The sequence below is a fragment of the Celerinatantimonas marina genome, from assembly GCF_046054165.1.
In the GTDB taxonomy this organism is placed as follows: domain Bacteria; phylum Pseudomonadota; class Gammaproteobacteria; order Enterobacterales; family Celerinatantimonadaceae; genus Celerinatantimonas.
Genome location: NZ_JBFNXK010000007.1, coordinates 57,672 through 246,438, shown reverse-complemented (window position 1 = coordinate 246,438; position 188,767 = coordinate 57,672). Strand labels below are relative to the sequence as shown.

169 protein-coding genes, 2 tRNA genes and 1 pseudogene are annotated in these 188,767 nt (G+C 43.5%); 68 read left to right on the top strand and 104 right to left on the bottom strand.

What is annotated here, in order from left to right:
• Positions 1-211: 211 nt before the first annotated feature.
• Positions 212-553 carry a DMT family transporter gene (locus ABUE20_RS10235; RefSeq protein ID WP_408619809.1) on the bottom strand — a complete coding sequence of 114 codons (342 nt, stop codon included), beginning with the start codon at positions 551-553 and terminating at the stop codon, positions 212-214.
• A 247-nt stretch (positions 554-800) separates the two neighbouring features.
• On the opposite strand from ABUE20_RS10235, the gene ABUE20_RS10230 reads away from it, so the two are divergent.
• The 4 genes from ABUE20_RS10230 to ABUE20_RS10215 all read left to right on the top strand — a co-directional run bounded on the left by ABUE20_RS10230 (position 801) and on the right by ABUE20_RS10215 (position 3,622).
• Entirely contained in the window at positions 801-2,057 is a 1,257-nt protein-coding gene (locus ABUE20_RS10230; protein ID WP_408619808.1) for an acyltransferase family protein, read from the top strand.
• A 216-nt stretch (positions 2,058-2,273) separates the two neighbouring features.
• Entirely contained in the window at positions 2,274-2,567 is a 294-nt protein-coding gene (locus ABUE20_RS10225) for a DUF134 domain-containing protein (RefSeq protein ID WP_408619807.1), read from the top strand.
• A 105-nt stretch (positions 2,568-2,672) separates the two neighbouring features.
• The gene (locus ABUE20_RS10220) at positions 2,673-3,185 is read left to right on the top strand and encodes a NifB/NifX family molybdenum-iron cluster-binding protein (protein ID WP_408619806.1); all 513 of its coding nucleotides are present in this window, start codon (positions 2,673-2,675) and stop codon (positions 3,183-3,185) included.
• Between the two features lie 2 nt (positions 3,186-3,187).
• Entirely contained in the window at positions 3,188-3,622 is a 435-nt protein-coding gene (locus ABUE20_RS10215) for a PaaI family thioesterase (RefSeq protein WP_408619805.1), read from the top strand.
• 49 nt (positions 3,623-3,671) lie between these two features.
• Here ABUE20_RS10215 and ABUE20_RS10210 read toward each other — a convergent pair whose 3' ends face one another.
• The 5 genes from ABUE20_RS10210 to ABUE20_RS10190 all read right to left on the bottom strand — a co-directional run bounded on the left by ABUE20_RS10210 (position 3,672) and on the right by ABUE20_RS10190 (position 9,324).
• Positions 3,672-4,991, bottom strand: a complete 1,320-nt coding sequence (locus ABUE20_RS10210; protein WP_408619804.1) for an NTP/NDP exchange transporter — start codon at positions 4,989-4,991, stop codon at positions 3,672-3,674.
• Positions 4,992-5,044: 53 nt separating this feature from the next.
• Positions 5,045-5,785 carry an NADPH-dependent F420 reductase gene (locus ABUE20_RS10205; RefSeq protein ID WP_408619803.1) on the bottom strand — a complete coding sequence of 247 codons (741 nt, stop codon included), beginning with the start codon at positions 5,783-5,785 and terminating at the stop codon, positions 5,045-5,047.
• A 424-nt stretch (positions 5,786-6,209) separates the two neighbouring features.
• Positions 6,210-6,806: a GNAT family N-acetyltransferase gene (locus tag ABUE20_RS10200; protein ID WP_408619802.1), complete on the bottom strand. Its 597-nt coding sequence runs from the start codon at positions 6,804-6,806 to the stop codon at positions 6,210-6,212.
• A 209-nt stretch (positions 6,807-7,015) separates the two neighbouring features.
• A complete protein-coding gene (locus ABUE20_RS10195) occupies positions 7,016-8,419 on the bottom strand; it encodes an MFS transporter (RefSeq protein WP_408619801.1) in 1,404 nt (467 codons plus the stop codon).
• A 107-nt stretch (positions 8,420-8,526) separates the two neighbouring features.
• Complete coding sequence (locus ABUE20_RS10190) at positions 8,527-9,324, bottom strand: SDR family NAD(P)-dependent oxidoreductase (RefSeq protein ID WP_408619800.1); 798 nt, start codon at positions 9,322-9,324, stop codon at positions 8,527-8,529.
• Positions 9,325-9,956: 632 nt separating this feature from the next.
• Between ABUE20_RS10190 and ABUE20_RS10185 the strand changes: the two genes are divergently transcribed.
• On the top strand, positions 9,957-10,577 hold the full coding sequence (locus ABUE20_RS10185) for an HAD family hydrolase (protein WP_408619799.1): 621 nt from the start codon (positions 9,957-9,959) through the stop codon (positions 10,575-10,577).
• A gap of 170 nt (positions 10,578-10,747) precedes the next feature.
• Here the strand turns inward: ABUE20_RS10185 and ABUE20_RS10180 are convergent, their stop codons facing one another.
• The 4 genes from ABUE20_RS10180 to cysS form a co-directional block, all read right to left on the bottom strand.
• Complete coding sequence (locus ABUE20_RS10180) at positions 10,748-12,664, bottom strand: methyl-accepting chemotaxis protein (RefSeq protein ID WP_408619798.1); 1,917 nt, start codon at positions 12,662-12,664, stop codon at positions 10,748-10,750.
• 328 nt (positions 12,665-12,992) lie between these two features.
• Positions 12,993-13,766: a hypothetical protein gene (locus ABUE20_RS10175; protein WP_408619797.1), complete on the bottom strand. Its 774-nt coding sequence runs from the start codon at positions 13,764-13,766 to the stop codon at positions 12,993-12,995.
• Between the two features lie 802 nt (positions 13,767-14,568).
• Positions 14,569-15,084: a GNAT family N-acetyltransferase gene (locus tag ABUE20_RS10170; RefSeq protein WP_408619796.1), complete on the bottom strand. Its 516-nt coding sequence runs from the start codon at positions 15,082-15,084 to the stop codon at positions 14,569-14,571.
• A gap of 74 nt (positions 15,085-15,158) precedes the next feature.
• Complete coding sequence (gene cysS / locus ABUE20_RS10165; RefSeq protein ID WP_408619795.1) at positions 15,159-16,547, bottom strand: cysteine--tRNA ligase; 1,389 nt, start codon at positions 16,545-16,547, stop codon at positions 15,159-15,161.
• Between the two features lie 373 nt (positions 16,548-16,920).
• Between cysS and ABUE20_RS10160 the strand changes: the two genes are divergently transcribed.
• The 6 genes from ABUE20_RS10160 to phnE (ABUE20_RS10135) all read left to right on the top strand — a co-directional run bounded on the left by ABUE20_RS10160 (position 16,921) and on the right by phnE (ABUE20_RS10135) (position 22,776).
• The gene (locus tag ABUE20_RS10160; RefSeq protein ID WP_408619794.1) at positions 16,921-17,418 is read left to right on the top strand and encodes a peptidylprolyl isomerase; all 498 of its coding nucleotides are present in this window, start codon (positions 16,921-16,923) and stop codon (positions 17,416-17,418) included.
• Between the two features lie 6 nt (positions 17,419-17,424).
• Positions 17,425-18,147, top strand: coding sequence for a UDP-2,3-diacylglucosamine diphosphatase (locus tag ABUE20_RS10155; protein WP_408619820.1), 723 nt, complete (start codon positions 17,425-17,427; stop codon positions 18,145-18,147).
• 1,079 nt (positions 18,148-19,226) lie between these two features.
• Positions 19,227-20,012, top strand: coding sequence for a phosphonate ABC transporter ATP-binding protein (phnC, locus tag ABUE20_RS10150; RefSeq protein WP_408619793.1), 786 nt, complete (start codon positions 19,227-19,229; stop codon positions 20,010-20,012).
• Positions 20,013-20,054: 42 nt separating this feature from the next.
• Positions 20,055-20,981, top strand: a complete 927-nt coding sequence (phnD, locus tag ABUE20_RS10145) for a phosphonate ABC transporter substrate-binding protein (protein ID WP_408619792.1) — start codon at positions 20,055-20,057, stop codon at positions 20,979-20,981.
• A gap of 17 nt (positions 20,982-20,998) precedes the next feature.
• Positions 20,999-21,865, top strand: a complete 867-nt coding sequence (phnE, locus tag ABUE20_RS10140; protein WP_408619791.1) for a phosphonate ABC transporter, permease protein PhnE — start codon at positions 20,999-21,001, stop codon at positions 21,863-21,865.
• Between the two features lie 32 nt (positions 21,866-21,897).
• Complete coding sequence (gene phnE / locus ABUE20_RS10135; RefSeq protein ID WP_408619819.1) at positions 21,898-22,776, top strand: phosphonate ABC transporter, permease protein PhnE; 879 nt, start codon at positions 21,898-21,900, stop codon at positions 22,774-22,776.
• A gap of 95 nt (positions 22,777-22,871) precedes the next feature.
• Here the strand turns inward: phnE (ABUE20_RS10135) and ABUE20_RS10130 are convergent, their stop codons facing one another.
• From ABUE20_RS10130 to ABUE20_RS10115, 4 genes are all read right to left on the bottom strand, one after another.
• Complete coding sequence (locus tag ABUE20_RS10130) at positions 22,872-23,675, bottom strand: transporter substrate-binding domain-containing protein (protein WP_408619818.1); 804 nt, start codon at positions 23,673-23,675, stop codon at positions 22,872-22,874.
• Positions 23,676-24,035: 360 nt separating this feature from the next.
• A complete protein-coding gene (locus ABUE20_RS10125; protein WP_408619790.1) occupies positions 24,036-24,257 on the bottom strand; it encodes a VF530 family protein in 222 nt (73 codons plus the stop codon).
• Positions 24,258-24,392: 135 nt separating this feature from the next.
• Positions 24,393-25,046, bottom strand: coding sequence for a 5,6-dimethylbenzimidazole synthase (bluB, locus tag ABUE20_RS10120; protein WP_408619789.1), 654 nt, complete (start codon positions 25,044-25,046; stop codon positions 24,393-24,395).
• 58 nt (positions 25,047-25,104) lie between these two features.
• The gene (locus tag ABUE20_RS10115; protein WP_408619788.1) at positions 25,105-25,737 is read right to left on the bottom strand and encodes a LysE family translocator; all 633 of its coding nucleotides are present in this window, start codon (positions 25,735-25,737) and stop codon (positions 25,105-25,107) included.
• A gap of 486 nt (positions 25,738-26,223) precedes the next feature.
• Here ABUE20_RS10115 and ABUE20_RS10110 point away from each other — a divergent pair, with 486 nt between their 5' ends.
• Both ABUE20_RS10110 and ABUE20_RS10105 read left to right on the top strand, forming a co-directional pair.
• On the top strand, positions 26,224-27,333 hold the full coding sequence (locus ABUE20_RS10110; RefSeq protein WP_408619787.1) for an iron-containing alcohol dehydrogenase family protein: 1,110 nt from the start codon (positions 26,224-26,226) through the stop codon (positions 27,331-27,333).
• Positions 27,334-27,543: 210 nt separating this feature from the next.
• Complete coding sequence (locus ABUE20_RS10105) at positions 27,544-28,410, top strand: hypothetical protein (RefSeq protein WP_408619786.1); 867 nt, start codon at positions 27,544-27,546, stop codon at positions 28,408-28,410.
• Positions 28,411-28,478: 68 nt separating this feature from the next.
• Here ABUE20_RS10105 and fos read toward each other — a convergent pair whose 3' ends face one another.
• The 3 genes from fos to ABUE20_RS10090 all read right to left on the bottom strand — a co-directional run bounded on the left by fos (position 28,479) and on the right by ABUE20_RS10090 (position 31,372).
• Positions 28,479-28,877 (bottom strand): fosfomycin resistance glutathione transferase, encoded by a 399-nt coding sequence (gene fos, locus ABUE20_RS10100; protein WP_408619785.1) that lies wholly within the window; start codon positions 28,875-28,877, stop codon positions 28,479-28,481.
• A gap of 23 nt (positions 28,878-28,900) precedes the next feature.
• The gene (locus ABUE20_RS10095; RefSeq protein WP_408619784.1) at positions 28,901-29,305 is read right to left on the bottom strand and encodes a GFA family protein; all 405 of its coding nucleotides are present in this window, start codon (positions 29,303-29,305) and stop codon (positions 28,901-28,903) included.
• Positions 29,306-29,383: 78 nt separating this feature from the next.
• The gene (locus ABUE20_RS10090; protein ID WP_408619783.1) at positions 29,384-31,372 is read right to left on the bottom strand and encodes a peptidase U32 family protein; all 1,989 of its coding nucleotides are present in this window, start codon (positions 31,370-31,372) and stop codon (positions 29,384-29,386) included.
• A 464-nt stretch (positions 31,373-31,836) separates the two neighbouring features.
• Here ABUE20_RS10090 and ABUE20_RS10085 point away from each other — a divergent pair, with 464 nt between their 5' ends.
• Positions 31,837-32,631, top strand: coding sequence for a CHAD domain-containing protein (locus ABUE20_RS10085; protein ID WP_408619782.1), 795 nt, complete (start codon positions 31,837-31,839; stop codon positions 32,629-32,631).
• A gap of 49 nt (positions 32,632-32,680) precedes the next feature.
• Here ABUE20_RS10085 and ABUE20_RS10080 read toward each other — a convergent pair whose 3' ends face one another.
• The gene (locus tag ABUE20_RS10080) at positions 32,681-32,827 is read right to left on the bottom strand and encodes a hypothetical protein (RefSeq protein WP_408619781.1); all 147 of its coding nucleotides are present in this window, start codon (positions 32,825-32,827) and stop codon (positions 32,681-32,683) included.
• A gap of 228 nt (positions 32,828-33,055) precedes the next feature.
• Between ABUE20_RS10080 and ABUE20_RS10075 the strand changes: the two genes are divergently transcribed.
• Positions 33,056-33,949 (top strand): DMT family transporter, encoded by an 894-nt coding sequence (locus tag ABUE20_RS10075; protein WP_408619780.1) that lies wholly within the window; start codon positions 33,056-33,058, stop codon positions 33,947-33,949.
• An 81-nt stretch (positions 33,950-34,030) separates the two neighbouring features.
• On the opposite strand, the gene ulaA is transcribed toward ABUE20_RS10075, so the two are convergent.
• The 3 genes from ulaA to ABUE20_RS10060 are packed head-to-tail and all read right to left on the bottom strand — an operon-like array spanning position 34,031 to position 36,047.
• Positions 34,031-35,299 (bottom strand): PTS ascorbate transporter subunit IIC, encoded by a 1,269-nt coding sequence (gene ulaA, locus ABUE20_RS10070; RefSeq protein ID WP_408619779.1) that lies wholly within the window; start codon positions 35,297-35,299, stop codon positions 34,031-34,033.
• An 11-nt stretch (positions 35,300-35,310) separates the two neighbouring features.
• Complete coding sequence (locus ABUE20_RS10065; RefSeq protein WP_408619778.1) at positions 35,311-35,589, bottom strand: PTS sugar transporter subunit IIB; 279 nt, start codon at positions 35,587-35,589, stop codon at positions 35,311-35,313.
• Between the two features lie 14 nt (positions 35,590-35,603).
• Positions 35,604-36,047: a PTS sugar transporter subunit IIA gene (locus ABUE20_RS10060; RefSeq protein ID WP_408619777.1), complete on the bottom strand. Its 444-nt coding sequence runs from the start codon at positions 36,045-36,047 to the stop codon at positions 35,604-35,606.
• 173 nt (positions 36,048-36,220) lie between these two features.
• Here ABUE20_RS10060 and ABUE20_RS10055 point away from each other — a divergent pair, with 173 nt between their 5' ends.
• The gene (locus ABUE20_RS10055; RefSeq protein ID WP_408619776.1) at positions 36,221-37,273 is read left to right on the top strand and encodes a LacI family DNA-binding transcriptional regulator; all 1,053 of its coding nucleotides are present in this window, start codon (positions 36,221-36,223) and stop codon (positions 37,271-37,273) included.
• 490 nt (positions 37,274-37,763) lie between these two features.
• Positions 37,764-38,921: an iron-containing alcohol dehydrogenase gene (locus ABUE20_RS10050; RefSeq protein ID WP_408619774.1), complete on the top strand. Its 1,158-nt coding sequence runs from the start codon at positions 37,764-37,766 to the stop codon at positions 38,919-38,921.
• Between the two features lie 130 nt (positions 38,922-39,051).
• On the opposite strand, the gene ABUE20_RS10045 is transcribed toward ABUE20_RS10050, so the two are convergent.
• The 3 genes from ABUE20_RS10045 to ABUE20_RS10035 form a co-directional block, all read right to left on the bottom strand.
• On the bottom strand, positions 39,052-40,053 hold the full coding sequence (locus tag ABUE20_RS10045; protein WP_408619773.1) for a Gfo/Idh/MocA family protein: 1,002 nt from the start codon (positions 40,051-40,053) through the stop codon (positions 39,052-39,054).
• Positions 40,054-40,182: 129 nt separating this feature from the next.
• A complete protein-coding gene (locus tag ABUE20_RS10040) occupies positions 40,183-40,587 on the bottom strand; it encodes a GFA family protein (RefSeq protein ID WP_408619772.1) in 405 nt (134 codons plus the stop codon).
• A gap of 35 nt (positions 40,588-40,622) precedes the next feature.
• Positions 40,623-40,973 (bottom strand): hypothetical protein, encoded by a 351-nt coding sequence (locus ABUE20_RS10035; protein ID WP_408619771.1) that lies wholly within the window; start codon positions 40,971-40,973, stop codon positions 40,623-40,625.
• A 153-nt stretch (positions 40,974-41,126) separates the two neighbouring features.
• Here ABUE20_RS10035 and ABUE20_RS10030 point away from each other — a divergent pair, with 153 nt between their 5' ends.
• From ABUE20_RS10030 to ABUE20_RS10020, 3 genes are all read left to right on the top strand, one after another.
• A complete protein-coding gene (locus ABUE20_RS10030; protein WP_408619770.1) occupies positions 41,127-42,143 on the top strand; it encodes a LacI family DNA-binding transcriptional regulator in 1,017 nt (338 codons plus the stop codon).
• A gap of 391 nt (positions 42,144-42,534) precedes the next feature.
• Positions 42,535-44,658, top strand: coding sequence for an alpha-galactosidase (locus ABUE20_RS10025; protein ID WP_408619769.1), 2,124 nt, complete (start codon positions 42,535-42,537; stop codon positions 44,656-44,658).
• Between the two features lie 44 nt (positions 44,659-44,702).
• Positions 44,703-45,998 (top strand): MFS transporter, encoded by a 1,296-nt coding sequence (locus tag ABUE20_RS10020; protein ID WP_408619768.1) that lies wholly within the window; start codon positions 44,703-44,705, stop codon positions 45,996-45,998.
• Positions 45,999-46,056: 58 nt separating this feature from the next.
• On the opposite strand, the gene ABUE20_RS10015 is transcribed toward ABUE20_RS10020, so the two are convergent.
• The 3 genes from ABUE20_RS10015 to ABUE20_RS10005 form a co-directional block, all read right to left on the bottom strand.
• Positions 46,057-46,386 carry a hypothetical protein gene (locus ABUE20_RS10015; RefSeq protein WP_408619767.1) on the bottom strand — a complete coding sequence of 110 codons (330 nt, stop codon included), beginning with the start codon at positions 46,384-46,386 and terminating at the stop codon, positions 46,057-46,059.
• A gap of 251 nt (positions 46,387-46,637) precedes the next feature.
• Positions 46,638-47,225: an LURP-one-related family protein gene (locus ABUE20_RS10010; protein WP_408619765.1), complete on the bottom strand. Its 588-nt coding sequence runs from the start codon at positions 47,223-47,225 to the stop codon at positions 46,638-46,640.
• 418 nt (positions 47,226-47,643) lie between these two features.
• Positions 47,644-48,552 carry a DnaJ C-terminal domain-containing protein gene (locus tag ABUE20_RS10005; protein ID WP_408619764.1) on the bottom strand — a complete coding sequence of 303 codons (909 nt, stop codon included), beginning with the start codon at positions 48,550-48,552 and terminating at the stop codon, positions 47,644-47,646.
• Positions 48,553-48,737: 185 nt separating this feature from the next.
• Here ABUE20_RS10005 and ABUE20_RS10000 point away from each other — a divergent pair, with 185 nt between their 5' ends.
• A complete protein-coding gene (locus tag ABUE20_RS10000) occupies positions 48,738-49,910 on the top strand; it encodes a pyridoxal phosphate-dependent aminotransferase (protein ID WP_408619763.1) in 1,173 nt (390 codons plus the stop codon).
• Between the two features lie 175 nt (positions 49,911-50,085).
• Here the strand turns inward: ABUE20_RS10000 and ABUE20_RS09995 are convergent, their stop codons facing one another.
• From ABUE20_RS09995 to nifH, 17 genes are all read right to left on the bottom strand, one after another.
• On the bottom strand, positions 50,086-51,768 hold the full coding sequence (locus ABUE20_RS09995; RefSeq protein ID WP_408619762.1) for a DUF262 domain-containing protein: 1,683 nt from the start codon (positions 51,766-51,768) through the stop codon (positions 50,086-50,088).
• A gap of 205 nt (positions 51,769-51,973) precedes the next feature.
• Positions 51,974-52,819, bottom strand: coding sequence for a peptidylprolyl isomerase (locus ABUE20_RS09990; RefSeq protein ID WP_408619760.1), 846 nt, complete (start codon positions 52,817-52,819; stop codon positions 51,974-51,976).
• Entirely contained in the window at positions 52,812-53,252 is a 441-nt protein-coding gene (locus ABUE20_RS09985) for a nitrogen fixation protein NifZ (protein WP_408619759.1), read from the bottom strand. The genes ABUE20_RS09990 and ABUE20_RS09985 overlap by 8 nt, the downstream gene beginning before the upstream one ends.
• Positions 53,249-53,569 carry a nitrogenase-stabilizing/protective protein NifW gene (locus ABUE20_RS09980; RefSeq protein WP_408619758.1) on the bottom strand — a complete coding sequence of 107 codons (321 nt, stop codon included), beginning with the start codon at positions 53,567-53,569 and terminating at the stop codon, positions 53,249-53,251. The genes ABUE20_RS09985 and ABUE20_RS09980 overlap by 4 nt, the downstream gene beginning before the upstream one ends.
• Complete coding sequence (gene nifV, locus ABUE20_RS09975; protein WP_408619757.1) at positions 53,556-54,704, bottom strand: homocitrate synthase; 1,149 nt, start codon at positions 54,702-54,704, stop codon at positions 53,556-53,558. The genes ABUE20_RS09980 and nifV overlap by 14 nt, the downstream gene beginning before the upstream one ends.
• 12 nt (positions 54,705-54,716) lie before the next feature.
• Entirely contained in the window at positions 54,717-55,922 is a 1,206-nt protein-coding gene (gene nifS / locus ABUE20_RS09970; protein WP_408619756.1) for a cysteine desulfurase NifS, read from the bottom strand.
• Between the two features lie 10 nt (positions 55,923-55,932).
• Entirely contained in the window at positions 55,933-56,889 is a 957-nt protein-coding gene (gene nifU, locus ABUE20_RS09965; RefSeq protein WP_408619755.1) for a Fe-S cluster assembly protein NifU, read from the bottom strand.
• Positions 56,889-57,242 (bottom strand): hypothetical protein, encoded by a 354-nt coding sequence (locus ABUE20_RS09960; protein WP_408619754.1) that lies wholly within the window; start codon positions 57,240-57,242, stop codon positions 56,889-56,891. Before ABUE20_RS09960 ends, nifU begins: the two co-directional genes overlap by 1 nt.
• Positions 57,243-57,476: 234 nt before the next feature.
• Positions 57,477-57,740, bottom strand: coding sequence for a ferredoxin III, nif-specific (fdxB, locus tag ABUE20_RS09955; protein ID WP_408619753.1), 264 nt, complete (start codon positions 57,738-57,740; stop codon positions 57,477-57,479).
• Positions 57,741-57,771: 31 nt separating this feature from the next.
• A complete protein-coding gene (locus ABUE20_RS09950) occupies positions 57,772-58,218 on the bottom strand; it encodes a NifB/NifX family molybdenum-iron cluster-binding protein (RefSeq protein WP_408619752.1) in 447 nt (148 codons plus the stop codon).
• Positions 58,219-58,230: 12 nt separating this feature from the next.
• Positions 58,231-59,589: a nitrogenase iron-molybdenum cofactor biosynthesis protein NifN gene (gene nifN, locus ABUE20_RS09945; RefSeq protein WP_408619751.1), complete on the bottom strand. Its 1,359-nt coding sequence runs from the start codon at positions 59,587-59,589 to the stop codon at positions 58,231-58,233.
• Positions 59,582-60,973 carry a nitrogenase iron-molybdenum cofactor biosynthesis protein NifE gene (nifE, locus tag ABUE20_RS09940; protein WP_408619750.1) on the bottom strand — a complete coding sequence of 464 codons (1,392 nt, stop codon included), beginning with the start codon at positions 60,971-60,973 and terminating at the stop codon, positions 59,582-59,584. Before nifE ends, nifN begins: the two co-directional genes overlap by 8 nt.
• Positions 60,974-61,095: 122 nt before the next feature.
• Positions 61,096-61,710, bottom strand: coding sequence for a NifB/NifX family molybdenum-iron cluster-binding protein (locus ABUE20_RS09935; RefSeq protein ID WP_408619749.1), 615 nt, complete (start codon positions 61,708-61,710; stop codon positions 61,096-61,098).
• Positions 61,711-61,720: 10 nt separating this feature from the next.
• Positions 61,721-61,936 (bottom strand): putative nitrogen fixation protein NifT, encoded by a 216-nt coding sequence (gene nifT, locus ABUE20_RS09930; protein WP_408619748.1) that lies wholly within the window; start codon positions 61,934-61,936, stop codon positions 61,721-61,723.
• Between the two features lie 81 nt (positions 61,937-62,017).
• The gene (gene nifK, locus ABUE20_RS09925; RefSeq protein WP_408619747.1) at positions 62,018-63,589 is read right to left on the bottom strand and encodes a nitrogenase molybdenum-iron protein subunit beta; all 1,572 of its coding nucleotides are present in this window, start codon (positions 63,587-63,589) and stop codon (positions 62,018-62,020) included.
• A gap of 26 nt (positions 63,590-63,615) precedes the next feature.
• Entirely contained in the window at positions 63,616-65,097 is a 1,482-nt protein-coding gene (gene nifD / locus ABUE20_RS09920) for a nitrogenase molybdenum-iron protein alpha chain (RefSeq protein ID WP_408619746.1), read from the bottom strand.
• A 38-nt stretch (positions 65,098-65,135) separates the two neighbouring features.
• Complete coding sequence (nifH, locus tag ABUE20_RS09915) at positions 65,136-66,008, bottom strand: nitrogenase iron protein (RefSeq protein ID WP_408619745.1); 873 nt, start codon at positions 66,006-66,008, stop codon at positions 65,136-65,138.
• 445 nt (positions 66,009-66,453) lie between these two features.
• Between nifH and ABUE20_RS09910 the strand changes: the two genes are divergently transcribed.
• The gene (locus tag ABUE20_RS09910; protein ID WP_408619744.1) at positions 66,454-66,756 is read left to right on the top strand and encodes a hypothetical protein; all 303 of its coding nucleotides are present in this window, start codon (positions 66,454-66,456) and stop codon (positions 66,754-66,756) included.
• Positions 66,757-66,770: 14 nt separating this feature from the next.
• On the opposite strand, the gene ABUE20_RS09905 is transcribed toward ABUE20_RS09910, so the two are convergent.
• From ABUE20_RS09905 to nifL, 4 genes are all read right to left on the bottom strand, one after another.
• Entirely contained in the window at positions 66,771-67,328 is a 558-nt protein-coding gene (locus ABUE20_RS09905; protein WP_408619743.1) for a nitrogen fixation protein NifQ, read from the bottom strand.
• Complete coding sequence (nifB, locus tag ABUE20_RS09900; protein WP_408619742.1) at positions 67,297-68,673, bottom strand: nitrogenase cofactor biosynthesis protein NifB; 1,377 nt, start codon at positions 68,671-68,673, stop codon at positions 67,297-67,299. The genes ABUE20_RS09905 and nifB overlap by 32 nt, the downstream gene beginning before the upstream one ends.
• A 179-nt stretch (positions 68,674-68,852) precedes the next feature.
• Entirely contained in the window at positions 68,853-70,433 is a 1,581-nt protein-coding gene (nifA, locus tag ABUE20_RS09895; protein ID WP_408619741.1) for a nif-specific transcriptional activator NifA, read from the bottom strand.
• Positions 70,423-71,982: a nitrogen fixation negative regulator NifL gene (gene nifL / locus ABUE20_RS09890; protein ID WP_408619740.1), complete on the bottom strand. Its 1,560-nt coding sequence runs from the start codon at positions 71,980-71,982 to the stop codon at positions 70,423-70,425. The genes nifA and nifL overlap by 11 nt, the downstream gene beginning before the upstream one ends.
• A 274-nt stretch (positions 71,983-72,256) precedes the next feature.
• Between nifL and rsxA the strand changes: the two genes are divergently transcribed.
• The 8 genes from rsxA to ABUE20_RS09850 all read left to right on the top strand — a co-directional run bounded on the left by rsxA (position 72,257) and on the right by ABUE20_RS09850 (position 77,999).
• Positions 72,257-72,835: an electron transport complex subunit RsxA gene (gene rsxA / locus ABUE20_RS09885; protein WP_408619739.1), complete on the top strand. Its 579-nt coding sequence runs from the start codon at positions 72,257-72,259 to the stop codon at positions 72,833-72,835.
• Positions 72,836-72,857: 22 nt separating this feature from the next.
• Positions 72,858-73,403 (top strand): RnfABCDGE type electron transport complex subunit B, encoded by a 546-nt coding sequence (locus ABUE20_RS09880; protein ID WP_408619738.1) that lies wholly within the window; start codon positions 72,858-72,860, stop codon positions 73,401-73,403.
• A complete protein-coding gene (gene rsxC / locus ABUE20_RS09875; RefSeq protein ID WP_408619737.1) occupies positions 73,396-74,853 on the top strand; it encodes an electron transport complex subunit RsxC in 1,458 nt (485 codons plus the stop codon). Before ABUE20_RS09880 ends, rsxC begins: the two co-directional genes overlap by 8 nt.
• Entirely contained in the window at positions 74,850-75,809 is a 960-nt protein-coding gene (locus ABUE20_RS09870; protein ID WP_408619736.1) for an RnfABCDGE type electron transport complex subunit D, read from the top strand. Before rsxC ends, ABUE20_RS09870 begins: the two co-directional genes overlap by 4 nt.
• On the top strand, positions 75,806-76,447 hold the full coding sequence (rsxG, locus tag ABUE20_RS09865; RefSeq protein WP_408619735.1) for an electron transport complex subunit RsxG: 642 nt from the start codon (positions 75,806-75,808) through the stop codon (positions 76,445-76,447). Before ABUE20_RS09870 ends, rsxG begins: the two co-directional genes overlap by 4 nt.
• A complete protein-coding gene (locus ABUE20_RS09860; RefSeq protein WP_408619734.1) occupies positions 76,437-77,120 on the top strand; it encodes an electron transport complex subunit E in 684 nt (227 codons plus the stop codon). The genes rsxG and ABUE20_RS09860 overlap by 11 nt, the downstream gene beginning before the upstream one ends.
• A complete protein-coding gene (locus ABUE20_RS09855) occupies positions 77,117-77,386 on the top strand; it encodes an RnfH family protein (RefSeq protein WP_408619733.1) in 270 nt (89 codons plus the stop codon). Before ABUE20_RS09860 ends, ABUE20_RS09855 begins: the two co-directional genes overlap by 4 nt.
• A gap of 73 nt (positions 77,387-77,459) precedes the next feature.
• Complete coding sequence (locus ABUE20_RS09850; protein ID WP_408619732.1) at positions 77,460-77,999, top strand: flavodoxin; 540 nt, start codon at positions 77,460-77,462, stop codon at positions 77,997-77,999.
• 139 nt (positions 78,000-78,138) lie between these two features.
• Here ABUE20_RS09850 and ABUE20_RS09845 read toward each other — a convergent pair whose 3' ends face one another.
• Positions 78,139-79,053, bottom strand: a complete 915-nt coding sequence (locus ABUE20_RS09845) for a lactate/malate family dehydrogenase (RefSeq protein ID WP_408619731.1) — start codon at positions 79,051-79,053, stop codon at positions 78,139-78,141.
• 184 nt (positions 79,054-79,237) lie between these two features.
• Between ABUE20_RS09845 and ABUE20_RS09840 the strand changes: the two genes are divergently transcribed.
• From ABUE20_RS09840 to ABUE20_RS09825, 4 genes are all read left to right on the top strand, one after another.
• Entirely contained in the window at positions 79,238-80,494 is a 1,257-nt protein-coding gene (locus ABUE20_RS09840) for a DEAD/DEAH box helicase (RefSeq protein ID WP_408619730.1), read from the top strand.
• A gap of 290 nt (positions 80,495-80,784) precedes the next feature.
• Positions 80,785-81,789, top strand: a complete 1,005-nt coding sequence (locus ABUE20_RS09835; RefSeq protein WP_408619729.1) for an amidoligase family protein — start codon at positions 80,785-80,787, stop codon at positions 81,787-81,789.
• Positions 81,744-82,448 carry a gamma-glutamyl-gamma-aminobutyrate hydrolase family protein gene (locus ABUE20_RS09830; RefSeq protein WP_408619728.1) on the top strand — a complete coding sequence of 235 codons (705 nt, stop codon included), beginning with the start codon at positions 81,744-81,746 and terminating at the stop codon, positions 82,446-82,448. The genes ABUE20_RS09835 and ABUE20_RS09830 overlap by 46 nt, the downstream gene beginning before the upstream one ends.
• Positions 82,445-82,918 carry a YqaA family protein gene (locus ABUE20_RS09825; protein WP_408619727.1) on the top strand — a complete coding sequence of 158 codons (474 nt, stop codon included), beginning with the start codon at positions 82,445-82,447 and terminating at the stop codon, positions 82,916-82,918. Before ABUE20_RS09830 ends, ABUE20_RS09825 begins: the two co-directional genes overlap by 4 nt.
• Here ABUE20_RS09825 and ABUE20_RS09820 read toward each other — a convergent pair.
• From ABUE20_RS09820 to ABUE20_RS09745, 16 genes and pseudogenes are all read right to left on the bottom strand, one after another.
• On the bottom strand, positions 82,896-84,191 hold the full coding sequence (locus tag ABUE20_RS09820; RefSeq protein WP_408619726.1) for an MFS transporter: 1,296 nt from the start codon (positions 84,189-84,191) through the stop codon (positions 82,896-82,898). The genes ABUE20_RS09825 and ABUE20_RS09820 overlap by 23 nt on opposite strands.
• A gap of 142 nt (positions 84,192-84,333) precedes the next feature.
• Complete coding sequence (locus tag ABUE20_RS09815) at positions 84,334-84,762, bottom strand: hotdog fold thioesterase (protein ID WP_408619725.1); 429 nt, start codon at positions 84,760-84,762, stop codon at positions 84,334-84,336.
• The gene (ydiJ, locus tag ABUE20_RS09810) at positions 84,759-87,806 is read right to left on the bottom strand and encodes a D-2-hydroxyglutarate dehydrogenase YdiJ (RefSeq protein WP_408619724.1); all 3,048 of its coding nucleotides are present in this window, start codon (positions 87,804-87,806) and stop codon (positions 84,759-84,761) included. The genes ABUE20_RS09815 and ydiJ overlap by 4 nt, the downstream gene beginning before the upstream one ends.
• Before the next feature lie 109 nt (positions 87,807-87,915).
• Entirely contained in the window at positions 87,916-88,044 is a 129-nt protein-coding gene (locus ABUE20_RS09805) for a hypothetical protein (RefSeq protein ID WP_408619723.1), read from the bottom strand.
• A 54-nt stretch (positions 88,045-88,098) separates the two neighbouring features.
• Positions 88,099-88,851 carry an ABC transporter ATP-binding protein gene (locus tag ABUE20_RS09800; protein ID WP_408619722.1) on the bottom strand — a complete coding sequence of 251 codons (753 nt, stop codon included), beginning with the start codon at positions 88,849-88,851 and terminating at the stop codon, positions 88,099-88,101.
• On the bottom strand, positions 88,838-89,791 hold the full coding sequence (locus tag ABUE20_RS09795) for an iron chelate uptake ABC transporter family permease subunit (protein ID WP_408619721.1): 954 nt from the start codon (positions 89,789-89,791) through the stop codon (positions 88,838-88,840). The genes ABUE20_RS09800 and ABUE20_RS09795 overlap by 14 nt, the downstream gene beginning before the upstream one ends.
• Before the next feature lie 46 nt (positions 89,792-89,837).
• The gene (locus tag ABUE20_RS09790; protein ID WP_408619720.1) at positions 89,838-90,869 is read right to left on the bottom strand and encodes a succinylglutamate desuccinylase; all 1,032 of its coding nucleotides are present in this window, start codon (positions 90,867-90,869) and stop codon (positions 89,838-89,840) included.
• A gap of 124 nt (positions 90,870-90,993) precedes the next feature.
• Complete coding sequence (locus ABUE20_RS09785) at positions 90,994-93,474, bottom strand: glycogen/starch/alpha-glucan phosphorylase (RefSeq protein WP_408619719.1); 2,481 nt, start codon at positions 93,472-93,474, stop codon at positions 90,994-90,996.
• A 192-nt stretch (positions 93,475-93,666) separates the two neighbouring features.
• Entirely contained in the window at positions 93,667-94,971 is a 1,305-nt protein-coding gene (locus tag ABUE20_RS09780) for a DUF445 domain-containing protein (protein ID WP_408619718.1), read from the bottom strand.
• Between the two features lie 304 nt (positions 94,972-95,275).
• A complete protein-coding gene (locus tag ABUE20_RS09775) occupies positions 95,276-96,727 on the bottom strand; it encodes an anion permease (protein ID WP_408619717.1) in 1,452 nt (483 codons plus the stop codon).
• A 260-nt stretch (positions 96,728-96,987) separates the two neighbouring features.
• Complete coding sequence (locus ABUE20_RS09770; protein WP_408619716.1) at positions 96,988-99,381, bottom strand: glycoside hydrolase family 3 C-terminal domain-containing protein; 2,394 nt, start codon at positions 99,379-99,381, stop codon at positions 96,988-96,990.
• 461 nt (positions 99,382-99,842) lie between these two features.
• Positions 99,843-100,769: an endonuclease/exonuclease/phosphatase family protein gene (locus tag ABUE20_RS09765; RefSeq protein ID WP_408619715.1), complete on the bottom strand. Its 927-nt coding sequence runs from the start codon at positions 100,767-100,769 to the stop codon at positions 99,843-99,845.
• Between the two features lie 452 nt (positions 100,770-101,221).
• Positions 101,222-101,995, bottom strand: coding sequence for an amidohydrolase family protein (locus ABUE20_RS09760; RefSeq protein WP_408619714.1), 774 nt, complete (start codon positions 101,993-101,995; stop codon positions 101,222-101,224).
• Between the two features lie 26 nt (positions 101,996-102,021).
• A complete protein-coding gene (locus ABUE20_RS09755; RefSeq protein WP_408619713.1) occupies positions 102,022-102,495 on the bottom strand; it encodes a GNAT family N-acetyltransferase in 474 nt (157 codons plus the stop codon).
• A 290-nt stretch (positions 102,496-102,785) separates the two neighbouring features.
• Complete coding sequence (locus tag ABUE20_RS09750) at positions 102,786-103,304, bottom strand: phosphoribosyltransferase (RefSeq protein ID WP_408619712.1); 519 nt, start codon at positions 103,302-103,304, stop codon at positions 102,786-102,788.
• Positions 103,304-103,637: pseudogene (locus ABUE20_RS09745) on the bottom strand (LbetaH domain-containing protein); the annotation flags it as partial. The gene ABUE20_RS09750 and the pseudogene ABUE20_RS09745, both read right to left, overlap by 1 nt.
• 19 nt (positions 103,638-103,656) lie before the next feature.
• On the opposite strand from ABUE20_RS09745, the gene ABUE20_RS09740 reads away from it, so the two are divergent.
• A complete protein-coding gene (locus ABUE20_RS09740; protein WP_408619711.1) occupies positions 103,657-103,893 on the top strand; it encodes a hypothetical protein in 237 nt (78 codons plus the stop codon).
• 811 nt (positions 103,894-104,704) lie between these two features.
• Here the strand turns inward: ABUE20_RS09740 and ABUE20_RS09735 are convergent.
• The gene (locus ABUE20_RS09735) at positions 104,705-104,977 is read right to left on the bottom strand and encodes a hypothetical protein (RefSeq protein WP_408619710.1); all 273 of its coding nucleotides are present in this window, start codon (positions 104,975-104,977) and stop codon (positions 104,705-104,707) included.
• A gap of 655 nt (positions 104,978-105,632) precedes the next feature.
• A complete protein-coding gene (gene purL, locus ABUE20_RS09730) occupies positions 105,633-109,523 on the bottom strand; it encodes a phosphoribosylformylglycinamidine synthase (protein ID WP_408619709.1) in 3,891 nt (1,296 codons plus the stop codon).
• Positions 109,524-109,850: 327 nt separating this feature from the next.
• On the opposite strand from purL, the gene mltF reads away from it, so the two are divergent.
• Positions 109,851-111,299 carry a membrane-bound lytic murein transglycosylase MltF gene (gene mltF, locus ABUE20_RS09725; protein WP_408619707.1) on the top strand — a complete coding sequence of 483 codons (1,449 nt, stop codon included), beginning with the start codon at positions 109,851-109,853 and terminating at the stop codon, positions 111,297-111,299.
• 115 nt (positions 111,300-111,414) lie between these two features.
• On the top strand, positions 111,415-111,543 hold the full coding sequence (locus ABUE20_RS09720) for a hypothetical protein (RefSeq protein WP_408619706.1): 129 nt from the start codon (positions 111,415-111,417) through the stop codon (positions 111,541-111,543).
• Between the two features lie 2 nt (positions 111,544-111,545).
• Here the strand turns inward: ABUE20_RS09720 and tadA are convergent, their stop codons facing one another.
• The 5 genes from tadA to ABUE20_RS09695 form a co-directional block, all read right to left on the bottom strand.
• On the bottom strand, positions 111,546-112,055 hold the full coding sequence (gene tadA / locus ABUE20_RS09715; protein WP_408619705.1) for a tRNA adenosine(34) deaminase TadA: 510 nt from the start codon (positions 112,053-112,055) through the stop codon (positions 111,546-111,548).
• A 50-nt stretch (positions 112,056-112,105) separates the two neighbouring features.
• Positions 112,106-112,771, bottom strand: coding sequence for a DUF3334 family protein (locus ABUE20_RS09710; RefSeq protein WP_408619704.1), 666 nt, complete (start codon positions 112,769-112,771; stop codon positions 112,106-112,108).
• Positions 112,772-113,015: 244 nt separating this feature from the next.
• Positions 113,016-114,014 (bottom strand): L-arabinose ABC transporter permease AraH, encoded by a 999-nt coding sequence (araH, locus tag ABUE20_RS09705; protein ID WP_408619817.1) that lies wholly within the window; start codon positions 114,012-114,014, stop codon positions 113,016-113,018.
• Positions 114,015-114,040: 26 nt separating this feature from the next.
• Positions 114,041-115,555, bottom strand: coding sequence for an L-arabinose ABC transporter ATP-binding protein AraG (araG, locus tag ABUE20_RS09700; protein ID WP_408619703.1), 1,515 nt, complete (start codon positions 115,553-115,555; stop codon positions 114,041-114,043).
• 59 nt (positions 115,556-115,614) lie between these two features.
• Positions 115,615-116,637 carry an arabinose ABC transporter substrate-binding protein gene (locus ABUE20_RS09695; protein ID WP_408619702.1) on the bottom strand — a complete coding sequence of 341 codons (1,023 nt, stop codon included), beginning with the start codon at positions 116,635-116,637 and terminating at the stop codon, positions 115,615-115,617.
• 372 nt (positions 116,638-117,009) lie between these two features.
• Here ABUE20_RS09695 and ABUE20_RS09690 point away from each other — a divergent pair, with 372 nt between their 5' ends.
• The 5 genes from ABUE20_RS09690 (at position 117,010) to araC (ending at position 122,416) form a co-directional block, all read left to right on the top strand.
• Complete coding sequence (locus tag ABUE20_RS09690) at positions 117,010-118,686, top strand: ribulokinase (RefSeq protein ID WP_408619701.1); 1,677 nt, start codon at positions 117,010-117,012, stop codon at positions 118,684-118,686.
• 25 nt (positions 118,687-118,711) lie between these two features.
• Positions 118,712-119,401 carry an L-ribulose-5-phosphate 4-epimerase gene (locus ABUE20_RS09685; RefSeq protein WP_408619816.1) on the top strand — a complete coding sequence of 230 codons (690 nt, stop codon included), beginning with the start codon at positions 118,712-118,714 and terminating at the stop codon, positions 119,399-119,401.
• Between the two features lie 17 nt (positions 119,402-119,418).
• On the top strand, positions 119,419-120,924 hold the full coding sequence (araA, locus tag ABUE20_RS09680) for an L-arabinose isomerase (RefSeq protein ID WP_408619700.1): 1,506 nt from the start codon (positions 119,419-119,421) through the stop codon (positions 120,922-120,924).
• 78 nt (positions 120,925-121,002) lie between these two features.
• Positions 121,003-121,533, top strand: a complete 531-nt coding sequence (locus ABUE20_RS09675; protein ID WP_408619699.1) for a hypothetical protein — start codon at positions 121,003-121,005, stop codon at positions 121,531-121,533.
• Positions 121,534-121,579: 46 nt separating this feature from the next.
• Positions 121,580-122,416 (top strand): arabinose operon transcriptional regulator AraC, encoded by an 837-nt coding sequence (gene araC, locus ABUE20_RS09670; RefSeq protein WP_408619698.1) that lies wholly within the window; start codon positions 121,580-121,582, stop codon positions 122,414-122,416.
• Positions 122,417-122,555: 139 nt separating this feature from the next.
• On the opposite strand, the gene ABUE20_RS09665 is transcribed toward araC, so the two are convergent.
• Positions 122,556-123,167 (bottom strand): superoxide dismutase, encoded by a 612-nt coding sequence (locus ABUE20_RS09665; RefSeq protein WP_408619697.1) that lies wholly within the window; start codon positions 123,165-123,167, stop codon positions 122,556-122,558.
• 320 nt (positions 123,168-123,487) lie between these two features.
• On the opposite strand from ABUE20_RS09665, the gene ABUE20_RS09660 reads away from it, so the two are divergent.
• Positions 123,488-125,161: a glycoside hydrolase family 43 protein gene (locus ABUE20_RS09660; protein WP_408619696.1), complete on the top strand. Its 1,674-nt coding sequence runs from the start codon at positions 123,488-123,490 to the stop codon at positions 125,159-125,161.
• 188 nt (positions 125,162-125,349) lie between these two features.
• Here the strand turns inward: ABUE20_RS09660 and ABUE20_RS09655 are convergent, their stop codons facing one another.
• Positions 125,350-125,589 carry an alpha-crystallin domain-containing protein gene (locus tag ABUE20_RS09655; RefSeq protein WP_408619695.1) on the bottom strand — a complete coding sequence of 80 codons (240 nt, stop codon included), beginning with the start codon at positions 125,587-125,589 and terminating at the stop codon, positions 125,350-125,352.
• Between the two features lie 365 nt (positions 125,590-125,954).
• Between ABUE20_RS09655 and ABUE20_RS09650 the strand changes: the two genes are divergently transcribed.
• Positions 125,955-126,569 carry a hypothetical protein gene (locus tag ABUE20_RS09650; RefSeq protein ID WP_408619694.1) on the top strand — a complete coding sequence of 205 codons (615 nt, stop codon included), beginning with the start codon at positions 125,955-125,957 and terminating at the stop codon, positions 126,567-126,569.
• A 38-nt stretch (positions 126,570-126,607) separates the two neighbouring features.
• Here ABUE20_RS09650 and ABUE20_RS09645 read toward each other — a convergent pair whose 3' ends face one another.
• The 3 genes from ABUE20_RS09645 to ABUE20_RS09635 form a co-directional block, all read right to left on the bottom strand.
• The gene (locus ABUE20_RS09645; protein ID WP_408619693.1) at positions 126,608-127,024 is read right to left on the bottom strand and encodes a MarR family winged helix-turn-helix transcriptional regulator; all 417 of its coding nucleotides are present in this window, start codon (positions 127,022-127,024) and stop codon (positions 126,608-126,610) included.
• Positions 127,008-127,895 (bottom strand): CDF family Co(II)/Ni(II) efflux transporter DmeF, encoded by an 888-nt coding sequence (dmeF, locus tag ABUE20_RS09640; protein ID WP_408619692.1) that lies wholly within the window; start codon positions 127,893-127,895, stop codon positions 127,008-127,010. The genes ABUE20_RS09645 and dmeF overlap by 17 nt, the downstream gene beginning before the upstream one ends.
• A gap of 180 nt (positions 127,896-128,075) precedes the next feature.
• Entirely contained in the window at positions 128,076-128,351 is a 276-nt protein-coding gene (locus tag ABUE20_RS09635) for a hypothetical protein (protein ID WP_408619691.1), read from the bottom strand.
• A 372-nt stretch (positions 128,352-128,723) separates the two neighbouring features.
• On the opposite strand from ABUE20_RS09635, the gene ABUE20_RS09630 reads away from it, so the two are divergent.
• Positions 128,724-130,010 carry a methyl-accepting chemotaxis protein gene (locus ABUE20_RS09630; RefSeq protein ID WP_408619690.1) on the top strand — a complete coding sequence of 429 codons (1,287 nt, stop codon included), beginning with the start codon at positions 128,724-128,726 and terminating at the stop codon, positions 130,008-130,010.
• Between the two features lie 14 nt (positions 130,011-130,024).
• Here the strand turns inward: ABUE20_RS09630 and ABUE20_RS09625 are convergent, their stop codons facing one another.
• The 8 genes from ABUE20_RS09625 to gcvA all read right to left on the bottom strand — a co-directional run bounded on the left by ABUE20_RS09625 (position 130,025) and on the right by gcvA (position 142,317).
• Entirely contained in the window at positions 130,025-130,615 is a 591-nt protein-coding gene (locus tag ABUE20_RS09625; RefSeq protein WP_408619689.1) for a class I SAM-dependent methyltransferase, read from the bottom strand.
• A 259-nt stretch (positions 130,616-130,874) separates the two neighbouring features.
• Positions 130,875-132,767, bottom strand: coding sequence for a sensor histidine kinase (locus ABUE20_RS09620; protein ID WP_408619688.1), 1,893 nt, complete (start codon positions 132,765-132,767; stop codon positions 130,875-130,877).
• Between the two features lie 24 nt (positions 132,768-132,791).
• Positions 132,792-134,993 (bottom strand): two-component system response regulator, encoded by a 2,202-nt coding sequence (locus ABUE20_RS09615; RefSeq protein ID WP_408619687.1) that lies wholly within the window; start codon positions 134,991-134,993, stop codon positions 132,792-132,794.
• 509 nt (positions 134,994-135,502) lie between these two features.
• The gene (locus ABUE20_RS09610; protein WP_408619686.1) at positions 135,503-137,449 is read right to left on the bottom strand and encodes a methyl-accepting chemotaxis protein; all 1,947 of its coding nucleotides are present in this window, start codon (positions 137,447-137,449) and stop codon (positions 135,503-135,505) included.
• Positions 137,439-138,356 carry a hypothetical protein gene (locus ABUE20_RS09605; RefSeq protein WP_408619685.1) on the bottom strand — a complete coding sequence of 306 codons (918 nt, stop codon included), beginning with the start codon at positions 138,354-138,356 and terminating at the stop codon, positions 137,439-137,441. Before ABUE20_RS09605 ends, ABUE20_RS09610 begins: the two co-directional genes overlap by 11 nt.
• Positions 138,357-138,811: 455 nt before the next feature.
• Entirely contained in the window at positions 138,812-139,780 is a 969-nt protein-coding gene (zntB, locus tag ABUE20_RS09600) for a zinc transporter ZntB (protein ID WP_408619684.1), read from the bottom strand.
• Between the two features lie 368 nt (positions 139,781-140,148).
• Entirely contained in the window at positions 140,149-141,273 is a 1,125-nt protein-coding gene (locus tag ABUE20_RS09595) for an aminopeptidase P family N-terminal domain-containing protein (RefSeq protein ID WP_408619683.1), read from the bottom strand.
• Positions 141,274-141,360: 87 nt separating this feature from the next.
• Positions 141,361-142,317 (bottom strand): transcriptional regulator GcvA, encoded by a 957-nt coding sequence (gene gcvA, locus ABUE20_RS09590; RefSeq protein WP_408619682.1) that lies wholly within the window; start codon positions 142,315-142,317, stop codon positions 141,361-141,363.
• A 247-nt stretch (positions 142,318-142,564) separates the two neighbouring features.
• Here gcvA and ABUE20_RS09585 point away from each other — a divergent pair, with 247 nt between their 5' ends.
• The 6 genes from ABUE20_RS09585 (at position 142,565) to ABUE20_RS09560 (ending at position 147,540) form a co-directional block, all read left to right on the top strand.
• Positions 142,565-143,410, top strand: coding sequence for a transporter substrate-binding domain-containing protein (locus ABUE20_RS09585; protein WP_408619681.1), 846 nt, complete (start codon positions 142,565-142,567; stop codon positions 143,408-143,410).
• A gap of 70 nt (positions 143,411-143,480) precedes the next feature.
• Entirely contained in the window at positions 143,481-144,443 is a 963-nt protein-coding gene (speB, locus tag ABUE20_RS09580) for an agmatinase (RefSeq protein WP_408619680.1), read from the top strand.
• The gene (gene speB / locus ABUE20_RS09575; RefSeq protein ID WP_408619815.1) at positions 144,443-145,387 is read left to right on the top strand and encodes an agmatinase; all 945 of its coding nucleotides are present in this window, start codon (positions 144,443-144,445) and stop codon (positions 145,385-145,387) included. Before speB (ABUE20_RS09580) ends, speB (ABUE20_RS09575) begins: the two co-directional genes overlap by 1 nt.
• Positions 145,387-146,037, top strand: coding sequence for an amino acid ABC transporter permease (locus ABUE20_RS09570; RefSeq protein WP_408619679.1), 651 nt, complete (start codon positions 145,387-145,389; stop codon positions 146,035-146,037). The genes speB (ABUE20_RS09575) and ABUE20_RS09570 overlap by 1 nt, the downstream gene beginning before the upstream one ends.
• A 12-nt stretch (positions 146,038-146,049) precedes the next feature.
• Positions 146,050-146,703: an amino acid ABC transporter permease gene (locus ABUE20_RS09565; protein ID WP_408619678.1), complete on the top strand. Its 654-nt coding sequence runs from the start codon at positions 146,050-146,052 to the stop codon at positions 146,701-146,703.
• Positions 146,704-146,718: 15 nt separating this feature from the next.
• Positions 146,719-147,540 (top strand): amino acid ABC transporter ATP-binding protein, encoded by an 822-nt coding sequence (locus ABUE20_RS09560; RefSeq protein WP_408619677.1) that lies wholly within the window; start codon positions 146,719-146,721, stop codon positions 147,538-147,540.
• 89 nt (positions 147,541-147,629) lie between these two features.
• Here the strand turns inward: ABUE20_RS09560 and ABUE20_RS09555 are convergent, their stop codons facing one another.
• Positions 147,630-148,400: an ABC transporter ATP-binding protein gene (locus tag ABUE20_RS09555; RefSeq protein WP_408619676.1), complete on the bottom strand. Its 771-nt coding sequence runs from the start codon at positions 148,398-148,400 to the stop codon at positions 147,630-147,632.
• Positions 148,401-149,426: 1,026 nt separating this feature from the next.
• On the opposite strand from ABUE20_RS09555, the gene pflB reads away from it, so the two are divergent.
• The 3 genes from pflB (at position 149,427) to rlmA (ending at position 153,393) form a co-directional block, all read left to right on the top strand.
• Positions 149,427-151,712, top strand: coding sequence for a formate C-acetyltransferase (gene pflB / locus ABUE20_RS09550; RefSeq protein WP_408619675.1), 2,286 nt, complete (start codon positions 149,427-149,429; stop codon positions 151,710-151,712).
• 88 nt (positions 151,713-151,800) lie between these two features.
• Complete coding sequence (gene pflA, locus ABUE20_RS09545) at positions 151,801-152,541, top strand: pyruvate formate lyase 1-activating protein (RefSeq protein WP_408619674.1); 741 nt, start codon at positions 151,801-151,803, stop codon at positions 152,539-152,541.
• 48 nt (positions 152,542-152,589) lie between these two features.
• Positions 152,590-153,393 carry a 23S rRNA (guanine(745)-N(1))-methyltransferase gene (gene rlmA, locus ABUE20_RS09540; protein ID WP_408619673.1) on the top strand — a complete coding sequence of 268 codons (804 nt, stop codon included), beginning with the start codon at positions 152,590-152,592 and terminating at the stop codon, positions 153,391-153,393.
• Here the strand turns inward: rlmA and yfbV are convergent.
• Positions 153,390-153,833, bottom strand: coding sequence for a terminus macrodomain insulation protein YfbV (gene yfbV, locus ABUE20_RS09535; protein ID WP_408619672.1), 444 nt, complete (start codon positions 153,831-153,833; stop codon positions 153,390-153,392). The genes rlmA and yfbV overlap by 4 nt on opposite strands.
• A gap of 304 nt (positions 153,834-154,137) precedes the next feature.
• Between yfbV and ABUE20_RS09530 the strand changes: the two genes are divergently transcribed.
• The 3 genes from ABUE20_RS09530 (at position 154,138) to ABUE20_RS09520 (ending at position 159,400) form a co-directional block, all read left to right on the top strand.
• Entirely contained in the window at positions 154,138-155,343 is a 1,206-nt protein-coding gene (locus ABUE20_RS09530) for an acetate kinase (protein ID WP_408619671.1), read from the top strand.
• A 102-nt stretch (positions 155,344-155,445) separates the two neighbouring features.
• Positions 155,446-157,572 carry a phosphate acetyltransferase gene (gene pta, locus ABUE20_RS09525; protein ID WP_408619814.1) on the top strand — a complete coding sequence of 709 codons (2,127 nt, stop codon included), beginning with the start codon at positions 155,446-155,448 and terminating at the stop codon, positions 157,570-157,572.
• 523 nt (positions 157,573-158,095) lie between these two features.
• On the top strand, positions 158,096-159,400 hold the full coding sequence (locus ABUE20_RS09520) for a hypothetical protein (protein WP_408619670.1): 1,305 nt from the start codon (positions 158,096-158,098) through the stop codon (positions 159,398-159,400).
• A gap of 663 nt (positions 159,401-160,063) precedes the next feature.
• Here the strand turns inward: ABUE20_RS09520 and licT are convergent.
• On the bottom strand, positions 160,064-160,903 hold the full coding sequence (gene licT, locus ABUE20_RS09515) for a BglG family transcription antiterminator LicT (RefSeq protein ID WP_408619813.1): 840 nt from the start codon (positions 160,901-160,903) through the stop codon (positions 160,064-160,066).
• 381 nt (positions 160,904-161,284) lie between these two features.
• Here licT and ABUE20_RS09510 point away from each other — a divergent pair, with 381 nt between their 5' ends.
• Complete coding sequence (locus ABUE20_RS09510) at positions 161,285-163,135, top strand: glucose PTS transporter subunit IIA (RefSeq protein ID WP_408619669.1); 1,851 nt, start codon at positions 161,285-161,287, stop codon at positions 163,133-163,135.
• Here the strand turns inward: ABUE20_RS09510 and ABUE20_RS09505 are convergent.
• Positions 163,132-164,193 (bottom strand): AI-2E family transporter, encoded by a 1,062-nt coding sequence (locus tag ABUE20_RS09505; protein ID WP_408619668.1) that lies wholly within the window; start codon positions 164,191-164,193, stop codon positions 163,132-163,134. The two genes, ABUE20_RS09510 and ABUE20_RS09505, sit on opposite strands and share 4 nt — an antisense overlap.
• Before the next feature lie 79 nt (positions 164,194-164,272).
• Here ABUE20_RS09505 and ABUE20_RS09500 point away from each other — a divergent pair, with 79 nt between their 5' ends.
• Positions 164,273-164,755 carry a 2-amino-4-hydroxy-6-hydroxymethyldihydropteridine diphosphokinase gene (locus tag ABUE20_RS09500; protein WP_408619667.1) on the top strand — a complete coding sequence of 161 codons (483 nt, stop codon included), beginning with the start codon at positions 164,273-164,275 and terminating at the stop codon, positions 164,753-164,755.
• Here ABUE20_RS09500 and ABUE20_RS09495 read toward each other — a convergent pair.
• Positions 164,702-165,415, bottom strand: coding sequence for an SDR family oxidoreductase (locus ABUE20_RS09495; RefSeq protein WP_408619666.1), 714 nt, complete (start codon positions 165,413-165,415; stop codon positions 164,702-164,704). The genes ABUE20_RS09500 and ABUE20_RS09495 overlap by 54 nt on opposite strands.
• A gap of 87 nt (positions 165,416-165,502) precedes the next feature.
• Here ABUE20_RS09495 and ABUE20_RS09490 point away from each other — a divergent pair, with 87 nt between their 5' ends.
• Positions 165,503-166,408, top strand: a complete 906-nt coding sequence (locus ABUE20_RS09490; RefSeq protein ID WP_408619665.1) for a TIGR01777 family oxidoreductase — start codon at positions 165,503-165,505, stop codon at positions 166,406-166,408.
• A gap of 2 nt (positions 166,409-166,410) precedes the next feature.
• Here the strand turns inward: ABUE20_RS09490 and ABUE20_RS09485 are convergent, their stop codons facing one another.
• Positions 166,411-168,822 (bottom strand): ABC transporter permease, encoded by a 2,412-nt coding sequence (locus ABUE20_RS09485; RefSeq protein ID WP_408619664.1) that lies wholly within the window; start codon positions 168,820-168,822, stop codon positions 166,411-166,413.
• Complete coding sequence (locus ABUE20_RS09480) at positions 168,815-169,489, bottom strand: ABC transporter ATP-binding protein (RefSeq protein ID WP_408619663.1); 675 nt, start codon at positions 169,487-169,489, stop codon at positions 168,815-168,817. The genes ABUE20_RS09485 and ABUE20_RS09480 overlap by 8 nt, the downstream gene beginning before the upstream one ends.
• Here ABUE20_RS09480 and ABUE20_RS09475 point away from each other — a divergent pair.
• Complete coding sequence (locus ABUE20_RS09475; RefSeq protein ID WP_408619662.1) at positions 169,467-170,075, top strand: arylesterase; 609 nt, start codon at positions 169,467-169,469, stop codon at positions 170,073-170,075. The genes ABUE20_RS09480 and ABUE20_RS09475 overlap by 23 nt on opposite strands.
• A gap of 9 nt (positions 170,076-170,084) precedes the next feature.
• Here the strand turns inward: ABUE20_RS09475 and ABUE20_RS09470 are convergent.
• Together ABUE20_RS09470 and ABUE20_RS09465 are read right to left on the bottom strand one after the other, a co-directional pair.
• Positions 170,085-170,160, bottom strand: a tRNA-Ala gene (locus tag ABUE20_RS09470).
• 27 nt (positions 170,161-170,187) lie between these two features.
• Positions 170,188-170,263, bottom strand: a tRNA-Ala gene (locus ABUE20_RS09465).
• A gap of 228 nt (positions 170,264-170,491) precedes the next feature.
• Here ABUE20_RS09465 and ABUE20_RS09460 point away from each other — a divergent pair.
• Positions 170,492-170,857 (top strand): hypothetical protein, encoded by a 366-nt coding sequence (locus ABUE20_RS09460; RefSeq protein ID WP_408619661.1) that lies wholly within the window; start codon positions 170,492-170,494, stop codon positions 170,855-170,857.
• 59 nt (positions 170,858-170,916) lie between these two features.
• Here the strand turns inward: ABUE20_RS09460 and ABUE20_RS09455 are convergent, their stop codons facing one another.
• Positions 170,917-171,744 carry a pyridoxal phosphatase gene (locus ABUE20_RS09455; protein ID WP_408619660.1) on the bottom strand — a complete coding sequence of 276 codons (828 nt, stop codon included), beginning with the start codon at positions 171,742-171,744 and terminating at the stop codon, positions 170,917-170,919.
• Positions 171,745-171,838: 94 nt separating this feature from the next.
• Here ABUE20_RS09455 and ABUE20_RS09450 point away from each other — a divergent pair, with 94 nt between their 5' ends.
• Both ABUE20_RS09450 and ABUE20_RS09445 read left to right on the top strand, forming a co-directional pair.
• A complete protein-coding gene (locus tag ABUE20_RS09450; RefSeq protein ID WP_408619659.1) occupies positions 171,839-172,447 on the top strand; it encodes an HAD family hydrolase in 609 nt (202 codons plus the stop codon).
• A 222-nt stretch (positions 172,448-172,669) separates the two neighbouring features.
• A complete protein-coding gene (locus tag ABUE20_RS09445) occupies positions 172,670-174,898 on the top strand; it encodes a methyl-accepting chemotaxis protein (RefSeq protein WP_408619658.1) in 2,229 nt (742 codons plus the stop codon).
• A 115-nt stretch (positions 174,899-175,013) separates the two neighbouring features.
• Here the strand turns inward: ABUE20_RS09445 and ABUE20_RS09440 are convergent, their stop codons facing one another.
• The 4 genes from ABUE20_RS09440 to ABUE20_RS09425 form a co-directional block, all read right to left on the bottom strand.
• Complete coding sequence (locus tag ABUE20_RS09440) at positions 175,014-176,912, bottom strand: TRAP transporter permease (RefSeq protein WP_408619657.1); 1,899 nt, start codon at positions 176,910-176,912, stop codon at positions 175,014-175,016.
• Positions 176,913-177,076: 164 nt separating this feature from the next.
• Positions 177,077-178,012, bottom strand: coding sequence for a TAXI family TRAP transporter solute-binding subunit (locus ABUE20_RS09435; protein ID WP_408619655.1), 936 nt, complete (start codon positions 178,010-178,012; stop codon positions 177,077-177,079).
• Positions 178,013-178,239: 227 nt separating this feature from the next.
• Positions 178,240-178,767 (bottom strand): NADPH-dependent FMN reductase, encoded by a 528-nt coding sequence (locus ABUE20_RS09430; RefSeq protein WP_408619653.1) that lies wholly within the window; start codon positions 178,765-178,767, stop codon positions 178,240-178,242.
• 238 nt (positions 178,768-179,005) lie between these two features.
• Positions 179,006-179,536 (bottom strand): elongation factor P hydroxylase, encoded by a 531-nt coding sequence (locus tag ABUE20_RS09425; protein WP_408619651.1) that lies wholly within the window; start codon positions 179,534-179,536, stop codon positions 179,006-179,008.
• 372 nt (positions 179,537-179,908) lie between these two features.
• On the opposite strand from ABUE20_RS09425, the gene ABUE20_RS09420 reads away from it, so the two are divergent.
• The 4 genes from ABUE20_RS09420 to ABUE20_RS09405 all read left to right on the top strand — a co-directional run bounded on the left by ABUE20_RS09420 (position 179,909) and on the right by ABUE20_RS09405 (position 182,722).
• Positions 179,909-180,280, top strand: a complete 372-nt coding sequence (locus tag ABUE20_RS09420) for a nitroreductase (RefSeq protein ID WP_408619650.1) — start codon at positions 179,909-179,911, stop codon at positions 180,278-180,280.
• A gap of 178 nt (positions 180,281-180,458) precedes the next feature.
• Complete coding sequence (locus tag ABUE20_RS09415) at positions 180,459-181,205, top strand: DeoR/GlpR family DNA-binding transcription regulator (protein WP_408619649.1); 747 nt, start codon at positions 180,459-180,461, stop codon at positions 181,203-181,205.
• Positions 181,206-181,214: 9 nt separating this feature from the next.
• A complete protein-coding gene (locus ABUE20_RS09410; protein ID WP_408619648.1) occupies positions 181,215-182,258 on the top strand; it encodes an oxidoreductase in 1,044 nt (347 codons plus the stop codon).
• The gene (locus tag ABUE20_RS09405; protein WP_408619647.1) at positions 182,255-182,722 is read left to right on the top strand and encodes a heme-degrading domain-containing protein; all 468 of its coding nucleotides are present in this window, start codon (positions 182,255-182,257) and stop codon (positions 182,720-182,722) included. The genes ABUE20_RS09410 and ABUE20_RS09405 overlap by 4 nt, the downstream gene beginning before the upstream one ends.
• 70 nt (positions 182,723-182,792) lie before the next feature.
• Here the strand turns inward: ABUE20_RS09405 and secF are convergent, their stop codons facing one another.
• Genes secF through queA form a run of 5 tightly spaced genes read right to left on the bottom strand, consistent with a single transcriptional unit; the run spans position 182,793 to position 188,209 of the window.
• A complete protein-coding gene (secF, locus tag ABUE20_RS09400; RefSeq protein WP_408619812.1) occupies positions 182,793-183,701 on the bottom strand; it encodes a protein translocase subunit SecF in 909 nt (302 codons plus the stop codon).
• Positions 183,702-183,749: 48 nt separating this feature from the next.
• Positions 183,750-185,612 carry a protein translocase subunit SecD gene (gene secD / locus ABUE20_RS09395; RefSeq protein ID WP_408619646.1) on the bottom strand — a complete coding sequence of 621 codons (1,863 nt, stop codon included), beginning with the start codon at positions 185,610-185,612 and terminating at the stop codon, positions 183,750-183,752.
• Positions 185,613-185,637: 25 nt separating this feature from the next.
• Positions 185,638-185,970: a preprotein translocase subunit YajC gene (gene yajC, locus ABUE20_RS09390; protein ID WP_408619645.1), complete on the bottom strand. Its 333-nt coding sequence runs from the start codon at positions 185,968-185,970 to the stop codon at positions 185,638-185,640.
• A 19-nt stretch (positions 185,971-185,989) separates the two neighbouring features.
• Positions 185,990-187,135 carry a tRNA guanosine(34) transglycosylase Tgt gene (gene tgt, locus ABUE20_RS09385; protein ID WP_408619644.1) on the bottom strand — a complete coding sequence of 382 codons (1,146 nt, stop codon included), beginning with the start codon at positions 187,133-187,135 and terminating at the stop codon, positions 185,990-185,992.
• Between the two features lie 21 nt (positions 187,136-187,156).
• On the bottom strand, positions 187,157-188,209 hold the full coding sequence (gene queA, locus ABUE20_RS09380) for a tRNA preQ1(34) S-adenosylmethionine ribosyltransferase-isomerase QueA (RefSeq protein WP_408619643.1): 1,053 nt from the start codon (positions 188,207-188,209) through the stop codon (positions 187,157-187,159).
• Positions 188,210-188,767 lie beyond the last annotated feature (558 nt).

The following is a 188,767-nucleotide window of genomic DNA, read 5'->3' as shown; positions in this document are numbered from 1 at the left end:
CTCTGATCGTGAAGCAAGAATTTAGTTCAAAAAAAGTCCCTCACATCATGTGAGGGACTTCTGTATAAAAGACAGGCCAAAGGCCGGTTAATAAGAGCGTTATAAAAGAGCAATAAAGTCAGGTTTTGTCCCAAGCATTAGAACAGACCATTATGACAATTTAATGACCTCTTTTTTAACTGCCGTCTTCATCTGGATCATAAAGCAATCATCAATGCACATTCATTCGAGAAAAACCATTCACAATCACTACCCCAATAATAATAAAGGCAATGCCTAAAATAGCTGCACTATCCGGGCGCTGTTTAAATACAAAAAAACCCATAAATCCAGTCAGAATAATACCCACGCCGCCCCATGTGGCATAGGCAATGGCCAACGGAATTATTTTTAGGGTCAGAGAAAATAAATAAAACGAGACGGCATAAAAAACAATAAAAGAAAGAGTTGGAACCAACCGCGTAAATCCCGCTGACTTACCTAAAAACGATGTACCAATCACTTCCGAGATAATCGCCATAAACAACATTAAATACGCCAGCCATGCAGACATACCCTCCTCCTTTTATCAGGTATTCATCATACGGGATATGATATATACCGACCGCTAACAATGTAAATATTTAAGCGATAATCAAGATATAGAAAATCCCCTACCTGAATACGATATGTATATAAAAACCTAGAAAAATAAGAAAAAGTACTGGACTCATCGAACAAAAATCGACTTATTATAGCCAGCATCACTGCAAATCTACGATACCAACATCAAAACACTTCATTGAGAGATAATAGCGAATATGGGCACTCAACGATTAGAAAAAGAGCGTTTCATAGGACTTGAATGGCTACGATTTTTATTAGGTTGTTATGTGATGATCTATCACACATCACATGTTTATCCCCAATTGAAAAAAGTATGGGGATTAAGTGAAATCACCAGTATGGGATTTTTTGCAACGAGTACGTTTTTTATTTTATCCGGATTTTTACTCACTCATGTTTATGTCCGCGGTTCAGAGCTAAAGGAGAAGGCTTCCGGATTCTGGAAAAAAAGGCTTTTTAATCTTTATCCCATCCATATCATGGCACTGTTAGCTTCATTTCTGGTGATCATGTTCATGAACTGGGTTGCTATCCCTCCCGAGGGAACAACAGCCAGTATGCGGTTCGTTATCTACGATACCCATGAAGTTTTGGGACAAACCCATCCCGAGTTATTCCGACACTATATGGATAACGGCCAGCTCGCCTTTAATTTATTGCTCCAATTTTTTATGTTACAGGCTTGGAACCCTTATTTTCTTACTTTTAATGCCCCCCTCTGGTCTCTATCTACACTCTGTTTTTTCTATTTCCTGTTCCCCTGGATCGCCCCTAAACTCGCCAATGTACGCCGCCCCCATATTTGGCTCATTGTCATTGGGGTGATTTACCTCATTCCACCACTACTTATAGTGATCACTCATCAATATGGCATGCCCTATACCGGACTGTTACAACGAGGGCCTATTTTTCGCCTTCCTGAATTCTTAGCGGGAATTGTCGGCTATGCGCTTTTTCGTCAAATACGCCTCAATGAAAAAACCTTCACCCCAACCAACATGCGCCTCATCGGTCTCGGGATTATAGGGGCGTTTTTTATTGCGACATTACTATTCACTCATGGAGAAGATTACTGGTATTTTATGCTGCACAACGGCTTACTATTACCGGCTCAAATTGCGCTCATCTATCTTTGTGCACAACTCAAAGCCCCCAGTTCTGAATGGATCCGGCACTGGTTGCCTAGACTCGGAGGAGCTTCTCTACCCATCTTCGCATTTCATGTTCCGTTATTTAGTCTCTGGCGAACGATAGAACAATTTTTACGTGGCGCTCCTCTAGCCTGTCTGAATGATCAACCTTATTGCATTGCCAAAGCAGCTCAGATTTCATTATCACTACCGGGATATGGACTCTATTTATTAAGTACTATTTTCTTTGCGCTCATCTTTCAGGAGCATTTTGTGGTCCCGGTTCGAACCTATCTACAACGTCGATTTATCCGCTCTTAACGGATGGGAATCAAAGCCTAATGGCCATTTCGTATCATCTACCTTTTTAAAATTAACAGGATAAATGCCCTGTGACCCACCGGGACATTTATGCCCCCCAGACTGTTATCTTTCCGAACATAAATCATTATAATGATAGATGAACCCAACAAACTATAGTGCTCTAAAGCGCTATAATTTGCCTATAATCTATAGAATAGCCGGAATGAGGATGATATGGGACGACCAAAATTGCCCCGAAATATCTGTGGACGACCCGCAAATAGTTGCTTTAAACCAAACGGGGTTCCAATGACCCAGTTAGCCGAACAAGTACTAGATGCTGATGAATTTGAAGCCATGCGCTTGGTTGATGGTCAGGGAATGCAGCAGCAACAAGCCGCATTAGCCATGAATGTCTCACGACAAACTTTAGCCAATCTTGTCAAATCGGCTCGTTTTAAAGTCACAGATTGCCTGCTCAACGGAAAGGTACTTTTGATATCTGAACATAACGATATCGAAAAATAATCCTCATCCCTAAATTTTTAATCAAATATCGGAATTTTTATTGGCATATGCTAAAAATGAGTTACTATATAGCATATGCTAACAATACAATCTAAGGGGAACCTTATGAAAATCGCTATTCCGATGCAACAAGATCTTGTCTCCAATCACTTCACTCGTGCTGATAAATTTGTAATTTTAGACCCATCGGGTCGCGCCCTTGCGGAGTTTGAAAATCCAGCACTGAGCCAAGGATGTTCAGGTAAACAGCTGATCTTGACCCAATGTCTTGCACTGGAAATCGATACACTGCTGATCCGTAACATTGGCCAAAATATGTTATCTCGCTTATTACGCCACGGACTGACAATCTGGCAGCTTCATCGTAACCAGTCACTTGAAACCATTCGTTCTCAGCTGGAAGATATCACGCAAATCGCAACCCAACTCACCGATGTGAGTCAGGGACGGCCTTCAATCAAAGCGATCCATCGCATGCCGTCAGATCACCAGCGTTGTTGTCAACATCAGGGCCAAGCTCATGGGCAAGGGCATTGCCATGAGCATGCTAAGTCTGATGCAGAATGTCACTCTAAAGGTCAGGGGCATCACTGCTGCCGCCATCAACATCAGGAATAACCATGTCTACCCACTCTTCATTTGAGACGCATCACGATCATTGTATTGCCTGTGGTCCGTCTCATTCAGTTCAATCACTTCACTTAGAATTTGACTGGATTGATCCATTAACCCTCCATAGCTGCTTTTATGTCGATGGATCCTATCAAGGATATGATCATCTATTACATGGTGGAGTTGCTAGTACACTACTGGACTCCGCGATGACTCATTTCCTGTTAGCTCATCATGTTGCAGCCATGACGGTAGATTTAAATATCCGCTACCATAAACCCGTTGTCATCGGACAGGTTGTTGATATTTATGCGAAACAAGATCAATGCCGCCATGGAATTTACTGGATGCAGAGTGGGATCTTTAGCCACGAGCATGCGCTGGTGACAGCAAAAGCTCGATTTAAAGTACCAGAGGCTTCCCGAAATATGGCCCACTCTTAGGGAGAGATTTTGCAGCTTCAATAAATAGATGTGAAGGAAAAAGCGTTTATTAATGATTCACTAAATGTTCGCCCTCACTGAGGTCTTCCGCTAGCTTTCGAGCTTGCTTACGTTGCTGCAAACCGAGCCAACTTCCAAGGCCTAACCAAATCACACTGATGGGGATAGCTACAATTGCGATACCCGACATAGAAAGACCCAGAGCAATTAACCCAGCATATGACCAACTGGCGATTTGATCACCGCCTCGATACACCACCGTATCAATAAAATTTTTACTCTTATAGCGATCTTCTCTGGAAACAACCGTAAATAACACTTCTCTAGAAGGTCGCGTCAGAGCGTAGTTACCCACCCGACGAGCAATCTGAACCACCAAGAAAACAGTAATCGATGGCATAAATGCCAATGAAGAAAAACCAATCAAACATACCAGCGGTAACGTGCATAGAACAGCTCCGATACCCAGCCAACGAATTACCCGCCCTGTTACAAACAGTTGAATCATCAGTGTTAAACTATTAACCCACAGATCAATTCTGGCAAAAAATTCAGTCCGTGCAGCTCTATCGCTAAAATAGTTTTGAGCAATATGCGCTTGCTCAAAATAGAGAAATGTGGCGGTCATCGTTTGTAACAAAATAAATCCAGAAATCGCCAACAGATAAGGCGAGCGGCATGTATCGACAATTCCCGCTAATAATTTTCCACCAATCGGCCGATTGTACTGCTGAACGGAGGGATGCCCCTCTGACTGACAAAGAGCTAACCGTCTGGCAGACTGCACCGCCACTTCCAACAGTAGAATTGATATAATCATTAACCCAGATTGACCAATATGCGCCACCAATAATGAGGTTAATCCGGCGCCAATAATTCCCCCCAAAGTGGCCCCTGCCGATAACGCACCAAAAATACGCTTTCCCTGTTCGCTACTAAAGGTATCGACCACCAGCGACCAAAAAACAGAGATCACAAACAGATTAAATACCGAAACCCAAATGAAAAAAATGCGACCAATCCAGACATGTTGTGCCGGTGTAGCCCATTGAATCGCCACAATGAATAACACCAAATTTAAAATAAAGAAGCGATAAACAATGGCGATAAACTGAGGTCGGGACCATTTTTTAACTAAAAAAGAAAAAATTGGATTCATGATCAGCATGGCCACTAAAGTACCTAAAAACAACCAAGGTAGATTGTAGACACCCCCCGCGGCCCCCAGCTCATCCCGAATCGGACGCAGGACATAGTAAGCTAGAAATAAGGCGATAATATACAGTGCCGACCATGCAACCAGAACTCCCTCACCGGGTTGGAATCCGATAAATCGACGAATAAAACTTACACTAGCATTCGCTTTCAATCGACTATCCCCATTTAATTTCGCCTACCCTATCGCAGTTAGATTTTCGACGACTAATCATCCGCTAAACCTAAAATCTCTCGTAATACAGGAGCTGTGGTATTCGCACGAAACCCAGGATTGCCTCGTTCAAACATATGTGCTTTTGACAGATCCCCAACAATCACCGGAGTACACCCAGCATCAATCACTAATTTTTTAGCGATAGCCATCGCTTGAGGATCATCACTCGCTAATGGAACGCCTAATTTATGACTATTTCGAAGCGATGATGCCTCAATAGCTGTTGCATCGACAGCACTAAAGGCCCGAACTAACCGTGCATATTTGAAATACTTAGCGGAAGTAACCGCAACGCCATGATCCACCGCGTCTTTAGACGCTTGATCCGGCCCATCATGCGCATTGGTTGCATCTAATATAATTTTACCTTTTAACTCCGGCTCGAAATCTCGGCTAATTTGTTCAATGGAGGAATAAGGCACCGCAATAAGAATAATATCCCCAAAAGCAGCGGCTTCTCGAGGGGTCCCAAGCGAAGCCTTCGCGCCCAACTGGGTAACCATTGATTGCAACTTATCCGGATGACGCGTTGAAAACATCACCTGATATCCAGACCGGATCCAAGCTTTACCCACGGTGCCCCCCAACCACCCCGCACCAATAATCCCTATTTTAGGTTTAGACTGAGATGACAACGACTCAGCACTCGTTACTGGGGAAGTAACAAATGATACACAACTCATCAAAAGTAATAAAATTAGCTTTATCTTGGCGAGATAATGTAATTTCATAGCATCCTTCCTTTTGGATATTTATCGTCCACTCTAATAAGTTCTCTTCCAATAGAATAGAGATAAATTATGAATAAAGTTATTCGTGAATTTAATAAATCAAAGAGATATCTGAGACGACCTTCTACTAGGGGCTGGTTGACCTTTTGTAATTGTTTTTGCAACCTTCGGGCTCATTTAAATCCATCCTGAACGGTGTTGTGCCCTGTTTGCTTAACTCATTAAGCGTCACAGACCGCACCTTGTTCAAAACAGGCTTGATTTGAACAAAATTTAACCACGAAAGGTCAACAGCCCCTGGCGACGTTTAGGTCGTCCCGATGTTAAAAGAAGATATGAAAAGCCCACGAACTAAAAATAATTATCCATTTGAGTGACCGAGCCGGCTCAACTCGTCACTCAATGAACAAAACTCGAGCAGTATTTAAATCGAAACATATTCTCGGGATAATTTTTCATACAACGCTTTCGAGGTAATACAATAAACGACCTCATTCAGAGTTGTTCCATGACCAGACAATGTTTGCCTTTCAGAAGTGATATCCCCTCCCAGACTTGCAGCCACCGAGCAGCCTTTGATATTTTGTTTATCAACAGGGAATAATAGCGTATCAAATTTTAAATTCTTCAACGCCCATTGGGCTAACATCCACGCGGTTTCCTGCCCATAACGATGCCCGTGTGCAGATTTTTTAAGCCATAAGGATAACTCCAGCGTTTGGGCTGACTGATGGGCAGACAATCGACAACATCCTAAAAACTCTGAACGATAATTCGTGATCACACAGACTAATTCATGTTTTCTTAACATACTATTGCGCGATGTTTGAATGAAATCCTTCGTCTGACCAATGTGATCGGCAGACTTTTCAACCATAAATGTTGCGATATCCGGAGTCAGTGATTCAAACACCGATCGATCATCGCTGGCCGTAATTGATCGCAGGACTAAACGAGGGCCGGATATTTCAACATTAACTAAATCAATTTCATCGCCAGAAAATTCAAATTGCGCTTCCACTTTTTGCTCCTCAAGAGAGATATTGACACGAAGGACTGTTAACTTTGGGTCATGACATGACTTACGATTTAACCCAATTTAACCCCAAACAGCCAACGGTCTTTCATCAATAAACCATCCCTCTGATGCTATAATTTATATTCTATAAAGATATACCAGTTATATCACTGCACTAGTATTCGAACAATTAGCTTTCACTATGAACCGTATTACAAATGCACGGAATGGTACTTTTCCAATACGGATAAACCCGCGTTAGAAGATAGAAACAGACTATCACTCACACCTAGTAGTGCAATGATCGCCATCATTGCTAAAGCACACTGAAAATTAACTATTTGCAATTTTCCTCCGATTACCGGGAAAAACAAAGCGGATAGTGCCAATGATAACGCCCCCAAAGCGATCCCGGTTCCGATATTCATCTGTAGCACCGTTGATTGCAACGTCGTGGCATCACGCATCATTGCCGCTGGAATATCAGCAAAACTAATCGTATTAATGGCCGTGAATTGGATAGACCGATTCATCCCGCTGACAAACAACACCAGCATAATGAACCATTGTGGAGTTAAGGGGGAAAACAGGCTCATGATCGCAAACCCCAAAGCCACTAAAATGCCATTTCCTATCAACAATCGCTTAAATCCAACTCGGTTCATAATGGCAGTGGTGGCAGGTTTAATCATTAAATTACCGGCAAACAGCCATAACAATAGTGCCCCAGCTTTTACGGCACTAAACCCGAATCCAATCTCAAACATCAATGGTAATAGAAAGGGAATCGATGCAATAGCAATCCGAAAAAGCGATCCCCCAACAATCGATACCCGAAAGGTCGGGATGGTTAAAGGCTTTAAATTAAATAATGGTTCTTTACAATGCTTAAAATGCCTGCTCGTCAGGGCCAATAACGCAATCCCACTTATCACGAAACTGAAAGCCCCCGATCTCGGCGTATCGTTGCGACTCATGGCTTCAATGCCCACCATAAAGAAGCCGAATCCTAATCCGCTCAGTAGGAATCCCAAAAAATCAAAATGCGACATGGGTATGTAGTGATTCGAGAGCAGGTTCAAACTAGCAATCAGAGCGAGCAATCCTAGTGGAACATTTAGCAAAAATATCCAACTCCATCCCCAATGGACGGTAATCCAGCCCCCCACTACCGGCCCTACAATAGGTGCAATCAAAGCAGGCCAAGTTAAAATTGCAATCGCTCGCACCATATTTTGTTTTGGCGTATGACGCAAAATGACCATCCGTCCGACGGGGACCATCATCGCCCCTCCCGTCCCTTGGAGTAATCGAGCGATACTGAACGTCAATAGATTCGAACTCAAGGCGCACAATATCGATGCACCACAAAAAATCCCGATCGCCCATGAGAAAATCCGCCGAGCACCATAACGATCCGCTAACCAACCACTCATCGGAATAAACACCGTTAAAGCCACTAGATAAATAGCAACCCCAACCGATAAATATTCAGGTAACGTATGAAAGTCTTCCGCAATCGCGGGCAATGCGGTTGAAATAACCGTAGCATCCAGATTTTCCATAAACATGGTCCCGGCCACTAACAACGTAGCGGCCGTTTGACGGTTAATCATTTTTTACGTCACTCATGAAGATTACAAGAAACACTCACAAATCATTCACGGCCTCATCTATCTATTCTTCTCAAATGTTCCGGCATAAACATCCAAACAACGAGGCATTAAACAATATCATCCACGACACCCCCATCAACACGCAAGGCTGCACCACTGGTTGCCGATGCAAGTGGCGAACAAACATACACCACCATATTGGCTACCTCCTCAACCGAAGCCGGCCGCTGAATCACTGAGCTTGGTCGTTGCGCCATCACAAACGCTTTGCCTAATTGCTCATACGTCTGTCCAGTTTCTTTGGCCTGTTGTTCAAACATCGCTTTAAATCCATCGGAAATCGTAGGGCCCGGTAAGACACTATTCACGGTCACCCCCGTTCCGGCCAAGCGTTTAGCAAGCCCCCGAGACAGTGATAATTGAGCTGTTTTAGTCACACCATAATGGATCATATCCGATGGGATATTTAGGGCCGACTCCGAGGAGATAAAAACAACCCGTCCCCAACCGGCCTCGACCATTGCCGGAGTCAATGCTCTGGATAACCGAATACCAGACATCACATTGGTTTGCCAGTATTGCTCCCAGATCGCATCCTCAGTTGCATAAAAATCTAGCGGGCCATAAATGCCGGCATTATTAACCAAAATATCGACCGGCGTCTCAATCTGCTCTAATAACCGATTGACACCATTTGCATCCGATAAATCCGCAACAATCCCTTTAACCCCACCATCAGGATATTGGGTCCGCAATGAGGCCAATGCACGAGCTACCGATGAGTCACTGCGACCATTGATGAGAACTTCAGCACCACAATCTAATAATCCCTGTGCAATCGCGTACCCAATACCACCTGTTGAAGCGGTAACCAACGCCGTTTTACCTTGCATATCTATTTTCATTGTTACTCTCCCAGAGATGTTAAGAACATGATATTGATCAGTGAAGTCAATATTATAAGAACAATCGGAAATGGGTTAAATGTTGATAATGGCTATTTATTTGTAACCTATAAAAAAATGCACATCTTTATACAGCCCGCATTGCGCGGTTTATCCCACGGTATCTAAATAAAATGGTCAACGAATGACGTTTCAGATGATCCAGAGTATCTTAGTAGTTTATAGGTGAAATTTTAGATCACGATGACGAAGCAACGACAATCAATCATTGGCACTTTCGGGTTGTCTTCTAAGGAATATGGCTCTTTTATTGTCGAATTTTTTATTCAGATGAAACGCGTTTAAAACATAACGCAACTGATGGCAATTCATTAGTGAAGCAAACGTTGCGATGAGTTTTAATGCTCCCAGAGACCCAATAATCACGAAAGATTGCCAGCCTCCTGATCATTGAATTTCACAGGGATGAGTCATCAAAATATGTCCCCAATACAGCAATAACAAACCCTAAATTTACAATATAAGGCAGAGAACTACATGAATAAGTCGAATACAATATTGATTGCTTCATTCAATCACACTCCGTCTTATCTAGTGATATTTCATTTAAAACAGTAGGTCTAGGAGCCGCTATGTCTCAAGCTACAACGATTAAAAATGTAATCTTTGATATCGGAAATGTTATGGTTCGATGGTCCCCTGAAGAAATTGCTCGACTAACATTCCCAGAACACCCTGATCCGCTCATGCTACGACAAGATTTATTCCGAACTGATTTCTGGAGAGCGCTCAATCTTGGAGAAACAACCGAGGAAGAAGTAAAGCAGCTCTATCAGGAACGGTCTCATTTAAAGGCAGAAGATGCTGAACGTTTATTCTATTATGTCCGCGAATCACTGATCCCGTTGTATGGCTCCAAAGCATTACTGCAACAAATTAAAGATGCGGGATATGGCGTCTATGCATTAACTGACAATGTGCATGAAATCGTAGCTTACCTAAAAAACAAATATGATTTTTGGCCATTATTTAATGGCGCAATCGTTTCCGCCGAAGTGGGATATATGAAACCTTCACAAGAAATTTATCATGAATTATTTAACCAATATCAGTTAGAACCCAGTGAATGTATTTTCTTAGATGATATGCCGCATAATGTTGCCGGAGCTGAAGCCGTTGGCATGAAAGCCATTCAATTTTATTCAGCTGAACAAGCTGAGAGAGCGTTAAGAACCTATGGGCTAACTTTTTAACGATGCAGATGAATGAATAGAACAACTACAACGTGATAATTTTATTGGATATACACGAACAATAAATGCTGCGTCCTATGATGAACATTAACATTTCATAAAGGACGCAGAATGCCAAATCGTATCACTCAATGCACAATCAAATATTCAATGATACGAAAAATAAAATTTTATAACTCAAAGTGACCGACTAAAGCATTAAGACGATTAGAAAGCTCATGCAATTGCTGACTCGCCTGTGCTAATTCATCGGCAGTTTGCGTCGTCTCATCATTAATATCGTTCATTCCCTCAATGTTTTCATTGATATTTAAAACAGTCGTTGCTTGCTCTTCGGTTGCGGTAGCAACTTGACGGTTACGGTCACTAATTCCCTGAATATGTTCATATATCTCGCTTAATACCGCAACAGCCTGATCCGATGCATCAACACCGTCCTGAGTCACTTGTTGCCCTTCCTGCATCGCCTGAACCGCTTGCTGACTATCACGTTGCAAAACTTCAATCATCGATTGAATTTGACCCGCTGAATCAGCCGTGCGTTGGGCTAAATTCCGAACTTCTTCAGCCACCACCGCAAACCCACGCCCATGTTCACCGGCTCGAGCGGCTTCAATCGCTGCATTAAGCGCCAATAAATTGGTCTGATCGGAAACATTTTGAATCACATCCAGAATCGAACCAATATCATCGGTCCGAGAAGCAAGCCGTTGAACCTGTTCGCTCGCTTTGCTGATATTTTGGGCCAGATTATGGATCACATCTTTAGCCTGATTAACCACCTTCCGACCTTCTTCAGTATTCACCGACGCCTGATCAGCACTATCGGATGCGGTCGACGCACTGGATGCAATTTCACTAATCGTGGCCCCCATCTGATTCATTGCCGCTACAATTTGCAATGATTGATCATGCTGATGCTGGCTATTACTATGCGTTATAGCCGCCTTTTTAGAAACTTTCTCTGCTTCAGTCTGCAACTGTACTGCTGTCGATGCCACCTCGTGCATCGACTGATGGATCTGTCCTACAAAATCATTAAAGCCTTGGCTTAATTGCGCTATCTCATCCGTTCCATCAAGAGTTAAACGCTGGGACAAATCGCCCCCGCCATGCCCCAACTCACTAAAGCGAGCGGCAATCATTTTAATCGGACGGGTCACGCCATTCGCCAACCAAAAACCAAACAAAATGAAAATAATGGCCACGATCACAATGGTCAAAAGAATTTGCATATCCATATGATGGATATCGGCAAATACTTCCCCAACCGGAACCTGAGCAACGACAAACCAATTCATGGAAGGAATATAGCGCGTGGCCACAAAAACCGACTGCCCCTGGTACTGGGTTTTGATTAAATTAAAGTCCGACTTTTGTAATAACGTTGCGGTCTCATCGCCATAAAGATCATTCAAATTCTGATTCACCAGCGATTGATTACGATTGAGCTGGATTTTGCCATCGGTATCAGCCAGAAAAACATAACCAGACTTCTCGATCTGGAATCCATTCAACAGATTAACCATTGAATTGACCGATTTAGCCATACTCGCCACTAATAAACCGTTGGGCTTGCGATAATCGATAAACATCATCATATCGCCGTTATCAGCTTGAGACATGCTGACATTAGTTTCCTGATTCGACTCAACAAAACTAAAATACCAACTATCACGAGGTTGGTTTAACTGACGCATGAAACCATTTTGATCCCAAGAGCGACGAGACTCCGTATTAACCAGACTGACATCGGATAAATCATATTGCTGTAATAACTGATTAAACTCTGAAATCAGCCGTGGTTCATCCTGAGGTAAAATATTGCCATTCTGAAAACTATCCTGAATAAATTTATTATTCGCAAGCTGCTCACTTGCTTTTAATAAAGTGCCCGTCTCATGACTCACTCTGAGTGATATATTACTTAGCGTACTTGGTAATTCAATATCAATTAGACGATGCTGTACCAGCGTTTTGCTAGCATATTGAATAACTCCCCCGACAATCACTGTTGGTAAAATAACCGCCAATATAATTACCAATAGAAATTTATTACGAATACTAATTCTCCGTAATGTGTTCATAACGTCCAAAATTCCTCTAGAATAACGACTTTCATATTCATATGATTCAATCTACAGCCAAGCTGTTAATGATAAACATTATAATGATTAAAAGATAGTCATTGTTTCTAAAATATTGCATATTTGTTGATGGAAGATTCACCGTCGATTCGGTTTTATCCAACCTCAATACAACTATCTTAAATAAACTGGATAACATATCTCTTGTTAAACGAGATAAATAAAACCATGATCAACTCAATAGCTAACACAACTCATTTACATCCATTATTTAGATATAGAATACCTATTCTTTCCATAATATTTATTAATCGATTTAACAATAAAACTATAAATGATTGATGCCAAATTCACTCGTATTCAATATTTCTTTTTTTATTAAATGCTCTTCAATCACTTGCCAAGCATTATCGCTATCTTTTGTTAAAGTCACCCAATACTTCAATGTCGGATAGACTACTGGATCATGGCGATCATATCGATAGCCACTGAGAATCAACTGATTGTTGTCATAAGCAATCACATCATCAATAAAACACAACCCAGGATGAAAATGCAGTTCGGCCTGCTGCACATAAAATCGGCCTTCTGAATTTTTAATCACTTCACAAATAGCCGGTTCCCAACACCCCCGGTAACCGATATCACCTTCCCATATCACCAAATAACGCATTTGATCCGCTGTTGCAACCACGTTAAAAGCCAAAGCAGCACCAAGTGATAACGCATACGCAGCCGCGACCTCTAACACCTGCCGAGCAACCTTGGATCGCTCCTCATTCAGAATTAACTGATAGTCATTAATAAATCCAGTTAACGAGCTCGGGAGCTTAATCTTATCCTTAATCTTATGGTACTCATCCGTTCCTTCAAGAAATTGCAAATAGTCATCCAACGCCTGATTTTTGAGCTCACTCACCGTTAAGCGACTCAACTGTTTTTTTACTTTTTCCTGAAAGCGCAAAATCTCGTCTTCTTCGACGTCATAATCGCTATTGTCGATCATATAGCGACTAGCAAATTTATTAATACTCCATCCAAGACTTAACAATATCCCTTTGATTTTTCGTTGCTTATTATGTATTGCAAGTTTATCGATCATGTCCCCGAATGTCCCCAAACAAGGTGCTACTTTGAGCCCTGTTCAGTTTACTATACACTCAACAAAGGAGAGTTTAAGATGGCTAAAAATAAAGCACAAGCACCTGCAGGCAATCAGAACAAACCCGCTAAAGCTGCTGGCAAAGCTAAAAACAGTGAAGCTAAAAAATAATCGATTATTTTAATTGATCTCATGCGGACTAGTCGTATTACTAGTCCGCTTTTTATAACACGCACCCCATTGACCCCAAACGATTATTTTTAACTAGAATATCAGCTAGATTGCGATTCTTCATACCCTCTTCAACCTATAACACCACAACCTCGGTTGCCACTACACGACATACACATAGTCGCTTTCAATGAGGATAGATAAATTACTTAATTTATGAGCTATAATTATTATATTTAATAAGGAATTATCGTACTGTTATATTGCATTATTAGCTCAATATTTTAGGGATTATGCTTAAAATAACCATGCAAAAAATAATGTTATTGTCAGTTCTCTAGCATTCATATTTAAACTACTCTAATTTCTACATGTAACATTCATAACTATTTTTAGACAATATTTCTCTTATTTTAATATTGACTTATTAATTATGTGGGAAATAAATTTATTAGTATGCCCTTAAAGTATAAATACCTCTCTATCACATAAAGATATCTATATAAAACCGCTAAATAAGCTCAACTTTTTATGTGCACCATTCTCAATATTTTTCTATTTATAAAGTCAACTAATTTATAAACCAATTTTTTTAAATCATTTCGACTATAAAATAGGAATCACATCTAAATCATACAAGCTCTATCCAATAACGTGCTATTTTCCGTTTTAAAATCGGCCCCATAATAATCGAGTCCAAAATACCGCCATTAGCTTCGATCACTCGCCGAGAAGCTATATTAGATTCATCCGCAGTGATCAATAACCGAAAAATCCCCAACTCCACAGCTTTAGCAAAACTTAAACAAAGCATTGCTTTCGCATATCCACGCCGACGAAAACTCGGGGCAATATCATACCCGATATGCCCAAGCTCAGTGGCTAAAAAAGGATCTCGAAGGGAATGCCGAAGCCTTAATGTTCCAACAATTTGAGTATCGACTACAGCCCAAAAATGAGAACAAGCGGTCTGAAAAGACGGAAGATCCTCACTGCGGGAGTTGTGAAGTAACTGAGCCACATAATGATTAAAATCAGACATCGCCTGTAAATAATCACCACCTTGAAGCACATCATGTTCCAAATAATCCTGACAAAAAGCATTAAATTCAGCTTTAAGTGAATAACTCGGATAAATCAGTTCCACAACATTCCCCTGATCCAAGGAAGATAGGGCATCACGGAGTAAGGCGGATAGAAGCCCTACTCAGCTACAAAAAATCAAGCTTTACGCCAAGTCGTCCCTTGAGGGCCATCTTCCAATACAATCCCCATTGCGGTCAGCGCATCACGCGCTTCATCCGCTTTCGCCCAATCTTTGGCAGCACGCGCATCCTGACGTTGCTGAATCAGTGCCTCGATTTGAGCCACTTCTTGATCGTCATCTTGCGCCTCACCCTGCAAAAATAGCTCAGGATCATCCTGACATAATCCCAAAACACTCCCCAGCTCAACCAGTAATCCTGCATATTGGCTGGCTTGATCTGCATCCGTATCTTTCACCCGATTCAGAGCTTTTGCCAATTCAAATAATACCGGCAGTGCCTCCGGTGTATTAAAGTCATCATCCATCGCAGTCATAAACTGGTCACGATAAGATTCGGCTAAAATATCATTCGGCGTACTGGCCGTCACACCACGCAGCGCAGTATAAAGACGTTCCATCGCGCTTCGCGCCTGTTTCAGGTTATCTTCTGAATAATTAAGTTGACTACGATAATGACCCGAGATCAGAAAATAACGTACGCTCTGGCCGTCATATTCTTTAAGCACATCGCGAATAGTAAAGAAATTGCCCAAGGATTTAGACATTTTTACTTTGTCTACCTGCACCATGCCGCTATGCATCCAATAATTCACATACTTGGTGTGGTGCGCGCAGCAACTTTGAGCGATCTCATTTTCATGATGCGGAAAAGCCAAGTCAGAGCCACCGCCATGAATATCAAAAACATCGCCAAGATGTTTCATATTCATCGCAGAACATTCAATATGCCAGCCCGGACGGCCTTCGCCCCAAGGAGAAGCCCAGCAAGGTTCCCCCGGTTTCGCACTTTTCCAGAGCACAAAGTCTAGCGGATTGCGTTTGTTTTCATTAATATCAACTCGTGCCCCCGCTTGTAGCATTTCCAGATTTTGCTGACTTAACTGACCATATTCAGGGAAGCTGTCGACCGCGAACATCACATCGCCATTATCGCCCACATAGGCATTCCCATTGGCAATCAGTTTCTCAACAATCGCAATGACGTCATCCATATGCGTGGTTACAGTCGGTTCGATATCAGGGCGACCGATGCCTAGTGCTGCAAAATCTTCGTGCATCGCATCGACAAACCGATTCACTAAATTTTCGCAAGACTCATTATTTTCGTGAGCACGATTGATAATCTTATCGTCAACATCCGTGATATTACGTACAAATTTGAGTTCATAACCACGCCAACGCAGATAGCGCGCAATGGTATCAAAGGCTGCAAAAGTCCGGCCGTGACCAATATGACAGTAATCGTAGACCGTGACCCCGCATACATACATCCCGATTTTACCGGGATGTATGGGCTTAAATTCTTCTTTTTGACGGGTCAACGTATTATAGATCTTTAACATTCGGCCGAACTTCCTATCCTGTATTGTCATTTATGGCCGTATTCTAGCACCACTGATGGGGAAAAACAGCCGCGGCAAATGCCCGTTATATCTGATTCACCAACGTGTTACCCCAATAAAGAGAACCTCTACCCAAATCAACCTCTATTTTCCAGTTAAATAAGTTCACGTTGGATAATCGTTCATCAATCTCTGAAACAAATATGCTGAAAAGTGAACCTCGACTGGCATCAGCGACGACAACTCGCTAGAATTTAAACCCTGTTGATCTTTAACTGAACTGATGAAACATCATTTGTTGCGCTCATAAGGCGCGACACAACCATTAAGGATCATCAGACTCTAGCTTCTTTTAATTTAAGGATTAAACCCGATGGTTACGTTGCATACCAATTTTGGTGACATCACATTAGAACTTTTTGCCGATAAAGCGCCAAAAACAGTGGCAAACTTTATCAGCTATGCCACTTCAGGCCACTACGATGGCACACTGTTTCACCGGGTGATCGATGGTTTTATGATCCAAGGTGGCGGTTTTGCCAGCGGCATGAAAGAAAAATCAACTAATGCTCCTGTTGAAAACGAAGCCAACAATGGTCTTTCGAACGAAACGGGTACCATTGCAATGGCACGCACAATGGACCCTCATTCAGCGTCAGCGCAGTTTTTTATCAACGTCAATGATAATGATTTTTTAAACTTCAAATCTGAGACTCCTCAAGGTTGGGGTTACTGTGTTTTTGGTAAAGTGACTGAAGGCATGGATGTTGTAAATAAAATTAAGGGTGTTCCAACCGGTAACTTTGGCTATGTTCATCAGGATGTTCCGTTAGATGAAGTCATTGTGAATTCAGTCACCGTGAACGAATAGATGTTAATGGTTAGCTATTTTATTGCTGATCTACATCTAAGTGACGAGCGCCCTGATATTGTCAGGGCGTTTCTGCGTTTTCTTGATGAACAAGCACCTCATGCTGACGCCTTGTACATATTAGGTGATCTATTCGAGGTATGGGTCGGCGATGATCTGCTTAGCGATACCGCCATCAAAGTAGCCGATGCCCTTCAAGCGCTAAATCAACAAGGCTTACCGATTTACTATATCTGTGGTAATCGCGATTTTTTAATTCGGCAAGATTACTTAAATCGCTCGGGGATGACCGCTCTGGCTGATGAAACGATCATTGACCTCTATGGCCGAAAAACCATGCTTTTGCACGGTGACATCCTCTGTACAGCCGATACAGATTATCAACGCTTTCGCAAAATCGTCCATCATAAATGGGTACAGTGGTGTTTTTTACATCTGTCGCAAAAAAGACGCCGCCGAATCGCCGCCAATATGCGAGCCAAAAGCAAAGCCCGAAACAGCCAAAAAAGCGATGCGATCATGGACGTAACTCTCGATGAAGTATCCAAACGTTTTGATCAACATCAGTTAGATTGGATGATCCACGGCCACACTCACCGACCCGCCATCCACCAGCCTTGTGCCGATACAACTGAAAAGAAGCGGATTGTTTTAGGGGATTGGTATGAACAACGCTCGATTTTGTCGGTTAGTGTCGATAATTTCGACCTTGCGGGCAGCAAATTATAAGCGCCTCAAAGATCAAAATGGCGAGTGACTTAACTGCTCGCTTATTTTTAGCCTCTCAAGCTTAAGCTAGATGTCGCTCCACGGCTAACCTTAAAAACCGTCGTCTGGAATAGAAAAAGCAAAAATGGCCAAAGGCGAGATAACCAATAACAAGCCACCATCCATAATTTGAACGAAACCAAATATCATGGGTAATTACCATGTATCCGCCATAGCTGAATCCTACAATAAAAACATAAAAGGCCGTCGCCAACATTGCCCAATGATAGAGCCAATAAGAGATCGGCTGTTTTTTATTAAAAAAGTATCCGATTAAGAAAAATGGTTTCCACATAATTTGTGCCTAAATGGGCGGTAATCTCTTTTCAATAGCAAAATGCAGAAAACGTCGTCTGGAATAGAAAAAGCAACAATGACCAAAGATCATATAGATCACAAATAGCCACCATCCATAATTTGCAGCAAGCCATATATCATGTGACAACAACATATAAAATATGTACCCAAACCCTACGATAAAAACATAAAAAGCCGTCGCCAACATCGCCCAATGATAGAGCCAATAAGAGATCGGCTGTTTTTTATTAAAAAAGTATCCGATTAAAAAGAATGGCTTCCACATGGTTGATTCCTAATTAGAAAAATATTCATAGATTTCCTTAAACAAAGAATGTGAAGGCGCATTATAATCTAAAATAGCGTATAACAGCGTTAACGATATACCAACTAAAGGTATGAAACTTAAAGCAGCACCTGCAATGTCGCATGCCCCTTCACTTCAGCTAAATCCTCTGGTAAAACTGGCTCGGCCATTATGGTTGATCCTCATTTGAGCGTATACAGTTCAGATTTTTGCAAGGCTCATTCTTTTGAATTAATTATAAAGTATGATCATACGAGCTTATCTTTTATTAATTAAATTATCTATAATTTCATATCCTGAAATACACCGTATCAGTACTCTATATTCTCATCGCGTCACAAGTTATCAACATCACTCCAAAGCGTCATTGAATCATCATAAATCTGTCATTTGGGTTTGTTCCAATAAAGACATTTGAATCCAGTGGAAAGCATCCATGTCTAATCATGCAGAGAAGTTACTCTCCGTCCGTAGCTTAAAAAAAGCATACGGCCGCCATCAAGAAGTAATCAAAGGGGTTGACTTTGACCTGTATTCTGGAGAATTGGTCGCCATCATCGGTCGCTCCGGCGCTGGGAAGTCAACCCTATTACATATGCTCAATGGAACCATCGCCACAACGTCCGGGCAGATTATCGGATTTCCTGAGAGTACAACCCCAGCCCAAGTAGAAGCCCTTTCAGGGCGCGCATTACGTCAGTGGCGATCCACCTGCGGCATGATCTTTCAGGATTTCTGTTTAGTGCCCCGTCTGGATGTCATCACCAATGTTTTATTGGGGCGACTCAGTCGAACCAATACCGTCCGTTCAATGTTAAAGCTTTTTCCTAAAGCCGATGTGGAACGTGCGATTGAATTACTGGAATGGACAGGTCTCATTAAACATGCGTTGCAACGCGCGGAAAACTTATCCGGAGGCCAATGTCAGCGTGTAGCGATTGCCAGAGCCTTGATGCAAAACCCAAGGCTATTACTCGCTGATGAACCTGTCGCATCGCTCGATCCTAAAAATACGCATCGGGTCATGTCTGCTTTAGCTGAAATTAGCCAGAACAATATCGGGGTCATGGTTAACCTGCACTCTGTCGAGCTGGTCAAACAATACTGCACTCGCGTGATAGGGATTAGTGAAGGGAGCATTGTCTTCAACGGTCATCCCGATCAGTTAGATGATGCGACTCAACAACAAATTTATACACCATCGCCCTCGATGGCCGCCTGAACAAACAGCATCACGCTGTTCATTATAAGGAATGTTAATATTATGAAATTCACACTCACTTCTATGCTGATGGGTTCATTGTTTATCACTCAACAGGCTCTAAGTGCGGCACCACAAGAACTCAATTTAGGTATTTTGGGGGGGCAAAATGCGACCCAGCAGATCGGTGATAATGTCTGTGTCAAAACCTATTTCGATCAAAAATTACATGTCGATACCAAATTACGTAACTCTTCAGATTATTCCGGTGTCATTCAAGGGCTCATTGGCGGGAAAATTGATATGGTATTGAGTATGTCGCCAGCGTCTTTCGCTTCCGTTTATATCCGTAATCCAAAAGCCGTAGATGTGATCGGTATTCTCACCGATGATAAAGACCGGTCCAAAGGCTATCACTCCGTCGTCATCGTTCGGGCCGATAGCCCTTACCATAAATTAAGCGATCTTAAAGGCCATGCATTTGGATTCGCGGATCCAGATTCAACTTCTGGATTTTTAATCCCAAATCACAGCTTTAAAAAAGAATTTGGCGGAAGTAAAGACGATAATTACCATCACTTCTTTAGCTCCACTACTTTTTCAGGCGGTCATGAACAAGACATCTTAGGCGTTCTGAACAAACAATTCGATGGTGCGGTCACCTGGACTTCGATGGTCGGTGACTATAGCAAAGGTTATACCGCCGGGGCCTTCGGTCGTTTAATACGCATGGATCATCCTCAGCTTATGAAAAACTTACGGATTATCTGGCATTCGCCATTGATCCCAAACGGGCCGATTCTGGTGCGGCATGATCTGCCCAGCGATTTTAAAGCCAAACTGATTGCCGCTATTCATGATCTGGATAAAAACCATCATGCCTGTTGGGTGAAAGCTGTCGGTGGTAAGCAGCACCTGACACCAGCGACCGTGAAGGACTACGCCAATATTATCGACTTAAAACGCGAACTGATGAATGGTGATCGCTAAACGCTGGTAATCTGAAAATGTCTATCACTTTTAACGACTACTATCAGCAAATCAGACAAAAGCAGCGTCGTGAAGGGCTGCTTTGGTCAGCTGCGATTTTAGTCGTCTACCTCTATTCGGGGCATATTGCAGAATTTAGCTGGCAGGTCATTTGGCAAGGGGTGCCACATTTTTTTGATTATATCGATGAAATCATGCCAACCTTGCATCTATCTGTGCTCTTTGCGGATGGTCATACCAAAGGCTCACTGGCTTACTGGGGATATCGACTGCACATTCAGCTCCCGCTACTGGGGCAAACCATTGCGGTTGCGATTGCGGCCACCATACTATCGAGCCTGTTTGCTGCGGTTGCTGCCTTCCCGGCCGCAACCAATACTCAAACCCATCGGCTGCTACGTTATGTGTTACGTGCGGTTGCTGCATTTTGCCGAACCATGCCGGAATTAGCTTGGGCCGTGATGTTTGTGATGGCCTTTGGGATTGGTCCGATTCCGGGATTTTTCGCATTGGCCCTGCATAGTTTTGGCACTCAAACCAAACTGTTCTATGAGAGTGTCGAAGTCGCGAGTGATAAACCAGTCCGCGGCTTACGAGCGCTCGGGGCCACCCGAATGGAACGAATGCGCTACGGATTGTGGCCCCAAGTCACTCCGACATTCTTATCGTTTACGTTTATGCGATTAGAATGCAACTTTCGCCAATCAACAATTCTAGGACTCGTCGGTGCCGGTGGTATCGGTCAAGAGTTGATGACGTCGATTAAACTCGACCACTTTGATCAAGTAAGCATGGTGTTATTGCAAATCATTATAGTGGTCTCAGTTTTAGATTATCTATCTGGAAAAATGCGCCATTATCTTTTGGAGGGAACCCGTCCATGAGTACGCAAAATTCACCGCTTTCAACCACTGCCATGCCAATAGAGCCTGTGAATAAATCTTCTGAATACTCGCAGTATCGCCAACAGATCTACGCTAGCCGTACTCGCCATAAATTATTATTGCTGACCTGCACCGTTGCCATCATGGTCTATTACCTACTCTTTTTTGAGTTCAATGGTCTGACGGCAACTCGCCTGGCCGAAGGACTGGTTCAACTCAGCCAATATTTTTTGCGGATGTTTGTCTGGCAAAATTTTAGCCAGTGGCCGCTTGGATATTATTTCTCGCAGCTGGCGATTACACTTGGGATTGTCTTTGCTGGAACAATATCAGCCACACTATTAGCTCTTCCGCTCTCGTTTCTGGCATCCCGTAAAATTATGTCGGGATTTTGGCTAACCCCGATAGGGATCATCGTACGCCGTATGTTTGATGTCATGCGTGGCGTGGACATGGCGATTTGGGGACTCATTTTTATTCGTGCCGTTGGTATGGGGCCTCTTGCTGGTGTATTGGCGATTTTTATTCAAGATGCCGGTCTGTTAGGTAAACTGTACGCCGAAAGTCACGACGCCGTTGATAAACGCCCAAGCCGAGGGCTAAGTGCACTAGGCGCCAAACATCTGCAGAAGCATCGCTTTGGCATTTTTACGCAGTCATTTCCGCAGTTTTTAGCGCTCACTCTGTATCAAATCGAATCGAATACTCGCTCCGCCGCTGTGCTCGGTTTTGTCGGTGCAGGTGGGATTGGTTTGGTCTATGCCGAAAACATGCGATTGTGGAACTGGGATGTCGTCATGTTTATCACCATCATGCTGGTAGTGATGGTATTAGTACTGGATAAAGTTTCAGAAATTTTGCGCAAGAAATATATTATTGGTGAGGATATTCCACTGTATCAGCCCAAATAGCTCGCGATGGCTCGGTTGCCCTAGCTGGATACATATCTAAATGAAAGTTCCAGCCTTTATGGCCAGAACTTTCATTGTTAGCAAAGATCGATAAATTATTGCACTTTAGGTAGCCACGTCACCGTCTCAAACCACTTGGTATGAATCCGATCATAAGTACCATCACCTTTAATCTGATGTAAGTAGTTATTCAAGAAATTTAAGAAGTTAGGATCATTTGGCCGAATAGCCCAAGCTAATGGCTCATAAGTAAACGGTTTACTCAAATGAACCACATTCCCTTTATGCTCCGCCGTATAGATCGAGTTGTATGGCAAGTCATAAACCATCGCATCGGCTTTACCATTGGTGAGCTGAAGAACAGAGTCCCCTTGAGTTTCGAACAAATCAATTTTAGCTTTTGGGAGGAGCCGCTTAACGGCATTGGCACCAGTCGTTCCAAGCATGGTAACAATGGTGTATTTCGAGTCATTTAAATCTTTATAACTCTTTACCTTGTCTTTCAATTTAGGTGAAAGCAGGATTGTTTGCCCGACCGTAATGTATGGATTCGCAAAGTTAACTTTAAGATTACGTTGCGCCGTAATGGTCATCCCACCCGCAATGATGTCACATTTTCCGGTTAATAACGCAGGAATAATACCATCCCAAGCGGTATTTACAGGAACAAATTTAACCCCTATTGCCTTTGCCATATTTTTGGTCATATCGATATCGAATCCGATATACCGCCCATCTTTAGTCATCATTTCAAAAGGAATATAGCCTGCTTCAAAACAAACTTTCAGTTCCCCAGATTGAATAATATTTTCTAACGCAGAAGTTTCCGCATGGCTTGAAAATGGTAAGGTCAATGTTGCCAGAAGCAGTCCAAGCGATGGCAAAGATTTTTTTAACATCATGAATAATCCCTTATTTACCTAGTCAAAAATTCACATCTGACATGTTAAGAATGTGAATATACTATCCAATCCTAGGATACATGATATATTCTTTTGGTAAAGCGCCATCATGAGTGATTGATTTTTATAGGTTTAATTAAAAATCCTCAGCTAAATTATACTCGCCTTTGGGCTGTTCGAATGACGCAAACACAACGTAAATAGCATCTTAAATGCCAATATAATGCCGTCCGGATCAAACCTATACTTATCTCATAATAACTTTGCCAAACTAATGAGACGCTATGCTCGAAATACCATTGAAATCATCCAATAAATAGGTCTAACGCAACTGGCGACAGGCAACGACTCAGAATGTTATTTACAAAACGTGCTGATATATAAGGCTTCCACTTTGTCACGAGCCCACTGGGTTTTACGCAAAAATTTCAATGATGATTTAATGGACGGATCATGGCTAAAGCAATTCACCCGAATCTGCTGATGCAATTTGACCCAGCCATAGTGTTCAACTAATCGAGTGACAATCACTTCCAGCGTCAATCCGTGTAATGGGTTATTAGGTTGTGACTGGGTCATAAAAGAGATTCCTGTATAAAACGATAAGATGGTGCATGGCGTGACAGGACCAATTATAAAGATAAGCTCATATCATCGCGAGTCAATTTCCAAATTCCATCATGCATCATCCGAACAGTACGCATCGCCCCGAAATTAAGACTTAGACTTTTGCCATTTGCCGTGATGAATTAATTGGCTAAGCTCTTCCCTTGGCAACCAACCTATTTCTTCAAGTTCCGGTTTTTGATGAAATTGAGAAACATGACCTAAGCAAAGATAAGCAATGATCTCAATATGCTTTGGGATCTCAAGCACCTCTCGTAATACCTCATCATGAATAATGCTCACCCATCCCATACCGATATTTTCGGCTCGCGCTGCTAACCACATATTTTGAATCGCACATACGGTACTGTATAAATCCATCTCAGGCTTAATGGTTCGACCAATCACAACCGGACCATTGCGGCCACGGTCACAGGTGACACAAATCCCCAGCGGCGCTTCTAAAATGCCTTCGAGTTTAATTTGCTGATACTGGGTTCGTTTGGAGCCCAAAAACTGCTGCGCAGATTCAATACTCGCCTGCTCATAACCTTGTTTAATCGCTTGTTTGGTTTGCTCATCCTGCACCAAAATAAAATCCCAAGGCTGCATAAATCCAACACTGGGAGCATGATGCCCTGCGCTCAAAATACGCGATAAAACCGCATCACTAATCGATTCATCGGTAAAATCGCTACGAACATCCCGCCGAGAATAAATAATTTTATAAAGAGCATCCCGCTCAGCTTGATCAATTGTCATATTTTCCCCAAAGAAAATGAGAGCATTTTGCAATCAAGACCTGAATATATCCAGCGCTTTAAGGACGAGAGCTCAGCAAAACCGTGGTGCCCATTGTAATAAATAGCCCACCGGTCATTTTAGCCAGCCGACGTTCAAAAAAGCCCCGATGTAACTTATGCCCCAGCTGCCCAATGAGCCAGGCATAGCTTAAATGAACAATACTGACAATCAGACCGATGGTTAAATACATCACACTAAATTGTTCAATATATGAGTGCTGAATATCTAAAAATTGAGGTAAAAATGCTGAAAGGAAAATGAGCGTTTTAGGATTACTGGCCGAAACAAAAAAGGCCTGAATGAAAAGTGAACGAGCCGACCTCACGGTCATTGTTTCATCGGGTTCTGTACTGAGTTTATGTTGCGTGCGCTGACATAAACTTTTAATGCCCAGATAAATCAAATAGCATCCCCCTATGATTTTCATGCCTAAAAACCATTGTGGCAATTGTGAAAGGAGCCCACCCACGCCAATGGCCACTAAACAAACAATCACCAGTTGGCAGCTTAAATTCCCCAATATCGTGATAAAAGCAGATTTCCAACCCTGTAATACACTATTTTTAAGAACCAAAATGACATTTGGCCCAGGTGACAATGTCACGACCAAATAAGCCGCCGCAAACATCAGCCAAACTTCAATACTCATCACATATTCCCTTATTTAATAAACGGCTCATTTATACTTGACTAGGCTATCGACACAGTCGATCTCAGAGATGACCGCCCCGTCTTTTAAAATCATGGCATGATACGAATCTATAGAATACTGATAATCATCAAAATCAAATAAATATTTGTCAACAGACATCGATTGTTATACGGTTTTAACCATACCAGCCTGTTGTTTTTCCCGATCGTTTGACGACTATCAGCCCACAACAGACTCTTAGAGTGTCAGTTACCGTCTCCGCCCCGATCGCTATGACAATTCTTATTTTCCTGCATTCAGATCACGGACTGAAAGGCTTGCTGTACACTTTCTGAAAATTAAAATCAGGGAAGTTTAAGGCTATCCCCACGATTCGATTGTATAACGCGATCAGTCGGTGATGGAGGCTGACACATTTAGATAACTTCCGGCAAACCATCAACAATTTTGCAAAAAGACGCTCGCAACAAGGATCATCGGATTATGTCAAATCAAACCATTTATCTTCCCAACTACACAGTCGGAGAAAATGCTTACCATAAAATTGCCTATATCACTCAAACTTACGGTAAAACAGCCGTTGTGATTGGTGGGCAAACCGCTATGGCAAAAGCCAAACAGGCGCTAATCGATGGTGTAAAAAATACACCGGTGACTTTATTAGATTTTCTATGGTATGGCGGCGATTCAACAATGGAAAATGTCCATCGTCTTCAGGCCGAAGCCCTGGTTCAAAAAGCGGATATGTTGTTTGCCGTCGGAGGCGGACGCGCCTGTGATACCGTAAAAACATTAGCCGCATTGATCAATAAACCGGTATTCACCTTCCCTACTTTGGCATCCAACTGCTCGGCATGTACATCACTAAGCGTGATGTATAACAATGACGGTTCATTTAAAGAGTATTTCTATCAAAATCATCCTGCACTACATACTTTCATCAATACTCAGATTATCGCGGAATCTCCCGCTGAATTATTCTGGGCGGGGATCGGTGATGCTTTAAGTAAAGAATATGAAGTGGAATATTGCTGCCGTGATAAACAGCTATCACATCTGCCGCTGTTGGGGCTTGGAATTGCTAAAACCTGTACCGATCCACTGCTCAAACAGGGTCTGAAAGCGCTGGAAGACTGCCGTCATAACCGCGTTTCAGCCGAACTGGAAGAAGTTGTGCTCGATATTATTATGCTGACTGGAATCGTGTCCAACTGTACGGTCCATATCAGTGACCAAATTGCTACCGAAGATCAATACTACTACAACAGCTCACTGGCGCATTGCGTCTATTACGGCAGCTCGTTGATTCCGGCTTGTGAATCGCACCTACATGGTGAAATCGTCGCTTTCGGCGTTCTGTGCCTATTAAAATATGATCATAATGACGCCGAGTTTAACCGCGTTCTGGCATTTAATCAGGCCTTGGGTTTACCTACCACAATGGCCGACATTGGTTTAACTCAGGATGATTTAGCGACGGTGGCCAATGTTGCTGCATCCGTGATTGAATGGCAATATGCCCCCGGTACTCCCAGCAAAACGCAATTTATTGAAGCGATCTTAGAAACTGACCGGATTGGCCAATTAAGTTAATCATAAAAAGATTTATAGTTCTTTATTCATAGAATCAGAGCCGTATCAATTAACCTGCTGCGACTCTGTATCTACCGTTTTATTTCTTTTCATTTTCACAAATGACCATGGTCAAAATACATCTTTTTAGCTGAAATTTTACGCATTCTCTCCGGGTATTTTAATCTCACTTCCATAAACTATATAAAAATACAATCAGAGATATAAAAAATGGCAGGGTCAAAAAGTTTCAGCTGGACAGCCGATAAAAAATATCGAATTAAACATGGTTCTGAACGAGAATCCTGGGTTTTTTGTAACATGGAACAACTAGCACTCCAAGGTCTGTTAATTGATGGAGGCAAAGTTACCATCCATACTCAAAATTCTAAGGGTGCAGTAACCCAGGTTCAATACAATGGGAATACGCTAACATTAGAGAAACCAATTATTCCACCTAAAAAAGGAGACTGTCTCATCGCTGTTCGAAATATTGTCGATTTAGCGAAAATGAATACTGATGATAATATAAAAATTGCTGACGTAAAAATCGGATTTTATACTAAAAGCCAAACTCAAATGAAAAGTGAGGGATTTAATCCATTAACTCGTCTTATAAAAGATATTGAACATGGAATAAAAGATAGAACAAGAAATAGCAGAGAACATGGTTTTGATAACAGTGAATTAATTAAAGCAACAGATCTAGGGCTAAATGACCTCAATAAAAAATTATCCCGTGAAGCATCAAATACTCATATGCGTGATGTTTTAGCAACAATTGCTAATCAGATTTCTGATATAGAACATGAATTAAGGCGAACTCCAGTGACTTTTATTGGGAGCAGTTTACTTATCGCTTTAAATATAACGGTGCCAAGCAATAGCAAAGTTTTTATCATCGATCCAGATCATCCTATTTATTGGGGGGATCAAGCAGAAGTAACATCTTTACCAGCCTCAATGTTACAAGGTGCTGAATTAACGCCTATGCTAGTCCAAAAATATTGGAAGAGCTACTGCCGAGGACTTGATAATTTATTTGAAGACATTGCCGATGGTCAAGGGATATCTGGACTAGAATTAATAAGAATATAAATTATTAACTTCCATCATCGTGTTGATATAAGATTAATTTAGGCAATTATCTTGTCTTGGAACACAATTTAAAGCCATGTAAGCCCCTTATACGGTTCTTTTTTAAGTACTTCTAAGCGCGATAGAAGAGAGCCGACATGAATTTCTAAACGATGCCCATCCGGATCTAGAATATAAACAGAGCGGCCTTCACTGCTATTCTCTTTCCACTGCCGAATACCCGCTGATTTGGCTCGCTTACAAAAATCACTAAAATCCGCCGCCTCGATATCCAACGCAATATGCGTATAATCTTGACTGGGACGAGGCTCATCACAACTTAAACAAAGCCATAAATCACCTGCTGAGAGATAGGCTCCACTAGCCCATTTTACATGGCCTTTAAATCCGAGCAGTTCCCGGTAAAACACAATAGAACGTTCAAGATCACTCACCGCAATCGTAATATGGTTCAAACCCCTAATCATAGACCCCCTAGATTTTCGTTGTATTATTCTCGCCCTTCGGGATACTGCACCAAATCATCATTAATTTGGACCCAGTTTGCTTTATACTCGGTATAAATATGTGCATCCATCGAAACCGGCAAATTGTCATCAAATAACCCAAGAGCTAACTCCATCTGATCAAATGAATTGTTTTTGGAACGAAAACCAATACTCGAACCACAATGGCTGCAAAAAGTACGAATCGTGCCATTAGGGGCTACATAGTCTTTAAGTATCTCTTGACCCGATAACCACGTTAATGACTTCACCTGAGCCAGCGTTCCAAAAGTAGCCCCGTGAAATTTACGGCACATGCTGCAATGGCAATGGGCGATATGTTCTTTAAATTCAGCGGCTTCAAAGCGGACCTGTCCACACAGACAGCTACCTTTATAACGATCACTCATCTTTAATCCCCTCCAGTTATGATGCCATTCCGTTATTTTAGAATCGTTACAGCATCAGTTTAATCTATGCCAATTCTATTATAATCCCTTCAAATATTGAGCATATGTTGTCGGCTGCACATGGCTTTCTAACATCATTTTGGCTGCTGCACGCTTACGTGGCTGGCAAAAATCCGCAAAGACTTGAGCCAGCTTAAATTTATTGAGCTGACTGCGTGTCTCTGTATGCACATCCCGTAAATCGATGAATAAATCTGTATATAGATTCGGTAAATCACCAGCCACATCTAAATTCATAAAATGATATTGGTGATACAGGCTATTATGTTCGCCAGCTTGTTTATCAATAACAAATGCTGAACCATTCAAATTCAAAATAGCAGCCGATTTTTGACAACTCGACAAACAACTGCGGGTCATCTGCGATTTACGGCAACCCACAGTTTGCTGAAATAAACACTGACGACTCGTCAATAAATTCATTGGATGATAGATGCTATGACACAGGCGAAAATGTTCCGGTCGAACAATCTGTTTCATCTGCATGGCCGAAATTTCATTCGAAATAAATGCCCCGGAGCACCCATATTCCTGTTGTAAACCATACAACGCATATGAATTAGTTAAATTTAACTGTGGTCCTGCCCACCAAGAGATCCCTAATGCCTTGGCTAACCAGCCTACACCCAGGTTATTGGTAACAATACGAGCCGGACGGACCTGCATTAAAAAGGTTTCTGCCGCTGCAAAATTATCTCCAATTAAAATCGCAGGGAAGTATGGGATCAACTGTGGATGAGCCGTGAACAATGCAACCATTTCCAGCATTTTTTTCTGTAATGATGACGGCAACAGATAATACAACGAGGCTTCAACCTCAGAATATATTGCAATATCCTGTGGATCTGAAATTAAAATGTTTAACTTAGGCTCCAACGGTGGTTGTGAGTGTACAGATAAGGTCGGCACGCGGATATCTGCTATTTTATGTCGCTTGCCATTGGGTTTGTGGGGTTCATGGTCCAGTGCAACAATGCGCTGATTCATTTCTTCAATGATCCGGGTATTCTCATCATACACCTGCCGCTTAAACGACTGCTTCTGTTCAGGATCAGAGACCCCCGCTAACTGAGCAAAGTGATCAGCGGCATGATTCCGAGGATTATCAATGTACATCTCCTTTGAGATCACCCCTTTTAAATATCCGGCTGAAAAATCCCGATTGAATACTTTATACAAAGTCGACGTATCATGCAGTAACTCCCCTTGCTGTTCATAATGATCAATCAGCTGTCGCCACTCTTCCACAACGGTATAGACATAATGAGCCTGTTTCATCCGCCCTTCGATTTTTAACGAGTAAACGCCCGCGTCAGCTAATGCAGTAAAATCTTCAAATGCAGTGTTATCTTTCAGATTCAACGGATGGGTCACGCCCATCTCCGTCATTTGATATTTATCCCGACAGGGTTGACTGCAACGGCCCCGATTGCCTGATGAGCCATTACGAGCCGAACTGATGTAACACAGGCCTGAAAAGCCGATACAATATGAGCCATGTACAAAAACTTCCATAAGCACACCATATTGTTTTCCAACGTGGGATAAATGGGTTATTTCAGGCAAAGCTAACTCTCGGGACAAATTAACTCGGCTGACCCCCAACTGGGATAAAAACCTGATCTGGCCTTCATTGTGGGTATTTAACTGAGTTGAGGCATGGACATCGAGCATCGGAAAATAATGTTTCAGGATATAACCTAAGCCCAGATCCTGAATAATCACCCCATCAATATCCGTATGGACCAGCTGATTTAAAAGACGAACCACAGCCCGAATTTCACTTTCCAGTAAAATAATATTTAGGGTCAGAAAGATTTTACAGTCATGTTGGTGAGCAATCACCAAAATAGCTTTTAGATCGCTCAATGTCAGATTTGAAGCTCGATTGCGGGCATTAAAACGCTCCAGCCCACAATAAACAGCATCGGCCCCCCCTACAATAGCGGCTTTAATCGATTCTATATCACCACCTGGGGCAAGTAATTCAAACTGACTATGACTCAAAAGATCACCATTTGTTTACGACTCATCAGGGCCGGGTATTCTACTATCCCCTCGACAACAATTACCAATTTAATGGCTAGAGCGCTGCTGAATACAACACCAGATCACCCCAAAAATTACAGGTGGTATTATGCTCATCCGCCCCGTTATGACGGGGCCTTTATTTAAGCATGTCTCGAGCGCTAAGGCTGATGAGGTTTACTCTGCCCTAGCGACCTCATCGTAGCCGTTCAAATGCCAAAACGTCTCGTTTTAGCGGCCCATGAAACCCAAGAAACCCAAGAAACCCTTCGGGTTATGTCTGAGTCTATAAACTATGAAATAAGTTTAAAATTTCATCATCATTTGGCTCTATACTCAATAAATACGTTCATATTGCTCAACCCGCTACCGGCAACAACGAGTGGCGAACCGAGATAGACCATTCGCAAAATGGCCCATATGATCACGATGTGGGATGCCTGATGATGCCTATTTACTTAAACCGTTATATGACTGACCAGTTGGACACTATCGATAGTTGCTATCGTCATTTAATGGGGACTCCCACTGAAACAACTATCCATGAATTACGAGTAGCGCTGCGAAGGCTGAAACCCGCCTTAAAAATATTGATCCATTTGGAATCTCACACAAAAAAACAACGACAGCTTATAAACTCAGTAAATACATTGGATCAGTTATTTAAAATCTTATCTCGCCCCAGAGATTTGCAAGTTCAAGCTGAGCTATCCGATGCCTTCATACACGAGCAACCACAGTTTGAAACCATCTTGGGGCCTTATATAAATGAGCTGAAACACCAGATACAAATATTGCACCAAACACTGTTGCAACAAGTGATTCAACTCAACATACCAACTACAATTCGTCGACTACAAGATAACGGTCAGCATCCAGTCAAAGAGAAACAATCCGCGCAGCTGATCCAGTCACAACGGCAAAAATACAAAGCAAAATTACAACAATCATTGAGAGCTTTACATTCTTGCCCGGAACAGTTTCATCAAACCCGAATCCAGTTAAAAAAATACCGCTACGCGCTGGAGCTTTATACCGCCACCACTGGGGCCCATAAACAAAAACGAATCCAGCGACTTAAAGATATTCAGGATGCACTAGGGACCGCCAATGATCTGCATAATGCCATCCAGCTCATGCAATTTTATCAGGTCGATATACAAGCGATCACCCCGATTCAACAGCGCTATATCGATTGCCGAACCCAGTCTATTCAGGAGCTATTCAAACAATTCTGATGCAATATTGGTGTTCCCTATCACTCATCATCCCGTTACTCAAATAAAATTAACGGTTGGTAAAACCAGCAAGCTGCCCGGTGTATGGTGGTTCAACCCATGCAGCCACAGCAATGATTAAAATCCCATGTAAAAATAACGGGGCACTAACAGCACCAAAATTATTAATTGCAGATGATTTAGCTACTTTAAACATAAGGCAATACTTTGATTTAATTATATTCTCGGTCGATATCGGTTATCGAGAGCCCCCAACCTAAAGGATATCTATATATCTTGAACCATTTTAATCTCAAAAAAGAAGATGCTATTTATATAGGGAATGAAAAAAAGATATCACCGGGGCCAATCAATCGGGATCACGAAACGAAACGTTATCACCAACACTATACGATCAGGGACCAATAGGAGTTAAATCAGTTTTATGAATAAATCAGTCGCTATTCTAACACTGCTCATCATTTCTGCCTTATGGGGAGCTCAATATCCTGTCATCAAATATCTGGTCCAATCGGGGCTATCGCCGAGTGAAATTACTTTTTACCGAATTATTATTGGTTTTTTAGCATTAGCACTCTACATGCTTTGGAAAAAAGAAAAATTTCCTACAACTCTAAAATTTTGGGTTTTATCTGCTTCCCTTGGGTTATGTGGTGACTTTTTTGCACAATATTTAATTGCACTGGGTCAACAGACTATCACCGCAGGATTTTCATCTATTCTTATAGCAACCTCACCCTTTTTTACATTTTTGATCCCTTATTTCATTCCGGGGCAACATTTGAAAAAGCCCCATACAACTCAGCTAATATCATTATTTTTTGGGCTCATCGGCATTGTCTTGCTGAGCTATAAACAATTGCAAATGTCTACCCATATATTTGCGATTGCTTGCCTAGTTGGGGCCTCTCTAATGTTTGCGATTGTAAATATTATTGCTGAATACGCTAGAGACTATTCGGGACTTTCAATGAGCACGGCTTCCGTATTCATTATGAGCATGACCCTACTCCCAATGAATTATCACAACTTGTTTTCATTCGATACGATTTCAATACCTGCTATCTCGGGGATTCTATTTTTAGCCATCTTCTGCACCGCGATTTCTTTTATATTGATGCTATTTTTAGCTCAAGGAACCAATGCCGTCTATCTATCTTACAGCAACTTTTTGGTACCCGTATTTGGAGTCTTATTCGCAGTACTGTTGATCCATGAAACCATACAACCTGAAATGATTATCTCCATTTTATTTATTTTCTTAGGTATTGTGTTGCTCAACTTTAAAAAATCCCGTAACAAACAAATCTATGATTAAGCATAGATACCATCACTACTATTCAGATCAATCAAGATAAAAAAGCCTGCCATATTTGGCAGGCATTGTTGCTTCAAACGACTAATGGAAGAGCTGCACAATATGCCCTAACAAAATACCTACAACACCAAAATCGGAGTCACTAAAAGTCGTATTTGAATATCCAAGACTACCTAAAACAGGTAATAAGAAAACCGGTAAAAATGTAATGAGTAACCCTTCACAAAAAGAGCCGATAATCGCACCACGACGTCCCCCCATGGCATTACCAAATACACCTGCAGTTGCACCAATAAAAAAGTGAGGAACCACACCTGGAATAATCACGGTAATATGAGCCAGATAACAGATCAACATCCCTACTAACCCAGCAATAAAACTGCTGATAAAACCAATTAAAACCGCATTCGGCGCATAAGGAAAAACAATAGGACAATCTAATGCAGGTTTGGAATTAGGTACCAGTTTATCTGAAATCCCTTTAAACGCTGGCACGATTTCAGAGATCAACATTCGAACACCCTGCAAGATGATGTAAACACCTGCGGCAAATGTAATCGCCTGAAGGAGTGCAAAAACAATCCAGTACTGTCCATGACTTACGCCATTCACAAAATCTTTTCCTGCAAAAGCACAGGAAACTAAAAAGATCACAGCCATAGTGCAGGAGATCGCAACCGGAGTATCTCTTAAAAACATCAGTGATTTCGGTACTGCAATATCTTCTGTTGATTTCAGTTTGTTGCCCACTCTTTTGGCTATGAAGCCAGAGAATACATAAGAAAAAGTCGAGAAATGTCCTAATGCAATATCATCAGAGCCTGTAATTTCACGCATATACGGCTGAGCCAACGCTGGCATCAATACCATAATAATGCCTAATACAACTGAGCCTAATGCAATGAGTGCAACACCACTCATTCCCGCTGCAGTAAGAATTGCGGCAATCATCACAGCCATATATAAAATATGATGTCCAGTCAGGAAAATATATTTCCAAGGCGTTAACCGGGCAATGATGATATTAACAATCATCCCAAAAAACATAATCAGAGCCATTTCCTTACCAAAAGATTTCTGGGCAATGGCAACGATTGCTTCATTGGTTGGAACAACACCATGAATACCAAATGCAAATTGAAATATTTTTGAAAAATCTCCAAGAGCAGCAATGACAATCCCTGCTCCGGCACCAATAATCAAAAAACCCATTGTGGTTTTAATTGATCCTTTAATACATTCATCAACCGACTTTTTCTGAACTAATAGTCCGATCAATGCAATTAAACCGACCAATACAGCTGGAACCGACAGGACATCATAAATAATAAAATGAAAAAATGTGCCCATGACTATTGCTCCTATGCGTTAAGTTGACTGATTGCAGTTAATATTTTTTCTTTCATGGCTTTCTGATCCACAATATTATCCAATGAGACAACTATTCCAGAATTCACTGAAAACTGACTGGTAATATCTCGCGTTCCAATATAAATATCAGAATGTGTTCCATGAACTGAAGAGAGATCGACATGATCGATGTCATAATTAGTCCCTTCGGCATCTAATATTTTTTTAATCATGATTTCCATCATGAGACTACTACCTAATCCATTACCACATACGACTGTTATTTTCATAATTGTTCTCTCTTTCAGTATTTATTCAGGACAGAGTACACTTCGTCTAGATCTTGACTATTAATGAGTTGTGCAATATCCCCTTCGTTTAAAAAAAGTTCAGAGACACTAGCAATAATTCCGACATGGGAATTTTTATCAGTTGCAGCCAATGTCACAATTAAATACACCGGATCATTATCAGGAGATCCAAACGAAACGCCCTCTTTAATAATGGTCATTCCCAGTGCTAGCTGATTAACGCCATCTTCAGGTCGTGCATGTAAGAGCGCAATTCCTGGGCCCAATACATAATAAGGGCCAATTTTAGCGTGCATCTCAAAAATAGCTTCTTTATAGGAATCGCAGATACTGCCATCATCTAAAAGAGGCTGTAGGGAAATATCCACAGCTTCTCGCCAATCAGTAACAGAATCAGTTAAAACAATCCTCGATTTAGGTAAGATAGATGTCAGCATACAGAATCCTTGTAATAACGTATTTGTTACATTTGTACACTGAATGAGACATGTTATTTTGTGATATACATCACCAAGATAAAAAGGATCATGTTAGTTATAACATCGACACACATGTTTATACTGAATATGTGATATATATATCATTGTCAAAGCAAAGAGCAGGAAAGCACGTGGAAGAAGAAAAAAAAGCAAGTCGAAAAAAAAGCGTCACTTTGGCCGACATTGCTAAAGTTGTAGGCGTCGGGAGTATGACGGTTTCCCGAGCTTTAAGAACACCAGAAAAAGTCTCGGACTCCGTACGAGAAAAAATAGAAAAAGTAGCATTAGAATTGGGTTACCAGATCCCAATTCAGACTCAATCTACTCAAAAAACCGGCCTGATGTTGATCTACTCCTCTGATTACCTCGCGTATACGGAGCTATTCTCGTCACTCAGAGAGATGCTGAAACAAGCCGGTATTAATTTCATTATTGACTCATCTATTGGTAATGCGGTTGAAGAAAATCAAAAACTTCGGTTATTATCATTCATTAAACCCTCTTTTATTATTTTGTCTTCAGCCCCGCATAATGGTGAAACAGTATCCCTGCTCAATACATTAAATATCCCTGTCATTGAAATATTATCGGAAACACCAATCCCTGTAGATATCAATATTGGGATCTCTCAACAAAGTGCCATGTATAACCTCACTTTGAAACATATAAAATATGGTTACTCAGAAATTTGTTTTGTATGTGAAAATCAAGATAATTGGAAAATTAAACAACAAATTATAGGATGGCAACGTGCGATGATATCGCAAGGGCTTAATCCAGATAAAATCTTAAGCCTTTCCGATGTATTTTCATATACAAAAAGCTCAACATTACTTCCAGAAATTCTGTTTAAATGGCCAACAACTCAATTGATTTTATGTAGTAACATGCAAATTGCAAATGCACTGATTTGTGAGTGCTTTCGGCGAAAAATAAAAATTCCGGAAGTCATTTCACTAGCCAGTCTTGGTAGCCATGATATTGCACAGAACCTTTACCCTAGTTTAAGTAGTGCTGACATTCCTCTCTTTGAACTCGCGAAAGAAATTTATACGACCATTAAAAAATGTATCAATGGGCATCCCATTGAAAATAAAAAAATTATAAAAGAGGTAGCCATAAAACTAAGGGGAAGTTCTTGTATCGGTAACAAAAGTGACTTTAAACACAATGATTGGATTTAGTCTTTTTATATTGTATCTATAAATACATGCAATCATATTTAATCTATGATCTGCATGTTTTTTTAATTTATGAAATGACTTGATCTATTTATATTGATGATTAATCTACTCTCCACATACACCTATCCTATTATTACTGTGACAAAACAACAGGTAAGATTAGGCAAAGAACAAATAGAATCAGGTATTCAAGCATAGTGCTATATACACTATATTTATGCGCAATAAAAGCAACTGCTTTATGTTTCTATTTATAACTCAAATATACAATGGCTACTTATTATTAACAAATTTATTTGTGGTGTTACACTTAGACTAAAAGCAGCATATTCACAATCTCTATTGTGGCTATCGCACTTTTGATGAAAGAGTGTGACTTAGCGAAAGTTTTTATCTTCTATTACCACGGCATACTGATGTGTACAAGTATTAGCCAGCGGTAAATAGACATCAGTCATCGTCACAAAGACGAACGGAGCAAGTATAAAATATGAATAATTTTACATATTGGAACCCAACTAAAATTTATTTTGGTGAAGGGCAGATTGCGAGCCTGAAAGATGAAATCCCGGCAGGTGCTCGAGTCTTGATCACTTACGGTGGTGGAAGTATCAAAAAAAATGGTATTTTCGATCAAGTCACCGCCGCTCTGGAAGGAATCACTTTCTTTGAATTTGGTGGTATTGAACCGAATCCTCACTATGAAACTTGTATTAAAGCTGTTGAATTTGCGAAACAAGAAAACATCGATTTCATGTTAGCGGTGGGTGGCGGTTCCGTCATTGATGCCACTAAATTTATCGCAGCAGCCACCAAATATGAAGGCAACCCATGGGACATTATGACAACCTTTGGTGGCGCAGTAACCGGTGCGGTTACCGTAGGTTGTGTGCTCACGCTTGCCGCAACTGGCTCAGAAATGAACCCAACCTCAGTAGTCACTCGAGCCGAAACTCAGGATAAATTGTTTTTCAATTCAGATTATGTCCGTCCTAAATTCTCGATTTTGGATCCGAAAACCACCTACTCTTTACCACCTCGACAGGTTGGAAACGGTGTAGTCGACTCCTTTGTTCACGTCCTTGAACAGTATGTAACCTATCCGGCCAATGCCAAAGTTCAGGATCGCTTTGCTGAAGGTTTGTTATCTACCATTCTAGAAGATGGACCCAAAGCCTTAAGTGAACCTGAAAATTATGACGTCCGCGCCAACTTAATGTGGAGTGCGACTCAGGCTTTGAATGGTTTACTGGCAACCGGCGTCCCGGGGGACTGGGCCACTCACCTCATTGGCCAGGTCATTACAGGTTTCTATGGTCTAGATCACGGTCAGACACTTGCCGTTATTCTACCAGCCGTATGGCAATACAAAATTGAACAGAAAAAACAAAAATTAATTCAATATGGCCAACGTGTCTGGCACATTCAGGAAACCGATCCAGACACAATTGCAACACAGGCGATTGAACGCACACGTGAGTTCTTTGAAACCATGGGAGTTCAGACCAAATTATCTGATTATGGCCTCGACGCAAAAATCATCCCTAATGTGGTCGCCAAATTAAAAGAGTACAATTTTACCCAGTTGGGTGAAAATGCAGACATTACACCTGATGATGTTGCTAAAATACTTGAATTAGCTTTATAAACAACTTTCAGGAGCGTTGTGATACAACGCTCCTTTTTATAGCTTCGAACACAACTTCTAAACGCTTCATCGTTTTAATAAAATTCAAATACTAAATACGCTAAATTCCTAAACCCATCACATGGGCACATCATTGCGCATAGAGCAGATGCTTAAATCCCATTTCAATCAAACTATTCTCCATGATTGAAATAACTGCGCGACTAGTTTCTGAACGTAAAATATCAGACTGCAGCTTATTCGTCAGAATCAACTCAGACACATGCTCGATTTCATATTCAAAACCACCACCCCGCTCAGGCGTTGTCAGTTGCTGCTCATGCCCCTGATAACAAATATCGATTGTTTTTGGGTTCCACCACTTTTCATGAATGACAATCTTCAAATCAGGTCCAAGAATCACTGCTTCTTTGGATAAATCTCGCGTAATCGAAGCTCCCATCGCTCCTTGGATTGGAGCATCAAACAGAAATGTCACGGTCTCATCCACTTTGGACTCGGGATTATCCTGAATAAGTTGGAGGGACGGTTTCATGATAGGTGTCTGAGTCAAATGGCAGAGATCGGCATACAACCATAACGCATACACACCGACATCCAATGTGGCCCCACCGCATAAATCCGAATTAAACAGACGATTGCTGACATCGAACGGATTTGAAAAGCCAAAGGCTGCGGCGACAGAATCTATCTGCAAATGATTTTCCCATATAAACCGTCGAAGATGCTGATAGGCCGGAAAAACCACTGATTTCATCGCCTCACAAAGCACCACCTGTTTACTCTGGGCGAGCGCCTGCATCTCATCCCAGTCTTTCAGATTGGTAAAAGCAGGCTTTTCCACTAAAACATGTTTTCCATGGCTTAGAAACAGTTCTACCATACTTCGATGTAACGGGTTAATCCCCGCAACATAAACGGCTTCAACCAAAGGATCTTGCGCCAATTCTAGATAAGAGCCATAACTGACCGGGCACAACCAAGCACCAGCAAATTGCTCGGCTCGCGGCAACTGGCTGGCCGCGACTGCATATAATTCAGCATTTTCAGCTTGCTGGGTTAAATCAGCAGCAAAGCGATGCGCAATTCCACCTAAACCGGCGATTCCCCAACGGACTTTTTGATGACTCATTCTGTGTACCCTTCATCTACGCAAATTAACTATCCACCGATATATCGTTAAAAAACAGATCGGAACCTAGCGAACCTCAGTCTTTGACATCCCCAGCACCACCAAGCAAATTTTTTCAACAGACGCTTATCATTTTAACGGTGGCCGCTCTTCGTACTGAGGAAGCTCATCGTGAATTTCATCCCATTCAGCTTTTGAACCTACAAAAATATGTGCAGTCGGTTTTAGTTGTATCGGTGTATCCAACGTTCCAATCCGCAGCCGCAATATTTCGGGCTGAGAGGGACGACGACTGACTAAAGGGGAGCCGCATTTTTTACAAAATAACCGAAACACCCCGGGCGTGGATTCAAATTCAGAGATAAATGCCGTCCCAGAGGTAATTTTGAATTCGTTACTTTTAACAACGGCATTTACCGCAAATGCAGACCCATTAGCTTTACGACATTTAGAACAATGACACATAACAGGAGACCCGAGCTCTCCACTGATTTCATACTGAATCGAATGACAGAGACAACTTCCCTTTAACATAGATCCCCCATTACGTATTTAAATGAATGACTTTATTAAAAGACCATCACATGATCAATTTGATAACGATTGTCTCTGAAAACCAAAACCATTTCGGCGACATATTCGCCTTCAGCTTTAGAGCAATACTGCTTCCATATCACGACCGCTGAATCGGGCCGCCGTAAAACAGCTAATGGTTCACGGTGTAACCAGCTGCCTTTTTCAGCCTGAGACTGCTGACATACATGCGCTAAATATTCAGGCGTGACAATATTCTTCATCCTATCAGTAAAATCTCGCACATGCCGACCATGATCCACATCAGTCGATGCCTGCATTAAATTATCCATCATAGGATCCGCAATATCCCGAATGGCCTGTTCTGACATTTGCTGAAAATTCATGAAGTTTCCTTAACATAACTGACTGATACCGCGTATCAACCTTTTCTATTCTATGATTTCAAATGAATCACTTTCAATGGGGGATCACTCCCTTATCTATGATAATAAAACTATGATATCCTTAATATTAATTCAAACAGTCTACGAACTAAGATGTCCTTAAAAAAAATTGCCAAAGAGTTAGGTATATCAGTCACCACCGTCAGTCGGGCAATTAACGGCTATAGCGATGTTGCCCAGGAAACCCGGCAAAAAGTACTGGATGCAGCACAAAAGATGGGATATCAACCTAACATGATGGCCCGCCGGTTGAAAATGGGGAAAATCGACTCCGTCGGACTGTTACTCCCAGCACAGTCGTTGCATGGAGATAATACCATGCTGTTAGAGATTGTCGCAGAAACCAGTCACCATTTAGCGAAACAGGATATTGATCTACTGCTGATATCCGATGACGATAACGAACAATCCGACATGCTACTGCGCACCATCCAAAGTCGAAAAGTCAACGCGCTCATCGTCGCCCATACCCGCCCACAAGACAGCCGTCTGGAATTGTTACAGCACTATAACTTTCCATTCGTTGCAATGGGTCGAAGCCAGTTAGCCAAACCTTATGCTTGGTTTGATTTTGATAACCAACAAGGAACCTGGCTGGCAACTCGGCATTTAATCGCGCAAGGTCATACCCGTATTGCTCTGTTATGTAACGATTCACCACAAACCTTTGCGATTCAACGTAAGCAAGGTTATCTACAGGCATTACAAGAATCCGGGATGAAAGCAGATAGTTCATTAATATTGGCACTGCCTAATTCCCGTCGTCGCAGCTATGAAGCAACTTTGCAACTATTACAGCAATCCAACGCACCTACAGCAATCGTAACAACGGATAGTTTATTTGGTGAAGGTGCCGCACTGGCCTTACAAGAGCAAAAATTACTGCCTCATGGAATTGCTCTTATCGCTTATGATGGTCTGCCACCCGATTCCATTATCACTCAAGATGTATCGTCTATCACTCAGGCCACCAGCCAAGAAGTAGGCCAACAAATTGCCAGTATGATGCTTTCTTTACTTCAGGGAGAAAAACCTGAAAATTTACAGGTCCTGTGGCAGCCCCAGCTTCACTTGGGTGAAACCTCCGGTCATCCCCTACTTCAGGGATAATTAGTCTTTCAGATTATTTTCACAGTCATCTAAGCCTGATTTAGGCCAAACAGCGATTGGGTCGTCTCACTTTTTTCACACAAACGATCTAACCCCATCAATCAGAGCCTGCTACAACCACCATTCTAAGCATGACCTTCGGCAACAGCGGCTTATTCCAATGATCGTCCCTGTCATCCACGAGCCCCTCCACCGATCAACAGAGTGCTTTTCCTTGGATAACACATTCTTGGTATTCGCTACTGAGCAATACCGAGAGAGCCGCACAATATTCATACAGAGTTAGGACATTCATCATTTTTTTGCGACTCATCACATTACCGAAACGTTTCGGTTTTAATCCGAAACGTTTCGGGTATCGTTCATATAAATTTTAGTTTGGAGTCTAAACATGAAATCAATTGTTCGCTTACAGAGCCAAAGTAACGATATTGTGATCCGCTGCGCCCCTAGGGCCGAAATTATTTATTGGGGACCCCACCTAACCCATTTTCAGGAAAATGATATTGAGTCGTTAATCCGTCCGATTGCCAATGGCCGACTGGATGTGGATACCCCAATCACCCTCGCAGCTGAAAATGGTAGCGGCTTATTTGGTTCTCCCGGGCTCGAAGGGCATCGTCACGGTCAAGATGCATTCCCTATTTTTACAACGCAGTCTATTTCTCACCACCAGCAACGATTAGTGATTGAAGCCACTGACGAAATCGCCAAACTGCGCTTCACTTCAGAGTTTTATCTAGATCCGGATACCGGAGTTTTACAGCTACGAAATGGCATCACTAATTTAACATCACAAACCTGGCAACTCGAACGATTGGCCGTTACCTTGCCCATTCCCGAAAGAGCCTCTGAAGTCATGGCATTTCATGGCCGTTGGTTAAGAGAATTTCAGCCTCACCGCGTTGCCCTCACTCACGGTTCCTATTCTCAGGAAAGCCGGCGAGGACGGACTTCTCATGAGTACTTTCCTGCGATGATCATCGGGGAACCCGGCTTTAACGAACAAAATGGTGCTATTTGGGCGCTGCATTTAGGTTGGAGTGGCAATCATCGAATCCAAGCCGATGTAAAAACAGATGGCCGCCGTCTGGTACAAGCTGAAGCTCTTTATTTCCCCGGGGAAATTGAGTTAGAAGCAAATGATACCCACTGGACTCCCTGGGTATATGCCACTTACTCCGGGCATGGCCTCAATCACATGAGCCAGCAATATCATAGCTATCTACGCCACCACATTATCCGGTTTGCTGAAAATAAACCTCGCCCGGTTCATTTGAACACTTGGGAAGGGATCTACTTTGATCACGATCCTGAATATATTATGCAAATGGCAACCAAGGCAGCTCAGATTGGGGTTGAGCGATTCATCATTGATGATGGCTGGTTTAAAGGACGCCATGATGACCAAGCCGCTCTGGGCGACTGGTATCTGGATACCGAAAAGTACCCTAATGGCCTCACACCAATTATTGATCACGTCCGCAAGTTAGGGATGGAATTCGGGATCTGGTTTGAACCTGAAATGATTAATAAAAACTCGATGCTCTATCAAGCCCATCCAGACTGGTTATTAGAGCTTCCAGGCTATGATCAACCAACCGGTCGCTACCAGTATGTATTAGATCTCTCCAATGATGATGTTTTCCGTTATCTGTTGGAACGGTTAACCGCCCTACTCAACGAATATCCTGTCGACTATATCAAATGGGATATGAACCGGGAGCTCGTCCAACCCTGCCACCAAGGGAAACCTCATGCCTACCAACAAACTCTGCGCTTTTATGAACTGCTGGATATTTTACATGAACGTTTTCCAAATACAGAAATCGAATCCTGTGCCTCCGGGGGTGGACGAATTGATTATGAAGTCTTAAAAAGAACACAACGTTTCTGGGCCTCAGACAATAACGATGCTTTAGAACGTCAAACCATTCAGAAAGGAATGAGTTACTTTTTCCCGCCGGAAGTCATGGGGGCGCATATTGGGAACAAACATTGCCATGCCACACGACGCCAACATAGCATTGAATTCAGAGGGATCACCGCTCTGTTTGGACATATGGGTATCGAATTAGATCCAGTCAAAGCGGAGATCAGTGAATTAGATGGATACACAAAATATGTAGCACTCCATAAGCAATTCCGATCTCTAATTCATTCCGGACAATTCTGGCGTGTTGATATGTCCGATCCAAGTATACAGGTTCAAGGCGTCGTTAGTCCGGCCCGAGAACAAGCCCTATTCAGCATCGCACAACTGGCTATGCCTGATTATACCTTAGCAGGACAACTCCGTTTTCCTGGATTAGCTCCCGATGCGACCTATAAAGTCACACTCATAGACCACCCTGATATCAAACCCGTCCGAGAAGGGGGACATACCATGCGAGATTTACCCATTTGGATGAATCAGTCGATTCGAGTTTCAGGCGAGTGGCTGATGACAGCCGGGTTATCTCTGCCCATTTTGGATCCCGAAACAGCCATTCTCATTTCATTAACACGTCAATAAATCTGGAACGATTAGTCTGGTCTAATGAATAAAAGGTAATAATTATGAAAACGAACCATTCACCTGAGACAACCTACACCTATTTACACAATAAGAACTTCTTAATATTCAGCGCGCTCATATTTCTTTATTTTTCTATCATGGCAACCTGTTTTCCATTTTTACCCATCTGGTTATCCGATGTGGTGGGAATCAATAAAGGTGACACCGGGCTAGTTTTTTCTTGTATTGCTTTGTTTGCCATCATACTTCAACCCATCATGGGAATGATATCCGACAAACTTGGCTTAAAAAAACATCTACTTTGGATCATCATTATTCCATTGCCATTTTTTGCGCCTTTTTTCCTCTACGTTTTTGGCCCACTGCTAAAATTTAATGTCATTCTCGGTGCGATTGTCGGCGGATTATACATCGGTTTTGTATTTTCCGCCGGTGCCGGAGCCATTGAAGCCTATGTCGAACGTGTTAGCCGACAAAGCTTTTTTGAATATGGTAAAGCGCGCATGTTTGGGTGTATCGGGTGGGGTCTTTGTGCGGCCAGTGCAGGAATACTATTTAATGTGAAACCCGAACTGGTCTTCTGGATGGGGTCAATAGCCGCATGTATCATTGTGGTACTCATGCTCATGGCGAAACCCGGTGTCAACCCTACAGCTAAAGTGATCGATTCTCTGGGCGTGAATAGCAGTCAGTTTAGTCTGCGAATGGTCGTACAGCTTTTTAAACTCCGTTCATTCTGGATGTTTGTCCTGTATGTCATTGGTGTTGCCTGCATCTATGATGTATACGACCAGCAATTTGCCAATTACTTCAAAACGTTTTTTAGTACACCAGAAAAAGGAAATGAAGTTTTCGGCTTTGCTACCACGGCCGGCGAAGCGGCCAATGCCATCATCATGTTCTGCGCTCCCTGGATTATTAATCGGATCGGCGCTAAAAAAACACTGCTTATTGCGGGTTCGATTATGAGTATTCGTATCGTCGGCTCAGCGCTAGCCAGTAACGTCTATGAAGTGGTGATGCTAAAAATGTTGCACGCATTGGAAGTCCCATTTCTGCTAGTCGGAGCCTTCAAGTATATTAATGTGACCTTCGACACCCGGTTGTCAGCCACTATTTACTTAATCGGTTTTCAGTTTTCCAAACAACTTGGATCGATTTTTTTATCAACTATCGCCGGAGATCTATATGACAAAATCGGCTTTGAAGATACCTACTTCATGCTCGGAGGCATTGCCTGCACAGTGACATTAATTTCGGCAGTTACTTTAACGGGGCACAAAAAAGCCAAGCTTGCAAAAAACTTAAACCTTTCTCTTAACGAACAAAAATTATAATTCTCTAAGTCAGAGCCTTTTAGGCTCTGACTTTTATCTTCACCGCAGCATACCTGCCCTATAAAATACAACTAATCAATGCGAATAATGCTAGCGGAATCACCCAGTATTGAACCGGAATAAAGAACAGAGAATGAGTCGTTTTTAAAGTCACCAGCTGCCCCGTTTGCCTATCAATCAACTCTCTCCCAGGCTGATTATTAAGCTTACAACCAACAAACCAGACCGCTATAGCACTCAGAATCATTGCGACTGTGATATCAAAATGATGAAGGTGTCCGGCAATTCCCTGAGGAAGCATATCCATCATCGATACCACCGCCAGCGTGATTATAATTACAATGGGTACGACTAAAATTCCCCAACCTCTCCATATAACAATAAACATTCCCTCTCCTTTATCTCATAACAATGATCTAAAAACAGCCCATAAATAGTTTCTAAACTAAATGTCCATTGAACATAGGGCCAGAATAATATAACAATACTTAAAAGCAGGTCTTTCTATCATTTCCCAAAAATTCAGGCCATACTCATAAAACGATGTTCATGGATGACACTCAGTTTTTCGGAAAGAATTGCCATATCAAAAAATTTCCAGAAACCGACATAAAATCAGCTTGAATTGGTTATTTATAATTATTCTTTCAATACCATATCAATACACATAACAGCAGCCAGGATCAATTTTCGAATCGGATCATCGGCAGCAACATCTTCAGCAATTTTTAATACATAATTATCAGCACTAGTGAATAATTCTTTTCCCAAACCGGCCCATTTTTTTGAAACATGAGCATACTCTTTGTCATTATCCTTAAAATGAAAATCCCAACCGGTCCATTTACCTTTCAGCTGACACACGGGTTGATAGTCTTTATTTAATACGTCGAACTTACCGCCAATTGAGAATAATTTCTGAGAAAATCCACCGAGAACATTATTATTCTGATCTCTCACGGTCACTTTCGATAAAAAGATTGAAACACCACGTTTAATCCGAACAATACGGTTACCATTAGGTTCAGTAATTTGAATATCAAAGGGTGTCATTCGTTTATATTTAGAGAATCGGAAAATTTTAGTCAATAAACCCAATGAAGGCTCCCGACATTCCATAATAATTTCACCGGTTTCTGGATCGTAAATGTCATAGTTATTCGCTGCTTTAAACAATCCCAGATGCTCTTTGACTAAAAATAAATTCTTATTGATGACATCACTCATAACTCACATTTTCCCTGTAAAATGAGATGGTAAACGTATAATCTTCGTTCGAAAATCGGCGCATTATCCATGAATTCATCAATAAATACCAATACTTAATAATGATTTAAATGAAAATAGATTAGCCTTTTAGTATTAGTGATTTAAGGTTATATTTTTATGAATAGTATGTAAATAGACCATTTTTACAATACAAATGATTTGTTGCCTTATTGCAACCCAACGCTCTCTATTTTTTGTACAGGAAAAAGAGAGTGATCGTTCAGTTTTACGGCACAGTCTCAAATTTAAGGAATAATGATTGAATATAGAATCATCAACAATGAAGGGGATAAACGACAATAAAATAAAGCTGGTTTACCACAACTATAAACCAGCCCCAAAAATGTACCTCTGAAACAGAGATATAGGGTTGTTCCTATTTCAGATGAAATGCGTTTTTAAACGCCTGATAAGCCTGACGAGCCTGATCATTATCCGCTTTAGGTAATTCAATTTGTAACTCAATATACAAATCGCCTGGGACTTTCCCCGGTAATCCTCGCCCTTTAAGCCGCAGTTTCCGACCTCCGGATGAATTGGCCGGGATCTTCATATCGATCATCTTCCCATCTGGCAGCGGCACCGATACTTTTGCGCCCAGAGCCGCATCCCAAGGAGCCACCGAAAGCTGATATGAAACATCACTGCCATCAATCTGATAGGGGCTATTCGGATCAAAGCGGACTTCTAAATATAAATCGCCAGCAGCACCGCCATTAGAGCCAGCCCCACCCTGACCGGAGAGACGTATTTTCTGCCCCGGTTTAATCCCTTTTGGGATCCGGACATTCAGAGATCGTGACTCACCATTCGGCGATCTAAATGAAATAGGTCGCTGGGCACCTGAATAACTATCGGCTACATCAATAGTGATCCTGGCGTTGACGTCTTCACCCGATTGTCGAAAAGCGCCCCCTTGCTGATTAAAACCAGAAAATCCTCCACTGCGTTGTCCGAAGATGTTCTCAAAGAAATCACCAAAATCGCCTTGGCCACCAAATGGATTACTCCCATTAAAGCCGCTGCTATTTTGCCAACCACCATGAGCACCACCACCAGAGGCCGCTTTCCACTGGCTACCATATTGGTCATAGGCCGCACGTTTTTGTGAGTTACTCAGCACTTCATAAGCTTCCCCCACTTCTTTAAAACGCTGCTCAGCATTGGCTTCTTTACTGACATCCGGATGATATTTACGAGCCAATTTACGGTAAGCTCGTTTAATCGCCTGCTCATCCGCATCTTTTGATACACCAAGGATCTGATAGTAGTCTTTATTGCTCATGCTGCTTGATTAACCTCGTTCAAAACAACACCACGAATTTAATATACTTTCTTTATAAATGGGGATTCATAAAGAAATAACAAGTCACCCTGAAAACAGCATGCAGATAGTCTTGACACGTTGCTTAAAACGATGACTAAATAGTTTATAAACAAAGCGATTTAAATCTAACAAGGATCAGTTGCATGTTATCCTTAATCAATCCCATTGCGAAACAATTAGAAGAATCCTCTATCCGGGCCGTAGCTAATTACGGCATGACTCAACCGGATGTGATCCCTCTCTGGTTTGGTGAATCCAATCAACCGACTCCAGAGTTTATTCGTCAGGCAGCGGCCGATAGTCTATTGCGAGCGGAAACCAAATATACCCCCAACACCGGTATTCCGGAATTGCGTCGGGCCATTGCCAATTATCAAAGCCAACTTTTTTCAGTTCCAATTCATGCCGATAATATTGCCGTCACCGTTTCAGGAACCAATGCCGTGATGGTGGCTTGCCAAACATGTTTAAGTGCCGGTGATAAAGTCGTCGCCATTGAACCTATTTTCCCAACTTTAACCGCTATTCCAACACTATTGGGCTGCAAGGTCACAACCGTTGCCTTAAGTACCGATGGCAATCGCTTTACCTTAGATCTCAATCGGTTGTTTGATGAGTTAAAAGACGCCAAAGCATTTATCATCAATAGCCCATCAAACCCAACCGGTTGGACAGCTAGCCTTGAATTACTCGAACAGATTCTGACTTTTTGCCGTGAGCATAAAATTTGGATTATTAGTGATGAAGTCTACTCAAGGCATGTCTTTGATCAGCGCGCCGCGCCTTCTTTTTGTCAATTGATCAATGAAGAAGATCTAGTCATTGTCTGCAACAGTTTTTCCAAAGCATGGGCCATGACAGGATGGCGTTTAGGCTGGCTAAATGTTCCCCGCCCATTAGAGCCGATCGTTCGCAAACTGCAAGAATTTAATATGTCTTGTGCCAGTGGTTTCAGTCAGGCCGGAGGGCTCGCGGCCATCAAGAATGGGGAAAACTATGTCCGGGAATCCGTACAAGCCTTGCATCAAAGTAGCCAAATGGTCGAACATATATTAGGGAACATTGACGGTTTAACATTATTTGAACGCCCAGCGACCTTTTATGCATTTTTGCATCTAGAGCGACTCCCGGCCAACAGCCAACCTTTTTTACGGCAGATGATTGATGAAGTGAAAGTGGGTGCCGCTCCCGGAGAAGCCTTTGGGAAAGCCGGTGAAGGCTGTATTCGGATCTGCCATGCCGCACCACTAGATACCCTTGAAGTCGCCCTCTCGAGAATGCGTGAGTTTATTCTCCGCTGGCAAAAAAATAACTAAAAGTCAGTCATGTCCAATAAAAAGGCTTCATCAGGATAGATAGGGCTTAGCCCTATCTAAAATTTAATCAGGTCTGACGGATACTCTAACCCACTTATGCCCCAAAACGTGTTTGGGGCAGGTATGCTTTACAACAATAGAATTTCTATTTATTTTTTGAATGTATCTCTTATCCTTAGTCAACACGCCATGTCTGAACAGCTTGCTCGGCTATCCATTTCTGTTGCTCATTAACAGTATCTAAGTTCCATTCAGCATACTCAGTGACTTTTTTGGCTAAAAGGTATGGAGCTTTACGATACGCATCTTTCTTTTGTTCAAAAGTTGCTCGTTTTAAGTTATCTTTATCAAGTAGAAGCATATTTCCTAAACGGTCTTTAACGTCAGTAATACCTTCACCAAAGCTATCAACCCATTGCTTTTCGGGATTATAAGGACAAATATGTTCCAGAGTTGTTTTGTTGAAGTCACAATTAAATCCAAGATAATTTTCAATCTCAGCAAGTAGAAACCTTATTTTTTTCGCGGTTTGCCTACTTGGCATTCGATGAAATTCAAAAGCATTAAAGAACATACCATCATTTGGGTACAGTTTTTTAAACTCTTCACTATTCTTTATGTGACTTGCTCTTTTATATTCTTTCCCCGATACCTTCATTGCTATTTGGTTGTAGAGTGACTCTTGTTCACTCGGTGACAAATGGCAAATTACGTTATATCGAATAGACAGAACATATAAATATTTGACTGTTTTTACAAACTCATCTGGCGTGAAGTACTTAAATGCTGGGAGTAGAACTGCTAGTGGTTGTTTAATATTGAACAACCTAATACCAACTAAGAATTTAAGGGAATCTCTGTATTCTTGGGATTGCTCAGCCCACCACGAATCACTAGGGTTTATTAGTGACGCATAAATTGGGGCATACTCTATTAGATCTTTAAGATAAGCATAGGCTTCTGGAGGAGTAGTAACTACTCTGCGCATAGAAGAAAAAAGCTCTTTTTTAGTGACCATTTTCCTACGTAAGTTGTAATGATATCGGACAAAGTCAGACACATTACTTTCGCCTAACTGAGCTATTAGCTCAGACCAATTCTCATCTAAGTTGTCTAACTCTTCATCATCAATATCATCGTTTTTAGTGACGATTGAAAACAAATAGTTTTTTAATAGATCTGGGGTTGAAAGCTGAACTCCACGCGCATTCAGAGTTTCAAAAACTTTGTACGCATTTAGATCATCTTGCACAATAATCTTTGTAAAGATCATTGCTGAAGAAAACTTCATTATGAACTGTGCAATCTCTGCCCCAGTAGCACCAAACTCTTTTGCGCTAAAGAAGTCAAAACACTTTCTAATTAGCTTATTAGTAGAAGTGATCCCTCGATGATTTGGTGCTTCAAGTGTCGAGCATATTTGCTGGAAATATCTATTGTTATTGCGATTCAGTTCTAGTTTGCTGACCACTTTCAATGAAACTAGGTTTTTATTACCAACAAAATTCTTGGTAAGTTCATCAAGTCTTTCTTTGTTATCTTCCTCATCTTCACCTCTTTCAATCATATCTGAAAGAGCCTTCATTGCTGCCAGAACAATTAGTGAAAGTGTCACTAGCCTTTGTTGACCATCAATTACTCCATACTGATACTGTTCAGTTTGTTGTAAAACTATGTAGCCCATGTAATGGAAACCTTCTTCATCTATGGCATTTATGTCATTCCAAAGGTCTTCCCACTGTTCAATATCCCAAGCGTAATCACGTTGAAATCTGGGAACTAAGTATTTATTTGAGCCACCAATTAACTCAAAAAAATTCTCATTTTTGGGTTCCATTAACATAAACTGCTTTGCCATATGAGGTTCCTAAATAAGTTATTGATATAAATATATTATACTATCTATGGTTTACTACCATGTTTTATCCTTACTTCATGTGACGAGATCGCATTTCGAAACACGCTTTTGTCCAAAAACGAGTGACGATAGATTGGGTAGAAATTATACGATTAACCCATCTTTCATAATCGTCACTATCGGATTTGGTACAGATAAGTACAATTTACGATTCTAAAATGGGCTGATTTGCCATAATCGATGCAACCCAGCGTCGTTCGGCCTGCTTTTGCAATTTCTGATACAACTGCTGAGCCAATGCTTCTTTCACATCGTCAAAGCTGCGCTCAGATGGGGCAATATGCGCTTCACACAATAGAATATGAAATCCCATCGGGGACTCAATAGGCTCGCTGATTTCACCATCACGCATCGCAAAAGCCACCGCATCTAGTTCAGGATAAAGCTGCCCCTGTGACACAGCGCCGATCAATCCCCCCTGCATCGCTGACGGACACTCCGAATATTGCTCTGCCATTTCAATAAATCGTTCAGGTTGTTTTTGCAAGGCTTGATATTTTTCCTGCATCCAAGGCACCAACATTTCACGCCGGTTTTCTTCATATTCGTCATTTAATGTTCTTAATATATGCCGAACCCGAACCTGTGCTGGCCGATAAAATTTTTCCGGATGTATATCGTAATAATGTCTTAATTGTGCAGATGAGGGAGCTTCAACACTTCGTCGCACTTGATTGAGTGCTGATTCAGCTTGTAACGCCTGAATTAAGCCTGATTTTAGCAATTCATCGCTTAGCTCTAACCAACATAGTGCCTGTTCAAACGCTGCTGGCTCATTAAACTGGCTCGTTAACTCTTCCCGGGCCTGTTTAATCTGTGCCGCACTAACCGCAACTTTCGACTGATGTGCGACCTGAATTTCAATTTGCTGAGCCTTACTAACTTGGATTAACAGCGAATCAAGCTGCTGTGCACTCAAAAACTCAGGAGCACAACCATAATTGGTCAGAGAAAACCGTAAAAGTGGATAGCGTAATTCCTGTTTAATCATCGCACTCCTCCAGAGTCGCTTCAGCAATCAAATAAAGCTTATCATCCCCAAAATTCACATGGTAACGGATGGGAATTTCATCCCTTAATACCCGTAAAATCTGCCCGACACTTCCCGCTTTAACCCGAACCTCGCCATGAACACTCAGGCTTTTCGTCGTGATGACTTTCTGGCGAAAAGCAAAACGACTTTCGTTCCAGATCTCATCAATCCCTAACAGCTCAGCTTCACGAAGGCCGACTTCATATCCATATTCCGGGAAAAACACTGAATAAATAAGCTGATCTTGAAGAAATAGTCCGCGCCCGCGAACCTCTCCGATGGCCCCCGGGCTGACCAATAAATCACCACGGTCAAGCCCTAAAAAACTACCATCGTTATACACGCGATTCGCAGCCCGAACCTGATCACCAATTTGAAACCGTTCATTCATTCGATATCCTTAAACAAATCATTGAAAGCAACCCGACTCGGCCGCATTCGCTGATAAACGGCCAAAGGAGATGAATGACTAATACTCTCCCCAATTTGTTCCTGATAGGCCTGAGTCAATAACTCCGCCGCTAGATCAAACGCAGCCTCTGTCGGTACCGGCTCAGTAACCGCTGCAATCTTTAACTGAAAAGCTTTTAAAATGTGCAGGTGCCGAGCGGTCACTTTATCCACATCAAATGGAATTTTAAAAAAAGTAAAAAAATCATAAATCGTCATCAGATCAACGACGCCAGGAATCTCTTTAAACCACTGCATCTAAGGCTCCAGAATGATGGGACAATCCCCAATAAAGATTTAATAAACAATGTTGATCCAATGTTTCTTTATGGATCTGTGCATACTGGCGTACCCGGGATAACAAAAGATTGATTTCTCGATCAGTAAGCTTTAACCCTAATTGCTGATAGGCCCATTCCAATGCATGTCGTCCTGAATGTTTACCAATCACTAAATGATGGGTTCGGCCTAATAACGCTGGATCAACCCCTTGATAATTTCGGGGATCTTTCAGTAGTCCGGCGACATGAATACCCGATTCATGGGTAAATACCGCATCCCCAACCAATGCCTTCCCTGCCGCAATAGGGCGATTTGCAGCCTGACTGACAAATTCACACAGCGTCGGTAGATGATCCCACTGAATGTTATAGTCCCAATGGCAACACTGATGTAATGCAATAGCCATTTCTTCAAGTGGGGCATTTCCTGCACGCTCACCTAAACCCAAAACGGTCGTATTAATACTTTTGGCTCCGGCCTTCACGGCCGCCAGTGTATTGGCAGTTGCCATACCTAAATCATTATGTGCATGCATTTCAATAGGAAGGGAGCATACCGAACGTAGAAAACGGATCCACCGCTGAGTTGAAAATGGATCCAAGATCCCTAAAGTATCGGCAAAACGCACTCGATCCGCTGCATTCACCTGTGCTACCTTCACTAATGCGGCTAAATCTTTACGCTTGGCTCGGGAGGCATCTTCAAGCCCAACACAAACCTTTAATCCCAATGATTTAGCATAAGTGATTTGAGTCGCCAATAAAGCATGTAATTGAACTTCAGTTAACCCCAATTTATGCTGCCGCTGCAGAGCTGACCCCGGTACGGAAATATCCACCCAATCCACACCTAATGATGCGGCTATGGTAATATCTTCTTCCCGGGCTCGGCACCACACCATCATACTGACATCAGGGAGAGCTTCTCGAAGTCGCAAAATATCACTTTGCTCTTCACTTCCCATCGCTGCGATACCGACTTCCAGCTGATTCACCCCCACTTCAACCAGCTTTTTAGCAATTATGACTTTTTCCTCCGGGGAGAATGCCACCCCGGGAGCCTGCTCACCATCACGTAACGTGGTATCGTTAATGACCAAAGATTCATACATGAACTGTTCTCCTTATCCAAATGCCGGAGTAAACCCTTCAACATGACCTTTTTGTAGTTGTTGCCAATAAGGTGAAATAGAACGGAGTCGTTCAATAATCCCGGGGATCACCTCTAAAACTTTATCGATGTCCTTTTCTCGGGTGTATCGAGATAATGAGAAACGAATGCTACCATGTGCAGCTGTTTGCGGAATTTTCATCGCCCGCATCACATGCGAGGGTTCAAGCGAGCCCGAAGTACAAGCACTTCCACTGGAAGCAGCAATGCCAAACTGATTCAGCATCAATAAAATAGCTTCGCCTTCGATATATTCAAAAGCGATATTCAGCGTATTCGCCGTCCGGTGTTCTGGATCACCCGTGACAAAACAGTGGCTAATCTGATCCAAAATGCCAGCCTGCAATTTATCACGCAATGCCTTAATTTTAGTATTCATCGTGTCGACATGAAGCTCAGCAAGCTCTGCGGCTTTACCTAATCCGATGATACTTGTGGTATTTTCTGTGCCGGCCCGACGCCCTCGTTCCTGATGGCCGCCTCGTAGCCAAGGGCGATACCGAGCACCACGGCGAACATAGAGCACGCCAATGCCTTTCGGCGCATGAATTTTATGCCCGGACATCGAAAGCATATCAATATCACTGCCGGCTAATTTAATCGGCACTTTTCCAACAGCCTGCACGGCATCGGTATGAAAGACACATCCAAATGGTTTCGCCATTGACGCCATCTGTTCAATGGGGAAAATAGTGCCTGTTTCATTATTGGCCCACATGATCGAAACGATTGCGACACGGTCACTCAACAATTGCTGATATTGGTCTAAATCGATACGACCTTTCTCATCAACATTCAACCGATGAACGGTATACCCCTGTTGGCTTTCTAAGTAATCACACAGTTCCAAAATCGCCGGATGCTCAACACAACTGGTGATAATTTCACGCCGATCAGGCATCGCTTCGAGAGCGGAGCGAATCGCGGTGTTATCAGATTCACTCCCGCACGAGGTAAAAATAATTTCACTATCATATTCAGCACCCAGCAACGACTGCACTTGACGCCGGGCATTGACCATCGCTTTACCGACTTCAAACCCAAAACTGTGAATGGACGATGGGTTGCCATATAAATCAGAAAAATAAGGCAACATAGTGTCTAACACCACAGGATCGACCCGTGTGGTTGCATTGTTATCTAAATAGATCCCCTGCATGATGCTCTCCTTATGCGCTGACTTCTTCTTTAGGTTGAACAGTGACTAAACGATAATAATGACCCAATTTTTCAAGTAGTTGCTGACTCAACCACCCCAGCGTCATTTCGGTCATCATACACCCCTGGCAATTGCCTGATAAAATGACAGCGACTTCATTACCACGAACCCCAACCAGTTCAATATCACCGCCATCCAGCTGAAGATTAGGTCTCAGCGCTTCAATCACTTTACCTATCGCCACCAGATTTTCTTGATCACTTAGCACTTCATTTGCAACCACTTCCTGAGTGGGGATAATCTGCGCCGCTTCACGGGTTTCTGAAATAACTTCCGGTTCCGGTTTTGGCCCCAAAGCTTTAGCTGATTCACTGTCAGGTTCCAATTCAACAATTTGTTCCTTGGCGATTTTAGCGAGAAGATTTTCAATCTTTTCATGGCAACTCGCACAGGCACCACCCGCCTTGGTATAATTGATCACATCTTCTAATGTGGTCAGATGATTGGTTTTAACTGCTTTAATAATCTTGCCTTCATCCACCGCGAAACAACGACAGATCAAAGCACCTTCGTCTTCATCATCTTCTTCAATTGTTTCGCCACGATAATGCGCAATCGCTACCTGCAATGCTTCTTCACCCATCACCGAGCAATGCATTTTTTCAGGAGGCAGTCCATCCAAATAGGTGGCGATATCCTGATTGGTTAATTTTTTAGCCTCATCCAACGTTTGACCAATAATGAGTTCCGTTAATGCTGAAGATGAGGCAATGGCACTCCCGCATCCAAAGGTTTGAAAACCAGCATCTTCAATCACATCCGTTTCCGGATTCACTTTAAGCATTAAACGTAATGCATCACCACAACTTAGCGAGCCAACGTCACCCACCGCATTGGCATCTTCAACCACTTTGGCATTACGAGGATTAAAAAAATGATCCTTAACTTTTTCGGAATAATTCCACATCACATGCTCCTTAGTGTGGCGGGGGTATTTAGATCATGCCAATGACAATCCTGACTTGATGAACAGGCACAATCAGGATACTGAGGCGTTACTACCAGTTCAGGACCTCCTGAACCCGCTTCAACACCAATCGTCATCGACACCAGCTGTCGAGTTAACGAAGAAGCAATCCAGACTCGGATATGATTAATAATCTCTTCCCGATCATCAGGCTCACTGTGGGCCTGCCAAGTCACCTGAATTTGGATCCCTTGGCAAACATTACCAAGCCCGGTCAGGCGTAATCCATGATCAGGAAAGCGAGCGGTGATAGGGTGTAACAACTGTTCTGCCGACTCGGTTAGATGAATCATATAATCTCCCTGGAATACTCTTTATAGGTTGTGATGCAAATCACAAGCCATTATAAAATCCATTTATTTTCAATCGATTACATGTTTAAAAGCCGAAATGAATCAGACAAGTTGTTAGCTTTGTATCAGATGCGACAAACATCAATGCATGATTGTACGCTTTCATAAAAAAAGAGGGGTTACCCTCACAGTAACACCTCTTTTCTAGATTAATGATGGGGAAAAATTCAACAACTAATGTTGATGACACGCCTTCGGACAGACTCGTTCACAGGCACCACAACCGACACAATCCCCAGCATCAGCCAGTTCCATCACCATCCGGACTGAATCATCATCCCATTCGTCGTCATCTTCACCTTCATATTCGACTAATTCGAATACATTACGACCACATACTTTATAGCAACGTCCACAACCAATACATTCGGCAGTATTCAGCGAACGTATAAATTGTGGCTCCCAACTCCGACCATCTGCAGTTGTTGCAGTACCCATACTTTGCTCCATAATTTATTTTGATAGTAACTTACTGAGGCAAATGCCCCGTTTTACGATGATTTCGTTTCATTTGCCGACGTAGCGCACTACTCTGCCGGCTTAATTCCTGATTCAGCTCATCTAATAAACGGACAATCTGAGTCCCTTCGGGTACTCGTACCGGACGAATCCCTCTCGCCCATAACTGGCGGACCACCGCATCCCCCACGGCTACGGTATAGACCGCCAAACAATCCCCTAATAAATCAAGACGAGTCTCAATATTTTGCTGGTGATGGCCCAACGGTGGTTCGCTCAATTCAACTATCTTAAGCAGTTGAAAGTGATCAGGTTCCAAACCATAAATAGCAAATCTTCGGGTGCTCGCAAAATGCTGATCGACCTGATGTTGATCACTACTGGCAAAGGCAACCCGCACCAATTCTCGTTCGGTACCTGCGACCTGGAGTTCTCGACAAACCTGTATTGTTTCCATGTTGATGCTCCGTTAAACAGCTTTCGGCCAATGTTGTTTCAGCGTACTGTGATAAACGGCTTCTTTAGGTAGCTGATGATGAATTAAATTTGCCAGTTCAAAAAGCGTATCCCGAATTCCACCATATAGCTGACGGTTACGTCTGAAACCACCATAGTGATCAAACATAGGGAATCCACATAAAACATGCGCGATCCCCAACCGCTCAGCAGAAGGATGACCATGTGAATTAGAAATAAGCAATTTCACCGGATCGTCGGCCAATGCGACTTCCAAATCAGAAAAATCCCCAATCATGACTTTTTCAGTCGGAAGCTGAACCAGATAACTATGATTCGCTGGGGCCACCACCACACGTTCATCAAGCCCTGTCATGCGAGCAATCGCCAGCCAATACCCGAGTGATTCAGGTTCTGCCGCCATTGCAATTGGAAATCCCTGGAGAATATTATGACAATCTAGTAACGCATCCTGAACCTGTCGCCGCTCCCGATTGATATACTCCGGGACCTGACGTCCTGTTAATTCGATCAACACTTCAACCAATCGGTCGCAATTTTCAAAATCCCCTAAATGATCAAAATAGAAGGTCGCCACTTGGGTTTTCTGGGCTAATTTTTTAGCCGCCGCGTGCACACTAATACCAATGGACAACGAGGCGATACTTTCATGAACCTTCGCCAAATCACTTAATCGGGTTCCACCTTGAGACACCGAGGTATAATCCTGATCCCCTAAATGACCATCCAGAGATTCACTTAAATCAGGAATAAAAATAGGATTCAAACCAAAGCTTTCAACCAACCGGGTTACGGCTTCAATATCCCCGGCTGTCAGGCTGTGCCCGGCTAAAATATTAATCCGTTTTTTCCTGACATGACGTAACTGATCCGAAGGAACGAGTTGATCAATAATCGCTTCAACCGTTGCACCATAGCCACTTTCCAATGACCCGTAAAAATCAGGGGTACTGACGGTGACAATGGCCAATTGTTCATGCTCCGGATACTCCTGTCGGAACTCTTTAATAGCCCGAGATAAATCAGCTCCCTGAGCTTCACTCAGCCCATTGCTCATGACGATAATGGCCTTTGCTGATTTCTTTTTCGCTAATAAATCCAACGCCAATTTAATATTATTGTCCGCGCCCATAATCGTTGAGATAGGATCCATCGCTGTCGACTGCATGGCGATAGGCTCCTGAAAATGTCGGACAAAAAAAGCTTTCGCAAACGAGCTACACCCTTGAGCCGCATGCATTAACGCAATGCTATCCGCGATCCCCAAGGCTGCTAATGACGCCCCCATCACCTGTCCGGTTTTAAGGGGGGAAATCGATAGCGGTTTCCGAGTCTTGATGATCTCAGCCATGCGCGATCCTCCCAGAAGCAGTCTGCCAACTGGCTCGATTTCGGACTAATGGCCAAATAGGACTTTCCAGCGACTGACAAATCTGTCGGGCCAGTTCCAGCATGCCGTTATATCCGGCATACGCATTCTCACGTTCCTGATTAATATCCAAAAAAGGTAAGCGGGCTTTAAGTGCGGTATACCGATTACGGCCTCCAGCGACCATCATATCGGCATGATAGTGATAACAAATATCCAGCAAATGCCGTGGGTTCGGATCTTCTAACATCATCGCATCCTCTCCCATCAACTCCCGGATTTTAGCTTTATCGGCTTCAGTTGATTTGCGAGTTCCAGTCGCAACGACTTCCATCCCCAAATCTTGCAATGCCGAAACGACCGACCAAGATTTAACCCCCCCGGTATACAACAACACCCGTTTACCCGTCAGTCGTTCACGATATTGTTGCAATGCTTTTTCAACGCGTGCTTCTTCCCGTTGAATCAGTAACTCACAGCGCACTTGCAATTCACCATCATTCAGATGCTGTGCAATATAGCGAAGCGATTCACTCGTGGCACGAACTCCATAAAAACTCCCTTCAAACCAAGGGGTTTGATAACGTTCTTCTAATTTACGAGCCACATTCATTAATGATCGGGAACACACGACCATATTTAGTTCACTGCGATGCATGGTTTGAATTTCGGCAAAACGAGCATCACCGGATAACGAAGCCAAAACCCGGATCCCCAATTCATCCAATAATTTCTGAATCGGCCAAAATTCTCCGGCAATATTAAATTCACCGATCAAACAGATGTCATGAACTTTACGGCCTTCAATCTCTGGTGCCGGTGCAGGTTCTCGAGTGCCGACCACTTTATCGACCATGACTTCACCTGCAATTCGGTTCCCTAAATTTTTACTGCCGTAAAATCCGGCAGCATCGACCACAATCACCGGAACCTGATAGCGCTCCTGTGCTAATCTGGCTGCGGCATTTAAATCATCCCCTTCCATGGCTGGAACACAGGTGTTGTAAACAAAAACAGCCGCTGGGTGGTAATGCTCCTGAATGTACCCGACCGCTGCAACAACTTTACTTTCCCCCCGGCCCATAATAATGTCCGGTTCACTCAAATCGGTTGTCATTCCTAACCGAAATAATCCTGGAGTACTCGAAAAACTTCCTCGGTTATCCCAAGAACTTCCGGCACATCCGATTGGGCCGTGAATTAAGTGCGCAACATCAGCAATCGGTAATAAAGCGATCTGAGCGCCATCAAAAGCACACCCCCCAGCCGTAGCCCCGGGTTTCGCCGGACGGCATCCCGATTTACCTTCATGGTTATGTTCACACAACGGTTCATCTTTCAGCGGATTGTCAAATGCTTGCTTCATCGAGTTAGTCTCCTTACTCTGCTACATCTCTTAATAGCACTTGCATAGATCGATCTCACTGCGAATGCCCATAAATACAGGAATGTACACTGTCGCCTTTCAAACAATGCGACAAAATGTTGCTAACTTTCCTGCCAACTCCAGGCGTCCCAATCTTCTCCAATCAACTTTTTCAACCAAGGAGGTAATTTTCCACTGGCTAATCGCTGCTGAAGATCAATTAAAGTTGGCTCTATCATCGCCGGCTGACGGACTTTCATGGGATATATATCCGCACGAATGACTCGAGCCGCCGCTGGACCACCAATCGCGGCAATAAATAACAACTGGCAATCATTTAAGCTATCCACCCGTTGCTGATGTCCATCACTGCCCGGAACAGCCGGCATTTCTCTTAAGGCCACTAATTGCACAGAATCAGCAGACACGTCATACAAATGCATCACGGGACAACGACTAAAATGACCATCAATGTTAATGCCGTCTGAACTGGCCAGCGCACAGCGAAGCGATTTGGCAGCAAGCGGAGGATGTTGCTCAAAAAGCTGCCACTGCTCCGGAAGAGGTTCGGTTAAAATGGATTGAAAATCTTGAAAAGAAACACCTGTTTCATCAGCAAGTTGCTGTAACTGGTCTTGCGTAGGTGTTGTTAAAGGTAGTGTCGCTAGGGATATTCCTAATTGCTTAACTAATTGATAGCGACGACACAACCAATTCATATCAATGGTAGGTTGCATCCTTGCCTCCTTATTCAGCAGCCCGAGATAAACGAAGCGTTATTGGAAACGAAGGCATTCGGGGTTGTGGTGTTAAAAACCAGCTTTGTCCATTCGCTAATTCAATTTTTCCACCCCAATGATCAGGAGAGTCAAATTCAATGTTAACGACTTTAGCCTCTAAATCACGTTTCGCGATATAGGCATATAGCCCATCCGTTTGCTGTCTAAATATAACGTTTGGCATTTTAACTCCTAATTTAATTTCCAGGGAAAACAAAGACCGGGTGAAACACCCAGTCAAATTTGTTGAATTGTCGAATTAAATCTATCGGACCAAATCAAACGAGTAATCAGTTTTACCCAGTTCCATCGTATCCTGATCTAATTTATCAAGAACCGAATTCACCAACGTGGTCAGGATCTGCATGGCACCTTCATAACCCCAAGTGGTCTGGCGGTGTAGATGGTGACGATCAAACAGTGGGAAGCCAATACGAATTAATGGAACTTCAAACTCTTTACCTTTCGCTAAAGTATCGCGTTGGATAAATTTACCGTATGAATTACCAATCATAAAATCAGGCTTACGTGTAAACATCAATGAACGGAAATGCCATAGATCTTTACCCACAAACACTTCACTTCCCTGACCGTATGGAGAACTTTGTAAAATTTTATCCATCTCTTTTTTCCAACGTTTGTTGGCATTATGACAAAGGATAACGGTTGGTTCCGCACCGAGTTCCATCAAGAACTGTGCCAATCCCATAACAAAATCAGGGTCACCATATAAACCAAATTTTTTCCCATGTAACCAGGTATGAGAATCCGTCATCATATCGACTAAACGGCCCCGTTCTTTGGTTAATGATTCACTGATGGGTTTCCCGGTCAATTGGCTGATGGTCATCAACAATTCATCGGTCGCACTCAATCCAATCGGAATTCGCACTGATGTGGCAGGCTGATTCCAAGTCCCCTGAACGAATTTTTTCGTTTTAACGAGTTGCTGCGGTTGCAGTAACAAGGTATCAATCGCATTCGGAGCGTCTTTGATCTCTTCTTGGGTTGTTCCCCCTGAATACATGCGATATTCGCCATCGGCGGGTGTATCCAACACTTCAGATGGGTCACTGAGCAAAGAATAATCGACATCCATTTCCTGCATCATGCGTTTCAACACACGATAGTTTCCCAGATAGGTATCGAATCCGGTCACAAGGTTAATTTTTCCATTGCTACCGACTGCTTTATCATCCATGTTGAGAGCTGTAAAGTACCGGCAGAACCCTTCAAACATGCCATCCCAACCGGTGATATGACTCCCAACAAAACTTGGGGTATGTGCAAAAGGTAATGGTAAATCTTCAGGTACACACCCATCTTTTTTCGCATTTTGGGTATATGCATTCAGGTCATCACCAATGACTTCAGCCATACACGTTGTCGATACCGCAATGATGTCAGGTTTATACAATGCATAGGCATTTTCCAGGCCTTCATTCATATTTTTATGGCCACCGAACACTGCCGCATCTTCGGTCATTGAGTCTGAAACACACGCCACAGGCTCTTTAAAATGACGGTTGAAGTAAGTACGGAAATACGCCACACATCCCTGACTACCATGTACATAAGGCAGTGTATTTTTAAACCCTAGCGAACAAAGTACCGCGCCCAACGGCTGACACATTTTGGCCGGGTTTATCGTTAATGATTTACGCTCAAAGTTTAAATCTTCATATTCTTTGGTCGTGGTCCACTCAAAGACCTCTTTAATTTTTTCAGGACTGGCGGGTTCTTCAAACTGTGATTTTTTCCGCGCGAACACATCCTGATATTCCGGCTGTTCAAACAGCGGATAGCCGGATTTAATTGTATCGATTGACTGCGCCATGATGATCTCCTTCAATAACTATCGCCTTAAGCGACTTTTTCCTCTGGCATTGATTCGCTTTCTTCGGTTTTAGCAAGCCAAGGCGGTGTAGTTAACTTCCAACAAGGATTGTTAAGCGTCATGTCCATATCCCGAGCGAAGATAGCAAAGCCATCGTAGCCATGATATGGGCCTGAATAATCCCAACTATGCATCTGACGGAATGGGATCCCCATTTTCTGGAAGATATATTTTTCTTTAATACCGGAACCGATCAGGTCTGGACGAACGGTTTTAACGAACTGTTCAAACTCGTAACCAGTAATATCGTCATAAAGCAGTGTTGCTTCTTTCAAACTGCCGACAGTACGGTCATAGTCATCCGCATGCGCAAATTCATACCCTGCCCCGACGATTTCCATCCCCAGATCTTCATAAGCACCAATCACGTGCCGAGAACGCAAACCACCGACGTACAGCATCACTTTTTTACCTTCCAGACGCGGACGGTATTTATCGATGACGGCTTGATACTGAGCTTTATAACTTTCAATAACTTTTTCAGCATTAGCTTTGATGGTGTCATCAAAATGCTCAGCTATGGCGCGCAACGATTCTGCAATTTTAGTTGGACCGAATAGGTTGTATTCCATCCAGGGAATGCCATATTTTTCTTCCATATGCCGCGCGATGTAGTTCATGGAACGGTAGCAATGGATCAGGTTCAACTTCGCTTTGGGTGTATTTTCAACTTCAGCCAAAGAACCATCACCAGACCATTGAGCAATCACTCGTAATCCCATTTCTTCTAATAAGATACGAGAACTCCAAGCATCACCCCCAATGTTATAGTCTCCGATAATGGCGACATCGTAGTCAGTCGATTCAAATGAATCATCACCATCACGATTACCTAAAACCCAGTCTCGCATCGCATCGTTAGCAATATGGTGACCTAATGACTGCGATACACCACGGAAACCTTCACAACGAACGGGAATACACGTTTTACCATTTCGTTTTTTGTTTTCTTTGGCAACAGCTTCAATATCATCACCAATCAACCCAACCGGACATTCAGATTGAACTGTTGTTCCTTTATTAAGTGGGAACAGAGTGTCAACTTCCTGCAGGATTTCGGCTAATTTTTTATCACCACCGAAAACAATATCGCGTTCCTGGAAATCAGACGTGAAGTTAATCATTGAAAAACTATCAACCCCTGAAACACCGGTAAAATAGTTACGGCGCCCCCCACTGGAGTACATACCGCACCCAATAGGCCCGTGCGAAATATGGATAATGTCTTTAAACGGACCAAACACCACCCCTTTTGAACCGGCATAGGCACAACCACGAATGGTCATTGCACCAGGGACAGATTTACGGTTAGAAACGACACATTTACCGTCACTGCTCGGATCATTAGTTGTTAAATGTTTAGCACGATTTTTTCGAGCTTTTTCAGGATAAACCTCTAAGACTTCTTCGATCAAAGCCTCATTTTGCTCTTTTGTTCTGTCTGTCATAATGGCATTCCTTCTAAAAATTACGACTTTAAAGGCAATTAAGCAGTAGTCGCAGCTTTACCGATGATGCTTTCGTCTTCTTCTTTAAGAATGCCGAATTCCATAAGCAATTCTTCGAGTTCATCCATAGTGATTGGTGTTGGAACAGCAAACTTTTTGTTTTCAATCACTTTTTTAGCCAAAGTACGATATTCATCAGCTTGTTTAGCGGTTGGGTCATATTCGATGACGGTCATACGACGAATTTCAGCACGTTGAACGACGTTGTCACGAGGAACAAAGTGAATCATCTGAGTCCCTAATTTTTCAGCCAATGCCATGATGAGTTCATCTTCACGATCTGTATTACGCGAGTTACAAATCAATCCAGCTAGGCGCACGCTACCTGATTTAGCGTATTTACAAATCCCTTTCGAAATGTTGTTGGCGGCATACATCGCCATCATTTCACCGGAACAAACAATGTAAATTTCTTGAGCTTTGTTTTCACGAATTGGCATGGCGAAACCACCACAAACCACGTCCCCAAGTACGTCATAAAAAACAAAGTCGAGATCGTCGTCGTAAGCCCCTTCTTCTTCCAGGAAGTTAATCGCAGTGATAACCCCACGACCGGCACAACCAACACCTGGCTCTGGGCCACCTGATTCAACACATTTCACGCCGCCGTAACCGACTTTCAGCACATCTTCTAATTCAAGATCTTCAACTGAACCCGCTTCAGCAGCCATTTCCATAATGGTATTTTGGGCTTTCGCATGTAACATCAAACGAGTTGAATCCGCTTTTGGATCACAACCAACAATCATAATTTTTTTACCGGCTTCAGCTAAGGCTGCAACCAAATTTTGCGTTGTAGTCGACTTCCCAATCCCGCCTTTACCGTAAATTGCACATTGACGTATAGCCATGTTGCATCTCCTTTGATTACCAACATTGATTGAATACGTCATTAAATGTGCACAGTTTGTACCACGCCGTGCGATTATAAATAACATGTTGATTTTAAATAATTTTTTAGGTATTTTTGGTTTTATTCTTGGTACTAACTCAAACAAAAAAAGTCTGATTGTCACAGAACTTACAATCCATTGAAGGTTGATGTGACAAGATTCAGACCCGAACGCCAAAATAAAAAAAACGAAAAATTTCTGAGGATGAACCCGAAGGGTAATGTCTGTGTCTGATTTACAACACGTTAAATATCATTTATGGAGAATAACGACACAGTGCAATATCTGCCTTGCCTAAATGAGACTCATATGGCTGCGAAACTAATTACGAAAGTTCAACAAGCCCGAGGCTATACAATTTAATACAAGGCTTAAAAACTTGTAGGGTATTCATGGGGCGGTGATGACTGACTCCATCAATTTTCATTCAATACACTCAGTGGTATATAAGTTAAAAAATGCCCTGACTCATCTTCCAACCCATAGAACATCGACTCCCACATCAAACGTTGACCTATATGAACATATCCCTGATATGACAAACGCATTCATAGACATGGGCCTTGCAGCACTAAATGGTGCAAAGTTAAAAATCGTGAGGATCAATCTAGATGAGAAGAACCACACGGCTATATCAGCACCTGAGGCTCAAATCATGTTAAAAAAAACCCCGATCGAAAAACTGACCGGGGTGAACCAAACATAATCGATTAATATCATTTATTCAAAACATTCAGAGCGGGAAGAACATTCATCACATGAAGGTGAACGACACACTAAGACTCCGTGTTGCAAACACATCTGCCGATAAAAAAACTTTTTCCAACGCATCGGCGGTTGATTGATCCGTTGCAGTTCAGGAAAACAATCTCGCATTAATTGGGTCAGTAAAGGACGTTCAGCCAATCCTAAATCTTGCCACAGATGATGAAAACCAAGACTTCCCATTGCAATAATTCGCGCCATATCCCAGCGGCTTGAAACCTGATAACTTTTTAACCAGTGATAGAGATCATTGAATTCCTCAAGTCGGCGTTGCCGCTGTATCTCTAATAACTGTGCTTTTAATTGTTCCTGTTCCGGATCCAGCACCGGATGAATATTGGACAAGCTTTCGGTCAAACAACGATAATCGTCAGGTTCCAATTGCAAAAAGCAACCAAGGATCCCTCTTCCCTGAAACTGTCCTTCCAATAATTCAAGACACCAATGTTGGACAATATCGTATTTATTACCAGGCAACTCATTAGCCGGCCTGGCATTGGTCAAGTGTTTCATGAGGTTTCATCTCCCACCAAGCTTTCAGAGATTCATAAATAGACTGCCACGCATAGTCAATGACAGGTTCACACTTTTGTTGTTCCAGTTTTTCCCAAGGACTTAAGCCAATACGACAACAAAAAACGGCATCGATATCAGCTAACAAAGTAAACGTATCCATCTTCGATTCATCATCATCACAATGTTCACTCCCATCGCAATACTGAGGAACCTGTCGGCGCTGAACAAAATGGACCCCTTCATCCCCGACGGAATAGATCATAAAACTTTTAGCATGGCCAAAATGCTGATTAATCTGCTCACCGTTATCACTGGCTACGGCGACTAAATAAGCATTATCTTCACTGGCAGCCCCTGCACTGACTAAATCAGCCTGAATTTGAGCTCTTTTTTGCATCACGGGCAGATAATCAGTTTCTTCTTCAGGTAACTGATTTAAATTAAATTGTTGGCTCCGATCTTCTCCCAGCATACCAATCGCATCGGCACGACACTGCTGACAATGACGCATCTGCGCCACATTATGACCACACTTCTGCCGAACATCTTCCAACTGTTCAGCCGTAGGCTCAGCTTCCTGATTTAACCCAAATACGGTTCCATGCTCAGGCTTAGCAATCAGCGGCATCACATTATGTAAAAAGACTTGATTACGGAATAGTTCCTGACTTAATACCGGTAAATGATCTCGGTTTATTCGGGGGATCAACACTGAATTCACTTTGACTAAAACTTTATGTTCGAGCAGTTTTCTTAACCCTTCCATCTGTCGATCAATTAATAACTGACCAGCTTCGACTCCCCGATATTTTCGGCCATTAAAAATCACCCATTCATAGATATCAGCAGCCAAGTAAGCATCTAAGGTATTAATGGTGATCGTAACATGTTCAACGCCGACATCTATAATCCGCGGGATCAAATCAGGTAAAGCCAAACCATTAGTCGATAAGCACAAGCGAATATCCGGCATTTCCTGACGTAACAACTCCAATGTTCGAAATGTTTTATGCGGATTTGCTAAAGGATCGCCAGGACCCGCAATCCCAATCACCGATAACTGCGGTATTTTACTCGCAACATATTTAGCTTTGCGCAGTGCCTGAGTCGGACTTAATAATTCAGAAACAACACCGGGTCGAGATTCATTAGAGCAATCAAATTTACGATTACAATAATTGCACTGAATATTACAGGCCGGAGCAACGGCTAAATGCATCCGTGCAAACCGATGGCTCCCGGTTGTGGAATAACAAGGATGATTTGCAACTTGTTCCATCACTGAACGGGGAAATGTCGATGTCGATTGTCCAGATTGGCAAGATTGATGACAAGACTCCATAAAAACTCCTTCGAGATAGCAGCCCTATCATGGGCCCTTTGTTTATGGAACTATTGCAAGGAGTAGACCGTTTATTTTTATTTTTATATCATTGATTTTTATATATTTTTTTATGGTAGGGTCAACAGAGGTTCGGTTTTGTCGAACGTTGCGACAATATTGTCACAGATCCAACATCTTTATATATGGCGCATTTTAATATTCATCACCTGGATCCGATATGCAATTTGCCGGGGAGTCATCCCAAGAATACGCGCAGCTTTAGCCTGCACCCAACCACTCGCCTCCAATGCAGCAATCACACGCTGGCGTTCATCCAGATTATCATCCTGCAGTGACACGGCGGCATTCTGTCGAGGAGCCATTCCCTGAGGCGCTCCCACAGGGATTGAGACTTTTCGTTCCAATGGTGATTTTTCAAGAATCACCATATCTCGATCAATCAACCCCGATTCACTCAATACTGCGGCTCGTTCCAGACAGTTTTCAAGCTCACGAACGTTTCCGGGCCAACTATGCGCCATCAACAACCGTATTGCCCCTTCACTAATCCGTAATTTTCGATGCTGTTTTTCACCAATTTTTTCTAACAGAAAACTAGCCAGAGCATCAATATCTTCAACTCGTTCCCTTAAAGGCGGCACTTCAATAGGCATCACATTCAATCGATAATATAAATCTTCACGGAACTCTCCATCTAAAACCTGTTCTTCCAAGTTTTTATTCGTTGCCGTTACAATCCGAACATCCACATGCAGAGTTTCATTGCCCCCCACCCGTTCAAACTCACCTTCCTGCAAAACACGTAATAATTTTGCCTGAAACAAGGGGCTGATTTCTCCAATCTCATCCAGAAAAATAGTGCCCCCATCGGCTTGCTCAAAACGACCTTTGCGCTGTCTGACCGCACCAGTAAATGCGCCTTTTTCATGACCGAACAATTCACTTTCTAACAGATTTTCCGGTAAAGCCGCACAATTCAAACGCACAAAGCTCTGATTTGAACGCGGTGAATTATAATGAATCGCATTGGCAATCAACTCTTTCCCGGTTCCACTTTCCCCACGAATCAAAACCGTCGTGTCCCATTTGGCTACCTGCCTGACTGTTGAAAAAACCTGCCGCATCACTGGGGTTTTCCCTACCATATTGGCAAAACCATATTGATGACGAACTTTTCGCCGAAGTTGATCACGCTCTTCCCGAATATCTTCCGAATGACTTTGCGCTTTACCAATCAAGCGCACGGTTTGCCCGACTAAATTAGCAACCACTTCCAGAAAACGAGTCCGTTCAGCCAGTTGTTCCGGATGCGATTGCATCGGCTGAGCCGCTAACACCCCAAAAGGTTTGGCATTTGGCCCTAATATAGGAACGCAAATAAAAGGCAGTTCGTAATCATAAATATTAAGGCGATCCAAAAATCGCGGTTCATTTTCCAACTTCACGATCACGGCTGATTCACCCTGTCGCATCACCTGCCCTAAAATACCTTCACCCAATCGATAGCGAATTTGCGACACATCTTTATTAATCTCAGCTGAGACACCATGTACCTGCTGTAACATTAAGGCTTGCTGCTGAGGATCATAAAGCGCCACCATCCCCAATTGCATCGAAGTTTGTTCTTGTAGACAAGCTAACATTTGAGACAAAGCTTCTTCTAGATCCAGCGTTCGGCTCATCACTAAGCTCAGTCGGTGCAAAGCAGCCAGCTGCTGTTTAGAGGTGAATGCTTCATTCTCTGTATCAATCGGCATAGTTCCCCTCCTTTTTGTCCATTGGAATACTAAGGATGACACAACTGCCTCCTCCCTGAATGGGTTCGATATCCATAGCCCCTTGATGATCTAATAAAATATCCCGCGCTAAACAAAGACCAAGACCAAACTCATCTCGCAAAGATTCACGATTATAAAAAGGTTGCATAATTCGATGACTCGCAGATTGCTCTAAAATAGGCCCGTTATCCTGAATATAAACACGCCAGGTATTCAATTCGCCTTTATCAAAACGGATCTGAACTTGAGGATAATGCTCATCATCCCCTCGTCCTCCATTGATAGCAGCGATCAATGCGTGTTCAAGCACCAGATCAAGAGCACTCAGTAAACGGATTCGCTGTCCATATAATTTCCCGGACACTGATTCATCGATCACTAAATGAACTAAGAGTCGTTTAGCCCGGCTGGTCGCCAGTAAAATAAAATCTTCAGTTAAGGTCTCAATGGCAATCGATTGTCCGGTTTCAGGTTTGAGCTGCGGGGTATTCGCCTTCAAAGCCTGTAATGCCTGCTCCGCACTAGTCAGTACTTCATTTAAAGCTTGCGATGGACCGGTTAATGGCGATTCTAAACGCGCAGCCGCATAAAGAAGATTGATCGGTTGACTCACCTGATAAATAGCCGTTTGCAGCGTTTCTCGGATAGCCGCCAACATTTTGCTATCCGCCAATTGCCCCTGTAGTGACTCAAGATGATGCTGTACTAATAACTGCCGCTCAGCCGTACAATCCTGACCAATTAAAATGAATAATCCCTCATTACTTTCGCTGAAATAGTGACTCACGGTTTCGTTGACATGAATCAGAGGTTGGCAACTTAACGAAAGCCAACGTTTTTCACCGCGGATCCAATATTCAATCTCAACCGATTCACCATTGGTTAATAACGTCGCCAGTTCTAATTGATGCTGGGCCTGCAGTTGATGCCTAAAAAATTCCAGAGGTTCGGGCCCTCTTAAATCGGTATATAACGTTTTATAGGCCAGGTTATCTAAAATGACATTATATTGTTCATCAAACACGACTGTGACATGATCACTGGCGTTTAACACGGCTTCGAAATGCGCTTTTTGATTGGTTAATTCCTGGGTTAAGCGATACGGTTCACTAATATCCCGTTGGATCCCAATAAAATGGCTCATTTCACCATCTTTGGAAAAAACTGGCGCAATCGTCACCTCAGCTAAATATTCCTGCCCCTGACGGGTTTGATTAACCAGTCGCCCTCGCCAAGATTGGCCCGATATAATCGTCTGCCACAATGTCTCGTAACATGATTTAGGGGTCTGGTGAGAGGACAACATCCGCTGATTTTGCCCTTTTAATTCATCCAGAGAATAACCCGTCAGCGCTGAAAAGCGTTGATTGGCATAACAGATATTAGCCTTTAAATCGGTAATAGAAATAGCCACCGGAGCTTGCTCTACAACTTGTAAAAACAGCTCTGCTGGCAGAGTTTGCAGTAGCTCACTAAAATGGCTCGGTAACTCTGATATATTTTGTAATGGATGGAATGCTTCAGCCATTCATTTCTCCTTGCACAGGACTGTCTGGAAACCGACAATTTGTCAGAGGCCATCTGACACGTAATTGGGTTTTTACTCAGTTGTGCATAAAATATACCTTCAATTAAAACCTCAGCATTTGTGAGGAATATCCCCAAGAACGGCTTGATAGCGCCGCTCGTATTGCACTAAAAAGGTCGCTTTTTCTCAAAAATTCGCACATTCGATGTGCAACTCTTCTTTGGCATAAGTTTCGCAACAACGTCCGTACAGTCATCAACAATAAAGGGAAACGATGCAGACGTTATTGCTTCTTTTTGTCGCCAATGTCTTCGTCAATAACGTGGTTTTAGCACGCTTTTTGGGGCTATGTCCTTTTATGGGCGTTAGTCGTGACATTGAATCAGCCTTGGGAATGGGGCTGGCGACCACATTTGTTCTCACCATGAGTTCCATTGCAACGTGGATCTTAGAATATGGTGTATTGGAACCTCTGGGGTTAGGTTACCTTCGGCTCCTGACCATGATTATGGTTATTGCGGCGATGGTTCAGTTAACCGAACTTTATATTGCCAAACAAAGCCCGACCCTTCATCGGGTCCTCGGGATTTTCCTTCCTTTAATTACAACTAACTGTGCGGTATTAGGGGTTGCATTATTAATCGTTCAGGAAAAATTAAATTTCATCCAGAGTGTTGTTTACGGATTTGGGAGCGCCCTCGGTTTTACCGTCGTCATTGTCATGTTTGCAGGACTACGTCGAAGACTCGCTCTCAGTGAGGTTCCCACTATTTTCTCCGGAACTCCCATAGCCTTTATCACAGCGGGTATTCTTGCGATGGCCTTCAGTGGCTTTGCCGGAATGGCTCATTAGGTTTACTAAGGAGAAAATCGCAATGTTGAACTTACTTTGTTTTCCTATCCTAGCTGGAGTCATCGGCTATCTGCTGGGGAAAGCGGCCATGCTCTGGTATGTTGCCGGTGATCCGCTCGAAGCCGAAATACTAGAACTATTACCCAATGGTCAGTGTGGTCAATGCGGTTTACCCGGCTGCGCCGAAGCGGCTAAAGCGATTGCAGGTCAAACAATGCCCGTCAATGGCTGTCCACTGGTTAGCTCCGCCGTCGTCCAACAAATTGCCGCCAAATTAGGAATTGAATTTAAAGAAGAGAGTGATGATTCAACCGAAGGACAAGTCGCAGGGATCAATCCTGAACTCTGTGATGGATGTGGTCGATGTGCCAAAGTCTGTCCGTTTGATGCCATCATCGGAGCCCCGAAACAACTCCACGGAATTATTGCCGATGCCTGCACCGGCTGTCAGCAATGTATCGCTATTTGCCCTCATGAAGGAATCGCTCTTTACCCTGATCCTAAGCTGGTTAATCCACTTCCCAAACCAAGCTTAACTTCTTTTAATTTAGGAGAAAGCCATGTTTAAATTCACTCACAAAGATATCGTGGGTGGGGTTCATCCTTTAGATGACGGGAAAGCATTGACCCGCGATTGTGCTGTTGAGCCATTATCTTCACTCCCGCCACGCCTCTATCTACAACTTAAACAGCATCCGGGCGATCCGGCGATTCCAACCGTCGAGGTGGGTGAAACAGTCCAGGCTGGACAGTTAATCGCCAAATCAGGCGGTCGTTTCAGTGCGCCGATCCATGCCCCTTTAGATGGTGATATTGTGGCCATAGATGCAGCCCGAATCGAACTGAAACCAGCGCCGACTCAACAACCGCTCAGTACTCAAAAACCCGCCCCTATTCAACAACTTTCGAATGAACAGCGGTTGGATGTCATTGCCAATTCAGGCATTGTCGGCATGGGGGGAGCGATGTTTCCGCTCTATGACAAACTGGCTCTAGTTGAAAAATATTCTATAAAATATCTGCTGATTAATGGGAGTGAATGTGAACCCTATATGACCTGCGATGACCGGGTGATGCGGGAACAATCGGCACAAATTGTCGGTGGTATCCGTTTGTTAATGGAAATCACTCATGCTCAGCAAGCCATTATCGGCATTGAAAAAAATAAACCAGAAGCGATTGCGGCCTTAACCGATGCCAGTAGCGAAGATCCTAAAATTAGTGTGCACCCACTTCCGGCACTCTATCCATTGGGCTCTTCAAAACAACTGATCAGAGCCTTAACCGGTATTCAATTAGCACCAAGGGCTCGTTCTGCCAGTTATGGCGTGCTGGTGCATAACGTCGCCAGTTGTGTTGCGGTGTTCAGAGCATTTCATTTTGGCCACCCAATGACCCACCGAATTGTCACCGTAAGTGGCCGAGCCATTACCCGTCCAGCAAATATTCTAGCCCCTATCGGAACACCGGCTTCCCACTTGATCGCGCAATGCGGGGGGTTTAGTGAACAACCGACTCAAATGGTTTTCGGTGGTCCAATGATGGGACATCCCATGTATAACGTCCATCAGCCGATCCTCAAAGGAACCTGCGGATTGCTGCTCTTGGGTGAAAATGAAGTCGCATTGGATATGCCTACCAATTGCTTGCGATGTGGTCGTTGTGCCAACGTTTGCCCGATGCAGCTCCAACCGCTTCATCTGTTACCACTGATCCAGCATGAAGAATTCGACACCGCTAAAAAACTGGGATTAGAGCAATGCCTTTCCTGTGGTGCCTGTGCTTATGTATGCCCCGCATCGTTGCCACTCACCGCTAGTTTCAACTGGGGACGAAATGAATTAAAAAAACAACGTTACATGGATCAAAAAGCCGAGTTTACACGTCAGGCAGCCGCCTCAAAACAACAACGCTTGGCTGAAGAAGCCGCTCAAAAAGCGGCGGCCAAGGCCGAAAAAGCGGCCAAACGAGCCAGCCGGTCTCGCCGTTCGGCCACCAAGGAGGAAGAAGTATCATGAATCAAGCTCCATTCGCCCATATCGGAATACGTATTCCGCAAATGATGCAGGCTGTACTACTAGCCTTATTACCGGCTTGGTTATTTGCAATCTGGCAGTTTGGCATTCCGGCACTACTGTTATCCGTTAGTTGTGTTGTCGCCGCCTTACTTTGTGAAGTGATCTGTTTAAAGCTTAATCCCAAAGGGCAAGGCTCGATCATGGATGGCTCAGCATTGATCACGGCATTAATTCTAGCTATGAGTTTGCCGCCTCATGCCCCGTTATGGGTGGGAGCAATCGGTTCGGCTCTCGCGGTGGCAGTCGGCAAACACTGCTATGGAGGATTAGGTCAGAACCTATTCAATCCAGCGATGTTTGCTCGCGTTGTACTTCTGATTGCATTTCCTGTCGAGATGACTCATTGGCCGGTTCCTGATCCAAATTACTGGACCAATTTAATTGCAGATAGCATGACGACAGCAACACCGCTGGCCACCGAAGGCGTTGTTCATACTACCTCGCTACTCAGTAGCTTTATGGGCACAATTCCGGGAAGCTTGGGAGAAACATCAGGGATTGCACTCATCATTGGAGGACTTTACCTGTTATGGCGTCGGGTCATTACCTATCCATTGGTCATTTCTAGTTTATTGGGATGCTTCGTACCGGCTGCGATTGCTTGGATTTTTGGGATGCAGGGACAGAGCGAACCTTGGTTAGAACTCACCAATGGTGCCATCTTGTTTGCAGCCTTCTTTATCGTCACTGATCCTGTCACCGCCCCTTCATCACCCAAAGGACAATGGATGTATGGCATCTTATTTGGTGTCTTAGTCTGGTTGATCCGACATTTTGCCAACTATCCGGAAGGCGTGGCATTCGCTATTTTACTGTGTAATGCAGTGAATCCACTGATTGAACATTACACTCGTCCTGTCATCTATGGCCATGCCACTTCAAGGAGACGTTCATGAGTTCTTCCAGTTCATCCATGATCTTGCCCGCTCGTACACATGCGATGACTCTCGGTATATTTGCCTTTGTTGTTGCATTACTGGTGATGCTCAGTGACCGCTATATCGGCCCTCAAATTGATAAACAGGTACACTTAGATCAGGTTCGGGAAATTACTCAGGTCCTTCCTGCGAGTGATTATGATAATGATCCAAGCCGGACTCCAGAAACCGCAACGCTACCGAACGGTCAGATAATCCATTATTTTCTCGCCACCAAAGAAGGCCTGCCCAGCGCGGTTATTCTCGATGCTGTCGCCCAAGGTTACTCAGGAGATATCCATCTACTCATTGCGATTGATCCCAAGGGAACTTTAACGGGCGTGCGGGTCTTAAGCCACCAAGAAACCCCAGGGTTAGGGGATAAAATTGAAGCGGATAAAAGTGACTGGATCCTCCAGTTCAAAGGTTTATCACTTCAAAATCCCCCGGAAGAACAATGGAAAGTCACAAAAGACGGAGGACATTTTGCTTCGTTTACCGGGGCGACCATTACCCCTCGAGGCGTTGTAAAAGGGATCCGACAAAGCCTAGAAATGTTCCGTCAATATCACGATTTACTACTCCATCCCAAGGAGGCTAAAAAAGATGTCCATTAAATCACTCGGTCAACAAATTTATGAAGGTATCTGGCCTAACAACGTTGTTTTACAACAAACGCTAGCCCTATGCCCGGCGCTGGCTGTCACTAGCTCTGCGACCAACGGCTTAGGAATGGGCCTAGCAACGCTGGTAGTCATTGCGTTATCGAATCTGGTCATTTCTATTATACGGCACTGGGTCACGCCCCAAGTCCGGATCCCAGTGTTCACACTGATCATTGCAGCCCTAGTGACTTTAGTCGATCAAGCCATGAACGCATGGGTGCATGACTTGCATAAAATTTTGGGGCTTTTCATCCCACTGATTGTGACCAACTGTGCGATTTTTGGTCGTGCTGAAAGCTTCGCCTCCAAAAACCGGCCCTTTATTTCGTTAATAGACGGTATTGCCACCGGCCTTGGATTTACCGTCGCGCTGGTGCTCTTAGGTGGAGTCCGGGAAATCATCGGGCAAGGCACACTCTTCAGCCATGCATCATTACTCTTAGGCACTCACTTTACTTGGATGGAAGTCACCATTATTCCCAGTTACCGAGGTTTCCTCCCGGCCCTATTACCCAGCGGCGGCTTTATATTTTTAGGGCTCCTCATTGTAGGGCGACGGCTCATGGAACGGATCCCGGTCCGTAAATCAACTTCAGATTCATCATCAATGGAGTCTATGTCATGAAAATTTCTGTCGCTCATGCAGCCGGAGCTGATGGCAAATGGGTACAACTGGATGTAGAGGAGCCGACAACGATTGCGCAGGCTATCGAACAATCGTCACTACTCACTCAATTTTCCGAACTTAGCCTGACAACATGCAAAGTCGGTATTTATGGAAAAATTTGTTCTCTTGAACAACCCGTGAAAGAAGGGGATCGCGTCGAAATCTATAAACCTTTACAACGTGTCATGAATGATGACGACGATGAAGATGATGATGACGATTAATCAAGGACTGTAAAGTCCTCACAATCATTCTTTTTATTCTTGATTAGATGGCTGATAAGCCAAGGAGATAATGATGGCAAAAGTAGGCATTTTTTTTGGTACTGATACCGGAAATACCCGCAAAGTGGCAAAGTTAATTCAGAAAGAATTTGATGATGCAGAACTGGTTGCAAAACCACTGAATATTAATCGTGTCGAAGTCGATGATCTGCTCGCTTACGATTATCTGATCATGGGCACACCAACCTTAGGAGAAGGTGAATTACCAGGACTTTCGACTCAATGTGAAGCCGAAAGTTGGGAAGAATTTTTACCTAAAATGGAAGGCACTGATTTCAGTGGTAAAAAAATCGCGCTGTTCGGGCTGGGTGATCAAGTGAGCTATGCCAGTGAATTTGTGGATGGTCTGGGTGAACTCTATGATGCATTTTCTGATGCAGGTGCTGAATTGGTGGGGAGCTGGCCAAACGAAGGCTATGACTTCGAAAGTTCACAAGCTCTAGATGGAGATAACTTTGTCGGACTAGTGATCGATCAAGATAATCAAGCCTCTCAAACCTCAGAACGAGTCGCAAAATGGGTGGCTCAGGTTAAATCTGAATTTTCATTATAACCCTATTATTCTCTGAAGTTTTTCATGTCCTGCTTCTGCCGATGAATAGCTCGCAACTATTCATCGGTCTTTTTATGAGTAGATTAAAGACTGTTGACCTTTTGTGATTGTTTTGGCAGCCACGAAAGGTCAACACTCCCTAGGATAAAATACTGGCTTTGGCGTGACGAATCACCTGTGCAGATGCAGCCAATCGTTGCTGTTCATCTTCAGTTAATGGCACCGGTATTGTCTGGATAACTCCTTGAGCGCCAATCAAAGCGGGTTGGCCTATGAAAACGCCAAGTGATTCATGCAGGGCCGATACCGGGAATACTCGCCGAGCATCACTAAATACCGCATCCACCAACTTAGCCGCCGCGGCCGCGATCCCGAAACTAGTCCAACCTTTCCCTTCCAGAATATCCCATCCACCTCGCCGAACCCGCATTTCCAGCTCAGACAAATCCACACCTTCCGCCTGAGGCCATTGTGTGAAAGGAACACCACCGACACGCACACTACTCCAGGCCACAAACTGAGATTCACCGTGTTCTCCCATTGTATAACCTTCGACACTGGCCGGATCGACATTCAGTTGCTGTCCGACCACGCGCCGCATCCGGGCACTATCAAGTGACGTTCCGGTCCCAAACACATGTCCAGTTGGTAAATTCAAAAGCTCAGCCAGATGAGTCGTCACCACATCACAAGGGTTGGTAATATTAATCAAAACCCCTTTGAACCCCGCATCTCTTAACTTAGGAACCCACATGCCGGCTGCCTGGCTCGTTTCAGCCAATTCATTGAGCCGATCGACTGTTTGTGTTTTTTTGGGACCTACCGCCATGACAACCAGATCAATATGCGCCAGTTGTTGCTTATCATTGGCATCGATGACAACTCGCGATCCGACCAATGAAGCCATATCCTGTAACTCCAGCGCTTCACTGGCGGCCTTTTTACTTTTTTTATCAAACAGACTGATATGATCTGCATAATTTTGAGTCACTAAACTGCAGGCGACATCAGCCCCAACATGACCACATCCGATAATTGCAACGTGACGACTCACAGACGTTCTCCTTTATAATTCAAAATGATATTCGTGCTTTGTATTACTTGTAACGCTATCCTTCTCAGAGCACAAGGGGCAATCCATACACGCAAAATTAATCTTTAAACTGCTGGAACTGCGCAACCTATTTTTATAAAATTGTCCATCATTGAAATTTTCCACCACTTCCAAGTGAGTCTGCATGACCTTCGCCGAATTAGGCCTATCTAAACCAATTACTGAAGCAATTACCAAACTGGGGTATTCACAACCCACGCCGATCCAGGAACAGTCGATTCCAGCCATTTTACTCCATCAGGACCTATTGGCTGCTGCACAAACCGGAACCGGCAAAACCGCAGCATTCGTGCTACCAATTTTAGAAAAACTAAGGCAGCAAACACCGTGTCAGAGTAAAGAAATCAAAGCGTTAATTGTCACTCCGACCCGAGAGCTTGCGGCACAAATTGACGCGAATGTTCAGGATTATGCAACCCATCTGAAGCTTCGACATCATGTTATTTTCGGTGGGGTAAACAGCAAGCCTCAGTTTAAAGCTTTACTATCGGGATGTGAGATCCTGACCGCAACGCTAGGACGATTGCTCGATCTTTATCAGCAAGGTGCTATCGATTTTTCCAAACTCCAGATATTGGTCTTGGATGAAGCGGATCGAATGCTGGATATGGGATTTATTCACGATATCAAACGATTATTGAAGCTACTTCCCAAGCAGCGACAAACGTTACTGTTTTCTGCTACTTTCTCAAAAGATATCCGTCAGTTGGCCCAGCAATTTTTGAATAAACCGTCAGAAATTAATGCCAATCCTGAAAATCAAACGGCTCGTCAGGTGGAACAATTCTATACCTTGGTGGATTATGAGCAAAAAACCGATCTCTTAAAACAGCTTATTCGTCAATTTCAGTGGCAACAGGTTTTAGTTTTTACCCGAACCAAACACGGTGCCAATCGACTGACCCAAAAACTTGAAAGAGCGAAAATCAAAGCGGCGGCGATTCATGGTAATAAAAGTCAGAATGCTCGGGTTAAAGCACTTGCAGGCTTTAAATCAGGTGAGATCGACATTCTGGTGGCCACCGATATTGCAGCTCGAGGATTGGATATTAAGCAACTTCCTCAAATCGTTAATTTTGATCTCCCCAATGTGGCCGAAGATTACGTCCATCGAATTGGCCGAACTGGTCGTGCGGGTGAATCCGGCAGTGCTTATTCACTGGTCAGTGAAGATCAAGTGGAACAATTGCAGGCCATTGAAACGTTTATCAAAGAACGACTCAATCATTTAGAAGTCGAAGGATTTAAGGCCTCTTTCGCTCGACCCAAATCCTCTCATAAAACAACCTCTGCGCGACATCCACGTCAGGGACGCAATAATTCCACTCCACGGCGTCCCCGGCAATCTCGTTTTGCACATAGGAAAAATGAACAAGCCTAAATCACTTAGGCCTATTCCCAACCATTCATCACACCGTTGAATGCAACATGTCCTGTGACGCCTAAGTGAAGCGGAACAGGACACGTGATATAACCTGATAAACCCCACTAAAGAGCGGGAACATCCGCCGGCCATCGCTCTACAGCCATCACATTTATGCAATATCCCGTACAAAAATCAAACACTAAGATGGATCCTACATTAATATTTGCTACTGTATGAGTAACACGTCGTTCTGTAGATCCACAATAAAGATCAGAACACATCATCTAAATGATCACTACGAGGTCATGATGCATGAAGTATTTATCCAGCCTATTCAACCTTATTCATCCAATCATCAACTCCGGCATATTGGTTACGAGCTGGAATTTGCGGGGATTGACCTAAAAACGACCGGTCGCATCATTGCTCACGCGCTGGATGGGCAATGGCAGGTCTTATCCGAGGCAGAAGGACGCGTCACAACCGATACAGGAACATTTAAAGTAGAAATTGATTGGCAGTTTGCCAAAACAACCGCCCGGCAACGTATCGCTCAACGAACCTTAGAACAAGGAACAACCAAAGCAGAAGATCCATTGATGGAATGGATGACCAAATTAGCAACCGTGGTTGTGCCTGTCGAAGTGATCTGTCCGCCGCTCACGGTAGAACAACTTCAACTGCTTCATCCGATGATTACACAACTTCGAGAAAATGGAGCGCTCGGAACCGGATCCTCACTTCGCTATGCCTTTGGCGTCCATATCAACCCGGAACTTCCCAGCTACGATAGCGCAACCATTATCGCTTACCTACAGAGTTTTATTATCTGCCAACAATGGTTGGTCGAACATCATCAAGTCGACTTGATGCGCAGAGTCACACCTTATATTAATTTTTATCCGGAACGTTACAACAAACTGGTGATGAATTATCAGGGAAATGAATCACTGCCACATATCATTCATGACTATCTAAAATATAATGCGACTCGTAACCGCGCTTTAGATTTGTTACCGCTGTTCATGTTTCTTGAACCTGAACAGGTATCAATACAACTGGATGATCCACTGATCCATGCCAGACCAACCCTCCACTATCGTCTGCCCAATTGTGAAATTGAACGACCGGAATGGGATCTGGCCCAAAGCTGGAATACCTGGTGTGTCGTTGAACAGATCGCCAACACGCCTTCTCTGCGAAACACACTGATTGAACAATGGCTAAATGACAATCATTTGATAAACCGATATTCAGAGCACATATGGCAACAACTCGACACCATACACCGCGACCTATTATCGGCGTAACCGGAAACTCACAACGCTTTGCGCCATCTTGGTATTGCCTAAAGCTAGTCCTCTCATTATGTGGCGCCAAGGCAAAGCGGATCAGTCTCCGCCATCATGTCAACATCAATGAATTAGATGGTCTTATCATTAGTGGGGGACATGATATACATCCCTCACTCTACGGCATGCAGCCCTATACTAAAACTCGCTATGATCAAGCCCGAGATGAACTGGAGCAGCGCTATATTCGCTATGCCTATGAACACCGGCTGCCCGTTTTAGGGATCTGTCGCGGTTATCAACTGATCAACGTTGTCTACGGGGGAAGTTTATATCATGATATCCGCTCACTGCGTCGGCATACATCCAATACTAATACTGTATTTCCCCAAAAAAAGGCGTTTATTCAACCTTCCAGTCAATTGCATCAACTGGTGAAAAAACATCATCTGCGGATTAACAGTTTACATCACCAAGCTATCCTCGATCTGGCCCCTCAATTTGTTGCGGTTGCTCATGACCGTGATCAATTTATTCAGGCCATTGAATCTATTCAGCAACAAGCCATCATTGGTGTGCAGTGGCACCCCGAATACCTATTTTATCAACGCCAGCAACGCGAGCTTTTTCGTTGGCTCATTCATGCAGCGCAAACCAGAAAGGCACCTCCATTATGATCAGCTATATTGTCTTATTTTCCGCGTCTTTTCTGGCGGCGACCATTCTCCCATTTTACTCAGAAGTTGTTCTTTACGCCTTAATTCAAAAAGGGCATCCTTCATGGCTACTCGTTGTTATCGCCACCATTGGGAATACATTAGGCTCAGTCGTCAACTGGTATCTAGGAAAATATCTGCTCCGATTCAAACACCGCCGCTGGTTTTATTTTAAAGATCAGCAGATCATCAAAATGCAGTATTGGTTTCAACGATACGGGCAATGGAGCCTGTTATTCGCTTGGCTTCCTATCGGAGGAGACGTTCTCACTCTCATTGCCGGGATCATGAAAGTTCGGCTCTCTATTTTTCTGCTACTAGTCGGCCTCGGTAAATCGATTCGATATATCGGCATCGTTTATCTGGCACAACTGACCTCCGGATGGTTCACTCATATACTCAGCGATTTTATTCAACTTCTGGCAACTTAGCCGCCAAGATAGCCCCTAAGGCCCCCATGACGACTAAAATAGCTAACACTCCGGCGATCCCCAGCCAAGGCTCAGCAAAACTAATCACCCCAGTCACTAGTAAAATAGCGCCAATGACCGTATTACTCACCGATACATAATCCGTACGCTGATTTCCCTGTGCCAAGTCGACCAAATAGGTCTTACGGCCCAACCGAACGCCCTGATGAGCAATGGTCAGTAAAAAATAACACGCGGGAATAACCCATTGCCAATTTAATATTCCAGGAACAAACCAAGCCAAAAAAACAACAATTGAACCTAAAATGGCGCTCATCAACGAAGCCAAAATCATAACTTGCCGACTAGAATGATCGGCTAACTTTCCCCAAAAAGGTCCCGAAATAAACGCAGCTGCTCCACTCGCCCCGAGGAAGAACGAAAACTGCAACAACCCTGAAGCCGCATTCTGCTGCTGCGCTAATGCCACATAATAGGGTGCACTTAAAGCAGAACAGAGCATCAAGGCCCGAGCGATCACAAACAATCTGAACGGCTTATCATTTTTAAGTAATACCAATTTATGCCAGATAGGTGCCACAGAGCGATACTCAACTTCTCCGGGTTGTTCACAAACCTGGCTATACACCATGGCCCCGACAATCCAACAACAAGCCGCTAAAATAAACCCGCTGGTATAAATCAGCATTTGCTGAGACTCTAGATGACGGGCTAACAACCAAGCGATCAGTAGCGTCACTCCCCCTGCGCCCGCCGTCGCCCAACCACTCACTCGCCCCCGTTGCTGTTTGGGGATCGTTTTACCTAAAACGTCTTTAAAAGCAACCGAATTTAATCCACGAGATAAACTAAACACAATCAGGCATAACAGAATGAGCCAGCCCGCTGTTTCTGCTCGAAATTGAGTCATGGTGAGCACGATTGCTAAAACCGACAGGCTCATCAATAAACTACCACCGACCCAGACAAATTTGCGAATAGCTAACCGCCGAACTCCCGCTGCAATCACAATTTGGGGCAGCATGGAACCAGACTCACGGATGGGAACCAACCAACCTAAAAAGGATGCCGGGATACCTAAAGATTGCATCACCCAAGGTAAGGTAATTTTAGGATTAATCAGCTCATCACCGCATTTACTTAAAAACTGGGCAAGTACAATTTTAAAAAAATTGCCCGGTACCGCGTGAGACGGTGCATTTTCCGGAAGCCCTGATACACCACCCGATACACCAAATACTTTTTGATAAACTAACTGATAGAGTCGCTGCAATTCGACCTGCTCCTATGGAAATATCGCCGACATGGCTATCGCATATCAATTAAGTGGAACTGAATAGAAAACCAATCGGAATTGACCAAAATAATCAAGCGGCACAGGACGTGCCGCATTAGATTGAATAGATTAACCCTTATTAATAATGACGAACCATCAACGAATGCCGGGCACTACAAATCAATTTATCCGGATTCTGTGCATCTCTAATGTCGATTTGCCATAACTGGATCAGGCCACCAATATGAATGGGTGAGGCCGTTGCCGTAACGGCCCCAGACTTCATGGATCGTAAATGATTCGCTGAGATCTCCGTTCCTAGGACATAATATCCTTCAGGGCAGGCAAAATAGCCTGCAATACTGCCAACGGATTCGGCCAATGCGGCGCTCGCCCCCCCATGTAACAATTTCATCGGCTGGCGTACAGCATCACTAACCGGCATTGAAGCCACCAAATAACGTTCACCAATTTCAGTAAATGAAATTTGAAACGCCTCTAACAACGTCCCGGGACACATCGCATTTAACCGTTCTATACTGATATCCTTCAGCCACAAAGAACTCACGATTGTTCTCCTCGAATCACCTGCAGTAACACCTGAACCGGATGTTTCAGTTTAAATCCATCCAGATGCTGAACCTGACTCCGGCAAGAATAACCGGTGGCCATACATTGCTGATGCGGTAACGTAGCCAAACGCTGCTTCCAACTCAATGCATAAATCGCTTCGGAGGTCTGCTGTTGACTAGCATCATGTCCGTAAGTTCCCGCCATCCCACAGCATCCCACAGCCTGCACTTCACAGGAGACCCCAAAATGGGAAAAGATGTCCGCCCAAACCTGATCCGACTCAGGAAATAAGGCTTTTTCCGTACAATGGCCTAACAGATAATAAGGTTCAAGCGCCTGTGTTGGCCGTTTATCAATCATCGGCAACACCTGCATCAACCACTCCTGGGCCAATAACACACTAAAATCACCCCGTTTTTCACCCAGCAGAACTTTATATTCATCCCGATAACAAAGCACCATTGCCGGATCAACGCCCGTCATCGCAATACCTAACTGGGATAATTCATTCAAAAACGCCGCCGAGTTCTGAGCTGTTTTACTAAATTGACTCAGGAACCCTTTAATATGCTGTGGTTTCCCATTCGGTTTAAATGGAACCAAAACCGGATCAAAGCCTAATGCCTGAACAAACAACACAAAATCAGCTACAACATCGGCTTCATAATAACTAGTAAACGGATCCTGAACGATCAGTAACGTTTTAGCTTTTTCAGCTTCACTCAGCGCAGCCAGCCGTTGTAAATTAAAGTGATTATGTAACGTCTTCGGCAAGCGCATTTTCAACGTCGGATAACTCAACTTCGGAACATTAATCATCCCGATGGTTTTTTTCGTCAACGACTGACTCCACTTAGGAGATGTCAACGCATTAAACAAACGAGGCGCTTTTGCCATTAAAGGAACATAACTTTCAACATAGCCCACCAGATAGTCTTTAATAGGGCGCTGATAACGACTATGGTAAAGATATAAAAAGCGACTGCGAAATTCCGGGACATCCACTTGGATCGGGCAACCAGTGGCGCAAGCTTTACAAGCCAAACAAGTTTGCATGGCTCCCATCACTTCATGGCTAAAATCATATTCTCCCCGGTATTTGGCCAAGGAATTACGGATTTTTCTCAAACCGCCATCAATTGATATTTTACCCGCCAGAGCATCGGCTTCCAACTGCGATGGATCGACCCCCTGCTGACTGAGTTGTCGCAACCACTCGCGCATCAAGCCAGCTCGACCTTTTGGAGAATAACGTCGATCATAACTGACCTTCAATGAAGGACACATCGGACTTTTCGTATCATAGTTAAAGCAAAGTCCATTACCATTACAATCCATGACACTTCGAAAGCTATCTCGCACGGTGACAGGGATCTGTCGATCCAACGCTCCCCGTTTTAAATCATCCACGGAGCGCAACGACTCGGTCGAGTCAATCGGTGTACAAATTTTACCCGGATTCAACTGATTATAAGGATCAAAGGCCGTTTTAATTCGGCGCAATTCCATAAACAGTTCATCCCCAAAGAATGCAGGACTATATTCGGAACGGAATCCTTTTCCGTGTTCGCCCCACATCAGCCCGCCATATTTAGCGGTTAATGCAACCACCTGATCCGAAACCGAGCGCATCAGCACTTCCTGCTCTGGATCGCAGAGATCAAGAGCAGGACGGACATGCAGAACCCCGGCATCGACATGGCCGAACATCCCATATTGGAGCCCTTTACTATCCAGCAATTCCCGGAACTCCATAATATAATCGGCCAGATGCTGCGGCGGCACGCAAGTATCTTCGGTGAAGGCAACGGGTTTTTGTTTACCCTTGGCTTTTCCTAACAACCCGACCGCTTTTTTGCGCATCGCATAAATACGCTGAATGCTCGGTAGATCTTCACAAATCTGATAGCCCAGAATAACGGAATCTTCAATCGCTTGATCCAGAATTTGAGCCAATGCATTAACCCGTTGTTGTTGTTGCTCCGGATCATTACCGGCAAACTCAACGATATTAATTCCATCCATCACTTTACCCGGAACATCTTCCAGTAAATGATGCACGCTATGCCAGATCACATCTTCCCGAGCTAAATTCAGAACTTTAGAATCAACTGTTTCAACGGATAATGCCTGCGCCTCAACCAAAGCTGGCGCATGCCGCAATGCCCCTTCAAACGAGGCATATTTAATATTGACTAAGGTCCGATATTTCGGGATCGGCGTCAGATCCAAGGTAGCTTCACAGACAAACGCCAGCGAACCTTCACTACCGCATAATAAGCGGGTCAGATCAAACTGCTGACTTTTCGGATCATAACCATTTTTCAGATCATATCCGGTTAAGAATCGATTCAACGGTGGAAACTTGGCTTCAATCAGATCGCGTTGCTGCACACAGCTCTGAGCGGCTTGAGACAATCCGCTAAACGAACTCTCTAAAGCTTCCGCAACCGGCATCCGCCCAGTATCGAATAATTCGCCCGCAATCGTAACGGCTTTGACAGCCAGGACATGATCACTGGTCTTGCCATACTGCAAGGAGCCCTGCCCCGAAGCATCGGTGTTGATCATCCCCCCCAGAGTCGCTCGGTTACTGGTCGACAGCTCTGGGGCAAAAAACAACCCATGAGGGCGCAGTAATTCATTCAGAGCATCTTTAACCATCCCGGTTTGAACTCGAACCCAGCGCTGCTCGACATTCAGCTCAATCAACTGATTCATATGTCGAGACAAATCGACAACAATTCCATCCGTCAGCGATTGGCCATTCGTGCCAGTGCCTCCGCCCCGAGGCGTTAACTTCACGGCATGAAAAGCTTCCTGACCAACCAACTGGGTGGCTGTTTTTACATCCTGAGTATCCCAGGGAAAAATAACAGCCTGAGGAAGTAACTGATACACCGAGTTATCGGTCGCGACAGCCAGTCGACTGGAATAACTCGTTTCAATTTCGCCGCGAAAACCACTTTGCTCAAGTTCTTTAATATATCGTTGATAATGAGCTGATAACGGCGGTGTTTCTGATAATCTTGGAATCATAATACTGAAATAGCGCAATATGCGATGTTATGTGACAGGCAGTATACCATGAAAAAAGCCTCTGTCGTGGCTTCACAGGCAGAGGCTCAAAATAACGACTTAAAGACGTTTAATGACGCATTCTTCGACGACTTTGGTTTAAACGCTGGCGTTTTTTAGCCGAACGTTTACGCTCATCCCGGTTATGTTCAACATAAAAAAATAGTTCATCATGTTCCGGTTGATTCTTCCGAAGCATCAGGTTGTCTCCCTTACGACCTTGTCACTAAGATGGTTCAGGTTGACGATTTCCTCAAGATAGGACCAACTGATTACGGCCATTGATGCGAATCTGGGTCATCGATACACCAAACAACTCGGATATCCGCTCTTGCGTCAGAACATCGCGGGCTGCACCGCATATTGTAAGCCTCCCTTGGCTGAGTAACAACACATCCATTGCATAAAACATTGCAATATTGAGATCGTGCAGTGATATCAATATCGTTTGCCCCTGAGCCTGAAGTGCCAATAACTTCTCGATGACCTGATGCTGATAACGTGGATCTAATGCCGTGAGCGGTTCATCTAATAACACCAATTGATGTGCCGGATTCAACCGCCGATCGCTGGCGACCAACAAACTGGCCAGATAAGCCCGCTGCAATTCACCTCCAGAAAGCTGTAACAACGGCCGATGTAAAATGGATGATAAAGACAGGTCATGGATCACCTCATCAACTACCTGCTGAGCTGGTGCCAAATGCCGGTATGGCTCAATCACCCAAGCCAATTGCTGCGCAATGGAAATAGATGCTCGATGAGGTTGCTGCTGAGCCAACCAACTTCGAACAGACGCGAGTTCAGCCACTGAATAATCAGTTAATTCTTTGCCATCCAGCTGAATCGAGCCAGAATAGGGTGGAAGATAGCCAGATAAAGCTTCCAAAAGTGTAGATTTTCCGGATCCATTTGGACCACAAACAGCCACCAGCTGACCCGGTGCAATCGTGAGCGAATCGATATGCAGATAATTCCGCACAATCAGCCGATTAATGCGCAACATGATGCTGCCTTAACAACAAAATAAATAGTAACGGTCCACCTACTGATGCCGTAATCACCCCAATGGGTAACTCAGCCCCATTTAATAAACTCATTGCCAGAATATCTGCACCTAATACCGCAATCGCACCACCCAGCGTACTCATCCAGATCAATTGCCGCTGTTCATCACCCAGCCAATAACGCAGCAGATGAGGGACCAATAACCCGATAAAACTAATCGAACCTGCACAGGCCACCGCAATGGCACTCATCAAGGCCACCCATAACACCAGTCGAGAGCGAACTTTGCGAACATCGATCCCCAGAGAAAACGCGTACCGTTCCCCCAGTAATATAAAATTAAGCGCAGCACCATCTCGCAGCAGCAGTGCAAAGACAACGAGAAAAAGAGGCCATAATCGATAAACTTGCGTATTCGCAAAGCTCAGTGAGCCCATCATCCAATACAACAGTTGCCGTAAATTTTGGGTCGGTGAAAAATACAATAACCAAGTTAACCCAGCCCCGGCAATAATTCCAATCACCACCCCAAACAGCAGTAATACTCCAGCATTCAAGGTATAGCGCCGAGCCAGCGTAAATAAAATCACGGCAACAACCAGAGCTCCAACCAAAGCCGCACCGGTGATGCCCCATACCGGAACTTGCCAACCCGCCATGGCCGAGAGGACCATCACGCTTACAGCCGTCAAACTGGCTCCACTGGAAATCCCCAGTAAGCCCGGCTCTGCCAATGGATTATGCAATAAGGTTTGCAAAACCGCTCCGGAAGCCCCCAATGAGGCCCCCACTAAAATAGCCGCCAAAACTCGGGGCATTCGTAATCGCCAAAAAATCTGCTGAGCTAAATTGGGTTCCTGTCGCAACACATCGGACCAATGGATCGCCATATCTCCCAGCGTCAGATGAATTCCGGCAATCACCACGAGAAGCAGCATTGCACTTATCCAGCGCAGAGAGACTATCGAAAACCGAGTTTGCCCATTATCCATAAATAATACGAGCACACTCAGCCGCTGCTAATTGCTTCACCAAAATAGCCGCCCGCTGGCCGACTTGAACATGGGCATTCGGAAACACCACACTTTTCGGACCATCATCCACCAACACCGGCTCTTCGGCCTGATAAGCCAAACAATCACCACTTTGAAAGGTGCTGAAATTGGCTAAATCATCGGCAAAATTCAACCGAAAATCCGACTGTTCTCGATTAATGACATCCGTCACCTGATACCATCGACAACGATCGACATCCGGCATTTGCCGTTGGGATTTTCCACCACAGATCAGAAGCCTCATCCTATCGTCCAAAAGCCGTAAAGCCGCACGCTCATTTTGTCCGAATGGACGCACTTTTCCTAACTCAACCGTAAAAGCATCCGCATCATAATGAATCGCCGAATGATAACTGAACGTGGTGGTCGGCTGATGGAAAAATAACAGACAGTCCACGCCACAATCCTGCAGTAAAGCAAACTGCTCAAGATTGGGCGCTCGTTGGGGGGTGTATGGCACTACGGCAAACTTTTCATGAACGGAGGAGCGAATGGCGGTATGTAAATCATAATGAGCACATCGAAACGAATAACGCCGATAGAACGTATCCATCCACCCTTCCAATTCGGCAGCGCGTTGATGCTCTAAATCCTGGACACCGTGCTTATGAGCACCGTTAAATAATCGATTCAGATTGGTCCCAATCTCCCGGACTCCGGCAATCATCGCCTGTGGATGTCCCCACAATAATAATAAAGGTTCCGAAATAACTAAGTGTTCACCCAGCAAATCATCCAAAAGCTGATTGAGCCATTCAATCGGAGCCGTTTCATTACCGTGGATCCCGGCAGAGAGAACAATCGCACGCGAAGAGTGTGTCAGAGTGGCCGGTTCTAATTCAATGGCACCGACACCGAGTAACCGGATTTTCGTACCATTGCTTAAAATTTGTTCAGCACTTGTTTGCTGCTGAGGATGGGCTAACAAATAAGCTAAATAATTGGATTCAAAAGGCAACATAATCCACTCCTGATCACAGAGAGCTCATTATGCCTTGGGACAGGCATAAAAAAAAGATACGGCACTTGTTCATACCGTATCTCTTCAGCCTTGCGACCGACTCTATTCAGCCAACACCCAGACTTTATTCAATCCCCGGATACGCTTTCAGATGCCAAATATTGGCCACATAATCCTCAATCGAACGGTCTGAATTAAATTTCCCGACACTGGCCATATTCACGATGGCCATCTTAGCCCAACGAGCTTTATCCCGATACGCTTCATCAATCAACTGCTGAGCATCCACATACGACTGATAATCAGCTAAGCACATAAATGGATCCCCCCCATTCAATAGACTGTATTTTATCGAAGCCAGGGCTCCGGGTTCACCTGGGGTAAAATAATCACTATCCAACCAATCCAGTACCGCTTTTAACTCGGCATTATGGAAGTAATAATCCCAACTGTTATAACCTTCTCGCCATTTCTGAGCGACCTGTTCATCCGTTAAGCCAAAGATAAAAATATTATCATCACCGACTTCTTCACGAATTTCGACATTCGCCCCATCCATCGTTCCAATGGTCACGGCTCCATTTAAAGCGAACTTCATATTCCCGGTACCGGATGCCTCTTTGCCAGCAGTAGAGATCTGTTCGGAAACATCACCGGCCGGGATCATCACTTCAGCCAGCGATACCCGATAGTTCGGAAGAAAAACAACTTTGAGCTTATCTTTAATCCGAATATCGTGATTAATGCGATCCGCTATTTTATTGATGGCAAAAATAATATCTTTTGCCAACCGATACCCGGGAGCCGCTTTGGCGCCAAAAATAAAGACACGGGGGTGAATATCCAATTCTGGATTTTCCAGCAGTCGGCGATACAACGTCAAAATATGCAACATATTCAGATGTTGACGTTTATATTCGTGCAACCGCTTAATTTGAATATCGAAAATTGCCTGAGCATCAACACGTACGCCAGTCAACTCCTGAATGAGTACGGCTAAATCTTCTTTATTTTGCTGTTTAATCTGCATAAATTGATGTTGGAAATGAGGATCATTTGCATAGTCCAACACCCGACGCAATAATCCGAGATCCGTTGGCCAATGCTTCCCTATTTTTTCATCCAACAACCCGGATAACCTTGGATTACAGGCCTTCAGCCAACGCCGCGGAGTAATCCCATTGGTCACATTCGTGAATCGATCCGGCCAGATTTGATAAAAATCAGGGAATAAATCCTTTTTAACCAGTTCGCTATGCATCTGAGCCACGCCGTTAACTTTAAAACTCCCGACAACGCACAAATAAGCCATGCGAACCATCCGGGTTTCGCCTTCTTCGATGATCGATAATCGCCGTTTCATTTCAGAATCACCCGGCCATTTTTTATCGACTACATCTTCTAAGAAACGCCGGTTGATCTCATAGATAATTTCCAGATGGCGAGGGAGTACATTTTCAAATAATCCAACCGCCCATTTCTCGAGAGCTTCTGGAAGTAACGTATGGTTGGTATAAGCAAAAACACTCTGGCAGATATCCCACGCATTATCCCAATCTAAATCTTCTTCATCGACCAGCAACCGCATCAGTTCCACAATCGCGATCGTCGGATGGGTATCGTTGAGTTGGATGACGATCTGTGAAGCAAACTGACTAAAATCATGATGATGCCGTTTATAACGCCGCATCATATCTTTGAGAGAACAGGCACAGAAGAAATACTGCTGGATCAACCGCAGTTCTTTACCGGCCGGGGTCTCATCATTCGGATACAAAACTTTCGAGATAGTTTCGGCTCGGGATTTTTCGATCTGAGCATCGACATACCCCCCGGCATTAAACACATCCCAATCAAAGTAATCATCGGCCCGGCTTTCCCATAAGCGTAGAATATTCACGGTATGTCCTCGATACCCTACCACCGGAATATCCCACGGGACCCCTTTGATGACCTGTCCAGGGTGCCAAACTTTGCGCATTTTGCCATCGTCACAAAATTTTGTTTCGACATAACCATACAAGGGCACTTTCTGAATGGATTCTGGCCGACAAATCTCCCAAGGATTTCCATAATCTCGCCAGCTATCAGGACGCTCAATTTGTCGACCATCCCGAAATTCCTGACGGAATAATCCGTTTTCATAGTGGATGCCATAACCAATTGCCGGATAGCCCAGTGTAGCCAGAGAATCGATAAAACAAGCGGCTAGTCGACCTAATCCCCCATTTCCAAGAGCCATATCCTGTTCTTCCCGGCACAGACTATCGATATCTTGTCCCAGTTCGGCTAGCGCATCTCGAGCGGTCTCAAATAGCCCCAGATTATAGAGATTGTTACGGGTCAATCGCCCCATTAAAAATTCCAAAGACAAGTAATGTACTGCTCGGGTATCAATGCTGGCATGTTTTTTTTGAGTTTCAGTGAGTCCTTCGAAAACTTGTTCATTAATCGCTGAACAAGTTGCTTTCCACCAAGCTGTCGCATTCGCTTTATTTTCGTCAGTACCATACGTGCTCCGTAAATGACGAATCACAGCATCTTTAAAATCGGTTTTATCTAAAAAAAATGGAAAATCTTCGGCAACAGTCGGCGTGGCAACCATAACAGGATCCTTTAATCGCTAATGATTAGAAATCGACTGTGACGCTCCTGTAATGAATCTGTTTATAATTCACCCAAAGCGCCCAGATACATTATTGAGGTATAGCTTAAAATTGAAGAAATGTCACAAAATCCCATTGCGATGATCTATGGCGAGTCAATGGCTTGAGCCTAATGGGAGTATATGCCTTCATTAAAAGGGCAAATTTAACAAGAGATGTTCAACTAAGAAAATTCCCATACCGATCAATGCCCCCACTAACGTCCCATTTACTCTGACCTTCTGCAAATCCTTACCGATATTTAGCTCTATCTGATTCACTATCTCCCGGGCATCCCAGCTCTCGACCGTTTTCTGAATATGCCGAACCACGAAATTGGAAACCTTCGGAGCCATTTTCTGTGCTGCCGATTCCAAATGCGTATCCAACAACACTTGCAATGACTGATTCTCACTCATTAATTTAGCACTGGCAGTCATAAATACGGCGATGTTATCCCGAGTAATACTAGTATCAGAATCCAAGTCAACCGCCAATCGCTGACAAAGATCTTGCCATATTTGATACAGATAATGCGCAAAATGCTGATGTACTAAAATTTGCTCAGTCATTTTTTCAATTTTCTGCCGCCAGATTGGATCACGGCGCAATTTTTCAATCCAAGTGGCTAAATTTTGCTCCAGTTGCTCCCGAACGGGATTATTATCCGCATGTTGGATCTCTGATAAAAAATTAGCCATTGCCTCAATGGCTAGCTGAGCACTTTTTTCACTCAACCATTCTGTTGGAAGCAGCTTCTCAACCATATAATGCTCGCTCTTCAGCCAGCTACTGACTCGTTGAGCTAACATTTGCTGTGTTTGTGAATTATTTAAATAATGACTGAGCTGACCTAATAGCTGACTTAGGACGACCTGATGGCGACCATCTTTGGTTGAAACATCCAGCACTTGCGCCGCTAACGACGATAAATCTAGATAACGGATGATTTTACGCACCCCTCGCCAGATAAATGCCTGAACTAAGCGATCATCATAAACACGTAAAGAGGCGGCCAGAAACTGACTGATATAATGGCTTAATTGTGCTGCATTTTGGGGCTGACTAAGCCATTGCGTCAAAACCTGGGTCGGTTTAACTTCACGAACAAAGCGAACTAGTGTCGTCTCATGAAAAAAACGCTCTTTTACAAACAACGCCAGATTTTCAGCAATCATCGGCTGATTTCGAACCACAACATCGGTGTGAGGAATATGTAATCCGGCAACCGTCCGCCGATTCCAACTCGGGATGGGTCGAAACAACGCCGAAATAGCAAACCAATCTGCGATTCCCCCAACCATTGCCGCTTCAGAAGCCGTTTTAATCAGAGATAACCACAAACTATGATATCCCTGACGCATCCCGATGACAGTTATTGTAAAAACAATGGCTGCCACAATCAGGCAAGCCAGCGCCCCGGCTTTCGCCCGTCTCAAAGCTTGGTATTTACTCAACAGAACATCCTCAACATCTGGATTGTTATTGGTAAGGCATGCTTATCCAATAGCACCGCGCAACAGTGCGACTCAACTATATTACCGGTATATCGGTAACCGTCTATGACACAAAATAATAAACTTCGATTAGCGTCGAATCACTCCTGAGTAAAGAAAGGTTTCGGATATCTCTTTCGATAAGGATATTAAGATGAATTACATAAAAATCAGATAGCGAAATATCCAAAAAATAACGATGACATGGAGAAATAACGGACGGAGACTTAAGCCTCCGTTCGTCCAATGATTCCAAAAATATGGATTATGAAAATACGATCTCAAGCCACGGCAACCCAAGCCCCAACCACACGACCAAATACAACAATCCAAATACGGCGCCTAGTTTCCACCAGGTTGAACCGGGAATAAATCCACTTCCATAGTAAACCGGGCTCGGTCCAGTTCCATAAGGTGTGATAATTCCCATCAACCCCAACATAGGCACAAGCACAAAGACAAACATTTCCATATGAATGCCGGGGATCCCAGATGCAGCGGCCAAAATCACGGGCAACAATGCCGTAGTATGTGCGGTCACACTGGCAAATAAATAATGCAGTACAAAAAAGATAACGGCCAAAATGATCATAGCCAATGTTGCATTTAACCCACTGATATGACTCCCGACCAGTTGACCAAACCAGCTGACAAAGCCAACTTTACTCAATCCCCCGGCCAAAGCGACCAACGTAGCGAACCACACCAGCGTATTCCAAGCCGACTTATTGGCCAGAATATCATCCCAAGTTACGATGCGAGTCACCAACATCAGTGAAATCACCAACAGCCCGACCAATGCTCCGGCAATATACTGACCGGCAAAAATCCACATCAACAGTGCCATCACGACAAAACACAGTAACAACAATTCATTACGGGTTAGTCGTCCCATATGAGTCAGTTCCTGAGCCGCCCATTCACTGACCGCCGTCCCGGATTTAACCTGAGGAGGACACAACCAATAACTCAAAAGTGGCACTAATATTAATAACAAAATACAGACGGGAGCCGCAGCCATAAACCAGTCCCCCCATCCAATCAAGATCCCCGTAGATGACTGGGTCAAAGCAACCGCTAATAGATTCGGTGCCAATGCCGTTAAAAACAACGAACTAGTCACACAAGTGCTGGCAATAGCCGTCCACATTAAATAAGTCCCGATGCGTTTGCGACTTTCATCATCAGGATTGGAATCATAAAGAGGGGGTAAGTTTCGAATCACCGGGAAAATCGTTCCCCCACTACGTGCCGTATTGGAGGGTGTAAAAGGAGCCAGAACGGTATCGGCAATCATAATCGCATAGCCTAAAGTTAGGCTGCGCTTACCCATAGTTTTTACCAGCCATAGCGCAATGCGACGCCCTAGCCCGGTTTTTTCATATCCCAATGCGAACATAAACGCACCAAAAATCAGCCATACCGTTCCATTGGTGAATCCGGAAACGGCCCATGAAAACGCAGTCTTAGCCGCTTTAAAATGAGGATCAGCTAATTTATCAGCAGGAAAGAGTGCCCAATGGTTCAGTAATGCGACAACAACGACCCCAATTAACCCGACCACGGCTCCCGGCAACGGCTCTAATACCAATCCTACGACCACCCCAATAAAGACAGCAAAATAGCGCCATGCATAATCATCTAACCCTGAGGGTGCCGGCAAAATAGCGATCAAAATTGCTATTATAATCGGCAAAAAATTCTTCATCGATTTCATCGGCTTTTATCCTTATGAAAAAAGATTCATTTGAATGAGGCCCTTTTTCTATCAACAACAGATACTGATATTGGTACGATTAACATCAGTCAACTAGGGTCTGTTGAGAGTATAAGTGATAATACTCTATATTGCTGATACGCAGATTCACCTTCAGATCAAGGTCTTAAACTTTATGCATGCCCTATCTCAAACAATGCCAAATCGAGTTGAAAGCACATCGATAACAGGCCCGATGACCGGGCCTGTAAAGAGAGACACTACTGATGAATATTCACAAATGAGCTTTGCGAAATACCTTGGGGAAGTGCTAATACTTCAGGAGTAGTCTGGCGAACAATGACCAGATGGTTAATGTTAAACTGCACGGGGATGATGTCACTCACATCGGACGAAGCGGCAATATAGGCTTTATAAACTCCGGGCTCGATGATCCACTGATTGTGGTTCACATCAAAACTGGCCAAGATCTCAGCCGGGATATCCAATAATAACCGCTGCTGTACTCCGGATTTCAGCCATTTAGTTTTGGCAAACGCTTTTAACTCAATCGCAGGTTTATCCAAAACTCGCTGTGGTGCAGCAATATAGACTTCAGCGACCTCTTTACCGATACGTTTTCCGCTATTGCGAACATCAACCGATAATTGAATATGGCCTCGGGCACCCAACGAATTGATGGTATTCTGGACCAGTGAGCGGTTCTGATAAGTAAACGAGGTATAAGACAACCCGAATCCGAAAGGATATGCGACCGGCTTATGAAAAGTATCATAGTACCGATATCCAACATAAATCCCTTCGTTGTAATACTCAACATCCGGTAATTGATCGTCATCGGTATCCACCCCGGGGAAGGTTTGAGATGATGGAACATCGCGGTAGTGCAATGGGAAAGTCTGTGCCAGTTTGCCGCTGGGTGAAACTCGTCCCGATAGTATATCGGCTACGGCATCCCCGGCTTCCTGCCCTGGCATATAGGCCAGCAGAATACTATCGACTTGATTGGACCACTCAGTATCGATCACTCCCGGAATATTCAAGACCACAACCACTTTTTTATGCTGTTGATGAAATGCCTGAGAGACCTGTTTAATCAATGTCTGTTCATTGTCACTTAACAGATAATCACCTTTACCCGGACTCCGATCACGACCTTCTCCCGCTAACCGACCAATGGTAATCACGGCGATATCATTCTGACGCGCATAGGTCTGTAACATTGCAGATCCAATGGAGGGCTCATCACAGGTATACAACATCTCATTTCCTATCGTCCCCAGTGCCCCCGGAGCTTCTTGTTTATGAACATTGAAATACTGCGTATAAAATTGCTGAAGTTCACGATTCACCGTAAATTGATGAGCCAATCCCTCAGCGATATTAATAATGTGAGGGGCGTGCACATCACCACTACCGGTACCACCTTTATAGGTATTTACTTGAGCGATACCAAAACTAGCGATACTCTGTTCCGGATGAATCGGCAGAGTCGCCCCGGAATTTTTCAGTAAGACCATGCTTTCGGTAGCGGCTTCTCGGGATAGTTGAGCATGCCAAGGTTTATGCTGAGCAACCCCAGCGTAAGGATAATGATGATAAGTCGGAGTTTTGATCACCTGCGTTACAATATGAGTTGCGCTTTGATCCAAAACCTGTGGACTCAATGTGCCGTTTTGATAAGCCTGAAGCAAATGGTTATAGACATCGTCACCACCAGGCTCAATTAAATCATTACCCGCCTGAACCTGCTGCTCAACATGATCTAAATCGCCCGCAAACCAATCAGACATTATCAGTCCTTTAAACCCCCATTCCTGACGAGCAATCGTGGTGAGAAGATCTTTGCGAGCATTCGTATAAACACCGTTTATTTTATTATACGAAGTCATAAGCGCCCAAGGCTGCGCATTCTCAATAGCAATATGGAAACCCCGTAAATAAATCTCTCTTAAACTTCTTGGAGTCATGATTTCATCTATATTATGCCGATTGGTTTCAGAGTTATTTGCCACAAAATGTTTAATCGTCGCACCGACCCCATTACTCTGGATCCCCTCGACCATTGCCGCACTCATTTTTCCGGATAACAATGGATCTTCTGAATAATATTCAAAGTTTCGACCATTTAAAGGATTACGCTGAATATCCATTCCCGGAGCCAGCAAAAAATCAATGCCCAGCTCTTTTGCTTCCTGACCGAAAGCCTGACCAACACGTTGCACCAACTGCGGATCCCATGATGAAGCGAGCAGTGAACCAATGGGCCAAGCGGTAGCGTAATAGCGTTTGGGATCATGCTCTCGAATGGGAGATAATCGAACTCCCGCTGGACCATCTGCCAATTTTACTGGGGGGATATTTACCTGCGAATTATTTACGCCATTAATATAGCCGGCGATACCCACAACATCACCCTCAAGATGTTCCGGCTTCAGTGCTGCTGAAGTCTGCCTTGAAAACCCTGGGCCAGATAACAAACTTAGCTTTTCTTCAGGAGTCATTTTTGCAACCAACGCCGAGGCCTTAGCCACATCATTCACCGGCTGAAGAGAACCCTGAGATGTTGATGATGAGTCCGAACATCCGGACATTGACATAGAGAATGCCGTTACCACAGAAAGTGAAATCATCGAAAATTTTGTCATAATCATTTTGGATTTCTCGGAAAAAGGCTGGATTAATACATCAGTCAATAGGAATAAGCGATAGCCATCCAGGCCATGCCTGAATCATTGAAAGCTATTTATCTTCAAGAATAAATAAAATGCACTTTCAGCCCATATAGTCCCTAACAAACTTTCGTGCAAATAGGCCAAAACAAGATATATCAAACACAACCCATTAAAGACCCATCGTTAAAGATAAACAGTACCTAACGATACAAAACTAATAAATAGCTCATTAAAAACTTGTGAAACCGGTCACATAACTATAAATATTTTTATAAATAAAAGAGAATGTATATCTAATGGATTGATTTAAAATCATTTATTTTCAAATCAACTGACTTATATCAACAACTAAACCTGTTTTCTGTCAATCACCGAAATTATCAAGATTATGCACCAATGATACCGCGTTCAATCGTCTGATCAGGCAACACCAACAGCGCTTAAGGACGATACTGCAAAAAGATCGGACAATGATCGCTCAGTTGAATCTGCCGCACCATTTCTGCCGTGGGTGAAAGTTCTTGAAAAGAATGAGGACGAACATGTTGCTGAGCATCTTGGTCATAAATCAGATGATCGATATACGCTGTATATCGTTTCACATAAACCTGATTTTTATCTCGATAACCCACCAGACAATGACTTTGATGCAATCGCGTCGCTAAAATCAGAGGAATTGCTTTACCAGAGTCGCCCGAAGATAACGTTCGCAATAACCAATCATTAGGATCCTGAGCCATGCGACGATTAAAATCGCCTACAATCATAAAGGGGATCCCTTCCCTCTCTCGATCAGCAACCCATTTTTGCAATCGAAGCGATTGCAAATACAGCGTATAACAACTCCCATTAGACTTCTGATGCGTTGGCCGTTTCTTCTGAGAAAAACAACGGCTTTTCAAGTGTACAACCAACAGTCGTAAATAAGGCTTCCGTCCATCAAGTAATGTTATATCAATACCGTTACGCAATTGATGCCCATGCGTTACGTCCAAAACCAAATCCAGATGACGCTGGTATGCGATCCCCCGACGGATAGCAAACCCCGTATATTGAGGCCATTGACGAGGATCGCCAGACTCAGCCCGATGCGATAATTCTATCTGATAATTGGTGCCAACAACCTGACGAATATCCGCCTGACTGGCGACCTCCTGAAATCCCAACACATCAATATTGGTCTTTGCAAACAACCGTGACAGCTGCTCATAATCATCAGCATCACGTACCGGTCCTTTTGATGAATTGCGTTGATCCAACCAATCTAAATTCCAACTGCCAATAGTCATATCAGGCTTCGCCGATACTGCAAAACTCCACCCCAAAAACAACAGGGCTAACCATATATATTTTACCTTTTCTTGCACATTCAAATTTCCTGAAGCTAAGAGAGCCCTAACCAAAAACTTTTTACAAATCTAGTCAGGATTATTGATTTTTCATTGTTGAATTTCAGTCCCATTCAATGCCAAGGCAGCACCAGCTTCTGATGGTTTCACCGTTCGTAATCAATTTGTGGTTAATGGCCACACTCACTGCACTTCCAACCACCAATTTTAGCGTTCAATATTTTCCAAATAATCACTAAAATTAACCAGATCCCTGAAGTACATATGGTCAAAACCAAATGCACCAACAGCATAAATCCACTCGATTTTTGATTATTTCGATAGTGTTTTGTGACTCTTTTACAATGATGACAATGTTTTAATTGTTCTTCTATATACTTAGACATTATGTCCCCATCATTTAAACAATTCTAAAAAACTATTCCATACAACCAACACAGCCGTGTCTTGGCACTGCCAACAGTTTTGATTTATTCTCTGCTTTTTAAATTATAAAATGTCATGGCGTTTTCTTTAAAAACATTTTGAGCCGCCTCGCCTCCGAGGGTCTCTAAAACAATATCAATATCGCTATGCTGAAAAGGAATAGGGGCTCTGGTTGATGGCAAATCAGAACCGAACATCAGTGATTCCGGATTAGCTAAATAAAGTAATCTGATGGCTTCTGATGCTTTAAAATCTATACGACCAAACCCAGTTGCTTTAATTTTGACACCTTTCTCAGCAAGTTTTAATAGGTAAGGCAACCCCTGTTTGCTCATACCTAAATGATCAATACAAACCGCAGGCAATTGATTTAAGATCACCGACAATTCCTCTAGTTTGGTAGCATCAACGTACAACTCAACATGCCAACCAACCCGATCATAGACCCGATGGGCCATTGAAACCATATGCTTCACGTTTTCCGAGCCACCTCGGTATAAGTTAAATCTCAGCGCTCGCACACCCGCAGCATCAAGTTGCATAATTTGCTGATCCGATGTGGCATAGGGCAATTGGGTCACCCCCACATAAGATGCACCTAGCGACTTAAGCGCCGATAAAAGATAACTTTGATCAAACCCCTGAAAAGAACCGGAGACAACAACCCCACCGACGAGTTTATATTGTGATAAACGGGCTAAATAATCATCACAGGTAAATGCCTCTGGCAAATATCCATGATTTGGGATCAACGGGAAACGAGGATCAATAATATGTAAATGGCTATCAAATAACTCAATTTCGCCTAGCAAATCCATACCCCCCTACAAATTGAGACAAAAGCTCACGAGATATCACCTAGATATTTCTCCATTGAAAAATTAACCAAGGACACACCCTGCCGATCTACTTCGTTTTTTTTCACCACAGAAAAACCACGCTTCTCAAAAAATGGCTTAGCAATCAGCGAAGCTTCAACATACAACCGATTGATATTGCGGATATTTGCTTCCTTTAGCAAATGTTCATACAAGGCAGATGCGACTCCAATTCCCTGATAATCGGGATGCGTATAAGTACCATCAATATGGCCATCAGCATCTAATTCAATAAATCCAGCCACACGACCTCTAATGATAGCTAGAAACGGATTTTTTATCGCCAGTCGCTCAGACCAACGTACATAATCAATAGGGGCTGGTGCCCAAGCATCTTTTTGTGCAGCGGTATATACCAATGAATCAACGGCATGTACAGATTGATAAAATAGCTCAGCGATCTCCCTCGCCTTGTCTTCTGAGTAGGTTTGTATATTCATTGCGATCCTAATGCCCAAATAGAAAATCCATACGCGTAAATGAAGTGACAAAGCGAGCATGTCACTTCATGGAATGAGTGATATAGCTTAGCCCCAAAAAAACATATAGATCTTCATCAACCACGAATGACGTATTTACTCAAAAATTTCATAGTGACATTCAACGTTCACGGTTACTTTACCCCAATAAGAAGCTCTAACTCTTTTCTGATAGAGAATAGCAAAGCTTTGCCGTCGACTTGAAGCCATTGTTGTTTAGACCAAACGGTAGCGATTCAGTCTGGTAGAAATTAAATCACTTTAGATATGAAAGGTAGGTTACGGGACTTATCTTTCCACGGCAGGCCATAACCGACCAACAGCTCATCATTCTCCATTTCATAAGCAAAGTATTGAGGAACTGGAATATTGATTCGACTGGGTTTCACAAACAGAGTTGCTATGGATAACGACTTAATATCAAAATTGTTACTCAAATGCTCAATCAGGCGCTTCATCGTGCCTCCTGATTCAATCGCATCATCAATCAAAATGACATTTCTTCCCGTAACATTGATGTTCTGGTGATATACAATTGCAGAGCAATTATTTCTATCTCCGGGGGTATGCGGGCAAGAGATATAATCCATACTGATATCAAAGGATAACTGGCGAACAAGATCAGCCGTAAATAATATTCCACCAGGGACGACGGTAATCACGACAGCATCATCAAATTGTTGATTAAGCTGTTGAGCAACCTGTTTGACTCCTTCTTGAATCTGAGTTTCATTCAATACAACTTCACCAATATATGGATTTGTTCTCATTATTTCGCTTCCTTCCCTTCTGATGTCATGTCCGATACACATTTAAGTTCACGAAGAATACGTGCTGGATTACCACCAATGACGAGGTTGTCACCAAAACGCTTAGTGCCCACACTTGCCAGAGGCAACAACCACATTGTTACCCAAAGTGAATTGGCTTTGCAGACTCCCTCTGGCTCGCTCGATTGGGTCAATTGGATGTGTCACGGTATAGATCCCCACTTGAGGACCCAACAGGCAGTTATCACCAAAGTATACTTCGGCACAATCCGGAATGACACAATCGTAATTGGTGAAAAAATTGGAGCCGATATAGATATTGCAGCCGTAGTCGCGTTAAACAAATTTCAATTTGACCTCTGCTTTATGGGGATTTGTGGTTGGTTATCAGCAGCAGGATTCAGCGCTATTCACTATCAGTGATGGTGAATTCAAACACCATGCAGCCTCTAAAGCTGGAGCGATTGTTGCACTGTGTACTGAGGACAAAATAGAGGCATTAGGCTCATACCCGTTTATGACATTTGAAGACGTTGATTACCTGATCTGCTCTCCAAACAATACCATAGCAAAAGACTATCTTAGCTAATTAGATTGCACTGTCATTACCAGCAATCCTATGTAGCAGGAAATACCAAGACTTCTAAAGTTGATATGCAGACTGTCATTCAGATAGCTTGAATCAAGTCAAACTGCAACCTTAGAAACTCATGATCAAAATGCGGAAATTGGCTATACCGGTAATGTACAAAATAATATTCCGGCTTCGTTTGTATTGGTTATACACATTCAACCAGAATACTGTCATCTTTTGGCTAGTAGGGCACCTACTTTATAGGAGTATGATAAAAAAACCGCCCGAAGGCGGTAGTCGATAGTAAAGGTAGTCAATTGATACAACTACAAGCTAACACCATCTGGATACCTTGTGTTCCAATATTTTCGAAATTCACGCCAGAGATCACTATAAACTTCACATTTTGTGACAGAACTCTTTTTTTAAAAACAGCCAAACAAATGAAAGTCCGGTAAAATACTTTTATAACTTATTGAAAAATATAATATAAATATACTTTTACTTACTAAATATCACCGGATATATGATTTGGTCAGATTTATTTAAATTTATGCACAATTTTAATATTCAAAAATTTCAGCAATATATTCTGTAATATAAAACAAAAAGCATAGGGTATACGTTGATTTAATAAATAGAGTTCAGTAATCTCAAAATTGCGGATCAGTTGGGGGTATTATATTCATTCGATTAGCCATCGAGCTCCCTCTGTTTCGCAATTATTTGTGATCAAGAATGACGTTACCGTGATCATGAATAGAGCAATGATTAAATATATATTTCAATAAACCTAGTCCAGTAATCATACTGGGCCAGGTGTGTATTACCAATGTTGATTAATCCACTCAAACGCATACTTTTGGGTTAATGTTCGAAAAGGTAGGATCTGAATGATATCTTCAACTCGATGACAACTCGCTTTATCGTTAAAATCGAGTTGTTGTGCTACTTTTTCAATCAAATAAATCACTTCATACACTTCATTTCGATCAAACACCGACATATCAGGATCGCCATGCAGTTTTACATCGTCCGGATGGGTCGCTTTTTCTCTATAGTGATAACGAAGATCAGATGGTTTCAGGTTTAGAGACATTTCATCCCCCAACAAGCAAATGGGAAACAACTTACAGTCAAATCGGTGAAGGAACCCCTTCCCACGCAACGTAAAAGTACCTGAAAGTATTGGGATCGACAATCATTAAAAAGCATGAATTGATAGCTCAGGCTCAAAATTCTGAAAAATTTAATCAAAAATATTGAGGCCGCTGATAATTATCAAAAGAAACTTTTACCCATCACCATAACAGCCAATTTCCAATCAGTACATGGTTAGATGTAGCATGAAATAATTATCTGATAGATACAGTATTAAATAGTATTTATGTCAAAAAATATCACATCTAATCAACATAAAATAAAAAATAATATTTTATATAAAATATTTATTACTTTAATAAAAATAAATAACATGCGCTTTATATAAAAATTACTGCGTCTACTAATAGATTAGTTCTTCTTTCACAAGAGTGAAAATAAACATTGTTATTGTTTAAATAGCGTATGAATATTTGATGAATTCTTTATATATCTTCCATAAAGAGTAGATTCAGCGCGAGGATCTGTTGACTTCCAATCAATTCATTTCTCAATCTTTATTGAATACGATCAAGACGTCCTAATCACATACGAATAAAAAATCCCCTGCTGAATCCACAGCAGAGGATGAAATATTTGAATGGGCTAAATCATTAGCCTAACTGTTTCCGGACATTCTGGAACATCCGCATCCAAGGGCTATTTTCGCCCCAGTCAGCCGGATGCCAGGAGTGAGCAACACTGCGGAAAACTCGTTCCGGATGAGGCATCATGATCGTTACTCGACCATCAGTGGTGGTTAATCCGGTAATCCCATTCGCGGAACCATTCGGGTTCAACGGATATTCCTGTGTCGCTTTACCATAATGATCAATAAATCGAACGGCAACCGTCGAGCTAGCTTCAATAGCCGCTAAATGACTCGCATCCCGAGTTTCAACATGCCCTTCCCCATGCGCGACAGCAATCGGCATTTGTGATCCTTGCATCCCGTCAAAAAACAGAGAGGGTGACGACTGAATTTCAACCAAACTAAACCGACCTTCAAACTGCTCGGATTGGTTACGTACAAACCGAGGCCATAAATCGGCACCAGGGATCAATTCTTTTAAAGTCGAAAGCATCTGACAGCCGTTACAAACACCCAAGGCAAAAGTATCTTGGCGTTCAAAGAACTGTGCAAATTGGTCCCGTGCTTGAGTGTTGAATAAAATAGACTTCGCCCATCCTTCGCCAGCGCCCAGCACATCGCCATAGGAGAAACCACCACATGCGACTAAACCACTAAACTGATCCAGAGCTACCCGTCCTGATAAGATATCACTCATGTGCACATCAATGGCATTAAAGCCAGCCCGATCAAATGCGGCCGCCATTTCCGTCTGAGAGTTCACCCCTTGTTCACGCAAAATAGCCATCTGAGGACGAATCCCTGAGGCAATCATCGGTGCGGCAACATCCTCGTGGACGTCAAAACTTAATGCCACTTGGATCCCGGGATCCTGCACATCAGCTTTAGCATCAAATTCAGCTTTGGCACAAGCGGGGTTATCCCGCATCGCTTGCATCTGATAAGTCAACTCAGCCCAAATCTGACGATAATAACTGCGTTTCTGAACTAGAATAGAACGCCCATGACGAGTAAAGCGAATCGAATCATCCTGATTGGTCCGCCCCACTACAAAACTACATGCGGCTAAACCATGACCCGCTAATACATTCAGAACGTCTTCTTTGTCATCCCCTTTAATCTGGATCAACGCACCTAATTCTTCATTAAACAAAGCCGACAGATCATCGTGCCCTAACTGATCAAGTGCGATATCAACGCCACAATGACCAGCAAAAGCCATTTCTGCGGCCGTAGTAAATAACCCACCATCACTGCGATCATGATAAGCCTGTAATTTACTATCGGCGACTAATGTCTGAATCGCATTAAAGAAGCCACTTAATAATGAAGGATGATTCACATCCGGGGCCTGATCGCCCAATTGTTTATACACCTGAGCTAATGCAGAGCCACCTAAGCGGTTTAATCCTTGGCCTAAATCAATCAAAATCAATAACGACGAGGGATCGTTGACTAATTGCGGTGTCACGGTCGAGCGCACATCATCCACCCGGGCAAAAGCACTGATGATCAATGACAACGGTGCAGTCACCGCTTTATCAACGCCATCCTGCTGCCACGTGGTTTTCATGGACATGGAATCTTTACCAACCGGAATAGTTAAATCCAGCTCAGGACAAAGCTCTTCACCAACCGCTTTAACCGCCTGATAAAGCCCAGCATCTTCCCCTGGGTGACCCGCCGCCGCCATCCAGTTGGCAGACAATTTAATCCGATTCATCGGACCAATTTTTGTAGCCGCAATATTGGTAATCGATTCGGCGACTGCCAAGCGAGCTGAAGCCGCATGACTAATTAAGGCGGTTGGTGTTCGCTCACCAATCGACATTGCTTCACCGGCATACGTATCATAACTGGCCGCCGTTACAGCGCAATCAGCTACCGGAACCTGCCAAGGGCCGACCATCTGGTCGCGAGCCACTAGCCCAGTGACACTTCGGTCCCCAATTGTAATTAAAAACGTTTTTTCAGCGACAGCCGGTAATCTTAAAATTCGTTCTGCTGCCACAGCCAAGCTCATGGTACTGGTATCTAAGGCCTGCCCTTTAAACGAAGCCGAAGTCACATCCCGATGCATTTTTGGGGGTTTACCCAACAAAACTTCCAATGGTAAATGAATTGGCTCGTTATCAAAATGCTGGTCATGCAAGATCAGGTCGCGCTGCTCTGTTGCTTCACCAATTACAGCATACGGTGCCCGTTCCCGCTGACAAATCGCATCAAACTCATCAATCCGATCCGCGGGAACCGCGAGCACATAACGTTCTTGTGATTCATTACACCAAATTTCTAAAGGTGACATGCCCGGTTCATCATTCGGAACTTCTCGCAGCTCAAAACGCCCCCCACGGCCTCCATCATTGACCAATTCAGGGCAGCCGTTGGATAACCCACCCGCGCCGATATCATGGATAAAAGCAATCGGGTTCAAATCGCCCATCTGCCAACAACGGTCAATCACTTCCTGACAACGCCGTTCCATCTCTGGGTTGCCCCGCTGCACGGATGCAAAATCCAAATTTTCAGCCGATTGTCCAGAAGCCATTGATGATGCAGCTCCGCCGCCCAAACCGATATTCATCGCCGGGCCGCCCAGTACAATAATTTTAGCGGAAACTGGGATTTCACCTTTCTCAACGTGTTCAGCGCTGATATTACCAAGACCACCGGCCATCATAATCGGTTTATGATAACCACGAACTTCCATACCATTGAAGCTTTCAACTTGTTCTTCATAAGTTCGGAAATACCCCAACAAATTAGGGCGTCCGAATTCATTATTAAAAGCAGCACCACCCAGTGGCCCTTCAATCATGATATCCAAGGCACTGGCGATTCGGGATGGTTTTCCAAAATCAGTCTCCCACGGTTGAACAAATCCGGGGATCCGCAGGTTACTGACACTAAAGCCAACCAAACCTGCTTTCGGTTTCGAGCCGCGGCCAGTCGCTCCTTCATCACGAATTTCACCACCAGAACCGGTTGCGGCTCCAGGGAACGGTGAAATCGCCGTCGGATGGTTATGTGTTTCAACTTTCATCAGAATATGAATGTCTTCCTGATGATAACTATATTGATAAGAATCTGGATCAGGGAAGAATCGGCCTGCAGGGGAACCAGTCATCACCGAGGCGTTATCTTTATATGCTGATAAGATGTCATCGCTGAAATTTTCGTAAGTATTTTTAATCATCTTGAACAGCGATTTTGGCTGAACTTCACCGTCGATCGTCCAATCTGCATTAAAAATTTTATGCCGGCAATGCTCTGAGTTTGCCTGAGCAAACATCATCAGTTCCACATCATTGGGGTTCCGTTGCAACTTGTGGAAGTTTTCGATGAGATAATCGATTTCATCATCCGCTAAAGCCAACCCAAGTTCCATATTCGCCGCTTCCAGAGCTGGACGCCCCTGCGACAAAACATCAACCGAACGAACCGGTGCGGGTTCTGCGTGGCTGAACAAAGCCTGGGCCTGTTCAAATTCACCGAATACAGTTTCCATCATCCGGTCATGTAGCAGTGTTCGCAACAGGGTCAATTGGTCATCCGTTAAAGGTTCACTGACACCAATATAATAAGCGACACCACGTTCAATACGATAAATCTGGGATAAACCACAGTTATGCGCGATATTCGTCGCTTTAGAAGACCAAGGTGAAATAGTTCCGGGACGGGGAGTCACCAACAGCAATTGCCCTTCGGGTTGATGTTCAGCAATCGTCGGACCATAAGTCAATAATTTAGTCAGAACATCCTGTTGTGATTGCTGCAACGGCGATTTCAAATCGATGAAATGTGTATATTCAGCATAAATTGAAATCACCGGCAGTGATTGTTCCTGTGCCTGCTTAATCAATTGGGAAACACGAAACTCAGATAGTGCCGGAGCACCACGCAATATTTCCATAAATGTGTACTCGTATGCGTTTTGGGGGGTTGATTGGACTTCATTATAAATAATAATAAGACCTAAAGTAACCGCTGAAACATGCTGAATGCAGAAACACAGCCAAATAACTGCTTCTAGTATCAAGAATAATTAAACTGGTCTGGTTGAATTTTATTCACTTTGGGCAGGTTTAAATACGCCAATCCTGTCATTTACAGACCGGCATTTGGAGAATGGCAGATGTTTTAATAGGCTGAACATGTGACAAAGGATACTATCTAAATTAATGTTACACTGTTTTGCCAAACTAAATTGTAGCCAAGTTCATCAGGGAAGTGGTACCGCTTGCAAAAATCACCCAAAAACATCACTTATTTGCTGATTATCCTGCTTATAAGCGCCATGTTAAGCAGTTGTCGTGTCGGCCAGCCCCCTCGCAGTCAGCTGGAGCAACTGGAATATACAAAGGTCTTACGGGTTGGGACACTCTATTCGTCACGTAATTTTTACTACGACCAAAATGATGAGCCCACTGGCATTGACTATGAATTACTGCATGATTTCGCCGATTATCTGGGGCTCAAACTCAAGATGATCCCTTTATACAGTCAGAGTGATCTTTTTAATGCCTTAAAAGAGCAGCGAGTTGATCTCATCGCAGCCTCACTGATCCCAACCCCATTACAACGGCTGAAATTTCGTTTCTCCCCTGATTTTTATGATGTGAATAGTGTCTTGGTCTATCAACAAGGCACGCCTGTTCCTGAAACAATTGCCGATGTGGATCAACCTATCGGGGTCGTCAGTGGCAGTTATCACGAATACATTTTACGCAAACTGCAACGCCGCTATTCAACCATTAAGATCGAAGCCAGTGATCAAGTTGATGATGAAGAGTTATTGCGACAAGTTCACCAAGGCACACTCATGTATGCAGTCGTTGATGATAAAATTTTGGCTTTGACCCAGCGTTATTATCCAAAATTGGCCACTGGATTAACCCTTCATCAGGATGAATCGATTAGTTGGGCCATCCGCCTGACTCAGGATGATTCATTTTATTCTGCATTAATTGCTTTTTTTGGGGAAAAGCACAGTGATGGAACGATCGCTAAATTAGTTGAAAAATATTTCGGCCATATCGAACAGTTCGATTATGTCGATACCCGTTCATTTTTACGTGCGGTCAAAACTAGGCTACCCAGCTATGAATCTTGGTTCAAATTATATGCCGACAGTCTAGATTGGCGTCTTTTGGCCGCTGTGTCCTATCAAGAATCACACTGGGATCCTCAAGCTCGTTCTCACACCGGGGTTCGAGGGCTGATGATGTTAACACTCAACACCGCCCACCATATGGGGATCGATAACCGGCTAGATCCGGAGCAAAGTATCAAAGGGGGAGCGGCTTACCTACGCCGTCTGATTTCACTGGTTCCGGATAGCATCCATGAAGATGAAAAAATCTGGTTTGCATTAGCCGCCTACAATATGGGGTTTGGTCACATGCTGGATGCCCGGCGAGTCACACAGTTACAGGGAGCAAACCCAAATAGCTGGGCGGATGTGAAAGAGCGACTTCCACTATTAATGCAGAAACAATGGTATCAAAAAACCCAGTATGGTTACGCTCGCGGTAATGAAGCCTATAACTATGTCAACAATATTCGCCAATACTACCAAAGTCTGGTGCTACTCGATGCCCAGCAACGTCGACTTGCGATGCAATTAATTCGAGATATTCCAGAAAAAGAATCTTTGCAAAATCAATCAGAAATATCACAAGCTAAATAAAATGTTTACTAATTTGCAACAAATTTATTGACCGTCATATTTTATTCACATAAACTTGATAGGTTAAAAAACGAAAAGAGAGATGAAACAACAATAACAAAGAAGGAGGGATGACATGATTAAAGCTCGTCGTCATACCGCACACTCACCTCGCCGGCGGATCCAGTTGGCTCGTCAACATAAAAAAACCCTATGGCGTCAACGCAGCTATACTCTAACTGAGTTGGGTGGTGATAATAATTAAACTCAGCTTTGCTGAGAACGTCTGAGTTTTTTAGCCTGTTTAATCGTCTGACGACGACGGCGAAAAAACTCGCTCAGGAGCATTGAACAGTGCTCCTGCTCCACACCCCCAACCACTTCCAATTGATGATTTAACTGTGGTGTTGATACCAGATTATAAACACTCCCAGCAGCCCCTGTTTTTAAATCACTAGCGCCATAAACTAACCGGGAAACCCGTGCGTGAACCATGGCTCCGGCACACATAGGGCAAGGTTCTAACGTGACATAAAGTGTCGTATCAAGCAGTCGATAATTTTGTAAATACTGGCCCGCTTCACGCAAAGCCATAATTTCAGCATGATGCGTCGCATCATGACATTGAATGCTACGATTCCATCCGCGACCGATAATTTTGCCTTGATAGACAACAATGGCTCCGACTGGGATTTCACCTTCATCCTGAGCACGCATAGCCAATTCAATGGCCTTACTCATGAATTCATGATCTAGCGACACATCCACCACCGACATTCCACGAATGAAAAGCCGATATTATACGCGGCTATGTGACGAAATTCAGCTTATAAACCGAGCTCGTCAAACAAATCCTGATCGACAACCTGTGCCACAGGTTTATCCGCTTGGCGATTAGCTTCCTCAATAATGCTATCCGGATCGGTATCACCTTGCTCATCCATCTCAGCAATCTGAATAAATTCCGTCTTATCCATCGCTAATTCCAGATAAAAAATATTATTCCGAGCGGTAACAAATGTGACTCGTCGGGCCTGAGGGCGATCCAGATTCGTATCCACTGAGATATGAACCTGTTTATTAATAGCCAACATTTTAGGCTGGTTCTGAGTAATACTCGTCTGTAATTCCTGTCCGATTTTACCGGTAAAATCACCGATACTCTGGTTCATCAACTCACCCATCACATTGGCCACTTCATCAGAAGTATGCTGGGTTGCTAATTCTGACTCAGAAATTCCCATATTTTTCATATAGGTTTGATATATTTCCAGAGCAGCCTGAGCCGTAAAGTTCATCAGCACCAATCCTGAGAAACCACCGTCAAACAACACAAAACAACCAATATCTGGTTTTAAACAAGTCTTGTGAATTTTCTGCACCATCGCGGAATATTTCACTTCGCTGCTAGTCGCAGCCCCCAGGACTTTAGTCACTGAATTGCAAAGAGTCAGTAAAATATCATCGGTTGAAATTATGCGAGTCTTTTTCATTCATCTTCCTTGTTCTTGATATATTAGTAGATTGGATCATTATGAATGAGTGCTCTCCAATGGTCCAATCAAACTAGCGTTCGTTTACTTACTCGGACTGGGGGCAACTCATTGAAATTCCCCGCCTGACATGATCCAAAATCAGATCCCAAGTATTCGTTAATTTAAGCACAACAAGCAAAACTTGGACACCCAAAAGATGGATGTCCAAGCAAATTACGAAAGGCCGAAGAATAAAATGAAATTAACTGGATTGTTTGAGCTGTTTATAGCGGTCAAAGATAACGGCTAAGAGCAAGATCGCCCCACGAACCACATATTGGGCAAAAGGAGAAATATTCAGCAAGTTCATCGCATTTTCCACAGTGCCAAGAATCAGGACCCCTGCGATCACATAGGAAATTTTACCGACCCCGCCTTTTAATGAAACCCCACCGAGCACACAGGCCGAAATCACCACTAATTCAAAACCAATGGAAGTCATCGGTTGTCCACTCGTCATTCGGGATGCCAAAACCACCCCAGCCAACGCGGAAATCAAACCCGACACGGTAAAAATAATGAGTTTAGTTCGGACCACATTGACCCCAGCTAATCGAGCTGCTTCTTCATTCCCACCGATGGCTAAGGTATTCCGACCATAGACAGTTTTATTCAGCAAGAAAGCAAACACAATAAAACAGATCACCGTCAGCCAGATCGGTGTGGGTAGTCCAAAAATATTTGAATTACCGAGTTCAAAGAATTTTTCTTCGGTAATCCCAACCGCTTTCCCATCGGAAATAATATAGCCTAAACCACGGGCAATCTGCATCGTCGCCAGCGTGGTGATCAAGGCATTAATTTTTAATCGAGCGATCACAAAGCCATTGATCAGTCCAAAAACAACCCCCGAAAGCAATCCAGCTAAAATGCCTAGCGTGACACTTTCGGTCATATTAATCGCAACGGCCGTAACCACCCCAGCACAAGCCACAACAGAGGCAACGGATAAATCTAAATCGCCGCAAGCCAGGCAAAATAAGCTGGCACAGGCAATCATCCCGCTCATAGAAACGGCCAGCCCCAAACCTTTCATATTAATGAAAGACGAAAAATTAGGGACAAAAATACAACAGAGCAAAAATAGTGCGACAAACACCATCAGCATGCCGAAATTATCCCAGATCTGATTCAATCGCCCTGAAAATTTTCGCTGTTGTGCGGTATCAGTGGATCGTTCTGTCTCTTTATGGGTCATCATAATACTCATAAGTTTCGTCCCTTTAGCTACGCAGCGACTTCGGCATGGCCTAACATCGCATATTCGAGTACGGTTTCTTCATTAAATTGTGAACGTTCCAGTTCACCGCTAATTTGTCCATCCTTCATCACGATCAGCCGATCCGATATTCCTAAAATTTCAGGCAAATCGCTGGAAATAACAAGGACCGTGACCCCTCGTTCAGCCAAAGCAAAAATCAACTCATAGATCTCCGATTTTGCCCCAACATCAATCCCTCGCGTCGGCTCATCCAACAAAATGACTTTCATGTCGGTCGACAACCAGCGACCAAGAATCACTTTTTGTTGATTTCCTCCGGACAAATTACCGATAAGCTGTTCTAATGATGGCGTTTTCACATTCAGAGACTGAACCTGTTGTTGGGCATTCTCCATTTCCCACTGTGGTTTGATGATACATCCCATCGACAGGTGATTAGGCCGAGCACTGACATTCGTATTCTCCAAGACCGACAGTACCGGAACGATGCCGCTAGCTTTTCGATCTTCCGGGCAATAGGTCACCCCGGCGTTAATCGCATCGACCGGATTGCGAATGGATACCGTCTGACCATTGACTCGTATAGCCCCGGATGTTTTCCTTTCAGCCCCAAAAATAAGTTGCGTTAACTCCGTTCGACCTGCACCCACCAGCCCAAACAATCCTAAAATTTCTCCTTGCTGTACCGATAATGACACCGGCGCTTTTAACCCCGGACCTTCTAAATTCCGAAGTTCTAACCCCACATCACCATATTCCCGAGATTTATAATGATAAATATCATTAATTTCTCGTCCAACCATCAGTTTGACAAGTGCGTTATTCGTTAGATCCTCTAAAGATTCAAAGGTCTGAACATGGGTTCCATCTTTAAAAATGGTAATTGAATCGCATAGCTCGAAGATTTCTTCCATGCGGTGGGAAACATATAAAATGACTTTCCCTTCATCGCGAAGCTCTCGAATCACCTTAAATAGACTGACGATCTCACGTTGAGATAAACTACTGGTCGGTTCGTCGAAAGCGATAATTTTGGCATTGCGGCTTAAAGCCTTGGCAATTTCAACCATCTGCCACTGCCCTATCGATAGATTTTTCAACGGCTGTGAAGGATCAATATCTTCACCTAACCGTTTTAATTGCTCTGAAGCTTTTTTATACAGCTGATCCCGGTCAATCTGTCCATGTTTGGTCGGTAATTGCCCTAAAAATATATTTTCAGCCACCGATAATGCGGGGATTAAATTCAACTCCTGATAAATAATCGCAACGCCGGCATCCAGTGATTCCGCGGTGGATTGAAACTGATAATCCTGACCCGCAATTTTTAACTGCCCGCTGCTAGGTTGATACACACCACTTAGCACTTTTAATAATGTTGATTTTCCAGCTCCATTTTCCCCCATTAACGCATGAATTCGGCCCTCAGCAACTCCAAAGCTAATTTCAGATAACGCCTGTACGCCAGGAAATGCCTTGCCAACCCGTTCGAATTCCAGATAGTAATTGTTCGGATGCATCGTGATAATCCTCATCTGTTAGGTGGCCGAACAACGACCACCTAACCAAGCTGCCAATCTTATTTTTTAACTAAGTTGCCTAAACCTTTTTTATCCAGTTCAGCCCTAAAATTATCTCGAGTGATCAAAACCACATCTTTTACCTGAGTCATTTTGGGTGGCTCAACACCATCTTTTACCCAGTGATAGAGCATTTCGATACTTTTAAATCCATGCACGTCTGGGCTAGGTAATAACGAACCATAGAATCCGGTTGCTTTAGATTTAGAAAGTTCATTAATAGCCCCCACCCCATTGATGCCGATACCAATCACATTATCTTTGGTGAAACCTTGCCCTTCAGTGGCTCGAACGCCACCTAAAACCGTATTGTCGTTCATCCCGACAATCAGCCATTGTTTGACTTCCGGATGCTGGACCAACATTGAGTTGCCTGCGTCAAACGCTCCGGGGATATCATTCGATTTAGTCGGAACCCGATAGATCCGTTCGACTGGGAATCCAGCTTCTTTGAGAGCTTTAATCGAGCCATCGACGCGTCGTCTGGCCGTATCTAATTCATCGGCGGTAATGGCCATTACCGCGGTAGTATTAACATCCCATTTTCGGTGCAGCATCTCCTTATACAGTTCCTGTCCCTGGCGATAACCGATTTCACTGGCCGCCATCATGATTAGAGGAACATCCGTCATCGGTTTACCTTTGGCATTGATAAACTGATCATCTACAGTAATAACTTTCAAACCATAGCTTTTAGCCTTCGCCATAATAGCCGGCCCTAGTTTAGGATCGGGGGTACAGATGACAAATCCTTTGGCGCCGGAAGCGGCTAATGTGTCTATAGCGTTTAAAGTCTTCTCTCCATCAGGAACCGCCATTTTTAACGTTTCAAAGTGGTACTTAGCCCCGGCCTTATCGGCAAAAGCCCATTCAGTTTGAAACCAGGCTTCCTCAGGTTGTTTCACTAAATAACCTAGTTTGAGTTCATCATTACTACTACCAAAAAGTGCGTTAGCAGAAGTACTTACCAAAGCGCTCGTAAGTAACGCCGCCGCGATCAGACCTTTTTTTATAGTTCCCATTCTCTTTATCCCCTTGGGTTATTATCGCTACTCATTGTTAGTTGTTGTTGGGAACTTTGCGAGTGATGTAAATCACAGCGTTGACGGATAGCTTTAAAGTCCATCAGATTAGCAACCTGGACTATGACACAAATCTCATTTTCTAAGTTTTTCACAATACATGGATTAATTAATAATCAAAATAGCCCGTTTTAGGTCATTTTTTAATCTTCATTGTTAACGTTAATTACAAAGCATTCACAAAACGGGCATGGATCTCATTTATGTTTCCCTGACAAATTCATCCATCCTTTTAGCTGGATCACTCATGGCGATTTGACCTTCTGAGCCGTTTAATAATTTCCATCAGATAAAAAGTTCGCGGAGCGTTCTATGGAAAATAATCAAAAAGATCCCTACGTCATCGGCCTAGATTTTGGGTCCGATTCCGTCAGGGCATTAGTGGTCAATGCGCTAAATGGGAAAGAGTTAAGTTGTGGAGTAACCAATTACCCACGTTGGGCCAAAGGTGACTATTGCGATCCACCTAAAAGCCAGTTTCGCCATCATCCATTGGATTACATTGAATCCATGACCCATGCGATCCTCTCCGCTTTAAAACAGTTACCTGAAGAAGCGGCACAACAAGTTGTCGGGATCGGCGTTGATACCACGGGCTCAACTCCGGCACCTATCGATGCGGATGGACAAATTCTGGCGCTTAAACCTGAATTTACAGATAACCCGAATGCCATGTTTGTGCTGTGGAAAGACCATACCAGTGTCGCGATGGCGGATCGCATCAATGAACTCGCTCACGGAGGAAACTTCCCCGACTATACAAATTTCACCGGTGGTGTTTACTCTTCAGAATGGTTCTGGTCTAAAGCCGCTTATGTCAGTGAACAAGACGCTCAGGTTGCCCAAAAAGCTTATAGTTGGGTGGAATTAGCCGATTGGATCCCAGCATTGCTGAGTGGTACCACGGCGCCACATCAGCTCAAACGAGGGATCTGTGCAGCAGGCCATAAAGCTCTCTGGCATGACAGCTGGGATGGCCTACCTTCTCAGGCATTTCTGTCCGCTATTTCGCCGACTCTGGATGGTATTCGTGAACGGATGTTCGACCAAGTCTATACCTCTGATGAAAAAGCCGGAGAATTGAGCAGCGAATGGGCAACCAAACTAGGGCTACAACCTGGGATTGCCATTGCTATCGGTGAATTCGACTGCCATATGGGGGCTGTCGGTGCCGGAGCCGGTGAAGCTGATTTAGTCAAAGTCATGGGAACATCGACTTGTGATATTTTGATGACTCCATCCGAGGTCATCAAAGATAAAACCATCAAGGGGATCTGTGGTCAGGTCAACGGAAGCTCTCGCCCCGATCTTGTCGCACTTGAAGCCGGTCAATCCGGTTTTGGGGATATCTATGCTTGGTTTAAACGCGTGTTACTGTGGCCCCTGCAACAGTTAGCGGAACAAGACCCAACTCAGCAAGCTCTGGTCGATAAACTTGCGGATGATCTCATTCCTCAGCTGTCACAGGCCGCTCAACAATTCCATCCGGATCGCCATTCGCCTTTAGCCATCGACTGGCACAGTGGCCGTAGAACACCTTATGCCAACCAACGAGTGACCGGAGCGATTAGCCAATTAAATCTGGGCAGTGATGCACCTGCTATTTTCCATGCACTGGTCGAGTCAACTGCTCATGGTGCTAAAGCCATTGTTGATTGCATGACGGATCAAGGTGTTGACGTGAAACGGGTCATAGCCATTGGCGGGATTGCCCAAAAATCCCCCTTGGTGATGCAGATCTGTGCCGATGTCATCGGTCAACCACTTGCCGTTGTGGAATCTGACCAATGTTGCGCATTAGGCGCTGCCATCTTTGCCGCAACCGCCGCAGGGATTTACAGCGATAGTCAAAGTGCTCAGCAAGCTATGGCCAGTCGAATTTGCCAAACCTACCAACCTGATCCGCAGCAACACCAATTTTATCTGCAACGACATGCGGACTATCAGGCTTTAGGCGGTTTTATTGAAAGTCAAATCATCAAAGATTGAGGAAAGAGGAATGTCTAATCAATCAATGGCTGAATTACGTCAGGCAGTATGGCAGGCCAATATGGATCTGCAACGCCATCATCTTGTCACTTTCACCTGGGGCAATGTCTCCGGAATTGATCGAGAACGAGGCATTATGCTGATCAAGCCTAGTGGCGTCGCCTATGAAGATTTAACCCCAGAGAACATGGTCGAAGTCTATTTAGATGGTCGGATCCCCGAAGGGCAACTTAAGCCATCTTCTGATACCGACACGCATCTGGAACTCTATCGTCGTTTCGGCGATTTGGCAGGCATTGTTCATACCCATTCCTGTCATGCCGTCGCATGGGCTCAGGCGGGGATGCCGATTCCAGCCTTCGGGACAACCCATGCCGACTATTTTTATGGAAACATTCCATGCACCCGGGCGCTGACTCAAGCAGAAATCGATCACGACTATGAACTCAATACCGGGAAGGTCATTGCCGATACAGTGAACGCTGAAAACGTGCTCGCCATCCCTGGGATTTTAGTCAAAGAACATGGTCCATTTGCTTGGGGGAACTCTCCTGCGAATGCCGTCCACAATGCAGTCGTGCTAGAGGAAGTCGCCCGAATGGCACTGTATACCCTGCAAATCAATCCTGCGACAACACCGGTCGATAACGGATTGCTCAACAAACATTACCTAAGAAAACATGGCAAACATGCTTATTACGGTCAATCTAATTAAGAGTAAAAGAGGTCTATATGAATAACACATCGAATCAACAGGAATTATGGTTTGTTACCGGTTCCCAGCATCTTTATGGCCCAGAAGTATTAAAACAAGTTGCAGCGGACAGTGAACAAATTGTCGCGGGATTAAATCAGAAAGGTGCTATTTGTTTACCTCTGGTTTGCCAACCCACTGTAAAAACACCCGATGAAATTCTCGAAGTATGCCGGCGCGCCAATAATGATGCCAACTGTGTGGGCCTGGTCTTATGGATGCATACGTTTTCACCGGCCAAAATGTGGATCGCCGGTTTAAGTGAACTGAATAAACCTTGGGTTCACCTGCATACTCAATTTAATGCAGCGCTCCCTTGGGACAAAATTGATATGAACTTTATGAATACCAACCAGAGCGCACATGGCGGTCGTGAGTTTGGTTTCATCGGAACCCGGCTGGATATCGACCGGAAAGTCATCGTTGGCCACTGGCAAAACCCTAGTGTTCAACATCAATTAGATGATTGGAGCCGTGCAGCTCTGGGCTGGCAGGAAAGTAAACAGCTAAAAGTTGCTCGTTTTGGTGACAATATGCGTCAAGTAGCCGTCACCGAAGGGAACAAAGTTTCTGCACAAATTCAATTCGGCTATGAAGTCAACGCCTATAGTTTGGGTGAACTGACCGAAGCCGTCAACGCCGTCAGTGATGCTGATATCAATGCCTTACTTGAAGTCTATGCCAGTGAATATGAAGTTGCTCCGGGACTGCTGACCGACAGTGCAACTCGCAAAATTGTAGCCAATGATGCGCGTCTGGAATTAGGGATGGAAAGCTTCCTGAACGATGTTGGTGCCAAAGCATTCGTAAATAACTTCGAAAACTTAGATGGACTGACTAATCTACCCGGTTTAGCCACTCAGCGTCTAATGGCTAAAGGCTATGGGTTTGGTGCTGAAGGTGATTGGAAAACTTCAGCGATGACCCGCATTATGAAAGTGATGGGTCAAGGGAAAACCGGTGGCACCTCATTTATGGAAGACTATACCTATAACTTTGGGCAAACTGACCAAATTTTAGGGGCCCACATGCTGGAAGTCTGTCCAAGTATTGCCGCCGCGAAACCACGCTTGGAAGTACACCGTCACACCATTGGTTGCGACTGTGATGTTGCTCGCCTCATTTTTGCAGGTAAAGCCGGTCCAGCGATCAATGTAGCGCCAATTGACTTAGGGAACCGTTACCGCTTATTAGTCAATAAAGTAGATTGTGTGACTCCTCCACATGCGCTGCCAAATCTGCCGGTGGCCCATTCACTGTGGGAACCGCAGCCTAATCTGGAAATTGCAGCCGCAGCTTGGATCCATGCCGGTGGTGCACATCATACCGTCAGTAGCCATGATGTGAGTCTCGACACCATCACTGATTATGCCGAAATGGCTGGTGTTGAATTAGTGGTTATCGATGAACAAACCACCATTCGCCAATTTAAAAATGAGCTGCGTCACAGTGGCATCTATTACCGTCTCAAACAAGGGATTTAATATCCTCATGTAGTCTTTGGCCCGGCAGTATTCTGAAAATACCGGGCCGTTTTTTCACTTTTAACGGATTTATGCTTAATGGACTTAATTCCTGCAACCGAGCCGCTCTTCCCTACAACAGCAGAAGGTGAAAGCCTGACGTTAAATCCCTGGCAGCTTCAATTTGGCGAAAATTTAAGTCAGTTTATTCTAAGCTATAAGCATCAATGGCTGTTAAATGGTCAGTTGCACCTGCTATTCAACCATCAACCTATCGAAACGGATCAAATTCACTGGAAATCAAGGTGTCATCCACATCATTACGAAATCTGGCACTATAGTCACGAATACTTGATATCGCTGTGCATCACCTTTCACATTCAACCGAATCAACTAGCCATTAATTACTTAGCACGTAGTGAAACACCGGCCAGTTTTGAAATTTACCATCAGCTATCACTGGCCTCCACATCGGAATCAATTCCTCTGTCACTCGATGACGGACGCTATCAATATCATACCCGCGCCAGTCAGTTTAGTCGTATCCCTAATCAGCAGATGTTATTGGATACATTTGTCTCGACCCTCACGATTCCTTTTTTAAATAAATGTGACCTAAATTCGAGATAGCAAGCAATCTATTGTTTATTATGGTAAAAAAGACATGTGCTTATCTATGCAAACAGATCCTCTTAAACCAGGTTATAATTTCGATGCACATCTAGTGGCCGGATTGACTTCTATTATTGAAGGCAATGATCTTGATTTTATTATTGATCGTCCTTCAGGAATGAAAGGGTATATTCTGAATTTGACCATAAAAGGAGAAGGTCGAATCTTCTCTGGAGATAAAGCATTCGACGTCAAAGAAGGCGATTTATTATTATTTCCGCCCGGGATCGCCCATTACTATCGTCGTCATCCAAATTGTTCTAATTGGTTCCACCGTTGGGTTTATTTCAGACCGCGGGCCTTCTGGTCAGACTGGCTACAATGGCATGATAACAAGAATGGTGTCTTTATGACGCCGAGTCTAGATGATGATGTTATTAGTGGCCTGGAGCCCCTGTTTATCGATATTGAACACTCAGCCAAAAGTGATAATCCTTATCACGGGGATTTGGCACTCAATTTATTGGAGCAATTATTAATTCGTTGTAAAACTCTCCAGCCAGGAGTCATGGGACGACGGATCGATCCTCGGATCTTAGAAGTGATTCATTATATGTCTCAAAATCTCAGCCGAGATTTTAGTAATGATGAGTTAGCCGCAACCGTTTGCATTTCCTCTTCCCGACTAGGACATTTATTCCGGGCCGAAATGGGAATGACAATTACGCAATGGCGAGATGATCAACGAATCAGCCGAGCTAAACAATTATTAGTGACGACTAACCACTCCATTAATAAAATTAGCCGAATTATTGGATACAGTGACCCACTCTACTTTTCAAGGGTATTCAAACGAATTGCCGGAGTCAGTCCTAAAAATTATCGAGATCAGATTACTTAATCCAAAATCAATTACTGATAATAAGCGCTGTTTGTGTTTTATGTGATCGCCAGTGATATATCACACGTTTTATGATGGCTTAAATCACGACTCATAAAACAATAAAACACAAACGCGGCTTTATATATTGACTGAGTTATCAAGCTAATGCTTGCTGATAACGTCGTTCAACTTCGTTCCAATGAATCACGTTAAAAAACGCCTGAATATAATCCGGACGTTTATTCTGATATTTCAAATAATAAGCATGCTCCCAGACATCTAATCCTAAAATAGGAACATGACCATCCATTAACGGGCTGTCCTGATTCAATGTGGATCCCACAACCAGTTTTTTATCTGCCGTCACGCTCAGCCAGGCCCAGCCGCTCCCAAAACGGGCAACAGCAGCAGCGACAAAGGCTTCTTTAAAGGCTTCAAATCCCCCTAGATCAGTATCAATCGCAGCAGCAAGACTTCCGGAAGGAAGACCTCCCCCCTGAGGAGACATCACCGCCCAAAATAATGAGTGATTCGCATGGCCCCCACCGTGATTAATAATAGCCTGACGAACCGAAGGTTCGAACTGATCCAATTGTTTCAATAATGATTCAACAGGAGGCGTTTCTGACATCAGAGGCTGAATCGCAGCATTTAGTTTATCCACATAGGTCTGATGGTGCCGAGAGTGATGGATTTCCATAGTTTTAGCATCAATATGAGGCTCTAAGGCATCATATGCATAAGGCAGTGGCGAAAGTTCATAGGCCATATTCAGGCTCCTCTTTAATGACAAAATACCGCATCACTGACTCAGGAAAGAACTGTTCCCCCCGGTCAATCCATATGATAATGCTTATCATTATTATTTAATGCAAGTGAAAATGTTATTTTTTTGTTTGTTTTTACAACTTGATATCAACAATTTTTTTAAGACCTAGAATCAGCTCAACAGATCGCTTCATTCATCGCGGAGTCCATCACAGAACTAACAGAAAATATATGAAACCGGTTGTACAACAACGCATCAACGCTGATGATAAAGCCATATTTTAGTTTGGATACGAACCTTATCCGGGATTAGAGCATTAGATGATGGACACAATCGGAAAAATAGGCTTATTCGGGCTCATGGGATTGATCAGTGGCTGGCACAGTGCAATAGCTAACACCGCGCAGTTTGATTGGTTTAAATATCAGGGAGAGTCCGCGCTAAAAGTTCATGCAACGCAATACGTCAACCCTATTCTTCCGGGGTTTTATCCCGATCCATCAATTACTCGTGTTAAAAATCACTACTATCTAGTTAATTCAAGTTTTGCTTATTTTCCCGGGTTTCCGATTTTCCAATCAGAAAATCTGGTCGATTGGAAACAGATTGGTAATGCATTTGATCGAACCAGTCAATTTCAATTGAATGGGATCGATAGTTCACGTGGAATGTTCGCCCCTGATATCTCCTATCATAATGGGACTTATTATCTGGTCAGTACCTGTGTCGAATGCGGCCAGCCATTTCTACGGAATTTTGTGCTCACGGCCAAAGCGCCTCAAGGGCCATGGTCGACTCCCACAACCTTAGACTTTGATGGGATCGATCCTTCAATATTTTGGGATGATGACGGCAAAGCTTACATCGTTCACAACGGTGACCCCATCGGGGGTTCGAAATATGATGGCCATAAGGCGATCTGGTTACAGTCATTTGATCCAAAAACAAAGAAAATGGTGGGTCAGGCCATTCAAATCGTCAATGGTGGTGTAAATATTCAGGATAAGCCGTTCTGGATCGAAGGGCCACATCTGTTTAAGAAAGACCACAAGTACTACTTGATCGCGGCCGAAGGCGGAACCCAAAACAATCACTCTGAAGTCGTCTTTCGAGCGGATAAAGTAACAGGGCCTTATATTCCTTACGATCAAAATCCAATTTTAACGCAGCGAACCCTAGATCCAGAGCGTAAAAATCCAGTTGCTAATGCCGGTCACGCCGATCTAGTACAAACTCAAGACGGGCAATGGTGGGCCGTTTTTCTGGGAGTGCGCCCATATGATCCTGAAGGAAACTTTAATATAGGACGAGAAACATTCCTACTCCCCGTACAATGGAAAAACGGATGGCCAGTCATTCTGAAAAATGGCAAGAAAATACCGCTAGTCGTTAAAAAACCGACAATTGATCATTCAAAAAACAGCCACAACGGATCACTCAGCTATATCGACTCATTCGATCAAAGCCACCTTGGCCCCCAATGGATCAGCTTAAGAACCTCGAATACAAAGCGCTATCAACTGGTGGATGGAAAGTTGATTTTGCACGCCGCCGGGAAAATCGGTGACATGCAAAAAACACCGGCCTTTGTAGGACGGCGCTTGCAACATCAACAGGCAACTATTTCGACCCGCTTAGATTTTACCCCCGAACAGTCCGGAGATCAGGCCGGGTTAGTCGCGATACAAAATGATCGCTCATTTCTATTTTTTGGGGTTGAACGCCTTAATAATCAGAATGTCATTGCACTTTATAAACACGATCAGTCCGATAAACAACAGCTCATCCAATCCGTTCCCTACACCGCTCAGCATGTTGATTTGACCATTCACGTCAATCGGGGACAGATGTCATTTGACTATACCGTGGCCCACCAAACGAAAACCTTAGCCGCTCATGTTGACACTCGGTTTTTGAGTACCCCTCAAGCGGGCGGTTTTGTCGGTACCGTGATTGGCCCATACAGCTATCATGAGACCCCACCAGAGAAATAATCGCAGGGGCTATAGGCCCCTATGTGAATCCACTTCACATCATGATGACGATTTAACCTGACACCAGATGTCAGACTCATGGCCATAAAATAAAGATACCGACACATCCTACGCCAGCATATCGCATAGATGCCGTGCCATACATATAGACGTTATTCAGATAGCCCATGGTCAAGCATATGTTTCAGCTACGACCGTTCGGGATCATCACTACCATCAAACAACTTTTGTAAATCAGCCAATTTAGCAATAAGCTGCCTAGACGCTAACTGTGACAGATGTAGAGTCACCGCCACATCATTGCAATCTTCGGGTAATAGATTGCCACTAAAGGAGATGACCTTATTTTTGATATCTAATGTCAAATGTTCTATATCTTCAATTTCGATCGGGAAAAATAATTTAGAAGTTCGACTAACCGCAACCATACGAGTAAATATTCCATTTTTGATAGCTGACGAAATGAGTCACAGCGGAAACTACCGCTATCGTAATCAATTTACATCAAGGCAGGAACAGTATTGATATTTAGCATAATATCCTAATTCAGCCTGATTTGTTAGATTTAGATCAAGGATCACAAACCAGTACTCTCCGGTAAATCATCCCATCATAGTATTTCCCTCGGTATCAATCTGTTACATAAACCACGACCACACTTGAATTCGTTGAGTTAGGTTTGAATTGACCCGATGCTCAAGAGATAATACGCTGCTCGTTTGGAATAAAAAAGTCACTTCAGCCCTGCTCTGGGCCATTTAATTATCTGTTAAAACAAAGAGAAGGAAGCGTCATGTATTTAGGCTATCGACAAGTCCTCATTGGATTTGGGAAGTTCATAGCATTTAGTGCTTTTATTGCAGCTTTATTTGGCATAATTTGGTGCGACATTACTTTCTGGAAACATCCACTCACAGAACGTTCTGCCACTGAATTAATGCAGGAAATTCTCATCGGCTGCTCTGCACTGATGTTTTGGATTCTGGCTTTACAGTATTCATCTCGAAGAGGTCTTTTCATTCTGGTGGCAGGATTTTTTTCAGTCATGCTGATTCGGGAACTCGATTCATTTTTCAACCTGATTAGTGATGGTTTTTGGCTTTATCCCGCACTAGCTTTAACTGGTATAAGTGTGATCGGAGCCTTCAGTTGTAAAAAAACGGTAATTCAACCACTCGCTGACTTTATGGCAAATCGACATTATCAGACCATCAGTCATGGCCTAATTATTTTACTGGTTTTTAGCCGGTTATTCGGTATGGATCTCCTATGGCAAACCCTACTGGGTGATGACTACCGACGTATTGTCAAAGATCTAGTCGAAGAAGGGGTTGAATTACTGGGTTACGGATTTATTTTTATCGGCTCGCTCAATTATTTCATCACTAAATATCGAGCCAACCACTAAAACGAAAGAGCATGGACGCTCTGCTTGTAACACTCCATTTAAAATTCACAATTAATTCGCTTCAGACAATCCACTAATACCAATTTTTCAGCATCATCAATTTGTCGTGTCAAATCATTCACCAACTCTAAATGTAATTTATTGTGCTGCTTCTGTAAGGCCTGCCCGGCTGGCGTCAACTGCACCACAATAGAACGGCGATCATTGTCATGCGGAGTCCGTTCAATTAATTCCATCCGCACCAGCTTATCTACCTGTACCGTTAATGTTCCGGTCGTGATGGCCAACTTTTCGGCCAATTCTTTCATTCGCATCGGCCCATGATTCCCCAGGACTTCAATCGTATGGATCTGTGCCAGCGAATACCCCGTATCTTTCACAACTGAATCTTCCCAAGAAGAAAACTTATCGTAAAACTCCGTGAGTAAATGATTAAGCTCAGTTAATTGCTTCATGTTCATCTCCATCGCTCATTTCAACGGCAAGGTAACGGATTTTATCAAATTCGGATAACAGATCTTTATACTTCTGAAGTGACTGCTTACTGTTAGAATGAAGCGTCATCATCACGGCGTAATGATCGGCACTAACCGGCCAAATCTGTAGCCTTGATACCTGTCCCCCCAAGGTTTCAACCGCTTGTAGAATACTTGTAGAATAAGAAGGTTCTACCCCGCTATCTAGCAAAATAGCGCTGGTTTGCATTAATAAATTGTATCCCCATTTTAAAATAACGAGGCTACCGACAATTCCCATAACGGGATCAAGCCAAAACCATCCCCACAGTTTTCCGGCACATAGCGCAATGATGGCCATCACCGATGTTAAGGCATCTGCAAGCACATGAATGTAAGCCGCGCGTAAATTATGATCATGAGGAGCATGCGAATGATGAGAGCCATGGCTGTGTGGATGCTCTCTTAACAACACCATGCTCACCGCATTAACCACCAACCCAAGACAAGCAATCGCAATTGCTTCATTAAATCGGATCGTTTCTGGAGCAAAAATACGATTAATCGATTCCCCTGCCATCACCAATGCAACCAAGCTCAATACAATAGCACTCGTGTATCCACCTAATACGCTGACCTTTCCCGTTCCCAGAGGAAACGCCCGATTGCCACTATTTTTCCGAGCGTAGTAGTAGGCAAATAATGTAATACAAAATGCGGCGGCATGTGTTCCCATATGCCAGCCATCGGCCAACAACGCCATCGAGCCAAATGAGATGCCGGACAAAATTTCAATAACCATCACAACGGCTGTCAGCAGCAAAACATATCGAGTATTACGTTCTCCATGATTTGTGTGGGAATGAGACATAAAGGACTCTCAAATAATTTGATTTAACAAAATACTTGATCATCAAAGTATATTTGTCAACTTATCCTATTTAAGACGATTTAGAATAGGTGATTCAAAAAATACAACGCCAGAGGGTTCAGCTTTCCATCTGACGTTTAATCAACAGGAATAGATAAATGATCGGGATCCACTTAACCGCTAGACATCATCATCCATGCCATAGGATGCGGCGACACCATCCGCATATCCTAATGCAAACGCTGCATGAGGATTATGCAGACGTTCTTTCACACTATTATCCGAATTATCCGATCGTTCAGGAAGATTACTAAAATCAATTTGAAGCACACTCTCTTGCTGAAGACCGGCTTGATAACCTAAATCATAAGCACATCCGGAACAGTAATGATGGGCAGCATCAGCAGATTCAAAAGGAAGCAGATCAAACCGACTATCATGACGGTGTTTACTCATACAAACGCTCATATCAATATGCCTTTTCTAGGAGGAATCGATTTCATTATCAATATAATAACTATCGATAAATTCGCTATAGCTCAAAAAATAGCGGATAGAGGTCTGACCTCTTTTAATATTTGTGATTTCAGCCAACTTCCAGCTAAAACTGGCGCGCCCTAGAAAAGAAAAATAAAACCGAAACTTCTACCCTATACTAAATTTATTGAAGACCCGAATTTCACAATGAAGCATGATTCATTCAAAATTAACCACATAAATATAATGTGAAATAAGGGGATAAATGATCGACAAATAACAGGGATTATCTTAGGCTGTCGTTCATTCAAAATCGTGGTAGTCATAAGATGACACAAACAAGGGGTGACCATGTTTTTCAGATCAGCAAAAAAGTTCGTTCCTGAATCATCATTCGAAACTGATATTTTGAATTCAATTCAACAAAATATGCCAACTATAGAATTTGATACTCAAGGGAATATTCTCAATGCCAATCCCTTGTTTTTGAAACTAATGGGCTACCAGTTGAATGAGTTGATGGGGAAACATCATCGTATTTTTTGCGGCCCGGAAACCACCCAAAAAAGTCAATATCAACAATTCTGGAATGATCTGGCACAAGGAAGGGAACATGCTGGAACATTCCAGCGACGAAAAAAAGATCAAACCTTAATTGTTTTGGAAGCCACCTATATTCCAATAAAACAACAGGGAAAAGTGGTTCGGGTGATGGAAATTGCAGCCGATGTCACCGAATTCTTTATTAAATCTGAATCACAGGCAGATTTAATTACAGCACTCGATAAAAGTTTTGCTGTCATTGAGTTTGCTCCCGATGGCACGATCCTCACAGCCAACAATAATTTTTTAAACGCACTTCATTATAAAATTGATCAAATTAAAGGTAAAAATCACAGAAGCCTCTGCTTCGATGACTTTTATGCCCAAAATCCGGATTTTTGGAAAAAATTAGCATCAGGGAAAGCATTCTCCGGTCGCTTCCTGCGAAAAGATTCTTATGGTGGACAGGTTTGGATCCAAGCGACCTACAATCCGATTATCGATGCCCAAGGGAAAGTATATAAAGTCGTCAAATTTGCAGCCGATATTACGCAAGATGTATTGCGTGAACAAGAAGCAACGGAAGCAGCATCTATCGCCTATCATACATCAGAAGAAACCTCGCAAGGTGCCAGTAAAGGCAACCTTGTTTTAAAAGAATCGGTCGAATTGTCCAACAATATGGTTGCTCAAATCAACGAATCAATTGAGCAGGTATCCCAATTAGCGACACTTTCTCAAGATATCACTAAAATTGTGAAAATCATTAGTGAAATTGCGGATCAAACCAATCTGCTGGCACTAAATGCCGCCATTGAAGCAGCACGAGCAGGCGAACAAGGTCGTGGATTTGCAGTCGTTGCGGATGAAGTCCGCCAACTCGCCAAACGGACCTCTTCGGCAACTCAGGAGATTAACAACGTGGTTACCACCAATATTACGCTGACGGATACTGTAAAAGAGTCGATGTCCCATGTATCCGAGATAGCTAATCATAACAGTGAAAAAGTGAATGAAATCTCTAGCCTGATCAGTGAAATTGCTCAAAGTGCTGACAAAGTCGTCGCGGCAGTCAGTCAGCTCAAAACAGAATAATGAGCCAAACCACTTTAGTGATGATTTTTCTGCGCAATCACTTGAACCACATGGCTTAACCCATGATGTTTATATCCTTCCTCAATATAACGCTCTCTTTCCTGTAGCATCAAAAAATCCAGGGAAGAGAGTTCTTCAGACAAACAAGCTTGGGTCAGCATCATGTCAGCCTGCCCCGGTCCCCCTGTACCATAGGCTAACTGCTTAGGGGTATAGGATTCGGCCAAAAAGATACCCTTGGGTTTTAAAGCGGCACAGATGCGTTGATGTAACGATTGTCGAAGTAATGAAGGTAAATGGCAAAATATAGAAATAATGGCATCCCATTGCTGCTGACCTAAATCATATTCCGCTAAATCAGCACAGATAAATTCAACGGTAACCTGGTGTTTCTGTGCCAATTGTTTGGCTTTTTGCAGAGCAACAGATGATAAGTCTACCGCAGTGACATGACATCCTGACTGTGCCAGATAAACCGAATTACGGCCTTCACCATCGGCTAGACATAGCACTTTCCCGCGGATTTGCTGCACATGCTCCTTTAAAAAATCATTCGGTAGTTCACCATATACATAATTTTCACTTCGATAAATTTCATCCCACATGATGATTCCCCCTTTATATTAGTTATTTCGAATATACTAGTCCCTTGAATCTTTGCCAATTATTTTTATCGTCAGCTTTATCATAAACCTGACCTAGAATGACTGAACACATGACCCATCATCAAGGTCCACATGGGACTTAAGTTCAAATAACAAAAACAATAGATGGCAATAAACATCGCTCTTAGGGGAGTACACGCGTTGAAAAATCATACCGATCACGATGAACAGAGCGGCGCGATCAATATTCACATTGAAATTAAATGATCTGATCCTGATGCTGTAAAGGTAATACAATCGTAAATGTCGTTCCGTATCCAACCGTTGTCGAATAAGAAATAGTTCCAGCTAACAAATGAGTTACCCATTGATAAACAAAGTACAGTCCTAATCCGGTATGACCCCGTCCTCGAGCCGTCGTCACAAAGGGATCAAACAGTTGCTTTGCAACTTCAGGATCGGCGATCCCCTGCCCATTATCATAAATATCTATCTGTATTGATTCAGGATCCATTATCGTTGCTTTCACCTGAATAGTGCCACTCTCATCATTGCGATATCCATGTTCCAATGCATTTTCGACAATATTTTTCAAAACTTGTGAAAGTATCCCGGGATAAGTTGCAATTTTAATTTTCGGATCAATATCTACCTCGAATTTGACTAAATTAGAACGGTTAGCACTGGAGATCGTTTGTAATAATATTTTGACCTGTTCACCTAAATAAAAATGCTCAACCGTATACTGATGAGGTTCTGATACGGTATTTTTAAACTTCTCAATCAGGACAGTCACCTGCTCCAGATTATGAATACTCAACGATAATCCCTCTTCAAAAGAGGTTATCAATTCGTTCAGTTGATTACGGGTGATACCTTGAGCCAATAAAATTTTAAATTTCTTCACTCGTTCCTGTAGGCTACTCACGGATACCAACGCACCACCGGTCGGGGTATTCAGCTCATGAGCGACCCCTGCGATAATCATCCCTAACGAAGATAATTTTCTCGATTCAATCAGGCGATTCTGCAATCTTTCCATCTGGCTTTTAGATTGCTGTAAATTGAAATTAGATTGTTCTAAATCCCATTTTTCTTTTGCCAATGAACGTGACAGCTGGAAGTTCCGTTCTACAGATTTTGTATACCGATAACTGAGATAAAAAATACATAAAAAACAAAGAATACCGACACTCACTAACGGCCATAAAATTCGATACATTAAAATATTGAGTTGACGATCCGTCGTTGCAACAATGACGTATAAATATTCTTGATTTTTGCTATTCGGCTGACCAGTACCGATACTAATTTTAGAGTAACTCCAAAGATCCCCATGTAACAACAACCCAACCTGATGCTCATCTTGTAAAATATTCTGCCATAACACCATATTCTGATGTTCTACATTATCATCATCATGCCCCAACTGATCGCCCCACTCATTAGATGAAACCGGATGAATCAACCAGTATCCTTTTTTATTGACTAACTGCACTGACATATCCGGGCGAGATAACTGCCGGATACGTTCAAATATTCGATGCAGCCCAAAATTAAGGATGATCATGCCCTCATGCAAATGATCTTCATCTCCGGTGCGGATCGCTGAACGAATCGTAGGCTCAAATGGCACCACAATCCTTTGATTTTCAATATTCAAATCAATGGATGATAAATAAACTTCTCCGGGTAATGTGTATAAAGCATTCTGAAAATAGTAGCGATCTCCCTTGTCTTGTAATTGTGCAGAAGGAACGACATTCACATGATTGTCATGCACATTGATTCGAACAATTTCTTTACCCTGCATATTCAGCCACCGAAGCTGAGTCAGCATATTGGTCGAACTCCCATAATTAACAAATTGCTTTGCCAAAATAGCGCGATCTATCGGCTTAGAGGCATCAAGCGCTTGCTTGACCATCAGGGAGTTTTTTACAAAAATAGTCAAATTTCGTACGTGCCCGAGTTCCCGGTTTATGATTGCAATCACCTGCTCTAGGGTTTCAAGCTGCTCCTGTTCCAGCCGCTGTGACTGCTGTGTAAACCAACTCCGATAGACTAAGAATAAGGCAAGTAGCACCCCGACTGACATCGGTAATGCAACCAACAAAAATGTCTTAATCGTTTGCGAAGGCAATCTAGGCATAAGCAATGACCTTACATGGCCAATTTAGTGCAATTGATAACGAGAGACCGCTTCGTCAACGGTCATGGGTTTAGAAAATAAATAGCCTTGCCCAATTTGACATCCCAGCTCAATCAATTTCTGTCGCTGATTTTCGGTTTCGATCCCTTCTGCAACACTGGTAAACCCGAAATAATTACTTAAGCGAATAATCAAATTCACCATTTCTTCACCGACTTCCCCCTCATCGAGTCGGTCAATGAATGAACGATCAATTTTAATGGTTGTCGCCGTCAACCCCGAGATATGGCTGAGCGATGAATATCCCGTTCCAAAATCATCAATACTGACCCCCATTCCCTGAGACACCAACTCGGTTAAATACGGTTTAATTCTTTGGTAATCCGAGATAGCCCCCGTTTCCGTAATTTCCATATCCAACAGAGGTAGATCGACATGTTCTCGTTTAAACAACGCTATCATCCGTTCAAAAAAACCAGGTTGCAGCAGTTCAATTGATGAAATATTAAATGCGATCGGAACGTTAATCCCTACCTGCTGTAAAGCATGGATCGCATGGCAAGTCTCCTCTAACACTTGTTCATCCAGTTTATGGATCAAACCCGAAGTTTCAGCCAAGTGAATGAATTGTTCCGGGGCAATAATCCGCCCATCCGGGTGCCGCCAACGAACCAAGGCTTCAAACCCAACCAAGCGATTATCAACCAGTTGGATTTTGGGCTGTAATACAATGAACAGTTGATCGGTATGTAACGCACCTCGCAGGCTACTTAATAAGGCATACCGCTGTGCAATATGTTCATCCTGCGTTTTCACAAAACTAATGTAAGCATGTCCCTGTACTCTGGCTTCAGCAATAAGGCCTTCCAACAAATCCAATGTTTCTTCACCTGATTTGGCCGGTCGATCTGCCAGTTTCATCACCCCAATTGTGGCTGAAATGAGATGCTCAGCATCTCGGATCCTGAGCGGGCTATTAAACAATGCTTCAAAAAAAGCTTGCGAGACATCATCATAATCTTGAGCCAAAACCGCAAAACAGTCTTTACTAATCCGAGAGACCAACCGATAGGGTAATGCCCGACAAATTGCCGCATAGAAGGCTTCTAGCAATTCACAGCAAAATTGATCGCCAAAAGTGATACTAATATCGTTGAATTGATCGATACCAACGACAACTAGCTGTGTCTGTTCAATCTCCTGTCGACTTAAACCATTGAGTTCCCGGATCAGCCAGTTCCGGTTATGACAACTTAATAGAGGATCATAGTAAGCTAATTTAGAAAGTCGGTTATAAAGGGCAACGTTGGTAAATCCAGATTTAATATTTTCACTAAAGACCCGTAGCAGATAAACTTCGTGCTCCGTTAACCGGTTTGGCGTATTGACTAACACTGCATACTCACTGCTATCAATCGCGATATTACTAAAATAAAAAATCGAGCAATCATCTCGAAAGACATGTTTTTTACGGTTCAATACCTGTTGAAATAGCTGAAAATAATCTTCATCAGGAAAATCCTGAACAGAGTATCCGACCATTTTTCCATAACGCCCGGTCCCGGCTAATACAACAATACTTTCAGGCTCCCGACCATCAATCCGCTGAGCACAAATAATGCTATTCGACCCAATAAAATGCGAAATTTCTTCCAATACGGTCTGGGTGAAACTCAATAGATTCGTTTTACTACTGATAACCTGAGAGGCCGTAATCACCATCTGCAACCCTTTTTTGGCTTGATTCAGCAGTGACATTTGTTCCCAAGTTCGAATATTTGCCGACACAACCGTATGTAAATGTTCACTGGTTAGTTCAGATTTATTCCAGTAATCATCGATATCATATTCTTTCATGATATCCCGACAAGGAGCCATCCCAGGCTGCCCGGTCAGTAGAATAATCCGGACGGATTCATTACCGATCACATCCCGAATAGTTCCAACCAGTCGTAACCCAGCATCATCATCTTCCATCACCACATCTAATAAAATCACACTGATTTCTGGATGTCCCGAAATCACAACCGCGGCCTCACTTGCGGAATTGGCCGTCAAAACATGAACAGCTCGATCCCGCACCTGAAATCCTCGCAGTGCAAACTTCAGAGTTTCCTGATAGTTCAGGTCATCTTCCACACTTAAAATTGTCCAGGGTGATGCATCAGACGGTGATGAAGGTTCTGTAGGCTCATCACGAAACTCAAATAATTCCATATCAGACATAGTTTTTATCCTGCTTACAGACCCATGACAAAATTCATTACTACCTTAAATCAGGCAATGACAAAATCATTCACTCAAGCCACCCATGTAGCTAAGAACTATTGATTGAATCATTTTTAGTATAGACATCACTATGGCGTTTGTAGTGTAAAGTCCGCAAAAGGATCGAAATTGGGTTTAAACGGTGCGAGGAACTGCTGATCTTGTGTGATTATTTGTGCTGTACTCTAAATCTGATTCAGGGAACACCGAACTGTAATACGAAGGCTATTGACCTTCATCATGAACCATAAACGAACACACGGCGCTGATTATATTGTTTGATATGGCTATATTTAATCATACACGCTTCAAAAAAGAGGATAATCCACCGGGTCAGAAACTCCCGGTGGCTCCCAAATAAGTTAATGTATATCCGCATAAGAGACCGATATTTTGCCTTATAGGCCGCCCTAGAGGGTCATCAGCATCCATGCCAAAGAATCGAGGCCAAGAGCAAACTCACATCACTACACATTAAAATGAGCAATAGTCGCTTGGATCTCATCACTTAATTTACGGACTTGCAGCGCCTGCTCGGCTGTTTTTTCCGTATCTAATGTGTTTGACTCGGCAATTCGTTCAATTCCATTCATCTCAGAAACAACCGCACTCGCCGTCTCAACCTGCTGCTGACACGCCTCACTAATCTGAGTTAAGCGAGAATTAATCGCAACCACCAGCTCATGAGTTTGTTCTACTGAATCACGCATAGAAACCACTGATTCATAACTATGATCAGCCTGTAACTTACCTTGATTCATCTGAGACTCAGTATTCGAAGCCCCTTTAACCAACGCAGTCATCATCGTTTCAATCTGTTCAGTGGATTCCTGCGTTTGCTGAGCCAAATGCCGGACTTCATCGGCTACCACCGAAAATCCCCGACCATGCTCACCCGCTCGGGCGGATTCAATCGCGGCATTCAATGCTAACAGGTTGGTTTTTTCAGCAATCGAGTTGATCACATCTAAAATTTTAGATGCGTTCTGGCTATGTTCAACTAACTGTTGCATTTCACCTTCAGCCGCCGTCAACTGCGTCACTAAATCGTTAATCGAATGATTCGCCGATGCGGTCAACTCACTGCCCTGTTTTGAAGCGGCATCAATCGCAGTAACGGATTCATCGGCATCTTGAACATGTTCTGCAACACGCTCAATACGCTGAGACAGATCCGCAATATGATGTGATACTTCAAGCACCGATTGCTGCTGTTCACCGGCCTGTTCTTTTGAATTCTGGGCCAACCGTGATAATTCCAGAGCAGCATCATTCAGGTGTTGCACCGAGCCATGGATCCCTAAAATAGTAGACTGTAACATCTCAATGAACTGGTTAAATGAACTCCCCAGCTGGGCCACTTCATCCTGACCGCGCACCGCCAGCCTTTGGGTTAAGTCGCCATTGCCTTGGGCAATCGCTTGCATTGCTTCAACCATCGCCACCACAGGTCGACGGATGAGTCGAATCATCAACCCTCCAACCACTAGCGATATCACAACAATCGCAGCCCCAAATGATAAATTGATAAACTCTGAACGATTCAACAAATTAGCCGTATTATTGCTGGCCTGACGCAATCGCTGCCACATGGCCTGCTGTCCACCTTGAGCAGCTTCCAATACTTGTTTAGCCGCAGGGTTTACCTTATTTTCCAGAAGTTGATGACGCTGATCTAATAACTGAAACAGCTGCTGACTGACTTGTTGGTAACGCTGCAAATCGTCAGCAACTTGCTTAATCCAAACCAGCTGTTGATCCCGGTTTAAATTTTTCTGTAAATCCCATAATGCATTCTGGGCTCCATAGAGTTCCAAGTAAAAACGGTCTCGACTCCGTGGCTGATGATCAGAAACATACCGCATAAACGCGATCGTCGCAGCTTGCAAATGGTTGGCAAACCGAACGGTTAGTTCTGGAAGTCGTCCGGCATTAGAAATATCCAATGTGGCATGAATATCAGCAACTTTAGAGAGTGCTTCAGGCTCTAGTTGATTAAGTAACTCATTGCCTAACGCTTGGATCTGTTGTTGTAACGGAACTTGCTGCGTCATAAACAACTGATCCAAATTCTGGCTATTGGCACTTAACTGCTCCGAATTGGGGAACTGTTTTAAATGCGGGCTGGCCAGATAAGTCTTACTGGCCTCGGCCAATTCCTGATAACGACTCGAAAGCGATGCGGTTTCATCTGATTGTCCCAGTTGAGATTGGATCTGTAGCCGTTCCAATGTGTTAATTGAAAGATCTGAAGCCAGACGCGCACCAGGCTCCACAACATCAATAAACTGTTTGTTTTGCAACTCAATATGGGTTAGTGAATACAAACTTACGCCAATCATCCCTGCAATTAAGATCACGATAATACCGGGAATCGCGGCTATTTTTTGTCCAAGAGTCAATTTATCGAGCATCGTGACCTCCCGCGAGCATTCCCAACAAACCATCCCGTAGCTGAGTTAATTGTGCATAAATCAAATTTGTATCCAACTGACCTGAAGATTGAAAAGAGGTGGGAATAACAACACTGGCCCCCATGACGGTCTGCCCCCGGTGCAACTCAGCCCGTAAATTCAATAAAGTATCCTCAACCTGACTTAAAGTGGATTCCCCAATGGGGAAACGTCCCGGCTCAGTGGTATCAACACCAATCTGGCGAAACAATTGTCCAGTTAAATACAAAATCTGATAAGCGAGTAAATTATCATCGGTTGCTTCCCGTCCTTGCACAGCTTGTATCGACGGAAAACTAATCGACCGTTGTTTATGTTCAGCAATCCACTGTAACGCCTGTTTGGATAGCGCAATATTCATTTCAATTTGATGGAAATGCGATTCTTTCGTTAGCCCGTTAAACAAGGCTTCAATGATCAACAGTTGTCGGTAAACATCATTGACACTTTTCCCCATGGGCACATCAATTTCAGGTAACGGACTCAGAATACCCAATTGCTGACGCACCTCTTCCAACTGTTTCGACAATATTTGCAAAGGAGCCATAATATTCGAGGGGCGAAACACCCGGAACTCAGGTTCAATGGGACTAATGACCGTGAGCCCCTGAGCTTGCTGCAGCTGACCCGCCAAACGGACCAAATCATTTGCTTTAAAAAACAATGAAGTTGCCAATTTACCGGCAACAATAGGAGGCTCCGGAGTCAATGAAGCCAATGCTTTTGCCTGACGAATCGATTGTAATTGCTGAATAATAATTTCTGATTGTTGATATAGGTGATTATTGTTCACAATCGCTGCGTAGCTGATCGATGAAATCGCCATCAGGAACCAACAACAGATAATCCTTACCACGACTTTTTTCACGCACACAATCCTTTAGATTTAACATATAACCAGATAGAATCTGCAATAAAGAGGATCACTTTTAGTACAGCATTCTACTCCATTTCAACAATAAGCAATATTTACGCCAACAAAGGAAGACACATTGGCTGTTGCTGGCTATTTGAGCAAATTCCAAACATACCGAACTCATTTAGACCCGACCTGCGATGCCCGAGCCATGAGACCTAAGATCAGGTAAATGACTTTCGAGTTGCGCTATTGAATCACCTTAACCATCCAAAGCTCGATGCGGTTTAAAACAAATTAAAGTGAACCAAATAGGTCAAATCAGTCTGACAGACATTCAAGTCATTTTCTTTAAAATAACGGATTGAAAGAGTATGTTCTTGGTCTAACCACGCGGTTATCATCCAGACATGCCATAACCGCATTGTTAATAAAACCCGATGAAAAGCAAAGCTTCGGTGAGACCTTTAAAACCATCGCTTTATTTTGAAAAAAATCAGGATCAATACACTAATTCCCAGCAAAAACACAACAAACAATGTAAAAGCAAAAGGCGAACCGGTACCTGGAATACCGCCAATATTCACCCCCAATAGCCCCGTCAAAAAACCTAACGGTAAAAATAACGCCGCGATGAGGGACATCACATACATCCGTTGATTCATCTGTTCCGATAACTGGCTTGTAAATTCTTCCTGAGTCACAATTGCTCGTTCTCTAATCGCATCCAACTCTTCGATATAACGGATCAGACGGTCGGTACTCTCCTGTAATAATGGCCGATCATCCGGATCTAACCAGGAACGACGATCAAACGCTATTTTGACCAAAGCTTCACGTTGGGGAGCCAAATAGCGTCGTAATTTAATACTTTGCCGACGGATAGCAGTTAATTCATTTCGTCCTTCTGCAGACGCATCTTCAACAACCGACTCTTCGATTTGTGCCATTCGCTCCTGTAAATCATCAATCACGGCGTCCATCCGCAACGTCAGATAATGGCATAACGTTACCAGGAATTCTGAACTGGTTCTCGGGCCATCCCCTTCTTGCAACGCTTGAATTAAGTCAGCCACGGACAATAACCGGCGGCGACGCGTTGAAATAACTCGCCGTTGTTCGATACAAATCCGAATCGATACCATGTCTTCCGGTTCGGCACCTTCCGCTAAATTAACGCCCCGTAAAAAGACCAAGGACTGTTCATCAATATGACTAATTCGGGGCCGTGTATCTTCACTGAGTAACGCCTCACTAATGACATCACTCACGCCACTTCGTTCCGTCAGCCATTGACATCCAGCTTCATTGGCACAGTCAAGGTGGACCCATAGCACACCTTGTTCAGGAAACCACTGTTCCACTTCTGACAAGGACAAGGTAGTCGCTCTGCCTTGTCCATCCAAAAGCAATGCACTTATAAATGGCTCATCCATATCTCATCCTGATGAAAATAACATTCTTCAATAACATGATTAATAATTAGCGATTAAGCAAGTTAGCATCCGATAAAACTCAGATAATTAGGATTAGGTTGGTTAATTAATGACGAATCCCCAAATCACTGCAATGACCTCAAAGGACTAGAAACCTACCGTTAGCCTAAGAAAAAGAATACCTGAATCAGGTTATATTGAAACTCGATATTGGCCCTGACATTGAACTCTTTCATCATTCCAGCCATGGGCTAGATTGATCGTCATATCTTAAATGAGGCCTTCAGCCACAATGCTAAACCATGCGACATAGATCGTAGGACGCCTAAAGATACTTCAGGAAAACACGCTTACAATTCCGAGAAAAATTAGCGGGGACCCTCAACCCATACGGGATGAGTTAGACGATAAACATTCAGATAATGATCATAGGACAACTTAGATAGCTGGACCGAAAATACGACTATGGTATTCGCTTGAATCCGCATCTCTTCACCCAAAGCCTCCTCACCAGATACCGCATCCAAACAGCCAATAGAAATGTCATAATTACGCACATCTTTTAAGCGATACTCCAGATATCGCTTCATATCCGCGCGTAAGAGGGAAATGGGAATATTCACTTGAACACAATCCAAAAACGTTTGATAAACAGACTTCAGGCTGGTGGTATAAGCAGAATCAACTTCACCGGATGTTCCAACCACGACACTACAACTCACCGGATAATCGTAATGGCCAATGACTGGACACACTGTTAAATTCACTAAATCGCCTTGTTGCAACAATCGCGTCGACGGAGGCGCAATGACACTATCCGTATTTAAACTGGATTGAACCCGAGAATATGACTGCGAAACATCCATTTGCGGGAAAAAATAAGCCGCTTCAAAGATCAGCGCCTCTCGAATCTTCAGCGCTAAATCCAGCTCAGAGATCCCTTCTTTCAGCAGTGATACACCTATCTCAAACCCTCTCTTGGCAATTTGTTCGGCTCTACTATAAAGAAGCTTCTCTTCCTCTGATTTAATTTTTCTTAATGCGCACAATGGAACTTCGACACATAGCGCTTTTTTAAGGGAGGGAAGAACAGTGGCAAGCCTTCTCAATAATCCGGCCGAAAAACTCATAGAGGCCACACCAATCCGCTTCGCACCGGATAAGTAGTGCTGCACATGCTGCAAAAAATGTCCAAAATCAGCATATAACCAACTTTCACAAAAACTATTTCGGTAACTATGCCCTCCGACACTGAGAGGTGCGATAAGTACTGAACGTTGCGGTAAGATCAGTAATACCGTCGGAGCTTTCTCTCGGGAGTCCACCACCAAGCCACTAAAATAACTGATATGACCAACACCAGAGAGAAGTAGTGCATCCAAGTGATGCTGTTCCATCAGTTGTCGAGCTTTACTCAGGCGGGTTTTCATTTCCTGCGTACTAAAAAAAGCCCTCGACTTCGCACCATTGCGAATTTCAATCCTAGCATCCAATATCAGCACCTCCTGAAGTTCTCTTCATGTTGAGATACGCATCAGGAGGAAACAAACGGTAAATACTAATGCAGCTATAACATTTACTTATGAACGGATTTCAGCAACCTCTTTAGGGAACACTATCTTATCGATTGCCATTTCAGATTCAAAGGTATGGGCTTGTTCCTTAAGCCAGTGCATAAAGGTTTCGACCTGAGGACGATGAATTAATTTTTTAAGGCAAACGACATAGACCCCATCATCTTTTTCTACATCCCCAAAAAGCGGAATTAAACGCCCTTGCTGAACCTCATGGGCTACCAAAACATGACGCCCCAAAGCAACGCCCCGACCATCAATCGCCGCACGGACAATAAAATCAGCCTGATTAAATCGATAACCACTCCCACAATCAATATTGCGGATCCCCCGCTCAACCAACCACCGCTGCCAAGACGTAGATAATTTGGCCTGAGGTAATGAATCATGGATCAACACCGTTGTATTCAACTCCTGAAGCGTCGTTAAAGGACATTGCTCTAATAGGGCTGGGCTAGCGACAGGATACACGTAATCCCAAAATAAAAGCTGTTGTTCCATCGTAGGTTGGTCGCCAATCCCGTGGCAAATACCAATATCTACAATTTCATTATGAAAATTAGGCTCTGCCAGCTCCGCCACCAGATTTAAATCAATATGAGGATACCGGGTATGAAAATCGTGTAACCGAGGTAACAACCAGCTACTGGCAAATGAAGGCATGCAATACACGGTTAGTTTACGCATCTGCCCATTGGATTCGATCTTATTCAGAGAATCTCGAATTTCAATCAAAGAGGCATGGATCACCGGAAAGAGCGTGGCACCTTGTTCGGTAAGCACCAGCTGCCGGGAATGGCGTTCAAACAATTTATAACCCAGCCGATCCTCCAGCTTAATCACCTTCTGACTGACTGCACTTTGGGAAACGCACAATTCATCCGCCGCCAGAGTAAAACTCAAATGCCGGGCAGCCGCCTCAAAATAACGAAGCGCTTCTAAGGGGGGAAGACGAATCGACATAGCAACTCCACTCAAGACAGCGACCTGTTAGGGTTTGCAAGGCATATGCCATGAGATGCCCCTCGCCAATCGGATACAACCGGCTATCCCATTCGGGCTCAAGAACGATCTTGGTGCAGTTTATTCCTAATAATCACCAAATTAACGCATTACGCCTGCTTATCAATTGTTATTAGAACTTCCTGCTTGTTGATCTCAGCCATTGCTCTGAAGATAACCATAAATCAACGAGGGATTGGAGAAAAACATGGAACTAAAAAAAACATTCATGCACATGCTGTGTTTGAGTTCATTCATCATTGGCGTTTCAACAGCTCAGGCCGATTTACTACAGGATATTAAAGCCAAAGGAGAAATTGTCGTCGCTACCGAAGCTCGCTATGAACCCTTTGAAATGCTTGAAAACGGAAAAATCGTGGGCTACGGCAAAGATATTTTGGACGCCATTTTAAAAGATCTTCCCGGCGTAAAACTCAAGCAACTTGATCTACCATTTCAGGGGATCCTCGCCGGACTCAATGCCAAACGCTATGATTTTGTTGCGACCTCTTTAATGATCACCCAAAAACGTATGGAGCACTACGCATTTACAAACCCCATTGCGGATGCATCGGTGGCTATTCTCAAACGTAAAAATGATAACCGCATTACCAAACCGGAAGATATGGCCGGAAAAGTAATCGGGGTTCAGGCGGGTTCGGCTCAATATACCGCTGTCAAAAAATTTGAAAAAGAGGTTCTGATCCCTGAAGGAAAATCGGTCAAATCCATCACTGAATTCACCGATTACAACGAAGCCTATGCGGCATTAGCCTCCCGACGGGTCGACATCGTACCGCAAGCGATCCCAAATCTGGCTCCTATTGTCAAAAAACGTCCGGATATGTTTGCTATCGTCAAACCGCCATTTGGGGATAAATCCTACTATGGATGGGCTGCACGCAACGATGAAGACTCTCGGTCATTAGTTGAGTTTATGAATAAAGGGCTACTGAAACTACAGCAAAGCGGCAAGCTTGCAGAGCTTCAGATGAAATGGTTTGGCTTTACGATGGATGTTCCCGAAGGGACTCTTCCCAAACCACAGAACTAATCCATTCCTTTCATTCGGATAGTTTGTGCCAACCGGGCACAAACTATCCAATAACATTAATGGCACAATAATGAGTACCAATGACTATGAAACTGGCCGACTGAATCTCCCGTTTGTCGGTCATACAACTTTTGCAAAAAGCACGCCCGTCACCGACTGGAATGCCATTGCCGCCGATTTTGCTGTATTAGGTGTTCCCTATGATATGGGATGCCAATATCGTTCTGGAGCCCGTTTTGGACCCCGATCCATCCGCGCCTCTTCAACCTTATTCAGCTTTGGTCACAACGGCGCTTACGACTACGAAAGTGACACCCTCTATCTACAAAAGGATAAAGTAAAAATCATCGATATCGGTGATGTCGATATGATCCACACCGATAGTGATCGCTGTCTGGCCAATACCACCGCCGCTGTACGAAAAATATTAAACAGCGGGGCCATTCCGATTATTCTCGGCGGTGATCATGCCATTACCGCCGCGAATGTCGCCGCATTCAGTGATGAAGCGCCAATTCATGTGATCCAGTTTGACGCACATTTAGATTTTGTCGATGAACGCCATGGCGTTCGGTATGGCCACGGGAATTGTATGCGTCGGGTCTCCGAAATGCCCCATGTCACCGGAATCACCCAAATGGGGATCCGCAATGTTTCTTCATCCAATCAAGCCGATCATGATGATGCCAAAGCGGCAGGATCCACTATTTTTTCAGTTCGTCAATTACGACGATTATCCATCGATGAACTCATGGCACAGATCCCTGCCGGAGTCCGTTATTATTTGACTATCGATATCGATGGGTTTGATCCCAGCATAGCCCCCGGGACCGGAACTCCGAGTCATGGTGGATTCATGTACTATGAAGTTTTAGAAATCATCGAACAATTGGCTCAAAGAGGTCATATCGTGGGAGTTGATCTCTGTGAAGTGGCCCCAGCCTACGATGCCAACGAAATCACAAGTATTCTGGCGGCCCAGCTCTTAATGAATACCATTGGCTATATTGCCCATTATCGGGAGAAATCATGATGAGTTACGAATCACAGCTCATGGCTCGCTATTCAGGGATCCCCACATTTATGCGCGTTCCCGTAGTTACGGATCTAAGCAGCATTGATATTGCCTTGATCGGGATCCCATTTGACGGTGGCGTAACCAACCGGGCCGGAACCAGACATGGTCCTCGTGAAGTTCGTAATCAGTCTAGTCTGGTCCGGACGATTAACCAAGCCACTGGCATCGCCCCTTTTGATTTAGTTCAAGTTGGCGACATAGGTGATGCACTCCCGGATAGCCCATTTGAACTCACTGGCGCGCACAAAGCTATCGAAGACTATTACACCCGAGTCAAACAATCGGGCGTACTGCCTTTATCCGTGGGGGGCGATCACTCCGTGACATTACCGGTACTTCGAGCGATGGCAAAAGAGGCCCCCGTGGCATTGATCCACTTTGATGCTCATTGTGATACCGGAGATTTTTATCTGGGATCTAAATTTCATCATGGCTCGCCCTTTAAAATTGCCACAGAAGAAGGACTGATCGATCCAAACAAAACGATTCAAATTGGGATCAGGGGGAGTGTCACCGATCGAGATATCTGGAAATTCAGCTATGAAAGAGGCATGCGCGTCATTCATATCGAAGAATTTTATCAGTTGGGACTCGATGCCGTTATCGATGAAATAAAACAGGTTGTAGGTCAAAGCCCCGTTTATATCACCTTCGATATCGATGTCTTAGATCCTTGCTTTGCTCCGGGGACCGGTACCCCTGAAGTTGGAGGGATCACGACTTTCGAGGCCCAAAAATTAATCCGGTCTCTGAGCGAATTCAATATCATCGGCGCCGATGTTGTTGAAGTTTCCCCTCCGTTTGACCCTTCCGGAATCACCGCCCTAACCGGAGCGACCATGATGTTTGAATTATTGTGTGTCTGTGCGGCATCACGTTCCCGTCCCAAGGAGGAATGATGTTCGATCTAACCATTGTATGGGACTATCGTAATGCTTTACTCCAGGGGCTCTGGACCACGTTCTGGATCTCGCTAGTAGCGATTGGCTGTGGCTTCATCATTGGCGCAATCACCTATCTGGCCCGTTCCTCAACAAATCGTTTGCTACGCGCTATCAGTACTTTTTATGTGAGTGCCTTTCGAGGTACTCCATTACTGATTCAACTGAGTATCATCTTTTTCTTTTTACCACTGGCAGGGATCATCGTACCGCCTATTACCGCGGCTATTCTGGCGCTGGCATTCAATAGTGGAGCCATTCAATCCGAAATTCTGCGAGGTGGATTTTCAACGCTCCCCAAAGGGCAGAGAGAGGCGGCATGGGTCAATGGCTTCTCCAAAGCGCAGTCCTTTATTCACATTGAATTACCCCAAGTAATTAAAGTGACCTTGCCCGCCTTGGTCAGTGAAATCATCGATATCATTAAAAATTCATCGCTGATATCGACGATTGCCGTTACCGAACTCATGCGGGTTGCACAGCAATATTCGTCAACCACCTACCGCCCCCTCGAGTTTTTTATCGCCGCTGGCATTCTGTATTTACTCCTCACAATGAGTGTCAGTGAACTGGGCCGCTACCTTGAAAAACGTCTCCGGCATGAGTAAGGAAATCGAATTATGAATATTCACTTATTTATCGAATACTGGCCTCTATTACTCAAAGGGATTGGGTACACACTCTATGTCTGTTTCGGTGCATTAATCATAGGCGTGTTCGGAGGGCTTATGATCAGCCTCTGCTTTCAAATCAACCATGTTATTGTAAAATGCATATATCGCATCTACATCACGTTATTTCGCGGTACTCCGCTTCTGGTTCAGTTATTTCTGGTTTTCTACGGTGGGCCATTTATTGGGCTTCAAGCGTCAGCTGTAGAAGTCGGTATCTGGGGATTGGGCCTCTATGGATGTGCCTACTTTGCCGAAATCTATCGAGCTGGATTTGAAAGCATCCCAGAAGGACAGATTGAAGCCGCTTTTGATCTAGGATTCTCCCCAGCTCAAGTCTTCTGGCACATTCGACTGCCACAAATGTTCAGCCTCATTCTCCCCCCGATGCTGAACCAAACCATTCTATTGATCAAAGAATCGGCCGTACTCTCGGTCATTACCGTTCCGGAAATGACCACGTCAGCCATCAAAATGTCCACCGAGACGTTTTCGGTGGTCGAGCCTTACCTGTTCCTTGCGCTCTGTTACTGGTGCATTACCTTTCTGATCTCAAAAGCCGCAATGGCATTTGAACGTCACACCACCCGTTATTTAATCTAAATTCAAGGAGCGAACATGCAACATTCCCGCAAACCCGTCATTGAAGTCAAAGGTCTTAAAAAAAAGTTCGGTGAAAATACAGTATTAAAAGGTATTGATCTTCATGTTTATAAAGGCGAAGTAGTCTCTGTCATCGGTGGTTCAGGATCAGGGAAAAGTACCATGCTCCGCTGCCTAAATTTTCTGGAACATTATGATGACGGAGAAGTATACATTGATGGAAATCTAGTCGGTTATGGAGTCACGTTTACCGGAGACCTCCAACAAAAGCCACGACATATCATTCAGCAAGATCTTCATCATGTCGGGATGGTATTCCAACAATTTAATCTGTGGCCCCACAAAACCGTCATCGACAACGTCATGATGCCATTACTCATTGTCGATAAATGGTCCCGGTCCAAAGCGCGACAAAAAGCGATCGACGTTCTAACCAAAGTCGGCATGGAACATAAACAAAGTGCCTATCCCACCGCACTCTCTGGAGGGCAACAGCAACGGGTGGCTATCGCCCGAGCTTTAGCTAGAGAACCCGAGATCATGCTGTTTGACGAACCCACGTCAGCCTTAGATCCGGAACTCGTTGGTGAGGTGCTAAAGGTCATGAAATCATTAGCCGACGAGGGAATGACCATGATGATTGTGACGCATGAGATGGGCTTTGCCGCTCAGGTTTCGGATCAAGTACTATTTCTGGCCGATGGCAAAATAGAAGAACGCGGAAAACCAGAAAAACTCTTCCATACCCCTCAATCGGAAAAACTGCAAAATTTTCTGGTTACATGGTCAGATCGTAATGGCGGCATCGCCAACACCGAGCCCCCATCACTAGTATAAAAACAAGGGGTCTGAAAGCAGACTAGCGAATCACAATGATCAATCGTCATCAGGCGATCAAAAAAGGCCCTCACATCAGGGCCTTTTCATCAATATTTGGGAGCTAAAAACTGTTTCATTCGCTCAGAGTCCGGATGATCAAAAACTTTTTCAGGCGTTCCCTGCTCTTCGACACGCCCCTGATGTAAAAACATCACGTGGGAAGACACATCTCTGGCAAAACTCATCTCATGAGTGACCACGGCCATTGTTCGACCTTCTTCCGCCAAACTGCGCATCACTTTTAGGACGTCCCCGACCAGTTCTGGATCCAGTGCTGAAGTGGGTTCATCAAACAACATTACTTCCGGCTCCATAGCTAACGCCCGAGCAATAGCCGCCCGCTGCTGTTGTCCACCGGACATATGCGATGGATAATAATTTCGCCGCTCATATAATCCAACTTTATGGAGCAAGGCTTCCGCCCGCTCGATTGCTTCAGCTTTTGAAACATTTAAGACATGCACCGGAGCCTGAATAATATTATCCAACACACTTAAGTGTGACCATAGATTAAAGCTTTGAAAAACCATGGATAACCGGGCTCGAACCCGCTGTACTTGCTTCGGATTTGCAGGAATACGCTCTCCCCGGCGGTTATGTTTGAACTCAAGCGATTCACCATGAACATAAATATCGCCCGCCGTTGGGATTTCCAATAAATTGATACACCGTAAAAAGGTACTCTTTCCCGATCCTGACGAACCAATAATAGAGATAACATCCCCCTTGTGAGCCGTTAGATCGATCCCTTTTAGTACTTCATTGCTACCAAAACGTTTATGGATCCCTTTCACTTCTAATGCGGGGATATCAGCCATCTCAATTGTCACCTTAGTTCATCACCACCTGCGAAATGATCCGCAGTCATTAATATAGCAAGTAAGAAGAGGCGCAGAAATTAGCATCGCTCTTCACAAAACTCAATAATGAATCCAAAAAAAGCACGATAAACGTGCACAAAACCAATCTCTGCGATGAAATTCCAGCTCCAGATTTGGCCTTGCCCCCCAATACTCTTCAGAAAAAGATCGATGACACGGATATGAAATTCCGACCCCAAGCATTTCAAGTCAACAATTAAAACAAGGCTTCACTAGACAAAACGGCAAAGGACACCCGCGGGCTATTGGCTTTATGTTATAAGACATGCAGCAGGAGCTAAAAATTTTATAACAAAAACCGATCCACGATATTCAAAAGAAAAAGTTAAACCGCACAACAATCATGATTAAATATTAACCTAATAATAAAAATAACATTTTTCAATTGATGGAATTTTAACCATAATCCTTATTTAATTTAACACTGATAAATAAAAATAACGTTCGAAGTACAAAAAATATGCTGTATTTACAACAATTCAAAAATTTTTTGCTGAATTTGCTGATTTTCTGTTCTCAATTTGGATACATAACCTATATATGTAGCAGGTTTACATAATAAGGCCGCAACGGTTGATCACGATCAATTCCATCCCTCATCGAGGTTTGTAAAATCTACGCAAACTTACACAGCGGGTTACAGACAGAGAGTTAACCAGCGGTATGACAAGTTACAAGTTGTTGGAAGTTCTCTTTAATAGTCCGCTCCTTAGATAACTTTGTTCTATCATTTCATTATAATCGTTTCGTGGATATCGCAATTATCAACCATTCAGGTTGATAATTAGGTGAATGCGATCCAACATGGTGTATGGCATGCACTAATTTCAGCATGCTGATAGAAAAAGTATCAAGTTATACACTTAGTTTATAGCAGTTTGCTTCTCAGATTTGAGAGCGATTGCTCAAAGCTGAGCGAATAATTTTCTTTTCTACTGAACATTGAGTAAAGGTAGGTACAAAATGGCTGAACAAAACACTCAAGCCTGGAAAGGTTTTGCTGCGGGTGATTGGCAAAAAGAAGTCAACGTTCGTGACTTCATCCAAAAAAACTACACTCCTTATGAGGGAGACGAAAGCTTCTTAGCAGGTGCAACTGCTGCGACCACTAAATTGTGGGACGAAGTGATGGAAGGCATCAAAGTTGAAAACAGCACCCATGCGCCTGTTGATTTTGACACTGACGTTGTATCTACTATCACTGCTCACGACGCTGGTTACATCGAAAAAGACCTGGAAAAAATCGTTGGTCTTCAAACTGAAAAACCACTGAAACGTGCCTTGATTCCTAACGGTGGTATTCGCATGATCGAAAACTCATGCAAAGAATACGGCCGCACTCTTTCTCCTGAAATCGAAAAAATCTTCACTGATTATCGTAAAACTCATAACCAAGGCGTTTTCGACGTTTACACAGCTTCAATTCGTAATTGCCGTAAAGCTGGTATTCTGACTGGTCTTCCAGACGCTTATGGTCGTGGTCGTATCATCGGTGACTATCGTCGTATCGCTTTGTACGGTATCGATGCATTGATGAAAGACAAATTTGCTCAGCATGACTCTTTAGAAGCAAAACTTTACGAAGCAACTGAAACTGGCGAAAACATGGAAGAGATCATTCGTCGTCGCGAAGAAATCTCTGAAGAATATCGTGCTCTTGGCCAGATCAAAGAAATGGCAGCTAAATATGGTTGCGATATCGGCCGTCCTGCTGAAACAGCTCAGGAAGCTATCCAAGCCACTTACTTCGGTTATTTAGCTGCGGTTAAATCACAGAACGGTGCTGCAATGTCATTTGGTCGTAACTCGACTTTCTTCGATATCTATATCGAACGTGACATGGCTGCTGGTAAATTAACTGAAGAAGAAGCTCAGGAATTAATCGACCACTTGGTTATGAAACTCCGTATGGTTCGTTTCCTGCGTACTCCTGAATATGATGAATTGTTCTCAGGCGACCCAATCTGGGCTACTGAATCTCTGGGCGGTATGGGCTTAGACGGACGTACACTGGTTACTCGGACTTCTTTCCGGTTCTTGAACACTCTATATACAATGGGTCCTTCACCAGAACCTAACATGACTATTCTGTGGTCAGAACAGTTACCAATCGGCTGGAAAAAATTCTGCGCTAAAGTATCTATCGACACTTCATCCATCCAGTATGAAAACGATGATCTGATGCGTCCTGATTTCAACAGCGATGACTTCGCAATTGCATGTTGTGTATCTCCAATGGTTATTGGTAAACAGATGCAGTTCTTCGGTGCTCGTGCAAACTTGGCTAAAACTCTTCTTTATACTATCAACGGTGGTATTGATGAGAAGAAAAAAATCCAAGTTGGTCCTAAAATGGATAAAATCACTAGCGAAATTCTGGATTACGACGAAGTATTCGCTAAAATGGATCACTTCATGGAATGGCTGGCTAAAACCTATGTCACTGCACTGAACTGTATCCACTATATGCATGACAAATACAGCTATGAAGCTTCTTTGATGGCTCTGCATGATCGTGACGTATATCGTACAATGGCTTGTGGTATCGCTGGTCTGTCTGTTGCTGCTGACTCACTGTCTGCAATCAAATACGCTAAAGTGAAACCAATTCGTGACGAAGATGGTATTGCTGTCGATTTCGAAATCGAAGGTGACTATCCTAAATTCGGTAACAACGATGAACGTGTTGACTCAATCGCTTGTGATTTGGTTGAACGTTTCATGAACAAAATCCGTGCACTTAAAACTTACCGTGGTGCTACTCCAACTCAGTCAATCCTTACTATTACTTCTAACGTTGTATATGGTAAAAAAACTGGTACTACACCTGATGGTCGTCGTGGCGGTGCTCCATTTGCTCCTGGTGCAAACCCAATGCACGGTCGTGATGAAAAAGGTGCAGTTGCTTCTTTGACTTCTGTTGGTAAACTGCCATTCTCAAGTGCCCAAGACGGTATTTCTTATACTTTCTCAATCGTGCCTAATGCACTGGGTAAAGAAGAAGATTCTCGTCGTTCTAACTTGGCAGGTTTGATGGATGGTTACTTCCATCACGAAGCTGCTGTTGAAGGTGGTCAACACCTGAACGTTAACGTGATGAACCGTGAAATGTTGTTGGATGCAATGGAAAATCCAGAAAAATATCCACAGCTGACTATCCGTGTATCAGGTTATGCAGTGCGCTTTAACTCACTGACTCGTGAACAGCAACAGGACGTAATTACTCGTACCTTCACTGATCACATGTAATCTGACGCAATATCCTGATAAAATATAATTAATCAGGTGCAAAAGGCCTTGCCCGATGGACAAGGCCTTTTTTATTAGGAGGCATTTTATGGCACTAAAAGGCCACATTCATTCAATTGAAACATGCGGAACTGTTGATGGCCCGGGGATCCGCTTTGTTACCTTTTTCCAAGGCTGTTTAATGCGATGTCTCTATTGCCATAATCGAGATACGTGGGATTTGCATGGTGGTAAAGACGTTACAGTAGAAGATTTAATGAAAGAAATGCTGCCCTATAAACATTACATGGAAGCAAGCGGCGGCGGGATGACAGCCTCTGGTGGTGAAGCCATTCTTCAGGCAGAATTTGTTCATGACTTATTCAAAGCCTGTCATGAGCACGGTATCCATACCTGCCTTGATACCAATGGATACGTTCGTAAACACACTCCTATCATTGATGCTTTGATGGATGAAACCGATCTGGTCATGCTCGATTTAAAACAGCTGAATGATGATATCCATCAACAGTTGGTTGGTGTCAGTAATCATCGAACTCTCGATTTTGCACGTTATCTACATAAAATTGGCCAAAAAACCTGGATTAGGTATGTAATCGTCCCCGGTTATACCGATGATGAAGCTTCAGCGCGTTTACTGGGTGAGTTCATCAAAGATATGAATAATATCGAAAAAATAGAGTTGCTCCCCTATCACCAGTTAGGAAAACATAAATGGACGGCGATGGGAGAAGAATACAAACTGGAAGGCGTAGAACCACCATCGAAAGAAACCATGACCAAAATTCAGAATATCCTGCGAGAATATTGTTCTAACGTTATTTTCTAATTCACCAGACTGCCTGAACTCAGGCAGTCATTCAAATGATAATTCGATATGCCATCCATATTAAGTTGCCCCATTTGCCAACAACCGCTGACATTGCATGATCAAAGCTGGAAATGTACCCATCAACATAGTTTTGACCAAGCTAAAGAAGGTTACATTAATCTATTACCGGTACAGTTTAAACATTCAAAAACACCGGGTGATGCACAAAATATGGTCGATGCCAGAAAACAATTTCTTGCTCAAGGCCACTACCACCCCTTACTGGAGCACATTCAATATTGGCTTAAAGAGCACCATTCGGCAATCGATAATCTCTTGGATATCGGATGTGGCGAGGGATACTACACCCGACATTTAAATTCGCTGGCCAAACAAGTCTGGGGATTAGATATTGCGAAAACGGCGATCAAAAAAGCAGCCAAAGCCGATCCATTTGGGAAATATATTGTTGCAAGTAGCCATCACCTACCCATTCAAAACCAATCCATTGACCTCATAAGCCGTATTTTCGCACCACTTTATGTGCCAGAAATTCTCCGCTGTTTGAAACCCAATGGCATCGTGATGAGTGTCGTACCCGGACCACGCCATCTATGGCAATTACGGGAGCTGATTTATGATGATGTCCGCCTTCATGACGATACGGCGGTTACAATTAAAGGAATGCAGTGTATTGCCAATTATCCTTTGAGTTACACGATGCCTTTGTCACCACAAGAACGCCAATGGCTCATGACCATGACACCATTTGCCTGGAAACTCGATGATGAGAGTCGACTAAAATTCACTGAATCAGAAAGATCTGTTGAGGCCGAGTTCAATTTGCAATTCTACCAATTCAGCAATTAGTCACCATAAAGAATGAAACTCTTATCAAAACAACTAAATGCTTTGCGTAAAACATCGGCTAACTCAGCATAACGAGGTTTCGCGGATAAAGGTTTTACGGCCACACCAGCATCTATCAGTTGCTGGTGCAACTCTCGATACCAACGAACCAAAGCCATCGGTAACTCCGTATTGGCGCGATGCCCTAACCAATACAAGACCTGAAATGGCAGCGATATAAATAACACAGCAAAAACAGCCGACTGAGGGAGCATAGAGGATACTTTCATTAAATATGGCAACAATATTGTCACAACTGCTAAAGCAGGCATCACCTTATTTAATAAATTCAAAGCGAGAATCACTCGAATTTCAGGAAAAATAGCCGCAAGTGCCGGCTCTTTTGGCCAGCTTTTAGAATAATGAACGCCATCTCGAATAACTGTTGAAAAACTACTCATATGACAACTTCCTGAAACGTCGTTTTTGATATAAACCAACAAATAGTTAAATTCTTAGTGAAAATCTAATTTTTTACTTAAAGTTTTATATTTATTTTGTAACAAATCCGATATTATCACTCTTCGATTCTAATCTATAGAACAGTCTTCCTTCTCTAAGTGTAGATCGAATTATCTATTCGTACTATCTCTGATACAAAACTGTTCTAATCCTATTTTCGGCACAGTTGCCAAACGAGATAGACGCAGTAGTGATATCTTTGGGTAACTGATAAATTCTGGTACCAATCAACAGGAATGATCCATGAGCGACAAGCTTGTTCTAGTGTTGAACTGTGGAAGTTCATCCCTCAAATTTGCGGTTCTTAATTCAGAAACCGGTGAAGAAAAAATCTCAGGTTTAGCTGAGTGTCTGACCCTCGACGATGCTCGCATCAAATGGAAAATTGCAGGCGAGAAAGCTGATTCTGAATTATCTGCAAAAGCGACCCACCACGAAGCAATTCAATTTATTGTTGATAAAATCCTTTCTCAAGCACCTGAACTAAATGAACATATTATCGCCGTCGGCCATCGTATTGTAAGTGGCGGTGAAAAATTCACTCAGTCTGTCATCGTCGATGACAGTGTCATCAAAGGCTTGGAAGAATGTTCAGATTTTGCTCCATTGCATAATCCACCAGCCCTTGTCGGTATTCGTGCCGCACAGGAAAGCTTCCCTAATTTGAAACACGTTTGTGTATTTGATACTGCTTTCCATCAGACCATGCCTCGCAAAGCTTACCTATATGGCTTGCCTTATAAACTTTATAGCGAACACGGTATCCGTCGTTATGGCGCACATGGTACAAGCCATCGTTATGTTGCCAACGAAGCGGCTAAAATGTTAGGCAAAGATTTAAGCGAATGTAACCTGATTACAGCACACTTAGGTAACGGTGCCTCTATCTCTGCGATTAAAAACGGGGAATGTGTTGATACCAGCATGGGCCTAACACCTCTGGAAGGCGTAGTGATGGGAACCCGTAGTGGTGATATCGACCCTGCCATCGTATTCCATTTGGTGAACCGTTTAGGTTACACCTTAGAACAAGTCGATCATCTGTTAACTAAAGAATCCGGTTTACTCGGTTTGACTGAAAATAGCAGCGACTTCCGCTGGGTTCAGGAACATTCAGAAGAAGGGGATGATCAAGGATTACGCGCTCGTGAAGTATTCTGCTACCGCATTGCTAAATATATTGCTTCATATGCTGCTGCTCTAGATGGTCGTCTGGATGCACTTATCTTTACCGGTGGTATCGGTGAAAATGCAGGTCCTGCCCGGGCCACGATCGTTGAACAACTTTCACTACTAGGCTTTGCTATTGATGACGAAGCCAACATGGCCGCCCGTTTCGGCGCCAGTGGAAAAATTTCAACTGCAGATAGTCGCCCCATGTTCGTCATTCCAACCAATGAAGAATTAGTGATTGCACAAGATGCAACCGCTTTAGTTGAAAAAGCTTAATTGAATTTAAGTCGGTAAGTAATAATTGGTATCTCAGCGCTAGAGATACCAATTTGTCATGTTTAACATAGAAAGTGAGGTAGAGCCGTGGCTCGCACAATTATGTTAGTTCCGGTAGGTGACGGTGTAGGTGTCACTTCCATCAGTCTGGGTATGGTTCGCGCGATGGAACGCAATGGCGTGAATGTCAGTTTCTTTAAACCAATTGCTCAGCATAGTTATGGTTCAGCCGGTCCAGAACGTTCTACAGTAATTATTCGTAATGCAACTAATATCAACCCACCAGAACCATTTGCTGCCGATGTTGCAGAAAATATGATCAGTGCTAATCAAGTTGATGACTTACTTGAAAATATCGTTGCTCGTTTCAACGATGGCACTCAGGACGCTGAAGTGGTTATCGTAGAAGGTTTGGTTCCTACTTTAAATAATTCCTATGCAGCGACTGTCAATAATGGAATTGCTAAAGCGCTTGATGCCGATGTTGTATTTGTTGCATCACCAGGCAATGACAGTTCACAGCAGTTAAAAGAACGGATGGATATCGCCGCAAATAACTTCGGTGGTATTAACAACAAACGCATTATTGGTTGTATTATCAATAAAGTCGGTGCGCCTATCAATGAACGCCATCCAATGCGCCCAGATTTAACCGAGATGTTTGATAAAAAAGCAATCGGAAATGCAACCAACCTAGAAGTTCTGCAGATGTTCAGTAAAAGTCCAATGCGGATTTTAGGCTGCATCCCTTGGAATGCTTCATTAATAGCACCTCGAGCCAAAGATTTAGCCGAACATTTAGGTGCAGAAATCATCAATGAAGGTGAACTTCAGACTCGTCGTCTAGGCCGGGTGACTTTCTGTGCTCGTAGTATTCCTAATATGTTGGAACACTTTAATCCAGGTAGTTTGTTGGTAACTTCCGGTGATCGGAGTGATGTCATCGTATCCGCCTGTTTGGCAGCAATGAACGGCGTGAAAGTCGGCGCATTATTACTCACTGGTGGTTATCGTCCAGAAAAAGAAGTTCTGGCTCTTTGTGAACAAGCGCTGGAAACAACCGGATTGCCAGTGATGCTAATCAACTCAAACACTTGGCAGACCGCTTTAGCCTTGCAAAGCTTCAATATGGAAATTCCTGTTGATGATGCTGAACGGATTGAACTGGTTCAAGACTACATTGCAGGCCATGTTGATAAACACTGGATTGAATCACTTGCATCAGAATCAAGCCGACCACGTCGCTTGTCTCCTCCAGCATTCCGTTATCAACTCACAGAAATGGCTCGCAAAGCTGGAAAAACAATTGTTTTACCTGAAGGCGATGAACCGCGGACCATTCGTGCGGCCGCTATCGCAGCAGAACGAGGCATCGCCCGCTCAATCCTGTTAGGAAATGCCGATGAAATCTCTCGTATTGCCGCTCAGGAAGGTGTGACCTTAGGTGATGGCGTCACCATCATGGACCCAGAAAAAGTCCGTGAACGTTATGTTGGTCCGATGTGTGAATTACGTAAGAAAAAAGGTCTGACTGAAGTTGTGGCTCGGGAACAGCTCAAAGACAACGTCGTACTGGGAACCATGATGTTGTCTCAGAACGAAGTAGATGGTCTGGTATCCGGCGCTGTTCACACCACAGCCAATACCATTCGTCCTCCACTACAGTTAATTAAAACAGCACCGGGAGCCAACCTTGTTTCATCCGTATTCTTTATGCTGATGCCTGATCAGGTTCTGATCTACGGTGACTGTGCTATTAACCCAGATCCAACCGCCGAACAGCTTGCTGATATTGCGATTCAATCGGCTGATTCAGCTATTGCTTTCGGTATTGAACCTCGCGTGGCTATGATCAGTTATTCTACCGGTAACTCAGGTCAAGGAAGTGATGTTGATAAAGTCCGTGAAGCCACTCAAATAGCACAGGAACGTCGTCCAGACCTATCTATCGATGGCCCATTGCAATATGATGCTGCGGTTATGGAAAACGTTGCTAAAAGCAAAGCGCCTAACAGCCCTGTTGCCGGTAAAGCGACTGTATTTGTATTCCCTGACCTCAACACAGGTAACACCACTTATAAAGCTGTACAGCGTAGTGCTGACCTTATCAGTATTGGTCCAATGCTGCAGGGTATGGCTAAACCTGTAAACGATTTGTCTCGTGGCGCATTAGTTGAAGATATTGTGTATACAATCGCTTTAACAGCCATTCAGGCGAGCCAGCAATAATTATAACCATCCATTATTTGATTGGTTATTGTAAAACGGGCATCCTTAGTGATGCCCGTTTTATTAAAAAAGCCTCATCCGACTTTTATTTCTGAATCCATCGATCATTTGCTGAGTTAAATGAGTCCGAAGTTCATTTCATATATTTATCTCACCGATACCAATCATTATTCCTTTACGCCAAAAGCAGAGCAGCAACACTATCAGCGATAGTTCCATATCTATTAACAGTAAAGCGATCTATCATTAATAGATTCAAGTCATCCTACTTTATAAAGTTCATGTCATCCCCACATTTTCGAGATGAATAATTCAGGTGCTTGATAGTTAAGTCACTATATGCACAAGCATTGCTGACGCTCAAAACGTTTAACCAACTCATTTCTGAGAGGTTACAATGACTCAAGTTAATAAATTTCATTATTTTGCCTGGTCAATCTACACCGCCTATAAAAAACCTCAGAGTATCGGCAATTGGGTAGCAGCCGAGTGGCCTGGGATTGCGATCAAAAATACGGCCGATTTGCAAAAAGATTTAGATGCACGTATCACGGCATTTTTAGCCGCTTTTGAGATCGCATATGAAGCATCTACTCAGATTGAAGATCATGAATTATGCTTCTTTATCGTCCCTGAGTTTTATTTTCACAGTAAGCATGGCCCTTACCCGGGAATTGAAATTAATCATAAATCTGCATTGGCTTATATAAAAGACCAATTAAAAAACCACTTAGAGGACAAACTTAAAAAGTCTCATCATAGTTGGATCATCACTTCCGGAGGAATTTTAACAACACATGTCAAAAATATTGCTAAATTTCTTAAACGTAGCGATGTAAAAGAAAGACTAAAAAAATTAAATAAAGCCTACCACAACATAAATAGTCCAACGGCGGACACACTCACCCATGTGGGCTTAACTCGATTAAAATCGCTCAACACCACCCATGTCTCAACAGAGAAAGAAGCGAATTTTAATGCCATCGTTAACAAATATCGACAAGACCCCCTGTGTACTGTGAGAAACCGTTCACTACTCTTTTATTATGAATATGATTCCCAAAAAGTCAGTTCCTATTCTTTTGAAAAACAAGGGGAATCAACCGTCGATCTCACCTTAGGGAAAGTCGAAGATAACGACATTATTCCAGATGGACAGATCACCGAATGGCTTGCCAATTATCCGCCGGTCAGTATCCTGAATGGTGACAATCAAGGTGATGGGAAAAGTAAACTTAGCTCCCCTGGAGCTCGTGTAAGTTTGAGTTATGCAGCATCCCCCATAGAACTTGGCTTGGAGATATGTCTGGACCACCGCCTTCAAAGGCTACGTCGAACCGTGAATATGCCCCATAACCCTGATCTAGATGTCCAACTTATAGCTTCAGGCGGAATGCAGCTACTCGACTACAGTATTGCAGCCGGTATGGGAGGGGTCATTTTTAATGCGGATGGTTGCGATAGCATCCTTGATCATTACGATGCAACAGGCAAACCCGTTATCCATGAAAATGGCCAGATTAAAGAAGTGATTAGCGGTGTATATTCTCTTTCAGCTCAAACATGCGTCAAAAAAGGTCGTATAAACTACTTTAGTCATAGTCAATTGGCATTCAGAACCAATGAATCAGGGCCTTCTGATTACATCAATCCCAAAACCATTTTAAATACGGGGGGCCATACTTTTTTGGGTGCTGCTCCTGAAGTTCGAAATCCATTACTGGACGCATATCATAAGGTTACGATCCACCAGATAGACCCCATCACAGATACTAAAGAATTTTTTACAGCGGGATTAGGAGAGATCCATCAATATTCCCCCCAATAACAAGGGTAATGCCCAAAGACCGGCGCTACTTTCAAAAAATTAGAGGGCGCCGGAGTCCCACAAGGATGGCCCAACCCGCCCATCTCAATAGCTATTTAATCTATAAAATATAACTTTCATCTAACTCATACGGGGTTAAAAACAGAAGTGTTTAGCAAGCACATGAAATGACTATCATCTTTAAACATGATCATGATGATTCCGTATAATCTGTATATTTTATCTACACCTCAAAATCTACCCAATATTTATTCAATTCTAAAATTATATATAAATCATAGTATTGAATATTTTGCACAATTTAATACACAATTTAATCCACAGATTTTGTGGATAACATTAAAAAAAACCATTTTTTATTCACACTCACAAATCAAAAATAAATGCAACCACTTCAGTCATGTATTTATAGCGATCTGTACTTAAAACGGTCTTCACAGGTATAAGATTTGGATTGGATCAGGGAGTATCAACCTCTCATATCCCCGATATTTCATCATAAGTTAAAGATGACTGAGACGAAGTTGCGTATCGGAAAAAAACAGGATCTCATTTTTCACAAAGCCACAACATCTGGACTCATTAGAAAAATCCTACTGCATCGTCTCTGATGCAGTAGAGCAATCAATTTAAAAGATGGGACGATCTTTATACACGTTGCGATTATTTAGCCTGATCAGCACAAATTCGTCCAATATGGATGGTCAAAAACATCAGCTCGTCTCTATTCACCTGATAATCATAACGCTGATGAATATAAGCCGCTATTTTTTGCGCACACTGATAAGGAATAGGATAATGAGCCTGAATTGCATCATCCAAAGGTTCATCCAGAATTTCAGACTGTTCTCCGGCCATCATTCGTTGTGTAAAAAATTTCAAATGCGTAATCAAACGATGATAATTAATTGAATTATCATCAAAATCTATATTCAATTGATATTTAATGATATTAATAATCTCTTGGATTACTTTCGTGATTTGATAAACACCTTTCATATCACTATTGAGCTGCGCATTGACAAAATGTAATGCAATAAACCCCGCCTCATCTTCAGGCAATCGAACATGTAAATATTTATCAATAATCTCTAATGCTTGTAACCCAACGGCAAACTCTTCGGGATAAAGCTGTTTAATTTCCCATAACAAAACGTTATGGATCAATGCGCCTTTGTGAAAGCGCTCGATGGCAAAATTACAGTGATCGGTCAGCGAAATATAAATACTATCATGCAACTTTCCTTTCAGCTTTTCGTGGGCTACTGCAATAATCCGTTCCGTGGTAGCAATAATTTCTATAGGAATATCTTGCAACAACTCAGTTAATCGCTCACTCACCTGATGATTAGAAGATGAAAATGTTTTTTCAATCAACGAAGCATCCAGTGTATCGCCTTTCTTTTTCTGAAAGCCGAGTCCTCGCCCCATTACTATCTGTTCCGCGCCATTAGCAGCAGTCACGACAACGACGTTGTTATTGAGTACTTTTGATATTTTCATCATTATGTTACATATAAAAAAACCTGTCCACACGACCATGAGGTTTTGCGTCCAGGTTTTGCCCACTAAAGGTAACAATCACATTTCTATAAAATACTACCAATTTGTCCATAATGCTCAACCTTCCCCATCTGAATTTGTGACCAAGATCGTTGATCTGGCTATCATGCGAAAATTGAATAGCGATTCACAAAAGCTAAACTTGCTTAATCATTTCATTCCCTCTACATTGGTCGGCACTAAGGTCTGTTGATTCGGCGTATCGAACAAGCACCGTATTAGCTTTGACTAAATGAGTCGCAAATGACCGTTAAAATAATCACCGAAGATCATCAGCCCCGGGGAAATATCTCTTAAAATAGCGCATGAGAACAGAAAATCATGACTCCTGATCCACGGTTTGCCGAAGAGCTCATTCAGTTAGTCGGCGGCCATAGAAATATAAAATCGATTGAACATTGTGCTACACGCTTACGTTTTAAGCTTAAAAATATCGATCAAGCTCAAACCGCCCGAATCAGGAATCACCCTCGGGTCATTATGGCACTAGAAAGCATGGGCCAATATCAAGTGGTTATCGGTCCTGATGTGGAAGATACTTATCAAGCGATTCAGCAATTATTAGGTGAGCATATATTGCTCCCGATCCTATTGGATAAATCCATTTCAGGTTGGTGCCAACATTTTATTACTCTCGTCACCCGGATTTTCCAACCTCTCGTATGGCTATTATTATCAACCGGTGTACTTCATGTCATCGTAAATATAGGGGCGCAGACAGGCCTATTAGACACCGGGACATATCAGTTACTGCATTCGATTACCTATGCAACATTTCATTTTCTGCCCATATTTATTGCTTTCTATGCGGCCAAACAATTCGATATATCGCCTTTTATGGTCATGGCGATTGCGGCAGCGCTGTTTCATCCCAATATCGATACCCCTCCATTTTTCCCGGCAATAACTCAGGTGAACACTCTCTCGTTTCTTGGTTGGCCTATTCCTTTATTCAACTACGCCTGTAGTGTCATTCCAATTATGATAATCAGTTGGGGCATATCCTGTTTACATCATTATCTCTATCCCAAAATATCATCCGGCACCCGTTATTTTATTCTGCCCCTGTTATGCCTCATCATTTTTACACCGCTGGTTTTTCTGGTCCTAAGTCCGGCAATTGTGATCATTGCCAAACTCAATGTCTTCATCACGCAACAGCTTAATCAACATTTTCCGATAGTTGCGGGGTTCTTCTGGGGGTGTATTTGGCCTTTTCTCCCCAGAAATGTTCTATCACAACTACCCGATACATCCTGGTTATCGTCTTGGGTTATTCCAACGTTAGTTGGACAAGCCGGTGCTGCTTGGGGGGTAGCCTGCAAAGAAAAAGACGTCAAACAAAAATCAATTGCAACGATTGCCGGAGTTTTAGCGCTATTCGGTATACCCGAAATAGCCCTATTTGCAGTCACACTCCCCCGCATTAAGCCCTTTCTCATCGGCTGGGCAGCGAGCATTATCGGGACGGTCTTTATCGCAATAGGTTCATCATCAACAATTCCATTATTCCATATACCACTGAGTCATAGCCTCCCCTTTTTATCTCACCTGAATATCTGGTTTATCCTCGGTCTACTCGTGAGTCTGATAGGCGCTCTACTCGGCGGATACTGGGTAACTTCCGTAACGCCAGATTCAAAACAAGAGACCAAGACCCCAGAGACAATCAGCTCACCAAACACACCGTCCCCTCTCAGTACCGAGAAGGCACATTCTCAACTCTTGCCCAGCCCTCTCAGCGGTCAACTGATTGCGCAAAGTGAGATCAATGATGGCATGTTTTCCAGTTCAATTATGGGCTCAGGTATTGGTGTCATTCCAGATGACGATACTATTTACTCTCCAGTAAACGGTATCGTGCAGACGGTATTTCATGGCCAACATGCGATTAGTTTGGAAAGTCATGATGGGATTAAAATGCTTATCCATGTTGGTCTTCGGACTATTCAGCAACAAGGTGAAGGGTTCACGGCCTATGTCCAAAAAGGAGATACAGTGACAGTCGGTCAGCCGCTACTCCACTTTGATAAAGCGTTACTTGAACGCTCCCAAATTGATTTGACAACCCCGGTATTAATCACCAATAGCGATGACTACCAGCGACTGGATCGGACACTGCGGACTCAGATTACTCAAGGGGCTCCATTACTAGTTCTGACCAACGATTAATGATCATGAGGTTGGATTTCATCGGGGTGACTGAGTAATTTGGCAAACCAATGCCCTTCTGGATGACTTTCTAATCCAATTTTAACAATCATGGTCAAAGGAACAGAAAGTAACATGCCCACACTGCCAAACAGCCATCCCCAAAAGACCAATGAAAGGATCACAACCAACGATGAAAGCCCTAATCCACGCCCCATCAATCGAGGCTCGATTACATTTCCGACCACCAAATTCACAACCACGTAAGTGCCAGCGACCCCCAAAGCGGAACTGACCCCAAGTTGCACTAAAGCCAGCAACACCGACGGAATAGCCGCCAAAAGCGAACCGACATTCGGAATAAAATTCAATAAAAAGGCTAATAACCCCCACAGCACGGCATAGTCAACTTTCATCCACAGCAATACCAGAGTAATGGGCACTGCGGTCATCAAACTTACCAGTGTTTTAACCCCCATATAGTGGTTCACAGACTGTGTGAAACGATTTATTTGAGACAATCCTATGCGTGGATTTTGTAAAATGGTATATAACTTTCGCGGCAAACTATCGGCTTCTAACAGCATGAATACCGTCGTCAATAAAATAATAAACAGATCCGTCGCCATGCTACTGAGTCCACTCAATGTATTAGCAAATACCCCAAAGACCACACCGGGATCAAAATAGCTACTAATCATCTCTCGGGATATCTGAATATCTAAATAGGCGGCGAGTTGCGTCAAAATACCTAAATTAGCTAATAGTTGAGTTCGATACTGCGGGATCGATGCCTTAAAACTACTAATAGAACTCCCCACAACACCGGCAATCAATAAAATAGCAACCACGATGAGAAGCAGGATCAGTAACACTGCCACAATTCTCGGAATACGCCATCGAGTCAGGTAGACCACAAAAGGATTGGCAATAATGGCAATAAATAATGCCAATAAAAAAGGTAACAAAATAGGAGTTGCTGCTTTTAATCCAGCCAGTAAAATCACTAATGCAGCACTACCTAACAAGAAATTTGATGCGGAGCGACTGTTCGCTTTTTTAGGGAGTTCCTGAGACATAAACAGATCCAAACTAATCAATAGATGATTAAGATACTCAAAAAATAGTAAAAAATCAGCGTTTTCAGAAGGAAACTGAATGTTCTATTTATGTAGTCTGGGCAGTAATATCAGCCCTGAGCAACATGTCCCCGCAATTATTGCGCAATTAAGTGCTTATTTTTCTCCAATCACCTTCTCATCACTGATCTATACGGCCCCATCGCAAATGATTTCCAGTCACGATTTTGTCAATGGGCTATTTTATTTTAAAGCGGAACGCTCCATTGAGATGATCAAACGTCTATTTAATCAACTGGAAATGTATCACGGAAGAAATAAACGGGATCCTCAAAGTAGCCAGAAAGATCGGGTATTGGATCTAGATATTTTGATGAGCCATTCGGCATTATCGCAACTAAGCCACTACGCTCCTATTCCTGAGTATCTAAAACCCCTACATGATGAGCTCTTCAAACAGCATCCTTTGGATGTCCATCAATCCAAATTCATCTGTCAGATAGGTTCGCTACAATTGGGAAACCGAGCGACCACCATCCACAGCGATCCGAGCCCCGGTTAAATAGCTATTTTCCAAGATCATCCGAATCGTTTGCCAGATAGGTTCAAAGCCCCCTTCTCTTGCCAAAGGTGTTCGCTGCAAAACATGTTGTCGATGAGCCTCATCATGTTCATCTAAAAATAAAATCGGCCCAGGTTCAATGCAGTTCACTCGTACTTTGGGTGCCAATAATCGCACATAAGACTGCATTAAATTATCAAGCCCGGCTTTAGACGCACAATAAGCATGAAATTCAGCATTAGGATGATGAACATAAATATCCGTCATTGCGATCACACAGCTGTCTTCGCCTTGAAACAACGCCTTTTTAAGGGTTTCCATCAATAATAATGGAGCCTGCATATGCACAGCGGCAAAACGAGCCATATCCAATGCCTGCTGCGTCGGAGAATCTGCGGCCGGATAAAAAGCAGATGCATTATGGATCAACACATCTAAACGAGGCACCGCTTCGAGCCCTTTAGCAAAGGCCTGTAAAGAATCCCATTGACAAAAGTCAGCTTGCCATAGCTCAACGCCCATCGACCTTAACTCATCGATGGAATCCCGTTGCTGATGATAATGCCCGAGCACATGATAACCTTGTTCCAGTAATTTCTGCGCCAGATAAAACCCTAACCGATGACCAATTCCCGTAATGAGTGCTGTTTTTTGCATCATCGTGCTCACATAAATTTAAACATACCATTTCGTAACCATAACAATGTTTGCTATGGTTAGGCTAACTGATTCCATGAAATTGTCGTCATGCATATTCTTATTACCGGTGGCACAGGTTTTATTGGTCGGCATTTAATTCCCCATTTACTGGCGCATCACCATCAGATCACCGTCTTAACCCGTCATGAACTCCGGGCCTATCAACAGCTTGGCCATGAAATACATGTCATCACTGATCTTAACTTTCTAGCTCATCTTAATGCATTTGATGCCATCATTAATCTCGCAGGAGAGCCGATCGCCAATGGGCGTTGGAGTCAGCGCAAAAAACAGCGAATTTGTCACAGCCGTTGGAATATCACTGAACAGTTAGCCACCAAAATAGCACTGAGTCAGTCTCCCCCTTCAGTTTTTATCAGTGGCAGTGCTGTTGGGATCTACGGCGATCAAGGGGATACCATTCTTACCGAACAATTTAAAGATTTTCGGAATGATTTTGCTCATCATGTTTGCCAGCAATGGGAGCAACTCGCCTTAGCGGCCACTGATAACTGCCGGGTTTGTATTCTACGAACTGGACTCGTGCTGGGTCATACCGGAGGCCTATTTAGATCAATACTGCCACTCTTTAAAGCCGGTCTGGGAGGACCTCTCGGGAATGGCTCCCACTATCAACCCTGGATCCATATGCATGATATGGTACATGCCATCGAATATTTACTAAATACCCGTCAATGTCAGGGAGTCTACAACCTCACCGCCCCCAACCCTGTTTCAAATCGCCGCTTCAGCCAGATTTTGGCCACACATCTGCACCGTCCCTGCTGGCTAAAAGTACCCACTCCACTATTAACACTTACATTAGGTGAGCTCAGTCAGCTGCTGCTTAGCAGTCAACGAGCTGTTCCTGAAAAACTTTGCGCAGCTGGCTTTCATTTTATGTTCGAACAGCTTGATGATGCTATCCACGAGCTACTGAGTCATCACCGCTAATCTTATCTCGCTGCATCAACGGATTTGAGGACCTGAGCGATAAAATGCCGTACGCAAATGTAGATAATCGCTAACCCCACGGCAACAATCACAGGCCATAACCCGATCTCCGGTGCCCAGTCTAAAGACAACCACTGGCCTAACCAACTTAGCATCACCTCCGAAATGACAATCGCCAATATTGAGCTTATCAGGCCTAATATACCGAATTCCAAAAACAGGGCTTTTTTTAAAACCTGATGCGTAGCCCCCAACAACCGTAATACGGAGACTTGCTGTCGCCGCTCAAATAATCCAATTGCGAGTTGTGCATTCATCAATAATGCCGCAGCGACCACTAGCAATAGTGCGATGACCTTGAGGATCAGTGAAAGCTGCCCTAACAAATTACGAGTCATGGACAAAATCTGGCTAATATCAACCGCATTCATCCCTGGTGATAACTGTCTGACCTGCTGTAAAAAAGAGCGTTGTGATTCAGGAAGATAAGCACTCAACAGAACCATTCCTGGATAATCTTCCAGTGCCCGAGGAGAAAAGACAATGTAAAAATTCGGCTGAAAAGTCTGCCAGTTCACCGAACGAATACTGAGAACCGGCAACTGAAATGAGTACCCGTAAATCAAAAATGTAATTTGATCCCCTACTTGAACATGCATCCGTTTTGCAAATTCTGCCTCAAAAGAAACACCCGGCTTCTCAGCTGACGAATGCCACCACTGTCCTTGAATAATTTGATTTCCGGCTGGAAGCACAGAACTCTGTGTCAAATTTAATTCCCGTCCCGGAGCCTGCGGCTCATCCTCCGCACATTGCTGTTGACAGAGCGGACGTCCGTTAATCGCGGTCATCCGTCCCCGAACCACAGAATATGGCAACGAAAGCTGGATCCCTCTTTGACGGGCTTGAGCGGTCAATTCAGATATCGAAGAGGGCTCTAAATTCAGTAAAAAATAATTCGGAGTATTGGCAGGGAGATCGGCTAACCAACGCTGCAACAGTTGATGCTGAATACTCCACATACCGGCCGTCAATCCTAATGCCAATGACAGTCCCAAAATCAAACTATCGGCAGCGAAGTTAACTCGACTGAGCTGCATTTGAGCGAACTGACTCGAAACTTTTTTAATTCGTTTTAAAATCAAGCCACTTCCCCAGCGCCGCAATAACGACACGATCACAATCGCCACCATCACAATCGAGAGCAGCAACGTCACCCACCGCCAGTTATCTAACAATAAGATCAACTCGGCTAAGGAACAAATAATCCAGCATCCCAATAAGGGATAGATCGGAGTGGCTTGTGAAAGCAACTGCCGATAACGCTGATGAAGCATCGGGACAAATGCTGTCACCGTCAATAGCAAGCCCATCAATAATGGCGTCATCCCCCACCAGAGAGTCTGCCATTCAAAAAAACCTTCCGACAGCCAAGCGGGTCCCCACATTTGCGCGAGCCCATAAACCAGAACACTCACTCCATAACCTAGACCGGTTGCGATGACGAAAACCAATGCAACAGGCACAAAGACCAACATCCAGGCTTTTCTTCTGGGGCATCCCAAAATTTTAGCCAACAACAATAACGGCTTTAATTGGTGACTATATCCGCGCATCGCGATCAATAACGTATAAAAACACAAGAGGACAATCAAACTCACCGCTAATCCAATGAGCTGTTTTCCGTCTAAAAATAATTGCTGAGTGCGCTGATTTAAGTCAGTGGCCGAGTGATAGTGCCATTGGGCAGAGAGTGAAAGAGCCAGCTGATCTAACTGCTGAAGCTGAGCTTTATTTCCTGAAAAATCGGTTAAATACTGAACCCGACTACTGGGACCGATGGCCTTGGTGCGAACTAGATCATCTACATCGATGACCACTGTCGGCAAGAACCAGAAAGATCGCGTGGCACCACTGGGCTCTGACAGCGATGTACCGGCGACTGTTAGCGTCGCACTCCCTAAATCGATCCGATCGCCGATATGAACATCCAACATCAACATCGCACTCTGATCCAGCCAGATTTCACCCGGTTTTAACGGCAGCTCCGGAGTCCGTTGCCATTGCCCCCGCAGCGGAAAGTTGCGATCAGTCGCCCGAACCCGAACCAATTGCATCTTATCACCATGATAAGCCATCGTATCAAATACCACCGAACGACTCTGGGATAAGGCAAGCTCGGTGATACGATCGGGAAGGGTTTGCTCTCGATGAATACTTAAACTTCGATCAGCTCCAAACCGGGCCGTACTCTGTTCCCCAAAATGATGTTTTAAACTCTCACTGAGATAGCGACCACTCACAATACAAACCACACATAAAATAATGGCGTAGCTCATCAGCTTTAAAAAGCCACTATGCCAAAGTCGCCAAGACTGATGCGATAACATGGCCGAGGTTTTTATATTATTCATAGATACCATCCGCATGGATGATCAAACATCGCTGACAACGTCTGGCTAATTGAGGATCATGGGTCGCCAGCAGCAGACTCATCTGATAACGCTGATTCAGTGAAAACATCAAATCAGCAATTTTTTCACCCGTTGCAATATCTAAATTTCCGGTAGGTTCATCGGCAATCAGTAATCGAGGCTTAGTCACAATCGCCCGGGCTAACGCCACTCGTTGTTGCTCCCCACCAGAAAGCTGGGTCACATCACGCTGCGCTTTATCGGCTAACCCCACCTGCTGCAAGGCATCCATGAGCGCTTCGAGGGTTAAATCTTTCCCCTGAATAAACCCAGCCATGCGCAAATTTTCCAGTGCCGAAAAACCAGGAAGTAACATAAAAGACTGAAAAACGAACCCTAAATGCGAGGCTCTTAACGCCGCTCGCTGCTCATCATTTAACTGACTGAGAGGCTTATCAAAAAGCCAAATTTCTCCTTGCGTGCAAGGCTCTAATCCAGCGATGATAGAAAGCAATGTGGATTTGCCACTTCCGGATGGCCCCATTAGCGCCAGCGAATGACCTTCATCCAGTGAAAAATTTACATCCTGATATAATTCAAAGATAGACGAACGTTCATCGCCCATCTGTTTAGAGAGGTTTTCAATGCGAAGTACTGGTCGGCTCATAAAACACATCCTACTCATATGGTTTATCACGTTCATTCCTGCCCATGCCACGACATTACTCATATTAGGGGATAGCTTAAGTGCTGGACATCGAATGAAAATTAGCCAATCCTGGCCTGAATTACTGCAATCCAAATTTCCGACAGTTACGGTGATCAATGCAAGTAGTAGTGGTGAAACTAGCAGTGGTGGAGCCCGGCGATTGCCTGCGCTATTAAAACGCTATCAACCCAATTGGTGTTTAATTGAGCTAGGGGGGAACGATGGCCTACAAGGATTACCTCCGACCCATCTGCAACAACAACTCACAACGATGATTCATTATTCTCAACAGGCCCAATGTCGAGTCATTCTGTCCGAAATAAAATTACCTGAAAACTATGGTCACCGCTACAATCAAGCATTTACTCAAGTTTACCATCAGTTAGCAACTCAGTTTAAAATACCACTTCTGCCTTTTTTTGTAGAACCAATATATCAACAACCCGGTATGATGCAAGCAGATGGGATCCATCCTAGCATTCAGGCACAGCCCATCATTGCAAATTCAATTGCGAAATTTCTGAAAAAACTTTGGGATAATTAAGAAAGGAATTGGTGGAGCTAAGCGGGATCGAACCGCTGACCTCTTGCATGCCATGCAAGCGCTCTCCCAGCTGAGCTATAGCCCCTTAAAACAATTAATCTAGAATCACATTTGGTGGAGCTAGGCGGGATCGAACCGCCGACCTCTTGCATGCCATGCAAGCGCTCTCCCAGCTGAGCTATAACCCCAATAATGTGGATTAATCCGTTAAGGCGACGCGCATTTTAGGCATACACCGAATAACAGTCAAGCGCTAAACAACGAATTTTGAATCCAGATGAATTATTCGATTACTATTTATGCAAATCATCTTTAATTGCACGATTCATATTGATAAAGATCATTTATACCAAGCAAATTAATGGGGTTGTTTATATAATTGGATTTTCTAGCAGATGAGCAATAAGGTCAGGTCAATGCTATTTGAACCACAAGCGATCCTAAAACAATTCGGTATGTCTACCTGTAGTTTTAATTACGACGAATATCAATTGTTTAGTGACTGGCTTATTTCTCATAATAGCCGAGGACGAATGATCTTTATTAGCGCTAGCATTGAGGAACAACGTTATCATGGGGCTTTCATGATTAGTTGTCCTCAACTCGAAAGCCAATTCATTCTTATCAAAGAAAAAACTAACTTACCTTACTGTTTTACACGCCGTTATACCATTGGAACGCTGACGTTTAATTCCAGCTCTTGGAAGATTGGCGCTAAGACACACAATTTTCAACAAGCGATGCAGCGGGTATCTAAAGTATTCTCAATGTGCGGTATTTAAGTCACATAGACCTCATCCACACATCGTTATTTTAATACCACACCCCATCCTCGTATCAATCATTCAAAAAATTCGGGGAAAAAATGTTCCAGTGCCGCTGCAATCCCATTATCGTTATTACCCGCGGTGACCCAATCAGCCGCTTGTTTTAATTCATCGACCGCATTTCCCATCGCAACACCTTGCCCAGCCAATTTGATCATGCTGACATCATTGCCATTATCACCAAAAGCAATGACATGTTTCGGATCAATCTGCCAATCTTTTAACAGCTGTTCCAATCGGAACCCTTTGGTATTACCTGGAGCCGACAAGTCAACTCGGTTGTACCAAGACCATTCACAGCTTAAATCCAACTGAGTTTGCAACTGCGCGACGGCCTGTTGGATCTGGGCCGGATCTGCGCCACTGGCCACAAATTTCCAGATGGTATCACCCGATTCAATGACCTGTTTAAAATCAACTTGTCGCATGACTGGGCGCAGCTCAGGAGCGACGGTTTCCGCCCACTGTTGCATCTCAATCAGATGATCATCCAAGTGTTCATACGTCATTGCATCACTGACGTACATCAACATATTGATTTCATCATAATCCATGGCTTGCACAATCTGCAGCGCATCACTTTGTGCAATCGGAGCCCCTTGAATCACCCGATCATTTATAAAATCATAAAGATAAGTACCATTACAACAAATAACCGGTGTATCGAGTTGCAATTGGTGATGGTACGCCCGAACCGCAACATGATGCCGGCCGGTAACTAATACCACCTTCACCCCCTGATCCCGTAGTGTCTGAATAGCCCGCACAGAATCAGCTCGAATTTCACGATTTGATCCCAATAATGTCCCATCAAGATCAAAAGCGACAACTCGATAGCTCATATAAAAACTCCTTCATAGAAATTTATGGGAAATGATTTAAGATAGCTAACCATACCTGTTTTTATTCCAATTAGCGATTGTGTGGAGTGGATTAATGCTCGATCTCAGCCAATACAAAGCCATTATCTTTGATATGGATGGAACACTGATTGACTCCATGCCTGCACATCTAAAAGCTTGGGAAACCGCCTCACAATTACATCATTTTAAATATGACGCCCTCTGGTTACACGCCTTAGGAGGGATGCCCTCGAAAGAAATTGTACAAAAAATCAATGAGCAACAATCTCTTCAACTCGATCCCAATGCCGTGAGCCACAGCAAATCACAAGCATTTAATCAGCTACGCGCCCAATGTAAGGCGATTCCCAGCACAGCAGCCATTGTCAAACAGTGCTACGGCCAACAAAAATTAGCGATAGGCTCCGGTAGCCAGCGGCATAATGTCGAAGCTATTTTGAAAGCCAATCAACTGGATCGCTATTTTGATGTCATCGTTTCGGCAAATGATGTGATGCAGCACAAACCTCACCCCGCCACCTTTTTAAAAGCGGCCCAACTGATGAATATTCCGGCGAATGAGTGTTTAGTTTTTGAAGATACTCAATTAGGCATCCATGCAGCGCTAGCAGCCCACATGGATGTCATTCAGGTCGATACTCAAGGAAAATTGCTTCCTCTGGTCAAAGCCTTCTCAGCCTAATCAACCGGCGATAAAAAATACAATGACTTCAAATAATACATCTATGCTTTGAAGAAGGGTCATAGATTTGAGTGGGTGATTACAGCGAATTTAAAATAAGAGCAATACCTATCCTCACCATTGGTTTAGGTTATCTTAAAATCAATCCAACGATTCGCTTGAGCCGACTAATGATCGAACCCGACCTCACGTCATACCATTAAAGCAAAGAGGAAGCCGGAGATGAAGTTTAAACACCAGATTTTGCTATTGCTATCCGTCATTGGCCTTATTCCGATGTTAACGGTCATTGTCGTCATCATTTCTATCGCTTCCAACTCGATGGAACAGCAAGCTTTGGCACAACTTCACTCAGTTCGGGAAGTCAAAACAACGGCCCTGCAAAAATATTTAGAACGGCTCAACGATGAGGTCTCAACATTGGCACTCAACCCCGCTACCAGTGGTGTTTTAAGCAAGTTAGATCAGGCCTATCAGAAAATAAATCCAACAACAGAGCTGCTTTCCAAAGAGACCGCTGCCTTAACAAGTTTTTATCGACAAGAATTTTTACTCAGATTACAAAAAAATAATCCGGGTGCTGATGAGGGTATTGTGAACCACATCATGAATAACCTCAGTGAACGGGACATTGAATTACAATATCGTTTTATCGTTAATAATCCCCATCCTGTTGGAGAAAAAGATAAATTAAATCATTCAGGCAACAATGACGAATATGATCAAGCCCATGCCAGTATTCATCCCTTCATGCTGAATGTACTCAAACAATATGGCTTTTATGACATTTTCTTAGTCGATAACAATGGGGAAGTCCTGTATAGCGTTTACAAAGAAATTGACTTTGCAACCTCATTGACCCATGGCCCGTATAAAGACTCCGACCTAGCCGTCGCGTTTAAAAAGGCCCAACAACTCGATAAAGGACAGGTCAGTATCACCGATTTTAAACTCTATCGTCCTTCTTATGATACCCCGGCCGGTTTTTTTTCATCACCGATATTTGATGCTCAAGGCAAACGCGCAGGCGTTCTGATCGCTCAATTTCCAATCGATGGCTTAAATCAACTCATGTCACAACGCAAAGGTATGGGACAAACGGGGGAATCACTCTTAATTGGGCAAGACCATCTGCTGCGATCCGATTCTTATCTCATGCCAGAACGCTACAACGTGGTCACAAGTTTTATCCATCCGGACCAAAGTAAAATCTCATCTGCAGCAGTCGATCAAGCCCTAGCAGGAAACGAAAGCGATGCAGTCATCCAGGATTACACCGGGCATGAAGTATTGGCTTCATTTGCCCCCTTTAAGTTTTCTTCATTGAACTGGATAATTGTCGTGAAAAAAAATGTCGATGAGGCACTGGCGACCTCACACCAACTGTGGTGGATAGGAGTATATATTTTGCTCATCGCCATGCTGTGTATTCTAATCATTGCGTTTTTCTTTACCAGACATGCACTCAAACCACTGGGAGCCGATCCCCAACAGATGCGCCAAGTCGCAGATGCGATTGCCAAAGGTGATTTAACCGTGGAAGTTCACGCAGAATCTCCCAACAGCGTCATGGCTGCATTAGCGGCTATGCGCCAAAACTTAAAAGATATTATTACCCAGATCAATCAAACATCCATACAGCAAAATTCCCTGTCCCAGCAGGTTGCAAACCGCTCGCAGCAAACCAGTGAAGCCTTGGCTGAGCAAGCTTCACATACCCTACAGGTAGCCGCTGCCATTACCCAAATGACCGAAAGCACCCATGATGTAGCCCAGAATATTCAGGCCGCAACGTCAGCTTCGAAAACCTCCAAAAACCAAATAGAACACAGTACTCAGGAGGTCATTGACTCGGCGCAAGGGCTAAACCAAGTCGCCCGTGAGTTTGCTCATAATGCCCAAACCGTGAATGAACTCACCGAGCAAGTCAGCTCCATTGCTACCGTCTTGAAAAGCATTCAAGCGATTGCCGATCAAACCAATTTATTAGCGCTCAATGCAGCGATTGAAGCGGCCCGAGCAGGAGAATTTGGTCGAGGTTTTTCCGTAGTCGCCGATGAGGTGCGTTCACTGGCATCCAATACCCAACGAGAAACCGTACAAATTACTGAAATTATTCAACGTTTGGAAACGACTTCATCACAAACACAAACTCAATTACAAAGCAGTGTCAAAACGGCAGAAGCGATGTGCTTACAAGCCTCTAAAACAGCAGATAAATTAAGCCTTGCCGCTAAATCACTCGATGATATTGAACATATGAATGATGGCATTGCCAGCGCATCCCACCAACAAAGCCTAGCCACACAAGAAATTAGCACTAACGTCGACTCTCTCTCGTCTTCAATTAACGAATGTGAGCAGGCGATGCAATCGGTTGCCGCATCGAGCCAGGATATTGCAACGTCATCCAATCAACTGGTACAGCTGGTCAAAAACTTTAAAATTTAGTGATAGAGATAACTCCTGTCGTGTTGTTCAACAGCGACAGGAGTTTCCCCCGAGATCAGAGCGAACGCCCTTGAAGCACAACGATAAAATGGGCTGTATCATTGGATCTGCTCATTCACGATGATTGACTGTTACCCAGAATATGATGCCGAGCATTAATCACGGTTAATACAATCACCACTAACATCGCGATTAAACGAATCGTATCGGTTGCGAATAATACCGTCAGAGCCATCACTAAAAGAATCAAACGTTCGGGCAGGCTAAGCACTTTCAGCAATCGGCCTTCAATGCCGCCCGCAAACGCCACAAACAACGTTACCGTCGCAATGATCGACACCACAAAATGCCAAATAGACTCGTTATTAATAAATATCAGCCCCGAAAATGCCATCATAGCCGGGATTAAAAAGAAGCCTTGTGCCAACTTAAAGGCTTGCACGGCCGATTTCATCGGTGAGGCATTAGCAATCCCAGCGCCTGCAAAGGCTGCTAACGCAATGGGAGGCGTCACATTCGATGTTTGCGATAACCAGAACACAACCATATGCGCGGCTAATAATCCAACGCCAAATTTCATTAAAGCGGGTACAGCCATAATCGACAGCACAATATAGGCGGCTGTAACAGGTAAGCCCATCCCTAAAATAACGGCAGCAAGCGCCACAAGCGCCAAGACCGACCATAAATACCCACCCGACATGGCGATTAAAAATTGAGTAAATTGCAGCCCAATTCCCGTTTGCCCCACGACGCCCACGACAATCCCAGCCGTGGCACAAGCCACCGAGATCGGTAAGGCCAGTAATGCCCCTTCACGCATGCCAACAAGAATCGGTTTAATGCCAATTCGACTCGAACGACGCAACATCGCAGCAGCCAATATGGCGACACACCCAGCAACCCCCACTAATACCGGTGAATAGCTCATCAGTAACAATACCGTAATCAACACCAGAGGAACTAAAAAGTGCCAGCCTTGAGCCATTACAGTACGCATTTGCTCGGTTTTACTCATCCCTTCAAGACCGAGTTTACAGGCCATTAAATGCACATAGAGCAAGGTACACATGAAATACAAAATGGCAGGGGCAATAGAAACCAATAAAATATCGCTATACGCAATCCCAGTGAACTGCGCCATCACAAATGCACCCGCCCCCATCACCGGCGGCATGATCTGTCCCCCCGTAGAAGCTGCCGCTTCAATCCCGGCGGCTTGCTCAGCTTTGTAACCGAGTTTCTTCATCATCGGGATGGTTAACGCACCGGTGGTCACAGTATTAGCAATTGCACTCCCAGAAATGGATCCCAAAGCCGCTGACGCGATCACACTTGCTTTGGCTGGCCCACCTCGATACTTACCTGCGACAGCAAAGGCCATATCGATAAAGAACTGTCCCGCACCACTGACTTGCAAAAAGGCACCAAACAACACGAAAATAAACACAACTCCTGCCGCAATCGCTAACGGTGCCCCGTAGACCCCATTGGTTGAAAAAATGTGAAAGCGGATAATTTCTTCTAAAGAGAATCCCTTACTCGCCACGCTGGCAGGGAGTACATCGCCAAATACAGCATAGCTGAGAAAAAGTACAGCAATAAAGACCATCACCCAACCCACGGTACGGCGAGTCGCTTCCATCAGGGCAATCAACATCACGCCACCCGCTAACTGATCGAGCGGTTGCAAACCATCTAATAAAAAGCTGATATCATCATAATCAAACTTCGCAATTCTCAGCGTAGCCCAACAGGTCATCATGATTAAGGCTAAATCAATAACTCTGCCGGTGAGATAAACAGCCGCATTCGTTCTCGGTCTAAATAGCGGATGCGTTAAAAACACCAGCACCAAGACCCAGCTTAAATGGACAGGACGAAAAACAGGCGCAGCAAGGTGAGCCGAAATACTCTGCCATAATTGAAAAATTGAAAAAGCAACTGCGGCAACCGCAGCAATCACCATCACAAGTTCAGTCGTCTTGCGATTTATTGTACTGTTCTGACTCATTGCAAACTCCATGCACTCTGTCAGTAAATATGGGCCAACCGACTCAGCGACGCCAATCCTAAGGACTGGTTTTAATACACTGTCTGACTTAATCGTAGAAAAGTCATCAGCCGTATGAATCATAAATACGGCTGATCATCATATCTTGATTACAAAAACACCAACTATTTAGCGAGTTGTTCTTGACGATATTTTTCTGATCCAGGATGGAGAGCGATACCGTTCAACTTATTCATGTTATCGACGGTCGTAAACTGAGTCACATTAATCACTTTTCGGATCTCATCCATGTGCTCAAAAGCGATTTTCGTCATCTGATAGGCCAACTTGCTATCGAGGTTTTTATTCACAACCAGCACGTTCCAAACTGCAGGTGCTTTAAAGGCGGGAACTTTGTTATAACTATTTTGTGGTACATCTTGCTCAATATAAGAAGAATTAGCTGCTGTAATTTTTTTCAACTCATCCGAGCTAAACGACAAAATACGAATATCGTGAGTTAATGCTAACTCAGTAATAGCCCCGACGCCAAGGCTGCCCACAATCACGCCCGCATCAATCTGCCCATTCGCAATTGCATTGGTCGTCGCGGTGTAATTTAATGATTGGGCTCGAATATCATTAGTCGAAATACCGAGTGTTTTCAAAATATTAGTGGCACTCACACGGGTACCGGAACCAGGAGCGCCGAGGGATACTTTTTTCCCTTTTAAATCTTGAATCGAGTGGATATCGGAATCAGCCGGAACAATAAACTGCACCACATTAGGATAAAGTGCGAACAAAACCGTAACATCCATCTTACGTGGAAACGGTTTTTGTCCATTGGCGGCTTGTAGCACCACATTACCTTGTGAAATTCCCACCAATTGTTTACCGGCGGCCACCTTAATCGTATTTTCCACAGAGGCTGCCGTCACTTCAGCACGCATATTAAAATCTGGAATATTTTCACTCCACACTTTGGCTAACATTCCGCCCAGTGGATAGTAAGTTCCACTTTGGCTTCCAGTACCAATCGTATAACTGGCAGAAAATGCGGGCAGTGCAAACAATGTTGCGGCTAAAACTAACAATCCTCGTTTGATCGTTTGGTACATACATGTACTCCTTTTTTATAGGTAGGTAACCCAAAAAATTCCACCTAAATACAACAAGTTGCTGATTATTTGCATCATCCGTTATAGGTATAGAGGTTACATTTATGAAAGAGATTTGTTTTTTCGTCAATCAGACAAAATGATAAATGAGAAGTATGAAGGAATTTAAATAGAATAAAAACCCATAATATAGGGTTTTTATTCATAATTAGTGAGTAATTATTTAATCATGCGCTCAATTTTGCCACAGCGGCTTTAATTTCGTCAGCAATGGCCGCATTGGTGAGCAGGCCTTTTTCCAGATCGAAATTATCGTAGAAACTAGCGACCGAAACCGAGGCTTTGACATTCCCCCCAAAAAAAGGTGCCGAACCTTTAGCCGCAGCCAAAACAGATTGCGCGCCACCAGCGCCCGGAGATGTCGCCAAATACACAGCCGGAATATCTTTAAAGACTTTCTGATCAATACGTGTAGACCAATCAAATAGATTCTTATAGGCCGCTGGATAATGCCCATTATGTTCGGCAAAAGAAATAACCAGAGCATCCGCACCGGCAATCGCATCAAGAAATGCCTTGGCCTGCTCAGGTTGGCCAATTTCTTTCTCTTTGTCTTCACTAAACATCGGGACTGGATAATCATTGATATCTAATACGGTCACATCAGCGCCTGGAATAAGATTAGCGGCATAAGTTGCCAAGGCTTTGTTAATAGAGGTAGAACTTGTACTTGCTCCATAAGCGATAACTTTCATTTGATAACCCTTATTGTTGGTTGAATGTTAAAAGATTAGTCTGCGTTACACTTGGCAACAACCCCAAATTTTGCAGGTTATTATTCACACGTTTGTCGCTGATAAAACAATACCCGTATTGCTCATAAGCTAACAACGCATCACGACCAGCCATCGCGATAAATTAATCGATGATATCCCATCATTTTTTCAAAAAAATCATCATCTCTTGCGCGTTAAGCGACTTCTGCAAAGACAACTAGGCCGCTACAAATTGTTCAACTGACAACGGTGGTGTGTGATAAAACTGGCATAAAGCTTGAGATAATAGAGCAACCCGAGGCGGTAACCCTTGCGCTAAAATCTGCATGACTTCATGCTGCACTCGCTGCATGAAGTCCAATCGATTAGGCTCAAAATCACCATTCAAATTGTCACAACTGACATTAAACGGAAATCCTGCACTAACGGCTAAAATCCATTCGTAAGCTTGAGGACGCACTTCTACGTTTTCAAATTGAGCCTGTACGGCTGCCGTACGCCCATCCGGTTCATACCAATAGCCAAAATCTTCTCGTAAGCGCCTTTCTGGTCCCGCGACCAACCAGTGGGCAATTTCATGTAAAGCAGATGCGTAATAGCCCCGGGCAAAAATAATGCGGTGATCAGAGTGCGTCTCATCTGCGGGTAAGTAGATGGGTTCATCGCCGCCTAATTCCAAACGCGTTCGATAATCAGCATAAAATGTGTCATTAAAAATCTGGATAAGGTCGGTATATTGATGATTCATGGATTTAGAGTCTGTTGGCCTTTCATGATTAATTTTGCAGCCCTTTGAGCTTAATTTAGGCAAATCAACGGTTGTGCCGGGGGACATTCTCCACAAACGACACCTCATGTTAAATAGAGCAAGCTCAGATGCTGCCATTCAATATAAACACTTTTTGGATGTAGCGCATCCAGTGATCGCGGCTCTATCACCGTTCAGAGCGAATAACCATCCATCTCTTAAGATATCGTGTCGTTTCAGCGCTCTTTTCATATGCTCCCGCATCAACAGTTTTCCTTAAATTCCCCTGCTCTTTTTCTATTTCTCAAGAAAGTATCTATTTGTTACGGAAGGGGTATGATAAAAAATACACTTATTGATAGGGAGAATAAAATGACAAACGGACATCCGATGGGGTCTTGTCGCAACTGCACATTGAGCCTAATGCAACGTTGCTACCAACGCCACTGGTGGTTTCATTTCATTCGTGATCCCCTGATTTGGGGCATGTATGGACTAGGTTTTATCCACGGGATCAAACCTAAACAATATAGAGTGAAGAATAAAACCTGCTATGGTTGCATTCGCTTCCTAAAAGCAGAACTGATGCAAAAATCACCACTTTTCTGCCGCTTACAAAACATCATCGGTCCCCACTTTAAACGCATTTCGGCATCAATGCTCACGCCGGAAGAACAAGAGCAAGCGAAAAAACGAGCTCAGGATCTTTTTGAAGAGCAGGACTCAACCACCACGCCCAAATAAAAATCTATACATCATCTGATAACCTATCTGAGAGCATAAAAATATCAGCGTGAACGCCTTTGCGTTCACCTATATTCATTCCCTATTCCATTCCAAGATGTCGTATTTTGCATCTTTTTAATTGCAATTACTTAAAAAATGGCTAATCATACTTATAAACACTTACGTGATTTTAAGTATGACGCAAGAAGAACGCTTATTAGAACTGGAAAAATCTATCCAGAGCCAGCATAAAATAACACTAGCCGAGATCTGTGATCGCTACGGGATCTCTTATGACTCGGCACGCCGGGATTTAGTCAAACTCTCGCAAAAACCTCATGTGATGAGGGTTCGTGGTGGGGCTATTTATAATCAACTCTCAACTCAAAGTCAGGGATATGCCGAGAAACCTGTTACAGCATTAAAACAACAGTTAGCCCAAGCCGCCGCAAAACTGGTAAAAGAACATGAACATATTTTATTAGATGCCAGCACCACCCTGACGGCAGCAACACCTTTATTTCCAAAACATTTAAAAATAGTCACCAACTCACCAGACATTCTGCAGGCCGCATTGCCCTCTCAGGAAGTCTTTTTACTCGGTGGAAAATTCGACAGCTACCATCGAGCGATTCTCGGACAACAAGCCGAAATGCAGGTCCAACACTACTTTGTAGATAAAGCATTTATTGGTGTTTGTGCCATTAATGAAAGCGGGTTGACAACTACTTCCGAGCAAGAAGCTACACTAAAAAGAGCCATGATGGCACAAGCCAAGCAGGTCATTCTGGTTTGTGAAAGTTCTAAATTTGATACTCAGAACTTTTTTTCAATCTATCCGCTAAGTCGGGTAGATATAGCCATTACCGATCATCGAATTTCTACGGTTAGCCGGAATTATCTTCAGGATAATGACATTGAGCTAATCACCATTAACATATAGGAACTCAACATGACAACACCGATAAAAACAGCCATTGTCGGCTTTGGATATTCCGCCAAAGTGTTTCATATTCCTTTCATCCAATCACTGGATGCGTTTGAATTCAGCGCGATCAGCAGCCGTCAGCATGAAGAAATAACCAATCTGTACCCAAGCGTTCAATGCTTCGATTCCGCCGAAGAGATGCTCAAAAACTCCGATGCAGCGCTGGTTATTATTACCGCTCCGAACAATGCGCACTACCCTTTAGCCAAATTGGCACTAGAAAATGGTAAACACGTCATCATTGAAAAACCATTTGTAACTAATTCGGTGCAGGGGCAACAGCTCATTGAAGTCGCAAATCAACACCAGCAGCTACTCAGCGTCTATCACAACCGACGTTGGGATAGTGACTTTCTGACGATCAAAAAACTGCTCGCTGAGGGTCAACTGGGAGAACTAAAATGGTTCGAATCTCATATGGACCGTTATCGTCCAAATGTTCGACAGCGCTGGCGAGAAGATGCCAGTGTCGAAGGCTCCGGGATCCTATTCGATTTAGGACCCCATATGATCGATCAAGTGGTTCAACTGTTCGGAGTTCCTGAAAAACTGACGGCGCAATGTTTATCCATGCGCGATCCCTCTAATCCAGATGATTTCTTCAATATCATCTTCCACTACCCAGACTTGTTGGTGCATCTGCATTCAAATCCATATAGTCCAGGTAGTGATAACATGCGCTATAAGTTATTGGGAACACAGGCTAAATTTGTTAAAAATGGCGTGGATCCTCAGGAAGACAAACTCAAAAGTGGCTCCGGTTATCTGCAGCCCGGCTGGACCATTGACGATCAAAGCCAATGGGGAACACTCACCCGCGAGGATAGCACTCAAATCATTCAACCAGTTGAAGGTGGCTACGAGAACTACTATCAAGGCGTGGCCGATGCGATCAATCAAGGGATCCCATTACCGGTCACCGCAGAAGAATCACTACGGGTCATTCAGCTCATTGAACTGGTCCGAGAAAGTAGCCGACTCAATCAAACCATTGAGGTAAAACTATGAGCACCGCTCTGATGAATTCGCTACTAGAGCAGGAACAACAATTACAGTTTAAACGCTTTAATCTAGATATTGCCTGGCAATTGGGTCAGCGGCTACGGGAAACCGCCCAAAGTCGTCAAAGCCCGGTTGCGATTGAAATCTATGCCTTTGAACAAGTTGTTTTCAAAAGTGTCTGCGCGGGGGCTCGTCCCGATCAAAGCCAGTGGATCACAATGAAGCGGCAATCGGTCATACGCTACGGCCATAGTACGCTCTATCTGGGGGAATATAATAAAGCCAAAGGTCGGGTTTTTGAGACGCAGCCCCATATTGATGCCAGCCAATATTGTGCTCATGGCGGTTCATTCCCAATCACGATCCAAGATTGTGGCATTGTCGGAGCGATTACAGTGGCAGGCATGAGCAGTGAAGATGACCACCAGCTGATTGTGGACGAACTCACCACATTATTAGCAGAGCTCTAGCACACGACAACGCATATCAAAAAGGCGATCCATAGATCGCCTTTTTTCAGAGCTTGAAACCTGCGTTGGATTACATCAGCGGTTTCTGATCAGCCCCTTCTTTTTCAACAACTTTCGGCATGAAATCTTGTTTTTTCACACCCAACCAAAGGGCCAGTGAACTCGCCACATAAATAGATGAGTGAGTCCCGACAACCACCCCAAATAACATGGCTGTTGCAAAACTGTGGATCAAACCACCGCCTAAGAAAAACAAGACCACTAACACCATCGCCGTCGTTAACGAGGTGATAACCGTCCGGCTAAACACCTGCGTAATCGAAGCATTGATGATCTCTTTAGGGGTCCCTTTACGCATTTTCCGGAAGTTTTCCCGAATACGGTCCGAAACCACGATGGTATCGTTCAATGAGTAACCAATCAGGGTTAACAATCCAGCGACAACGGTCAAATCAAACTGGATCCCTAACAAAGAGAATAATCCTAGAGTTAGGATCGTATCATGTGCCAACGCTAACACGGCGCCAACCGCAAATCGCCATTCAAAACGAAATGCAACGTAGATAAGAATACATCCCAGCGCGGCCAAAATGGCTAGACCACCTTGCTCCGCCAGATCATTCCCAACACTCGGACCAACAAACTCAATACGCCGCATCTGAACCTGATGATCCAGAGTTCGCAGCACAGTCATCACTTTGTCACCGACAACTTCAGCATTACTGGTTTCACCGGCTGGGCGAAGGCGCAGTAACACATCATTACGAGCCCCAAAGTTTTGAGCCACCGCATCAGGAAAACCACTCTGCCCCATCAGATGACGGACATCATCTAACGCAACATCCTTTTGAAACTGAACTTCAACCAGAGTTCCTCCGGTAAAATCCAGCCCAAAATTGAGCCCCTTAGTAAACAAAAGCCCAATAGATGCCAACGTTAAAATGACACTCACAATCATTGAAAGACGATTGTGTCCCATGAAATCGATAGTGCCTTTCGGCTTAAACAATGAAAACACACGTCCTCCTTAAATCGATAATTTTTTGAGGCGTTTTTTTCCACCCCAAAGTAGGTTAACGAGTGCCCGCGTACCAATAATCGCCGTGAACATCGAGGTCAAAATACCAATTGCTAAGGTTACAGCGAATCCTTTTACGGCCCCGGTACCAATGGCAAACAAAATGATCGAGGTCAGGAACGTCGTGATGTTGGAGTCTGCAATACTAGAAAGCGCATTGCTATAACCATAGTAGATGGCTTGTTGCAAGGTTCGCCCTTCTTTAACCTCTTCACGAATACGTTCGAAGATCAGCACGTTGGCATCCACCGCCATCCCAACGGTTAAGACGATCCCCGCCATCCCTGGCAGTGTCAGTGTGGCACCTGGGATCAACGACATAATCCCAACAATCATCACCACGTTACACACCAGTGCCAAATTGGCAACCAGACCAAATTTACGATAATAAAGTGGCATAAAGACTAAGAGCACAATCAGACCGACAAAGATGGCTTCCATCCCACGGTTAATGTTTTCCTGTCCCAAACTTGGACCGATGGTTCGTTCTTCAACAATCTGAATCGGCGCAATCAATGCCCCAGCCCGCAGCAGCAAAGCCAAGTTTTGTGCTTCTGTAGGATTAGTTAAACCCGTAATTCGGAAACTACGTCCTAACCGTGACTGAATCGTTGCAACATTAATCACTTCGCTATGACGCTGGAAGATGGTTTTACCCTCAGCATCTTTTTTATTGGTCGGTTTATACTCAATAAATAAAGTAGCCATCGGCTTACCGATATTATCTCGAGTAAAGGCCGCCATCCGGCTGCCACCCTGCCCATCCAGATCAATATTCACCTGGGGTTGGTTATATTGGTCAAAGCCTGATGTTGCACCAACAATATGATCCCCGGTCAGCACAACCTGCCGATACAAGGCAATCGGCTGTCCACTACTCCGCTGATATAATTCAGAACCCGGAGGAACATGCCCATTCACCATACTCTGTGGATCCGCATTGGTATTTACCATACGAAATTCCAGAGTCGCAGTAGCCCCTAAGATTTGTTTAGCGCGTGCGGTATCCTGAATCCCAGGCAGTTCAACCACGATCTGATCATCACCTTGACGCTGCACAACGGGTTGAGCGACCCCTAATTCGTTCACACGATTACGGATAATGGTAATGTTTTGCTGCAATGCATATTCTCGGGTTTGCTGCATCTGAGATTCAGTCATGGTCACAGCAAGCACCGGCATATCGGAAATAGTCAAATCTTGAAACTGATACTGATTCCGGTAATGACTTTCCAAATAGCTCCGAGCTTGCGATCGAGCATTATCATCCCGGAAACGAATCACCACACCTTGCGTAGCATCAATTCGAGCACCGGCATAACGAATGTTTTGATCGCGTAAATCACTGCGGAAACTTTCAACCATTTGCTCATGGGCTTTTTCAATCGCCGCCGGCATATCCACTTCCATCAAGAAGTGAACACCACCGCGTAAATCCAGCCCCAGTTTCAAAGGTTCGCCACCCACCAGCTTCAACCACTCAGGTGTCGCCGGTGCCAGATTCAACGCAACCACATAGCCATCCCCTAAATGATTCGCTAACAAATCACGTGTTTTAAGCTGATCACTGTCACGACGAAGGCGGACAAGGAGTTGATGACCGGAAAGTGAAACAGATTTAGTTTCAATATTTTGATGTTGGAGAGTCTGGCGGATATCATCAAGCTGAGCTAATGAGAGCTCATGGCCTCGCCCAGCAGTGACCTGCACGGCAGGATCATCTCCATATATATTTGGAAGTGCGTAGAGAAACCCGATGGCGATAATCACAACCACCATCAGTGTTTTCCACCACGGGTATTTATTTAACAAAGCGCTACCCCTGGTTCAGGACCAATTAAAGAGACTTCAGCGTACCCTTCGGCAATACCGCTGAAACGAAATCTTTTTTGATAACAATTGTGGTTGTTTCATCCAAGCTCAATTGCAGATAATCATTATCATCTGAGATTTTAGTGATTCGACCTACAATACCGCCCGAAGTAAGGACTTCGTCACCTTTGGAAAGAGATGTCAGAAGATTTCGCTGTTCTTTGGCACGTTTTGACTGTGGCCGGAAGATCATGAAATAAAAGATAATGGCAAAAACGGCCATCATAATGATCAACTCAAAACCACTACCGGTTGGAGATCCACCCGCGGCATAGGCCGGAGAAATAAAAAAGCTCATGTGCTGTCCTCTATGATCCTTAGTTATTGTTAATATCAGAAGATTCGTTCAGTTCAGGAACATCCCTGCCCAAACGGGTATAAAATTCAGTGACAAACGCGTCAAACTGACCTTGTTCGATCGCATCACGGATACCTGCCATCAACCGCTGGTAGTATCGCAGGTTATGGATTGTATTCAAGCGTGCACCGAGAATTTCGTTACATTTGTCTAAATGATGCAAATAGGCCCGCGAATAATTCCGACAGGTATAGCAGTCACATTCGGCTTCTAAAGGAGCAGTATCCTCTCGATGTCGAGCATTACGGATTTTCACGACCCCATCGGCAGTGAACAGATGACCATTACGCGCATTTCGGGTCGGCATCACACAGTCGAACATATCGACTCCACGGCGTACCCCCTCCACTAAATCTTCAGGCTTACCAACACCCATCAGATAGCGTGGCTTATCTTGGGGGATCTTAACTGTGATGTAGTCCAACATTCGGTGCATTTCCGGTTTGGGTTCACCTACGGCCAAGCCCCCGATTGCGTAACCATCAAATCCTATTTTAGTGAGACCATCCAGTGATATATCGCGCAAGTGTTCATAAATACTCCCCTGAATAATGCCAAACAAGGCGCTTTTATTATTCAGTTCATCATGACGCTGACGACTCCGAGCCGCCCAACGTAGCGACATTTGCATCGATTTTTCAGCTTCAGCTTCCGTGGCCGGATACGGCGTACATTCATCAAAAATCATCACGATATCAGAACCCAGATCATGCTGGATCTCCATCGATTTTTCAGGACTGAGGAAAATTTTCTCTCCACTTACCGGATTTCTGAAATGAACGCCCTCTTCGGTGATTTTACGAATATCCCCAAGGCTGAAGACCTGAAAACCACCGGAATCCGTCAAAATAGGGCCTTGCCAATTCATAAACCCATGTAAATCACCATGCTTGCGCATGACGGCCTGACCGGGACGCAGCCAAAGATGGAAAGTATTACCCAATAAAATTTCAGCACCTGTTTGTTGTACTTCTTCAGGCGTCATCCCTTTTACGGTCCCGTAGGTTCCTACCGGCATAAAAGCAGGGGTCTGAACCGTTCCCCGATCAAAAATCAGTTGTCCGCGACGGGCTTTACCGTCAGTCTTTAATAATTCATACTTCATTCACACGATTCCACTGAAGAATTATTCTGAGTCCTGCTCTGTCTGGCGTGTAATAAACATTGCATCGCCATAACTAAAGAAATGATACTGCTGCTGCACAGCCTGCCGATAAGCTTCCAAAATATGTTCTTTACCAGCAAAAGCACTCACTAACATCAGCAGTGTAGACTCTGGCAGGTGGAAATTGGTAATCATGGCATCAATGACTTCAAACTGATAGCCAGGATAGATAAAAATATCGGTTTCATCGACAAAAGGTGCGATCAATTGATCTTGACATGCTTTAGCGGCACTCTCAAGTGAACGAACCGATGTCGTGCCAACCGCAATCACGCGTCCACCTCGGGCTTTCGTTTCCAACACTTGATCAACAACATCTTGGGGCACAATCGCAAATTCACTGTGCATATGATGTTCTTCTACCGTATCAACCCGCACTGGCTGAAACGTACCGGCTCCGACATGGAGAGTGACATAAGCCGTATTCACACCATTCGCCTGTAGTTCAGCAATGAGTTCATTATCAAAATGTAGCCCGGCCGTAGGAGCGGCCACCGCCCCAGGGTGTTGACTATAAACGGTCTGATAACGTTCTTTATCTGCATCTTCATCGGGCCGGTCAATATAAGGGGGCAATGGCATATGGCCATAGCTTTCAAGCAACTCAAGAACATGCCGTTCATCATCAAAGCGAAGTTCAAATAAGCTCTCATGACGCTGCAGCATCGTGGCATCAAACGCATCAGCAAACCGCAACTGAGCCCCGTCTTTAGGCGGCTTCGATGCTTTTAAATGAGCCAACACCCGATGCTCATCCAACACCCGCTCAATGAGAATTTCGATTTTACCACCTGAAGACTTTTGCCCATATAATCGAGCCGGAATCACTCGGGTATTATTGAAAACCAATAAATCTCCGGGACGAATAAGCTGTGTAATTTGAGGGAATTGGAGATGATCAATTGCACCACTATTTCCATTTAAACTTAATAAGCGGCAATCCCGACGTTTTTCGGTAGGATAACGAGCAATTAACTCGTTCGGTAATTCAAAGGTAAAATCAGCGACTCGCATTGTCTTAGGCCAGCATTCAAAAACAGCTCGCTAGTCTAGTGACGAGGGCCTATATTTTCAAGTGATTCCGCATAGCGGGCCCCGTCAAATCCATTAAACATCTTTAATCCTCTAATGAAATGATCCCTACCAAGGTATCAAGATTCCCGTTATTGCGGCGTAAATAGTTTCATATTTACGGCAAGAACATACACAAACTGATTAAAAAATAGCCATTTGTTTGGTTATTAAAATTCAAAACTGTAAAAAAATTACATAATAAGGCAAATATAAAGCTATTTTATCGATACAATTAAGTTCTAAATTTCCCTATTTGTAATTTTTTTTCAAAAAATGATTGCTAGTTGTTGTGCAAACGGCTATTCTTTATCTCACCAGATATGTTGTAAAAGTTATTCACGATTGAATACGCTTTTCTTCTAAGTCATACCTCGTTTCAGCCAGCCTTTTAGGCTGGCTTTTTTTATCCGAAAAATTAAATTACACTACGTCTGTCACAGACTTACTAACGGTGTATCAAGAGCATCGGGTTCTGCACGCGGACCAATAAATTTCGAT

Bases quoted from the DNA above. Each gene is read 5' to 3' on its own strand.
- ABUE20_RS10235 (WP_408619809.1), bottom strand. From the start codon at position 553: ATGTCTGCATGGCTGGCGTATTTAATGTTGTTTATGGCGATTATCTCG.
- ABUE20_RS10230 (WP_408619808.1), top strand. From the start codon at position 801: ATGGGCACTCAACGATTAGAAAAAGAGCGTTTCATAGGACTTGAATGG.
- ABUE20_RS10225 (WP_408619807.1), top strand. From the start codon at position 2,274: ATGGGACGACCAAAATTGCCCCGAAATATCTGTGGACGACCCGCAAAT.
- ABUE20_RS10220 (WP_408619806.1), top strand. From the start codon at position 2,673: ATGAAAATCGCTATTCCGATGCAACAAGATCTTGTCTCCAATCACTTC.
- ABUE20_RS10215 (WP_408619805.1), top strand. From the start codon at position 3,188: ATGTCTACCCACTCTTCATTTGAGACGCATCACGATCATTGTATTGCC.
- ABUE20_RS10205 (WP_408619803.1), bottom strand. From the start codon at position 5,785: ATGAAATTACATTATCTCGCCAAGATAAAGCTAATTTTATTACTTTTG.
- ABUE20_RS10195 (WP_408619801.1), bottom strand. From the start codon at position 8,419: ATGATTAACCGTCAAACGGCCGCTACGTTGTTAGTGGCCGGGACCATG.
- ABUE20_RS10190 (WP_408619800.1), bottom strand. From the start codon at position 9,324: ATGAAAATAGATATGCAAGGTAAAACGGCGTTGGTTACCGCTTCAACA.
- ABUE20_RS10185 (WP_408619799.1), top strand. From the start codon at position 9,957: ATGTCTCAAGCTACAACGATTAAAAATGTAATCTTTGATATCGGAAAT.
- ABUE20_RS10180 (WP_408619798.1), bottom strand. From the start codon at position 12,664: ATGAACACATTACGGAGAATTAGTATTCGTAATAAATTTCTATTGGTA.
- ABUE20_RS10175 (WP_408619797.1), bottom strand. From the start codon at position 13,766: ATGATCGATAAACTTGCAATACATAATAAGCAACGAAAAATCAAAGGG.
- cysS (WP_408619795.1), bottom strand. From the start codon at position 16,547: ATGTTAAAGATCTATAATACGTTGACCCGTCAAAAAGAAGAATTTAAG.
- ABUE20_RS10160 (WP_408619794.1), top strand. From the start codon at position 16,921: ATGGTTACGTTGCATACCAATTTTGGTGACATCACATTAGAACTTTTT.
- ABUE20_RS10155 (WP_408619820.1), top strand. From the start codon at position 17,425: ATGGTTAGCTATTTTATTGCTGATCTACATCTAAGTGACGAGCGCCCT.
- phnC (WP_408619793.1), top strand. From the start codon at position 19,227: ATGTCTAATCATGCAGAGAAGTTACTCTCCGTCCGTAGCTTAAAAAAA.
- phnD (WP_408619792.1), top strand. From the start codon at position 20,055: ATGAAATTCACACTCACTTCTATGCTGATGGGTTCATTGTTTATCACT.
- phnE (WP_408619791.1), top strand. From the start codon at position 20,999: ATGTCTATCACTTTTAACGACTACTATCAGCAAATCAGACAAAAGCAG.
- phnE (WP_408619819.1), top strand. From the start codon at position 21,898: ATGCCAATAGAGCCTGTGAATAAATCTTCTGAATACTCGCAGTATCGC.
- ABUE20_RS10130 (WP_408619818.1), bottom strand. From the start codon at position 23,675: ATGTTAAAAAAATCTTTGCCATCGCTTGGACTGCTTCTGGCAACATTG.
- ABUE20_RS10125 (WP_408619790.1), bottom strand. From the start codon at position 24,257: ATGACCCAGTCACAACCTAATAACCCATTACACGGATTGACGCTGGAA.
- bluB (WP_408619789.1), bottom strand. From the start codon at position 25,046: ATGACAATTGATCAAGCTGAGCGGGATGCTCTTTATAAAATTATTTAT.
- ABUE20_RS10115 (WP_408619788.1), bottom strand. From the start codon at position 25,737: ATGAGTATTGAAGTTTGGCTGATGTTTGCGGCGGCTTATTTGGTCGTG.
- ABUE20_RS10110 (WP_408619787.1), top strand. From the start codon at position 26,224: ATGTCAAATCAAACCATTTATCTTCCCAACTACACAGTCGGAGAAAAT.
- ABUE20_RS10105 (WP_408619786.1), top strand. From the start codon at position 27,544: ATGGCAGGGTCAAAAAGTTTCAGCTGGACAGCCGATAAAAAATATCGA.
- fos (WP_408619785.1), bottom strand. From the start codon at position 28,877: ATGATTAGGGGTTTGAACCATATTACGATTGCGGTGAGTGATCTTGAA.
- ABUE20_RS10095 (WP_408619784.1), bottom strand. From the start codon at position 29,305: ATGAGTGATCGTTATAAAGGTAGCTGTCTGTGTGGACAGGTCCGCTTT.
- ABUE20_RS10085 (WP_408619782.1), top strand. From the start codon at position 31,837: ATGATGCCTATTTACTTAAACCGTTATATGACTGACCAGTTGGACACT.
- ABUE20_RS10080 (WP_408619781.1), bottom strand. From the start codon at position 32,827: ATGTTTAAAGTAGCTAAATCATCTGCAATTAATAATTTTGGTGCTGTT.
- ABUE20_RS10075 (WP_408619780.1), top strand. From the start codon at position 33,056: ATGAATAAATCAGTCGCTATTCTAACACTGCTCATCATTTCTGCCTTA.
- ulaA (WP_408619779.1), bottom strand. From the start codon at position 35,299: ATGGGCACATTTTTTCATTTTATTATTTATGATGTCCTGTCGGTTCCA.
- ABUE20_RS10065 (WP_408619778.1), bottom strand. From the start codon at position 35,589: ATGAAAATAACAGTCGTATGTGGTAATGGATTAGGTAGTAGTCTCATG.
- ABUE20_RS10060 (WP_408619777.1), bottom strand. From the start codon at position 36,047: ATGCTGACATCTATCTTACCTAAATCGAGGATTGTTTTAACTGATTCT.
- ABUE20_RS10050 (WP_408619774.1), top strand. From the start codon at position 37,764: ATGAATAATTTTACATATTGGAACCCAACTAAAATTTATTTTGGTGAA.
- ABUE20_RS10045 (WP_408619773.1), bottom strand. From the start codon at position 40,053: ATGAGTCATCAAAAAGTCCGTTGGGGAATCGCCGGTTTAGGTGGAATT.
- ABUE20_RS10040 (WP_408619772.1), bottom strand. From the start codon at position 40,587: ATGTTAAAGGGAAGTTGTCTCTGTCATTCGATTCAGTATGAAATCAGT.
- ABUE20_RS10035 (WP_408619771.1), bottom strand. From the start codon at position 40,973: ATGAATTTTCAGCAAATGTCAGAACAGGCCATTCGGGATATTGCGGAT.
- ABUE20_RS10030 (WP_408619770.1), top strand. From the start codon at position 41,127: ATGTCCTTAAAAAAAATTGCCAAAGAGTTAGGTATATCAGTCACCACC.
- ABUE20_RS10025 (WP_408619769.1), top strand. From the start codon at position 42,535: ATGAAATCAATTGTTCGCTTACAGAGCCAAAGTAACGATATTGTGATC.
- ABUE20_RS10020 (WP_408619768.1), top strand. From the start codon at position 44,703: ATGAAAACGAACCATTCACCTGAGACAACCTACACCTATTTACACAAT.
- ABUE20_RS10015 (WP_408619767.1), bottom strand. From the start codon at position 46,386: ATGTTTATTGTTATATGGAGAGGTTGGGGAATTTTAGTCGTACCCATT.
- ABUE20_RS10010 (WP_408619765.1), bottom strand. From the start codon at position 47,225: ATGAGTGATGTCATCAATAAGAATTTATTTTTAGTCAAAGAGCATCTG.
- ABUE20_RS10005 (WP_408619764.1), bottom strand. From the start codon at position 48,552: ATGAGCAATAAAGACTACTATCAGATCCTTGGTGTATCAAAAGATGCG.
- ABUE20_RS10000 (WP_408619763.1), top strand. From the start codon at position 48,738: ATGTTATCCTTAATCAATCCCATTGCGAAACAATTAGAAGAATCCTCT.
- ABUE20_RS09995 (WP_408619762.1), bottom strand. From the start codon at position 51,768: ATGGCAAAGCAGTTTATGTTAATGGAACCCAAAAATGAGAATTTTTTT.
- ABUE20_RS09990 (WP_408619760.1), bottom strand. From the start codon at position 52,819: ATGATTAAACAGGAATTACGCTATCCACTTTTACGGTTTTCTCTGACC.
- ABUE20_RS09985 (WP_408619759.1), bottom strand. From the start codon at position 53,252: ATGAATGAACGGTTTCAAATTGGTGATCAGGTTCGGGCTGCGAATCGC.
- ABUE20_RS09980 (WP_408619758.1), bottom strand. From the start codon at position 53,569: ATGCAGTGGTTTAAAGAGATTCCTGGCGTCGTTGATCTGATGACGATT.
- nifV (WP_408619757.1), bottom strand. From the start codon at position 54,704: ATGTATGAATCTTTGGTCATTAACGATACCACGTTACGTGATGGTGAG.
- nifS (WP_408619756.1), bottom strand. From the start codon at position 55,922: ATGCAGGGGATCTATTTAGATAACAATGCAACCACACGGGTCGATCCT.
- nifU (WP_408619755.1), bottom strand. From the start codon at position 56,889: ATGTGGAATTATTCCGAAAAAGTTAAGGATCATTTTTTTAATCCTCGT.
- ABUE20_RS09960 (WP_408619754.1), bottom strand. From the start codon at position 57,242: ATGATTCATCTAACCGAGTCGGCAGAACAGTTGTTACACCCTATCACC.
- fdxB (WP_408619753.1), bottom strand. From the start codon at position 57,740: ATGGGTACTGCAACAACTGCAGATGGTCGGAGTTGGGAGCCACAATTT.
- ABUE20_RS09950 (WP_408619752.1), bottom strand. From the start codon at position 58,218: ATGGAAACAATACAGGTTTGTCGAGAACTCCAGGTCGCAGGTACCGAA.
- nifN (WP_408619751.1), bottom strand. From the start codon at position 59,589: ATGGCTGAGATCATCAAGACTCGGAAACCGCTATCGATTTCCCCCCTT.
- nifE (WP_408619750.1), bottom strand. From the start codon at position 60,973: ATGAAGCAAGCATTTGACAATCCGCTGAAAGATGAACCGTTGTGTGAA.
- ABUE20_RS09935 (WP_408619749.1), bottom strand. From the start codon at position 61,710: ATGCAACCTACCATTGATATGAATTGGTTGTGTCGTCGCTATCAATTA.
- nifT (WP_408619748.1), bottom strand. From the start codon at position 61,936: ATGCCAAACGTTATATTTAGACAGCAAACGGATGGGCTATATGCCTAT.
- nifK (WP_408619747.1), bottom strand. From the start codon at position 63,589: ATGGCGCAGTCAATCGATACAATTAAATCCGGCTATCCGCTGTTTGAA.
- nifD (WP_408619746.1), bottom strand. From the start codon at position 65,097: ATGACAGACAGAACAAAAGAGCAAAATGAGGCTTTGATCGAAGAAGTC.
- nifH (WP_408619745.1), bottom strand. From the start codon at position 66,008: ATGGCTATACGTCAATGTGCAATTTACGGTAAAGGCGGGATTGGGAAG.
- ABUE20_RS09910 (WP_408619744.1), top strand. From the start codon at position 66,454: ATGACTGACTCCATCAATTTTCATTCAATACACTCAGTGGTATATAAG.
- ABUE20_RS09905 (WP_408619743.1), bottom strand. From the start codon at position 67,328: ATGAAACACTTGACCAATGCCAGGCCGGCTAATGAGTTGCCTGGTAAT.
- nifB (WP_408619742.1), bottom strand. From the start codon at position 68,673: ATGGAGTCTTGTCATCAATCTTGCCAATCTGGACAATCGACATCGACA.
- nifA (WP_408619741.1), bottom strand. From the start codon at position 70,433: ATGCCGATTGATACAGAGAATGAAGCATTCACCTCTAAACAGCAGCTG.
- nifL (WP_408619740.1), bottom strand. From the start codon at position 71,982: ATGGCTGAAGCATTCCATCCATTACAAAATATATCAGAGTTACCGAGC.
- rsxA (WP_408619739.1), top strand. From the start codon at position 72,257: ATGCAGACGTTATTGCTTCTTTTTGTCGCCAATGTCTTCGTCAATAAC.
- ABUE20_RS09880 (WP_408619738.1), top strand. From the start codon at position 72,858: ATGTTGAACTTACTTTGTTTTCCTATCCTAGCTGGAGTCATCGGCTAT.
- rsxC (WP_408619737.1), top strand. From the start codon at position 73,396: ATGTTTAAATTCACTCACAAAGATATCGTGGGTGGGGTTCATCCTTTA.
- ABUE20_RS09870 (WP_408619736.1), top strand. From the start codon at position 74,850: ATGAATCAAGCTCCATTCGCCCATATCGGAATACGTATTCCGCAAATG.
- rsxG (WP_408619735.1), top strand. From the start codon at position 75,806: ATGAGTTCTTCCAGTTCATCCATGATCTTGCCCGCTCGTACACATGCG.
- ABUE20_RS09860 (WP_408619734.1), top strand. From the start codon at position 76,437: ATGTCCATTAAATCACTCGGTCAACAAATTTATGAAGGTATCTGGCCT.
- ABUE20_RS09855 (WP_408619733.1), top strand. From the start codon at position 77,117: ATGAAAATTTCTGTCGCTCATGCAGCCGGAGCTGATGGCAAATGGGTA.
- ABUE20_RS09850 (WP_408619732.1), top strand. From the start codon at position 77,460: ATGGCAAAAGTAGGCATTTTTTTTGGTACTGATACCGGAAATACCCGC.
- ABUE20_RS09840 (WP_408619730.1), top strand. From the start codon at position 79,238: ATGACCTTCGCCGAATTAGGCCTATCTAAACCAATTACTGAAGCAATT.
- ABUE20_RS09835 (WP_408619729.1), top strand. From the start codon at position 80,785: ATGATGCATGAAGTATTTATCCAGCCTATTCAACCTTATTCATCCAAT.
- ABUE20_RS09830 (WP_408619728.1), top strand. From the start codon at position 81,744: ATGGCAACAACTCGACACCATACACCGCGACCTATTATCGGCGTAACC.
- ABUE20_RS09825 (WP_408619727.1), top strand. From the start codon at position 82,445: ATGATCAGCTATATTGTCTTATTTTCCGCGTCTTTTCTGGCGGCGACC.
- ydiJ (WP_408619724.1), bottom strand. From the start codon at position 87,806: ATGATTCCAAGATTATCAGAAACACCGCCGTTATCAGCTCATTATCAA.
- ABUE20_RS09805 (WP_408619723.1), bottom strand. From the start codon at position 88,044: ATGCTTCGGAAGAATCAACCGGAACATGATGAACTATTTTTTTATGTT.
- ABUE20_RS09800 (WP_408619722.1), bottom strand. From the start codon at position 88,851: ATGTTGCGCATTAATCGGCTGATTGTGCGGAATTATCTGCATATCGAT.
- ABUE20_RS09795 (WP_408619721.1), bottom strand. From the start codon at position 89,791: ATGCTGCTTCTCGTGGTGATTGCCGGAATTCATCTGACGCTGGGAGAT.
- ABUE20_RS09790 (WP_408619720.1), bottom strand. From the start codon at position 90,869: ATGTTGCCTTTTGAATCCAATTATTTAGCTTATTTGTTAGCCCATCCT.
- ABUE20_RS09785 (WP_408619719.1), bottom strand. From the start codon at position 93,474: ATGGTTGCCACGCCGACTGTTGCCGAAGATTTTCCATTTTTTTTAGAT.
- ABUE20_RS09775 (WP_408619717.1), bottom strand. From the start codon at position 96,727: ATGAAATCGATGAAGAATTTTTTGCCGATTATAATAGCAATTTTGATC.
- ABUE20_RS09770 (WP_408619716.1), bottom strand. From the start codon at position 99,381: ATGATTATGACAAAATTTTCGATGATTTCACTTTCTGTGGTAACGGCA.
- ABUE20_RS09760 (WP_408619714.1), bottom strand. From the start codon at position 101,995: ATGGATTTGCTAGGCGAAATTGAGTTATTTGATAGCCATTTACATATT.
- ABUE20_RS09755 (WP_408619713.1), bottom strand. From the start codon at position 102,495: ATGAATATACAAACCTACTCAGAAGACAAGGCGAGGGAGATCGCTGAG.
- ABUE20_RS09750 (WP_408619712.1), bottom strand. From the start codon at position 103,304: ATGAGAACAAATCCATATATTGGTGAAGTTGTATTGAATGAAACTCAG.
- ABUE20_RS09735 (WP_408619710.1), bottom strand. From the start codon at position 104,977: ATGTCTCTAAACCTGAAACCATCTGATCTTCGTTATCACTATAGAGAA.
- purL (WP_408619709.1), bottom strand. From the start codon at position 109,523: ATGGAAATATTGCGTGGTGCTCCGGCACTATCTGAGTTTCGTGTTTCC.
- ABUE20_RS09720 (WP_408619706.1), top strand. From the start codon at position 111,415: ATGATTAAAGCTCGTCGTCATACCGCACACTCACCTCGCCGGCGGATC.
- tadA (WP_408619705.1), bottom strand. From the start codon at position 112,055: ATGTCGGTGGTGGATGTGTCGCTAGATCATGAATTCATGAGTAAGGCC.
- ABUE20_RS09710 (WP_408619704.1), bottom strand. From the start codon at position 112,771: ATGAAAAAGACTCGCATAATTTCAACCGATGATATTTTACTGACTCTT.
- araH (WP_408619817.1), bottom strand. From the start codon at position 114,014: ATGATGACCCATAAAGAGACAGAACGATCCACTGATACCGCACAACAG.
- araG (WP_408619703.1), bottom strand. From the start codon at position 115,555: ATGCATCCGAACAATTACTATCTGGAATTCGAACGGGTTGGCAAGGCA.
- ABUE20_RS09695 (WP_408619702.1), bottom strand. From the start codon at position 116,637: ATGGGAACTATAAAAAAAGGTCTGATCGCGGCGGCGTTACTTACGAGC.
- ABUE20_RS09690 (WP_408619701.1), top strand. From the start codon at position 117,010: ATGGAAAATAATCAAAAAGATCCCTACGTCATCGGCCTAGATTTTGGG.
- ABUE20_RS09685 (WP_408619816.1), top strand. From the start codon at position 118,712: ATGGCTGAATTACGTCAGGCAGTATGGCAGGCCAATATGGATCTGCAA.
- araA (WP_408619700.1), top strand. From the start codon at position 119,419: ATGAATAACACATCGAATCAACAGGAATTATGGTTTGTTACCGGTTCC.
- ABUE20_RS09675 (WP_408619699.1), top strand. From the start codon at position 121,003: ATGGACTTAATTCCTGCAACCGAGCCGCTCTTCCCTACAACAGCAGAA.
- araC (WP_408619698.1), top strand. From the start codon at position 121,580: ATGCAAACAGATCCTCTTAAACCAGGTTATAATTTCGATGCACATCTA.
- ABUE20_RS09665 (WP_408619697.1), bottom strand. From the start codon at position 123,167: ATGGCCTATGAACTTTCGCCACTGCCTTATGCATATGATGCCTTAGAG.
- ABUE20_RS09660 (WP_408619696.1), top strand. From the start codon at position 123,488: ATGATGGACACAATCGGAAAAATAGGCTTATTCGGGCTCATGGGATTG.
- ABUE20_RS09655 (WP_408619695.1), bottom strand. From the start codon at position 125,589: ATGGTTGCGGTTAGTCGAACTTCTAAATTATTTTTCCCGATCGAAATT.
- ABUE20_RS09650 (WP_408619694.1), top strand. From the start codon at position 125,955: ATGTATTTAGGCTATCGACAAGTCCTCATTGGATTTGGGAAGTTCATA.
- ABUE20_RS09645 (WP_408619693.1), bottom strand. From the start codon at position 127,024: ATGAAGCAATTAACTGAGCTTAATCATTTACTCACGGAGTTTTACGAT.
- dmeF (WP_408619692.1), bottom strand. From the start codon at position 127,895: ATGTCTCATTCCCACACAAATCATGGAGAACGTAATACTCGATATGTT.
- ABUE20_RS09635 (WP_408619691.1), bottom strand. From the start codon at position 128,351: ATGAGTAAACACCGTCATGATAGTCGGTTTGATCTGCTTCCTTTTGAA.
- ABUE20_RS09630 (WP_408619690.1), top strand. From the start codon at position 128,724: ATGTTTTTCAGATCAGCAAAAAAGTTCGTTCCTGAATCATCATTCGAA.
- ABUE20_RS09625 (WP_408619689.1), bottom strand. From the start codon at position 130,615: ATGTGGGATGAAATTTATCGAAGTGAAAATTATGTATATGGTGAACTA.
- ABUE20_RS09620 (WP_408619688.1), bottom strand. From the start codon at position 132,767: ATGCCTAGATTGCCTTCGCAAACGATTAAGACATTTTTGTTGGTTGCA.
- ABUE20_RS09615 (WP_408619687.1), bottom strand. From the start codon at position 134,993: ATGTCTGATATGGAATTATTTGAGTTTCGTGATGAGCCTACAGAACCT.
- ABUE20_RS09610 (WP_408619686.1), bottom strand. From the start codon at position 137,449: ATGCTCGATAAATTGACTCTTGGACAAAAAATAGCCGCGATTCCCGGT.
- zntB (WP_408619684.1), bottom strand. From the start codon at position 139,780: ATGGATGAGCCATTTATAAGTGCATTGCTTTTGGATGGACAAGGCAGA.
- gcvA (WP_408619682.1), bottom strand. From the start codon at position 142,317: ATGTCGATTCGTCTTCCCCCCTTAGAAGCGCTTCGTTATTTTGAGGCG.
- ABUE20_RS09585 (WP_408619681.1), top strand. From the start codon at position 142,565: ATGGAACTAAAAAAAACATTCATGCACATGCTGTGTTTGAGTTCATTC.
- speB (WP_408619680.1), top strand. From the start codon at position 143,481: ATGAGTACCAATGACTATGAAACTGGCCGACTGAATCTCCCGTTTGTC.
- speB (WP_408619815.1), top strand. From the start codon at position 144,443: ATGAGTTACGAATCACAGCTCATGGCTCGCTATTCAGGGATCCCCACA.
- ABUE20_RS09570 (WP_408619679.1), top strand. From the start codon at position 145,387: ATGTTCGATCTAACCATTGTATGGGACTATCGTAATGCTTTACTCCAG.
- ABUE20_RS09565 (WP_408619678.1), top strand. From the start codon at position 146,050: ATGAATATTCACTTATTTATCGAATACTGGCCTCTATTACTCAAAGGG.
- ABUE20_RS09560 (WP_408619677.1), top strand. From the start codon at position 146,719: ATGCAACATTCCCGCAAACCCGTCATTGAAGTCAAAGGTCTTAAAAAA.
- ABUE20_RS09555 (WP_408619676.1), bottom strand. From the start codon at position 148,400: ATGGCTGATATCCCCGCATTAGAAGTGAAAGGGATCCATAAACGTTTT.
- pflB (WP_408619675.1), top strand. From the start codon at position 149,427: ATGGCTGAACAAAACACTCAAGCCTGGAAAGGTTTTGCTGCGGGTGAT.
- pflA (WP_408619674.1), top strand. From the start codon at position 151,801: ATGGCACTAAAAGGCCACATTCATTCAATTGAAACATGCGGAACTGTT.
- rlmA (WP_408619673.1), top strand. From the start codon at position 152,590: ATGCCATCCATATTAAGTTGCCCCATTTGCCAACAACCGCTGACATTG.
- yfbV (WP_408619672.1), bottom strand. From the start codon at position 153,833: ATGAGTAGTTTTTCAACAGTTATTCGAGATGGCGTTCATTATTCTAAA.
- ABUE20_RS09530 (WP_408619671.1), top strand. From the start codon at position 154,138: ATGAGCGACAAGCTTGTTCTAGTGTTGAACTGTGGAAGTTCATCCCTC.
- pta (WP_408619814.1), top strand. From the start codon at position 155,446: ATGTTAGTTCCGGTAGGTGACGGTGTAGGTGTCACTTCCATCAGTCTG.
- licT (WP_408619813.1), bottom strand. From the start codon at position 160,903: ATGAAAATATCAAAAGTACTCAATAACAACGTCGTTGTCGTGACTGCT.
- ABUE20_RS09510 (WP_408619669.1), top strand. From the start codon at position 161,285: ATGACTCCTGATCCACGGTTTGCCGAAGAGCTCATTCAGTTAGTCGGC.
- ABUE20_RS09505 (WP_408619668.1), bottom strand. From the start codon at position 164,193: ATGTCTCAGGAACTCCCTAAAAAAGCGAACAGTCGCTCCGCATCAAAT.
- ABUE20_RS09500 (WP_408619667.1), top strand. From the start codon at position 164,273: ATGTTCTATTTATGTAGTCTGGGCAGTAATATCAGCCCTGAGCAACAT.
- ABUE20_RS09495 (WP_408619666.1), bottom strand. From the start codon at position 165,415: ATGATGCAAAAAACAGCACTCATTACGGGAATTGGTCATCGGTTAGGG.
- ABUE20_RS09490 (WP_408619665.1), top strand. From the start codon at position 165,503: ATGCATATTCTTATTACCGGTGGCACAGGTTTTATTGGTCGGCATTTA.
- ABUE20_RS09485 (WP_408619664.1), bottom strand. From the start codon at position 168,822: ATGAATAATATAAAAACCTCGGCCATGTTATCGCATCAGTCTTGGCGA.
- ABUE20_RS09475 (WP_408619662.1), top strand. From the start codon at position 169,467: ATGCGAAGTACTGGTCGGCTCATAAAACACATCCTACTCATATGGTTT.
- ABUE20_RS09480 (WP_408619663.1), bottom strand. From the start codon at position 169,489: ATGAGCCGACCAGTACTTCGCATTGAAAACCTCTCTAAACAGATGGGC.
- ABUE20_RS09460 (WP_408619661.1), top strand. From the start codon at position 170,492: ATGCTATTTGAACCACAAGCGATCCTAAAACAATTCGGTATGTCTACC.
- ABUE20_RS09455 (WP_408619660.1), bottom strand. From the start codon at position 171,744: ATGAGCTATCGAGTTGTCGCTTTTGATCTTGATGGGACATTATTGGGA.
- ABUE20_RS09450 (WP_408619659.1), top strand. From the start codon at position 171,839: ATGCTCGATCTCAGCCAATACAAAGCCATTATCTTTGATATGGATGGA.
- ABUE20_RS09445 (WP_408619658.1), top strand. From the start codon at position 172,670: ATGAAGTTTAAACACCAGATTTTGCTATTGCTATCCGTCATTGGCCTT.
- ABUE20_RS09440 (WP_408619657.1), bottom strand. From the start codon at position 176,912: ATGAGTCAGAACAGTACAATAAATCGCAAGACGACTGAACTTGTGATG.
- ABUE20_RS09435 (WP_408619655.1), bottom strand. From the start codon at position 178,012: ATGTACCAAACGATCAAACGAGGATTGTTAGTTTTAGCCGCAACATTG.
- ABUE20_RS09430 (WP_408619653.1), bottom strand. From the start codon at position 178,767: ATGAAAGTTATCGCTTATGGAGCAAGTACAAGTTCTACCTCTATTAAC.
- ABUE20_RS09425 (WP_408619651.1), bottom strand. From the start codon at position 179,536: ATGAATCATCAATATACCGACCTTATCCAGATTTTTAATGACACATTT.
- ABUE20_RS09420 (WP_408619650.1), top strand. From the start codon at position 179,909: ATGACAAACGGACATCCGATGGGGTCTTGTCGCAACTGCACATTGAGC.
- ABUE20_RS09415 (WP_408619649.1), top strand. From the start codon at position 180,459: ATGACGCAAGAAGAACGCTTATTAGAACTGGAAAAATCTATCCAGAGC.
- ABUE20_RS09410 (WP_408619648.1), top strand. From the start codon at position 181,215: ATGACAACACCGATAAAAACAGCCATTGTCGGCTTTGGATATTCCGCC.
- ABUE20_RS09405 (WP_408619647.1), top strand. From the start codon at position 182,255: ATGAGCACCGCTCTGATGAATTCGCTACTAGAGCAGGAACAACAATTA.
- secF (WP_408619812.1), bottom strand. From the start codon at position 183,701: ATGGGACACAATCGTCTTTCAATGATTGTGAGTGTCATTTTAACGTTG.
- yajC (WP_408619645.1), bottom strand. From the start codon at position 185,970: ATGAGCTTTTTTATTTCTCCGGCCTATGCCGCGGGTGGATCTCCAACC.
- tgt (WP_408619644.1), bottom strand. From the start codon at position 187,135: ATGAAGTATGAATTATTAAAGACTGACGGTAAAGCCCGTCGCGGACAA.
- queA (WP_408619643.1), bottom strand. From the start codon at position 188,209: ATGCGAGTCGCTGATTTTACCTTTGAATTACCGAACGAGTTAATTGCT.